At 48.7% G+C, this 230,686-nt stretch carries 180 protein-coding genes, 2 tRNA genes and 1 pseudogene (1 of these 183 cut by a window edge); 69 read left to right on the top strand and 114 right to left on the bottom strand.

Annotated elements, in window-relative coordinates:
- The 5 genes from HR45_RS00915 to HR45_RS00895 form a co-directional block, all read right to left on the bottom strand.
- On the bottom strand, window positions 1-1,671 hold the 5' portion of the coding sequence (locus tag HR45_RS00915; protein ID WP_052074401.1) for a glycoside hydrolase family 127 protein. The gene continues 732 nt to the left of window position 1, outside the view; the window shows 1,671 of its 2,403 coding nt (coding positions 1-1,671); its start codon is at window positions 1,669-1,671; its stop codon lies off the left edge, out of view.
- 92 nt (window positions 1,672-1,763) lie between these two features.
- Window positions 1,764-3,167 (bottom strand): MFS transporter, encoded by a 1,404-nt coding sequence (locus HR45_RS00910; protein WP_052074400.1) that lies wholly within the window; start codon window positions 3,165-3,167, stop codon window positions 1,764-1,766.
- Between the two features lie 323 nt (window positions 3,168-3,490).
- Window positions 3,491-6,265: a TonB-dependent receptor gene (locus HR45_RS00905; RefSeq protein WP_037438780.1), complete on the bottom strand. Its 2,775-nt coding sequence runs from the start codon at window positions 6,263-6,265 to the stop codon at window positions 3,491-3,493.
- A 754-nt stretch (window positions 6,266-7,019) separates the two neighbouring features.
- On the bottom strand, window positions 7,020-9,884 hold the full coding sequence (locus tag HR45_RS00900; protein ID WP_037438778.1) for a TonB-dependent receptor: 2,865 nt from the start codon (window positions 9,882-9,884) through the stop codon (window positions 7,020-7,022).
- 782 nt (window positions 9,885-10,666) lie between these two features.
- On the bottom strand, window positions 10,667-13,495 hold the full coding sequence (locus tag HR45_RS00895; RefSeq protein WP_037438776.1) for a TonB-dependent receptor: 2,829 nt from the start codon (window positions 13,493-13,495) through the stop codon (window positions 10,667-10,669).
- A gap of 555 nt (window positions 13,496-14,050) precedes the next feature.
- On the opposite strand from HR45_RS00895, the gene HR45_RS00890 reads away from it, so the two are divergent.
- The 3 genes from HR45_RS00890 (at window position 14,051) to HR45_RS00880 (ending at window position 20,179) form a co-directional block, all read left to right on the top strand.
- Complete coding sequence (locus HR45_RS00890; RefSeq protein ID WP_037438775.1) at window positions 14,051-17,404, top strand: LamG-like jellyroll fold domain-containing protein; 3,354 nt, start codon at window positions 14,051-14,053, stop codon at window positions 17,402-17,404.
- A gap of 261 nt (window positions 17,405-17,665) precedes the next feature.
- Window positions 17,666-18,619: a glycoside hydrolase family 43 protein gene (locus HR45_RS00885; protein WP_037438772.1), complete on the top strand. Its 954-nt coding sequence runs from the start codon at window positions 17,666-17,668 to the stop codon at window positions 18,617-18,619.
- 18 nt (window positions 18,620-18,637) lie between these two features.
- The gene (locus HR45_RS00880; protein ID WP_037438770.1) at window positions 18,638-20,179 is read left to right on the top strand and encodes an alpha-N-arabinofuranosidase; all 1,542 of its coding nucleotides are present in this window, start codon (window positions 18,638-18,640) and stop codon (window positions 20,177-20,179) included.
- A 213-nt stretch (window positions 20,180-20,392) separates the two neighbouring features.
- On the opposite strand, the gene HR45_RS00875 is transcribed toward HR45_RS00880, so the two are convergent.
- Window positions 20,393-20,851, bottom strand: coding sequence for a hypothetical protein (locus HR45_RS00875; protein ID WP_037438768.1), 459 nt, complete (start codon window positions 20,849-20,851; stop codon window positions 20,393-20,395).
- A 261-nt stretch (window positions 20,852-21,112) separates the two neighbouring features.
- Here HR45_RS00875 and HR45_RS00870 point away from each other — a divergent pair, with 261 nt between their 5' ends.
- Complete coding sequence (locus HR45_RS00870) at window positions 21,113-21,331, top strand: hypothetical protein (protein ID WP_037438767.1); 219 nt, start codon at window positions 21,113-21,115, stop codon at window positions 21,329-21,331.
- Between the two features lie 506 nt (window positions 21,332-21,837).
- Here HR45_RS00870 and HR45_RS00865 read toward each other — a convergent pair.
- The 3 genes from HR45_RS00865 to HR45_RS00855 all read right to left on the bottom strand — a co-directional run bounded on the left by HR45_RS00865 (window position 21,838) and on the right by HR45_RS00855 (window position 24,779).
- On the bottom strand, window positions 21,838-22,728 hold the full coding sequence (locus tag HR45_RS00865) for a hypothetical protein (RefSeq protein ID WP_037438766.1): 891 nt from the start codon (window positions 22,726-22,728) through the stop codon (window positions 21,838-21,840).
- 1,075 nt (window positions 22,729-23,803) lie between these two features.
- Complete coding sequence (locus HR45_RS00860) at window positions 23,804-24,376, bottom strand: NAD(P)H-dependent oxidoreductase (RefSeq protein ID WP_241461030.1); 573 nt, start codon at window positions 24,374-24,376, stop codon at window positions 23,804-23,806.
- Between the two features lie 82 nt (window positions 24,377-24,458).
- Window positions 24,459-24,779, bottom strand: a complete 321-nt coding sequence (locus tag HR45_RS00855) for a MerR family transcriptional regulator (RefSeq protein ID WP_037438764.1) — start codon at window positions 24,777-24,779, stop codon at window positions 24,459-24,461.
- 197 nt (window positions 24,780-24,976) lie between these two features.
- Here HR45_RS00855 and HR45_RS00850 point away from each other — a divergent pair, with 197 nt between their 5' ends.
- A complete protein-coding gene (locus HR45_RS00850) occupies window positions 24,977-25,912 on the top strand; it encodes a DMT family transporter (RefSeq protein WP_052074399.1) in 936 nt (311 codons plus the stop codon).
- A 30-nt stretch (window positions 25,913-25,942) separates the two neighbouring features.
- Here the strand turns inward: HR45_RS00850 and HR45_RS00845 are convergent, their stop codons facing one another.
- From HR45_RS00845 to HR45_RS00815, 7 genes are all read right to left on the bottom strand, one after another.
- Complete coding sequence (locus HR45_RS00845) at window positions 25,943-27,772, bottom strand: family 43 glycosylhydrolase (RefSeq protein ID WP_081933344.1); 1,830 nt, start codon at window positions 27,770-27,772, stop codon at window positions 25,943-25,945.
- A gap of 12 nt (window positions 27,773-27,784) precedes the next feature.
- Complete coding sequence (locus tag HR45_RS00840; protein ID WP_037438761.1) at window positions 27,785-29,713, bottom strand: glycoside hydrolase family 97 protein; 1,929 nt, start codon at window positions 29,711-29,713, stop codon at window positions 27,785-27,787.
- Between the two features lie 75 nt (window positions 29,714-29,788).
- Window positions 29,789-31,036: an aldose epimerase family protein gene (locus HR45_RS00835; protein WP_241461029.1), complete on the bottom strand. Its 1,248-nt coding sequence runs from the start codon at window positions 31,034-31,036 to the stop codon at window positions 29,789-29,791.
- A 66-nt stretch (window positions 31,037-31,102) separates the two neighbouring features.
- A complete protein-coding gene (locus HR45_RS00830) occupies window positions 31,103-31,687 on the bottom strand; it encodes a beta-phosphoglucomutase family hydrolase (RefSeq protein ID WP_037438759.1) in 585 nt (194 codons plus the stop codon).
- Window positions 31,688-32,177: 490 nt separating this feature from the next.
- Window positions 32,178-33,680: an L-arabinose isomerase gene (araA, locus tag HR45_RS00825; protein WP_037438757.1), complete on the bottom strand. Its 1,503-nt coding sequence runs from the start codon at window positions 33,678-33,680 to the stop codon at window positions 32,178-32,180.
- A gap of 37 nt (window positions 33,681-33,717) precedes the next feature.
- The gene (locus tag HR45_RS00820; protein ID WP_037438755.1) at window positions 33,718-34,410 is read right to left on the bottom strand and encodes an L-ribulose-5-phosphate 4-epimerase; all 693 of its coding nucleotides are present in this window, start codon (window positions 34,408-34,410) and stop codon (window positions 33,718-33,720) included.
- On the bottom strand, window positions 34,410-36,065 hold the full coding sequence (locus tag HR45_RS00815) for a ribulokinase (RefSeq protein ID WP_037438753.1): 1,656 nt from the start codon (window positions 36,063-36,065) through the stop codon (window positions 34,410-34,412). The genes HR45_RS00820 and HR45_RS00815 overlap by 1 nt, the downstream gene beginning before the upstream one ends.
- A gap of 922 nt (window positions 36,066-36,987) precedes the next feature.
- On the opposite strand from HR45_RS00815, the gene HR45_RS00810 reads away from it, so the two are divergent.
- Window positions 36,988-38,391 (top strand): RICIN domain-containing protein, encoded by a 1,404-nt coding sequence (locus HR45_RS00810; protein WP_037438750.1) that lies wholly within the window; start codon window positions 36,988-36,990, stop codon window positions 38,389-38,391.
- Between the two features lie 70 nt (window positions 38,392-38,461).
- Here HR45_RS00810 and HR45_RS00805 read toward each other — a convergent pair whose 3' ends face one another.
- The 9 genes from HR45_RS00805 to HR45_RS00765 all read right to left on the bottom strand — a co-directional run bounded on the left by HR45_RS00805 (window position 38,462) and on the right by HR45_RS00765 (window position 46,875).
- Window positions 38,462-39,229 (bottom strand): glucose 1-dehydrogenase, encoded by a 768-nt coding sequence (locus HR45_RS00805; protein WP_037438749.1) that lies wholly within the window; start codon window positions 39,227-39,229, stop codon window positions 38,462-38,464.
- A gap of 129 nt (window positions 39,230-39,358) precedes the next feature.
- Window positions 39,359-40,240, bottom strand: coding sequence for a damage-control phosphatase ARMT1 family protein (locus tag HR45_RS00800; protein ID WP_156103979.1), 882 nt, complete (start codon window positions 40,238-40,240; stop codon window positions 39,359-39,361).
- 211 nt (window positions 40,241-40,451) lie between these two features.
- A complete protein-coding gene (locus HR45_RS00795) occupies window positions 40,452-41,936 on the bottom strand; it encodes a DEAD/DEAH box helicase (RefSeq protein WP_037438747.1) in 1,485 nt (494 codons plus the stop codon).
- A 248-nt stretch (window positions 41,937-42,184) separates the two neighbouring features.
- A complete protein-coding gene (locus tag HR45_RS00790) occupies window positions 42,185-42,457 on the bottom strand; it encodes a hypothetical protein (protein WP_037438745.1) in 273 nt (90 codons plus the stop codon).
- A 71-nt stretch (window positions 42,458-42,528) separates the two neighbouring features.
- Window positions 42,529-42,765, bottom strand: coding sequence for a hypothetical protein (locus tag HR45_RS00785; RefSeq protein WP_037438744.1), 237 nt, complete (start codon window positions 42,763-42,765; stop codon window positions 42,529-42,531).
- A 170-nt stretch (window positions 42,766-42,935) separates the two neighbouring features.
- On the bottom strand, window positions 42,936-43,949 hold the full coding sequence (locus HR45_RS00780; RefSeq protein ID WP_037438742.1) for a zinc-dependent alcohol dehydrogenase family protein: 1,014 nt from the start codon (window positions 43,947-43,949) through the stop codon (window positions 42,936-42,938).
- Between the two features lie 288 nt (window positions 43,950-44,237).
- Complete coding sequence (locus tag HR45_RS00775; protein ID WP_037438740.1) at window positions 44,238-44,522, bottom strand: hypothetical protein; 285 nt, start codon at window positions 44,520-44,522, stop codon at window positions 44,238-44,240.
- 362 nt (window positions 44,523-44,884) lie between these two features.
- Complete coding sequence (gene groL / locus HR45_RS00770; RefSeq protein ID WP_037438738.1) at window positions 44,885-46,528, bottom strand: chaperonin GroEL; 1,644 nt, start codon at window positions 46,526-46,528, stop codon at window positions 44,885-44,887.
- Window positions 46,529-46,584: 56 nt separating this feature from the next.
- Window positions 46,585-46,875 carry a co-chaperone GroES gene (locus HR45_RS00765; RefSeq protein ID WP_037438736.1) on the bottom strand — a complete coding sequence of 97 codons (291 nt, stop codon included), beginning with the start codon at window positions 46,873-46,875 and terminating at the stop codon, window positions 46,585-46,587.
- Between the two features lie 278 nt (window positions 46,876-47,153).
- Between HR45_RS00765 and HR45_RS00760 the strand changes: the two genes are divergently transcribed.
- Window positions 47,154-48,545 (top strand): MATE family efflux transporter, encoded by a 1,392-nt coding sequence (locus tag HR45_RS00760; protein WP_037438733.1) that lies wholly within the window; start codon window positions 47,154-47,156, stop codon window positions 48,543-48,545.
- A 51-nt stretch (window positions 48,546-48,596) separates the two neighbouring features.
- Here the strand turns inward: HR45_RS00760 and HR45_RS00755 are convergent, their stop codons facing one another.
- The gene (locus HR45_RS00755; RefSeq protein ID WP_037438731.1) at window positions 48,597-49,148 is read right to left on the bottom strand and encodes an FxsA family protein; all 552 of its coding nucleotides are present in this window, start codon (window positions 49,146-49,148) and stop codon (window positions 48,597-48,599) included.
- 188 nt (window positions 49,149-49,336) lie between these two features.
- On the opposite strand from HR45_RS00755, the gene cutA reads away from it, so the two are divergent.
- The 6 genes from cutA to HR45_RS00725 all read left to right on the top strand — a co-directional run bounded on the left by cutA (window position 49,337) and on the right by HR45_RS00725 (window position 55,953).
- Complete coding sequence (gene cutA / locus HR45_RS00750) at window positions 49,337-49,666, top strand: divalent-cation tolerance protein CutA (protein WP_037438730.1); 330 nt, start codon at window positions 49,337-49,339, stop codon at window positions 49,664-49,666.
- On the top strand, window positions 49,666-51,489 hold the full coding sequence (locus HR45_RS00745; protein WP_037439365.1) for a protein-disulfide reductase DsbD: 1,824 nt from the start codon (window positions 49,666-49,668) through the stop codon (window positions 51,487-51,489). The genes cutA and HR45_RS00745 overlap by 1 nt, the downstream gene beginning before the upstream one ends.
- 109 nt (window positions 51,490-51,598) lie before the next feature.
- The gene (locus tag HR45_RS00740) at window positions 51,599-53,236 is read left to right on the top strand and encodes a cation:proton antiporter family protein (RefSeq protein ID WP_037438727.1); all 1,638 of its coding nucleotides are present in this window, start codon (window positions 51,599-51,601) and stop codon (window positions 53,234-53,236) included.
- A gap of 107 nt (window positions 53,237-53,343) precedes the next feature.
- Window positions 53,344-54,498, top strand: coding sequence for a galactokinase (gene galK, locus HR45_RS00735; protein ID WP_037438725.1), 1,155 nt, complete (start codon window positions 53,344-53,346; stop codon window positions 54,496-54,498).
- A gap of 43 nt (window positions 54,499-54,541) precedes the next feature.
- On the top strand, window positions 54,542-55,558 hold the full coding sequence (locus HR45_RS00730) for an aldose epimerase family protein (RefSeq protein WP_037438724.1): 1,017 nt from the start codon (window positions 54,542-54,544) through the stop codon (window positions 55,556-55,558).
- Window positions 55,558-55,953: a DUF2391 family protein gene (locus HR45_RS00725; RefSeq protein ID WP_037438721.1), complete on the top strand. Its 396-nt coding sequence runs from the start codon at window positions 55,558-55,560 to the stop codon at window positions 55,951-55,953. Before HR45_RS00730 ends, HR45_RS00725 begins: the two co-directional genes overlap by 1 nt.
- 7 nt (window positions 55,954-55,960) lie before the next feature.
- Here the strand turns inward: HR45_RS00725 and HR45_RS00720 are convergent, their stop codons facing one another.
- The 3 genes from HR45_RS00720 to fdhD all read right to left on the bottom strand — a co-directional run bounded on the left by HR45_RS00720 (window position 55,961) and on the right by fdhD (window position 58,714).
- Window positions 55,961-56,410, bottom strand: a complete 450-nt coding sequence (locus HR45_RS00720; protein ID WP_037438719.1) for a hypothetical protein — start codon at window positions 56,408-56,410, stop codon at window positions 55,961-55,963.
- 332 nt (window positions 56,411-56,742) lie between these two features.
- Window positions 56,743-57,735 carry an NAD(P)H-quinone oxidoreductase gene (locus tag HR45_RS00715; RefSeq protein WP_037438717.1) on the bottom strand — a complete coding sequence of 331 codons (993 nt, stop codon included), beginning with the start codon at window positions 57,733-57,735 and terminating at the stop codon, window positions 56,743-56,745.
- Between the two features lie 139 nt (window positions 57,736-57,874).
- Window positions 57,875-58,714, bottom strand: coding sequence for a formate dehydrogenase accessory sulfurtransferase FdhD (fdhD, locus tag HR45_RS00710; RefSeq protein WP_037438715.1), 840 nt, complete (start codon window positions 58,712-58,714; stop codon window positions 57,875-57,877).
- Window positions 58,715-58,854: 140 nt separating this feature from the next.
- Between fdhD and HR45_RS19330 the strand changes: the two genes are divergently transcribed.
- Window positions 58,855-58,949: transfer RNA gene (locus HR45_RS19330), tRNA-Sec, on the top strand.
- 69 nt (window positions 58,950-59,018) lie between these two features.
- Here the strand turns inward: HR45_RS19330 and selB are convergent.
- The 7 genes and pseudogenes from selB to HR45_RS18950 form a co-directional block, all read right to left on the bottom strand.
- Window positions 59,019-60,830 (bottom strand): annotated as a pseudogene (selB, locus tag HR45_RS19785) (selenocysteine-specific translation elongation factor); the annotation flags it as partial.
- Window positions 60,827-62,245, bottom strand: coding sequence for an L-seryl-tRNA(Sec) selenium transferase (gene selA, locus HR45_RS00700; RefSeq protein WP_037438711.1), 1,419 nt, complete (start codon window positions 62,243-62,245; stop codon window positions 60,827-60,829). The gene selA and the pseudogene selB, both read right to left, overlap by 4 nt.
- 64 nt (window positions 62,246-62,309) lie before the next feature.
- Window positions 62,310-63,221, bottom strand: a complete 912-nt coding sequence (fdhE, locus tag HR45_RS00695; protein WP_037438709.1) for a formate dehydrogenase accessory protein FdhE — start codon at window positions 63,219-63,221, stop codon at window positions 62,310-62,312.
- A gap of 5 nt (window positions 63,222-63,226) precedes the next feature.
- Window positions 63,227-63,853 (bottom strand): formate dehydrogenase subunit gamma, encoded by a 627-nt coding sequence (locus HR45_RS00690; protein WP_037438707.1) that lies wholly within the window; start codon window positions 63,851-63,853, stop codon window positions 63,227-63,229.
- Entirely contained in the window at window positions 63,850-64,749 is a 900-nt protein-coding gene (fdxH, locus tag HR45_RS00685; RefSeq protein WP_037438705.1) for a formate dehydrogenase subunit beta, read from the bottom strand. Before fdxH ends, HR45_RS00690 begins: the two co-directional genes overlap by 4 nt.
- 2 nt (window positions 64,750-64,751) lie before the next feature.
- Window positions 64,752-67,766: a formate dehydrogenase-N subunit alpha gene (gene fdnG, locus HR45_RS00680; RefSeq protein ID WP_156103989.1), complete on the bottom strand. Its 3,015-nt coding sequence runs from the start codon at window positions 67,764-67,766 to the stop codon at window positions 64,752-64,754.
- 542 nt (window positions 67,767-68,308) lie between these two features.
- The gene (locus tag HR45_RS18950; RefSeq protein WP_052074397.1) at window positions 68,309-69,295 is read right to left on the bottom strand and encodes an AAA family ATPase; all 987 of its coding nucleotides are present in this window, start codon (window positions 69,293-69,295) and stop codon (window positions 68,309-68,311) included.
- Between the two features lie 774 nt (window positions 69,296-70,069).
- Here HR45_RS18950 and HR45_RS00665 point away from each other — a divergent pair.
- From HR45_RS00665 to HR45_RS00650, 4 genes are all read left to right on the top strand, one after another.
- Window positions 70,070-71,626, top strand: coding sequence for an FAD-dependent oxidoreductase (locus HR45_RS00665; RefSeq protein ID WP_037438699.1), 1,557 nt, complete (start codon window positions 70,070-70,072; stop codon window positions 71,624-71,626).
- A 48-nt stretch (window positions 71,627-71,674) separates the two neighbouring features.
- Complete coding sequence (locus tag HR45_RS00660) at window positions 71,675-72,064, top strand: cytochrome c3 family protein (RefSeq protein WP_162180635.1); 390 nt, start codon at window positions 71,675-71,677, stop codon at window positions 72,062-72,064.
- 164 nt (window positions 72,065-72,228) lie between these two features.
- Window positions 72,229-73,491, top strand: a complete 1,263-nt coding sequence (locus tag HR45_RS00655; protein ID WP_037438697.1) for an OprD family outer membrane porin — start codon at window positions 72,229-72,231, stop codon at window positions 73,489-73,491.
- A 267-nt stretch (window positions 73,492-73,758) separates the two neighbouring features.
- Entirely contained in the window at window positions 73,759-74,784 is a 1,026-nt protein-coding gene (locus tag HR45_RS00650; protein ID WP_037438695.1) for a glycoside hydrolase family 43 protein, read from the top strand.
- Between the two features lie 61 nt (window positions 74,785-74,845).
- Here the strand turns inward: HR45_RS00650 and HR45_RS00645 are convergent, their stop codons facing one another.
- The gene (locus tag HR45_RS00645) at window positions 74,846-75,280 is read right to left on the bottom strand and encodes a DUF3859 domain-containing protein (RefSeq protein ID WP_037438693.1); all 435 of its coding nucleotides are present in this window, start codon (window positions 75,278-75,280) and stop codon (window positions 74,846-74,848) included.
- A gap of 222 nt (window positions 75,281-75,502) precedes the next feature.
- On the opposite strand from HR45_RS00645, the gene HR45_RS00640 reads away from it, so the two are divergent.
- The 3 genes from HR45_RS00640 to HR45_RS00630 all read left to right on the top strand — a co-directional run bounded on the left by HR45_RS00640 (window position 75,503) and on the right by HR45_RS00630 (window position 81,249).
- Window positions 75,503-78,229, top strand: a complete 2,727-nt coding sequence (locus HR45_RS00640) for a M14 family metallopeptidase (RefSeq protein ID WP_037438691.1) — start codon at window positions 75,503-75,505, stop codon at window positions 78,227-78,229.
- A 959-nt stretch (window positions 78,230-79,188) separates the two neighbouring features.
- Window positions 79,189-80,247 (top strand): hypothetical protein, encoded by a 1,059-nt coding sequence (locus HR45_RS00635; protein WP_037438690.1) that lies wholly within the window; start codon window positions 79,189-79,191, stop codon window positions 80,245-80,247.
- A 114-nt stretch (window positions 80,248-80,361) separates the two neighbouring features.
- Window positions 80,362-81,249 carry a hypothetical protein gene (locus tag HR45_RS00630; protein WP_156103978.1) on the top strand — a complete coding sequence of 296 codons (888 nt, stop codon included), beginning with the start codon at window positions 80,362-80,364 and terminating at the stop codon, window positions 81,247-81,249.
- Window positions 81,250-81,751: 502 nt separating this feature from the next.
- On the opposite strand, the gene HR45_RS00620 is transcribed toward HR45_RS00630, so the two are convergent.
- Window positions 81,752-82,726, bottom strand: coding sequence for an alpha/beta hydrolase (locus HR45_RS00620; RefSeq protein WP_052074395.1), 975 nt, complete (start codon window positions 82,724-82,726; stop codon window positions 81,752-81,754).
- Between the two features lie 123 nt (window positions 82,727-82,849).
- Between HR45_RS00620 and HR45_RS00615 the strand changes: the two genes are divergently transcribed.
- The 4 genes from HR45_RS00615 (at window position 82,850) to HR45_RS00595 (ending at window position 85,370) form a co-directional block, all read left to right on the top strand.
- Window positions 82,850-83,320 carry a MerR family transcriptional regulator gene (locus HR45_RS00615; protein ID WP_037438684.1) on the top strand — a complete coding sequence of 157 codons (471 nt, stop codon included), beginning with the start codon at window positions 82,850-82,852 and terminating at the stop codon, window positions 83,318-83,320.
- Between the two features lie 346 nt (window positions 83,321-83,666).
- Window positions 83,667-84,173, top strand: a complete 507-nt coding sequence (locus HR45_RS00605) for a hypothetical protein (protein ID WP_037438680.1) — start codon at window positions 83,667-83,669, stop codon at window positions 84,171-84,173.
- 66 nt (window positions 84,174-84,239) lie between these two features.
- Window positions 84,240-84,785: a hypothetical protein gene (locus HR45_RS00600; RefSeq protein ID WP_156103977.1), complete on the top strand. Its 546-nt coding sequence runs from the start codon at window positions 84,240-84,242 to the stop codon at window positions 84,783-84,785.
- Window positions 84,786-85,037: 252 nt separating this feature from the next.
- The gene (locus tag HR45_RS00595; RefSeq protein WP_037438678.1) at window positions 85,038-85,370 is read left to right on the top strand and encodes a hypothetical protein; all 333 of its coding nucleotides are present in this window, start codon (window positions 85,038-85,040) and stop codon (window positions 85,368-85,370) included.
- 90 nt (window positions 85,371-85,460) lie between these two features.
- Here HR45_RS00595 and HR45_RS00590 read toward each other — a convergent pair whose 3' ends face one another.
- A complete protein-coding gene (locus HR45_RS00590; protein ID WP_037438676.1) occupies window positions 85,461-85,712 on the bottom strand; it encodes a hypothetical protein in 252 nt (83 codons plus the stop codon).
- A gap of 216 nt (window positions 85,713-85,928) precedes the next feature.
- On the opposite strand from HR45_RS00590, the gene HR45_RS00585 reads away from it, so the two are divergent.
- The 4 genes from HR45_RS00585 (at window position 85,929) to HR45_RS00570 (ending at window position 90,819) form a co-directional block, all read left to right on the top strand.
- Window positions 85,929-87,917 carry a peptidase U32 family protein gene (locus tag HR45_RS00585; protein WP_037439356.1) on the top strand — a complete coding sequence of 663 codons (1,989 nt, stop codon included), beginning with the start codon at window positions 85,929-85,931 and terminating at the stop codon, window positions 87,915-87,917.
- A gap of 145 nt (window positions 87,918-88,062) precedes the next feature.
- Window positions 88,063-89,685, top strand: a complete 1,623-nt coding sequence (locus HR45_RS00580; protein WP_037438674.1) for a mechanosensitive ion channel domain-containing protein — start codon at window positions 88,063-88,065, stop codon at window positions 89,683-89,685.
- A 154-nt stretch (window positions 89,686-89,839) separates the two neighbouring features.
- Window positions 89,840-90,373 carry a hypothetical protein gene (locus tag HR45_RS00575; protein ID WP_037438673.1) on the top strand — a complete coding sequence of 178 codons (534 nt, stop codon included), beginning with the start codon at window positions 89,840-89,842 and terminating at the stop codon, window positions 90,371-90,373.
- 206 nt (window positions 90,374-90,579) lie between these two features.
- Window positions 90,580-90,819 (top strand): hypothetical protein, encoded by a 240-nt coding sequence (locus HR45_RS00570; protein ID WP_037438671.1) that lies wholly within the window; start codon window positions 90,580-90,582, stop codon window positions 90,817-90,819.
- A gap of 177 nt (window positions 90,820-90,996) precedes the next feature.
- On the opposite strand, the gene ssb is transcribed toward HR45_RS00570, so the two are convergent.
- From ssb to HR45_RS00555, 3 genes are all read right to left on the bottom strand, one after another.
- The gene (gene ssb / locus HR45_RS00565; RefSeq protein WP_037438669.1) at window positions 90,997-91,689 is read right to left on the bottom strand and encodes a single-stranded DNA-binding protein; all 693 of its coding nucleotides are present in this window, start codon (window positions 91,687-91,689) and stop codon (window positions 90,997-90,999) included.
- A 39-nt stretch (window positions 91,690-91,728) separates the two neighbouring features.
- Complete coding sequence (locus HR45_RS00560; RefSeq protein WP_037438667.1) at window positions 91,729-93,096, bottom strand: MFS transporter; 1,368 nt, start codon at window positions 93,094-93,096, stop codon at window positions 91,729-91,731.
- 268 nt (window positions 93,097-93,364) lie between these two features.
- The gene (locus tag HR45_RS00555) at window positions 93,365-94,480 is read right to left on the bottom strand and encodes an NADH:flavin oxidoreductase/NADH oxidase (protein WP_037438665.1); all 1,116 of its coding nucleotides are present in this window, start codon (window positions 94,478-94,480) and stop codon (window positions 93,365-93,367) included.
- Window positions 94,481-94,652: 172 nt separating this feature from the next.
- Between HR45_RS00555 and HR45_RS00550 the strand changes: the two genes are divergently transcribed.
- The 3 genes from HR45_RS00550 (at window position 94,653) to HR45_RS00540 (ending at window position 100,545) form a co-directional block, all read left to right on the top strand.
- Window positions 94,653-95,525: a LysR family transcriptional regulator gene (locus HR45_RS00550; RefSeq protein WP_037438663.1), complete on the top strand. Its 873-nt coding sequence runs from the start codon at window positions 94,653-94,655 to the stop codon at window positions 95,523-95,525.
- Window positions 95,526-95,644: 119 nt separating this feature from the next.
- Window positions 95,645-98,470 (top strand): excinuclease ABC subunit UvrA, encoded by a 2,826-nt coding sequence (gene uvrA, locus HR45_RS00545; RefSeq protein WP_037438662.1) that lies wholly within the window; start codon window positions 95,645-95,647, stop codon window positions 98,468-98,470.
- Between the two features lie 236 nt (window positions 98,471-98,706).
- Complete coding sequence (locus HR45_RS00540) at window positions 98,707-100,545, top strand: DEAD/DEAH box helicase (RefSeq protein WP_037438660.1); 1,839 nt, start codon at window positions 98,707-98,709, stop codon at window positions 100,543-100,545.
- 169 nt (window positions 100,546-100,714) lie between these two features.
- On the opposite strand, the gene HR45_RS00535 is transcribed toward HR45_RS00540, so the two are convergent.
- From HR45_RS00535 to HR45_RS00525, 3 genes are read right to left on the bottom strand one after another with little or no spacing between them, the layout of a single operon-like run.
- Window positions 100,715-100,951: a non-oxidative hydroxyarylic acid decarboxylases subunit D gene (locus tag HR45_RS00535; RefSeq protein ID WP_037438658.1), complete on the bottom strand. Its 237-nt coding sequence runs from the start codon at window positions 100,949-100,951 to the stop codon at window positions 100,715-100,717.
- A complete protein-coding gene (locus HR45_RS00530; RefSeq protein WP_037438656.1) occupies window positions 100,951-102,390 on the bottom strand; it encodes a non-oxidative hydroxyarylic acid decarboxylases subunit C in 1,440 nt (479 codons plus the stop codon). The genes HR45_RS00535 and HR45_RS00530 overlap by 1 nt, the downstream gene beginning before the upstream one ends.
- 18 nt (window positions 102,391-102,408) lie before the next feature.
- Window positions 102,409-102,993: a non-oxidative hydroxyarylic acid decarboxylases subunit B gene (locus HR45_RS00525; protein WP_037438654.1), complete on the bottom strand. Its 585-nt coding sequence runs from the start codon at window positions 102,991-102,993 to the stop codon at window positions 102,409-102,411.
- A gap of 203 nt (window positions 102,994-103,196) precedes the next feature.
- Here HR45_RS00525 and HR45_RS00520 point away from each other — a divergent pair, with 203 nt between their 5' ends.
- Window positions 103,197-103,619, top strand: coding sequence for a MarR family winged helix-turn-helix transcriptional regulator (locus tag HR45_RS00520; protein ID WP_037438652.1), 423 nt, complete (start codon window positions 103,197-103,199; stop codon window positions 103,617-103,619).
- Window positions 103,620-103,781: 162 nt separating this feature from the next.
- Here the strand turns inward: HR45_RS00520 and HR45_RS00515 are convergent, their stop codons facing one another.
- The 11 genes from HR45_RS00515 to metB all read right to left on the bottom strand — a co-directional run bounded on the left by HR45_RS00515 (window position 103,782) and on the right by metB (window position 114,823).
- Complete coding sequence (locus HR45_RS00515; protein ID WP_037438650.1) at window positions 103,782-104,810, bottom strand: DUF2955 domain-containing protein; 1,029 nt, start codon at window positions 104,808-104,810, stop codon at window positions 103,782-103,784.
- A gap of 8 nt (window positions 104,811-104,818) precedes the next feature.
- Window positions 104,819-105,877, bottom strand: coding sequence for an HlyD family secretion protein (locus tag HR45_RS00510; protein ID WP_037438648.1), 1,059 nt, complete (start codon window positions 105,875-105,877; stop codon window positions 104,819-104,821).
- Between the two features lie 16 nt (window positions 105,878-105,893).
- On the bottom strand, window positions 105,894-106,367 hold the full coding sequence (locus HR45_RS00505; RefSeq protein ID WP_037438647.1) for a MarR family transcriptional regulator: 474 nt from the start codon (window positions 106,365-106,367) through the stop codon (window positions 105,894-105,896).
- A gap of 187 nt (window positions 106,368-106,554) precedes the next feature.
- Window positions 106,555-107,454, bottom strand: coding sequence for a methylenetetrahydrofolate reductase (metF, locus tag HR45_RS00500; RefSeq protein WP_037438645.1), 900 nt, complete (start codon window positions 107,452-107,454; stop codon window positions 106,555-106,557).
- Window positions 107,455-107,705: 251 nt separating this feature from the next.
- The gene (locus HR45_RS19325; RefSeq protein WP_156103975.1) at window positions 107,706-107,870 is read right to left on the bottom strand and encodes a hypothetical protein; all 165 of its coding nucleotides are present in this window, start codon (window positions 107,868-107,870) and stop codon (window positions 107,706-107,708) included.
- Window positions 107,871-107,932: 62 nt separating this feature from the next.
- Window positions 107,933-108,280: a VOC family protein gene (locus HR45_RS00495; RefSeq protein ID WP_037438643.1), complete on the bottom strand. Its 348-nt coding sequence runs from the start codon at window positions 108,278-108,280 to the stop codon at window positions 107,933-107,935.
- Between the two features lie 141 nt (window positions 108,281-108,421).
- Window positions 108,422-108,979: a hypothetical protein gene (locus HR45_RS00490; RefSeq protein WP_037438641.1), complete on the bottom strand. Its 558-nt coding sequence runs from the start codon at window positions 108,977-108,979 to the stop codon at window positions 108,422-108,424.
- Between the two features lie 161 nt (window positions 108,980-109,140).
- On the bottom strand, window positions 109,141-110,208 hold the full coding sequence (locus HR45_RS00485; protein ID WP_037438639.1) for a hypothetical protein: 1,068 nt from the start codon (window positions 110,206-110,208) through the stop codon (window positions 109,141-109,143).
- 104 nt (window positions 110,209-110,312) lie between these two features.
- Complete coding sequence (locus HR45_RS00480) at window positions 110,313-110,963, bottom strand: hypothetical protein (RefSeq protein ID WP_037438637.1); 651 nt, start codon at window positions 110,961-110,963, stop codon at window positions 110,313-110,315.
- Window positions 110,964-111,248: 285 nt separating this feature from the next.
- Complete coding sequence (locus tag HR45_RS00475; protein ID WP_037438635.1) at window positions 111,249-113,642, bottom strand: bifunctional aspartate kinase/homoserine dehydrogenase II; 2,394 nt, start codon at window positions 113,640-113,642, stop codon at window positions 111,249-111,251.
- 20 nt (window positions 113,643-113,662) lie between these two features.
- Window positions 113,663-114,823: a cystathionine gamma-synthase gene (gene metB / locus HR45_RS00470; RefSeq protein WP_037438633.1), complete on the bottom strand. Its 1,161-nt coding sequence runs from the start codon at window positions 114,821-114,823 to the stop codon at window positions 113,663-113,665.
- Between the two features lie 213 nt (window positions 114,824-115,036).
- On the opposite strand from metB, the gene metJ reads away from it, so the two are divergent.
- The 7 genes from metJ to HR45_RS19780 all read left to right on the top strand — a co-directional run bounded on the left by metJ (window position 115,037) and on the right by HR45_RS19780 (window position 122,023).
- Window positions 115,037-115,351, top strand: coding sequence for a met regulon transcriptional regulator MetJ (gene metJ, locus HR45_RS00465; protein ID WP_037438631.1), 315 nt, complete (start codon window positions 115,037-115,039; stop codon window positions 115,349-115,351).
- 56 nt (window positions 115,352-115,407) lie between these two features.
- Window positions 115,408-116,142 (top strand): sulfite exporter TauE/SafE family protein, encoded by a 735-nt coding sequence (locus HR45_RS00460; protein ID WP_037438629.1) that lies wholly within the window; start codon window positions 115,408-115,410, stop codon window positions 116,140-116,142.
- Between the two features lie 586 nt (window positions 116,143-116,728).
- Window positions 116,729-117,055, top strand: a complete 327-nt coding sequence (locus tag HR45_RS00455; protein ID WP_037438627.1) for a c-type cytochrome — start codon at window positions 116,729-116,731, stop codon at window positions 117,053-117,055.
- Window positions 117,056-117,177: 122 nt separating this feature from the next.
- Window positions 117,178-118,905, top strand: a complete 1,728-nt coding sequence (locus HR45_RS00450) for a DUF3373 domain-containing protein (RefSeq protein WP_037438625.1) — start codon at window positions 117,178-117,180, stop codon at window positions 118,903-118,905.
- Window positions 118,906-118,941: 36 nt separating this feature from the next.
- Window positions 118,942-120,324, top strand: coding sequence for a tetrathionate reductase family octaheme c-type cytochrome (locus HR45_RS00445; protein WP_037438623.1), 1,383 nt, complete (start codon window positions 118,942-118,944; stop codon window positions 120,322-120,324).
- A 230-nt stretch (window positions 120,325-120,554) separates the two neighbouring features.
- Window positions 120,555-121,697, top strand: a complete 1,143-nt coding sequence (locus HR45_RS00440; protein WP_037438621.1) for a putative sulfate/molybdate transporter — start codon at window positions 120,555-120,557, stop codon at window positions 121,695-121,697.
- A gap of 98 nt (window positions 121,698-121,795) precedes the next feature.
- Window positions 121,796-122,023 carry a LuxR C-terminal-related transcriptional regulator gene (locus tag HR45_RS19780; RefSeq protein WP_430742011.1) on the top strand — a complete coding sequence of 76 codons (228 nt, stop codon included), beginning with the start codon at window positions 121,796-121,798 and terminating at the stop codon, window positions 122,021-122,023.
- Between the two features lie 52 nt (window positions 122,024-122,075).
- Here HR45_RS19780 and HR45_RS00435 read toward each other — a convergent pair whose 3' ends face one another.
- Window positions 122,076-122,630, bottom strand: a complete 555-nt coding sequence (locus HR45_RS00435; protein WP_037438619.1) for an isochorismatase family protein — start codon at window positions 122,628-122,630, stop codon at window positions 122,076-122,078.
- Window positions 122,631-122,708: 78 nt separating this feature from the next.
- The gene (locus tag HR45_RS00430) at window positions 122,709-123,683 is read right to left on the bottom strand and encodes a pseudouridine synthase (protein WP_052074393.1); all 975 of its coding nucleotides are present in this window, start codon (window positions 123,681-123,683) and stop codon (window positions 122,709-122,711) included.
- 542 nt (window positions 123,684-124,225) lie between these two features.
- Here HR45_RS00430 and HR45_RS00425 point away from each other — a divergent pair.
- Together HR45_RS00425 and HR45_RS00420 are read left to right on the top strand one after the other, a co-directional pair.
- Window positions 124,226-126,622 (top strand): TonB-dependent receptor plug domain-containing protein, encoded by a 2,397-nt coding sequence (locus tag HR45_RS00425; RefSeq protein WP_037438617.1) that lies wholly within the window; start codon window positions 124,226-124,228, stop codon window positions 126,620-126,622.
- Between the two features lie 92 nt (window positions 126,623-126,714).
- The gene (locus tag HR45_RS00420; protein WP_037438614.1) at window positions 126,715-127,182 is read left to right on the top strand and encodes a NanQ anomerase/TabA/YiaL family protein; all 468 of its coding nucleotides are present in this window, start codon (window positions 126,715-126,717) and stop codon (window positions 127,180-127,182) included.
- A gap of 156 nt (window positions 127,183-127,338) precedes the next feature.
- Here HR45_RS00420 and HR45_RS00415 read toward each other — a convergent pair whose 3' ends face one another.
- Window positions 127,339-127,533, bottom strand: coding sequence for a hypothetical protein (locus tag HR45_RS00415; RefSeq protein ID WP_037438611.1), 195 nt, complete (start codon window positions 127,531-127,533; stop codon window positions 127,339-127,341).
- Between the two features lie 166 nt (window positions 127,534-127,699).
- Complete coding sequence (locus tag HR45_RS00410) at window positions 127,700-129,571, bottom strand: cation:proton antiporter domain-containing protein (RefSeq protein WP_037438610.1); 1,872 nt, start codon at window positions 129,569-129,571, stop codon at window positions 127,700-127,702.
- Window positions 129,572-129,865: 294 nt separating this feature from the next.
- Between HR45_RS00410 and yegD the strand changes: the two genes are divergently transcribed.
- Window positions 129,866-131,218 carry a molecular chaperone gene (gene yegD, locus HR45_RS00405; protein WP_037438608.1) on the top strand — a complete coding sequence of 451 codons (1,353 nt, stop codon included), beginning with the start codon at window positions 129,866-129,868 and terminating at the stop codon, window positions 131,216-131,218.
- A gap of 56 nt (window positions 131,219-131,274) precedes the next feature.
- Here the strand turns inward: yegD and HR45_RS00400 are convergent, their stop codons facing one another.
- From HR45_RS00400 to HR45_RS00360, 9 genes are all read right to left on the bottom strand, one after another.
- Entirely contained in the window at window positions 131,275-133,413 is a 2,139-nt protein-coding gene (locus HR45_RS00400) for a putative bifunctional diguanylate cyclase/phosphodiesterase (protein ID WP_052074392.1), read from the bottom strand.
- 52 nt (window positions 133,414-133,465) lie between these two features.
- Window positions 133,466-135,370, bottom strand: coding sequence for a HAMP domain-containing methyl-accepting chemotaxis protein (locus HR45_RS00395; protein ID WP_037438606.1), 1,905 nt, complete (start codon window positions 135,368-135,370; stop codon window positions 133,466-133,468).
- A 606-nt stretch (window positions 135,371-135,976) separates the two neighbouring features.
- Window positions 135,977-136,906, bottom strand: coding sequence for a pepsin/retropepsin-like aspartic protease family protein (locus HR45_RS00390; RefSeq protein ID WP_156103974.1), 930 nt, complete (start codon window positions 136,904-136,906; stop codon window positions 135,977-135,979).
- Between the two features lie 68 nt (window positions 136,907-136,974).
- Window positions 136,975-143,049 (bottom strand): tetratricopeptide repeat protein, encoded by a 6,075-nt coding sequence (locus HR45_RS00385; protein WP_037438602.1) that lies wholly within the window; start codon window positions 143,047-143,049, stop codon window positions 136,975-136,977.
- Between the two features lie 2 nt (window positions 143,050-143,051).
- A complete protein-coding gene (locus HR45_RS00380) occupies window positions 143,052-145,532 on the bottom strand; it encodes a vWA domain-containing protein (RefSeq protein WP_037438600.1) in 2,481 nt (826 codons plus the stop codon).
- Between the two features lie 12 nt (window positions 145,533-145,544).
- The gene (locus HR45_RS00375; protein WP_037438598.1) at window positions 145,545-147,203 is read right to left on the bottom strand and encodes a BatA domain-containing protein; all 1,659 of its coding nucleotides are present in this window, start codon (window positions 147,201-147,203) and stop codon (window positions 145,545-145,547) included.
- On the bottom strand, window positions 147,200-148,105 hold the full coding sequence (locus HR45_RS00370) for a DUF58 domain-containing protein (RefSeq protein ID WP_037438596.1): 906 nt from the start codon (window positions 148,103-148,105) through the stop codon (window positions 147,200-147,202). Before HR45_RS00370 ends, HR45_RS00375 begins: the two co-directional genes overlap by 4 nt.
- On the bottom strand, window positions 148,105-149,097 hold the full coding sequence (locus HR45_RS00365) for an AAA family ATPase (protein ID WP_206537870.1): 993 nt from the start codon (window positions 149,095-149,097) through the stop codon (window positions 148,105-148,107). Before HR45_RS00365 ends, HR45_RS00370 begins: the two co-directional genes overlap by 1 nt.
- Before the next feature lie 14 nt (window positions 149,098-149,111).
- Window positions 149,112-150,587: a hypothetical protein gene (locus HR45_RS00360; RefSeq protein WP_037438592.1), complete on the bottom strand. Its 1,476-nt coding sequence runs from the start codon at window positions 150,585-150,587 to the stop codon at window positions 149,112-149,114.
- Window positions 150,588-150,795: 208 nt separating this feature from the next.
- On the opposite strand from HR45_RS00360, the gene HR45_RS00355 reads away from it, so the two are divergent.
- Together HR45_RS00355 and HR45_RS00350 are read left to right on the top strand one after the other, a co-directional pair.
- Window positions 150,796-153,546: a M16 family metallopeptidase gene (locus HR45_RS00355; RefSeq protein ID WP_037438589.1), complete on the top strand. Its 2,751-nt coding sequence runs from the start codon at window positions 150,796-150,798 to the stop codon at window positions 153,544-153,546.
- A gap of 231 nt (window positions 153,547-153,777) precedes the next feature.
- Complete coding sequence (locus HR45_RS00350) at window positions 153,778-155,559, top strand: SulP family inorganic anion transporter (protein WP_241461027.1); 1,782 nt, start codon at window positions 153,778-153,780, stop codon at window positions 155,557-155,559.
- Between the two features lie 40 nt (window positions 155,560-155,599).
- Here HR45_RS00350 and HR45_RS00345 read toward each other — a convergent pair whose 3' ends face one another.
- The 4 genes from HR45_RS00345 to HR45_RS00330 form a co-directional block, all read right to left on the bottom strand.
- The gene (locus HR45_RS00345) at window positions 155,600-156,994 is read right to left on the bottom strand and encodes a sensor histidine kinase (RefSeq protein ID WP_037438587.1); all 1,395 of its coding nucleotides are present in this window, start codon (window positions 156,992-156,994) and stop codon (window positions 155,600-155,602) included.
- A 78-nt stretch (window positions 156,995-157,072) separates the two neighbouring features.
- The gene (locus tag HR45_RS00340; protein WP_037438585.1) at window positions 157,073-158,083 is read right to left on the bottom strand and encodes an AAA family ATPase; all 1,011 of its coding nucleotides are present in this window, start codon (window positions 158,081-158,083) and stop codon (window positions 157,073-157,075) included.
- A 66-nt stretch (window positions 158,084-158,149) separates the two neighbouring features.
- Window positions 158,150-158,824: a response regulator transcription factor gene (locus HR45_RS00335; protein WP_037438584.1), complete on the bottom strand. Its 675-nt coding sequence runs from the start codon at window positions 158,822-158,824 to the stop codon at window positions 158,150-158,152.
- Between the two features lie 91 nt (window positions 158,825-158,915).
- Entirely contained in the window at window positions 158,916-161,927 is a 3,012-nt protein-coding gene (locus HR45_RS00330; protein WP_206537869.1) for a TonB-dependent receptor domain-containing protein, read from the bottom strand.
- Between the two features lie 432 nt (window positions 161,928-162,359).
- On the opposite strand from HR45_RS00330, the gene HR45_RS00325 reads away from it, so the two are divergent.
- The gene (locus tag HR45_RS00325; RefSeq protein ID WP_037438583.1) at window positions 162,360-162,548 is read left to right on the top strand and encodes a hypothetical protein; all 189 of its coding nucleotides are present in this window, start codon (window positions 162,360-162,362) and stop codon (window positions 162,546-162,548) included.
- Window positions 162,549-162,621: 73 nt separating this feature from the next.
- Here HR45_RS00325 and HR45_RS00320 read toward each other — a convergent pair whose 3' ends face one another.
- The 7 genes from HR45_RS00320 to tcdA form a co-directional block, all read right to left on the bottom strand.
- The gene (locus HR45_RS00320) at window positions 162,622-164,127 is read right to left on the bottom strand and encodes a DHA2 family efflux MFS transporter permease subunit (protein WP_037438582.1); all 1,506 of its coding nucleotides are present in this window, start codon (window positions 164,125-164,127) and stop codon (window positions 162,622-162,624) included.
- Complete coding sequence (locus HR45_RS00315) at window positions 164,127-165,347, bottom strand: HlyD/EmrA/EmrK family protein (protein ID WP_037438581.1); 1,221 nt, start codon at window positions 165,345-165,347, stop codon at window positions 164,127-164,129. Before HR45_RS00315 ends, HR45_RS00320 begins: the two co-directional genes overlap by 1 nt.
- Window positions 165,348-165,377: 30 nt before the next feature.
- Entirely contained in the window at window positions 165,378-165,842 is a 465-nt protein-coding gene (locus tag HR45_RS00310; protein WP_037438579.1) for a MarR family transcriptional regulator, read from the bottom strand.
- A 351-nt stretch (window positions 165,843-166,193) separates the two neighbouring features.
- Window positions 166,194-166,280 (bottom strand) — tRNA-Leu (locus tag HR45_RS00305).
- A 543-nt stretch (window positions 166,281-166,823) separates the two neighbouring features.
- The gene (locus tag HR45_RS00300) at window positions 166,824-167,435 is read right to left on the bottom strand and encodes a superinfection exclusion B family protein (protein ID WP_037438577.1); all 612 of its coding nucleotides are present in this window, start codon (window positions 167,433-167,435) and stop codon (window positions 166,824-166,826) included.
- A gap of 131 nt (window positions 167,436-167,566) precedes the next feature.
- Window positions 167,567-168,793, bottom strand: coding sequence for a peptidase T (pepT, locus tag HR45_RS00295; RefSeq protein WP_037438575.1), 1,227 nt, complete (start codon window positions 168,791-168,793; stop codon window positions 167,567-167,569).
- 93 nt (window positions 168,794-168,886) lie between these two features.
- Window positions 168,887-169,678: a tRNA cyclic N6-threonylcarbamoyladenosine(37) synthase TcdA gene (tcdA, locus tag HR45_RS00290; protein WP_037438574.1), complete on the bottom strand. Its 792-nt coding sequence runs from the start codon at window positions 169,676-169,678 to the stop codon at window positions 168,887-168,889.
- A 538-nt stretch (window positions 169,679-170,216) separates the two neighbouring features.
- Here tcdA and HR45_RS00285 point away from each other — a divergent pair.
- Window positions 170,217-171,296 carry a porin gene (locus tag HR45_RS00285; RefSeq protein WP_037438572.1) on the top strand — a complete coding sequence of 360 codons (1,080 nt, stop codon included), beginning with the start codon at window positions 170,217-170,219 and terminating at the stop codon, window positions 171,294-171,296.
- A gap of 56 nt (window positions 171,297-171,352) precedes the next feature.
- Here the strand turns inward: HR45_RS00285 and HR45_RS00280 are convergent, their stop codons facing one another.
- Together HR45_RS00280 and HR45_RS00275 are read right to left on the bottom strand one after the other, a co-directional pair.
- Entirely contained in the window at window positions 171,353-172,006 is a 654-nt protein-coding gene (locus HR45_RS00280) for a thiopurine S-methyltransferase (RefSeq protein WP_037438571.1), read from the bottom strand.
- A gap of 66 nt (window positions 172,007-172,072) precedes the next feature.
- Window positions 172,073-172,351, bottom strand: a complete 279-nt coding sequence (locus tag HR45_RS00275; RefSeq protein WP_347360072.1) for a hypothetical protein — start codon at window positions 172,349-172,351, stop codon at window positions 172,073-172,075.
- A 281-nt stretch (window positions 172,352-172,632) separates the two neighbouring features.
- Here HR45_RS00275 and HR45_RS00270 point away from each other — a divergent pair, with 281 nt between their 5' ends.
- Complete coding sequence (locus tag HR45_RS00270; RefSeq protein WP_037438568.1) at window positions 172,633-174,447, top strand: protein kinase domain-containing protein; 1,815 nt, start codon at window positions 172,633-172,635, stop codon at window positions 174,445-174,447.
- Between the two features lie 38 nt (window positions 174,448-174,485).
- Here the strand turns inward: HR45_RS00270 and HR45_RS00265 are convergent, their stop codons facing one another.
- The 3 genes from HR45_RS00265 to HR45_RS00255 all read right to left on the bottom strand — a co-directional run bounded on the left by HR45_RS00265 (window position 174,486) and on the right by HR45_RS00255 (window position 182,155).
- Entirely contained in the window at window positions 174,486-176,891 is a 2,406-nt protein-coding gene (locus tag HR45_RS00265) for a zinc-dependent metalloprotease (protein WP_037438566.1), read from the bottom strand.
- 62 nt (window positions 176,892-176,953) lie between these two features.
- Window positions 176,954-180,646 (bottom strand): response regulator, encoded by a 3,693-nt coding sequence (locus HR45_RS00260; RefSeq protein ID WP_037438564.1) that lies wholly within the window; start codon window positions 180,644-180,646, stop codon window positions 176,954-176,956.
- Between the two features lie 114 nt (window positions 180,647-180,760).
- Window positions 180,761-182,155, bottom strand: coding sequence for a PhoH family protein (locus HR45_RS00255; protein WP_037438562.1), 1,395 nt, complete (start codon window positions 182,153-182,155; stop codon window positions 180,761-180,763).
- 275 nt (window positions 182,156-182,430) lie between these two features.
- Between HR45_RS00255 and rapA the strand changes: the two genes are divergently transcribed.
- The 4 genes from rapA (at window position 182,431) to HR45_RS00235 (ending at window position 188,458) form a co-directional block, all read left to right on the top strand.
- Entirely contained in the window at window positions 182,431-185,337 is a 2,907-nt protein-coding gene (rapA, locus tag HR45_RS00250) for an RNA polymerase-associated protein RapA (RefSeq protein ID WP_037438560.1), read from the top strand.
- Window positions 185,338-185,485: 148 nt separating this feature from the next.
- The gene (locus HR45_RS00245) at window positions 185,486-186,310 is read left to right on the top strand and encodes a DUF3530 family protein (RefSeq protein WP_037438559.1); all 825 of its coding nucleotides are present in this window, start codon (window positions 185,486-185,488) and stop codon (window positions 186,308-186,310) included.
- Between the two features lie 158 nt (window positions 186,311-186,468).
- Window positions 186,469-187,470 carry a response regulator gene (locus HR45_RS00240; protein ID WP_037438558.1) on the top strand — a complete coding sequence of 334 codons (1,002 nt, stop codon included), beginning with the start codon at window positions 186,469-186,471 and terminating at the stop codon, window positions 187,468-187,470.
- A gap of 16 nt (window positions 187,471-187,486) precedes the next feature.
- On the top strand, window positions 187,487-188,458 hold the full coding sequence (locus tag HR45_RS00235; RefSeq protein ID WP_037438557.1) for a GGDEF domain-containing protein: 972 nt from the start codon (window positions 187,487-187,489) through the stop codon (window positions 188,456-188,458).
- A gap of 69 nt (window positions 188,459-188,527) precedes the next feature.
- On the opposite strand, the gene murA is transcribed toward HR45_RS00235, so the two are convergent.
- Genes murA through mlaF form a run of 7 tightly spaced genes read right to left on the bottom strand, consistent with a single transcriptional unit; the run spans window position 188,528 to window position 193,119 of the window.
- Window positions 188,528-189,790, bottom strand: a complete 1,263-nt coding sequence (gene murA, locus HR45_RS00230; RefSeq protein WP_037438556.1) for a UDP-N-acetylglucosamine 1-carboxyvinyltransferase — start codon at window positions 189,788-189,790, stop codon at window positions 188,528-188,530.
- Between the two features lie 12 nt (window positions 189,791-189,802).
- On the bottom strand, window positions 189,803-190,057 hold the full coding sequence (locus tag HR45_RS00225) for a BolA family protein (RefSeq protein WP_037438555.1): 255 nt from the start codon (window positions 190,055-190,057) through the stop codon (window positions 189,803-189,805).
- Window positions 190,058-190,081: 24 nt separating this feature from the next.
- Window positions 190,082-190,354, bottom strand: coding sequence for an STAS domain-containing protein (locus HR45_RS00220; RefSeq protein ID WP_037438554.1), 273 nt, complete (start codon window positions 190,352-190,354; stop codon window positions 190,082-190,084).
- Window positions 190,354-191,010, bottom strand: a complete 657-nt coding sequence (locus HR45_RS00215; protein ID WP_037438553.1) for an MlaC/ttg2D family ABC transporter substrate-binding protein — start codon at window positions 191,008-191,010, stop codon at window positions 190,354-190,356. The genes HR45_RS00220 and HR45_RS00215 overlap by 1 nt, the downstream gene beginning before the upstream one ends.
- A gap of 9 nt (window positions 191,011-191,019) precedes the next feature.
- Window positions 191,020-191,487 carry an outer membrane lipid asymmetry maintenance protein MlaD gene (gene mlaD, locus HR45_RS00210; RefSeq protein ID WP_037438552.1) on the bottom strand — a complete coding sequence of 156 codons (468 nt, stop codon included), beginning with the start codon at window positions 191,485-191,487 and terminating at the stop codon, window positions 191,020-191,022.
- Between the two features lie 50 nt (window positions 191,488-191,537).
- Entirely contained in the window at window positions 191,538-192,320 is a 783-nt protein-coding gene (gene mlaE / locus HR45_RS00205; RefSeq protein ID WP_037438550.1) for a lipid asymmetry maintenance ABC transporter permease subunit MlaE, read from the bottom strand.
- A complete protein-coding gene (mlaF, locus tag HR45_RS00200) occupies window positions 192,307-193,119 on the bottom strand; it encodes a phospholipid ABC transporter ATP-binding protein MlaF (RefSeq protein ID WP_037438548.1) in 813 nt (270 codons plus the stop codon). The genes mlaE and mlaF overlap by 14 nt, the downstream gene beginning before the upstream one ends.
- Window positions 193,120-193,805: 686 nt before the next feature.
- Here mlaF and HR45_RS00195 point away from each other — a divergent pair.
- From HR45_RS00195 to HR45_RS00150, 10 genes are all read left to right on the top strand, one after another.
- Complete coding sequence (locus HR45_RS00195; protein ID WP_037438546.1) at window positions 193,806-194,783, top strand: KpsF/GutQ family sugar-phosphate isomerase; 978 nt, start codon at window positions 193,806-193,808, stop codon at window positions 194,781-194,783.
- Complete coding sequence (kdsC, locus tag HR45_RS00190) at window positions 194,780-195,334, top strand: 3-deoxy-manno-octulosonate-8-phosphatase KdsC (protein WP_037438544.1); 555 nt, start codon at window positions 194,780-194,782, stop codon at window positions 195,332-195,334. Before HR45_RS00195 ends, kdsC begins: the two co-directional genes overlap by 4 nt.
- Window positions 195,331-195,891, top strand: a complete 561-nt coding sequence (gene lptC / locus HR45_RS00185) for an LPS export ABC transporter periplasmic protein LptC (RefSeq protein WP_037438542.1) — start codon at window positions 195,331-195,333, stop codon at window positions 195,889-195,891. The genes kdsC and lptC overlap by 4 nt, the downstream gene beginning before the upstream one ends.
- On the top strand, window positions 195,878-196,408 hold the full coding sequence (gene lptA / locus HR45_RS00180) for a lipopolysaccharide transport periplasmic protein LptA (RefSeq protein WP_037438541.1): 531 nt from the start codon (window positions 195,878-195,880) through the stop codon (window positions 196,406-196,408). Before lptC ends, lptA begins: the two co-directional genes overlap by 14 nt.
- Entirely contained in the window at window positions 196,405-197,133 is a 729-nt protein-coding gene (gene lptB, locus HR45_RS00175; protein ID WP_037438539.1) for an LPS export ABC transporter ATP-binding protein, read from the top strand. The genes lptA and lptB overlap by 4 nt, the downstream gene beginning before the upstream one ends.
- Window positions 197,134-197,220: 87 nt before the next feature.
- On the top strand, window positions 197,221-198,687 hold the full coding sequence (locus HR45_RS00170; protein ID WP_037438537.1) for an RNA polymerase factor sigma-54: 1,467 nt from the start codon (window positions 197,221-197,223) through the stop codon (window positions 198,685-198,687).
- 26 nt (window positions 198,688-198,713) lie between these two features.
- Window positions 198,714-199,001, top strand: a complete 288-nt coding sequence (hpf, locus tag HR45_RS00165) for a ribosome hibernation promoting factor (protein ID WP_037438535.1) — start codon at window positions 198,714-198,716, stop codon at window positions 198,999-199,001.
- 2 nt (window positions 199,002-199,003) lie between these two features.
- A complete protein-coding gene (gene ptsN, locus HR45_RS00160; protein WP_037438533.1) occupies window positions 199,004-199,447 on the top strand; it encodes a PTS IIA-like nitrogen regulatory protein PtsN in 444 nt (147 codons plus the stop codon).
- Window positions 199,444-200,298, top strand: coding sequence for an RNase adapter RapZ (gene rapZ / locus HR45_RS00155; protein WP_037438531.1), 855 nt, complete (start codon window positions 199,444-199,446; stop codon window positions 200,296-200,298). Before ptsN ends, rapZ begins: the two co-directional genes overlap by 4 nt.
- Window positions 200,285-200,560, top strand: a complete 276-nt coding sequence (locus HR45_RS00150; protein ID WP_037438530.1) for an HPr family phosphocarrier protein — start codon at window positions 200,285-200,287, stop codon at window positions 200,558-200,560. The genes rapZ and HR45_RS00150 overlap by 14 nt, the downstream gene beginning before the upstream one ends.
- Here HR45_RS00150 and HR45_RS00145 read toward each other — a convergent pair.
- Window positions 200,557-200,937 (bottom strand): hypothetical protein, encoded by a 381-nt coding sequence (locus HR45_RS00145; RefSeq protein ID WP_052074391.1) that lies wholly within the window; start codon window positions 200,935-200,937, stop codon window positions 200,557-200,559. The genes HR45_RS00150 and HR45_RS00145 overlap by 4 nt on opposite strands.
- 29 nt (window positions 200,938-200,966) lie before the next feature.
- Window positions 200,967-201,632, bottom strand: a complete 666-nt coding sequence (locus HR45_RS00140; RefSeq protein WP_037438528.1) for a YiaD family glycine zipper/OmpA-like lipoprotein — start codon at window positions 201,630-201,632, stop codon at window positions 200,967-200,969.
- A gap of 498 nt (window positions 201,633-202,130) precedes the next feature.
- Here HR45_RS00140 and HR45_RS00135 point away from each other — a divergent pair, with 498 nt between their 5' ends.
- Complete coding sequence (locus tag HR45_RS00135; RefSeq protein WP_037438526.1) at window positions 202,131-202,322, top strand: hypothetical protein; 192 nt, start codon at window positions 202,131-202,133, stop codon at window positions 202,320-202,322.
- A 593-nt stretch (window positions 202,323-202,915) separates the two neighbouring features.
- Here HR45_RS00135 and mnmC2 read toward each other — a convergent pair.
- From mnmC2 to HR45_RS00115, 4 genes are all read right to left on the bottom strand, one after another.
- Complete coding sequence (mnmC2, locus tag HR45_RS00130) at window positions 202,916-203,608, bottom strand: tRNA (5-methylaminomethyl-2-thiouridine)(34)-methyltransferase MnmC2 (RefSeq protein WP_037438524.1); 693 nt, start codon at window positions 203,606-203,608, stop codon at window positions 202,916-202,918.
- A 67-nt stretch (window positions 203,609-203,675) separates the two neighbouring features.
- Window positions 203,676-205,205, bottom strand: coding sequence for a DHA2 family efflux MFS transporter permease subunit (locus tag HR45_RS00125; protein WP_052074390.1), 1,530 nt, complete (start codon window positions 205,203-205,205; stop codon window positions 203,676-203,678).
- Between the two features lie 6 nt (window positions 205,206-205,211).
- Window positions 205,212-206,276 (bottom strand): HlyD family secretion protein, encoded by a 1,065-nt coding sequence (locus HR45_RS00120; RefSeq protein ID WP_037438522.1) that lies wholly within the window; start codon window positions 206,274-206,276, stop codon window positions 205,212-205,214.
- Window positions 206,277-206,281: 5 nt separating this feature from the next.
- The gene (locus tag HR45_RS00115) at window positions 206,282-206,713 is read right to left on the bottom strand and encodes a MarR family winged helix-turn-helix transcriptional regulator (RefSeq protein ID WP_037438520.1); all 432 of its coding nucleotides are present in this window, start codon (window positions 206,711-206,713) and stop codon (window positions 206,282-206,284) included.
- 369 nt (window positions 206,714-207,082) lie between these two features.
- On the opposite strand from HR45_RS00115, the gene HR45_RS19315 reads away from it, so the two are divergent.
- The 3 genes from HR45_RS19315 (at window position 207,083) to HR45_RS00105 (ending at window position 209,083) form a co-directional block, all read left to right on the top strand.
- Complete coding sequence (locus HR45_RS19315; protein WP_156103973.1) at window positions 207,083-207,250, top strand: hypothetical protein; 168 nt, start codon at window positions 207,083-207,085, stop codon at window positions 207,248-207,250.
- A gap of 362 nt (window positions 207,251-207,612) precedes the next feature.
- Entirely contained in the window at window positions 207,613-208,353 is a 741-nt protein-coding gene (locus HR45_RS00110; protein WP_162180634.1) for a sensor histidine kinase, read from the top strand.
- Window position 208,354: 1 nt separating this feature from the next.
- A complete protein-coding gene (locus tag HR45_RS00105) occupies window positions 208,355-209,083 on the top strand; it encodes a response regulator (RefSeq protein WP_063355083.1) in 729 nt (242 codons plus the stop codon).
- Here HR45_RS00105 and HR45_RS00100 read toward each other — a convergent pair.
- The 4 genes from HR45_RS00100 to HR45_RS00085 are packed head-to-tail and all read right to left on the bottom strand — an operon-like array spanning window position 209,038 to window position 212,040.
- Entirely contained in the window at window positions 209,038-209,691 is a 654-nt protein-coding gene (locus HR45_RS00100) for a hypothetical protein (protein ID WP_156103972.1), read from the bottom strand. The two genes, HR45_RS00105 and HR45_RS00100, sit on opposite strands and share 46 nt — an antisense overlap.
- 8 nt (window positions 209,692-209,699) lie before the next feature.
- Window positions 209,700-210,860 carry a flagellar assembly protein T N-terminal domain-containing protein gene (locus HR45_RS00095; RefSeq protein ID WP_037438513.1) on the bottom strand — a complete coding sequence of 387 codons (1,161 nt, stop codon included), beginning with the start codon at window positions 210,858-210,860 and terminating at the stop codon, window positions 209,700-209,702.
- On the bottom strand, window positions 210,848-211,273 hold the full coding sequence (locus tag HR45_RS00090; RefSeq protein WP_162180633.1) for an LPP20 family lipoprotein: 426 nt from the start codon (window positions 211,271-211,273) through the stop codon (window positions 210,848-210,850). The genes HR45_RS00095 and HR45_RS00090 overlap by 13 nt, the downstream gene beginning before the upstream one ends.
- 17 nt (window positions 211,274-211,290) lie before the next feature.
- Window positions 211,291-212,040, bottom strand: coding sequence for a flagellar basal body L-ring protein FlgH (locus HR45_RS00085; protein WP_037438509.1), 750 nt, complete (start codon window positions 212,038-212,040; stop codon window positions 211,291-211,293).
- A gap of 240 nt (window positions 212,041-212,280) precedes the next feature.
- Here HR45_RS00085 and HR45_RS00075 point away from each other — a divergent pair, with 240 nt between their 5' ends.
- Window positions 212,281-212,748: a chemotaxis protein CheX gene (locus tag HR45_RS00075; RefSeq protein WP_037438506.1), complete on the top strand. Its 468-nt coding sequence runs from the start codon at window positions 212,281-212,283 to the stop codon at window positions 212,746-212,748.
- Between the two features lie 3 nt (window positions 212,749-212,751).
- On the opposite strand, the gene alr is transcribed toward HR45_RS00075, so the two are convergent.
- Window positions 212,752-213,828: an alanine racemase gene (gene alr, locus HR45_RS00070; RefSeq protein ID WP_037438505.1), complete on the bottom strand. Its 1,077-nt coding sequence runs from the start codon at window positions 213,826-213,828 to the stop codon at window positions 212,752-212,754.
- Window positions 213,829-213,886: 58 nt separating this feature from the next.
- Entirely contained in the window at window positions 213,887-215,293 is a 1,407-nt protein-coding gene (dnaB, locus tag HR45_RS00065; RefSeq protein ID WP_037438503.1) for a replicative DNA helicase, read from the bottom strand.
- Between the two features lie 1,014 nt (window positions 215,294-216,307).
- On the opposite strand from dnaB, the gene HR45_RS00060 reads away from it, so the two are divergent.
- Window positions 216,308-219,253: a TonB-dependent receptor gene (locus HR45_RS00060; RefSeq protein WP_241461026.1), complete on the top strand. Its 2,946-nt coding sequence runs from the start codon at window positions 216,308-216,310 to the stop codon at window positions 219,251-219,253.
- 86 nt (window positions 219,254-219,339) lie between these two features.
- Here HR45_RS00060 and HR45_RS00055 read toward each other — a convergent pair whose 3' ends face one another.
- The 5 genes from HR45_RS00055 to rpsF form a co-directional block, all read right to left on the bottom strand.
- Entirely contained in the window at window positions 219,340-222,321 is a 2,982-nt protein-coding gene (locus tag HR45_RS00055; protein ID WP_037438499.1) for a TonB-dependent receptor, read from the bottom strand.
- Window positions 222,322-222,719: 398 nt separating this feature from the next.
- Window positions 222,720-223,175, bottom strand: coding sequence for a 50S ribosomal protein L9 (rplI, locus tag HR45_RS00050; RefSeq protein ID WP_037438497.1), 456 nt, complete (start codon window positions 223,173-223,175; stop codon window positions 222,720-222,722).
- A gap of 36 nt (window positions 223,176-223,211) precedes the next feature.
- Window positions 223,212-223,439 carry a 30S ribosomal protein S18 gene (gene rpsR / locus HR45_RS00045; protein ID WP_025009344.1) on the bottom strand — a complete coding sequence of 76 codons (228 nt, stop codon included), beginning with the start codon at window positions 223,437-223,439 and terminating at the stop codon, window positions 223,212-223,214.
- Window positions 223,440-223,451: 12 nt separating this feature from the next.
- Window positions 223,452-223,757 carry a primosomal replication protein N gene (gene priB, locus HR45_RS00040; protein WP_037438494.1) on the bottom strand — a complete coding sequence of 102 codons (306 nt, stop codon included), beginning with the start codon at window positions 223,755-223,757 and terminating at the stop codon, window positions 223,452-223,454.
- Between the two features lie 8 nt (window positions 223,758-223,765).
- The gene (gene rpsF, locus HR45_RS00035) at window positions 223,766-224,167 is read right to left on the bottom strand and encodes a 30S ribosomal protein S6 (protein WP_037438493.1); all 402 of its coding nucleotides are present in this window, start codon (window positions 224,165-224,167) and stop codon (window positions 223,766-223,768) included.
- A 200-nt stretch (window positions 224,168-224,367) separates the two neighbouring features.
- Here rpsF and HR45_RS00030 point away from each other — a divergent pair, with 200 nt between their 5' ends.
- Entirely contained in the window at window positions 224,368-225,111 is a 744-nt protein-coding gene (locus tag HR45_RS00030; RefSeq protein WP_052074429.1) for a DUF481 domain-containing protein, read from the top strand.
- A 67-nt stretch (window positions 225,112-225,178) separates the two neighbouring features.
- Here the strand turns inward: HR45_RS00030 and rlmB are convergent, their stop codons facing one another.
- From rlmB to HR45_RS00005, 5 genes are all read right to left on the bottom strand, one after another.
- Entirely contained in the window at window positions 225,179-225,919 is a 741-nt protein-coding gene (rlmB, locus tag HR45_RS00025) for a 23S rRNA (guanosine(2251)-2'-O)-methyltransferase RlmB (RefSeq protein ID WP_037438491.1), read from the bottom strand.
- A 3-nt stretch (window positions 225,920-225,922) separates the two neighbouring features.
- Window positions 225,923-228,310 carry a ribonuclease R gene (gene rnr / locus HR45_RS00020; protein WP_037438488.1) on the bottom strand — a complete coding sequence of 796 codons (2,388 nt, stop codon included), beginning with the start codon at window positions 228,308-228,310 and terminating at the stop codon, window positions 225,923-225,925.
- Window positions 228,311-228,340: 30 nt separating this feature from the next.
- The gene (locus HR45_RS00015; protein ID WP_037438486.1) at window positions 228,341-228,961 is read right to left on the bottom strand and encodes a tetratricopeptide repeat protein; all 621 of its coding nucleotides are present in this window, start codon (window positions 228,959-228,961) and stop codon (window positions 228,341-228,343) included.
- A 123-nt stretch (window positions 228,962-229,084) separates the two neighbouring features.
- Window positions 229,085-230,383, bottom strand: coding sequence for an adenylosuccinate synthase (locus tag HR45_RS00010; protein ID WP_037438484.1), 1,299 nt, complete (start codon window positions 230,381-230,383; stop codon window positions 229,085-229,087).
- A gap of 63 nt (window positions 230,384-230,446) precedes the next feature.
- Window positions 230,447-230,686 (bottom strand): DUF2065 domain-containing protein (locus HR45_RS00005; RefSeq protein ID WP_430742010.1); only part of this gene is annotated, 240 nt, incomplete at its 5' end.

The raw sequence follows: 230,686 nt of genomic DNA, 5'->3' as shown, positions 1-230,686 counted from the left end.
TGCAAAAGGTTCCACTTTTGACGCCAACACCACAGGGCCATAAAGCACTGAGTAGTAGTTGCTGCCATCGGGCAGTTGCTCCAGCGTTGGTTTCACGCCGAAGGAAAACGCCAAGGTGTCGCCCTTGTGCCAAGTACGCTCAAGGGTGAGATACCCGGCTCGACGTTGTTCAGCTTTCACCACTTTGCCATTGAGTAACAACTCTGGCGCCACGCCATTCATCCACGCGGGAACGCGAATACTGATAGCTTGCTTGCCCTTCCCGGCCGCTTTGTCGATGGTTAACGTCATCGAATTTTGGTCAGGGAAATGTGTTGCTTGTGTCAGCGTAAGACCTTGTGCTTGCCAATTCAGCGTCGAGCCAATAAACAAGTTAATTAACAGCTCATTATCTTCATGGGCATAGATCATCTCACCATACTTGCTATGGTTCTCGATACCAGAACCAACACAGCACCACATCGATTTATCCACATTGGAATAAACCCGATAATGCCCCGGACGCATCGCAGTGAAATACACCAAGCCGCCGTTGTCGGGGTTCTGTGAAGACAAGATATGGTTGAAAGTTGCACGCTCATAGAAGTCGAGATAACGGCTATCGCCACTCTCTTGGTACAGTATTTTACTGAGCTTGAGCATATTGTAGGTGTTACAGGTCTCTGGCCCTTCCACGTCTTCTACCATACTGGTGAAGTCTTTTGAGTCGTGGAAATGCTCGCGCACACTGTTACCACCAATCGACACAGAACGATGCTTAGTCACGGTTTCCCAGAAGAATTCCGCTGCATCGTGCCAATCTTGTTTGTGTTCTTCCTCACTGACACGCAGATATCCAATCACTTTTGGAATTTGGGTGTTCGCATGTAAGCCGTTGAGCTTATCTTCATGTTTCAGCAAAGGATCGAGGATAATCTTTTGCGAGAATTGCTCTGCCAGCTTCAGATAATCTTTATCGCCGGTGATGTCATACATGTCGGCAAACACTTCGTTCATGCCACCATGTTCTGAAATCAACATGGTTTGGATCTGCTCATTACTCAGGTGAGCAACTAAGGCTTTTGCCCACTCACCTAAGTCCACCAGCATCACTTTTGCCAGTTCATTGTGCCCGTGAACATAAGCATCACGAATGCCAGCAAACGTCTTATGAATATTGTACCAAGGCACCCAATGGTCATTGAGACTGAACAGATCGGCTTTGATCTTACCCGCTTTAATATCGGCCCACATCTGCATGCCGCCAGGAATACCACCTACGTAACCATTCGCGTTTTTCAGCTGCGCTCGGCGTAACTCGCTAATCATATAATCGAGACGACGCTTCATCTCAGCATCGCCAGTGGCTTCATAAGCCAAGCTTAACGCTGACAGATAATGTCCGCCGATATGACCATCGAGACCGGTATTTTCCCAGTTACCATAAGATTCAGCTTTGGTTGGCAAGCCCGCTTCGCGCAAAAATGGCGACAACAACTTGTCAGGTTGCAGCTGTTCTATGTAGTGAATATTGGTTTGTTGTGCGTGAGCGAAAGGACTGCCGGAAGTGAGTCGAACCTGTTCCAGCGGGAACAGTTCCATCGCCGCGACATTGGTGCTACATGCCATAGCGACCGCAAATGCCAGCGGCGAAACAAGCTGCCCGAAACGGGCAGCTTGCAGACGACTCATGCGAACCCGGGTTTGCCAAACACTGGCATCCCGGCCTCATTCCATATTGTTGGTGCTTTCACCCATAGCGGCTGATTGCAATTCATCATTGATTACTTAGCTCCGGTCGCCAGATTAACGTCATCAGTTGCTGCTAGCTCTTGCGTTTGATTCGATGTTTCAAACTGAACATCTAAGTGAGTCAACAGCTCTTGGTATTCGTCGTCGGTAATGTGGTACTTCATCATCAGCGCACCATTAATGAAGTGGAACACCCCAGGAATGACGGTCAACATGAGTGAAATGCCCAGCAGAGAGCTGGTAGATTGCGCTTGGTCAGCAACATAACCGAATTGCGTCAGTAACCAACCGACAACGGCACCGGCAACCCCCATCCCCGCTTTTTGGAAGAACGAGATACCACCGAACGCCAAGCCAGCCACACGTTCACCCGTTTTAACTTCACCGTAGTCCACCGCTTCCACAATGGCAGACCAAAATACTGGTGCGTGCAGATCCACTACAAACGACAGCAGGAAGTACAATACAAACGCGGTCACCACATCATCAGGGCCGCCGACCATAAAGAACATCAGCGCACTGATCACACCCACTGCCATTTGGCTGTAACGGAACAGTTTCAGTTTGCAGTAACGTTTGGTGATCCAGGTAGAAGCCACCATCGCAAGAATCGCTGCGACAACCCCAGTACCAAGGAACATGCCTTTGTCTGTATGCAGGTAGTATTGTGCGTAGTAGATCGCAATGGAGTTACGGATAACGTAACCCACGGTCCCTAGCAGGCACACGCCGCAAAGGATCATCATCTGGTCATTTTTGAGCAGATACTTCATCTGGCTGGAGATAGGCTTAGGATCAACGTTGTGCTCCAGACGTTCTTTGGTCGAGAAGAAGCAGAATAGCAGCAGGCCAATCCCCAACAGCGCCATCAGCCCCATTGACATCTTATAGCCCAGCGCTTTGTTGCCTTCCCAAATTGCGGCATCGGCCAGTTTAGGCACCACAATCGAGACTAAGAAGGCCGCAATTTTGGCAAAAAACAAACGATAACCGTTGGCAGACAGACGTTCTTTAGGATCGTCAGTCAACACACCAATCAGCGAGATATAAGGAATGGTGACACCAGTAAACATCAGGGTGACGAGGGTATATGTCGCGTATGCGTATGCCAGTTTAAGGTTGTAATCAAAGTCTGGCGTGCTGAACGTCAGGAAGATTGAAACCCCGAATGGGACAGATAGGAACAACAGGTAAGGACGATAACGTCCCCAGCGTGTGGTGACCTTATCCGTGATTGTGCCCATGATTGGATCGGCAATACCGTCCAAAATACGCACAATCAGAAACATTACCCCCATATCTGTGGGTTTAAGACCAAAAATATCAGTATAAAAGAAAGAGATAATCAGGAAAAATGACGATATCACGACGTTAACCGCCATGTCACCGGCACCAAAACCGACCTTCTCAAACGTTGACAACTTGAACGAACTCATGATTTCTCTTCCATTCCAATTTTGTCCCAGGGCAGCAAACCAGCGGCGAAACCGTCGTTAGCACTACTGCCTCTCCCCGGCGTTCAAATACTTCTGCTGAAATCTAGCAGAAATACAGAAGCGATAGAATAGTTAAATACTATTATCATACCAATGATATGACAATGATTTCCGCCACCCGTCGAGCGGGTTTGCAACACTGTTCACATATCAGAATGCCGCAGCACTGTGGTGACTGAATCTAACAGGAAACGCCCCACTTTCCGAGCAATAAAAAGCCCCGCAGAGCGAGGCTTTAATGGGGAGATGAGATGTTTAAGCGATTACATTGAGTAACGGATACCTAAGCCGAAGGTACGGCTGTAGATAGCAGTTCCTGCGTTGAAGACGTTTTCATCTTCATAGTATTGCTGGAACTTCTCGTTGGTGATGTTAGTTGCATCAAATGTCACCACCAAGTCATCTGTTACGTTATAGCTGAACTGGAAGTCCAAGCTCTTCTCTGGACGACGGTACACGCCACGTGGGTTAGCAAATGAACCAGAGTCGTAACCATTCAGGAACGCATCACGCCATACATAAGACAGACGAGTGCTGAAGTCTTCTTTTTCATAAATCAATACAGCACTGTATGAAGAGTCAGACACACCGAAGATATCACGGGTGGTGTAACCATTCAGCGAACCATCTGCTTCATAGTTAGGCAGATCTTGTGATGAATCCAAGAAAGTACCACTTGCCTGAATACCAAAGCCATCTAACCAGCTTGGAACATTTTCAAGGAAGTATACGCCACCGATTTCAATCCCTTTCAACACACCGTTTGATGAGTTGTCAGGCATACCAACGATGTATGGATACAATTCACCGTCATCGTTCTCGTGCATTACGCGACGCAGTGAGCTATATACGAAGCCCTGAATATCACGGTAGAAGTAAGTACCGTACACAGAACTACCTTTACCGAAGTAGTATTCCAGCGAGAAGTCGTAGTTCTTAGATTCAACTGGTTTCAGGTCTTTGTTACCACCACTACCAGTACCATAACCAATGTTAGTTACGTCATCGTAGTAACGGACGAAGCTGTTCAATTGGTCGAAGTTAGGACGACGCAGCGTTTCGGTATATGCAAAACGCGCCAGCAAGTCATCAGTCAGGTGATAACGCATTACCAAGTTTGGCAGGAATTTGCTGCTGCTGTTGGTTGCGTCACTGGTGTTTTCTTCACCTTCGGCGGCATCCACGTTGAAGAAGGTCATATCCGCTTTTGCGTGTGTGTAACGCACACCAATTTGACCATCTAAACGCTTACCAAACAGTTCAGTTTCGAAATCACTTTGTGCGTAGAACGACCAAGTGGTTTGCTCGATATCGAACGTTTGTTCAAGATCTAACTGACCCGCGTTAGCATCAGAATAGAAACCATACAGCTCACGATAAGCGTCACGGTTTTTCCACAGCTCATGACCATTGATGGTTACCCAAGAGCTAGGAATATTAGCTTCGCCATCAAAGAATCCGCTGTTGGTGTGCAGCATGCTTGGGTCCAGATCAGCCAGATTTTGCTGATTGTAACCATCTAAGCCGCGGGTATAGTCTTTAGCGGTACGCAAGTCATAGCGCAGACCCGCTTTAGCCTTGGTAAAGATGCCCCAATCCAAGTACAGATCAGCATCAAAGGTGTAAGTCAGCGCATCGCCTTTGCTCTTACCACCGTTGTCATACATCTGTGCAGTGTTCCACATTGACGGATCGGTCAAGGCAACTGACTCGCCACCTTCTCCAGTCAGAACGTCCCACGCCAGAGTGCCATCTTTTTCGTTAAAGTTAACGTCCAGATATGGCAATACGGTATCGGTACGCATCGCCAGGAATTCAGTTTTGTATTCGCTGGTTTGGTATACCAACTCAGACTTGATAGTGGTATCAGCACTCAGATCCCACTTACCACCCAAGGCAAACATGTAGGTATCAGTTTGGCTCTTGGTTAAATCACCAGAGGTGAATGAGTACGGTGCACCTAAGCCACGAGAGTGAATTACGTTGGTGCCGTCATACAGCTCTGGATAAGTGCTGGCAGGAGCGCCCCACCAGTCAGCAAATGAGAACAGCAGGTTGTTGAAGCTCTCATTACGGTAACCATTGTAGAAACCTTCAAACAGGTATTCAGAAGTATCGTTAGGAGCCCATTGTAATGACAAGTTAACTGCTGGGCGTTCACGCTTACCAGTGAAATCACTTTGGAAAATCGCGTCACGAGACAACAGATATTCTACGTCGTCACCAGTGGCTGAATCATGGATGGTTGAACCCGGAGTTGTGTCTAGACCATGTTCTAAGCCAGGTGTCCAGTCATAGCGGTCTGGGAACATACGTTCAAGGTTGTCAGCGCGGAAAGGTACAAATGCACCTGGAGTTGCGCTTTGGTCGCGGTAATTAGTGCGGGTGTAAGACACGTTCAACAACGCACCTAATTCACCGATAGAGCTGTCCCAACGGTTACTCACCAGAGCACTGACGATAGGATCTGTTTTTTCAGCTTGATCTTGATAAACGCCCCGGGCGTTCATTACGAATTTAGCGCCTTCAAAGTTAAATGGCCGTTGAGTACGCACATCTAACTGACCCGCAATACCACTTTCCAACTGGCTGGCAGAACGGGTTTTATAGACTTCTACAGTTTCCAGCAAAGCGGCTGGAATATCGGCAACCGCCAGTGAGCGGCCTGCTGCAGTAAACATTTCACGACCGTTAACAGTCGTGGTGACGTCAGTCAGACCACGAATGGTCACAGTGTTAACTTCACCAGAAGCACGGTCAGTTACCTGTACGCCGGTCACGCGTTGCAAGGCTTCGACTACGTTGTTATCTGGGAATTTACCGATATCTTCGGCAACGATTGCATCAACAACTTGGACGTTTTGACGCTTGAGGTTAACGGCTTTGTTCAAACTGCTACGAATACCAACAACTTGAATGACTTCCATGTCATCTGCAGCTTGTTGTTCCTTAGTTGCAGCATTGTCTTCAGCTGCAAAGGCAACTTGGCTAGACAACGCCAACAGAACGGCACTTGCCAGATAGGTCTGCTTAAACATCTGTTTGTTCTCCGGTAGTTATTATTTGAGCCGGTAAGCCTTCGACACCAACCAGACTTTCCGGTCTTGCGTCTTACTCCTGTTGCCGCATGTTGCCCCCAACGATAGCAACAAGAGTTAAGAATATGTTATTCGTGTAAAATACTATTGTATGACTATTGAACTGTCAACTGAGAGGATCTCAATAGTTGATCGTAGATCTCACTTTGTGGCGAAATCAGATTATAGCGGACAATTTATCACAAGATGTTGTTTTTAAATGAATAAAACAAGAAACATTTAGATACACATAGCAAAATCACAGTCTATTAGACTAAGGTATTAGCACGAATAACACGCCCCTTCTCAGCACGGTTATTAAGCAACATTGTGGTAACAAAACCACCTTTTTAAACGGAAAAGCCGCATATTTTCGCCACTTAACATTGCAGGAAATTTCCTTTTTACAACAATTAATTAAGCTAAATTTAAGCAAAAATGCACGCGAATTATTGACCAATAAAAAAGCATATTCAGTGCTTATTTTCCGGTGCGTAACAAAGTGTGAGGAATGTTAAACAGATCAAATATGGCGCTTTATTGGGCGTGTATTGCTGCACAACGTTGTGCAACAAAGTGTCCATACGGAAATTTTGATTTACAGCAGGTATGGCGGGAATTGTGTGTTGTTAGCTTGTCCATCTAGGTTTTATTGCCAGCGCAATAAAAAAAGAGAGCCCGAAGGCTCTCTCTTTATGACAAATGGGCCAATGCCTTAGAAGCTGTAACGTACACCAAGAGAGAACGTACGGCTGTATAGACTCGTGCCATAGTTGTACATATCAGAGTACTCATAGTATGACTGATACAACTCATTGGTCAGGTTGGTAGCGTCAAAGGTGACAACAAAGTCATCAGTCACGTTATAGCTCAGTGACATATCTAAGCTTTGCTCAGGCTTGCGGTAGATACCACGTGGGCTTGCGAAGGTAGTACCGTCATAACCAGCCAAGAAGTCATCACGCCATACATAAGACAGACGCGCACTGAAGGTGTCTTTATCGTAAATCAGCACAGCACTGTATGACTTGTCAGATACACCGAACATGTCACGGGTGTTGTAACCAATCAGCTCACCAGTTTCAGTGTTGAACTGTGGAATGTCTTGTGATGAATCCAAGAAGGTAGCACTCAACTGAGTACCGATACCATCTAACCAGCTTGGCAGACCTTCTGGGAAGTACACCGCACCCAACTCGTAACCTTCCAGTTTACCGTTAGAGGTGTTACCTGGGCGGCTAACAATATAGTCGTAAGCTTCAGTTTCACCCGGCTCAACGTGATCACGTTCTAGCGTCAGTGAGTCATAGGTAAAGCCGTTAATGTCGCGGCGGAACCAAGTACCATAGATAGAGCTACCGTTACCGAAGTAGTACTCTAACGACAGGTCATAGTTTTTAGACTCAACCGGTTTCAGATCTGGGTTACCACCACTGGCGTTACCACGAGTATCAGTTTGGTTTGAACCACCTGACAGGTTTTTGGTGTAAACCACGTTAGGGTTCAACTGATTGAACTCAGGTTGGCGCAAGGTTTGGGTATAAGCAAAACGCGCCACTAAATCATCGGTCAGCCACAGACGTGCGATAAAGTTAGGCAGGAACTTGTCATTGCTGCCACTACCAGTATCAGTTGCCGTCAGAATGTTAGCCGCTTCATCGCTTTCATAGCGCATAAACTTCAGATCATTTTCGGTGCGGGTATAACGTACACCGATTTGACCATCAATACGCTTGCCAAACAGCTCAGTTTCATAATCAGACTGTACATAGGCTTCGTAAGTTTTCTCAGTAATATCGAACACTTTACGCAGCGCTAGTTCATCAGCTGGCAGGCCATAGAACTCACGATAGTAGTCGCGGTTTGCATACAGGCTTGGGCCATGTGGCACAATCCAGCTTGTTGGCACATCGCCTTCACCATCAAAGAAGTATGGGTTAGCGTACGCGATATCAGAACTCAGCTGTTCACCGTCATGGTTGACGTAGTTAGAGTTATCAACACCGCGAGTCTTAGTCGTAGCACCACGGTTTTCATAGCGCACACCAAACTTAGCTTTGGTCAGAATGCCGAAGTCTAAGTAGTAGTCGCCGTCTAAGGTGAACTGAATAGAATCGCCTTCATCTTCGCCACCGTTGTCATACAAGGTGCCGTAGTTCCATTGGCTCTGAGTCAGATCAACTTGTGTGGTGTAATCATCTTCCACAATCGCCCAGCTTGGAATACCGTTGCCGTCGTTGTAATTAACCGCGACATTAGGCAAACCAATGGCGTTAGAACGCATGGCGATGAAGTCAGTTTTGTATTTACTGGTTTGATAAACCAATTCTGATTTCAACTGCAGATCAGATGAGATATCCCATTTACCGCCCAACGCAAATACATAGCTGTCGGTGCTGGATTTAGAATAGTCACCAGAACTCCAAGCAGCAGGACTGCCTACAACGCGAGATTTTACGACGTTAGTGCCATCGTAGAATTCCATTGGTGCATCGTAATCCAGATTGCCCCACCAGTCGGTGTAGCTGAACAACATAGAGTTAAAGCTTTCGTTACGATAACCGTTGTAGAAGGCTTCAAACAGATATTCAGAGGTATCGTTAGGTGCCCATTGCAATGACAGGTTAACCGCTGGACGTTCACGCTTACCGGTGAAGTCGTTTTGGAATACCGCGTCACGCGACAGGATATAAGGCACACCTTGCTGATAGACGTTGCCGTCACCATCGGTCAAATCAAACGTTGGTAGCTCACCATTGGCGCCCAGTTGGAATGGCACACCATTGTCTAAACCCATCGGCCAGCCAGAGAACATACGCTCAAACTGAGTACCAAAACCATTTTCACCAGCGGTACCAGCGTAAAACGGCACAACCGCACCCGCCGTCACGTTTTGGTCACGGTAATGCGCTTCGGTGTAAGACACGTTCAGCAATGCGCCGACTTCACCGATAGAGGTGTCCCAACGGTTGCTCAGCAAAGCACTTAATGACGGATCGGTTTTTTCCGCTTGGTCAGAGTAAACACCACGCGCGTTGACCACCACTTTTGAACCTTCAAAGTTAAATGGGCGGTGAGTACGGATATCAATCTGTCCGGCAAGGCCACTCGCTAGTTGGCTTGCACTACGGGTTTTGAACACTTCAACACTTTCAAGCAGCGAGGCGGGAATATCCGCAACGGCGACTTGTTGACCCGCTGCAGTAAACATCTTACGACCATTCACTGTAGTGGTAACGTCAGTCAAACCACGAATACTTACTGTGTTCACTTCGCCAGAGGCACGGTCTGTTACCTGAACACCGGTCACACGTTGTAGTGCTTCAACCACGTTATTGTCAGGGAACTTACCGATATCTTCGGCAACGATGGCGTCAACCACTTGCACGTTTTGGCGCTTGAGGTTAACAGATTTGTTAAGACTGCTGCGGATACCAACGACTTGAATCACTTCCATATCGTCGGCTGTAGCTTGTTGAGTAGCTGTATCAGCAGGTGGAGTAGCATCTTCAACAGCGTAAACTGCTTGACTGGTGATGGCTAAAAAAATAGCGCTCGCCAATGTAGTTTGCTTAAACATCTCATTTATCTCCGGTAGTTTTTATATCAATACCGGCAAGCCTTTTTCGACACCCAACTAAGACTACCGGTATCTCTTAAACTTTCCCTGAGAATTCTTTTGTTGCTTCGTTAAAAAATCACGAAATTGTAATTGTAATTAAACAAAAGAAACTTCAGTCACAAAAATCATATTGTATGACCAATTGAGTGTCAATCTGTATCCAATAAGGATTGGCCAATATCGATCCTAGCTCTCACTTTTATTTTAATTTATTCATAGCGAATTTTAAAAATCATATAACATAATGATTATTAAAGAATTACAGCAAGCGAATGCAATACTGTCGTGAATGTTAAAAATACGCCACAGAGCGATCATATTTAACAGATGAATAACACTTTCGCGTCATTAAAACAGCTAAAATGTTAATTAATAATTACATCAATGTTGTAATTTAAAATGCATACATGTAACAAATTTAAATTATTAAGTTAAATAGCGTCTACACGACTAGATTCTCAACGGTGCCAAACAGGCCGCATTTAAGGCTGATGCAGATGACTAGGGAATATCATGGGCGTAGCGCGCAGCCACAGAAGTGCGTCAGTTGCTCAGTTATATCGGAGGGAAGTTATCGCCTAAAGGAACCATGATGCAGTGCTTCACAACGCCTACTCGTGAATGCCGTGCTTACCTACGGCACTGGCAAAATAAAGAGCTAGCGCCAAGATGTAACGGCTGCCAGACAAACAAAAAGCCCCGAGCATAGCTCAGGGCTTTTAGCAGTAGAACAGACGCTATTAGAAGCTGTAACGCATGCCTAACGCGAACGTACGGGTATAGATGTTGTTCGTTCTGTTAAACAAGGTCGAATCTTCATAATACTCTTGATAGATGTCGTCTAAGATGTTGGTCGCATCGAAGGTTAACACCAGATCATCGGTCACGTTATAGCTCATTTGGAAATCTAAGCTCTGCTCAGGCTTACGATAGATACCGCGTGGCATTGCAAAGCTGGCGGCATCGTAGCTGTTAAGGAACTTATCACGCCAAGTGTATGACAGACGAGTACTGAACACTTCTTTGTCGTAAATCAGCACCGCACTGTAAGACTTCTTAGAAACCCCAAACAGTTCACGGGTTGTAGAACCGATTTGTTCACCAGTGTCGGCATCAAACTCCGGAATATCCTGCTCAGAATCAAGGAATGTTGCACTCAGCTGTCCACCCAAACCATCTAAGTAGCTAGGCAGATTTTCTGGGAAGTAGATAGTCCCGACTTCATAACCGGTCAGCTTACCGTTAGAGGTATTTGCTGGTTGGCTCAGAATATAGTTGCGCGTTTCACCGTCAACTTCACGTGAAATCATCCGTGATGAGCTAAATACGAAGCCATTGATGTCACGACGGAAGTAAGTGCCGTACAGTGACGAGCCTGAACCAAAGTAATACTCCAAGGAGAAGTCGTAGTTCTTAGACGTGGTCGGTTTCAGATTAGGGTTACCACTAGAGGCTTGACCGAAACCAAGATCGGTTAAGTCTTCGGTGTAACCAACTGCGGTACTGAAATCACCAAACGCTGGACGACGAATGGTTTCAGAGTAAGCCATACGTGCGACTAAGTCGTCGGTTAACCAGTAACGCACCATCAGGCTTGGCATCAGCTTAGAGCTGCTGTTCTCACCAGAGGTTTGGTCAAGATAGTAGTTAGAACCATCTTCGGCAGTCGCATCCAGCTTCTTACGTTCCCAGAAGTCCATATCCGCTTTGGCTTTTTCATAGCGCAGACCGATTTGACCATCGACGCGCTTACCAAATAGCTCAGTTTCAAAATCACTTTGCACGTAAGCCGCATAAGATTTTTCAGTGATGTCGTAGTTCTTATACATGGCTAACAGTTCAGGATCAGCGCCGTATAACTCTTCAATATCACTGCGATGCGAATTCAAGTAGTTGCCATCAGGCAGAACCCAGGCAGTTGGCACATCACCACGGCCTTCATAGAAGCCAGATACCGTTGTGAACATGTCTGGATCGAGATCGGTATACGCAATGTTTTGCGCCAGAGAACCCGCATCATACAGACTATGTTGTGCACCACGATTTTCCAGACGCACACCAAACTTCATCTGGGTGAAGATACCCCAGTCTAAGTAGTAATCACCGTCCAGTGTCCAGGCAACAGAGTCACCTTCATCTTTGGTGCCGCTGTCATAAAGCTCAGCCGTCTGCCACAAGCCCAATTGGGTAATATCAGATTCATCGATATCGGCAGTGCTTGGATCATCTAAATAGCCCCAGCTAGGCACACCACCGCTGGATGCGTTGTAATCGATGTTCACACCGTAGAAAGTACCGCCGTCGGCACTGATACCACGCATGGCCAAGAAGTTAGATTTGTAGGTACTGGTTTGATACACCACTTCTGATTTCAGAGTGACGTCGCCCAGCTCCCACTTGCCGCCAAGAGCAAACACATAGCTGTCGGTTGAGTTGTGGCTATGGTCAGCACTGCTAAAGCCACCCACATTGTAAGCGGTGCGCGATTTAACTACGTTAGTGCCGTCGTATAATTCAATGCCATCGGCAACAACTTGGTCCCAATTAGTGGCACTGTTGACGTTACTGAACAACATAGAATTGGAGTTGTCGTTGCGATAACCGTTATAGAAGCCTTCAAACAGATATTCAGAGGTATCGTTTGGCGCCCATTGCAATGACAAGTTAACCGCAGGACGCTTACGCACACCGCTATTGGTGTTTTGGAAAACCGCATCACGCATCAACAGATAAGGTGAGCCATCAGAAGTGGTCGCCCCATAAGTGGTATCCATGCCGTGCGCCAAACCACGGGTCCAGTAAGCATCGCTTATTTCAGTGCCGTTCTCAGCTGAGTATGGCAGTGACGCGCCTGGTGAAACACTTTGGTCGTTATAGTTGGTACGAATGTAAGACACGTTTAACAACGCGCCCACTTCACCAATGCTGGTATCCCAACGATTACTGGCTAAGGCACTGAAGGCTGGATCGGTTTTGTCTGGCTGATCTGAATAGATCCCTTTCGCAGCGACACTGACTTTGCTGCCTTCGAAATCAAATGGACGGTGAGTACGGATATCGATTTGACCCGCAATACCGCTGCCCACTTGAGATGATGAACGTGTTTTAAACACCTCAACGCTCCCCAACAGCGCTGCAGGTACGTCCGCGATCGCAACTTCACGGCCAGCGGCAGTAAAGATCTGACGACCGTTTACCGTCGTGGTCACGTCGGTCAGACCACGAATACTTACGGTATTCACTTCACCTGATGCCCGGTCAGTAACCTGCACACCAGTAACACGTTGCAACGCTTCGACTACGTTGTTATCAGGGAATTTACCGACGTCTTCGGCAACAATAGCATCAACCACTTGCACGTTTTGGCGCTTGAGGTTAACGGATTTATTCAAACTACTGCGGATCCCCACCACCTGAATGACTTCCATATCTTGGTCATCAGTTTGTTGCTGCTGATCCGTTGCAGCGGTTTGTTGTTGTGCTTCAGGTAAATTATCCTCTGCAGCGTATAGCGCATTGCTGGTCAAGGCTACAAAGATAGCGCTGGCCAGATATGTTTGCTTAAACATCTGTTTCATCTCCGGTAGTTTTTATTTACCGATCGTCTCTGAACACCAACGAAACGTTCGGCTTTAATATCCATATTTCACGCCTTTACATTTCCCCAAACGCTAGACAGCCAAAATATAGATCGAACAGTCAAATAAAATCATATTGTATGACTTATGTGAGATCAACTAATTAACACATATTTACGCAAGCCAGATCGCACTTTTTTCAATATGTTTTTTTGAATATACAAGGATCGCTAAGTATCAGAATAAAATAATAAATAAAAATATAATCAGATACTTGTGACAATTTGTATCGGCGCAGTATATAAGAAAGTTAGCGATCATTCGACTAAAGTATTAATTAGGCCTGAAATTGTTAATTTGCCTAATTTTCTTCGTTAACTACTGCACAAAAACCACAGAGAAAATCATCTAAGGGTTTTAACTTAGGTTAACAAACTGCTACTTTTATGACTGTTTTTATACTACTGTCGTATTGTAATATAAAATGGCCATTGGCATCTTAAGACAAAATAACTAACAAGTGGTTAACCAAAAGGATTGATTCTTATGGTATTTCAACGCTCACTCGTGTCGTTGGGGATAGTACTAGCACTGGCATCCTGTGGGGGGAATGACAGTGAACACAGTACTGATGACACAAACACATTTGCAATTCCAGATCCCGTTACCGTAGCCGATCCCACCGTTGAAGGTGAGGTAAGTTACTCAAATGTTTCAGTACATGACCCATCCATCATCAAAGATACTGATGGGACTTATTATGTATTTGGCTCGCACCTCGCCTATGCCAAATCCACCGATCTTATGCACTGGGAACAACTCTCTGGCGACGGCGTTGCCAGCAGCACGCTGTTCCAAGATTCCTACGCTGCACAAGTCCAAGAAGGACTTGATTGGGTTGGTGGTAATGTAGGCTCCTGGGCGCCTGATGTTAAAATCCTGAACGATGGCAAGTACCATTTCTTCTTTGATCACTGTTCCGGAGACGGTGACGATGGTACTGCTTGTTATCGTCGTTCTTACTTAGGTGTCGCAACGGCTGATAGCATTACTGGCCCATATACCAGTGAAGGGATTTTCCTGAAATCTGGTCAAGTTGCCGGGGAAGAAGACCAACTTCCTGCTGGCGCTACAGCACCTTATGATGGCGCAACCAATCCCAACGCGATTGACCCAGCGGTATTCAACGACGCCGATGGCGGTCTGTGGATGACCTATGGTTCATACTCTGGCGGTATTTTTGTACTGCAGTTGGATCCAGACACCGGCAAGCCACTGCCTGATCAAGGCTTTGGTACCCATGTGGTTGGCGGTAACTATGAACCGGTAGAAGGTTCTTATGTTATCTATAGCCCAGAAACTCAGTACTACTACATGTTTATGTCGTTTGCTGGATTTAACCAAGAAGGTGGCTATAACATTCGCGTAGCCCGTTCTACCTCGCCTAATGGCCCTTACTTGGATGCCGCCGGACACGACATGGTCAATGCTGCCGTTGCCGGGCCAGACAATCTGGAGTTGTTAGGGGATTACGGTGTGAAACTGATGGGCGGTTTCCTGTTTGATGCTAATACCGGTGATGCAGGTACTGACCACGGTTACATGTCACCAGGCCACAACTCAGCCTACTATGATGCCGCAACCGGCAAATATTACTTAGTCTTCCATACCCGCTTCCCAGGTCGTGGTGAAAGCCATGAAGTACGCGTACATGAAATGTTCATGAATGCTGACGGCTGGTTAGTGGCATCACCACATCGTTATGCCCCAATCAGCGGCGACAACGTGGTGGATGAACAGGATGTCACCGGGGCTTATCAATTTATTGACCAAAGCAACGACAACAACACCACTGTTCACAGCTCAAGCTACATCACGCTAAAACGTACTTGGACCAATCGTGGTGATATCACAGGTGCCTACACCGGTCGTTATGAGACGGATGATGAACACCACATCACGCTGGAAATCGACGATTTAGGCACTTATAAAGGTGTGGTTGAGTGGCAGTACAACGATAATATTGGCAAATTGGTACCGATCTTTACCGCGATCTCAGATGATGGCGCATCGGTTTGGGGCTCTAAGCTGCCAGTTAGTGATACCACTGAAGCAATGAATAACATTGCCGCAGCGATCAGCTTACCAAGCACCTCAACAACCAACCTCGACTTGGTTACCACCGGGACTCAAGATGCCACCATCGTATGGTCATCTTCAGATCCATCAGTGATCAGCGCTAACGGTATTGTTGCACGCCCAGCGCCAGGCAGTGGCGATGCCACAGTGACCCTGACCGCCACCATTACCTTGAATGGTGAAACGATAACTCAGGAATACACTGTTGTAGTTCCGGCTCGCTACGAATACAACCGCGTTGCAAGCTACAGCTTCGAAGGTGGTTTGACTGACAGCCTAGGTCATAAAGATGAAGGTACTTATGTAGCTCAAGGTCTCGCAGAAGCTCAAGGCTCTGCTGCTTATGCCGCTGGTCAGGAAGGACAAGCGCTGGCACTCGATGGCACCTATGGCATTAAACTGCCTGACGGCCTTATTGATAGCAACGAATACACAGTATCTTTGTGGATGAAAGGTAATGCCTTTACCACTCATACACCGGTATTCTTTGGTGCCGCCACTAACAGCTCTTGGGCAAGCTTAGTACCACAAGCTTGGGACTCTAACATCATGGTGTGGAGTAACAACAACGGTAGTTGGTTTGATGGTCAATCTGGCGTCGCTGCTACTGCGGGTCAATGGACTCACTTGGCGTACTCCGTCAATCATGGTGTATTCCATATCTACATCAATGGCGAAGAAGCAGGTAGTCGTGCTGGTTTCCCAGATCTTTACACCAACGTCGTCGGTACTTTCGCCCTGGGTGCAAACATGTTTGCTGACCCACTATTTAATGGCGATATCGATGAGCTGAAGATCTATGATGCGGCCCTGAGTGCTGAAGAAGTTAAAGCACTGGATATCGATCACTTAGATGCGGCAGCACTACTGCAATCAGCAGTGAATCAGCTGGATCTGGGCGATACCACGGCCGTGACCGACAATATGGATCTGGGTGTTTCTGGTCCATATGCATCACAAGTCAGCTGGATCTCCTCTAACCCTTCAATTGTGTCGAACGACGGTGTCGTAACACGTCCAACTGAAGCGCAAGGCGATCAAACCGTTACATTAACTGCGACCATTACTTTGGCTGGCGCCAGCGCCACCAAAGAGTTCTCGGTAACCGTGCGCTCAATGGCAGCACCTACGCCTTTGGCTGAGTACAACTTTGATAATGACGACTTGTCAGATGCTCAGGGTAACTTTGCCGCAGGTACGGTGACTGGCAATCTGATTGGCAGCACTGGTGGTAGCGTGACTTATGCAGCGGGCGCCGTTGGTGATGCACTGGTACTAAACGGTAGCTCAGGTGTGCAACTGCCAAACAACCTGCTGGATGACAACACCTACAGTATCTCGCTGTGGATGAATCCAGAAGAGTTGGCGATGTACTCACCAGCACTGTTTGGTTATGCCTCCAATGACAGCTGGATCAGCATCCTGCCTAACGGTAACTCTGCGGTAGGTGGCAACACCATGGTGTGGTCAGGTCAAGCATGGTATGACGCTGGTACCACCGGCCAAATTCCTGTGAATGAATGGTCACATCTGGTGATGGTGCTCAATGGCGGCTCACTGAAGATCTATATCAATGGTGAAGAACAGTTCTCTGGTACTGGCTTCCCGAATATCTTCGGTAATGCGGCATCACCTGGCTTTGCCTTAGGTGTGAACTACTGGGATGCACCGTTCAAAGGTATGCTCGATGAAGTTCAGTTCTTCGACAACGCGATTAGTGCAGATGATGTACAGCTGCTATATCGTGAAGGCATGAACTAAACTTTAGTCGTAAGTCCAAAAAGCCATGCCAAGTTGCATGGCTTTTTTGCTTTCTAAAGCAAAGGTATAGCAAGCTGTGTAAAGGATCACAGTTACCCATATTGACCACGCCAACACGGCCGACAGCCGTTGACATTTGCGCGTATTTCCCAATAATTGTATTACAATAATATTTACACCAAAAAACCATTTGCTAAGCAGTTATGCGGGGGAGTTACAGACATCACTGCCAGCAATCATATTCATAACCAAGGAATAATGATGCGTAAAACATTACCTTTTTTGCTGACTTCCGCGCTGCTTGCCAGCACTGCAGCTCACGCTCAAAACCCACTGTTTACTGATGTTTTCACTGCTGACCCCGCAGCGATGGTTGACGGCGATACCGTCTACCTCTACACCGGCCATGATGAAGCGCCTAACAATAACGTATTCTTTGAAATGCACGACTGGCTGGCATTCTCCACTAAAGACATGAAGACCTGGACCCCACATGGTCCCATCTTAAAAGCGATTGATTTCAAATGGGCAACCGGCCAAGCATGGGCGGCGCACATGATCAAACGTAACGACAAATACTACTTCTTTGTGACTGTACGTCATGACGATACTCACCCTGGGTTTGCCATCGGTGTTGCCGTGGCTGACTCACCGTTAGGCCCATTTAAAGATGCCATTGGTCATGCACTGCTCACCAATGACATGACAACTCAAACACCTAATGATTGGGATGATATCGACCCGGCTATCTTTATCGATGATGACGGTCAGGCGTATATGTTCTTCGGCAACTTAGTGCCTAAGTACGTCAAGCTGAAAGACAACATGACCGAACTGGACGGCGATATCAAAGTCGTGGATCTGAAGAATTACACCGAAGCCTCTTGGGTGCACAAACACGGTGATAACTACTACTACTCATATGCGTGTGAGTTCCCAGAAAAGATCTGTTACGCCATGAGCAAAAACGTTAACGGCCCATGGGAATACAAAGGCATTCTGAACGAAATCGCCGGTAATAGTGAAACTAACCACCAGTCCATTATCGACTTCAAAGGTCAGTCTTACTTCATCTACCACACAGGTGCTGTACCTCCGCAAAATGGTCAAGAAAGTGGTGGCCGCTTCCGTCGTTCAGTGGCAGTCGATGAACTGCACTACAACGAAGATGGCACCATCAAGCGCATCATTATGACCACCGAAGGGATCCAGTAACCGCAAGGAGCCGAAGTAATGAATTACCTTAAGCCCAAGTTACTCGCATTTGCTGTCGCCGCTATGTTACCGGTTGTTGCGCAAGCACATCAGGTAAGCATCAAGGTAGATGCAACTCAGCAAGGACCTGTGATTAATCGTGATATCTATGGCCAGTTTGCCGAACATTTAGGCCGGGGGATATACGGTGGTCTATGGGTCGGTAAAGACTCCAGTATTCCAAACACCAAAGGTTTCCGTAACGACGTCATCAAGGCGCTGAAAGAGATCAAAGTGCCGTTAGTGCGTTGGCCCGGCGGCTGCTTTGCCGACGAATACCATTGGCGTGAAGGCATAGGCGATAAGAACAAACGTCCGGTTAAAGTGAATACTCACTGGGGCGGCGTGGAAGAAACTAACGCCGTGGGAACGCACGAATTCTTCGACTTAGTCGAACTGCTGGGTGCCGAAGCCTATATCAACGGCAACCTCGGCACTGGCACACCACAAGAGATGGCCGAGTGGTTGGAGTATATGACCTCCGACAAGAACTCCACGCTGGCTAACGAGCGCCGTGCTAATGGCCGTGATAAGCCGTTTGAAATCGCCTACTTTGGTATCGGCAACGAAGCCTGGGGCTGTGGTGGCAATATGCGTCCTGAGTATTACTCAGACCTTTATCGCCAATATGCCACCTTCCTGAAAACCCCACCGGGCAAGATGCCAAAACTGGTCGCCAGTGGTGGTGATACCTCGGATACCAAATGGACTGATGTGCTCAGCAGCCATATTCCGCTGCGGATGGTGGATGGTATCAGCTACCACTTCTACACCCTGCCAAAGGATGAGTGGAAAGATAAAGGTGATGCGCTGAACTTCAGCCAACATGAGTGGTTTACCACCATGGAACGCACCTATCGCATGGAAAAATATGTAACCGATAACGTGGCCAAACTGGACAAAAACGATCCAGACGGCAAGCTCGGTTTCTATGTTGATGAATGGGGTACTTGGTACAACCCAGAGCCCGGCCGTGAACCAGGCTTCCTCTATCAACAAAACTCCATGCGAGATGCCGTGGTTGCGGCGGTGAACTTCAACATCTTCCATGAACACGCAGACCGCGTGCGCATGACCAGCATTGCGCAGATGGTGAACGTGCTGCAGGCGATGATCCTCACCGACAAAGAGAAAATGGTACTGACACCCACCTACTATGTGTATGACATGTACAAGGTGTTCCAAGATGCCACCAGCATTCCATTTACCATCAAGACAGATAAATACGCTGAAGATGGTAAAAGTGTGCCGGCGGTGACGGCATCTGTGGCCAAAGGTACCGATGGCAAACTTTATCTGGCACTGGTGAACTTGGATCCAACAGAATCCGCCAGCGTCAAACTCGCGCTGAAAGGCGTCAAAGCAGCTAAAGCTGTAGGTCAAATCCTCACTGCCGACAAGATGGATGCCCATAACAGCTTTGATAAACCTGCGCAGGTCAAACCTGCCCGTTACAGTTCTTCCCTGGATGAGCTTTCACTACCAGCTAAGTCAGTGGTTGTGGCCGAGCTTATCCCCTAAAACTTAGTGTCCGCATTGCCGAAAGGGTCGGGGAATCGTTTGATTCCCCATTTTTTTGGCTAAATGATGTTGCTGTCCTAATGGCAGACCCGCGGGCTCATAGATACGGCGAAGCTGGCGTGATGCCGCGAGACGACAATTACTCCCCCCTAAAACACCGCAACGCCAGTGAGCAGCCTGCTTACCTCGCCCGCAAGCAATGGCTAAACAGCATTACAAACAGTTGGTATTCAACGGGCATAAATGCACATCAATTTGAAAGTTGTTTGCCAGCGCACAAGAGCCGCCCACAATGTCATAAGAGAGATCTTTAACTACCGCGCTGTTATAGCCCTCAGCGGTTACCTCAAGCGCCACCTTCAGCGGGTTGCCGTATACTGACGCTGAAGCAAAATAGGCACCAGTGGCGGTGCTGTCATCATTGTCGTCCGCTTCAATATAGTCACCGTAGACCGCTTCGTCTTGCTCATTTCCCGCTATCTGCAACAGCACTGTGGCATTTGACAGCAACATGTTTTCATCAAGCGAATCATGCACAAACACATTAAATGTCGGTGTCCAATAGAGGGCACATGCAAATTCCCCCTGCTGCGGATCAGCGTCAGAACCACCACATCCGCCGAGCCACACCAAGCTGAATAAAGACACCAGCAATCCTTTACGCAATACCATTATCGATTTCCTTATGGATAACATCAAAATTTAACTGATTGATAACAAGTATTTAATGTAACGTCTTTTTAGCACCAAAATTGAGGCTAATAGCACAAGTCTGTGCGCTCTATTTGATCGCAATAGCCGCCATGCTTGCCACTACCCTATTGCGTTAACGGCATTGGCTCCTCACCGCACGACTCCACTGTGCTTTTATTCAGCAACATCAGGACTACACTGATTACAGAGACTCAGCTCTGCGCCCAATAGGTACACATCATGGTATTAGTCGAAGTCATTGTCCTCATCATCGTCGGTCTTATCATCTTTAAATTCATCGATGGTTATGCACAACAGAAAGCCTTCGCCACCGAAAATGCCGAGCAGAATCAGCGTTTACAGCAAGAGCTGGAAGATATTAAACAGCGTCTGCAAAACCTTGAGAATATCGTTATTGATGAGGATTTTGATATCAAACGTAAGATGAAAGATTTGTAGTGCAGCACAAATGGGGCTGCTTTTTTCATATCGCTGCGCGATAGCCTGAATGGCTTGCAGCCATTGCAACCTGCGGTTGCGAAAGATTGATGGCTTCGCCATTCCAAGCTGCGCTTGGCAAGATTATCACTGCGTGATTGCAACCTGCAGTTGCCAAAGTCGTGGAGCTGCTCGCTCCACACCAGAGCCAAGGGGCGATGCTCGTCCCTCGCCCCTTGGAACCCCGACGACGCCCCACGTCGCGAAACGCTACGGCGCTTCTGGTTTGCCATTTTCGCAAATCGCGGCCAACTCGCGTTCCATCGCTCGGCGCCGCTTTGAGGCATCCATGCCTCAATTGCTCAATGGCTGCCCAACGCACCTTCGCCGCGCCGAGGGGTTATCGGAGTTGCTTGAAACTTCCGTATATTAACGCCGTAATAAGCGGCTAAAAGGGCTTGGCAATAATTAACGAGATACAAACTAAGCCAAGCTTTTTTAGTTCGCACTTGATTGCTTTGTTAGCATCATGAACTTGCCAAAACCGCTTTGTATTCATCAAACATTTTTTTGAAACCGAACGCCGATTCTGGATTGCTAAGCATATAAACTTCATTTAGTCCTGACTTTGAACTTAGATGAAGCTCTCCATATTGGACAACCGGGATTTGATAGTTGTCAGCAAAGCGTTTGTCCCTACTGCCATCCTTATTAGATTTTGCCCATGTGTGATCAATAACTTCAGAATCACTTGGTACTCTTTCAGTTTCTATAAAATTAGTTAGGTTAAAATCAATCTCAACATCAAGTAAGTCTATCAGCGCAAAGTCATCATCTTTTTCAATAAAAAGAAACTGTGGGAACAATTGCAAATCCCCGCCATTTGCATTTTCAAAGTAAATCGCCTTGTAATCACACTGTATTTTGCTGTTATTTAATCTTTTGAAACTCACCGCTTTACGTTCAATCACATTGTTCGCAGTGGTTCTTTCTGCAACACGATCAATTGATTGTGATGTTGTAATATCCCACATTTTTTGTGTATCAAGGACATCTGAGAACCTGTCATCTAAAGTTCCAAAAGCTGCTTCGAGCTGTTCAGAGAGTGAGATATCAAGTCCAAGTTTATGCCTCTCATAATCGTGAGCGAGCTTTTCCAAGCTTTCACTAATTTTTGTAATGGTATCTTTTTTTATCTTGATCTTGTTTTTAAAAACTAGTTTTAAAGGAAACCAGTTAATCCAAGCAAGATCTGACGTCACCTGTTTTAGCTGCTTTTCCGCAAAACCTATATCCTTTTCAAGCTTGCGTCGCCCATTTTCGATATCACGAAGAGAGGATTTGAGCTCATTTAAACTCTGTGATGACAGTTTCCCTACTGCTCTACTTTTGAAATAAACCTTATCTAACTTATTCATGCCCACTCCTTTGGGAGTTACCGTAATAATAATGCTAACCGACATGCTGTCGGAATTAGTCACGACAAGGAATCGCATTTCACTCGTACTCACCGCTCAACTTATGCGCATATACCACTGGGCACAATAGAAAAATCAACAAATGTTGATCTCAATAACTGTATATAAAACTGCACCCTAACTGCACAACCGCATAAAAAGCGACATTGAGCGAATCAGGCACAAGCGGGTCAGCGCTCACATGCGGCATTTCAGGCAACGCTGATCCCCCTTCGGCGCGGCGGAGGAGCGTTGGGCAGGCATCAAGCAATTAAGGCATGGATGCCTTAAAGCCGCGCCGAGGAATGGATTCCGAGTTGGCGGCGATTTGCGCAGATGGCAAACCAGAAGCGCCGGAGCGTTTCGCGCCGCGGGGCGTCGTCGGGGTTCCAAGGGGCGAGGGACGAGCATCGCCCCTTGGCTCTGGTGTGGAACGAGTAGTTCCACGACTTTCGCAAACGTAGTTTGCAATCACGCAGTGATAATCTCGCCAAGCGCAGCTTGGTATGATTGCAAGCCATAAACTCAAAGCCTGCTGCAGGCGATTTATAGCGATGCGCTAACAAGCAACTTTTCAACACGAATGAAAGTACCAACTTTCAAGCAACATGATTCCCCTTCGGCGCGGCGTAGGTGCGTTGGGCAGACATCGAGCAATCGAGGTATGGATACCAAGAAGCGATGGTGAGTCATGGATGACGAATCAGAGCGATTTGCGAAAATGGCAAACCAGAAGCACCGGAGCGGTTCGCGACGTTGGGCGGCAGGGGGATTGATAAGGGGGCGAAGCCGTTTAGCCCCCTTATCCTCTGGTGTGGAACGAGTAGTTCCACGACTTTCCAAAGCGCAGCTTTGTATGGCGCTAGCCATCAAGCATTGGCAACCGCAGGTTGCAATCGCGCAGCGATAATCTTGCCAAGCGCAGCTTGGTATGGCGAAGCCATCAATCTTTGGGCAACCGCAGGTTACAAAGGCTGCAAGCCATAAAATCAAATCCCACGACAGGAGATTTAGCGGAAAGCGTAATTTTCCGCAACTAACGCCTCTTTGCCAACCGCCCTACTTGCTCAACCCATTTGGCTTTTTGCTTATCCGTTGCGCCGCGCACCGGGCCGATATAGGTGGCGGAAACGCGACTAAAACCGCTGAATTTCAAAATAGTGTACTTCAACTGTTTGAATACCGGATTTCCCTGAAACCAGCGGTAATAGAACGGTGGCGTGTCCATGGTGAGAATAATATCGGCGGTTCGCCCTTGAAGTAACTTCTCAGGAATGGGGTGATTTTCGCGATACTTAAACGCAAACCCAGGTAAGAAAGTACGGTCAATTAACCCTTTTAATTTGGCGGGCATACCGCCCCACCATACCGGCAGTACAATCACCACATGTTCTGCCCAAAGCAGGGCTTGCTGAACATCAATTAATGGTGATTCCAGTGCTTGTGGCTGGTCATAACCATCGGAAAGATCCGCTTCAAATTGCAGACGACTCAAAGAAATTAACTGCACTTGGTGCACGTCACTGCTGGCATCCACATAGCGTTTTGCCAATTCGGCGCAGTAACTTTGCTGTTTGGGGTTACCGTTAATTACCAATACCTTTTTCACTATATCGCTCTCCCTAAAAAGCTCAGCGTACGCCTTGCCCTATAGGGAAGAGTCAATAGTCTGCGGTACAGTCTTGTAACGTTTAGCGGCAACTGGCGATATTCGCTTGCTGTTGCTGCAGTGCGGCAATGGCGGCATCGATACGCTGTGACTTTTCATCGAGTAACGTGTGCACCGCTGACCAATCAAGCAGATTACGCCCGGCCACTAAACGCTGCAGCTCAGCGAGGCTGATACCCAAGGTTTGTGCCTGCTTAATTAACAGCACAAATTCCACGTCGGCCTGCTCATAAACGCGATAGTTGCCGCGCCGCGTAATATTGCGCAATAAGCCTAATGACTCGTAGAGTCGAATCGCCTTCGCCGATGCTCCGCTTCGACGTGACATTTCACCAATATACATTCGGCTCTCCCTGCACTTTCAATCCACTGTGCCGTCAATGTAATCGCTAGGCCCGTGCAATACAACGCTTTGTGCCGCAACATCAATAGTGTTGAAGACGTACCACGAAATTCATCATTGTCTGATATTTCACCACTGGTTAGACTGGCTGCAAACACTAGCCACTGGCTATTCATTGTTAACACTCATCGAGCCGTATGACCGCTATCCCAAAGCCTACCAACAACCCCGAACTCAAAGGCGCCGCAGGCGTCGTTATTGCCTCACTGCTATGGGGCACAACGGGCGTCAGCGCCAGCTTCGCACCGAGTGTGCCCGCGATTGCTATCGGTGCGGCCGCAATGGGCTTAGGTGGCATTCTGCAAGCCTTACTCGTGCTCAATAGCATCAGACATTATCAACATCAAATAATGCGCCAGTGGCGGCTATTGCTGCTGGGCGGCATCAGCGTGGCGCTTTATCCGTTGGCGTTTTACGCTGCTATGCGCTTGGCTGGCGTCACCATTGGCACCGTGGTGTCTATTGGCTCGGCACCACTGTTTGCCGCCTTGATTGAACGGCTGGCCGATAAGCGGCCACTGTCGCTGCAATGGCTAACTGCGGCTTGCTGCGGCATTGTTGGCATTGGACTCTTGGCCGCGGCGCCCAATAGCGCCACTGTTGCAGCAAGCGCGAGTGTTGGCGGCATTATGTTGGGCTTGTTGGCAGGCGCAACCTATGCGCTCTATTCATGGGCAGCGAGACGGATGATGTTAACGGCTGTACCGCAAAAGACAGCAATGGGGGCGATATTTGGTTGCGGCGGTCTGCTGCTGATGCCGGTATTGTTATTGACTGGTGCGCCATTTCTCGATTCGGCGCAGAATTTTAGTGTCGGCCTCTATATGGCGCTGGTGCCGATGTTTATCGGTTATCTCTGCTACGGCTATGGTTTAGCTCATGTCGCCAGTTCCACCGCGACAACCATAAGTTTACTCGAGCCGGTGGTGGCCGCTTTACTCGCGGCGCTGCTGCTCAATGAACAACTTACTTCTGTGGGTTGGCTCGGCATCAGCTTAATCATGCTTTGTCTGCTGTTAGTTTTGCTGCCCAACCGCGGCCAACAAAAAGGCCCTGCAACCGCAGAGCCTTAAGTCTTAACCAACCATCAAATCAAAGCGCGATTACTTAGTTTCACGCAAATGGAACACTTGGCAGTTAGTGCCCAGCGCTGGCGCTTGAGCAAAGTTAGTGCCGTCAGCCAAACCACAGCTCGACAGATCTAACACCTGCTTGGTGTAACGGTTGTGCAGCTCCACACCGCCACCTTCTACTGGGGTAATGCGCCAGTGTGAGGTTTTGGTTTGGCATTGACCGGTGATCAGGTTAGCGCCCGGTACTACCGCATCATCTTTGGCTTCAATACATTGATCGCCATTGCTGATGTGGAAGAAACCGTTGTCGGTTGGTTTGAAGTGCCATTTTTGGTTAGCGCTATCAGACCACGCTGATTGCTCAACGTTACCTTTGACACTTGACACTACTTTACCGGATTGTTGGCTCACAATTGCCACATCACCGGTTGGGTTCAGTTGCCATTGGCTGGCATCATCAATCTTGTCCACCAGTGTCAAACCGTTAGCACTCAGCGCCAAATACTTACCAGAGTCACGATGTTTGATCAGGGTGTAACCGCCCATGCCCACATCTAAATGCCACTCTTGGAAGGCTTCGTTGTGCCACGCATCTTCATTCACTTTGCCGTTCGCCACGCCAAGGAATTTACCATCGTCGCTGTTAGCGATACGGAAGAAGCCTTTGGTGGTTGCGTCCAGCACAAAGCCGCTGTTGCTGGCTGAACATGCTGCTACGCCAGCACCGGCTGCGAGACATTGCGCAGTTTTGCCGTCTTGCAACTGATAGCGTTGGCCTTGGATAGCGGTTTTCAGCGGGCCATCTTCACCGGATGGTGGCGGCACCAATACGCCCGGTGTCAATGGCTTACCAAAGTTAGGGGTGCCATCAGCGTGCCAAGTGAATTTTTGCGCACGCAGTGAACGGCTGGCGCCGCAACCGTCGGTGACATGATCGTTACCGTGGTACACCAACCAGTTTTCTTTACCATCTGGTGAAGTGAAGAAACCGTTGTGGCCGGGGCCAAACACTTTGTCGGTACGTTCAAATACGGGTTTTGGTGATTTCTTCCATGACGTGATGTCCATTGGATCGTTACCGACCAATTCATACTGCCCCAGCTTATAGTCAGGGGTATCACAGAAGCTACCTGAGTAGATCAGGAACGTACGACCGTCGTGTTGCAGGATCTCTGGGCCTTCAGTGACTTTGCGACCACTGGTTTCCCAATCGAGCACTGGACGGGTCAACACCACATGCTTAGTGCCTGCTTTCAGCGTCCATGGATTTTCCATTTCAGCGATAATGTTACGTTGCTCATCACCTTGCCACTGAGAGTAGATCAGGTATAGCTTGCCGTGGACTTCGAGGTAAGTACCGTCGATGTTCCAGGTGTTCGGCATCATTGAACCTTTGTACTCGTACGGTCCCATAGGATCGTCACCCGCACTTTCCAGCACGTTCAGATGTTGATGATCCAGCGTGCCATCTTGGCCAGCAGTGTACATCATGTACCAGCGGTAGCCGTTAGGGCCTTTTAAGCGATGGAATTCAAACGCCCAGAAGTTACAACAGGCTTCTGGCAGTGTCGATGACCAAACGTTTACCGGGGTGGCTTTGGCCAGACCTTCCAATGTTGGCGATTTACGCATCACCAGTTCAGAAGTCCAGGTGGTTGTGGTCAGGTAATAGTTACCGTCCCAGTATTCCAACCATGGGTCGGCACCATTTGGAAACAGTGGATTAGTGAAACTACCCTTGGGGGTTGTTTGTGCTGCTGGTGAAGTTGCCTGACTGACGTCCTGTTGCGTTGAGGCACAGGCGGCTAATGCAAGTGTCAGCGGCAAAAGTGCAAGCTTACTGCTTAGTCTGTTTTTCATTATCAACGTCTCTCAATTAAAAACCATCACAAAACCGGCGGAAGGTTTCAGTGTTAGCTGGCGGACACCGCTATCAACCTCAGACTGCACCAGCGCACGCGGGCTAGCGCCATCTTCAATTAACAGTCCCTGCCCTTTTCCCACAAAGGACAAATCCAGCTCTAATGTTTTAGGCTCTTTCTCGGCATTAATACCGGCAATGAACCATTGTTTGCCTGCACGTCTGGCGATCACAGCATATTTGCCGGGATATCCCCCAAGAAAACGACTCTCATCCCAACGGCCGGGCACAGAGCGCAGGTAACGCTTCACAAACTCAGGCATGCTTTCCATCTGTTTCGGTGTGGTCACCAGATGTTGAATACCTGAAGTTAATAAAACCGGTAGTGCTAACTCAAAACCGTTGCTGGTCTTGCGTTCAATATTGGGAATATCGCCCAGCACCATCGGTGTGAAATCCATCGGGTCAAACAGGTTGCGAGTAAACGGCAACATGGCAATGTGCGTTGCTTCGCGGTCGGCAACCTCTTGGAAGAAGGTGATCATCTCAAAGCCCTTCACCGCCTCGGCGGTCAGCAGATTCGGCCAAGTACGTTGTAAACCACGTGGCAGCGTCGTGCCGTGGAAATTGACCATAAGTTGATGCTCGGCAGCATCTTTCAAAATATCTTGGTAGTACTGCATTACCGATGAACCATCACCGGGGAAGAAATCCACCTTCACCCCTTTAATGCCCATCTGCTGCAGTCGCGCAAATTCACGCTCGCGATCATCATGGGTCAGCAGTTGGCTTTTGGGCGTGTACTGCGTGCCATTCCATGCGCCTGATGAGTTGTACCACACCAGCAAGCCAACGTTTTTGCCTTTGGCGTATTGCGCTAACTCGGCCATTTTGTCGTAGCCGATGTTTTGGTCCCAATTGACGTCGATCAAGATATAGGGCCAGTGCATCTTGGCGGCGTAATCAATAAATTCTTTTTGAATTGGATAGGTCACCGACTCATCTTTCAACAAGCCCCAGCTCCAAGCCGAAATACCGGGTTTAATCCAGGCGGTATCGGTGATTTTGGCAGGTTCTGCCAGATCGCTGCCCAGCGTCGAACTCATCAGCGTATTTAAGTCACCCACGGCGATAATGCGCCAAGGAGAATGCAGCGGCAGCTTCGCTTCAGGTAGCCACTTACCGTTGCTGAGGCCTTCTTTTTCGCTCGGAAAACGCAATTGATACAAGCCATCAGGGCTTTTTTGCGCCAGATTACTGCCCGCATAGTGGCCATCATTTCCGGCTTCGGTAATCGCGATCCAGTCATTGCCATAGTGATACAGCGCTGGATAGATCCAGCCGTTTTCAGTCGGTGACGGCGTTTCTACACTGATGTTTTGGCTGTAGTCTTCTTCATACGATGGGTTGGTGCGCTCCCAGCCTGACTTAGCATCGGCCTTGTGTTGCAGCCATGCTTTGGTTTCCGGGAAGAAATGAAAGCCAGTGAGTTCATTCATCACAATGCGGCTATCGGTTGATTTTTCTGGCAATACATAACGGTATGCCAAACCATCATCAGATAAACGCATCTCAATCGTCAGCGTATGGCCCAGCGGATTCGTAAAACTGACATTGATGTCGTTCGCTTGGTATTCCACATGACGCTGTTTGCCGGTCCACAGCTCATATTGGCCTTGAACGGTCTTTTGCCCCGCTTCTTTTTTGAAGCTCAAGCCCTTGGCGAATTGGGCATTGTTGAGGTTTAACCCCAGCGGTGAAGGTTTGAGGACGGGTTGGTTATGATGAAATAGCTGATACCACAAACGACCTTGTTCATCGAGACTCAGCGACGCAGACAGCTGTTTGTCTGGGCTGGTAAAACGCGTTTGCCACGCTGCGCTCGCGCTGCAAGTTGCCAGTAGTGCTAGAACACCAGATAACGCCACATAACCTTTCATACCAAATTCCTTGTGCTTGGATAAGCGAATGTCGGCTAAGCCGACATTCGCACTGCTGAGTAAACAGCTATCACGTTAGATCGTGGTGAAGTGATACACGATTTGGATCTGATAAGTTTCACCCGGACGCAACTCAGTGGTTGGCCACTCTGGATGATTAGGTGAATCTGGATTGTGCTGAGGCTCTAATGCAAAACCACTGTTCTTGGTATAGGTGTTGCCTTTACCTTTCAGTGAACCATCCAGGAAGTTACCTGAGTAGAACTGAATAGCAGGCTCGTCAGTCAACACTTCTAACACACGGCCACTTGCTGGATCAGTTACTTTGGCCGCTAACACCAATTCGCCTTTTGCGTGTGGACGCAATACGAAGTTGTGGTCAAAACCACCCGCCATGGTCAGCTGTTCGTTATCAACGTTAATATCTTTGCCAATCGCTTTAGGCTGACGGAAATCAAACGGCGTACCTTCAACAGAAGCCACTTCGCCAGTAGGGATCAAACCAGGACGAGTTGGGGTGTATTCATCAGCATTGATTTGGATCTGTTGATCCAGAATGCTGCCACTACCGGCCAAGTTAAAGTAGCTGTGCTGGGTCAGGTTAACGATGGTCGGTTTATCCGTTGTGGCGGTAAACTGCATATCCAGCTTGTTGTCAGCCGTCAGTTCATAGACCACTTTGGTTGCCAGTGTGCCTGGGTAACCTTCTTCACCGTCTGGGCTGGTCAGTGTCAGCTCAACACATGCTTTGCCGTCTTTCACGAATGGCTTAATGCCCCACACTTTTTGGTCAAAACCAACAGTGCCGCCGTGCAGGTGGTTATCACCATCGTTGGTTGCCAGCGTGTACTCTTTACCATCTAAGGTGAACTTGCCGTCAGCAATACGGTTGCCATAACGACCGATCAGCGCGCCGAAATACACGTTGTTAGTTTTAGAGGCAACATACTCATCCAGCGTATCAAAACCTAAGGCGATATCTTTCATATTACCTTTGGCATCTGGCGTGATCATCTTGGTGATGATGCCACCATAGCTCATCACATCGACTTCAATGCCGTTAGCATTTTTCAGAGTGACCAGTTTCACTTCAGTGCCATCTGGCAAAGTGCCAAACGGTTTTTCAGTAGCGCTGACTTTTGATTCATTCATAGCGTGTTGTTCCGTTGCTGCAGGCTTGGCAGAGGGGGCTGAATTTTGCTCCGCAGGGCTACAACCAGCCAGTGCGATACCAGCCAGAGAAAAACCGGCTGCCTTGAGGCAAAAACTCAGCAGGGAAGAGGAATATTTACCCTGCCCTTGATGTGCGATATGTCCTTTCATGCCTGTACCTTCTTTCGTGGTAAATTTATCGTTTTATATTATAAATAAACAGCAAGTTGCAAGCTTTTAACACTGGATCTTGCCGTCTTTCACAATTACACAGTCCATTCCTGCTGCGGCTGCAGCATTGGCACCGATTTGCGTGTCTTCAAAAACAATACACTCGGCGGGAGTGAGGCCCAACTGTAACGCCACATTTAGAAATGTGTCTGGTGCGGGCTTACCATTTTCAACATCTGAAGCCGTTACCAATGCGTCAATTCTTGACAGGATACCGGTAGCGTTGAGCATATCGAGCGCATGGCCACGTTCAGCCCCGGTTCCAACCCCTATTTTCATACTTGGACGATAATGTTCAAATACGGCGAAAGTATCAGCAATTACGGTAGGGGTATGGTCACCCTCTTCCCAAATCAGCTTTTTACGCGCGGCAACAATTTCAGCATTGTGGCTCATGCCATATTTCTCATTGAGTACCACCACAGTTTGAAGCGTTGGTACGCCACCCAAGCTGTACATATAGGCTTCATCCCAAGGGTAGCCATATTCTTCACACACCGCGCGCCACGCCGATTGATGTGAGCCCATAGAATCAATCAGAGTGCCATCCATATCAAAGATAATGCCGCGATATCGGCTTAAGTCGATCATCAAATACCTCTAAATTTTGTGTCTGCAATAAGTGGGGGTTAATTGTTATTAGGTTCGCTCTCAGGCGAACTTAAAATCAGTAAATAGAGTGTGCCATCTCAACCTATATCGAACCTGAATGCTGGTTTTTCTGGGCTACAGTTTTTCGCTGTTCGTTCTTTTGCTTTTCCGCTTCTCTCACCGCTTTTGATCTAAGCAAACATGCACGCAATGGCTGAGCGCGAGTTGGTTTTGGGCTACATGTGCTTTTTCGTCGTTAGCATGCAATGCTTTTCCGCTTTGCTTGCCACTTTTGCTCTAACCAAACATGCAAGCAATGGCAGAGCGCGAGTTGGTTTTCCTGCTAGGCGGCGGGCGCGACGCGTAGTGGTCTACGCGAGCAAGCGCCAACAACTCAGGAGAGCCAAATCGCCTCTGCGCCAAAACCAAACGCCATAAACACAAAAAGGCCAACCCCACTAATGGGGTTGGCCTTATTTGAGTTTAAGGATTAAAGACCTTTGCTCAGATGATAGTAAGCTGCGCTTTGACGTAATTCGTTCTTGAATGAACGAACAGTGGTATCACCATCTATAACCGCACATTCAACACCGGCCATTTCTGCATAATCGATGATCATGTCAGTGTTAACAGCTTGGCTGTATGCAGTGTGGTGCGCGCCACCGGCGTAGATCCATGCTGCAGCAGCGGTTGCCAAGTTTGGACGTGGTTCCCACAGTGCAGAAGCGACTGGCAGTTTAGGCGTATCAGCAGGTGGATTCACTGCATCAACTTCGTTCACGATGATACGGAAACGATCACCCAGATCCACTGGCGATACGGCAACACCGGCACCGGCTTTACCTTTGAACAGCAGACGCGCGGTATCACATTTCACACCGATGGTGTGGCGATGTACTTCCACTTTTGGCTTAGCAGCAGCGATTGATGGGCATACTTCCAACATGTGCGCTTGCAGGGCTTGGTCTACTGCACCGAAGTTATAGGTGTAGTCTTCCATAAATGAAGCACCACCATCACGGCCTTCGCCCATCACTTTCAGGATGCGTACCATGGCAGCAGTTTTCCAGTCGCCTTCGCCGCCGTAACCGTAACCTTGAGACATCAGACGTTGAGTTGCCAAGCCTGGCAGACCGGTCATACCAGTCAAGTTCTCGAAGGTATTGGTGAATGCACCGAAGTTACCTGCTTCAAGGAAACGTGCCATACCCAGTTCTAAACGTGCTTCTTGTTGCAGCATTTTGAATTGGTATTCATCTTCCAGCAATGCAGCAGCGACTTCGTAGTCATTGCGATAGATTTCGATTTGGTTTTTAACGTCAGCATCAGTCACGTCATTGATCACTGATACTAGGTCGTTGATACCATAGCCGTGAACTTCATAACCGAAGGTGATTTGCGCGCTAACTTTGTTACCTTCAGTTACCGCTACTTGACGCATGTTGTCACCGAAACGGGCAACTTTCAGGTTGCGAGATTCGTTCCAGCCCAATGCTGCACGACACCAATCATCGATTTGGGTCTGTACACTTGGGTTCTGCCAGTGACCTACAACCACTTTGCGCTCTTTGCGCATGCGGGTACCGATGAAGCCGAATTCACGGTCACCGTGAGCACTCTGGTGAGTGTTCATGTAGTTCATGTCGATGTCAGCCCATGGCAATTCTGCACGGAATTGGGTGTGCAGGTGCAACCAAGGCTTGTTCAATACACTCAGACCAGCAATCCACATTTTGGCTGGCGAGAAGGTGTGCATCCACAATACCAAGCCCACGCACTCTTTGCTGGCGTTAGCTTCTTGGCACAGGTTGAAGATCTCTTCTGGGCTCTTAACCGTTGGTTTGCAAACCAGTTTCACAGGCAGATTAGCTGTTGAGTTCAGGCCTGCTACGACGGTAGCGCTGTCATCAGCTACGGTTTCCAATACTTTTGGTCCGTACAGAGTTTGCGAACCTGTGACAAACCACACTTCTTTATTTGCAATGCTATTCATAACGACCTCGATTTAGTTGAAAGCGGGGCTTACCGGTTTAGTTTTGACCGTAGTAAGCGTTCTTACCGTGCTTTCTGTAATAATGCTTGTCTGCGATTGCTTGGCTCAGCACTGTGCCTTGTGGCGCCAGTGTGCGCGTCAGATATGACATCTTGGCAATCTCTTCGAGCAGCACTGCGTGGTATACCGATTTCGCTGCATCAACACCCCAAGTAAAAGGCGCGTGACCAGCAACCAGCACCATCGGTGCAGCTTCATAATCTTTGTCTTTGTAGCAGTCGGTGATTTGCACACCTGTTTCTTCTTCGTAGTCACGGGTGATCTGCTCTGCCGTCATTTCAGCAGTGCATGGGATTTCGCCGTATACGAAGTCTGCGTGTGTAGTCCCCAAGCATGGAATGCCAGTTTTGGCTTGCGCCCACGCGGTCGCATAAGTGGAGTGAGTGTGAGTCACACCACCAATGTTTTCAAAATGACGATACAGGTGAGTGTGAGTTTTGGTGTCAGAAGAAGGACGCATCTTGCCTTCTACAATGTTATTTTCCAAATCCACAATCACCAAATCTTCAGGCTGCAACTTATCGTAAGATACGCCACTTGGTTTAATGGCGATCACACCTTTGTCGCGGTCGATCTGAGATACGTTACCAAAGGTGTAAACCACCAAATTACGGGTTTGCAACTCCATGTTGGCTTCAAAAGCCTGGCGTTTGAGTTCTTTGTAACTCATTATTTTGCTCCGTTAACGTACTGACCCAGCGCCTGATATTTCTTATACAGACGGTCATATACCGCTGCATTTTCAGGAATAGGTGTATAGGTTTTACATACAGGTGATGCCATCACAGCTTGCGCCTGTTCAACGGTTTCGAATTCGCCTGCTGCGACAGCAGCAAAAATTGCTGCACCGAGCGCACAGCTCTGGTCGCTTTCCAATACTTCGATTGGGCAGTTCCACACATCGGCACAGGTCTGCATCACGAAATCAGACTTCTTAGAGATACCGCCGATAGTGACCACTGACTCAATGTTTACGCCTTCTTCGCGGAAACGTTCGGTAATTGCACGGGCGCCAAACGCAGTTGCTTCAACCAAACCACGGAAGATTTGCGGTGCACTGCTGCCCATTTTCAGGCCAGTAATCGCCATGCTCACGCCTTGGTCAGCATCTGGCGTACGACGACCATTCACCCAATCCAGCGCAGTAATACCCTGCTCGCTGATAGGCAATTTAGCTGCTTCGTTAGACATCGCCACTAAGGTTTTGTCTTCAAATGCTTGCGCTAACGCTGCTTGGTCAACACCTTCGATGGTTGGCAATACTTCGCGAATTGGCCACAGCAGCAGGTTTTTGAACCATGCGTACAAGTCACCAAACGCCGACTGACCAGCTTCCAGACCAATCATGCCTGGCAATACAGAACCATCGACTTGACCACAGATACCGCGAACAGATTTACCTGCCAGCTGCTCTTTTGAGGTCACAGTGATGTCACAAGTAGAGGTACCCATTACCTTGGTCAGTACGCCTGGACGTACTTTGGCAGCAACTGCGCCCATGTGGCAGTCAAATGCACCATAACCAATCGCGATACCGACTGGCAGACCTAGCTTAGCGGCCCACTCTTCGGTCAGGTGACCAGCAACTTCGCCTGCGGTTTCAGTCGCAGGGTTCAGGGTGTCAGCCAGACCATCTAACAATGGGTCGATGCCAACAAAGAATTCATTTGGTGGGAAACCGCCCCACTCTTCGTTCCACATGATCTTATGACCGGCGGCACAACGGCCCATGCGGAATTTTTCTGGATGAGTCGTACCAGCCAGAATCGCGGTGATCCAGTCACAGTGCTCAACCCATGAGTAAGTTGCTTCACGCACTTTCTCATCGTTGCGATAAACATGCAGCGCTTTGGCCCAGAACCACTCAGATGAGTAGATGCCGCCCATATGCTTGAGGTAGTTCACCTCATTTTCAGTAGCTGCTTTAGTAATTTCAGCCGCTTCGGCAATCGCCGTGTGGTCTTTCCACAATACGAACATCGCATTTGGGTTTTCAGCAAACTCTGGGGTCAATGCCAATGGCACGCCGTCTTTGTTCACTGCTACTGGCGTTGAACCTGTGGTATCAAAGCTCACACCGATAACGCGATCAGCTGCACCAGCAGGTGCAACTTGCCACAGACCTTGGATTACTTGCTCGAGGCTGTCGAGGTAATCGAGTGGGTGTTGGCGGAATTGATCCTTTGCCGGCTCGCAATACAAGCCTTTGGACCATCTAGGATAGTAAATCAAATGGCTAGCCACCTCTTCACCAGTTGAGGTGTCTACCAAGAGGGCTCTGACGGAGTCTGAACCGTAGTCCAAACCTAAGGCATAACGAGACATAACAAACCCTTCGCTTAAACTGAAAAATGGCTGAATTTAGTCAATCTTGAACATATTGTATGATAATAAGACCAAGGGCTACTTGTAAAGATGCTCAGCGAATTACCCTACATTACCGAAACTGTCTTACAGTTCAAAAATAGGTGCAGTTTTGTGACGAAGTTTAAAACTAGCTCATCCATTCAGAGTTGCTAATTTTCATATTAAATCGTACAAATCGCCAGCAAAATTTTGATGATTATTTTCGATACTACTTATCGAAGTAAACGATAAGAATTCCTTTGTCTACGCGGGTTAACACGCTGCTTAAGCGAGTGAATACAGTGCTTGCAACGGCGCTAAAGGACTGCGGCGGCGTTGTATTTTATTACGGAATTTTACTACATAGGTAATACTATTTGAGCAATAAAATTTTTCATCGGTTTTGTGATCTTCATTTAGCAAGCACTCAAGCGCGTTAAATTTGACCAACTCATCGGACGAGTAAAAACGCGCAGGAACAAGCGTTCGCTGGAAAATACAGCACTGCGAATGCGTTATCGCTGGTTAACTTCATCATTGTACTCAGCGCTCGCCACGCAAGATTTACATTTGTCACCGCATGCTTCGCTCGTGCGCCTCAGCTGCCGCGTCACTAGACGTTTATCTCTGAGCGCACCACAAAAAAACCATCATGTACTCGTCGTGAATTTTTAAATAAAAAGATTTATATCAGATAGTTAATCAAGTTCAGACGACTCACTTTGATACTCATTCCTTATCGCTGCCGCTGAGCGAGCACATCCAACACTTTACAGAACCACGGCGCCTGTTCTCCAAACGTCTAAGGTGTCAGTCAATTGTTAATATAATATGTTAATTGTGATTACGGCCGCGCTGGGGAGTGTGCCGTAACGTTCACAATATTAAGGAGATAATAACTATGAGACTGTTTCACACAGTCATTTTCGGCGGCATGATGCTGGTCGGAACGGCACAAGCAGCAGTAGTGAATGGGGTCTATACCATTCAATCCAAGTTCAGCGGCAAGTTGGTAGAAGTCGCTAACGCTGATAACAATAATGGCGCCAATGTAAGTCAGTGGCCGGATAATGGTCATAACACGCAACGCTGGTTAATTACCAAACGCGATGACGGCTACTATTCGGTGTTAAATCTGAATAGCGCTAAAGCGATGGAAGTGTATAACTCCGGTAGCAATGACGGTGATAACGTCTCGCAGTGGCAATATTGGGGCGGCGCCACGCAGAGATGGAATATTAGCGATCAGGGCAACGGCTACTATCTGCTGATCAATAAAAATAGCGGCAAGGCGCTGGATCTGCTCGGTTGGGACGCCTCCAACGGTGCCAATATCGGCCAGTGGTCTGTGAATCATTTGGATTCGCAGCAATGGAAACTCAATCTTATTCAAGCCTCAGGCGCTAAGCCGGTCGACACTTCAACCACGAATGGCGCCCCTAACTTCTGGCCACTCAGTGGTAATCTGGGCACACATGACCCTACCATCGCCTATGAAAATGGCTCTTGGTGGGAACTACAGACCGGTGTTGGGATTTACGGTAAAGTCAGCCACGATGGGCTGAATTGGGAGCCATTACCATCGGTATTTCCATCACCGCTGAGTTGGTGGAAGAACTATGTGCCGGGCAATACCAATAACGATGTGTGGGCGCCAGATCTTAAGCACTACAACGGCAAAATATGGCTCTACTATGCCATTTCTACCTTTGGCTCACGTGTTTCAGCCATTGGCCTCGCATCCGCCGACAGTCTCGCCGCCAGCAACTGGCAAGACAGAGGTTTGGTGATCAATACCACTAATGCGGACAATTACAATGCCATCGATCCCGATCTGGTGATTGATAAAGATGGCGATCCTTGGTTGACCTTAGGTTCGTGGAACTCAGGCATCAAGGTTGTGCGCTTAAATCCGATTACCATGAAACCTATGGGCGATATCAGCAGCATTGCCAGTCGCTCAGGCGGTATAGAAGCGCCGACCATTATCTATCGTCGCGGCTATTACTACCTGTTTGTTTCTGTCGGCAAATGTTGCTCAGGCGTCGATAGTACCTACCAAATCCGCTATGGGCGCGCCACGGATATCACCGGCCCATACTTAGATAAAAACGGTAACGACATGATGAGTGGAGGTGGTTCGCTATTTGATGGTGGCAACAGTCAATGGGTGGGACCCGGTGGGCAAGATATTGCCAACACCGATGTGATCATTCGTCATGCCTATGACGCGACAGATAACGGCAACCCCAAAATGCTGATCAGCACCCTGAATTGGGACAGTAACGGCTGGCCAAAATATTAGCTTTGCCTTAAAACTCAGGCAACAAAAAGGGGCGTATTCAACGCCCCTTTTCACACCAACACTACAGCGGTTATTGCACCGTGAAGCCACCATCGACGGCTAATGCATGACCAATGACGAAGCTCGCCGCATCACTGCTTAACCACATCACAGCATTCGCCACTTCTTCCGGACGACCTAAACGGTTGATCGGTTGTTTCTTGGCAACAAATTCTTCGGTGATCACGCCTTTGTCGATCATATCTGACACCATCGGGGTGTTGATAGCACCCGGACAAACAGCGTTGATGCGAATCCCGCGTTCAGCGTACTCCAGCGCGGCACTTTTGGTCATGCCCAATACGCCGTGTTTTGACGCATGGTAAGAGGCGAGCTTTTCCAATCCCACCAAACCACCAACAGAAGAACAGTTAACGATAGAACCTGAGCCTTGCTCGCGCATGTACTGCAGTTCATGCTTCATACATGCCCAAACTCCACGCAGGTTGATGGCATTTACCTTATCGAAATTCTCGGCAGTTTCATCTGCGGCATCAACAGCCGGTACCTGAATACCTGCGTTGTTATACGCCATATCCAAACCACCAAACGTGTCCACCGTATGTTTTACCAGAGCAGCCACCTGCGCTTCATCTGTGACGTTACAAACAAAACCAGCGACGTTACCTTTAGCCGAGCTCAGTTCGGCAACGGCGTTGTTTAGTGCCTCTTGGTTTACATCTGACAACATCACCGCCGCACCTGCATCGGCGTATGCCTTAGCCGCCGCAAACCCCATGCCCGACGCTGCCCCAGTCACCAAAGCAACCTTGCCCGAAAAATCATAAATGACGCTCATGGTCATGCTCCTAATATTAATCGTCTTTAAAAGTGTGATCATTATCACTCAGTTTGGCCGACCAATATTAGTATTCTCGAATAATACGCTTATGACTTAATCTAATAAATCAATCTGCTACGCCGCAGTTCAGGCGCTAATCGCCGACGATATTGAACGATTACTGGCAATCACCCAATCCCCCTGCGCAAATGGAGAATGCTGCGCTAATACCGCACACTTAATTTGGGTCAGGAAATAGATCTCACGCTCGGCATCATGCAGCGTCTCATAGTTGGCCATGCCCTTGGCAATCACCACCTCTGCGCTATCGAAATAGTGTTTAAAACTCACGGAGCATTGTGCCAAAGGCGTCCCCGGCGCATCACAGCCCGTGTCAATGACTTTGGCTAGCGCGGCAATGCCAGCGTCGACCGTATCGGCCACTGTAGCATCATTGATTACCGGAGAAGCTTTGACTGCATATACCACTTCAAGGTGCGGTGGCAGTTGCTCAATCAGTAATTTATCAAAGAAGGTTTCACCCACATTATCCGCCAAAATCAACACCCGTTTGGCTTGAGATAATGCCGCTTTTAGCTGTTGCACCATGTTGATGTCAATCGGTTGTGCCAGCGCTTGCTCAAGTATGATGGGAGCTTGCTCAGCGGCAGCGATTGGCAAAGCGCCAAAGTCGATGATGTTCCCAGCAATAGCGAAGCGTAACGCGGCTTCAAAAGCATCATCAGCCGTTACGATTAAGCTTTTGGCGCGGTGAGCCAACGATAATGCCATGGCAGCGGATTGCGCTTTCACTTCAGCATAGGGATCTTCGCAGGCACTGTGCTGACGTAACACGCGGTGAATAAGCTGCGCCATTTCTGGCGGCGATAATGACAAGTCAAATTCAGCGGCCTCTCGTAATACCCGTTTGAGTAACTGCTCCGCAGCTGCGTCATTGTCACAGACTTGTTTGGCGGCTTCCTCCGCTTGGCGCGTTAAACATGCCATGCATGCTGCACTGGTTTTCACTGGCACTATCCTTATTCCATAAAGGTCAGCTAGTTAGCATAGGCCAAAAAATAACAAGGGAAGTTGATGTGAGTCGAAGAACCAAAAGCGAACAGACGGTGCCGCCACAACTGGCGTTGCACCCGATGTGAAGTCTGCAAACAAATACGGCGCCACGCTTATCGCATTGGCACCGTATACTGCTCAAAAAGTGCAGTTGCTCGTTAGCGGATTATTTCTTGCCACCGCTTAACCAAGGATTGAAAGCTTGTTGCTCTTCCTTTTGCGCCGCAGGTTTGCTGGTGTCGTTTGCTCGCGGCGTGTCGCTACGACTGCGACGCACCTGCATTCTTCCCTTCCCCTGTTCAGCTTTGCTTGGCGCAACTTCCTGATGGGAATGAGGCAAATGCTTCGCCTTTGGTTTGGCTTTAGCACTACGGTGTTTTTTCGCTTGGCTGCTGTCAAAACCACCTTCACTGCTGCGATAAGCATTGTCACGCTCGCCGTCGTGTTGACGAGGTGCACGGCTCGGTTTCGCCGCTTTATTTTTCGGCACGAAATTTAATACCGACACCGGCACTGGCTTTTTCGGCGCAAAGCCTTCGATTTCGCGGCGTTCAATCAGTTGATTCAGGCGGCGCTCAATGGCGCATAGGTTGCGAAAATCATCTTTCGACAATAGCGATACTGCCTCACCGCTATTACCAGCGCGGCCAGTACGACCAATACGGTGGATATAATCATCGGCTTCATCGGGCAAATCATAGTTCACGACACGCGACAAACTGTCGATGTCGATACCGCGCGAGGCGACGCCAGTGGCCACCAAAAAGCGCAACTTACCCGCTTTAAAGTCTTCCAGCAGTTGTTCACGCGATGCTTGGCTGCGGCCACTATGAAACGCTTCAGCGCTAATACCCCGCTTTTCTAACTGGCTCACCAGTTTAGCGGCACCTTGTTTGGTACGAATAAAAATCAGCGCCTGCTGCCAGCCATGTTCATTGATTAGATGACTCAGCAATGCCGATTTAGTGTCTTTATCGACGGTTACCAACCATTGCTCAATTTTGGGAGCCGTGGCCTTATTGCGCGAGATCTCGATCTCTACCGGATCAATCACCGCGGTCTTTGCCAACGCCCGTACTTGATTTGATAAAGTAGCGGAGAACAACAGGTTTTGCCGGTCTTCTGGCAAACGCTCAATAATCTTATTGATCGCTTCAATAAAGCCCATATCGAGCATGCGGTCAGCTTCGTCCAGCACTAACACCGAGGTTTCATCAAAGCGAATGGCGCGCTGGGTGTACATATCCAGCAAACGCCCTGGGGTTGCCACCAGAATATCAACACCTTCAATCAAACGCTGTTTCTGCGGCGCTTCCGCGACACCACCATACATGGCCATCGACGTCAGATTAAGATGCTTAGCGTAACTGCTGATGTTGTCATGCACCTGCACTGCCAGCTCACGGGTTGGCGTCAGAATAATTGCGCGTACGCGCTTAGGACGGATCTTGTCGCAATCGGCAAAACGCTCCAATAATGGCAACACAAAACTGGCTGTTTTACCGGTGCCGGTTTGCGCTGCTGCCAGCAAGTTTTTACCTTGCAACACCACCGGAATTGCCCGCTGTTGGATCGGTGTTGGTTGGGCATAACCCAATTCAGTTAAAGCGGAAACGATAGATTCGCGTAATCCAAGGGCTGCAAATGACATGGTAAATCTCGGGTAATAGATGATGAAAGGTGGCGGCTAAACCAAACGCTGTGTGCCTGAATCGCGGCGCGGAATCTCAATCCGCCAACAGCGGCGCAAGTATAGTTGAATGTGGCAACTAAAGGTAGTTAAACCCAGTGAGCCACTCAGAAATGAGGTTGCCGACTGGGGTTATCTTCTGGCGCAAGAAAGGTAACAACGAATAGCGAGACATTCATCGCCGCGAGTTCAACAAGAAACGCCCCTAACTAGGCATCTGTAGCGCTGTTATCCGGCTTAACTATTTGATGCAGATGAGCCGCAATACTAGCGAGATGCTTCGCTTGCTCCTCTTGCGCTCGCGCAACATGGCGTTGTGCAATGGCTTGCTCTTGTGCGGCCATGGCAGATTTTTCTAGCGCTGCAGCTCGCTGTTGCTGCGCTTTGACAAACTTATATAGCATCACCAGCACAAAGATGGGGATAAAAAGATAAGCCAATACTATGACTGCTGATAAAGATCCTGCTCCAACTGCGACCATAATGATAAATCCCTTTAAAAAATTGACACCACAAAATTGACATTAACGACACATCAGACCGTCAGCAAAAACTAAATGTTTTTGGAAGGTTGAGATTTGCCGAGATGACGCAATTCAATCGCGATGCTGGCCAGTTGTTTGACTAACTCAGCTTGAGCCTGCGCCGTCTGCTCCAGTGCAGAAGCTTGGCGCCGCTGCGCCCCCACCAGAAAAATAAGTAAAGATAGCAGCATTATTGGCACCGAAATATATGCCAGCACTAAGGCTAAAGCAGGCGCTAAATCAGTTATCGCACGAGCCGTTTCCATATGAATAAACTCCATTTATCAATCAAATAAGCCGCCATGCTTATCCTATTTTTAAACCGTATTATTTTCAATAAGATAAACCTAATCCCTAATGTAAAGGACACTCGACATCTAAAAAGAAGGCCGTAGCCTTCTTTTTAGTGATTCACCTTCGCGAACAACAATATCACTTACCACTCTACACAGATTTTGCCGAAATGCTTGCCACTCAGTTGGTGCGCAAAAGCGTCCGCAAGTTGTGCAAATGGCAAAGTGCTGTCAATCACAGGACGAATACCATTGACTTCCAAGGCCGCAATAAATTCTTGTTGATCACGCCGGCTCGCAACAATTAACCCTTGCAGGCGGGCTTGTTTCGCCATCAGCAGGGCCGTTGGTACCTCGCCTTGCACACCGGTCAGCACCCCAATCAAGGCAATATGCCCGCCCACTTTTACCGAGGAAATCGATTGTGCCAACGTACCAGGGCCACCGACTTCTACCACATGGTCAACGCCTTCGCCATTCGTCAGGCGCAGCACCTCCTGCGACCACTCTGGATGTGTTTTATAGTTCACCACCGCGTCCGCTCCCAGCGCTTTAACCTTAGCCAGCTTTGCATCAGAGGATGAGGTGGCAATCACCCGTGCGCCCATTGCTTTCGCGAGTTGCATCGCGGCAATCGATACGCCGCCTGTGCCCATCGTTAACACAGTCTCCCCTGCTTTTAACTGGCCATCGACCACCAATGCCCGCCAAGCGGTTAACGCGGCAGTCGTAATCGTCGCGCTTTCTGCATGTGTCCATCCTTTAGGCGCTTTAGTAAAGGCTCTCAGCGGACGCACAACATATTCTGCCGCCATTCCCTCGGAGCCGTCGCCCGGCGTAAACCCAAAATGCCCGACACCTGCAAACGGTTTCCCAGCAACCCAGTTAGGGAAAAAAGTGGAAACCACGGCATCACCTACTGCGAACTCCTCGACACCTTCACCTATGGCATCCACCACACCGGCACCATCTGACATCAAGATGCGATTTTCGGCGGTTGGCACTGTGCCGTTAGCCACTAATAAGTCATGGAAATTGAGCGAACTTGCCTTGATGGCCACTCGGATTTCTCCCGGACCAGGTTGACCTGGATCAGCCAGCTCACTCAAGCAGATCTGCTCAAAGCCGCCGGGTTGTTTCAAAATCATGCCTTTCATAGTCGCTCCTTTAAATACGCTGATGCGCTCCCCGAGCGCCAGCAAAGACAGAGCCCAGCCTAGTATTGGCGAACACGTCTGTCGATAGAAAACCATGATGAAAGTGAACGGAATTATCACTGCGCCATGCGAGGACGAAGTGTCTGTCAGCAATGAACATTGGATTGAGATCCAGAGTGAAATGTGTGAACAGTGGCTTTTGCGGTTAACACATGAAAGCACTCCAACAAGCGTCAGAGTGCTGAATAATTTGCAGAGAAATTGCCAAAACAAGCAACCCTAGCGGGGTTATCCTCTGAACTTTCGATACTTCGTCAGTATCTCTACCGCTTCCCCCAGCAGTTTATCGGCAGGTGTCCCCCAGTAATTGATGAGGAAGAAGGCGAAACTCAGTCCGGCTGACATTGAAAATACCGTTGGAAGCTCTTCGTCAATGCCAACCAACCACTCACGCCCAAATAATGTCAGCGCCATCAGTCCAAAACCACAAAGCAGCGACTGCCATTTGGAGCGTTGCTGCTTGCAGTAGTAGCGCTCAACCTCAGTAATGAACTCTTTATCTGTCATATCCATAAATCCTCCATGTAATTGACGTCAGCACTCCTTTGCGACTCTTGACGCGATGTTTAAACCTTAGAGTATTCCTGCCAAGTTACTAACAAGTAAGTTGTCGATTTTTAAAGCAGCTCACAAGCATCACTCAGAATGCGTGATAGCTAACAGCAGCGATTGCTAAAGCAACTATCAACGCCCATTACGAGAATTGAAATCTGCTGGGAGGTCATCTCGATTTGCAAAATATTCCCCGCTGACATTGACCCAAGCTCTGCATGTTCAGGCAAAAAAGACAAAACCCCCGAACTGACGTTCGAGGGTTTTGTTGCGTCTGGGTGATGAATTGAGCCGAACTCAATTCATCGGTCAGCGATGATGGATTACATCATGCCGCCCATGCCACCCATACCGCCCATGCCACCCATATCAGGCGCGCCAGCGTTATCTTGTGGCAGTTCAGATACCATCGCTTCGGTGGTGATCATCAGGCCAGCAATAGACGCTGCGAATTGCAGTGCGCTACGGGTCACTTTAGTTGGGTCAAGAATACCCATTTCCAGCATGTCGCCGTAGGTATCGTTACCAGCGTTGTAACCGTAGTTGCCTTCACCGTTTTTCACAGTGTTAGCCACAACTGAGGCTTCTTCACCGGCGTTGGTCGCGATTTGACGCAGTGGTGCTTCCATTGCGCGCAGAGCGATAACCACACCGTGTTTTTGGTCTTCATTAGCCACTGCAACGTCTTTGATTTTTGAAGCAACGCGAACCAGAGCCACACCACCACCAGCAACAACGCCTTCTTCAACAGCGGCGCGAGTTGCGTGCAGTGCGTCTTCAACGCGGTCTTTTTTCTCTTTCATTTCAACTTCGGTAGCTGCACCGACTTTGATTACTGCAACACCGCCAGCCAGTTTAGCCATACGTTCTTGCAGTTTTTCTTTGTCGTAGTCTGAAGTTGATTCAGCGATTTGTTGTTTGATTTGCTCAACGCGCGCTTTGATTTGGTCTTGTTCACCTACACCGTCAATGATGGTGGTGTTGTCTTTGGTGATAACCACGCGTTTAGCGCTACCCAAATCTTCCAGAGTGGCTTTTTCCAGTTCCAGACCGATCTCTTCAGCAATAACAGTACCGCCTGACAGGATAGCGATATCTTGCAGCATCGCTTTACGACGGTCGCCGAAACCTGGCGCTTTAACCGCAGCCACTTTCACGATACCGCGCATGTTGTTCACAACCAAAGTTGCCAGCGCTTCACCTTCAACGTCTTCTGCCACAATCAACAGTGGACGGCCAGCTTTAGTCAAACCTTCCAGAATTGGCAGCAATTCGCGGATGTTCGCGATTTTCTTGTCAACCAACAGGATGAATGGGTTATCCAGTTCAACAGAGCCAGTTTCTGGTTTGTTGATGAAGTAAGGAGACAGGTAACCGCGGTCGAACTGCATACCTTCTACTACGTCCAGTTCGTTTTCCAGCGCTTGACCTTCTTCAACAGTGATCACGCCTTCTTTACCGACTTTTTCCATCGCAGTCGCGATGATTTCGCCGATTGACTCATCAGAGTTAGCAGAGATAGTCCCTACTTGGGCGATAGCTTTTGAATCGGAGCAGTCTTGAGACAGGGCTTTCAGTTCAGCAACAGCGGCAACAACGGCTTTATCGATACCGCGTTTCAGGTCCATTGGGTTCATGCCAGCGGCAACCGCTTTCAGACCTTCGTTAACAATCGCTTGTGCCAGAACGGTAGCGGTAGTAGTACCGTCACCTGCTGCGTCGTTCGCTTTAGACGCAACTTCTTTTACCATTTGTGCGCCCATGTTTTCGAACTTGTCTTCCAGTTCGATCTCTTTAGCAACTGAAACACCATCTTTGGTGATCAGTGGCGCGCCGAAGCTTTTGTCCAAAACAACGTTACGGCCTTTAGGGCCCAGTGTCACTCTAACTGCGTTAGCCAGAATGTTAACACCCGCCAGCATTTTTACGCGTGCGTCGTTACCAAATAATACTTCTTTAGCTGCCATGTTGATTATCCTTTAATACGTTAATTCGTTGGAATGTCTTATGGTTAGAAAGTGGCTTAGTCTACGATAGCCATCAGATCTGATTCAGACAGGATCAACACTTCTTCACCGTCGATCTTTTCTTTCTTCACGCCGTAACCTTCATTGAAGATCACTACATCACCAACTTTCACATCCAGCGGCCGCACTTCGCCATTTTCCAAGATCCGGCCATTGCCTACTGCCAGAACTTCGGCACGGCTAGATTTTTCGGCCGCGCTGCCAGTCAACACAATGCCGCCCGCTGAAGTGGCTTCCACTTCCAGACGTTTTACAATCACGCGGTCATGTAATGGACGAATATTCATTTATGGATTCTCCTAATGACGTTTTGCCCAACATTATTTAGGCGATATTACAGGTTAATAACTGCGCCGACTGTCCGAGTCGTCGCTTGATGGTCTGTATATGGGGCCGCATTTGCCACTTCCAAGTGCCAGATCGAAAAAATTTTTAATTTTTTTGGCGCTAAATCAGTCTTTCCGAATTGAGGTTTTGTCCGCCAGCGATGAATCCTGATAAAATCAGCGCCGACGCGAGGCGCTTTTCCTCTCTTTTTTATTTTTCTCACGGGGTAGTACTGACAATGAGAGACAGACACGGGCTGCTCAGCCAGCCAATCGGTCGTGTGCTGCTCAACATGAGCCTGCCCAATATGCTGGGCATTCTGACGGTACTCGGTTTTAATCTGGTTGATACCTTTTTTGTCAGTCGTCTTGGAACTGAGGCGCTGGCCGCTATCAGTTTTACCTTTCCCATTACCTTAGTGATCATCAGTATCGCTATCGGGATTGGTGCGGGCGTGTCCACCAATTTGGGGCGTTTAATCGGCGGCGGTCATGCACCGTTAGCCAAAGTGTTTTTGCACGATGCACTGTTGCTCAGTTTTTTGATTACTGCGGCACTGTCGCTACTCGGTAGTCTACTGTTTCGACCGCTGTTTAGCCTGCTAGGCGCATCAGATAGTTTGCTGCCACTTATCCATCATTATATGCAACCCTGGTTTATCGGAGTGCCCATTTTGGTGCTGCAGATGGTCGGTAACCAAGGGCTAAAAGCCACCGGCGACACAAAATCGCCAGCTAAGATTTTAGCGCTAGCGGCGCTGATCAATTTGCTGCTGGATCCGCTGCTAATTTTCGGTATCGGACCATTTCCACGCATGGAGCTGCAAGGTGCCGCCATTGCCAGTGTCATTTCGTGGGTGGTGGCCTTAGGCTTGTCAGGCTACCTACTGATCATCAAGCGGCACTTGCTGAGCACCGCGCGTATCTGCGTGACACGTTACCGCGTCAACTGGCGCCGTTTGGCGCATATTGCCCAACCAGCAGCACTGATGAATCTGATTAATCCGTTGGCCAATGCGGTGATCATGGCGATGCTGGCGCGAATGGATCACACCGCGGTGGCGGCGTTTGGTGCTGGTACACGGTTAGAGTCGGTGATGCTGATTGTGGCGATGGCGCTGTCTTCCAGCGTGGTGCCGTTTGTCGCGCAAAACTTAGGTGCCGGGCAACCAGAACGGGCACGACAGGCGCTGTTACTGGCCATTCGCTTTGTACTGGTATTTCAAACTCTGCTGTATATTCCGCTGGTCTGCTTTGCCGCGCCGATTGCCGGGCTATTTAGTGACGATCCACAAGTGCTCACTTGGCTGACCTTTTATTTACAGTTTCTGCCACTAGCCTACGGACCACTTGGCACCATCATTATTGTGGCCACAGCGTTGAATGCTTATCACCGCCCAATGGCGTCGCTGGTGCTCAATCTGTTGCGTTTGTTCGTTCTGATGCTGCCGCTCGCCGCAGTGGGGGCTTACCTTGGTGGAATTAAAGGGCTGATGCTGGCGCTGCCAGTCACCAATTTCATCGCCGGTGTGGTGTGTTACTTTATCGCGCTCAAGGTGAAAGAGCCTCAAGAGATCCGCCACTCGCCGTGTGGCTCGATAGTGGAGTCTGATCAGACCATAGGAAAATGAACGCCATAAAAAAAGTCCGCTAATTGCGGACTTTTTTCATCGTATCAGAGGTTAAGATTTTGGAGGCTGCTGTTCATCATCAGTCGCTTTATCATCTTTTAAACGCGCCTCTGGACTCACTTCATCAGGCTTACGCTCATATTCACCATCAATCACATCATCGTCTTGTCGTGGACGCGAGAAGTCGCCCTGAAATGGCCCCTGTGAAAAGGGATTATTGCCCTGACCAAAACGGCTGGTCACCACTTGCAACTGCAAACGCTTCAACACCAGCTTAGCAATTGGCGCACGTGTAAAAGGCGTCAGCATCAACAACCCAATTAAGTCGGTCATAAAACCTGGGATCAGCAGTAATACTCCGGCTAACGCCAACATCATGCCTTCGACAATCTCCTGCCCCGGTACTTCTCCGTATGCCAATTTGCGTTGCACGCTCATCAGCGTGACGATGCCTTGGCTGCGAACTAAAGAGACCCCCACCACCGCGGTAAGAATGACTAATGCCAACGTATTCCAGCCACCAATGACTTCGCTGACGCGCATCATCAGCGAAACTTCCATCGCCGGGACCAAAAATAGTAACAGTAAAAACAGAAATGGCATGACATTCACTTAATCTACGAGTGTTACCCATAACTTGGGGGCTTTGGCCACAAATTTCAAGCCTTAGCATTTGCCGCCTAAGCTCACTGTTTCAGCAAACGCTTAATGCACTTTTACTGTAAAACACGTAAAGTAGATGGCCTGTCACGGGATAGAGCTGATGCTAACTCTCGGTTTTCAGGAGTTTTATGGCGGATTCAAACACTGACGCACTGCTGGTTTTTAGTAGCTTTCCCGATAGGGAAACAGCGCTTGCTGTAGCGGATACTTTAGTCAGAGAAAATTTGGCGGCCTGTGTGCAAGTGTCTGCACCTATGACCTCCATCTACCGCTGGCAAGGCGAGATCTGTCACGAAACTGAAGTCGCCATGCAACTCAAATGTTCTGCCAGTGTCTATCAAGCATTAGCGCAACGATTAGTTGCCCTTCATCCCTACGACGTACCCGAACTGCTGGCAGTGACGGCCACGGCGGGGTTCCCTGCGTATCTGGATTGGATCAAAGACAACACAAAATGATGAAACGACTGCTCCCCCTGCTGCTTGGTGTATTGGTGCTGGTAACCACTGCAGTTCAGGCCGAAAACAGCCTCACCAAAGCATTTCCGTTCCTCAAAAGTGAACCTGAATTAATGCCAGTGGAGAAGGCGTTTGCCTTTGAAGCGATGCAAGACGGCAATAAAGTGACCCTCAGCTGGGTCATCGCCGATGGTTATTATATGTATCGCGATAAGCTCAAATTTGCTGCCAGCAATGCCGAATTGGGCGATATCGTTAAGCCTGCAGGTGAAGATCACCACGATGATTACTTTGGCAATCAGCAGGTATACCGCACTTATATCGAGATTCCCGTCGCCCTCAAACAAGCCGCGGCTGACGGTAAGCTCAGTGTTACCTTTATGGGCTGTGCTGAAGGCAAATTGTGTTTCCCACCAACGACCCGTGAAGTCCCGCTGACACAAGTTGCTGCCAACGATGGCACATTAGCTAACGCCAACGTTGCGGCCAGCGATAACGCCACCGCAGCGGCAGTGAGCGCCACACAAGCACCACTCACTGAACAAGATTCGCTGCTGCAAAAACTGGTACATGGTGATAACTGGCTACTGACCTTAGTCTCTTTCTTTGTACTGGGTATTGGGCTGGCACTGACACCTTGTGTGTTCCCTATGTACCCCATTTTATCGGGCATTATCGTCGGTCAAGGTGGCAAGGTCTCAACCGCGCGTGCCTTTACCCTGTCAATGACCTACGTGCAGGGCATGGCGATCACCTACTCGGTATTGGGCCTGATTGTGGCAACTGCGGGGATGAAATACCAAGCGGCACTGCAAAGTCCGCCAGTATTGATTGCCATCTCGATTCTGTTTGTGTTGCTGAGTTTGTCGATGTTTGGCCTGTATGAGTTGCAACTGCCTTCACGCTGGCAGGAAAAGCTCACCGGCATCTCGAATAAACAGCAAGGTGGTAAACTCGGCGGCGTGTTCGTCATGGGGGTACTGTCTGGCTTAGTCGCTTCACCATGTACCACTGCGCCATTATCTGCCGTGCTGGTGTATGTGGCGCAAAGCGGTGACTTGCTGCAAGGCTTTGTGACCTTGTACGTGCTCAGTATGGGCATGGGACTGCCGCTGCTCTTAATCGGAACGTCAGGCGGGAAACTGCTGCCACGTGCCGGCGCTTGGATGAATATCGTCAAGCATATCTTCGGTTTCCTATTGATCATGGTCGCCATCATTATGCTAGGACGGATCTGGCCAGGATTGGTATCTGATCTACTGTGGACTGTGTGGGCAATTTGCTTTGTGGGCTATCTGCTACACCAAAATAAACTAACTGCAGTGAGCTGGAAAAACTCCGCCCGTGAAGTGCTGTTGCTGTTGGCGTTACTCGCCAGTTTCTCCTACGGCTTGCAAGCGGTGATGGGCTATTTAGGCTATTCCTTCTCTAATCAGGCAAGCACGAGCAGTGAGCAGCATGGCAGTTTTAAAACCATCAAAACCCTTGCCGACTTTAAAGCTGAGTTAACCGCGGCTAAAGCCGCAGGTAAACCTGTGATGCTCGACTTATACGCCGACTGGTGTGTCGCCTGTAAAGAGTTTGCCAACATCACCTTTAAAGACGCGGCGGTGCAGCAACGCATGGGACAAATGGTGCTACTGCAAGCCGATGTTACTGACATGAATCCAGCCGATGAAGAGTTACTCAATGCCTATGATGTGCTGGGGCTACCTACGCTGCTGTTTATCGATGCTGACGGCAATCTGCGTGACGATCTGCGAGTGACAGGTTTTATGAGCGCTGACGAGTTTGCGCCACATCTGGATCACCTGCTGCAATAATCCTTTCCAGTTGCGAAAAAAGCGGCTCCCATAAAGGAGCCGTTTTTATTTATCCCGCTGAATCGCTTATGATGAGTGTATTCAAGGACAGCTTGTTAACCTCTCATTTATGGAACCCGCAATCCTCATTATTACCCTTGCCTGTGGTCTGGCTGTGAATACCATTAATCTGCCGCCATTGATTGGTTATCTGGCAGCGGGATTTGTGCTCTATGTATTTGGAGTACAAGCTGACAGCTTACCTTTGCTGCATTCACTGGCCGATCTGGGGGTGACCTTGCTGCTGTTTGCCATCGGTTTAAAACTTGATGTCCGCAGCCTGTTTAAAGCCGAGGTATGGGCCGGTTCAAGTTTGCATCTGCTACTGTCGATGTTGATCTTTATGCCGCTGCTGATGCTGCTGGGCGCAATTGGAGTGTCTCGGGTTGCTGATTTGGACTGGCAACAGCTCGCCTTGATCGCCTTTGCGTTGAGCTTTTCCTCCACCGTATTTGCGGTAAAAGTGCTGGAAGACAAAGGCGATATGCAGTCGCTCTATGGCCGAGTCGCCATTGGTATTCTGATTATGCAGGATATCTTTGCGGTGCTGTTTTTAACCGTGTCGAAAGGAAATTTTCCCTCCCCTTGGGCATTTGCCCTGCTCGGTTTACCCTTATTACGGCCACTGCTGTATCGGCTATTTGACCGTGTCGGCCATGGCGAGTTACTGGTGCTATTTGGCCTGTTGATGGCACTGGTTGGCGGCGCTTGGTTATTTGAGTTGGTAGGCATGAAGCCAGATCTCGGCGCGCTGATCGCCGGGATGCTACTGGCGGGACATAAAAAAGCATCCGAGCTGGCCAAGTCACTGTTCTATTTCAAAGAGCTGTTTTTGGTAGCCTTCTTTCTCACCATCGGTCTCAATGGGTTGCCGTCATTAGAAGATATCGGTATGGCCGGTATTCTGATGCTACTCATTCCCATTAAAGTAGCGCTGTTTATTTGGTTGCTGACGCGCTTTCATCTGCGCTCGCGTACCGCGATTATGGGCGCGTTTAACCTCGGTAACTTCAGCGAATTTGGTTTGATTGTGGCCGCCGTCGCCACCCATAAAGGCTGGCTACCAGCCCATTGGCTGTTAATTATCGCGGTTGCCTTGAGTGCCAGTTTCTTAGTGGCCGCGCCGCTCAACAATATGGTGGCGCACATCTATGGTCGCTTTAGCCTGCACCTGAGTCGCTTAGAAAAATCACCGCTGCACCCGGAAGATCGCCAAATTTCGCTGGGCAATCCGCGCTTTTTGATTCTCGGGATGGGGCGTATTGGTAGCGGTGCTTATGATGAACTCAAGACACGTTTTGGTGACAACATCCTCGGCATCGAACATAAGCAAGAGCTGGTTGAATACCATCGCGAACGTGGTCGTAATGTCGTGCAAGGCGACGCCGCCGATACTGACTTCTGGGATAAGCTGGAACGCGCCCCGGCGCTGGAGCTTGTGCTGCTGGCGATGCCCTATCACGCCGGTAATATTTTTGCGGTGGAGCAGCTGCGGAAACGTGATTATCAAGGCAATATCAGCGCCATCATTCAATACAGTGAAGATGCTCAATCCTTGAGAGAACTGGGCGTGAACGCGGTCTATAACCTTTACGAAGCTGCTGGTGCCGGTTTTGTTGACCATGTGATGAGCCATTTACCCGTTGCAGAAAGAAGCAATGCCCAAGACGAGGGCAAGCCTACTGTGGGCGGTGCCATAACAGAATGAAATAGAGCTTAAAATCCTGCTAACTCTTCTCAATGCAGTCGTGGTATAACTGCATCATAAATGTGCAAAGCATTTGCTTCAGTTGAGTTAGCAGGATCTACCAATCTATGTCCAATCCAGCACCTAGTGCCACCAAATTATTCGTTAAAACCTTTGGAACCAAGCCTGATATGCTGTTTAGCGCGCCAGCTCGGGTGAATTTGATTGGAGAGCATACCGACTATAACGATGGTTTTGTCCTGCCTGTCGCTATCAACTTTCATACTGTCATTGCGGTCAAAGTCCGCAAAGATGACCAGTTTCGCGCCGTGTCTGATGCCTTCAGCGATATTCGCCAATGGCGTTTTGGTGACGAAGGCGAGATGCAGCCAGAGGATGGTTGGATCAACTATCTCAAAGGCTTTAGCGCCGCCGTGGCACTCAGTGGTTTACCCGCCAAAGGCCTCGATTTAGCCGTGGTCGGCAATGTGCCCGCTAACGCAGGGCTGGCGGCGTCTGCATCGCTGGAAATCGCCTTTGGCAGCGCCATTAACGACACCAGTCAGTTGCATCTATCACCGCTCGCCGTGGCGCAATTGGCACAACGCGGTGAAAACCATTATGTTGGTTATGCCTGCGGCATTATGGATCAAATCACCAGCGCCATGGCCGAAGAGGAATGTGCACTACTGATCGATTGTATGGATCTCGAATGTCAGCCAGTCAAAATCCCTGACGAACTCAGTCTGATGCTGATTAATTCTGGGCTGCCATCGGTGCTACAAAGCGATGAATTTAATCTGCGACTGCAGCAATGTGAACAAGTAGCGCACCATTTTGGGCTCGATAGCCTGCGCGATCTGACACTGGCGCAACTTCAAAGCGCTGAAGCCGAGCTGGACCCGATAGCGTTTCGTCGCGCTCGGCATGTGATTACCGAGAACGAACGAACTCAGCAAGCGGCACGCGCATTGGCTCGTGGCAATATCAGTAAGATGTCGCAGCTGATGGCGGAAAGCCATGCCTCGATTCGCGATGACTTTGAGATCAGTACACCTGAGATTGATACGCTGGTCGCGCTAGTACATGAAACCGTGGGGAGCCGTGGTGGTGTGCGCCTTGCAGGTAAAGGCTTTGGCGGTTGTGTTGTCGCGCTTGTCGAACATGAATTGACAGATCAAGTGATCGCCACGGTCGAACAACAATATCAAGCGAAAACTGGCCTTGAAGCCAGCATCTATCTGTGCAGCCCATGCGAAGGAGCCGGCAGAATCGACAAATAAGCGGTTAAGCAGTAGTTGCCGCCAAACGTAAAAGGGAGGCTCAATGTTACGTTGCACCGTATTGGACCCCTGGCAGGACCCGCGCGGTGGCCAAGTGGAACGAGTGCGTGTCGATAACGGCACTCTGGCCATTGAAGTCCTCAGTTTAGGGGCAATTATTCGTTGCTTGTGGGTACCAGATCGTCATGGCGATCGCGCCAATATTGTGCTCGGCTGCGATTCGGTGGCCGACTACTTAGCCCAGCAAGCTTGGCTGGGGAGTGTCGCAGGACGCTATTCCAATCGCATTAAACACGGCCAGATCACCCACAAGGGCCACACCTATCAGCTTGATACCAATCTTGATGGCCACTGTCTACATGGCGGCAGTGAAGGCTTCCATCGCCGTCATTGGGATATCGGCATGTTGCCGGATGGTCTCAGACTCAGCTTACTCAGTGAAGATGGCGATATGGGATTTCCCGGAAACTGCGTGGTGCAACTCGATTATCGCTTGGTGGGACACAATCTGTTCGTTGAGTTTACCGCCTCTTCCGATAAAGCGTGTCCGGTAAGCCTGACCCAGCACAGCTACTTTAATCTCGATAAAAGTGAGTCGATTAACGAGCATTGGTTGCAGGTGTCGGCAACTGAACTGCTAAAACCCGATGCTGATAAACTGCCACTAGATGTCATGTCGGTTGCTAACAGCCCCTTTGACTTACGCACGCCGCAGAAACTACAACGTCTGCTAAGCCAACATGAGGATGGCTTGGATCACTGCTATGTGTTGAATAGCGCTCAAGCTGGATTACAAAAAGCAGCACAACTGATCGCGCCCAGCTCAGGTCGCCGACTGACACTGCACACGAATCAGCCGGGATTGCAGGTTTATACTGGTAACTATATTGGCGGCACGATTGGCCGCAAGCATCAGCAGTTAAAGACGCATCAGGCAATGTGTCTTGAGCCGCAAATGTTGCCCGATGCCCCCAATCAACCACAGTTGGGTGATCCTTGGATTGAAGCGGGCAAGCTCTACCACCATATCAGCCGCTACGAATTTGATACCATTAACTGATGAATATTAACTTTAATAGTGAAGATGCCGGGCAGATTGTGATTGGTGCATTCGCACTGTCAGTGCCGATTGCCTTTTCGGAAGAGTCTTGGCATTTAGCGCAAACGCTGCCACTGGGTAACATGGCACTTGTGGTGTTACTCAGCCTAGGCTTTATTGCCTTATTTGCCTATCAGAGTGTGTTTCAGGCCAATGTAATGCGCAGAATTGGCGTATTTTGGCTGCGGGTCGCCATCGCCTACCTGCTCACTTTGGCGGTGGTCAGTGTGGTACTGATCGCGCTAGATAAATGGCCGATGTTGCATCAGCCAATCTTGGCACTAAAGCGGACACTGCTGATTGCCATGCCCGCTTCTATGGGTGCGATTATCGTCGATAGCTTCGACAAGGAATAGTCAGCGCTTAACCTTCGTAGTCGTCGCTGTCGTTATCCCAATCGTCATCATCGCCATCACTATCGTAATCGTCACCGCCACCCACGTCAGAATCGGAATCATCGTCATCCTCCATCTGTACCACGGGCTTCGCCTTACGGCTGCTGGCTGGCGCACTATCTTTGATATTGGCCAGATTGATGCGAGACTGCTGTTTTGCCATAAAGGCAGAACGTGCAGCTTTCCAGTCACCACCAAATTCGCTTTCCGCAGCTTTAAGCTGTTCGTCACTCAACTCATACAAGTTGGGTTTAACGATATCTTCCACATATTCCACGATCGCTTTACGCTGCGTGTTGTAGAGGAAAACACGGCCAGGTGCGGCCTCGGGTAACTGATTATCATGGATGACGACAACGTTGCCGCGCGCGGTTCTCAGCTCGCCATACCAAAGTTGTTTTTTTGCAGAGTTATACATATATGCCAATACCCTTAAATCAACACATATACCAAATTGTGAGCAAATAACGCGCGTTCCCAACAAGTGTCTACTCGTGCAACAGCGCTGATATTCCGAGCGTAAACAAGCCATTAACCTAGTTGATTACACCTTGCGGAACCCGGCAAAACTCGAATACCAACGACCATTTCAAAGTGACGTTTTTAGCATCCAGTTTCAGAATGCGAATTTAGCCTAAAAATTCTGGAACGCAAACGAATTTATGCGACAAAAAACTAATTACTGATATTAATGCCGCATTTTTACAACGACACTGCAGCTAAATGACGATTTTAGAAGCAGCTTTTATGCTAATCAGGTTCACCCACCTGCAACACAATCTTGCCTCGATGTAGCCCTTGTTCCAGCATTTGATGGGCGCGAACCACCTCTGCCAATGGCAACACTGCATGCAGATGCGGTTTAAGTTGTCCCCGTTCGAGCAACGGCCATACCTGTCGTAGTAGCTGGCTCGCAATCGCTGCTTTTTGGGTAATGCTCTGCGGCCGCAAAGTTGAACCTGTCCAGTGAATGCGTTTAAACATCAACATGGCCACATCGACCTCCGCCATGCGCCCTGCTCGGCATGCGATCGACACCATACGCCCATCTAAACTCAGTAGCTTCAGGTTGCGATTGATATAATCGCCACCAATCATATCGAGCACTAACTGCACGCCTTTAGCTTGAGTAAATTCGGCCGCTAGCGCAACAAAATCCTCTGCAGCGTAATCAATCGCCAGATCCGCGCCCAATTGGCGGCAAAATGCCAGCTTAGCCTCGCTGCAGGTGGTAATCACCCTCGCCCCAAACGCCTTAGCCAGTGCGATTGCAGTGGAGCCGATACCGCCGCCACCGCCGTGGATCAATACCGTTTCACCGGCCTGCAAGCCGCCGCGCATAAACAGGTTATGCCACACAGTGAAAAAGGTTTCCGGTAATGCCGCGGCCTCGGCTAACTGCCAGCCGCTGGGCACAGGTAAACAATGGCTCGACCAAGTGAGTACATACTCACTGTAGCCGCCTCCCGGCACCAAGGCACAGACCTTGTCACCTACTTGCCAACGGCTTTCACCAGCGGCGACAGCGGCAATCTCACCTGCCACTTCCAGTCCCAAGATAGAAGAAGCATCGGCTGGCGGCGGATAACTGCCCTGACGTTGATAAATATCGGGGCCGTTAACCCCTGCGGCAGCAACCTTAATCAATACTTGTCCGCTAGCGGGCGCGGCAACATCTCCCTGAGTAAGTTGCATCACCTCGGCTGCTCCGGCCTGTTCACACACTATCTGTTGGCAGCGCATGCTGACTCCTTAGCATTAATTTACTTAACGCCATGTTACTCAACGCGCGACAACAGGCAAGCAAGGTCACTGGCACAGCCTGGCAACAAAAAAGGACGCCGTAGCGTCCTTCAATAGATTGTTTATGTCAGCGTCGCAGTTAACTGGCTTTGGCATTCGCCAGCGATTGCGCGTTGAGCTGCAAACGGTGCGGATGGGTATAGACAGTGGCACGGCCTTGGCGGCAGAAGCCGACAAGGGTGATATTGCTTTTTTCTGCCACTTCGGCGGCTAAGGCGGTCACTGCCGAAATGGCAAACAGCACTTCAACACCGGCACTCGCGGCCTTCTGCACCATCTCAAAACTTGCGCGACTGGTTAACAATACCGCAGCAGGTTTTTCAGCATTTCGTTGAGAGAATGCACCGATTAATTTATCCATCGCAATATGACGCCCAATATCTTCATATGCATAAATCACGTCACCAGAATTATTAATTCCAAGCGCTGCGTGTGTAGCTCCTGTTAATTCAAAATTACGCTGGCATGTTTTTATTTCTTGTAAAATCTTAGGTAACAAATCTAAATTAAAATTAACAGTTTCATCAACACGTTTTATTGGCTTTACCGCTTCTTCAAGCTGAGAAATACCGCAGAGTCCACAGCCGGTTCTGCCAGCCATACTACGTCGTTGTTCTTTTAAGGACATAAAGCAACGCTGGGTAATTTCAATATTCACGATAATGCCATTCTCGACATAATCAATATCTACCCCTTTGATTTCATTTACATTTGAAACAATACGCTCAGAGATGGTAAAGCCGATGGCAAAGGCTTCAATATCTTGTGGGGTCGCCAACATTACCGTATGCGAAATACCGTTATAAACAAGGGCGATGCGAACTTCATTGGCGAGATTATCGGTTAATTCTGACGCAATACCTTTTTCAATCAGGGTGATATTCTTCTGGACTATAACGTCTTTTGACAAATCAAACATAAGCACCCTCTAAACTTCAATAAAATATAAAACAAGCGTAATTAACACAAAATAGGAACTGTCTCACAAACAGCTAAGCAAATTAATTTTTCACATTGCTTAATGTCATCGCATTTTCTATTATCCTTGTGTCTTCAGATGGAAGAACGTCGTCTCCGGTGAGGCGTCCGGATTTCAAATCCGGGTGGGGCTGCCAGCAGTCCCGGGTAGGTTCGACTCCTATGTTCTTCCGCCACTCTTCTGTCATGGTAAACAGTTCCCCATCGCGTAACTCGCGACTATTAGAACGATATTTACGACGGGTAAAGCCACTGCGATCTAAAAACTCCAACATCTGAATACTGACCTTACGCCCCATACCGACCATATCCTTAAATTCGGCGGTTTCTAACACTTCATGCTCAGCAAAGTGCTGGCGCAGCATGTCAGCGATCTGCAGCAGATGTTGGGTCAGAATATAACGATCTTTTACCACTGCCGAGATAAATCCCTGCTGTACCACTTGAATACACAACGGCCGAATCTCATCTGCGGTCATCTGCAGCTGTTCCGCCATTTCCGTCACCCAAACGGGGCCGGGATTGGCCAATAGCCATGGCTGAATGCGCTGCCAAAAATCGCGCGCCGCAGCGGATAACAGTTGTTTATGTTCAGCCAACAGCAACAACGAGCCACGACGCAGCACTTTTTTCTGCTCAAGCAGACTCGTGACTAAGGCATTGGCCACGACATCCGGCACACTGCTATGCGCCATTCTGAGTAAACGATGTAACCCCACCCCAGGCTGATCAGGGTGTTGCTCGTGGAAAATCGCCAATGTGTCTAACAATAGCTGTTGTTCTGCGCTAAACAGTGCGCTGGAGATGAGCGCATCCCCCATTGCTTGTAATGATAACGCAGCCGTCATCACCGCCACACCTTTATCATTCAACTGCCAACGCCACGCCAATTGTTGTCGTTGCATGGTTTTTCGTTGTAATAGCAAGGCAATGGCATCAGGCCCGGTCTCACAGGCTGCCAGCGCCTGCAATAAGTGCAAACGTGAATCGCTGCGTTTTTTTCGATTAGGCACGTCTAAGGTGAGTACGCGCGCGCCACCTAGCGTCGCTTTGGCACTGGCGTGACGCAACACTATGGTATCGTTCTGCGCCACCAGCAAAGGCTGCTCTAAAATTAATTCCGCTAACTGTACCCCGGCTGCATCCGGGCCCGTCAGCAGCGAGATCCGTGCCAACGTGTGATCGCCACCATGATGACAATGCACGCTTTGCCAATGCGTTACTGGTTCAAATGTCGACAGCGCCACCACCGGCCGCTCACACGCTTGCGGCTGTTCAATATTACTGAGCCAATCGCCCCTTTGTGGCAAACGATGGCTGTCAGTTCCGGCCAGATTAAGCGCGACACGACACCCCGCGTTGGCATACGTTTGTTCCTGACCTTGGCTGTGTAAGCCACGCACACGCAACATGCCTTGTTGCGCCGAGCTATAGAGAAAGTCACCCGTCCGTACTTCACCGCTGATCACAGTGCCGGTGACCACGCAGCCAGCACCTTTGACGCTGAACGAGCGATCCAGCGCCATACGAAACGCCTGCACCTTATGGTCGATACCATCTTCCGGCAAGGCTTGCAGATGCTGTTTTAGCAGTGCCACGCCCTCGCCACTCACGGAGGAAACGGCGAACACATGGTCGGCGCTGAGCGTGTAATTTGCCAATAGCGCTTCACTTTGCTGCTGCACTTCAACTACGCGTTCACTGTCTACCAGATCAATTTTGGTCAGCGCCAACGTTAAGCTGCGGAGTGGCAACAGCGACAAGATCTCCAGATGTTCGCGGGTTTGCGGCATCACCCCGTCATCACAGGCGATGATCAGCAGCGCATGCCGCGCATGACTGACACCCACCAGCATATTGTTGATAAATTTTTCGTGGCCCGGCACATCGATAAACGCCAAGCGTTCACCGTTGGCACGTTCCATAAAGGCATAGCCGAGGTCGATGGTCATACCGCGTCGTTTTTCTTCCGGCAAACGGTCGGCATCAACGCCTGTAAGGCTTTGGATCAAAGATGTTTTACCATGATCTACATGGCCCGCGGTGACCACAATCATGCACTAGCTCCCAGCTCACGCAGCGTTTGCAGCAGTAGCTCGAAATCATCTGCGCCGCGCAGATCCAATAGCAGTTGCTCATTAGCAATGCGGCCGATCACCGGACGAGAGTGCGCTTTAAAGTGCTGTTCCAGCTTGCTCAGTTCTCCCGTCTGCGCGCTGAATGCTAACGCGACCGACGGCAGGTGAGTATCAGGCTGCGAACCGCTGCCCACTTGAGTTTGGCACTCAACCGCCTGTAACTGAAACTTAGGCGCAAACACCGGGGTTAGTTGCGCCACAAAATGTGCAGCCTGCTCGGCTAACTCAGCTTGGCTGCGCGCAAACTTGGCCATAATCGGCAGTTCACTGTCCAGCGTTTCCGGGTTGAGGTAATGCAGCAAGGTGGCTTCGAGGGCAGCAAGGATAAGCTTGTCGCAACGTAGTGCCCGTTTTAGCGGATGAGACTGCAATTTAGCGATCAAGGCCTGCTTACCCACAATCAATCCCGCTTGCGGCCCGCCGAGCAATTTATCTCCAGAAAAACTTACCAAATCAACGCCATCGGCCAACATCTGCTGCGGCATTGGTTCCTGCTTAAGCCCAAAGCGACGTAAGTCTGTCAGCGCACCACTACCGAGGTCGGAAATCAACGGAATACCACGCTCACGGCACAGCTGACCCAAAGTGGATTCATCGACCGCCGCGGTAAACCCCTGAATATGGTAGTTACTGGTGTGCACTTTCATAATCGCACCAGTATTTTCGGTGATGGCGTTCTCATAATCACGCAGATGAGTGCGATTGGTTGCGCCCACTTCCACCAGCGTACAACCCGCTTGACGCATGATGTCAGGAATACGAAATGCGCCGCCAATCTCCACCAGCTCGCCGCGCGACACAATCACCTCTTTACCCGCGCATACCGATGACAACATCAGCAACACCGCAGCAGCATTGTTATTCACCACACAGCAGGCTTCGGCACCGGTGAGGCGGTTGATCAAACTGCTGACCGCATTATCGCGATGGCCGCGTTTGCCTGCCTGCAACTCAAACTCCAGCGGTGTTGGATAACGCATGACTTGGGTCACCGCCTCAATCGCCGCTTCAGACTGCTGTGAGCGCCCCAGGTTAGTATGCAAGATGGTGCCAGTGAGGTTATGCACTGGGCGCAAACTCAACTGGTGTTGTTGCTGTAGATGTTGAGCCAAATACTCAAATGTCATCTCGCTGCTCGCTAGCCAACTTGGCAGACTGTTGTGCTCTGCAATATTACGCCGCGCCTGCTGCAACAGCTGATTAATGGCCGTTTTAAGTTCACCTTTGCCATATTGCTGTTTCAGGCTTTGCGAGGCATCAGCCGCCAACAGGCTGTCCATCGAGGGCAGAGAGCGATAGAGCTGTTCAGGAGAGTCAAATACTTGGGTCATCATCTACTACACTTCAAAAATGAAAAAAGGGAGCGCTGTAAACAGCCCTCCCACGACCTAACTTTTGTTACACGGAGCCGTCAGCTTCATGGGCCAACAATAAAGGATTCACCGTAGTTGCGCTGTAACCTTGCTCACTAAGTTGAGCATCCAGCGCCAGCGATGCTAAGTCATCGGCCACCGCATCAAGTTGCGGTGATTTACTGACAAATAACATCTTGGTATAGCCTTTACAGTCGTCGCAGGTTTCAATGCGCACGGCGGCCTGATGGTCATCAAATGACCACAGTTCCATCGCTTCCGATTGGTCACAGGCGGTGCAATGCGCCCGCACATAGTGCCATTCGGTTTCACATAGACTGCAGTGCAGATAACGCAAACCTTCGCGCGGCTCTTCGCGCACCATGCTCGCCACCGGATGACTACCACAAACCGGACACAGGCTTTCCTGTTTGACGGCGTTGGCATCCATACGGCTGATGAGCGCTGGCGCCCAATGTGACCAATACAGCGACATCGCAGCCCAGATAAACAGGCTGTATTGTGCCGGCACATCACTGAATTTTCCGCGGCGCAGACAATTGCCCCAGTCAGCCAATTGTTCAGGCGCTTGTTGCATCAATTCGCGAATGATCTCGGCCACATTGGCCGGCACCAGCGGCAGCGCATCACTTAACAACGACTGCAACTGCGCTAACCAGTAACGGTTGTCTTGGGTGAAGCCCACTGACATAGGTTGCATTTGGTCGGCATTAAACTCGGGAGCGGGTCCCATATCGGTCACCGCTAACTTGGCTTGCACACCAACCAAAACACTACACAGCTTGAGATAATCTGCCAGCGGAGAATCTTCCGCTAGACGTTCCAAACGCTTCGCGCGATGGGCATAAACTTCTGCCGGTTTCGCCGCCAGTAGCGGTTTTAGCGCTAGCGGTGACGGGTCAATCGGCATTACGGGGATCTCGCTGGCATTACTCACTGCCGTTACTCCTTATCTTCGTGTTCTTTTGCCATTAATGGATGGTGTTTACGTGCCCAAGCCAAAGAGACTTTGCCGTACAACATGCCCGTGATAGAACCTTCTACCCAGGTGGCCATCCAGAAATGCACAATGACAAAAACCAACATGCCTACAGCACATAATGCGTGGATCAGAATCGCCCAGCTCACCGCATCTGACTCAAACAATGGGGCAAAGTAGGGTTGCCACATCATGATGCCAGTCACGATCAGCGCGATTGCGAAAATCACAAAGGCGCGGAACAGAATTTTCTGCCCTGGATTGTAGTGACCTACAGGCGGAATATTCTCTTCATCCTCAAACATTACCGCCTTGATTGACTTAAACCAGGCAATGTCGGTTTTTTCCCATTTGTTGTGGCTGTAGTAACGCACCAGCATCAACAACAACGGCACACACATCATCAACCCCGCGATTGGGTGAACGAAGCGCGCCAGTTGTGGAGTGCCAGAAATCGCACCCATCCACTGAAATGATGGATAGAAGAATGAAAAACCGGTCAAAAATGTCAGCAGACCTACGGCCACAATGAACCAGTGGACGATACGGTCGAACAGCTTATGACGCACAATCATCTTTTGTTTGTTCATTTGCTGTCCTCCTCGTGGTCTTCGTCACGATAGCCCGGTTGATCTTCTTCAACGATGTTGCGACCTACAGTGATACGGTGCAGCAGTGCCACACCCGCTGTTGCCAAAATACCCGCAGTGCCCAATGGTTTGAGCACGTCTTGCCACAGTTCAGTAGAGACTTTGATCTGTGGATCTTTTGGCATGTCGTAGCTTTCTGGGTCGTTGATGTCACGCAGGATCATCACCATACCCGTGCCACCAACGCCTTCTGGGTTGTAGATACCCGCGTTGGTGAAACCACGATCTTTCAGCTCGGCGACGCGTTTCTCTGCATAAAACAGCATGTCTTCGCGAGTACCGAATCGCAGTGCGCCAGTGGTACAGGTTTTCACGCACGATGGCTCAAGGCCAACGGCGGTACGGTCTGAACACAGGGTGCACTTGTAGGCTTTGTTGTCTACTGGGTTGATCTTGGGAATGTCGAACGGACACGCGCTGGCGCAGTAACCGCAACCGACGCATTTGTCTGAATCGAAATCCACAGTGCCATTGGCGTGTTGCACAATAGCGCCCGAAGTAGAACAAGCTTTTAAACAAGCAGGGTCAGCACAGTGCATACACGCACTGTGGGTGAACTGCCAATGCAGCTTGCCGTCGGCTTCCACCTCGTTGTACTTCATCAAAGTCCAGCATTCCGGAGAGAGAGAAGCTGGGTTTTGATAAGTCCCTTGGAAAGAGCCAACCTCTTCCCGCAGATCGTTCCACTCAGAACAAGCCACTTGGCATGCTTTACAGCCGTTACACTTGGTGGCATCAAACAGTTTTGCCACCTGTTTAACGCCGCCCACACGTGCTTGCGCTGCTGGTGTTGCTTCCGAAGTGCCGGAGCGTCGAATAATATCTTGAGTTGCCATTATCAGACCTCCGCCTTCTCAACGTTCACCAAGAACGCTTTGTACTCAGGAACACCGGTGTTCGCGTCACCCATTTCTGTGGTCAGCACATTACAGCTGTAGGCTTTCTTGGTCAGGGCGTTATGGCTACCGTGACGTGGAATACCTAGTGTGTGTACTGTTTGACCGTTCACTTGCAGTGGACGCAGACGCTTAGTCACCAGAGCTTTAGTGAAGATGTGGCCACGTTTTGAGCTCACTTTCACCAAATCGCCGTTCTTAATACCTTTTTCTGCCGCCAACTGTTCGTTCATTTCCACAAAGGTCTCTGGCATAGAGATCGCAGCCAAACGGCAGTGCGTCGTCCAGAAGTTAAAGTGTTCAGTGAGCGAGTAAGTGGTACAGGCGTACGGGAATTCCTCTTTAGTACCTATGGTGTCTTTCACACCTTCAAACCAACGCAGCACTGGGCTGTGCACCACTTTAGGATGCAGTGGGTTAGTACCAATTGGTGATTCCACTGGCTCGTAGTGTTCAGGGAACGGACCTTCTTTCAGCAGTTTCAGGGCGAACAAACGACCGACACCTTCAGGCTGCATGATGAATGGGTGCGCACTGTCTTTTGGATTCAACTTGGCGTTGAAGTCAGGCACGTCGATGCCTTCCCACTTGCCGCCTTTCCACTCAACGATAGTGCGGTTTGAATCCCACGGTTTACCGTTCACGTCACATGAAGCGCGGTTGTAAAGCACACGACGGTTCATTGGCCATGCAAATGCCCAGCCCGGAGTGATACCTTTGCCTGATGGGTCGTGGTTATCACGGCGATCCATCTGGTTACCTTGCTCGGTCCAAGAACCGGCATACAACCAGCAACCACACGCAGTACTACCGTCAGCTTTCAGCTCGCTAAAGCTGCTGACTTGGCGACCGGTGTTCACGTCGTAACCGTTCAACTCTTTGCTCAGCTCAATTGAGCTTGGGTTGTGCTTATCGGTGTATTCCCAGTTAACCGCTTTCACTGGCTCAGGCAGACGACCACCCTCTTCTGCGTAGAGTTTTTTCAACTCCATCAGAATGCCAGACACGATTTCTGAGTCAGCCATCGCTTCGCCCGGTGCATTCGCGCCTTTGTAGTGCCATTGCATCCAGCGACCAGAGTTAACGATTGAACCTTCTTCCTCTGCGAAACAAGTCGTCGGCAGACGGAAAACTTCAGTTTGGATACTGGCAGTATCGACTTCGTTGAAGCCTGGCTCGTTCTGCCAGAAGGTGGCAGTTTCAGAGGACAAGTTATCCAGCACCACCAGATATTTAAGGTTACTTAGCGCTTTCAAGTTCTTGTTACGGTTAGGCATGGAGTTAATGGCGTTAACACCCTGCACGATACAACCGTTGACCTCACCGCGATACATCATGTCCAGATGCTTACCGAAGTCATACATCTGATCCCATTTCGGCATCCAGTCATAACCAAAGTCGTTTTCTGGCGTGGCATATTTGCCCCAGAACGCTTTCAGCAATGAAACATAGAAGCTTGGGTAATTTTTCCAGTAGTTGGTTTGACCTGGACGCAAAGGTTTTGGCGTATGCGCCGCCAAGTGGTCAGCCAGCGTAGGTTCTTTCTCGCTCGGTAGTTTGACGTAACCCGGCAAGCTCTGCGCCAGCAGCCCCATGTCGGTTGCGCCCTGCACGTTCGCGTGACCACGCAGTGCGTTAACACCGCCACCTAATTGACCGATGTTACCCAGCAGCAGCTGCACCATCGCCATGGTACGGATGTTCTGCGCGCCTTTACTGTGGTGGGTCCAGCCCAACGCATACATAAAGGTAGCAACGCGATCTTTAGTGTGAGTGCTCGCAATCGCATCACAAACGATTTGGTAGTCAGCTACTGGCGTACCTGTGATGTTGCTTACGGTGTCGAAGTCGTAACGTTCTACGTGCTGTTTCAGCAAGTTCCACACGCAACGCGGATGCTCAAGGGTTTCATCCACTTTGGCATAGCCATCGTCGTCGAGTTGGTAGAACCAAGATTCTTTGTTGTAGTCGCTTTTCTCTTCGTCAAAACCAGAGAACAGGCCTTCGTGGAAGTCAAAGTCATCCCGCACCAGATAGCTGGCGTTGGTATAAGCCTTCACATAGTCGAAGTTAACTTGGTTGGTGGAGATCAGATAGCGGATCACACCCAGTAAGAACGCAATGTCTGTTCCTGAGCGGATTGGGGCATAGTGATCGGCCAAAGACGCACTGCGGTTGAAACGCGGGTCAACCACAATCAGTTTGGCATTGTTATGTTGCATCGCTTCTGTAACCCAGCCGAATCCGACAGGGTGAGCTTCTGCGGCGTTACCGCCCATAATAATCACTACGTTGGCATTTTTGATGTCGATCCAGTGGTTGGTCATGGCACCACGCCCAAATGTTGGAGCAAGACTTGCTACCGTTGGGGAGTGTCAGTTACGTGCAATGGTATCGATGGCAACAAGGCCGAGTGAACGAGCAAATTTTTGAGTGGCAATACCACTCTCGTTTGCCATACCGGATGAGGTCATCATCCCGGTCGTCAACCAACGGTTAACAGTGACGCCATCAGCATTCTTTTCAATCAGATTGGCATCGCGGTCATCCTTCATTAAACGCCCAATGCGTTTAAAAGCTTCTTCCCAGCTGATGCGTTGCCACTTGTTGCTCCCCGGAGCACGATACTCTGGATACTGCAAACGGTGTGGACTGTTAACATAGTCCACCAAGCCCGCGCCTTTAGGGCACAGCGCGCCACGGTTTACCGGATGGTCGGCATCACCTTCAATATGGAAAATTGCATGTTCAGAGTTTTTACCACCGCTGCCTTGGCTGTACATCAGCAGGCCACAACCCACCGAGCAATACGGGCAGTTGTTGCGGGTTTCTTTGGCTCTGAGCAGCTTAAATTCTCGCACTGCGGCATAGGCCTTCTCGGACATCAAGCCCAGCGCTGAAATCGCTGAGGTTGCCGCTCCGGCCGCGCACAGTTTGAAAAACTGTCGTCTGTTCAATGTCATCTCACACACTCTCATTTCGTTATGTGCTCTCCAACTGCAGCTTCACGACTGCAGACTTGAGTGGCCAAACACACGACCACTCATAGCGCGATTATCCTAAATACAGACCTTAGATAACAAATAACGATATGTGATATAAATCACACACAACACTAAGCAGAATAAAACTCTGACAATACAGTTAAAATTAACTTTAAATTTTACTAATAATAACTAAATTGATTGTTTATATAGATTTAACCGCATTACCAACATGGTCAAAATGTCTTAGTGAAATATCCAAATTTGACCAACTTTAGTGTTCACTAAGCAATGTTAGTGATCTTGATCACGAGTTAACTTGTTATTCGTGCGATTTGCACAATTTTTAACAAACAGATGAAATGTGACCTGTATCATGTTTTGATGATATTTATCCGCGAGAGGAGGTGCTCAAACAGAAGAGTCAAATGAAATAGACGGGTAGTCAGTGAGCCAGTGTCTAATTAACAAACAATATGTAAAATTTCATGACCATGATCCCAAAGCAACGTCAATTACTTATCAAACTGGGGTGTGATATTAATTACTTGCTCAGCGGGGGCGTTCTGAAGCAGGGTGGTTGAATACGTAGATACAATAAACTGTAAATTAGGAAACAACCTACTTAAGCCATCACGTAATGCTAGTTGCGATTCTGGATGCAGATGCATTTCAAATTCATCGATCAGTACGATACCACTAGCAACATCCAGACGCTGACACTTCACCAATGCAGTGCTTTCAATCCACAGCACCACACTAACAACAATCAGCAATGCTGCACCAAATCCCAATGATAGCTGTTCAACTTTCACATTGCGGCCATAGCAGCTGAAAATGGGTTCTTTATCTTCCATACGCACAAACTCAAGCTCGGCATCTTCAGGTACCACATGGCGCAGCGATTTCACCACTTGTTGCCAGTTATAGTATTCATTTGAATCGCGTTGAGTGCGTGGCATGGTTGCACGAGAGGCGAACCATTCTTTAATCCCTTTGCATTTTTCTATAGGACTACCACTGCCCCAACCGAATTTCCCTTTGTTAAATTGGCTACTGCTCGCGAGCGTATGTTTAACCCGTGTATTTTGGCGAAAGTCGAGATCTCTAAATGCAGAAATAAACAGAGGGCAAAAATCCGAAAGCGTTGCACAAGCATCATAAATCGATAGCGAATGTCGATCTTCTGACTTTGCTGGAGCACATAATCGTTTAAATCCCCCTTTTTGTTGACCGTTTAAATTAAACATGGCACTGCCAACACCCACTCTTAAATTTCGACCTTCATAATTTAAATCAACCCACGCTTCTGAAGTGGGATTAAATTTAATAAGATCAAAATTTTCATGAGAGAAACAATTATAGATAAAAGATAATACAAATGATTTTCCAGACGCATTTTTTCCTGAAATAAAATTAAATTCTTTATTTAACTTTATATCAATATATTCAAAACAGGCCACATCTTTAAATCTTACTTTTTCTATAAATGCACGTTCCATGCATTACTCCAGTAATTATTGAATAAATTAAAAACACTTCCAACCTGTTTGATTATACATAAAACAGTCATTAGATAATTAGTTCTATTCACAACTACGCGCTAGATCTCATTTTAATGTAACAACAAACGAAACAAAGATTACCAGCCCGCAATATTTAGAGACTATTTTAGATTTTTGATATACCCATCACTATACAACACTTGAACATTGCATACATATATTTGCGTAAATATGACAAATATTTACTTGACTTTTTAACTATCTATTTGTTTTAAAATTAATTAAATTTGAGAGGTTAAGCAAGAATTCCGTAAAAATGTTATCAAAAAACAAATTAAGTGCATACATTAATATGTATATAACGAATATACAAAGATGACTTAACTCTTCTTTTTACGATGTTCCTTGATGAACATAGTAAAATAAAGCTAACTTAACTACAAAATCAGGATATCAAGATACACATCACTCTTTCACAGATATTTCAATAAACATCACACCTTACATTTATTTAGATTCATAACATTAATTTACATACTGCAGATGTGAATTCATTATTTTATATATTTTTCAGCATATTACATGCATAGCTCAATTTTCATACGAAACGTAGTTACTTGACAGTTGCCTGTTTGACTAAATAAGGGCTCAACAAGATATTTAGCGCCGTAAGGAACGTTACTCAGCAGTACTTAAAATTGAATGACGCAGCCTTTAATAAGGGAACCGAAATAATACGGATTAACCTGAAAATAACGTGATGGAGATGTTATGCAACGCGCAAAATCTATGAATAAGCTGGTGCTTGCAATCGGCTTTGCTCTCTTTCCGGCACTGAGCTTTGCAGCTACCGCACCAGAAGATCAAAACTACGACATTATCGTCGTTGGGGCTGGTGCATCAGGGATGCCTGCTGCATTGGCAGCAGAACAAAGCGGTGCCAAGGTATTGGTTCTTGAACGCGGTAGAGCGGTCGGTGCTTCTCAATTTTCTCGTGGTATGACAGGTGTTAATACCAGCATGCAGAAAGAACGAGGTATGGACGTAACGCCTCAATTCATCTACAAAATGATGGAAGGCTACACTCACCAGTTCTTCAACTCAAAATTGGCGCTGCTAGAAGTGAACAACTCAGCTAGCACCATCGATTGGTTGAATAAAAACGGGGCAGACCTTCACCTGCCACCAGAAAACCAACAATTTGCCCACGTAGGTAATGAACCTATTATCTACCACATGTGGAACTCCAATAAGTCTATCGCTGCGCTTGCGGAAAAATTCCAGCAAGAAGGCGGCACGGTGATGGTCAATACCACCGGTCGTGATCTGATTAAGAACGAAGACGGTACATTGGGTGGTGTCATTGCTGAACGTGCCGATGGCACAAAAGTCACCCTGCATGGCAAAGCGGTAATCATCGCTACTGGTGGCTTCCTAGGTAACCAAAAAATGCTAGATGAATATGGCATTGTTGGTCACCCCATGGGGTGGCTGTATAACGATGGTTCAGGCATCAAGATGTCTTGGAAATATGGTGCGGCGAAAAAAGGTGAAAATATCACTGAATATCATGGTACAGGTATCTGCACTCCAGATAACCGCGAATCCGTTATTTTCTCAGATCTAGAACCATTAATCCGTATGCCAACGCTGTGGGTCGACCCTGTTGGTCAACGCTACGCGAATGAAGAAGTGGTTTACGATAACGCATTGGTTGCTAACGCGTTAGTGCCCTTCGGCGGCACGGGTTGGGTTATCTACGACCAAGCCACTATCGATCACTTCAAAACACACGAAACAGGTATGCATGATGCGTTCGCCATGATCCGTCCATATCTGAACAAAAAAGCCAGCAAACAAGCAGGTCCATTACCACAACTGCAAGAGCTACTGGAACAAGGTGTCAAAGAGCACAGCGTTTATAAAGGCAAAACGTTGAAAGATTTGGCGGCTGCCGTTGGTTTTGATGATAAGAAGTTCGAGCAGCAAGTTAGTGATTACAACGGCTATGTCAAAACAGGGGTTGATAATCAGTACTTCAAAGACAAGAAGTATCTGCTGTATCCAGTGAAGAAAGGTCCTTTCTACGCAGTTAACGTTACCGCATATAACCTGACTACTATTGGTGGGATCAAAGTTAACGAAAAACTAGAAGCAATTGATAAACATAACAAACCAATTCCTGGTCTGTATGCCGTAGGTAACGTTGCAGGTGGTCTGTATTCAGATAGCTATATGTTGGTTGAGGGATTAACTGCAGGCTTTGCAACGACCTCAGGTCGCATGGCAGGTATCTATGCCGCTGACTGGATCAAAAGCCAGAAATAAGACGAACTAACCGTTTAATTTCAATTTAAGAATTCTAGGTAGATGAAAATGAAAAAATTAATAACAGGAGTTTTACTATCCCTGTTTGCGATGGTCGCTGCTTATAATGTCGCGGCAGCACCAAGCGATCAGTTTCTGGCACAAAAACATATGGCAAAAGGATTAAAATGTACCTCTTGTCATGGCAGTGCTGATAATCCACAAATTGAAGCAGACCGTTGTTTAAAATGTCATGGAGGCTGGGAAGGCTTAGCGAAAAAAACCTATAAACAATCTATTTATGAAGGCGGTCCAGGATTATATCTAGATGATGCCAATCCACATGACAACCACTTAGGAAAACTCTCGTGCGATAATTGTCACAAAGGCCACAGTGAATCAAAAGAGCAAGACTCTGTATGTTATAAGTGCCATACATTCGGTTGGAAAATTCCGTAACCAAAGCATCTATAAATATAAAATAAATTTCTAGATTAAATATTAATTCAATTCAATAAGAAATATTGAATGGGGTTAGTGTTGCCAAAATAAATATAAACGAGCCACCTGAATTAATGTCAGGTGGCATCTCGAGGCGAAAAATAAATCGCTCGGAGGCTATGATGAATAAAAAAATCAGCTTGTTATTTGGGATGACAATGCTCGCCGGGTGCATCCACAGTGTTTATGCTACAGAAGCAAACTCACTGTCAGAGATGTTCTCAAAAGGTACCGTAGATGGTGAACTGAAACTCTACTCATATCGACTAGAAACTGGTGGTAAAACAACTGGCAGTGACACCGCATTTGGCGGCACAGCTTATCTACGCTCAGCAACTTATGATGGTTGGAGCACAGGCTTGACCTTTGCTTCTGCTAACCCAGTATTCAACAGTAAAAATGATGCTGGTTATAACCTGCTACAGGACAATGGTGTCGGTAATCACCATGATGGTTATAACAAAATGCTGGAATACCATATCCGTAAAGACTGGAATGGCACTACGTTTACGTACGGCGCTCAAGAAATCTATACGCCGTTGATGTGGCATGACTACTGCGAAATTTTGCCAAAAACCTACCGCGGTTTCACCATGATTAACCGCAGTGTCAAAGACTTAGAACTGCATGCTTACTATATTAAAGACTACTCCGGTTGGCACGACAGCGACTACAGCAATATGTCGCTGGTGCTTTCAAGTGATGAAGATGCACACAACAAGCCTATGATTGTACTGGGCGCAAGATACAACCTCCCTACCGATGCTCTTGGCTTCCAAAGTAAAGTGGAAGCATGGACCTATCACATGGAAGATATCATCAACATGCACTACCTTCGCGCAAAAGTAAGCAAGCAATTTGGTGATGTGGAAGTGTTCGTTATGCCCTCTTGGGCTCGTCAAATCGCGACCGGTAAAAAGTTAGCTGACGAACCAATCGATACCTATCAATACGGTTTAGAGTCTGGGGTGAAATACAAAGGTTTCTACACCGAGTTCGAATGGACCAAAACCGGAGACACGGACTTTTTAGGCCCTTGGGGCTTTGGTCGTATCATCATGCAAGCGTATCAAACCTCGTTTGCGGCAGGTGAAGTGGCTCGTGGGGTGAAAACAGGTTATGACTTCGGCCGTATTGGTTTGAAAGGTCTGAGTGCCATGGTGTGGTGGGCGAAATATAATCGCCCACTGGATTTAACGGTCTATCCCGGTGCCAACAACGAAGTCGACTACTTTGTGAAATATGACTTTACTGACCAATTCAACAGTGCATTAGATGGCTTATCACTGAGTCTGTCTTACCAGGATGTCGACTGGAGCAATATGAACGAGGGTTCAAAAGAAACTCGTATCCGTATTAACTACAAGTTCAGTCTAGGTCATTAACAACATCTGATTGTGGCTCGATTTTCCGTCCCTTGTTGAAATCGAGTTTCCCGTCACCTATCTACAATATGTTGGAATTCAAAGCGCTCTCTCATGAGCGCTTTTTTATGCATAACTATCAATAACGACTCAAGGTTTTCTGCGCTGCCGCACATAATTCAAGCTGAAATGACTTCCTTATTAATATTACAATATTAAAATTAACTTTCCACGTCGTTATTGCGGCGTGTTCATATCTCCACTTCGCAGTAAAAAACGAGGAACCCAATGTCGACACTTCGGAAAACCTGCTCATTGGCAGTAAAACTGCTCCCTGCATTAGTGCTGTTTGGCCATAATGCACAGGCCAACGATAGCCTGAACATTGATAACCCCATTGTCACTCAACGTGCCGACCCATTTATTTATCGAGACCCAGACACCGGCTGCTACGACTTTATTGGCACCTCACCTAAGTTTGATCAGCTGGAAATCCGCCAAGCCTGCCAACTGAACGATCTGAAAATTGTCGAGCCAAAAGTGGTGTGGCATAAAAACGACAGCGGCCCAATGAGCGACACCATTTGGGCGCCGGAGCTGCACCGCATTGATGGCGTGTGGTACATCTATGTGGCCGCAGGCATTGCCAACAAACCGGGCAACATTCGTATGTATGTGCTGTCAAACCCGAGTAAAGACCCGACGCAAGGCAAGTGGAAAGAGGAAGGCCGCATCAAAACCCCGTGGGACAGTTTCTCACTGGATGCCACCACCTTTGTCCATAACGGCAAACGCTACCTATTGTGGGCGCAGCAAGATAAAGCCCGCAGCTATAACTCAGCATTGTGGATTGCTGAAATGGACTCGCCCACCAGCATCACTGGCCCAGTGGTGAAACTGAGCGAGCCAGAACTCGATTGGGAAGTACAAGGCTATAAAGTGAATGAAGGCCCGGCAGTAATTGAACGCAATGGCCGCGTGTTTGTAACGTATTCTGCCAGCGCCACCGATGAACGTTACGCCATGGGCCTACTATGGGCCGATGCCGGTAGCGATCTGCTCGACAGCAACAGCTGGCACAAGAACCCAACGCCAGTGTTTACCACCAATGCGGCCGTTGGTCGTTACGGCCCAGGCCATAACAGCTTTACCCTAGCGGAAGATGGCAAAACCGATTTGATGATTTACCACAGCCGTGACTATCAAAAGCTGCGCGGTAATCCGCTGACCGACCCGAACCGTCATGCCCGCGCTCGCGCGCTGTATTGGGATGCTAATGGCTTTCCAGTGTTCCACGAGGAGCAAGGCGACTAAGCCGTTAAGTTGAACCAATAAAAAAGCCCCATCTACGCGGGGCTTTTTTATTATCAGACGTTTAAAAACCGCGCCGTTTCCAGAATGCGGAGATCTGCTGTTCTTCGTCAGTATGATGCACCTTAAAACTTTGCTCAGCGACGACCTTGCCGCGGATCTCCAAGGTCATGCGCCAACGACCGACTTTATTGCTCAACGGCGCCCAAATGGTGTCACCAAGAAAGAATTTCCAATCGTTTGACTCCACATATACTTCACCATCAAACGGTGCCATCACTTCCCCGTCTTCATCGGTGATGTCGGGATGATAAATACAGTAACGCATCAGTTGGTTCTTAGCCTTACGGATCTGCGCCACGAAACCAAATTCAATGTCGATTTCAGCGGGAATATGCACTGTCGCTTTGAGGAACTTAGGCAATTCGTCACTGTGTTCATCCCATTTGCTAAAAATACCGGACTGTAAAATGGTGACATCGGGCTTCAGTTTCGACACTCGTGGACTCTCTCGTGGTTAATTATTGGCGTACTCAAATCAGTGCAGGGCGCGAATTGTAACATGCACAACCGCCCCTGCCGAGTTTGGCTCAAAGCCAGTAAGAATGCCGAGTTAGCCACAACATTGGTAATACTCAGTGACAATTCTTACTTTGTTTGTCGGCGCGCCAATCGTTAGCATTATCGCTACAAAATAAGCCCATAATTAAAAGAAAAGCGGATGAAAACCTCACTGTTAACCTCATCAATTATCGCCATCCTTGCATTAACTGGCAGCTCTGTCACCGCCGCGCCGCTGCAAGCCACGGTTTCAGCTGACAGCACCGCACCGCTGTGGCCGGGGGCGCAGTACGCCGCCAACATTCCCACTATCAAACAAGTATTGGGTTACAACTTAGGTGAACGCATCACCACCCACAGCGACATGCTGCGCTACTTTGAAGCACTCGCCAAAGCCGCGCCGGATCGCATCAAACTGTTTGATTACGGCACCACCTGGGAAGGCCGCCAACTGATCTATGCTGCGATCGCCAAGCCGGACACGCTGGCGCATCTAGATCAATTCAGCGCCGATATGCAACAGCTGGCCGATCCACGTAAGACCGATAAACAGCAAGCCAAAAAGCTGATTAAGCAACTGCCCTCGTCAGTGTGGTTAGAGCACAGTGTGCACGGCAATGAGATCAGCAGTACCGATGCGGCAATGATGACCGCCTACCACCTGCTCGCCAGCCAAAACGACGCGATGGTCGATAAAATTTTTGCCAATACCGTGGTGTTTATCGACCCACTGCAAAACCCTGATGGCCGCATGCGTTTTATCAACTTTTACTATCAGACCGTGGGGATGCAACCGAGCAGCGATCGTTTGAGCGTTGAGCATAACGAGCCGTGGCCACGCGGTCGCAGCAACCACTATCTGTTTGATATGAACCGTGATTGGCTCACCATCACCCAACCCGAAACCGCTGGCCGCATTAAAGCGCTGCTCAAGTACAAACCGAACATTGTGGTCGACTTGCACGAGATGCAAGGCGACGCCAGTTACTTCTTTGTACCGGCGGCCGATCCATTCAATCCACACATGAGCAAAACGCAGATCGCCAACAACACCTTGGTGGGCAAAAACAACGCCAAATACTTTGATGAGTTTGGTTTTGATTACTACACCCGCGAAGTATTTGACGGCTTTTATCCAGGTTACGGCGATAGCTGGCCGACCTTTTACGGTGCCTCGGCCGCCACCTATGAAGTGGCCTCAGCGCGCGGCGATCATTTCAAAAAAACCAACGGCGATATCCTCACCTTTATCGACACCGTGCAGAAGCATTTTGTTGCCTCACTCGCCACCGCCGAAACCGCAGCGGATAATCGTGAAAAACTGCTGACCGATTTCTATCAATATCAAGTTGATGCCATCAAAGCGGGTAAAGACGATGACGAGCGCAGCTTTATTCTGCCCGCCAGCGATGACTTAGCCGGCAGCCACAAACTGGCGACCTTAATGGCTAAACACGGTGTCGAAGTACGCCAAGCTGACAAAGCCTTTAGCGCTTGTGGCAAAGATTACAGCGCAGGCGCTTATGTGATTGATACCGCCCAGCCACGCGGCCGCTTTGTCAAAACGCTATTCACGCAGCAAGTGGATATGGATAAACCGTTTTTGACCGAGCAAGAACGCCGCCGCGCCCGTAAGTTGCACGACGAGATCTACGACGTCACCGCGTGGTCACTGCCGTTGATGTACAACGTTGATAGCTACAGCTGCGACGATGCCATCGACGTTGCTAGCCACAGCGTTAGCGCCGATGCGCCGCTGCAAGGCAAAGTAGTAAACCCGAACGCCAAAGTGGCCTACTTAGTGCCGTGGGGTGATATGGCCAGCGGCCGTTTCCTCACCGCTGCATTGCGCCAAGGCATTCGCGTAAAAAGTGCCGACAAAGCCTTTACCACTGGCGATAACCACAACTACCCCGCTGGCTCGCTAATTGTTGAAGTCAAAGCCAATGACGCCGACTTAGCCGCCAAAGTGCAGCAAATCGCTAACGACACCGGCGCGCAAGTGACCGGCGTAGATTCCAGCTGGGTCATCAAAGGGCCAAACTTTGGCAGTGAAAACACCGTCACCATGACCGCACCGAAAATCGCCATGGCATGGGATGCGCCAACCAGCTCACTCAACGCCGGTAATACTCGCTTTGTGATTGAGCAAGAGTTCAACTGGCCAGTCACCGCCATTCGCAGCGCGCAACTGGCGCACAGCGATTTGAGCGATTACCAAGTGCTGATTTTGCCATCTGGCGATTACAGCCAAGCCTTAGGTGAAAGTGGTGCCGCCAACCTGAAAAACTGGGTTAAACAAGGCGGCGTGTTAATCACGCTTGATGACGCCACTCGTTTTGCTTCAACAGCAAAAGCAGGCTTGATTGATGTGCAGCAAGAACTCGCCTACCGCGCCGAAAATAAAGACGCGCCAAGCGATAAGCCAGATGACAAGAGCGACGACAACCGCGTTGCGGGAACTTTGATCAAATCGCACGATGAACTGATCAGCCGTATCGAAAACCCGAAAGAGTTGCCGGATCATGTCTCAGGCGTGTTAGCCAATGTGGAAGTTGACCAAGAGCATTGGCTCACCGCTGGCGTAAAACCAGAAGTGGTGTCATTGGTGGTCGGCAACGATATGTTCACTCCTATCAAACTAGCCTCCGGTAAAAACGTGGCTTGGTTTAGCGACGAGAAACACCTGCTCGCCAGCGGTTACATGTGGCAACAAAACCGTCAGCAACTGGCCTACAAACCGTTTTTGATCTACCAACCAACTGGTAAAGGTATGGTGATTGGTTACACCCAAGACCCAACTGCCCGTGGTTATCTGGATAGTTTGAATGTGATGTTGATGAATACTATCTTCCGAGCAGCAGCTCACGCGACGCCTTTGCGGTAAGGTGAGTGGTGCGATTGCGCATCGCACTTTTGAGTAAAGCAAAAGCCCTCGGTTGAGGGCTTTTTGTTGCGCTTTCCACGCAGATGATGGCGACCGTCTTGGCGGTTAGCTTCCGCTGGCAAGATTTATCACTTCGTGATTGCAACCTACGGTTGCGAAAGTCGTGGAAGACATACAGGAAGTATTAATATCGCGAAGCACATGGATGTGCGTGAGCGGTGATACTCGTTCCACACCAGAGGATAAGGGGGCTAGACGGCTTCGCCCCTTATCAATCCCCCTGCCGCCCCACGGCGCAAAACGCTGCGCCGAAGGGGAATTTAAGCTGCTTGAAAATTGGCACTTTCATCTGTTTAGCAAAATCTTGCTTGTATCACTTGATGTGCTAAATCGCCTGCCGCGGGCTTATGCACACGCATCCTTGTGGCACGCTGTGAATATGTCCCTATACGCTCGACGCCAGCATCCATGCTGGCGACGGCCACAAGTCCGCATGTGCTGGGAATTCTCGGCGTACACCTGCAAGTTTTGGTGTTAGTTTTAGATTAGGAATGCTCAGAAGATAGTTAACACATCGTCCGTAAAGCAGCCAAAAGCAGACGTTCTAGCTCAGTTCCTTTCATCTAAATTATTCAAATTTGGCAATTACTCGTAATCCCTAAAAGCTGGACGGACAGTCATATTCAAATCATGACGATTTCCGCCCCAACTTTGTGCGCGTTTTCACATTTCAGAATAAATAAACTCTTTTACAATCAAAAACCTATAACTTATATGAATTAGATAATAGGTTTGAAAAACGCGCATGCGCGTTTTTCCAGATGGTGAATTTAGCAAAATGCTGATAAGTTCATTACATACAAATAGTTAACTGTGCGCGTTTTCACTGGTCTAACGAGGTAAACCCGCATGCGCACTAATAAACTGTTATGCTTATTCTAAAGTGATACGGAGTATTAATGTCGATAGGTGATAAATTTAAAGCGCTATACATGTCAGATGTAGCCATCCAGAATGGAAAGTCGCTTACTAATATGTGTATCTATTTTGATGAGATACATATTTTTCCACCTTTTTATGAGTTGTATGTTTCTAATGTTATAGACTCTAATATGGAAAAAATATCACAAGAAGATCTATCTGATAATTTCGTCCCCCAATTAAAAGATTCTCTGGATAATATTTTACCCCCTAAAATAGAAAGGATGAATTCATTTACCGCTAAGAACAACCTTCTATTTGAGGAAATCATCAAGATGGATTCACCTCAAATACTTGATATTGGCAAAAAATATATTGATTCTTTTTTTAGACATGACAAAAGTAAATACACCGATACTTTCTCCGAAGTGTTTGAAAAGTCAGGTTTAGGGCAAATTGACGCATTTCATTATGCAATGCAAAAATCTGCGATAGATGAACATAAAATGCTTCCTGTTAGCGATATTGAATTGAGTGGCTATCTACAAATAGATAAACGAAATTTTACGGAACAACTCTCGTGGATGATAGCTGATGAATGTATGAACTTGGCATTACCTTGTGCCAATTCAATACACCCTGAAGAAATATTGGAAATTAGAGAAAAGTTATCTCAAGAACTTCTTCCTTTTCGTATGGCAATGCAATCTTTGGTTAGTAATTTAATGAATGAAATTATCAACTTGAAAGAATTAAATATTGTTGGCATCGGTACTTCTGAAATCGAAGATTTCCATTATGCCGCAAAATATCTCGTGAAGACAAAAGTTGAACCTGAATTAACATCGCTATCTAGAAAAATATCCCTAGAGAATGGAAAGTTATGGAGAAAAGTATTTGGTCGTACTATCAGCTGGGTTCCTTTGGTGGCAAAAGCTTTCATATCTCCTAGTCCAGAAATTATATATGGCGCCCTAGATAAAGGCGGTAAAGATATAGAAGACCTGTTACTAAAGGCGCAAACTGCTAGTGCAGTTCGGCAACAAGGACTGAATTTCCTACTAAATATGCAAAGTATTACTTCTAGTTCTAAATAAGCATTACAAGGCCATAAAGAGGGACGTCCAACACTCCGTTGCTTTTGTGTTGGCCGCCCATTCTGGCGGCGTTAGCCCTCTCATATTGTGCCTTGGGTAAGTGGGTATATAAGTTTGAACAAAAATAGTTTGATGGAAACTCCGTTAAAATCTAGTGGTGAAAAAGGCATATTCAATAAGTATGACTGGGTTAAAGAGGCTGATGGGAAGCTTATAAGTGCCAAGCTATTAAGAGAATGCGCGCTTAAAAAACAATTGGAATTTGACACCTTAAAAAATAAAAAAAAGATTAATGGGCAAAAATTAACTTCAAAAGAAGCTTTCGAAATAATAAATGTTAGAGAGTCTGCCAATAAATCTAGTGTACTCATTTTAGGATATGCAATCGAATTACTTTTGAAATCAGGCATTGTGTCATTACTAATAAATGCGCCTAAAAAATTACTTGAGAAAAAAGTTAAATCTTACAGTCACAATCTGGTAAATATTGCATTAGACTTGCATTTCCCGCTATCGAATAAAGAGCGTCACCTGTTAGAAATTCTAGGTAGTTATATTATTCGAGAAACGCGATATCCAGTAATACCAAGTTCAACCAATGATTATTGCGAACAGGTTAACAATATTACAGAATTTATATCTAGTGAAACAAATTTTGTATTGGGCGTTCAACTTTTTGAAAGACTAAGAGGGTTTATTAAAGATATTGATGGGACCCCTGATAATATAAAATTTTCCTCAAGAATGGAGATGGAAGAAAACGGATATATAACATTCAGGATCGGAGGACGCTTACCACCTGTTTTCATAGTTAAATTTTGTCAAACTCAAATTAGTGCAGGAATTGCAACTATTGAGACGGTCAAGTCTCTGCTAATTGAGAAAAACAAAGTAAATAAAAGTATCCATTCAAATTTAATGGAAAAATACTGGGATAAGGCAATTTTCTACATTGTTGATGACAAAAAAGGGCTAACAAATCGCCGCAATTGTCAAAAATAATTGCCAAAAACTAACAGGCAACGCCGATTTCCCCTTCGACGCGGCGTAGGTGCGTTGGGCAGGCATCAAGCAATCGAGGCATGGATGCCTCGAAGCAGCGCCGAGCGATGGAACGCGAGTTGGCTGCGATTTGCGCAGATGACAAACCAGAAGCGCCGCAGCGTTTCGCGCCGTGGGGCGGCAGGGGGATTGATAAGGGGGCGAAGCCGTCTAGCCCCCTTATCCTCTGGTGTGGAACGAGTAGTTCCACGACTTTCGCAAACGTAGTTTGCAATCGCGCAGCGATATCTTGGTAAGCGTAGCTTGCTATGGCGCCAGCCATAAAATCAAAGCCCGCTGCAAGCGATTTAGCACGATCAACGTGCAAGCAACAATATGGTTAATAGGAATACGTTAAACGACCAAACACCACCAACTAACATCGCGCATAAAGCGCGAAACAAAAAGCCCTCGTATGAGGGCTTTTGCTTAGGTGCTTTGCATCACTGGCTGAGGCAAAGCGTTATTTCAGATACTCAGTGAAGAACGCTTCCAGTTTGGCAAATGGAATAATGTTCTTATCGTCATACAGGTCGGTATGTACCGCATCTGGAATGATCAGCAGCTCTTTGTTGTCACCGGTCAGTTTGGTAAAGGCATCTTTACTGAAGTAACAAGAGTGCGCTTTTTCACCATGGATCATCAGCACTGCGTTGCGGATTTCATCGCTGTACTGCAGCAGTGGCATGTTGGCAAACGACAGTGGCGAAGTCACATTCCAACCTTTGTTGGAGTTTAACGAACGTTGATGATAGCCACGGTCTGTTTTGTAGTAGTCAAAGTAATCTTTGACGAAGAATGGCACATCGTCTGGCAGCTCATCCGGCACACCACCCGCCAAGGCATAGGTGCCATTTTTATAATCTTCTGTGCGCTGGGCATTCAGCTTTTTGCGCATTTCATAGCGATCATCGGCGCTCATTGAATCAAAATAGCCGTTGGCTGTAACGCGCGACATATCGTACATAGTTGATGTCACTGTCGCTTTAATGCGTGGGTCCATTGCGGCAGCATTCAGCGCCATGCCGCCCCAACCGCAGATACCGATGATACCGATTTTATCCGCATCAACATTATCTAAGGTGGAAAGAAAATCGACTGCGGCAGAAAAGTCTTCGGTGTTAATGTCTGGCGATGCTACATATCGTGGCAAGCCGCCGCTTTCACCGGTGTAAGAAGGGTCAAACGCGATGGTCAAAAAGCCTTTTTCCGCCATGGTTTGCGCATACAAACCCGATGATTGCTCTTTTACCGCACCAAATGGGCCAGAGACTGCGATAGCGGCTAATTTGCCAGATGCTTCTTTGGGTTCGTACAAGTCAGCAGCAAGCGTAATACCATAGCGGTTGTGAAAAGTGATTTTGCGGTGTTTCACGTTCTCGCTCAGTGGGAACGTCTTATCCCACTCTTGGGTCAATGCTAACGTTTGATTATCCACGTTCTGGTTTCTCCGTTTCTAAAATGTCTTGGTAGCTTGTTCTTTCTTAAGAAGCTGCGTAATAATCTACCCCCTAAAGTCGACTTTAGGTCAAGCGTAAATTTGCATTGGGGAAATTCGGTCATGTATTCCATTGGTGAAGTGTCAAACATGTTTCAGCTGACAGTGCCGACACTACGGTACTACGACCAGCAAGGCTTGTTTCCAAATCTTAAACGCAGCGAGTCCGGCGTGCGTTCGTTTTGCCAAAACGATCTTGAAAGCATTCGCGTTATCGAATACCTGAAAAAAGCGGGTATGTCTTTGAAAGACATTCGCACCTTTATCGACTGGTGCCACGAGGGAGATGGCACGCTGGTTGACCGCCAAAATATGTTTCTGGATAAATTGGCCGTAGTGCAGGCCGAGATAGCCGAACTCAACCGTGTGCAAGACTTACTCAAATTTAAAGCCTGGTATTACACCCAGGCGGTGGCAGAAAACACTGAAGCGCGCATAAAGCATATTCAGCCGCAAGATATGCCAGAAGAGATTAGAAAGGCGTATGAAAACTCACATGCAGAGCTGCAATGTCCAAAAGTCAGCCCGCGCTAACCGACCAACAACGCCGCACAACAAAGTTCATCCTAAGCCCTCGTTTGACGGCTTTTTGTTGTGTGCTTATGCACCGCATCAATGACAGCGGTAAGCCTGCATCTGCGGCGCTGTTTCAGCGTCAAAATAGCCAGCGTGAACACAATGTCGCTTTTTATGCAGCGGTGCCGTTGAAATGTCGTTTTTCATACAGTTAACCACCTCGAAAGTGGATAATTATCTATTGTGTTCAATAAGATATGAGCATAGATTAAGCAATAATAATTGTTAAAAAACGACATTATGCCGTGTGAAATTACGACATCATGTCGTCTAATATACTGTTAGGCTCATTAGGGTTTCAGTTATGGATGATTTTGAAGACCAAAAAAAGAAACACTTAAATCCAATTCTGTTCGAGACCGGAGCGGGGCTTTTAGATAGTCAGTCATTTGAATATCAGATAGCGTACCTTTTGCACTTGTTTACAAAAGCGGGAATTGGAAATCTTTCTGAGGCTAAAACAACAGCAATCCTTGAGGACGATGAGAAGAAAACAGCGGGACAACTTATTGGTCTTCTTAAAAAGGAAACTCCTGTAGCAACAGATGTGGAAGAACTATTAGCGGACGCTTTATTGGCTAGAAATAAGCTCGTTCACAGGGTGCTTATTGATAACATCGAAAGGTTTGTTGATGCTGTCGAACGTGAGAAGTTGGTTATTGAAATTAGAGGGTTACGAAAGCGTATACGAACTGCATATAACCGCTTAGACCCACTTGTATCCATTATGGCTAGTAGCGTAGAAAATCTTTCCATTGAAGAGTTTTCTAAAGAAGCAAAAGATGCTTTCATAGATAGCACGCAAGCCTAACAAACGCATCAAGTCGCGCCCTGAAAAGCGGGCGCTGAGGCATCAAAACTACGCGGCGAATTAGTTTTGGCGCTTCGCCCAAGTTTAAACCAATCGCCGCTACGTTTTGCTGCCCCTTATGTGGGCGTTAGGCTCAGCATGGATATATCTCGCGCATCATTCCTTATTCTGTTAGCTGTTTTCATATGTCCTGCTATGGCCACGGACAATAATGATCCGTTTTGCAAACCGATCAATGCTTTTGTTGAATCAATAAAACCTGATGAAACACATGAAATCACGTTCCTTACGGCTTGGGGAAGCAACTTTAAAGGTAATTCGGAACCAGTTCTATCAGCAAAACGCTGTGAATACGAAGGCTACGAACCTGCCTCACTTGCATGCAAGGCCTTAATGGAATCTGCCTCTGTTGAGTTTGCTGGCAAAAACGCGATGAGAGTTGTTTCTTGCCTATCACCGGAAACACAATTTGCTTCTGGCATCCAGTTAAAGAACGTCTCACTTTATTTTTCACATGGTACAGATGAACGTGGCAGTGACATCGTAGTTGAGCTCGCTGAAGATAAGGCTTTGGGGGCTATGGTATTGAAGGTTGTTGCCAGTGGGTATTGATGTTAAGCCTAACAAGTTACATCAGCGATAAACCATTTGCTGCGCTGGTGTAAATCGCCAGCAAAAACGCTTGCTGCGACGCCCTCCCCGCTGCGCAGTTTACAGCATGTTTTGCATTAACCACCGATTACGCTGTTCAAGCGTTTGAAAGAAAGCGTATGGATAATTACAGCTTGCACTAGAGTGGTATTAATTTATTTTCTGCGTATTTTGCCTGTTCACAGTAGGCTAGCGGTTAGGAGAACCAGCGAAATGAAAGCCAATCACATTATGGGATTACTATTCACACTATTGTGGATTGGCTATTACATCTCTTTCGCAGATAGAGTCAGTTCACCAGACGAACAGGGCTCAGTCACTATTGGTATTGGGATTATCTGGGTAATTGCACTGGCGTTTATTTCAGCCATGATAGTCGTGCCAAGTTCGTGGATGCTGCGGCGCAAAAAAGCGAGAGAAGCCCATAAATTTAATGGATTCATCTGGAATACGCTGCTCGTTATCAACTCAGCCCTCGCGATTTTTTATTCTGCTATTGGTATTTGGATTATCGGAACATTTGTTTGGGTTTGGGCGCGAAGCTAACAAGGCGTTATTGGCGCGTTATCTAACGAGTCAACAAGCGGGTGACTCGACGTTACGATCACAAGGTTTAGCAACACGCTTGCAGCATGGCTATTTCATGACGACTTTACCGCCGACCATTTTATAAGCTGGCGTGCCGCGAATTAAGGTTTCTCGGGCAAACACTTGGCCACACTGCGGGCAGGTACAGGGCGTGTTGGTGTGGTCTTCGACAATCCGCTCAATAAAGCACTTCACTAACGCGCCTTTGCCGCCCTTGCGGTATTTATACAGCGGCGCTTTGCACTTAGCGCAGTAGATATCAACGGTTTGCGTGGGGCCTTTCTTATTCGGTTTAGCCATTCAGCGTTTTCATCCAATTCACTCTGCCGCAAATGGTAAGTGCTTTACTCACAAGATGCGACTCTTGCCCGCTGGCAACAGCTTTAAAGATGACCAATAACTGAGCAGTTATCGTTTTGGCGGCTCAGTGCTTGGTACGAACGTGTGGTGGATCGCCTTCCTTTCATGCAACACGCGCTAAAATTAGCGGTCGTTTAAGTAGTCGTGGTTTTTCTTGTGACCAGTCAGTTTGAGTTGTTAGCACCCGGTGGCGATCTTGCCTCCATTCATGCCGCCATTGCCGCTGGCGCCGATGCCATTTATTGCGGTTTGGGCCGTTTTAATGCCCGAAATCGCGCTGAAAATCTTACCTTGGAACAGCTCAAAGCCGTGTTGCCGCTGGCGCATCAGCACCACTGCAAAATCTTTGTCACCCTCAATATCATGCTGCTGGAAAGCGAGCTCAATGCGGTGGTAAAGCTGCTCAACCAACTGATGCGGATAGAGATCGACGGGGTAATCATTCAAGACCTCGGCCTCGCCTACCTGCTGAAACAGTATTACCCCATGCTGGACTTGCATGCGTCCACACAGCTAAATAGCCACAACCGCGGCCAGATCTTGCTCCTGAAACAACTCGGTTGCAGCCGAGTCAATCTTTCACGCGAGCTGAGTATCGACGAGATTAAGCCCTTGGCGCAGTTTGGCTGGCTGCATGATGTCAAAATGGAAGTGTTTGTCCACGGCTCCTACTGCATCGGTTTCTCTGGCCTGTGTTATATGAGTTCGCTGCGCAATGGCGCGTCGGGCAACCGTGGCCGTTGCAGTCAGCCATGTCGCGACACCTACCAAACCACCGCAGTGGGGGTAAAACATCCACTGAACATGAAAGATAACTGCGCCTATTTGGAGCTGCCCAAATTGGTGGATGCTGGGGTTTATTCGCTCAAGGTGGAAGGCCGGATTAAGAAACCGCATTATGTCTATACTGTGGTGCAGCAGTGGCGCAAACAGCTTGATAGCTATGAGCAAACGGGCGAGTTACTGACCGATACCACACCGCTGTACACAGTGTTTAATCGCGATTTTTCTACTGGCTATTTAAATGCGGATATTCAGCGCGGCATGTTTATCGATAATCCGCGCAATCACGCCGCCGAGCACTTCGCTAACTTGGCCGCGGTGAACGATGAAGCAGAAAAACAGCGCATCAAAGTGCGTGTCTATGATGAAAATACCGCGATTATGGCCAAGGTCGATGCTGCGGTCAGTCAGCTATTAGCCGAGCCAATAAACCAGCCAAGCCCACGAAAAATTGCCGATGTGCATCTGCCCAAACTAACGACTCATCCGTGCGATACTGCGCCGAGTTTGTCGGTGCTGCTGTCCAGTAAAGACGATCTGGCGCTGCTGCAAAATCCCGCGTTGGCTAATGTGCATTTTTACTGGCAAGTGCCCGCATCGCTGGCACGAGATTTCGACGCCACACTCAGCCTGTTGCAGCAATACCCGCAGCTACGGCCGTGGTTTCCTGCGGTGTTGATTGATGACAACTATGATGCCGCCATCAAGCTGCTGGAAACATTGCGCCCTGAGTTATTGGTCACCAACAACAGTGGCGTGGGCTACGCCGCGCAGCAATTACAGCTACACTGGCTGGCGGGGCCGCAGCTTAATACCAGCAACTCCTATGCCCTCGCCTGCTTGCAGCAGGAGTTTGCCGCCAGCGGCGCTTTTATCTCCAATGAAATTGCTGGGTTTCAACTGAAACATATTAAGCGCCCAGCCAACTTCCGTTTGGCCTACATGCTGTACCAACCGCTGGCGCTGCTCACCAGCCGCCAGTGTTTGTTCCAACAAACCTTGGGCTGTCGCAAACAGAAAATTAATAAGGGTTGCCTGCCACGCTGCAGCAAAACGACCGAATTGTTCAATGAAAATGGAGAGCAGTACCGCATCGCCAAATTAGCCGGACAACACAATGCCATTTATAGCGCCGAGCATTATTTGAATCTGGCGTTATTAGAAGAACATGCGGATATGTTCACTGAACTTTTTATCGACTTAAGCGATGTGGACACCGCCACTCGTTGCACGCTGACCAAAGCTGCGTTGATAGAACAGTTTGCCGCCTTGCTGAATCGCCAACAGCGCCAAGCGGTGATGGAGCAACTCAGCCATGCCATCTCGCCCACCACCCAAGGCCAATATCATAGCGGGCTGTAACTAAAGGTGTTTATCGTGCGGTGGTTGCGCTACATTATCGGCAACCGCCACATTTAACGGTTTGCAGTGGTCAATCGAACCGCAATCGTGGCAGATTGCCCAAGGCCTTATGCAATATTGGCCAGCAACCGAGAACGGAACTCCCATGTACAAATCACTTCTATTGGCGTTTGCGCTAAGTTTCACGGGTACGCTATTTGCCGCCGAACCGACTGCCGCAGAGCCGACGGCCACAAATCAAACCAGCGCCGAATTAGCCCAACTGCAACGGGCGATGATGCAGAGCATTGCCCAAATCCAAATCAGCAAAGGCGAACTGAAAGCGGTCACTGAATACCGCATCAAGGCGCAGGCACAAGCGCTGCGTAATAAGCTGAAGGAACAGGTGGATGCCAACACGCTGCCAGCCGAACAACTATTGCCACTGATAAAGCAGCAACATCTGCGCTTGCAAGAGTTTGTGCATTATCTCGATAAAGAAGTCGCCCATACTGCCGGCCAACTTGGTGGCGATAATGACCCTGCGTTGATGTTGCAACTGTCGCGCCGTAGCGTCGAAAAAGCAGAGTTCTTTCGTGGGCAATTAGAACTGCTGAACTGGGAAGATAAGCTAAACGCCAATACCGAAACCCAGCGCAAAACCTTGCAACAGCAGATTCAGCAGCAAGCCAGTGAACTACAAAGTTTGGTGGCTTATAACCAGCAGCAGATTGCTGAACTGGTGGACAATATTAACGGTGCAGGCAAAGATGCCAGCAGTGAACAACGGGCGCAGTTGGCTGTTCTCAAAGAACGTCTGAGTAACAACAGCAATGCCCTTGGCACCGACATCACCATGCTAGATGCTCTTGGCGGTGACACCATTGCCCTGAAACAGAGTCTGTTTTCAGTATCAGGTGATATTACCCAAGACGTATTTAACGTCAGCTTTGTGTCGCAACTGCTGCAAAACTGGTTGAACATTGCCGAATCTGGCGTCATCGACAACGGCCCAAGTATCGCCTTTAAGCTGTTTATCTTTATGCTGATCCTGTTCTGCGCCCACCTGCTGTCTAAGTTAGCAGAGCGACTGGTGCGTAAAGCCGTCAGTAACTCTAAGCTCAATTTCAGCATGCTGCTGCAGGACTTCTTTACCGGGCTGTCTGGCAAGGTAGTGATGACCATCGGCCTGCTGATCGCGCTGTCGCAACTGGGCTTTGAGCTGGGGCCTTTGCTGGCTGGTTTCGGTATCGCTGGTGTGATTATCGGCTTTGCCTTGCAGGATACTCTGTCGAACTTTGCCTCTGGCATGATGATTCTGATCTACCGCCCGTATGATGTCGGCGACCTAATCAACGCCGCTGGCGTCACCGGCCGCGTAAGTCATATGAGTCTGGTGTCCACCACCATTAAAACTCTTGATAACCAAAGATTAATCGTACCTAACAATAAGATTTGGGGCGACACCATCAACAATATTACCGCCGAGCAACATCGCCGCGTTGATATGACCTTTGGTATTGGTTACAGCGACGACATCGAAAAGGCCGAACGGGTACTACAAGAGATTGTTAGCAATCATCCGAAAGTGCTGGACGAGCCAGAGCCAAGGGTCAAACTGCATCTACTGAACGAATCGTCGGTAGACTTCGTGGTTCGCCCTTGGGTACAACCGGACGATTACTGGGATGTATACTGGGATATCACCCGCGCCGTAAAAATGCGCTTCGACGAAGAAAACATCACCATTCCATTCCCGCAACGGGATGTGCATTTCTACCGCGAATAACGAATACAGAGGGGCTAATCAGATTAGCCCCTTTTTTATGGGACGATCTAACGAGAATTATTCTCAAAAAATCGCTAGCACTTTAGCCATGTCACCTATACTTGGTAACGATGTTTGTTAACTATATGTAACAAACAAGTATGAGGACATGCTCATGAAACCCCGCACTCATATCTTAATTCTGTTATCAATGGGCTGTATGTTTAATGCCTATGCCGCGGATAACGCTGAAAAACTGCTCGCCGACGCGCTTAGCGCGGCCCCGCCTACATTAAGAGATAAAGTCACAGTACTCGACTGGGACAAAAATGTGCTGCAACAGGGCACCAGCAATTACACCTGCTTCCCTACCCCGGCACAATTAGTTGGCACAGCCCCAATGTGTCTCGATGGTCCATGGATGGAATGGGCCGATGCTTGGATGAACAAAAAGCCGTTCCAAGCCAAAACGATAGGGATCTCCTATATGCTCGCCGGCGATGAAGGCGCGAGTAATATCGATCCCTTTGCCCAGGGCCCAACGCCCGATAATGAGTGGATTAAAGAAGGCCCGCATCTGATGATTATTACGCCAGATGCCGCATTACTTGATTCGTTACCGACCGATCCCAGTAGCGGCGGCCCTTATGTGATGTGGAAAGGTACGCCATACGTTCACATCATGGTGCCGATCGGCGCTCGCGAATAACAACCACCAAGGCATTGATGTATCACGCAGCAATGCCTTTTCCCTTTCCAACGCTTGTTCGCACTCCATAAATCTGTTTCATTTTTCCAGGTCGATCAGTCCGTGTGACTCTGATAGATTACTTATCAACTGCTGTACTTGACGCGATTACTTCAGTGGGCGACTTTTAGTTCCGTTAGCATATAAAACGTTACCAAGGACTTATCATGAGAATAATTTTGTTGCTAATTGTATTGGTGATAATTGCTTGGTTATCCTTGGATCAAATAAAAACTATTAGTCCAATAACCGACCAGCAGAATCCGTCCGGCAGCGAAGCATCCGTCCCGCAAAATGCGCAAGATCTTAAACAACTTAAGAGTAATCTTGATTCATTGGTTCAAAAGTCGGCAGAGAACACTCAGCAGAAAATTGATGAAGCAACAAACCAAGATAAGAACAATTAGAACAAATGCCTGCTTGAGCTAATAGCTGGGGCTCGAACCCGCTATTACTTGCTTGCTTTTTGACGACACAAAGCAAACATTCAGAAGATAAATCCCAAATTTTCCCAACAAAAAAGCCACTGGATTCCAGTGGCTTTTTCAATCCTTTCAATGAAGCGCTTGCTTCATTGAAAACAATTAGAACGGGATATCATCATCCCAACCATCATCCAGATCTGGTGTGTAGTTCTGTTGTGGTTGTTGCGCTGGCGCGGACTGTTGCGGCGCAGCTTGTTGTGGACGCTGAGCCTGTTGTGGCTTAGGCGCATAACCGCTGTTACCACTGTTTTGCTGTGGCTGCTGATAGGCAGGTGCCGACTGTTGCGGCGCAGCATTATATTGTTGTGGTTGTTGCGGCGCAGAATACTGAGGTTGCGACGATTGCTGAGGTGCAGCGCTGTATTGGTTGTTGCTACCACCTTGTTGCGGTGCACCGCTATAACCGCCGCCCATGTTGCCGCTTGGTGCGCCACCTTGACCTTGGTTACGGCCACCGAGCATCTGCATGCTGCCGTTCATATCAACAACGATTTCAGTGGTGTAACGGTCCTGACCGCTTTGGTCTTTCCACTTACGGGTTTGCAGTTTACCTTCCAGATAAACCTGAGAACCTTTGCGCAGATATTCACCGGCGATCTCTGCCAGTTTGCCGAAGAACACCACACGGTGCCATTCGGTACGTTCCTGCTGCTGACCCTGTTGGTCTTTCCAGGTATCACTGGTTGCTACCGTGATATTGGCAACGGCATTGCCGTTTGGCATGTAACGTACTTCTGGATCTTGTCCCAGATTACCTACCAGAATTACTTTGTTAACACCACGACTGGCCATTTAACTCTCCTGAATTTTGCTTAGCTGTGCTGAATCGATCTAACTGGCAGAGCCTAACACAGCTCGCGCCTGTCTTAAATCAAATTTGTCATCAACCTTGAGATAGGCAACCTTCTCTTCCAGCACCACAATCGCCTCTGCAACACCTGTCAGTTGCGACAATTCAGTCGCCATTTTACGTGCATGTTCACGACCATCCACATTGGCTTCTAGCGTGTAACTTTTGAGAAGTTTTGGATTTTTCATGCCAAAAGTCAGTGCCAGCCACACCAGCATTAGCACGATACCAACACAAAATACCCCTTCGGCGCCGACCATTTGATAAGCACTGCCACCGAGCACACCACCACAGAATGCACCTAAAAACTGGCTGGTCGAATACACGCCCATGGCCGAGCCTTTAGCACCAATCGGACAAAATTTAGAGATCAAACTTGGCAGTGACGCTTCCAGATAGTTAAACGCGGTGAAGAAGGCAATAATTGCCACGCATAGCGCAACTAATGAGTGTGCAAACAACGCCATTATCGACAGCGCGACCACCATAATCACCAAGGCGATTTGGAACATCTGTTTGGTGTTCTGCCGCTTCACCCCAATGATAATCATCGGCACCATCAACATAAATGACAGTACAAACGCGGGGAAATACAGCATCCAGTGATGCTCTTTCACCAACCCGGCATCGACCAAATCAAGCGGCAGTGCCACGAAGACAGCGGTCAGCGTCAAGTGCAATAAAAAGATACCAGCATCGAGACGAAACAGCTGTGGATCTTTTAGCATTTTCAGCAACTTACCCGCATCAGCAGTAGTATCACCGCTCGGTGCATGGCCTACCGGATTCGGCACCAACAGATACATGATCACCATGCCCACCAATGCCAACACTGCGGTTAAGCCAAATAAACCAGACAACCCCAGATATTGCGTGACGACGGGACCAGCCAGCAGTGCCAGCGCAAATGAGCCACCAATACACATGCCGATAATCGCCATCACTTTGGTACGTTGCTCATCGCGGGTTAAATCCGCCGCTAAAGCTAATACCGCCGCCGCAATGGCGCCCATCCCCTGCAGTGCACGCCCAGCGACGACGCCATAGATGGTGTCAGACATAGCAGCGACAACGCTACCCGCAGCGAACACCAACAAGCCCGCAAGAATCACGGGTTTGCGGCCGATTTTGTCGGAAAGAATCCCCATTGGGATCTGCAGTAATGCTTGTGTTAGGCCGTATGCGCCGATAGCGATACCAACCCAAAGCGGTGAAAAACCTTGCAGGTGCTGACCATACAATGCGAACACGGGCATGATCATAAACAAGCCCATCATTCGCAGTCCAAACACACTCGCGAGCGAAAACGCGACCCGTTTCTCGGTGCCGGAAAGCCCGTTTTTGGCCATTTGCGATGCCTTTTAATTATTAAAAACTTAAGAAAGTAAATGTTAACACGAGGCCAATGTTCACCCAAAAGCAAAATCAGCCACTTGCGAGCTCGGCCGCCAAAAAATTAATTTAAGCTTAATTAATCAAAAAGATAGAATAATTAAATTCCGTTAATACAGATGGATAGCTGCTGCAGCTCAGTCACATTTTAGCGCGCAGCATGGTAGGCAAAATAGAAAAGCACCCGTTGTTGGGTGCTTTATCGCAAGATAGTGCAGCTACGGATTATTGCGCAGACCCCGTGCCGGGACCACGATAACGTGACAACCAGTAGGCGTATTGCTCAGGCAATACTGCGGCGGGCTTTTCTTCACCGAGTGCCAACGCGATCTGCAGTGGATAATGTGGATCGGCTAAGTGAGCACGACCAATCATCACCAAATCGATGCTACCGTCGGCAATTGCTTGGTTCGCTAGCAGTGGATCATCAATACACCAACTGGTAGCTACTGGGATTTCAGTTTGTTGTGCCACTTGAGCAGCATAAGGCACCATAAAGCCAGAGGCCCAAGGCACGTTGGCGTTTTGGGTGGAGAAGCCCATGCTAACGTTGAGCATATCGAGTCCAGCCGCCTTAAACTGCCGCACTAATTCAATGGACTCCGCCAGCGTTTCTTCATCACGGCCGTCGAACTCAATCACACCAAAACGGGCGGTCAAAGGCAGATTTTCCGGCCACACTTCACGCACGGCGCGCAGCGTTTCCAGTAAGAAACGACCACGACCAGCAGCATCACCACCGTATTCATCAGTGCGTTGGTTAGCTTCACGAGAGAAAAAGCTCTGCGCCAGATAACCATGGGCAAAATGCAGCTCGAGCCATTCAAAACCCGCGTCGAGCGCACGCTTGGCGGCGCAGACAAAATCGGCGGTGACCCGCTGAATATCGTCGAACGTCATCGCATGCGGCACTTTCGGTAAACCGCCACCAAAGGCGACAGCCGATGGTGCAATGGTATCCCAGCCATCCGCGTGCTCCGATGGAATATGATCATCGCCCTGCCAAGGACGGTTGGCACTCGCCTTTCTTCCGGCATGACCAATCTGAATCCCCGGCACAGCACCGGCCGTTTTAATCGCTTTAGCAACAGCAGCCATGCCCTGAACTTGGCCATCTTCCCATAGCCCGGTGCATCCTGGTGTAATACGGCCTTCTGGCGATACAGCGGTTGCTTCCACGATCACCAATCCCGCCCCACCTCGGGCAATAGATGCATAATGCGCTTGATGCCAATCACTGGTGTAACCGTTAATTGCGCTGTACTGACACATGGGCGGCACCGCAATACGGTTACGCAGAGTGACACCTTTGAGTGTGTACGGCTGAAAAATTGCAGACATAAAGCTTCCTAATAACAACTAAACAGAGATAACAAACGCTCCGTCGTTTTTGCTCGCACACCATGGGTTGCTTTGCGACAAAAACGATTGGAGAAATTTAGTTGCCTCAGTGTAGGCCGCAACAACTATAATATGAACCAGTGACCAATTATCGTTATGATAAATTTTACTTATGATTAATCCGCAGTGGCTGCACACCTTTGCCGTGCTCAGTGAGATGAAAAACTTTACTCGCACCGCCGAGCGCTTAGGCATAACCCAAGCAGCAGTGAGTCAGCAGATGCGCCAGTTGGAACAGCAACACGGGCAACTGTTGCTCCGTCGAGGCCGCGAGATGACCTTGACCCCGGCAGGCTTGGCGTTGCTGCAATATCATCAAGAGATACAACACGCGGAAAATCGCTTGCAGATCCGTCTCACCGAATGCGAATCGACCTGTGGTGACGTGGGTTTAGTATCCACTGGCAGTATCGGTTTGCGGCTGTACCCACTGTTGCTCGACATGCAGCAACAACACCCTGGCTTAGTCCTTCGTCATCGCTTTGCCCCCGATCCGGAAGTCGTGGAAGCTGTGCTCAGCAATAAGTTTGAATTAGGCATCACCAATATTAAGCCCGACGATGCGCGTTTGAATGCCAGCTGTTTTACCAAAGAACCGTTAGAGCTTGTGGTGCCTGCGGGTAAGACGATTCAACGCTGGCAAGACTTAGTCGATTTAGGCTTTATTGACCATCCCGATGGCCGCGCCATGGCGACACGCCTGCTGAGCCGGGTGTTTCCCGGTAACCCCGGCATAAGTAGCTTGCCTATCAGCGGTTTTACTAACCAAGTCAGCCTATTATTAGCGCCAGTGGCGCGTGGTTTAGGGTTTACTGTACTGCCGCATTTCGCCCGCAGTAGCTTTGCTGAGCAAGCGGCAATCTCGGTGGTCAGCAGCGAAGTTGCGGTAGTGGATACCTTATGGTTAATCCATCGTCGCGAGTGGCCGCTATCCAGCCGTGCCGAGCGTGTGGTGGCCTTTTTACGCGGGCAACTTAAGTGCTAATTCGCGTTTATTAGTGCACCGAATCCGTCTTAGTTTCATTGCTATTGCATCTAGGAGCTGTGCTGATTTTGTGCAATACTGCACGTTTTCCTCCAGCAAGCAGTAAAAGCCTTTTCAACATGGAAAACATCGAAATCCGCGGTGCCCGCACCCATAATCTGAAAAATATCAATCTCACCATTCCTCGCGATAAGTTGATTGTAATCACCGGGTTATCAGGTTCAGGTAAGTCATCGTTGGCGTTTGATACCTTGTACGCCGAAGGTCAACGCCGTTATGTTGAGTCACTGTCAGCCTATGCTCGGCAATTCCTCAGTTTGATGGAAAAGCCCGATGTTGATCATATTGAAGGCTTAAGCCCTGCGATTTCGATTGAGCAGAAATCCACTTCCCACAATCCACGTTCCACCGTGGGCACTATTACCGAAGTGTACGACTATCTACGTTTGCTGTTTGCCCGTGTGGGTGAGCCACGCTGCCCGACCCATGGTGAAAACTTGGCGGCACAAACCGTCAGTCAGATGGTCGACCAAGTGCTAACCCGCCCCGAGGGCGAGCGCTTAATGCTGCTGGCACCTGTGATCCAAGCCCGTAAAGGTGAGCACGTTAAACTGCTGCAAAGCTTGGCAGCACAAGGTTATATCCGTGCCCGTATCGATGGTGAAGTCTGCGATCTCTCCGATCCGCCAACGCTGGAACTGCAAGTCAAACATACCATCGAAGTGGTGGTGGACCGCTTTAAAGTGCGTGACGATCTGCAGCAGCGATTGGCCGAATCATTTGAAACCGCGCTGGAGCTGTCAGGCGGCATCGCCACCGTGGTCAGCATGGACGACAAAAAGGCGCCTGAATTGCTGTTCTCGGCTAACTTTGCCTGCTCGCAATGCGGTTATTCGATGGCCGAGTTGGAACCGCGTTTGTTCTCTTTTAACAATCCGGCAGGTGCTTGCCCCACTTGTGACGGTTTGGGCGTACAACAGTTTTTCGACCCATCGCGGGTGATCACCAATGATGAATTATCGCTGGCAGGCGGTGCTATTCGCGGCTGGGATCGGCGTAATTTCTATTACTTCCAGATGCTGAAATCTCTGGGCGAACACTTTAACTTCAGCGTGGAAACGCCGTTTGCCGAGCTGCCGGAGAAGATCCAGCAAGTGGTACTTTACGGCTCAGGCAAAACCAGCATTGCCTTTAAATACATCAACGATCGCGGCGATGTGGTGGTACGCAACCACCCGTTCGAGGGCATCCTCAACAATATGGATCGTCGCTATCGCGAAACAGAATCCAATACGGTGCGCGATGAACTGGCCAAATTTATCAGCACTCGTCCATGTACCAGTTGTGGCGGTTCACGCCTGCGGGAAGAAGCCCGTAACGTGTTTATTGGCGACATCAACCTCCCCGTACTGAGCGAATGGTCGATTGCCGACGCCTGCGATTACTTCACTCAATTGAGCTTTGAAGGACAAAAGGCGCAGATTGCCGAAAAAGTGCTGAAAGAGATTGGCGATCGCTTAGGCTTCTTAGTCAACGTTGGCCTTAACTATCTCAGCCTATCTCGCTCAGCCGATACCCTTTCCGGTGGTGAAGCGCAGCGTATTCGTCTCGCCAGCCAAATTGGTGCTGGTCTGGTCGGGGTGATGTATGTGCTCGATGAACCTTCGATTGGTTTGCATCAGCGAGATAACGAGCGCTTGCTGAACACCCTCACCCATCTGCGCGATCTCGGTAATACCGTGATTGTGGTCGAGCACGATGAAGATGCGATTCGCATGGCAGATCATATTATCGACATCGGCCCCGGCGCTGGCGTGCACGGCGGTGAAGTTTTGTGTGCTGGTGATTTAGCCAAGATTACCGCCTGCGATGAATCAATCACTGGCCAATATCTGTCAGGTAAGAAGAAAATCGAAGTCAGTTCGCTGCCAACGCCATGCGATCCGGACAAGATGATCAAGCTGTTTGGTGCCAGCGGCAACAACCTCAAAGATGTCGATTTGGAAATCCCGATCGGCTTGCTGACCTGTATTACCGGTGTGTCCGGTTCAGGCAAATCGACGCTGATCAACGACACCTTTTTCCGCATTGCGCACCGAATGCTCAATGGCGCAACGGTCACTGAGCCCGCGCCATATAAAAGCATTGAAGGCATGGAACAGTGCGACAAAGTGGTGGATATCGACCAGAGCCCGATTGGCCGTACGCCGCGCTCTAACCCCGCCACCTACACCGGCATCTTCACGCCAATCCGTGAGCTGTTCTCCGCCACCCAAGAATCGCGCACCCGCGGTTATCAGCCGGGACGCTTCTCGTTTAACGTCAAAGGCGGCCGCTGCGAAGCCTGTCAGGGTGACGGTTTAATTAAGGTAGAAATGCACTTCCTGCCCGATGTTTACGTGCCGTGCGATGTCTGTAAAGGCAAACGCTATAACCGTGAAACGCTGGAAGTGAAATATAAAGGTAAGAGCATTCACGAAGTACTGCAGATGACCGTAGAAGAAGCGCGAGTGTTCTTCGATGCGGTACCTGCGATTGCCCGTAAGCTGCAAACACTGATGGAAGTGGGCCTGTCCTACATTCAGCTTGGCCAAAGTGCTACTACGCTCTCCGGCGGTGAAGCGCAGCGGGTAAAATTGGCGAAAGAACTGTCCAAGCGTGATACCGGCAAAACCCTGTATATCCTAGATGAGCCAACCACAGGTTTGCACTTTGCCGATATTCAGATGTTGCTGGATGTACTGCATCGTCTCAAGGGCCAGGGCAACACCATCGTGGTGATTGAGCACAATCTCGATGTGATCAAAACTGCTGATTGGATTATAGATTTAGGCCCTGAAGGCGGCGCAGGCGGCGGTACCATTTTAACGGCTGGAACACCCGCTGAAGTGGCGCAGCACCCAACATCGCATACTGCACGTTTTTTGAAGCCGATGTTGAGTTGAGTTTTTTCGGTGAAACAAGTAGTTACCGTCTAGACACAATTTTGCAAAAAAGACAGTTATCTCAAGCGTAAGCTGGCGATTTCGCCAGCTTACGCTACAATTTTGTGGATATTTGTTGGCCACAGCGATATAATCCGCCCCTTTTTAACGGAAAAGTCGGCGCGGGGTCGGATTTTCCGTCTGTGTGAAACCATTCCTGTGTCAATTTTGGCACATCCACAAGGCTACAAAATTCAATGTCATCTGAACTTACTTTCCGTGAACTCGGTTTGTCCGAGGAGCTTTTGGTCGCGCTTAACGAGCTAGGCTATGAGCACCCAACCCCTATCCAAGCAGCGAGTATTAAACCGCTGATGGAAGGCAAGGATATCCTTGGTCAAGCCCAGACTGGTACCGGTAAAACCGGTGCATTTGCGTTGCCGTTATTGAACGCAATCAAACGTGACCTCAACGCCCCGCAGATTCTGGTACTGGCGCCAACGCGCGAACTTGCTGTACAAGTTGCCGAAGCCTTTTCCAGCTATGCCAAATTTATGAAAGGGTTCCACGTACTGCCTATCTATGGTGGTCAAAGCATGCATCAACAGTTGCAAGCTCTGCGTCGTGGTGCTCAGGTTGTTGTAGGTACACCTGGCCGCGTAATGGACCATATGCGTCGCGGCACTCTGAAACTAGAAAATCTGCAAGCGTTAGTGCTCGACGAAGCCGATGAAATGCTCAAAATGGGCTTCATCGATGACATTGAATGGATTCTTGAGCACACGCCAGAAACTCGCCAACTGGCGCTGTTTTCCGCCACCATGCCTGAGCAGATCAAGCGTGTGGCGAACAAGCATTTGAACGAACCAGTTAACATCAGTATTGCAGCGAGCCACACCACCGTTGATTCTATCGAACAACGTTTTGTACAGGTATCGCAGCACAACAAACTGGAAGCACTGGTTCGGGTACTGGAAGTGGAAAACACTGAAGGTATCATCATCTTCGTGCGTACCCGTAACTCATGTGTGGAACTGGCTGAGAAGCTGGAAGCCCGTGGTTACGCGAGTTCACCACTGCACGGTGATATGAACCAACAAGCGCGTGAACGCGCGGTTGATCAACTGAAATCTGGCAAGCTGGATATTCTGATTGCGACCGACGTTGCCGCCCGAGGTTTGGACGTTGAACGTATCGGTCACGTAATCAACTACGATATTCCATACGATACCGAAGCTTACGTACACCGTATCGGTCGTACTGGCCGTGCTGGCCGTACCGGTATGGCAATCCTGTTTGTGACTAACCGCGAAATGCGCATGCTGCGCACCATCGAGCGCGCCACTAACAGCCGTATTTCACCAATGAAGATCCCTGGCCCAGAAGTGGTAGCGGAACGTCGTCTGTCACGCTTGGGCGAGCAGATTGGCACCGTGATCAACAATGAACAGCTGGACTTTATGCAGAGTGCTATCGGCACCCTGAGTTCACAGCTGGAAATTGAAACTGAAACCTTGGCAGCGGCACTGTTGTACTTGGTACAGCAAGAACGTCCATTGCAACCACCTGCGATTCAAGAACGCGTACGTGATAGTCGTGACAGCCGTGAAGGCCGTGACGGCAACCGTCGTGATGATCGCAATGGCGACCGTAAGCCACGTCGTGCACGTCCAACCGGTGATCTCGGTAGCGCTGAGCAGCTAAAAGATAATCCAGACATTAAGATGGCACGCTACGTGATTGAAGTAGGTCGTGACCACGGTGTGGGTGTAGGTAACATTGTTGGCGCTATCGCTAACGAAGCTGACATCGACAGCCGTTACATCGGTCAGATCCAACTGCTGGATCAAATCAGTACGGTTGACCTGCCTACTGGCATGCCAAAAGAAGTATTGAGCCATCTGCGTAATGTTCGTGTATGCGGTCGTCCAATCAATATCCGTGAAGCGGGTAGCGAAGTGGAAGGCGCAGCTCCATCACGTCGTCCACGTCGCAGCGAAGGCCGAAACGAAGGCAATGGCCAACGCCGTGAGCGTCGTCATGATGACCGCGGTGATCGTAAACCGCCACGCCGTCGCGAAAGCAATAAGCAATAAGCAATAAGCAATAAGCTGCTTATCTCATAAAAAATGCCCGATGAATTCATCGGGCATTTTGTTTCTATCACTTTGCGTTTGCTGTCTTGGTTAACCAGCAAAGTACTTTATGTTGCACACAAAAAAGTCGGCCTAATCAGGCCGACCTTTGCCAAAATCGCGGCAGCGGTTAACGCTGATCCTCTGGTAACAAGGGTGGAATCGATGGCACCATAGGTGCGTTATCAATATCCGCTTGCGTCATCTTAAACGCTTCTGGGTAGTGTTCCGGACTTGTGCGACGCAACGGTTCAGTCGAACGCCAAGTGTAGAGACAATGTTGGCACTGAAAAACTTGCCAAACATCAGGCACAGGTGAATCAGCCAGCACTTCAACGTGCTCATCATTACAACGTGGACAAATCATTATTTTCTCTCCTTAGCCTGTTGCGCAATTAAGTCGGTCAGCTTAGTGATCCACTCTTTAGTTTCAGGCAGATCTTTCACAGGCTGGCTGTAGTGGCCGCGGTTATCTGGCGCCACGGGTGTAGTGGCATCGATGATCAACTTGTCGGTGATGCCAGCAGGTGATGAGCCAGGATCCAGCTCTAACACCGACATATTCGGCAGTTGTACTAAGTCACCAGCGGGGTTCACTTTGGCTGACATCGCCCACATCACCTGTTGTAGGTCAAACGGATCGACATCCTCATCCACCATGATCACCATTTTGACGTAACCCAAGCCGTGAGGCGTAGTCATAGCCCGCATCCCCACTGCCCGAGCAAAGCCGCCAAAGCGCTTCTTAGTCGAGATAATGGCGAGCAAACCATGGGTATACATGGCATTAACCGCTTGTACTTCAGGAAACTCCGCTTTCAACTGCTGATACAAAGGCACGCAAGTCGCAGGGCCCATCAGATAGTCAATCTCGGTCCACGGCATACCTAAATACAGTGATTCGAGAATTGGGTTGGTGCGATAAGAAACTTTGTCAATACGGACCACGGTCATGTTACGACCACCCGAGTAGTGACCGGTAAACTCACCAAAAGGTCCTTCAATTTCACGCACACGACTTTCGATCACGCCTTCCAGAATCACTTCTGAGCCCCAAGGCACATCAAAACCGGTTAATGGCGCAGTGGCGATTGGATAGGCTTTTTGGCGCAAGGCACCAGCCATTTCATATTCTGATTGATCATATTTCAGCGGCGTCGCTCCCATCAAAGTGATGGTTGGGTCGTTACCTAGCGTAATCGCAATCGGCAGATCCTGACCGCGCTCTTCCGCCTTATTAAGGTGGATTGCAATATCATGCATCGGCACCGGTTGCAGGCCTAGCTTGCGCTTGCCCTTCACTTCTAAGCGATAAATACCGACATTTTGTTTACCAAAGTTATCCGGATCTGTCGGATCACGCGATACGGTGCAGGCTTTGTCGAGATAGAAACCACCATCACCATCATTCAAACGAAACAGCGGCAGAATATCGAACAAGTTAATGTCGTCACCATCGACACTGTTTTCTGCCCAAGGTGGATTATCGCGGCGCTCTGGCGCTACCGGGAATTTGTCCCAACGACGAATAAATTCGGCAATCTGTTCGCTCACTGGCGTGTTAGCAGGCATATCAATGGAAATGGCGTGGTTTTGCCATGAGCCAATGGTGTTCATCGCCACACGGGCATTGGTGAAACCTTCAATATTGTCGAACCACAACGCAGGAGCACCTTCACCGATACGCCCCGTGGCATTTGCCGCTGCCGCAATATCTGGCTCTGCTTTCACTTGCTCCGAGATCCTCAGCAGTTGCCCTTGTTCATCTAGGGCTTCGAGGAAACCGCGCAAATCATCATATGGCATAATGTTTCTCCTAGTGGATTAAATTGAATTTTCCGCGTGAGCCAGTCCCTGCCAGCGTTTGGCTTTGGGAAACTCAAGATCAAACTGATCCAGCACACGAGCGACGATGTGATTTTTGATGTCATCAATCGTTTTCGGATGGTTGTACCAAGCGGGCATTGGCGGCACCATGGCGACCCCTTTTTGTGCAAGTGCCAGCATATTTTCTAAGTGGATAGTGCTTAACGGCGTTTCTCTTGGTACCAGTACCAGCTTGCGATTTTCTTTAATGATCACGTCTGCGGCTCGACCCACTAAGCCCTCGGCATAGCCTGCTCGAATACCTGCTAGCGTTTTCATGCTGCATGGAATAATGATCATGCCGTCGGTCTTAAATGAACCGGATGAAATGCTTGCCGCTTGATCTGAAGAGCTGTAGGTAAAATCCGCCAAGGCACTGATATCGCGCGCGCTATATTCCGTTTCTAACTCAATGGTCGCTTTAGCCCAGCGCGAGAGGATCAGATGTGTTTCGACGTCAGGAATAGCCTGAAGCGCTTGTAGCAGTGTTACCCCCAAAGGCGCTCCGGTTGCCCCTGTCATTCCCACAACGATTTTCTTCATATCTGATACCTTAAATTAAGTTCGTATACGAACAATGTGCACAGACTAATCCGATTTAGGCACAAGATCAATCGTCGATCACAAAAAAGTTCGTTTACGAACATATTTTGATACTATGCTCCTGTAATCTATCGGAATTTTTTTTAACGGCTTATGGTATAATCCGATAACCATCTAAAAAATAACGTTTTTAGGGTCTTTACATGGCAGCAAACCTAGGACATCAAGCCTTTCATTTGATGCGAAAGTTGATTCAAGAACATACAGCGCTATGGCAAAGCGAGGCTACAGAACTGACCAAACCGCAGTTTTCAGTCCTGCTGGCGATCTCAGAAAAGCCCGGGCTTGAACAAGCGGAATTGATGGCGGCCTCGGTCTCCACCAAAGCAACCTTGGCAGAGATTTTAGGACGGATGGAAAAGCGTGGCTGGATTTTGCGCGAGGCGGGCACCACCGATAAGCGGCGCAAATTTGTCTATCTGACAGAAGCGGGCTGCGCCTTGTTACAACAGGCCAAAGTATCAGCTGAGTTGGTAGATAATCAGTTTGTGTCGCGACTTTCTGAAGCCGATCAGCAAACCTTTATTCGACTGTTGAACGAGATGCTGTCTAAATCGGGCAGCTAATACACAAACACTTTAGCTCAAGCAAGATATTCCCCCTCATATAAGGCGTTGTAGCTAAATAAAAAACTGAGCGACACCGTTAGGTCTCGATCAGTTTTTTATGCGCTAACAAGTGTGGCAGCAACCTTCTACGCAATCACATTGACTCAATAGTGGCCAGCGTTAAACACCAAAGCGAGTCGCTTCAAAGCTATTGAGCAGACGGTGGATCAGATAAACCACCACCAAGGTGGCGACGATCGCCCCGAGAATACTGCTGATACGGTATAACGCGCTATACACCATATCACCATTGGGCGACAGGTATTGGCCAAAGAGGATCCCCAGCGTGGTCATTGAACCAAAGCCGATCCCAGAACCAGAGCGTTCTTTCACATGGATCTGTGCACAAAGCATCACGCTAATCCAGAACAGCGGTAGCAAGAACAGCAAAATTTCTGCCCAGTCATAGAGCAATATCTGAATCGCCAATCCCATGCAAACACCGACAATGGTGCCGTAGGCGCGCTTGCGGGCATAGCCCAGAGCCCCGTTCCAATGCATCGGGAACAACAGCAGCAACGAGGTGGCTTGCGCCGACAAGGAGTCGCGCAGATCAAACATCTGAAACACCACAAACGACATCGTTGCCATGCTGGCACCGAGCAGCGCTTCGTGACGCATGCGATGTGGCATCTTGCCTTCTGGTTTGAATGCGGGCCGAGGTTCAACATCGGGGATCAGCCATTTCATCAAGTAAGCGATGCCCACCGAAGTAAACGACGCCATGATGTTGAGTGTAATCAGATCGTTCACATCAACCGATGGATAGCTGGCGAAGTGCAGCATAATACTAAGACTGATCACGCCATTAGCGCCGTATAAAAACAGCGAACCTTTGGACATGGCGGCAAAGCAATGCAGAAACAGCACAAACACCAGCAAGGTCATCGCCAGCGGATGGCCACCGAGAATACCGCCAAAGATACCCACTTCGAGGCCACACACGATATTGGCCGCAATCAGTTGCCGAGCCGCATGGCCGTTCATCACGGGCACCAGCCCCAGCAGCAACATCGGCGTCACGACAAAGAATACGCCATTGTCCCAGCCCATCACCTTACACAAAGTAAAGCCGAGGGTGGAGCCGGTCGCAATGCGCAGACATTGACGCAGGTCGTTGGCGGTTAACGACATATGAGGTAAAAACATAACGGCCTTTAGTAGATGTAGTGCAGCAGACTAATGAATTTAATCTGTACTTTCGCCAGAAAGCCCATAACGCCGGACTCAGGCAACAGTTGCACCGTGGCACGCGCACCAGCGGCTAGAGTCCGCTCTGAAGGATTTTCCAGAGTAAAATGCAACCGCAAACGCTGAGCGTCACGTACCCAACGGTTTGACTGCTCAGGCGAAGCGAGGGAGCCATCGGCGGAAAACTGCCCGGCGCTCACACCCGCATCAATACTGCTGACAGACGCTGCGTATAACATACCGGGATCACCATCGAAAGTGACATAGGCGCGATAGCCCTTAGTGACGTTCCGAATGGTTTTCTCACGGAAATCAGCAATCACATCCAGTTTGTCAGACACCAACGCCATTACCGGCGCATTGACCGACAGCACACTGCCCTGCTGCAACTGCAAGTTACTGACAATACCGTCTTCATCAGCGGTGACTTGGGTGTAGGACAGATTCAACTTGGCTTGCGCTAACTGGTTTTTTGCCAGTCGCAGACGCAGGTTATCTTCACCAAGACTGCCGCGCGACACCTGCAACCGACGCAAGGTTGCCTGCGCCGCATCAAGACTTGCTTGAGCCGTCTTCACTTCAGTATCGCTCTGCTCTTCGCTCTGACGCGATACGCTGTTGTCTTCGACCAAGGCATGCAAACGTTTGGCTTCTCGCTTGGCTTGTGCCAGTGCCGCTTCATCAGCAATCACAGTGGCTTTCGCGGCCGCAATTTGTGCATCTAACTCAGCATTATCCTGCAGCGCCTGCTCCAGATTGAGCTGCGCTTGCTGCAATGCGAGTTTGTAAGGCGCGGCATCAATTTCAAATAGCACCTGACCTTGTTTGACGTGCTGGTTGTTGCTCACCGCCACATTCACGACTTTGCCCGACACTTGCGGGGCAACTTTGGTGACCAGTCGTGTTGCCATTGCTTGAGGGGTCAATGGCGCTGACATATCGGCAAAAATGAAATAGCCAAACAGCAAGACAAACCCACAGATAGCGAATTTAATGATGCGGGCGAATTGTTGATCTGGTGTCATTAAAAACAACGCTCCTTTATTCTTCTAACTCTTTTAATTGGTTCAATTTGCACAGCGCTGCGGCTGTGATCTTGTCCAGCACATCTTCAAAAATCTGCAGTTGTTCATGGGGGATATCCTGCAGTAGTTGCGCGCGAAGATTGAAAATACGCGACTCAAGCTGTGCGATAAGTTGCGTGCCAGTCTCGGTGAGATAAACCAGCCTAGCGCGTTTGTCTTGGGCACAGCTTACGCGTGCAACTAAGCCCTGCTCCTCAAGCTGTCCCAAGGTTCGCATCAGCGAAGGTAGTTCGATCTCCAGTGACTCAGCCAGCAGCTTCTGACCAACGCCATCACCCATGCGGTGCAGTTTCCAGAGTGCGGTCCAACGCGGATGCGTTAACCCAAGCGGCGCCAGCTCGGCATCGGCCACCATGCGCCATAGTCGCTGGCAGCGGCCCAAATGTTCAGCTAAGGCATATTCGTGCAAGTGCTTTTGCTTGTTTGCCATTTCGGCCTCCACTTACTTAGCAGGCGAAGTATTATATTTATTTAGCCTGCTAAGTAAATAGTAAATGCGAAAAAACTAAACATGATTTTGATCACGTTTTGTCGGCGAAGGAAATTAACCGTATTGGCGGACAAAAGTTAATAAAAAAGCCCGCTTTGTAGCGGGCTTTTTTGAGCGGAGAAAACGCTTATTCGGCTTTCGCCTGCGGACGCACACCAAGGGTATGGCAGATAGCATAAGTCAGCTCGGCACGATTCAAGGTGTAGAAGTGGAAATCCTTCACCCCTTCACGGCTCAGCACTTTGACCATATCAATGGCAACGTTAGCCCCCACCAAAGAGCGAGTACCCGGATCGTCATCCAAACCTTCAAACTGACGATGTAACCAGCGTGGCAAGGAGACATTGGTCATGCCAGCAAAACGCTTAAGCTGCTTGAAGTTAGTAACTGGTAAAATGCCCGGCACAATTTCCACGTCGATACCCGCTGCAACACAGCGGTCACGAAAACGCAGGTAGGACTCAATATCAAAAAAGAACTGGGTAATGGCGCGGTTAGCACCTGCGTCAATCTTACGCTTTAAGTTAATCAAATCCGCTTGCGCGTTAGGCGCATCTGGGTGCACCTCTGGGTAAGCCGCAACCGAAATATCAAAATCCGCCACGCTCTTCAGCAAACGCACTAAATCATTGGCAAAGCGAGTTGGCTTTGGACTGCCTTCGGGTAAGTCACCACGCAAAGCGACAATGTTACGCACACCACTATTCCAATAGTGTTTCGCCAGATCCAGCAGTTCCTCATCGCTGGCATCAACCAAGGTTAAGTGTGGTGCCGCCACCAGATTTGTTTCTTTTTGAATACGCTCAATCACGCCGTGGGTGCGATCGCGCACACCTGAATTTGCGCCGTAAGTGACCGACACAAATTTAGGGTTTAGTGGCTCCAGACGCTGGATGGAGTTCCACAGGATCTGTTCCATCTCAGGCGTGGAAGGCGGAAAGAATTCAAACGAAACATTAATATCACCGTTCAGATCGGCAAGACTCTGGTTCAGTGAATTGGCGTGTTGTGCGTGGTGAAAAGCCATGTTGAATTCTTCCTCAATTTATCTATCTGGACGTTTGGACGTCTATATGGCTGTATACTAGAGAATCTGTTGTTGAAGTCAAGTTAAAAACCGCTCAGATCACAGTATAATTGCCCCGCCAGCTAGGGAGTCGGCAAATTTAGCAGCTAAAGATTGCAGTAATGGCAATATGGCGGCGCGCCGTCAGTGATACATTCGGCAAAATCACCCCATCAGCGCAGCATGATGAGCAACGACGGCCAAAGAAAAGCTTAGTAAGAGAAGATAAGCCAGCCGAGGGCCAACAGCAGCGCGATCGCCAGCAAGCACATCACCAGCAACATGCGCGATTGCGCCATCGACTCCGCCAGCGCTTTTAATGGCGGCGCTGGAATGGCGGCTAATCCCTGCAGAACGGCGTGAAACCAACTATCCATGTTGTTATTTCCCCATTATTGAAAAGAGTTCGCTAACACGGCAGCTCGCGCTAGCACTCAACTCATTCAGACCAAACAGCAAACTCGTTACCGCTAGGCTCTAAAAATTGAAACCGACGCCCGCCGGGAAAAGCAAAAATGGGCTTAATCACCTCGCCGCCCTGAGCTTGCACTTTCGCTAACGTTGCTTCCAAATCAGCACTGTAAAACACCAACAATGCACCTCCATTGCTGGATTGACTGGCCATAGGTGCTCGATAAAAGCCCCCATCGAGGCCCTCATTACTAAACGCGGTGTAATCGGGACCATAATCCACGAACTGCCAGCCAAAAACTGCGCTAAAGAAGGCTTTAGTCGCCGCTAAATCCTTGGCAGCAAATTCCACATAATTGAGCTTTTCATGTTCCATGCTGACTCCTTCGCCGTCGCGCACTCGGTAGAAATATCAGTGGTGTTACCCGCGTTAAGTTACGCTTTTTAGATAATTTGGCGAGTAAAAATACAAAAAAAGCAGGCTCAGCCTGCTTTTTCTAAATCAGATGACATGCGCTTAAAACTGATAGCCAATCGAGAAACCGCCTGTGTAGCCGTTCTTATCAAAATCAGCATCTTCGATACGGCCATAACCTAATTCGAATTTCACCCGCAAGCCTGCTTCGCTGAGGCCATTGCCGCTGTAACTGTAACTCACGCCGAGTCCATTAACCGTGTGATTATCAAATGCAGCAACAATCAGCGCATAAGCGATTTCGCAGCCTGCATTATCAAATTCGTCCCCGCTCTCGTTGCCATTAGCATCATCGGGACGAACGGGGGAGTTATCTTCACATGCATGCCGATGACCGTTTTTCACCCCTAGCGCCCCCAGCACAACTCCCAAGGCATGGCGTCTATTCGCACTGACAGCTTGTTCAAAACCAGCCGACACACCATCATCTAAGCCAGCTTTATAGTTGAGGAACCAGCGTTGCTCTTGATTGGGGTGGTAGGAGACTTCTGGGATCACTAAATATGGAAGTCCACCACTAATAGAAAAGTGGGTTTCGCCTGCCAACGCGGGCACTGTGCAGCTCATAAGCAGCGCTGCAATCAAGAATTGCTTTTTCATACAGATATCCTTATCAAACAACAAGCGTGCTTAACTCACCATGTCGATAAACAGCATGTGCAGTGAAAAGCACTAACTATGAGAGGGAAATTACTGTAACCCCATGATATTAGTGTACAAGATAATAAATGTAACAATTGATCGTCAGTATAAGCTGTCACTTATTTAACTGGCTCCAGCAGGATATCGCCGGTTTGCATGATGGTCATTTTCACCTTGTGCCAAGCAAGTCCTTGCGCCGTCATCGCTTGCTGCAACTGCAACACCGCTTGGCGTGCGTTGGCAGCATCGGCCACTTGATAGCTGACATCGCCATTCATGGTCATCGCCACCGCATCAATGCTGACATTATCCAACGCATCATTCACCGCTAACTTCACATTGAGCACTAACCATTGTTGCGCTGCTGGTGTGGCAAAGGCGTTCAGCAGCGCCTGTTTTTGCTGTGCATCTTGCACCGCATAAGGCGCGACTAACTGGCCCGCCTCATCGCCACCGCTTAAATAACGCGGCGTTAATGCGCCTTGCGGGTTGCTCTTGTTATTGGCGCTAACGCTGTGATTGTCAACGCTTTGCGGCGCAGCAGTCGGCATGTTGTTGACTTCGAGCTTGGCCGTGAATTGCGCTGGCAGCTGGTTTTGCTCATTGATCACCGCCGTCAGCGGCACAAAGAAGCGTACGCTTTTACCATCGGCGCCAATCTCACCGTTACTGCTGAGCACCTTGTCAGCCACAAACTCCAGCGTTAAGCCGCCCTCACCGGCTTCTCGACGCAACAGTTCTAACATGACCCCTTGCATCGATGAGTTGTTATCCTTTGGCAGAAAGTAATCTTTTAACTCTTTCAGCGTGCGAGCGGTATTCAGCGACAAACTCAGTGTGTGCTCATCGACCGCCTTGATACTGATGGGCATATTTCGATGCTTCATCTTACGGCCTGTACTAAGCTGCGGCATGCTCACTTCGCCCTCAGCCAACCACTCACTTAGTTGAAATGGCCCCTGCAGCCGACATTCAGTATCACCATTAGCTAAAGTGGTGAATTCGCCGCCACGCTTTTCACACCCTTCATTGGGACCACGAAAATTGGATTTTTTCGGATCATGGTGAATGGTGATGACTTCCGCTTGTTGGGTGGTCAGGTCGAATTTGGTGGTGCTATCAAAACAGCCGGTTAATGCCAGTAAACAGCAACTTACTAGCAGTAGTTTCAATCCTTTTAAGGTCATAGCGGTACTTACAGCTCCTTTGCTTTTGAGTATGAGGGTATCGCGCATGGCGCAGCCATTTGGGTTTGATTATTGGGTGAACGAATTAGTGTCAACGTCGATGCTTAACGCCACGGATAATCCGGAACATCAAACAGGCTGCGCTCGGCACAGACTTGATTCAATGACAGCGGTGTAAACGTTTGGGTAAAACCAGCAGGGTGTTGCTCGCTGGCAGCGAGCGGCAAATTGCGGCCATAAAGCTTGAGATTACACACCTTGGCAGTGCCGCCATCGGGCAATGTGGTGTCGGCTTCACGACAACGAAAGCCAATATATTCAGCAGTATTTGGCGAGGTTACCGCGAGCGACTCTATCGCGACAGACGCGTTATAGTGTTTGGGTGAGATGCGGTGCTGACGATAACTGTTACCGCCTTCTCGCAATGTGGCCAGGTAACGAGTGCTACCCAACCACCAGGTTTTGGTTTCGAGCTGTTGCCAGCGAAAACTCATTTGCCCATCAGCGCCCATGCCGACGGGAAGCTGCCGCTCAATCTGTTGCTCAACAAATTCTGCGCCCTCAATACTGATGTAGTGAGTCTGCAGTTCGCGCGCATTACCCAGCAGTTGAGGTCGGCCAGCTTTGGGGGAATAGGTCAGCGCTTTTTGCTGCACTAATTTGACGGCAGGGACTTGCTCGGCCGAGCAATTCATCGCATTGGCACTAGTAGCGGCGCAATAATAGCTAGCGGCTAGCAACAGTCGATACTTCATTGAAAGACATCCTTGTTAGCGAGTGGTGAGGGTCGCGGTTTCATCTATGCAATAGCAAGTTGTGAAACCGATGCGCGCACTTTCCTGTGGCGCATTTTTCATCGCTAGGCAGCCTAAAGCATTGGCGTTGAGGGTCAAGCCCAAATCGATCAATTTACTAATTTAGTCAGTTATTATTCACCTTCAACTCACACAAAGGCGAGCTCACGCTCACTACCCTCTGAAAAATCATAAAAAAGGCCCCGCAATGCGGAGCCTTCAAGCGAACTATCGCCAACTAAGTCATTAGTCTTGCAGCAGATCTTTGCAGATTTGCACTAAGTCAGATTGCACCGCTGCGGCAGTGACTTCACGCCCTGCGCCAGGGCCACGAATGATCAGTGGATTACCTTGGTAAAAGGCACTGCGAATAACAAACACGTTGTCGCCCGGCGTTAAATTAGCGTAGGGATGAGAACTTTCCACCCACTGTAACGCCACTTCGGCGACCAATTTGTCATTAGTGCGATCGAGCGCGGCCACATAACGTAACACCTTGCCTTGCTCATTGGCGGCAGCAAACTGCTGCGCTAAATCGTCGTCCATCTCGTGCATACGAGCCAAGAATTCATCTAATGGCACATCCACCAGCTGCGGCGGTACTAATGAGCTGAGTTGAATGTCTTCCAACTCCAACTCTAAACCGATCTCTCGCGCAAGGATCAGCAACTTACGCTGCATATCACGCCCCGACAGATCGTCACGCGGATCCGGCTCAGTGATGCCTAAGCCTTTGGCTTCCAGCACCAGTTCAGAGAATGGTGTTACGCCATCGTATTGTTCAAATAGCCAACACAAGGTGCCGGAGAAGATCCCCCCAATCGCCGCCACAGAATCACCGCTGTTATGCAGGTCGTTCAGTGCATGTTGGATCGGCAAGCCAGCACCGCAGCTGGCATTGTAGCGCCAGAACAAACGACGGTTACTGAGCATCTGTTTCAGCTCGCGATAGAAGGTTAACGGACCTGAACCCGCAAGCTTGTTGGCGCTCACCATATGAATACCACGGCTGAAAAACTCTGGGTATTGCAGTGTTAACGCCGCACTGGCGCTAATATCCAAGGCAACCAATTCGTCAGCAGTTAGGGTTTCGATACGTTCAAACAGATGATCGTATTGATATGGAGTAGCGTCATTGGCCATACGTGTCTGCCAATCCGCCGTATTAATACCATTGTCATCCACCAAGGCTTCGCGGGAACGGACAATGCCGACCAGCTCAACTTGCGCTTCCAGCTCACGGCTCAGACGCTTTTGCGCCTTTTCAAACAGCGCCAGCCAAGCTTCACCAATATTACCCACGCCCAGCACGATAATACCGATACGTTTACGCGGGCCGGCACAGCGACGATGGACTTTTTGCGTCAGTAACGCCACCTGGCCTTGTGGCACTAACGTCACCAGACTCAGGTCATCTTGATACAGCGGCCGTGCGTCACGGCTCAACAAGCGGGCGAAACTACGGCGATATTGCGAGGCAGCACTACTGACCAGTGCCACCAAGCCAAAACCTAAATGTTCTTGAATTTCGCTGATATGCAGCTCTTCACTGACCGATACCAGCAAGGCCTGTACTTGCTTACGCAATTCAGGGGTGAACACCACTTCGTGGCGGAATTTGCTGTGTTGCCAATGAGCAAGCGGGGTTAAACCTGCAGCCGTAAAGGCATCAAGCAAGGCTGTCCACTCAGCATCCAACTGCATAGTGACCGATAACACTTCATCGAGATTGGTCACCACTGGCGCACTGGCGGCATCGCTTTGTGGCGTCACTAAGGTGAACTCTGTTTGCGGCGCATAGCTTGAACGCACCGCCAGACTCACCTGAGTATCAAACAAGGGTTGCAGCGTACGCGAATGCAGCACTGGCGAACCGAGCCGCGCTAAACGGTCAGCTTCAACCAACGACATGGTTTTTAGCAATTTGGCATCTTGAATACGGTTTGGATCGGCATTGAACACGCCTTCCACATCGGTCCAGATGGTGACGCGATCAATGTCTGCCAAACTGGCGATCAGCGTGGCGCTGAAATCAGAGCCGTTACGGCCAAGCAGCAGTGTTTCACCGTGTGGATTGGCACAGATAAAGCCGGTGATCACTAAACGCTGATCTGGATATTGCGCCAGTACCTTGGCGACCGCTTGGCGAGATTCTTCAGTGCGAATTTTCGGAATGGCGCCTTCATCGGCCACCAGCAACTGCCGCGCGTCAATGTTATTAGCAGCGACACCTGATTCACGCAACAAGGCCGCCATCAGACGCGCCGACCAGCGTTCGCCAAAACTGACGACTTCGCTGCATTGATATTCGCTCAACTGTTCCAGCTGCAGCAAGGTCACTAATTGAGAGCGATCAGAGCTTAGGCGTTCACGCAGCTGCCGAGCCTGTTCGTTACTCAGCAGCTGTTCAATCAAATTCTGCTGATAGTTCATTAGCACTTGGAGTTCTTCCTGCCACAGTTGCTTGGCTTCACGCAGCGCGAGCAATTTGTAGAGGAAGTTAGTGGTTTTGCCTGCGGCCGACACCACAATCAGGTCATCTGGGCGTCCATGAGTAAGCAGGATATGAGCAACGCGGCGATAACAATCTGGGTCTGCCAGACTTGAGCCGCCAAATTTATGCAAGTGACTACGCGCCATCTATGTTAGTGCTCCAATGTTCAGCAAGCTGCTACAGCAGCGAGGCCTGCAGCAATGTCATTTAGCAGGTCTTGCGAATCTTCAATACCGACCGACAGGCGGATCAGTGTATCTTTAATGCCAGCTTCTGCGCGGGCTTCCGGCTCCATCGCTCTATGAGTCATGGTAGCGGGTACAGCAACTAAGCTTTCCACGCCCCCTAAACTTTCCGCCACTGAAAAATAGTTAAGGGCACCTAGGAATGCGGCCACTTCGGCTTCGCCGCCTTTCAATTCAAAACTGAGCATGGCGCCAAAGCCTTGTTGTTGCTTAGCGGCAATAGCATGCCCCGGATGCGTCTTCAGTCCCGGATAATATACCTTTTCTACCTGTTCACTGTTGCTTAGTAGCTCAACAATTTGCTCAGCATTACGCTGATGCTCACGCACCCTTAGCGCCATCGTACGCAAACCACGTAGGGTGAGGTAGCTGTCAAACGCACCGCCAGTTAACCCGAGCGTATTTGACCACCAGTGCAGTTGCTCAGATACCGCAGCATCTTTCGCAATCGCGGCACCGCCAATCACATCGCTGTGGCCGTTGATATATTTAGTGGTGGAGTGCACCACAATATCAGCGCCCAAGGTCAGCGGTTGTTGCAGCGCAGGCGACAAGAAGGTGTTATCGGCAACTAACAAGGCCCCCACCTTTTGACACTCAGCCGCCATTGCCGCGATATCGACCACGCGAACCAGCGGGTTAGACGGCGTTTCAATCCACACCATTTTTGGCTGCTGCGCAAACGCATTGCTGACAGCTTGAGCATCGGTTTGGTCAAGTACCAAGAGTTTGAAATTGCCTTTTTTGGCGAGATTGGTGAACAGACGATAACTGCCGCCGTAACAGTCGTGTGGCACGACTAACAAATCTTGTGGACCGAGCAAGCTGGTTACCAAGGTAATCGCGGCCATACCACTGGACGTAATGACGGCTGGGCAACCTTGTTCCAATTCACCTAAGGCATCGCCCAAAATCGAACGAGTAGGGTTACCTGACCGACTATAGTCAAAAGCCCGTGGATTTTTGTGACCATCAAAGGCATAGTTAGTCGAAAGGTAAATCGGCGGAACCACGGCTCCGTGCTGTGTATCGGATTCAATCCCTTGACGGACAGCCGCTGTTGCTAATTTCCGCTCTGTCATTTTCGACTCCTCTGCATACGATGTAACACCTATAGATGTCTGGACGTCTAAATTCTACCAAGCTGCTCACTATCGTCAATAGGCATATAGACGTTTAGACATCTAAAAGTATAGAATTCTATCTATCCAACACAGTTTTTGCCTACCGAGATTTGACTGTCACTGGTTAGGGGTTAAAATCGGCGGCGAATTTAAGATATAGCAGGTGCAACGATGACTGAATGGAACGGAGAATACATCAGCCCATACGCTGAGCACGGCAAGAAAAACGAACAAGTTAAAAAAATTACTGTGTCGATCCCGCTCAAAGTGCTGAAAATTCTGACCGATGAGCGTACTCGCCGCCAAGTAAATAACTTGCGTCACGCCACCAATAGCGAATTATTGTGTGAAGCTTTCCTGCATGCTTACACAGGCCAACCTTTACCCAATGATGAAGATCTATGTAAAGAGCAGCCTGACAGCATTCCCGCCGATGCCAAACGCCTGATGGACGAAATGGGCATTGAATGGGAAGACTTAGAATAAGTGCTGCCGTCAATAAGTGAAGCGGCTAACTCCCGCTTCAATACTTAATCACTATCATGCAGTCACTTATCGACCCTTCTACACTGCTACTCGCCTCACTGATTATATTTGTTGGTGCTATCGTGCAAAGCTTAATCGGCTTTGGTCTGGCGGTAGTCTCTGCACCGCTGCTCTATATTGTTGACCCTGAACTGGTACCTGCGCCAATTATTCTGATGGGGTTTACTATCTCACTGCTCACCCTGCTACGTGAACGCAACCACTTAGAGTTTAATGGCTTGCAGTGGGGCCTAGCGGGGCGCATTCCCGGTGGTTTGATTGGCGCAACATTATTACTCTTAGCGCCGCAACCAGTATTGGGACTCACCATCGCCGCCATTGTCGCTATTGCTGTGTTACTCAACATGAAGCATTACAGCATTGTCGTGAACCGACTGACGATGTTTATTGCAGGCATCTTTTCCGGCATTTTCGGCACCATCGCTGGCATTGGAGGGCCACCAATGGCCTTGCTGCTAACCGGTCGCGACGCAGGCAAATTCCGCGCGGCACTTTCCGCCTTTTTTGCACTCAGCAGTTTGATAAGTCTGGTGATTTTGCTGTGTGTGGGCAAGCTCCATTGGCATCATCTGCTGTTAGCTTTGGTGCTGGTACCTGCGGTATTTCTAGGCTTTTGGCTATCTAACTTTATCGTGCCCTATATTGATAAACGCCGCACTCGCCAATTTACCCTCGCCTTGTGCAGCATTAATGTGCTGGTATTGACGATAAAATCCTGCCTGTCTTGGTGATGAAAAAGCCCAAATCGACACTCTTTAGCTCTCCCCCCTTAACCCAACGCAGCGCTAACGCGACCAAGCCCGCCTCCGACAAAAGGCGACCTAACAGTTGTTATCGAGCGTATTGTTAATCCACTAAAAAATTATGGGTATTGTGGTAAATCACAATGCTGAAATGAGTGTGATCCAACACACTAGGCTATTTCACAATATCGACTTAAATGTGAACGAAATAACATTTTATTTAGTATTTAATTAGTCGCTTATTTATTTCAGGCATCCCCCTAAATAATTACCTTAATTTCACAAATGTTAACTCGGTCACTCTCAAAAATAAGGTTTAATACTGTGTATATTTATTTATCAAGAAATATGAATATTATTTCAACCACATGATTTTTAATATCTATTTAATTCATCGAATTCTTATCAATTAGTTTTTTTTCAATGAAATTTTTATCAATTAGAAAAATTTCATGGAAGTGATCCGCCTCAAATCTTCAGGTTAATTGCTTTGCTAAATTGTTAACCGTTAAGAAAACAACAATTCATTTCGTAACAGAAATGGACATTAGAAAAAACGCAATGTGAGGAACTGATGATGAAAACTAAACTCCAGCTTGGTGTTGTATTGCTGGCAGCTGTTTTTGCGGTAGGCGCAAGTGCAGCAGAGGGTGGAAATCCTAAGAAAGGTAAACATCTCTACAAGAAAGAGTGCAAGGTTTGCCACAGCAAAGGTGACGCCGCCGGTGAACTGACCCCGATGACGAAAACCATGGCGCAGTGGGATCGTTTCTTTGAGAAAAACCAACACAAGGCTAAGCCTGAAGTGTTTGAAAAGCTCTCAGAACAAGACCGCAAGGATATTCAGCAGTTCCTTTATGACCATGCCGTGGACTCAGCCCAGCCACAAACTTGTGGTTAAGCCAAACCTCGACCCGTCGTCACCTAAACAAATTTAGCCACAGGCAGTAACCATTATGGGGCCAGACCTCAGGGACTCTTGCTGCCTGAAAAAGACCGCCAAGCCGGTCAGGAGAGAACACTATGCGCACTCTTGTCGCGATTGTTGTAGCACAAGCTTTGGGATTGTCTGTGATGAGCGCCCCTGCTGTTTATGCCGCCGATCAACAGGACTCTGCCAAAATTGCTGAGCTGAAAAAGCAGCTCGCCGATATTACCGAAGAACTCGAAGATCTGAACAGCCGCGTGGCCAAAAACGAACGCCACTCGGCAACCGACCGCCTGACAATAACCGGTGATTTTCGGGTCAAATCTCACTCACTTCATTATCAAAATGTGACTTGGAATCCTGCCATTGGGGTGAATTTCAGTGATTTTGGTATGCGCGCCATGGCTGGTGAATATGGCAATCCGATGGATGCTGATTCACCCATTGGCAAAATGATGGCCGCTAACCCAGATCTAGCAGCAGCGTTTCAAAGTGGCATGTTACAAGGGGTAATGCCGTACGTGCTGGCGCCGTTCAGTCAACAGGATATCGACAATGACCTGCTGTATACCACCCGTTTGCGTCTTAACCTGAAAGCCAAAGTCTGGGATAACGTCGACTTTGCAGGTCGTCTCAGTATGTACAAAAACTGGGGTGATAGCACTGGCGTGCAGGTGTTTGACTCTTGGCGTTCATTCACAATGGACGGCACAGATTCCGGTAACACTTCAGGCGATTGGCTGCGGGTAGAACGCGCCTATTTTGACTGGCGCGACATTGGTGGCTCACCATTCTATCTGTCGATTGGTCGTCGCCCATCGACCTACGGCCCTCCTAGCCAATATCGTGAAAACGAACTACGAGGCGGTACTCCATCTGGCCATTTAGTTAACTTCAACTTTGACGGCTTAACCTTAGGTTACAAGCTGGGTGAAGTGATTGGTGTTGACGGCATGGTGGTACGCTTCTGTTACGGTCAAGGCTTTGAATCACAATGGGGTAACGGCGAGCTATTTGGCGATACCGTCACCAAAGACACCCACTTAGGTGGCTTTAACATAGACGTGATTAATGACGGCAACCACTTCCTGCAACTGACGCTGTTTGGTGCCAAAGACATTAACGATGGCTTTAAAGGCACGATGGCGTTTCCGAACCAATTGGCGGCCATTTTTGCGCCGACCATGTACCAAGATCTGCAAAAGTTCGACAGCTTTAACTTTGTCACCCGCGTCCAGCCAAGCGGTGTAATTGGTGACATGTACTTAGGCGGTATCGGTTACGCCTACGAGTCAGATGAAGATCAGAAGTTCTTCGCCTCATTCGGTTGGACCCAAGCCAATGGCAACGGCAACGCTGGCATGTTTGGTGGCATGTTGTCTGACGCTGTGTTCACCGCCGAACTCAACGCCGACGGCACTGAGATCATCATGAGTCCAGCAGTCGCTGACGATGACAGCACTCACAACGGCTACGGTGTCTATGTGGGTATGCAGATCCCAGCGCCTTACGGCAAAGTCGGTCTGGAATACAACTATGGCTCCAAATACTGGACTCCATTCACTCAAGCGCAAGACGACCCTATCGGCAGCAAGCTGGCGACGCGCGGTCATGTTGTCGAAGGCTACTACATCTTTGATGTGAATCCGAAGATGTTCATCAAGTTGGCAGGCCTGTATTACGACTACCAATACACCGGCAGCGGTACGCCAGTTGGCGCGCCTCAGAAAGTCAGCGATGTTGTGGCTGGACGCGCTTACTCACTGTTACCTGTTGTTGATAAGGCTTACGACATCAACGCCTCTTTGACCGTGAACTTCTAATAACGAGCCTCGGTTCGCCGAGGCGGGAGCTATATGATGAAACAACATTTACTGTTACTACTGGCGCTCGCAGCTAGCAGCAGTTTTGCGGCAGCGCCCCCCCATAAAGAGGTGTTGCAAGGCCCGTTTGCTGATGGTCCAGCGGTGACCAAAGCCTGTTTAGCCTGCCATGAAAAAGAAGCAACCGACTTTATGACCAGCTCACACTGGACTTGGGAGCTGGAACAGAAACTGCCGGATCGCACGGTAAAACGCGGTAAGAAGAACGCGATCAACAACTTCTGTGTATCGATTTCTGGTAACGAACCACGCTGTACTGTGTGCCATGCAGGCTATGGTTGGAAAGATAATACCTTTGATTTTAAAGATGAAACTAAAGTCGATTGTCTAGTCTGCCACGATACCACCGGCAGCTATGTTAAAACTGTCGCCGGTGAAGCGATGGGTAATATCGACCTCACTCGCATTGCTCAAAATGTCGGTAAACCGGTGCGTGATAACTGTGGTAGCTGTCACTTCTATGGTGGTGGCGGTGATGCCGTGAAACACGGTGACCTAGACTCATCGATGGCGTACCCGAACCGCGAACTTGATGTGCACATGAATGCCGATGGCAACGACTTCCAATGTCAGGATTGTCACCAAACCACAGAGCATCAAATCAGCGGTAATGCAATGGGCGTATCACCAGGCGGTGACGATCATATTGGTTGTGAAAACTGCCATGACAAAGCGCCGCACGCCAATAAGCGCTTGAATGCACACGTTGAAACCGTGGCATGCCAAACCTGTCATATTCCATTCTTCGCCCGTGAAGAAGCCACCAAACTGACATGGGATTGGTCAACCGCAGGTAAAGATCTGCCAGAGTCTGAAGATGAATTTGGCCGTCATACTTATCTGAAGAAGAAAGGTAGCTTTACTTGGGGCAAGATGGTCAAACCAAGTTACGCTTGGTACAACGGCCATGCCAACGCTTACATGCCTGGTGATAAAATGGACCCAAGCAAAGTCACCAAACTGGCCTATCCTCTTGGCGATATCGGCGATGCCAAAGCGCGTATCTACCCGTTCAAAGTCCATACTGGCAAACAGGTTTACGATAAGAAGAATCACATCTTCCTCAATCCAAAAACCTACGGTAAAGGTGGCTATTGGTCAGATTTTGATTGGGACAAAGCTATCCGTTTAGGTATGGAAGCCAGCGAATCCATGAAAGCAGCGGGCGCGACCTACAGTGGCGAATATGACTTTGCCCCAACCGAAATGTGGTGGCGTATCAACCATATGGTGTCACCAAAAGAGAACGCGCTGAAATGCAATGAATGTCACTCAGCTAACGGTCGCTTAGATTGGAAAGCCCTCGGTTACGATGGCGACCCAATGAAAGTGAAAACCGGCGCACGCCACGCAAAATAGTAATAGGGCTCTCACCTATTCTCACTCCACCCTGCTTGCCAGCCTGATGATGTTTCTCAGGCTGGCCTTTTAAGCAAGACAATCCGTCCTACTGATTTATCAATATGTCCTAATCACCCATAAAAAGAGGGGATAATTATTACCAATTAGGTATTTTAGCGAAAACACCCATAGCCAAAATTGGCACTATACTTGCCAATGTCGAAATACTTTTTTCAACGGCAACCTTTATGACCCCAAACTCAAGTAACGCAGATTCTGCCAATCGTTTTTTAGGAGAGCTGACTGGCGCCTTTGCGGATTTGGGTACTTTTTTACCGCTAGTACTCGGACTTATCGCGCTTAACCAATTTTCTCCCCAGGGCATTTTTCTCGGTTTTGGTATTTTGTGCATCGCAGTTGCATTCTTCTACCGCCGCCCGATCCCCGTTCAACCCATGAAAGTGATTTCAGCCTTAGTGATCGCGCAAGGGCTGAGCCCCGGCATGATGCAAGCCAGTGCTATGCTGATGGGACTTATTTTGCTGGCGCTTGCCTACAGCGGCGCCATTGAATGGCTGGCCAAGCAGATATCACAGGCCATCTCTATCGGTATTCAATTTGCCATCGGTCTGCAATTATTGTGGATGGGAGCAAAGATGATGTCGCTATCTCCCCTCGTTGGGTTTGGTGCTTTTGCCATCATCTTTTTAGCACGCTTTTTACCTTTGCGTTATCTCTCCATGCCGCTGGTGATTGTCTTAGGCATGCTCTGGCAATATCACCTTGGCCCCAGCGATGCCGAGTTCCAGTTTAACAACACGCCTTGGCATTTGGGCTGGCCTGCGATGAGCGATTGGCAAAGTGCCCTGACCTTATTAGTGCTGCCACAGTTAGCCATGACCTTAACCAACGCCGTTATCGCCTCGTCGTTAATGGCGCGGGAAAAATTCCCGGAAGATGCGGCCAAGTTTACCTCTAAAGCCTTTGCCACCAGTGCGGGCTTTGCCAATTTGCTGCTGGCGCCACTTGGCTCCATCTCCATGTGTCATGGTGCCGGTGGTCTTGCGGTGCAATATCACTTTGGCGCGCGCCGTATGTGGGCACCGCTGATTTTTGGTGGCTTTTGTCTGATGATAGCGCTGTGCTGGGGCGAAACTGTCGCATGGCTACTAAGTCTGATCCCGATGGCGATTCTGGGCAGCCTGCTGTCAACTGCGGGGCTGCAATTAGCGTGGTCAAAACGCCTGTTGGATGGTCGTCCGTTCTGTATGCTAGTGATTGCCGTTACTGCGGTATTCAGCTTGGCATTCAACGCTGCCGCTGGATTGTTAGCCGGCTTAGCCGTGGAATTTGCTCGCAGACGCTGGCACATCATTGAAACCATGCGCTAGTCACCTACCACGAACAGCTTATTGCGGGTTGCCCTGCTTCGGTAAATAGGGCAACCACAAACTGACGTGGCAACCTCGTTGGGACTGGCGATTTTGCAATGGCAACAGGCCGTGTTGCTCTAACACCACATCTCGCACTTAGGAGCAGCAGCAACTGCTGGCACGCTTTAGCAGCTTGTCACAGCGGGAAAGACAAGTCGTGGCACTGCTTTGATGGCAGCACCAACAAGCAGATGTCAGAGAGCTTTTGTTTATCACTGCGTACCATCGAAGTTCATCGCGCTAATGCGATGAGGAAACTCGGGGTGCATACCATGGCGGAATGAGTCAAATACACCCAGATTTCTGCCGCTGAATAATACGACTTCTATGACGCTATTAAGCACCGAGCAATGCCAGCAGCTCAGCTGTGCTGCCAGTTTCCCCTAACTTGGGAAAGATACGCGTTGCCGAATTATCAAATGCTTCTCGACTACGATCTGTCATCGCATCCAGTACCAAAGTAACGTTATACCCCAGTTCATAGGCTTGTCGGGCAGTCGACTCAACTCCGATCGTTGCCGCTATCCCGACCACCACCACTTGGGTCACTGCCAGCGCCTGCAGTTGCTGATGCAGTTCGGTATTAATCAGTGCGCCCCAATGACGTTTGGTGATCAAGATGTCACTCGGCTGCGCATTCAGTTCTGGCACCAAGGTGGCCCAATCATCCGGCACGGCACCGCCGCCAAGGCTTTGCTCGACGCGTCCGGGGGCACTCCCGGCAACATTGACCAACACGACAGGCAACTGCTGCGCGCGAAATGCCTCAATTAAGCGCACTGCGTTAGCGATGACGGACTCAGTGGGAGTACACGAGGGTAAGCGCACAATACCGTATTGGAGGTCGATAACAATTAACGCGGTTTTTGGATCTAATTGACTGATCGCCATTGATAACCACCTTGCTGTTGTAGTGATGCAAAATATGCTGTCGTTATACCGCAGAGCGAAGGTGTGCGGCTATCAACATTAACCAAGATTAATAGGCGCGTCTGCCCAAGGCGAACGACACAATGGCGGCATATCAAACTCGGCTTCAAAACCGGCAACACGAATATCACACGGCAATTGCGTAAACGGATCGGTAAATTGCAGTCGGCAAGCCACCAGCTTCAACGGCTTAGTGAAATCGTCAGCTTGTTTAGGTTGTAATTGCGGATAAAAGCGGTCATTCAGCAGCGGCATTCCCAGAGACTGCATATGCACTCGTAACTGATGGGTTTTGCCGGTCACAGGCCGTAACGCAAATAAGCCATATCCCGCTTTGACCGCCAATAAGCAGATCTCCGAGTGACTATTGGCTTCACCGGTTACGCACTGCATGGTAAAGCTGGGGTTGCCAACGTCAATGCGATTGCGCACCGTCCAAAAGCGTGGAGGGCTTAACTCGCCATCCGCGTATTGCGCTGCTAACTCGGGAGTCAACTTGGCAATAGCCTGATAGGTTTTGTTAATTGTTCCAGCACGAAACAGCCCATGATATGCATCGCGACTCTCCACCGCGACCGCCATCAGCATCACGCCCGCAGTATCACGATCTAGACGATGAGCTGGGATAATTGTGTCGATGCCGCAACGCTGGCGCAAACGATTCACTAAACATTCGTTGACGTATTGTCCGCCGGGCGTCACAGGTAAAAAGTGCGGTTTAAACACCAGCAAGCAATGCGCATTCTGCTGCAGGATCTGTTCCTGAAAAGGGATCTGAGGTTCGGCAGTCACTTCACGGTAGTAATACACCCGTGCGCCAGCACGATAGGGCGTCGTGTCATTAATCAACTCCCCATTCTGCCAATGCACTTTGCCATCACGCACGCGTGCTTGCCAAACCTCGGCACCGATTTGTGCGAACCGCTCACACAGAAACGCCAGCACTGTGGGTGCATCATGCTGTGGCGGTAAAATGACAAACGAGGGCTGAGCAGCAATAGAGGTATGCTTCATAACGCACCGTGGCAAACAATAAACCTGTCTATTTTACTGAATCCGTTACAGATAAGCGAAGCCGTTATCCAATGCTTATTGCGCAATATTAAATCAACAACGAAAAGTTTATTGATGAATTAATCAACAATGCAATTGATAAGCAAACTTAATTAAAACAATTTTTAAACAAATAATAAACAATAAAACAAGTATCTAATTAAATAATAATTTTTTAAGAGCTAATATATAAAGCGCTCAAAATATAATCTAATGAAATATACTCATCCGATGTCAGCAGCCGCTAATGTGTATAAAAATAAACCATATTTTTAGAATTTATGCTGGATCAACAACCACTTCCGTCGAAAAATAACAATCCACAAAATAGATGTAATGTGAGTGTGAATATATTAATGAAAATGCACTTTATTAAATAAAGCCTTAAAGATTTAGCCTATTTTCTTTTTATTTTATGATTGCATTTGTAGCAAATCTGAACTACGTTGTGTGGCGATAACAAATAAAATATAAAAAATAACATAAACATAACAGAGGGTCATATGAGACTGTCCATACTTTCGCTTGCTGTACTAAGTCAGCTTGCGGCGGTTACTTCTGTATCTGCTGCAGACAATTCCAATATCGAGAAAATATCCGTTGTAGGTTCGCGCTTAGCCGTGCGTACTGCTACTGATACTCCCGTTCCGGTCGATATCATCACCGCCGAGCAGCTTGAAGCTACCGGCTTAACCGAAACCGCCAAAGCGTTACAATCGGCAGCGCCGAGTTATAGCTTTCCGTTTTCAGCGGTAACTGACGGTTCAGATGCGGTCCGTCCTGCGAGCTTACGTGGTCTGTCGCCAGATCACGCGCTGGTACTGGTTAACGGTAAACGTTACCACGGTTCAGCATTGGTGCATTTGAACGGTACCGCCAGTAAAGGCTCATCAAACGTCGACCTGAACACCATTCCAATGACCGCTATCAAGCGTATCGAAATTCTGCGTGATGGTGCTTCAGCACAATATGGCTCAGATGCGATTGCCGGCGTAATCAACGTGGTACTGAAAGATGCCGACGAAGGTGGTCTGGTTGATGCGCAGATGGGTCAAACCTATATGGGTGACGGCCAGCAATGGCGTATTGGTGCGAATAAAGGCATGAAAACCAATGAAGATGGTTTTGTTAACGTGTCGCTGGAAGCACAGCATAAAAACAGTACTAACCGAGCCGGTAACGATCCACGCCAGCAATATGCCGCGCTGGAAGATGGCAGCTTAGATCCTCGCGAAGATACCTTTAATCGTAAGAACCACCAGATTGGTGACGGTACTTACGACAACCTGGGTGTGTTTGTTAACGCTGGGCAGAACTTATCAGACAAGAGCAAGCTGTACGCCTTCGGTGGTTACAGCCACCGCGAAAATGAATCTGGCGCTTTCTATCGCCGTTCACTGGATGCGCGCAACCTGACGTCTATCTACCCTGACGGCTTTCTGCCAAAGATTGCACCGAAACTGACAGATTACACTGCTGTTGTCGGCTACAAATTCAACCTGCTGGATTGGGACGTTGATATGTCCGCCGGCTATGGCAAAAACGAATTTGAATATCATGTCAAAAACAGTTTGAACGTCTCTTATGGCGACGACAGCCCAACCAGCTTCTATGCCGGTACATTGTCGACCGATGAGCTCGATTTCAATATCGATGCCTCACGCTATATTCCGTTCTATAACAACTCAGATCTGATGCTGGCTGTTGGCGCGCTATGGCGTGAAAACGGCTATCAGATCGAAGCTGGCGAAGAAGCTTCATACTCAAATGGTGGTTTTAGTGGCGCAGTAGGCAGCCAAGGCTTTACCGGTTTCACGCCTGAGTCTCAAGTGGACGAAAGCCGTCACAACACGGGTGTGTACGCTGAAGTAGAAAACCAGTTGACCCAAGACTTCTACTGGGCAGCCGCGGCACGTTACGAGTACTACTCAGATTTCGGCAGCAACACCAGCTGGAAGTTAGCCACACGTTATGAGCTGACAGATCGGATTGCATTGCGTGCCACAGCCAATACTGGTTTCCGTGCGCCAAGCGTGCAACAGCTGTACTTCTCAAACATCTCAACACTGTTTGTGAACGATCCAACTACCAACCAGTTGGTACCAACTGAATCTGGTACCTTCAACAGTCTGTCTGACGTTGCACATGCGTTGGGGATTAGTGAGCTGAAACCCGAGAAATCAACCTCCTTCAGTGGCGGTTTGGTCTATACCGGCGACGATGGTCTGAGCATAACATTAGATGCATATCAAATTGATATCGATGATCGTATTGTACTGTCCAGCTCGGTACGCCCTGCACAATCTGAAGTAGTGGCTGATGCACTGTCTACCACCAACGCCCAATCTGCTCGCTTCTTCCTGAATGCGGTAGATACCCGTACTCGAGGTGTTGACTTAGTTGCGAGTAAAGCTTTCTCTTTGGGTAGCTATGGCGACTTAAACACTAGCTTGGCATACTCATACAGCATCACCGACATTCAAAGCATTCATCTGCCAGATACCTTTGGCGACTTAGACCCTGCTTTGCTGTTCGATAATGTTGAGCAAGTGCGTATGACACGCGCAACGCCACGTAACAAAGGCAACGTTAACTTCACCCATCGTTACGGTGATTTCAAAACTAGCCTGCGCTTCAACTACTACGGCGAGTATGCAATTGCCTACTCTAACGGTGAAGAAGCAGTGTATGGCGATAAGATCACCACAGATTTGTCTGTTGCCTACAGCGCAACTGACGATCTGACAGTAACCTTAGGTGCGCAAAACCTGTTTGACGTCTATCCAGACAAAGCGCCTGAAGATCAACAGTTCAACGGTATCTTCAAATACCCAATCACCAACTCGCCATTTGGCATTAACGGTGGTTACTACTATCTCGACCTGCGCTACACCTTCTAATAGGTGCGACGCGAATCAAGAGGCCAGCAAAGTTGCTGGTCTCTTTTTTTATAGGCGATATACTTGGGCAGCCCTTTTACACGGAGTTCATCATGATCCTTGATAGCCTTGCCAACCGTCATCTCTACAGTAACTTGCATCCGCGTCTGAAACTGGCGCTGGAGTTCGTTGCCACTACCGATTTTAGTCAACTCGCTAAGGGCGTTCATAAAGTCGATGGTGATAAGCTGCTGGCGATCATCAACGAATATGAGACCAAGCCTCAGGATCAGGAGATGTTTGAAGTGCATCGCCGTTATGCCGATGTGCAATACGTCATCAGCGGTCACGAGGAGTTTGGTTACCTGCCTTTCCATGGACAGGATGCTGACATTGCCTATGACAGCGAACGGGACTTTGCCAAATTCGACTATGAAAAACATCAACATCAGGCCGGTTTTATGCCGTTAAATCCCGGCGTATTTGCAATATTTTTCCCTGGCGATATGCATATGGCGGCCACGCTCGACACGCCAGTAGCGGTGCGCAAAGTGGTGATGAAAGTGCAGTTAGAAGATTAATCTCATCAAAAAAGGGAGCTCAAATGCTCCCTTTTCTATGGTTAGCCAAATCCGGCAATCTCATGCTCTCACCAACGTTCTAATAACCTCCCGCGCACACCTATTTGCGCTCAGCGGCAACTATCATGAGCCGTTTGCTTACAGCGACCGGTAAAGCTAGTTATCCTGCTGATCATGTTGCTGATTCTTGGCCCACTCATTATGAAACAAGGCGGCACAGATCATCGCAACAAACACCAGCAACATACAGATACTGCGGGCGAGAATACTGTCGTCACGTAGTAAAAACGACAGCGATGGCGAGATGATTGCGGCAGCAATCAGATAAATACGATTGATTCGGGGATCCATGATTAACCTGCTGCTGAACAAACATAAGATTGTCCAGTCTATCGGCTAGTGTCGCAAAAGCCTGCGATCAACCACACAAATATAGTGCATGCTGTACGGTATTTCGCAGACCAGTGCGAGGCCAATTTATGTCATCACCTACGTGAGTGATGCGGGAAAATAACCGCTATTCCTTTGGCTGCTGCGGCACATTAACGCCATCCCGCAAGCGTCTCATCTGTACTTCCATCGCGGGCGCATAGGTTTGCTGTAATTCAAAAATACGTTCCACATACGCATCGTTTTCATGTACTGGTACACCAATCTTATACACATCGGCCACCTGCACCATATTCTGTCGATCGTATTCATTGAAGACAGCTTTCATCTCCTCAGCTGCCGCTTTGGGGATCCCTAAGGCTTCAAATGCTGAACGGCCGATGCGCAGACTACTGTCAAAGGTTTCGCGAATAATATCGCGGCAACCATAGGCGTAGAGATCATATACATGGTGACGATCTACCGCCCGCGCAATCACGTGCACATGCGGATAGGCCTTAGTGACATACTGGACCAATTTGGAGATCTGCTCCGCTTCATCGAGTGCAATCACTAACAGTTTTGCCTCTGCAATCCCCGCCGAATGCAGCATAGAAGGCTGAGTGGCATCACCAAAGTAGGTACTCACTTTAAAGCGCTCTAATGCCTCTAACCGCTCATGGCTGTAGTCGATCACCGTGGTAGAAAATCCGGCGCTACGTAGCATGCGGTCAACAATACCACCGACACGGCCAGAGCCGGCGATAATGATCTTGGCGTCATTCGGTGGAATTTCATCGGCCTTGTTAGACATCTTTGGACTGCAGCGCTTGATGATCACCTTTTCATAGAAGATAAACATGATTGGCGACATCAGCATCGACATCGCCACCACCAGCATCAAGGTATCGGCAAGCTGCTGTGATACCACCTGATTGGCGACGGTAAAAGACAGGAGTACAAAGGCAAATTCCCCGACCTGCGAGACACCAAGCGCCAGCAACCAGCGGTTGCTACCATGCACCTTAAACAAGACGCCTAAGCCAAACAGCACAGAGGCTTTTACCAAAAACAGCGTGAGTGTGAGTCCGAGAATCACCCAAAACTCTGCCATCAACAGTGAGAAGTCGATGCGGGCACCGACGGTGATAAAAAACAGCCCGAGCAACAGCCCTTTTACCGGTTCGATATTGGCTTCCAGCTCATGTTTATACACAGAGTTCGCCAACACTAATCCGGCTAAAAAGGTCCCGAGTGCTGGCGACACCCCCACCAGCGACATTAATAACGAGATGCCGACCACGAACATCAAGGCGGTGGCGGTAAACAATTCGCGCAAACGCGCCACCGCCACAAAGCGGAAAATCGGGGCGGTAAGATAGTTACCACCACCAACCACCAGCAGAATTGCCACTACCGTGATAATGGCCGTCTGCCAACCGCTTAGCCCTGCCACTAGGCTAAAATCATGTGCCGCTGTTTCCTGTACCACTGCGGCACTGCTTGCATCCGTTGCCAGTAGCGGCAGCAAGACTAACATGGGGATCACCCCAATATCCTGAGTTAGCAGCACTGAAAATGAAGCGCGCCCGCCATCGGAATGCATCAGCCCCTTTTCATTCAAGGTTTGTAGCACTATCGCGGTTGAAGACAGCGAAAACATTAAGCCAATTGCGATCGCCACCTGCCAACTTTGTCCTAAGCCAACAGCGATCAATGCGATAATCGCGGCGGTGATCAAAATCTGCCCACCACCCAGTCCCATCAAACGATATTTCATCGCCCATAGCTGTTTTGGCTCCAATTCGAGGCCCACCAAAAACAGCATCATCACGACACCAAACTCGGCCACGTGCTGCACCGAGCTAACATTGACGCCTAACAGCGATAGCAGCGGACCAATGACGATTCCCGCCAACAAGTAGCCAAGTACCGAACCGAGGGAGAAACGTGATGCCAGCGGCGCCGCGACCACCCCGGCCACTAAAAACACGAATGTGATGAGTAAAATATCGGTCATGCAAGTCCTCTTTGATGCCCATTGGCTGCTGTGCTAATCCGTTCATTTTATTGATAGGTTGCGCCGTACTACTATGACATAAACTGAAAAATGATAAACATTCAGCGGCTTGCAACAGTACTATTGATAATAGCGTGCGCCTGAATAGCGTCTAGTCATCGCCTTGCTTTTACGCCGCCCACAATTGCCTAGCCAACAGTTAATTTGCCTGTTGTGGCAACCAATAATTGGCATTCACGGCGTTTTACGTTAGCTTATGCGGCTTTTCTTTTTGAGCTAGGCACAAGGCGTTTTATGTTTATTGGTTTTGATTACGGCACCTCTAACTGCTCGGTTGCCCATATGCTGAATGATGCACCGCAGCTGATTGCATTGGAAAATGGCCAACATTATCTGCCATCCACACTCGCCGCACCGACCAGAGATTCCGTCTCAGAATACCTGTTTCGCTACTGCCAGATTGAACCGGCTGATGCCGTAGGACAGCAGTTATTGCGCCGCGCGATGGCGGCTAACCGCGAAGAAGGAATTGAGCTTAAGAAGGAAGACTTACTTTTTGGTCAGGCCGCGTTAGAACTCTATTTAGCGCACCCGCAGGATCTTTACTACGTTAAATCCCCCAAGTCGTTCCTCGGCGCCATGGGACTGCACGACGTACAACTGCGCTTTTTCGAAGACCTGGTATGCGCCATGATGGCCAACATCAAGCACACAGCCGAGCAGCAGTGCCAACAAACAATTACTGATGCGGTCATCGGCAGACCGATTAACTTTCAGGGTAGTGGCGGTGCAGACTCTAATCAGCAAGCGGAGCAGATCTTACGCCGCGCCGCTCAGCGGGCGGGCTTCAAACAGATAGAATTTCAGTTCGAGCCAGTCGCGGCGGGATTGGAATATGAAGCCAGCCTAACGACAGAACAAACAGTATTAGTCGTCGATATTGGCGGCGGTACCACCGACTGCTCGCTGCTGCGCATGGGGCCAAACTGGCGCGATGCAGCAGACCGCAGCGCCAGCCTCCTCGCCCACAGTGGTCAACGCGTCGGCGGTAATGATTTAGATATCTATCTCGCCTTTCACCAGTTGATGCCACATTTTGGTCTGGGCAGCCTGCTGGATTCGGGGTTGGAAATGCCAATGAAGCAGTTGTGGAACCCACTCGCAATTAACGATTTGTCAGCCCAAAGCGAATTCTATGGTCAACGAAATCTGGCAGAACTCAAACTATTGCTCAAAGAATCCCAAGAGCCTCAAAAACTGAAGCGGTTATTGGAAGTCTATTACGATACGCTCGGCTATAGCCTGGTACGCCGCGCTGAAGAAGCTAAGATTGCCCTGTCAAACACTCCGAATTATCGCAGCAGCATGGCACTAGAAAATGAGTCACTGTCAGTGGAGATGTTATTTGACGATATGGTGCAGGCATTGGATGTACCAAAACAGCAGATAACTAAGCTGGTGCAGGAAGCGGTAACGCAAGCAGACACGACTCCCGACGTGGTATTTATGACCGGGGGTTCGGCGCGCTCGCCGGTGTTACGTCAAGCAGTAGCGGAAGTTCTGCCGCAAGTGCCGCTTGTGAGTGGTAACGACTTTGGTTCGGTAACGGCCGGGCTTGCCCGTTGGGCCAGAGTCTGCTTCGAATAACGCCGCCAATCAGATAATAAAAAGCCCAAACCTAATGTTTGGGCTTTTTATCGTGGTTAATTCAGCTCGCGCGGCGCCAACCAACGGGTGAACATTGCCGGTGCTAATGGCCTCGAGTAATAAAAGCCCTGCAACTGATCACAGCCCAGCTGTGCCAGATAGTTAAGCTCGGCTTCCGTCTCCACACCTTCAGCCACCGTCTTGAGCTTCATCGCTTTCGCCATGGCGACGATAGCGCCAGTGATCCCTTGTTTTAGCGGCTCGTGCTCAATATTACTCACAAAGGCGCGGTCAATTTTCAAGGTACTGATCGGTAGTTGATTGAGGTAGGACAAGCTCGAGTAGCCAGTACCAAAGTCATCCATCGAGATATGAATGCCGAGTTCAATCAAGCGCCGCATCACCTCGGCAGTAGTAACAACATTGCCCAGCGCTACTCGCTCAGTGATTTCCAGTTCCAACAGCTCACCGCACAAGTCATAACGCTGTAACAGTGCCTGTACATCCTCGACAAAGCCATCGTGTGAAAACGTGGGCAAGGAGACGTTAACAGCGACCGGCACTAAGCTTAAGCCCTGCTGCCGCCAGCGCGCCAACTGTTGCATGGCCGCTTCCATCACCCAGTAATCAATTTCGACAATCATGCCGGAACGTTCAGCGATGGGAATAAACTCAGCCGGACTGACAGCACCATGCTGCGGATGCTCCCAGCGCACCAACGCCTCGCAGCCAACAATTGTGTCCTGCGCAATACAGCGTTTCGGTTGATAAACCAAATTCATTTGCTGGGTTGCTAATGCGTGCTGCAACTCGCTTTTAAGCAAAAGATTGTTAAAGGCTTTTCTATGCAGTTCATCAGACGAGAAGGCAAACCTTGCGCGACCACTTTCCTTAGCAGAGTACATAGCCAGATCGGCTCGGCTTAACAACTGCTCTAGGTTATCGCCATCCTGACCGGAAAGCGCAATGCCAATACTGCAACTGATAAGGATCGGGTTGAAACGCACCTCAAAGCTGACTTTCATGCGCTCAATCAGATCTTCCACCAACTCCTGGGTGCCCCGTTCATGGTACTTGGTCAGCACCACAAATTCATCGCCACCAAAACGATACACTGTGCCAGTTTGACCGACACAATTGCTAAGACGCTCAGCCACGGCGCGCAGCAACTCATCACCAAAGCGATGTCCCATGGCATCGTTCACATGCTTGAAGTCATCGAGATCGATAACTAATACCGCCAGCTCATGTTTTGCCGCAACGTCGCTTTTCAAAAACTCAGCACAATCATGGCTGAGCTTGTTACGGTTTGGCAGTCCCGTCAGCTCATCAAAGTAGTTCAGGCGATTGAGATTAGCCTCTGACAGCTTTAACTCAGTGACATCTTCCATCATCGCCGCGTAATACAGCAGTTCACCATCTTCTGTATGAATGGCGGAAATGGAGCCACGCTGGTTATAAATCTTGCCGTCTTTGGTTCTGTTGATGAACTCACCAAACCAATAACCATCTTCGATAAGTTGTTGCCAAAGTTTCTGGTAAAACTTCTCAGTTTGCATCCCCGACTTCAACACCCGCGGCGTATTGCCAATGGCTTCGGCCTCGGTGTAGCCAGTAATCCGCGTAAAGGATTTATTCACACGCACGATATTGCCGGCAGGATCGGTGATTACAATCGCTTCGCGGGCACGGTTAATCACTTGGTCGGCAACATTAAGATGGGACATACGACTGAAGTCACTCAAGCGGTAACTCAGTTTGGCGGCGGTACCAGCAAAATAACGCGCCATCTCTTCTCGCTCGAAACGTTGGCGCATATTGGTGCCACTGATTTTCAGCAAGGCATGAAACTGCCCTAATTCGTAAACCGCATAATAGAGATTACGTTCTACATCGCAGACTTTTTGTAGATCATCGGGCGCGACTAACGGATTAAACTGGCCATCATATTCACTGTCTCGCGCGATAGCGAACATGATGGTTAATTCAGGATCATCCGTTTGTTCAAGTTGACGCTTATGTAAAAGCCGCACATGAATATCGTCTTGCGCTAACGGCTGGTGAGCAAGAGCAACAGCATCGAGGGCAGCATCATATTCAAACGTTTTGCTGAATAAGACTTGATTGACCTGATACTGTACCTCGTTCTTTCGTTTGTCAAAGGCATCACGCTTGGCAAACGCTATCTCACACATGACGAACTCCTTTTCTGCATCAAAGTGTTAGCTAACTTCCCGTATCAGTACGTTAGCGAACCTTAAAGCCGGATATCGATACTTTTAATTGCGAACCTAATGCCGCCAATCGTTCGGTCGCTTCGGCGGTTTCATTAGAGGCAACCGCGGTTTGATCGGCAATCTCATTTACTTGAGCCACGCGGCGGTTAATCTCTTCTGCCACCACACTTTGCTCTTCAGCGGCGGTCGCGATTTGATGGTTCATCTCTTGCACATTCGACACTGCGGTCGCAATACGGTCAAACAAGGTGCCCACATTGCCGGCACTGGTCGCATTGGTGTTAGCAATATCGCGACTCGTCCCCATTAACTTCAGCGAATTATGCGCTTCATCCTGCAGCCGCTGAATCATGGTTTCAATTTCAGAAGTAGACTGCTGCGTACGCTGGGCAAGATTGCGTACTTCATCGGCCACCACTGCAAAACCACGTCCGGCTTCACCCGCACGCGCCGCTTCAATCGCCGCATTGAGCGCCAGCAAGTTGGTTTGCTCAGCAACGGTTTTAATCACTTCCAAGACGCCGCCAATGCCATCACTTTGTTCCGCAAGAGCTGCCATTGCCGCTGAGGTGTTGTCGATGACCTCGCACAACTCCTGCACGCCTTTCAGCGCCTGCTCAACACTAAGCGTACCGTCATTAGTCACTTGCTGCGCCGAACTGGTCGCTTCCGCTGCTTGCTCGGCATTGCTGGCAACATCATGCACTGTGGTGGTCATCTCATTCATCGCCGTGGCCACCTGCTCGATTTCCAAGTGTTGCTGGCGCATGCCGACACGATTTTGCTCAGTTACCGCAGAAAGCTGCGTTGCCGATGATGACAGCTCGGCGATGCCAGATGAGACATTGCCAATCAGCTCTTTTAACGAACTGGCCATATCTGCCATTGCCCGTTGCAAAGTGCCGACTTCGTCTTTGCGGGTGACGTTGAAACTAATGGTTAAATCACCTTTGGCTATCTTAGCAGCTGCTTCAGCGGTGGCATGTAATGGTTTAGCAATTTGTGAAGTAATTAACAGGGTAAGTGCCACCCCCACAACAATTGCCAACAAAGACACCACTAACAACATGATTTGAGCGCGAGAACTGGCATTGCGTTGCCGTTCGGTTTGAAACTGTTCTAAGTTATCAATACTGTTACGCACGTTTAACGCACTTTTGCCAAATTCATCAGTCAGGGTATCGACGTCCAGATCAAGCGATACCAAATGTTGATATTGAGCAAGTAAATCACGAATAGCACTAATGTTATTGCTGGTTGAGACCGAGCTATCGATTTGCGCCACCTGAGCTAGTCTTTCAATGATACTATTTAGTTGGTTTTGGATCTGGGGGAATATCTGATGATTGGCAGTGCCGGCAACTAACCAGCTATTTGCCAGTTGTTCAACCTGTTCTAGGTGAGTACTGATGTCATTAAGCTGCGCAATTGTCTGCCAGTGGATCTGCTCACCACTGACAGCTTCAAGCTTCTTTACCAGTTGCTCTTGTTGGTCATTAACCAATTGCGCCTTATCGAGCACTGCTTGTGCACTGCTGGCTTTGTTATCAACCACCACCGCCAAACGTTGAAATACACCTTGGTAATCCGCCATAGCAGTCAGTGCGAGATCAATTTTAGCGATCGCTTCCGGAGAATCGTATTTGGGCTTTTGGGTAGTTAATGCGCTGATAATATTATCAATATTCTGTGCAAGTTGCTGCTTATGCTCGTTGTTCATTGTCCGCAGGTAGTTCTCACGCGCGGCCTTGGTGTCAGAAATCACCTTATTAACGCTTTGAATGGCGTAGAGCTTTTTGCCACCATCGATAACCTTATCTAATCCTTGCCAGCCAGTGAGCGACAAAAATAAGCTGCACACAATCAGCAGGCCAAAGCCAATACCAAGCTTTGCCGCAATCGAGATATTTTCCATTTTATTTTACTGTCCTAAAAGAGCATGCATCACTCAGATACACGCTTAGTTAATATTCAGTCTGTACAAATTGGTTTGTATTTTACTTTTATAATTGGGGGGAACACCTACTAATCATCCAAGAAAATTAGTGATGTTTTAATGAATAATGAATTAATCTACAGATTAAGCGAAGGATAAATAAGTATATACAGTGGAGTTTTTGCACATTTTTTGATCAAGAACATGCTTTTTAAATACTTCTCTTTGGTATCACACTTTCTGTTCATCTAGCTCTTCCCTGCTCAGATTGGTTATTCGTCGCTTTAAAGCTATACATCATTAAAGGTCATACATTTTCAAACTCATATATTCCGTATAATTTCTACGGTTTTCAAGTGAATTTGATCAGAGATATTGTAAATTTCACAAATTGAAACAGATGGTGATGGCTATCACGTGTTAATTGTGCTCACGCTTTGCACTATTGAGCGCTGACGCGGCTCAGCACTGATTGGCAGTGTTCATTGCCGATGCGGTAATGAGTGAAATTTCGGCTAAAAGTCGTACCCATTTAGATAAAATACACAAAGGGCGAGCCCTTAAGTTTCGTTCAAGTAGTACTTGCTAATGCGCGTCGGCTTTACTCGCCTCGGGCAGCATAATCAGCAGTTCACGTTTAGGAAAATCCAACGCAAAACCGATGAAGTTGTTGAGGATGTCGCTGCCGAGAGTGATGCGTGCTGGGCGACCATCATCCTGAGTCGTAAAACGCAATGGCACGTCGCGCATCGTCAATGGCCCAAACGCAAAAGTGGCAATTGAGGCTTTCTTAATCGCGCTGGTATCTGCGGTCGCACCACGAATGGCACCATCATCTTGTAGCGCTTTAGAATTATGATCCCAACCTAAGGCGCGCATTGCTGCATAGTTACCGATGGTAGCGGCGGCGCCAGTATCAATCAGCGCGGGAATTTCAACACCGTTTAGTTTAACCATCACACTGATCAATAAACTCTGATTATCAATCGCTTTCACCGTGGCATAGTGGCCAGCCACCGCGCCGGAGGTTGCGGTACGCAGTTGGCCGTGGGCAATATCAAACACGAGCGCTTGGTTGGCAAACAGATCCATTCCAATAATGCCCGCCGCAGGTGTCGAGCCGGGATTAGGCAGTTCGAGCAGACCAATCTGTTTTTCGTCAAATAACGAACTGGTGAACTGATCAATCGGATACATTTTGGCTTGTACTTTACCTGTGGCACCGCGGATCACTAAGCCACTATCCACGCTCTGCACGCCGAGCAGTTTTCCCAGTGCTGGGACAATCAGGCTCGATTCCGCCGCGCTATCAACCACCATATAATAAGGGCCTTTACCGTTGACCTGTGTCGCAATCACAGGCCGACCACGGTTATCGTAGCGGATCTGCGCCGCTGCGGCTGTGGTGGTTTGAGTGGCGGATTGAGTCACTTGTGGTGCAGTTTCTGACGCCGCAGCGCTAGTGGATGCCACGGCGGTCGTCAGGGATAAAGCGGTCAGAAAAGCGGTTAGCATAATGGTGTTCACAGTAGCATCGAATCATTTCACGCTACCAACAATTGCTTACCGCTAACTGACAAACATTAGTGATTGTTCTGCAGGGTGTTTAACGCTTGTTGCAGCAATGGCGATGAGTCCTTATGCCGCAAGGCTTGCTGCAACAGTTGCTGCGCTTGGGCGCCTTGGCCGTTATCGCGGAGCCGCTGCGCTGTCAGCAGCAGTAAACTGGTCCAAGATTCGCCATGTAATGTAGAGGTTTTCGTTTTCGCGTTCGCCACCGTCTCAAGTAAGGCGGTTAAGCGACTCATATCGGCATCATCCACGTAAGCCATTAACCACGGCATGATGATATCGTCATCAATGCGGCCACGAATATTCCCCAGCAACGTCACCGCCAGCTGCGCCTTGTCGCGATCGTAATGAGACCACTGCTGATCTGGCGCTTGGTAGCTTAATGCACCTTGCAGCAACGTTTGCGCCGCAGCTTGCTCACCAGCCGCCAAATACACGCTGGAGACACTCAGTTGCAACGCCACAGAAGCGCTTGGCTGCTCAGCAGCAACTAACACCTCAGGAAACTGCTGTTTAAGTAGCGATAATGAACCTTGACCACTCACCTTTGCTGCGGCACTTGCCACAAAGCTTTGCCACAACATACGCGAAGCGCCATCGAGATCTTTTCCCACCATCATGGTCGTCAACACCTGTGGCAGCGCCTTGGTGGCCGCTGTTTTATCTGGCCAAGTTGCTAATACGTCGATAACCGTTTGCATATTAGCGGCATCGGGTTGCATCGCTGCCATACGACTCGCTTGTGTCAGTGGCGGATAGTTCAACTGCCATACTGCCGCTTGTAACAACTGCGCCGCAGTTTGGCTATCCCCCGCTCCAGCAAACAGACGCGATAACTGCATTTGTAGGCTGACGGGCATGATTAACAGCTGCTCGCTGGCATGCGTTAACTGCATAAGTTGCGGCTCAGTGAGTGGGGATTTTGCCGCAGAAAGGCCACTCGCTAACAGTTGCAGTTGATGGCCACTCAATGGTGAAGTGGCCGCTTGCTGCCAGAGTTCACTGATCTTCGTCGCCAATACGCCTTGCTGTTGCCAGCCAGCAATAATCAGCTGATAGAGGCGCTGTTGATACTGTTGTTGCTCATCCGGTAAGGCACGTAACCATGCCTCAAACATCTGTGAAGCTTCGGGTAAATGGGCCATCACGGTGAGTAAATCCACCGGCTGTGGTTTGGCAAAACTCGTCGCTAACTCAGTCGCGGTGTTGACGGGGACAAGGCCAATGCTATTGCCATCCAGATCAAAGCGGAACTGCAGCAGTTCATCGCGGCTAAGATTGACGCTACCAAACTGCTTTCTACCTGCCATGGCATTGCGCCACATGGTGCCCAATACCGCGACCGCCTGCTGCGGTGCTTTGGCATATAAATGCGCCAGTCGATGCAAATTGATGCTCGCTTGTTGCGGGGTCATCACTTGTTGTGCGCCCTGACGCTGCTTGAGTTGCTGTACGAGCGCATCGTTTGGATAAACCGTGGCATATTGCTGAAATACCGCACCGTACAAGTGACTAATTCCCACCGCATTTGAGGCAGACTTGTTTAACCAAGCCACTAACTCATCCACAGAGAGCGATGTCACTGGCGCAGCTTGAGGTGCATCAGCCACTGCCTGTGCAAACTGCAACAAGCGTTGGTTATCAGCACTTGGCGTGCGTTGTTGCCAGCGTTGCAGCACTTGGCAGAACGCGGGATATGCTTGTTGTTGCCATAACGCTTTTAACAGTTCGCTGGTAAACAACGGATTATCCGGCTGAAGCTGGTGCAGGTGCTGCAAGTAGCCTAATTGCTGCTGCGGGCTGTCATCATTGGCCACGATTGTCTGATAAAAATCTACCGCGTCGGCACTGCTCACCTGCGTCTGCGCCATAAAGGTCGCAATCGCTTGCTGCCGCTGTGCTGACAAATATTGCCGCACCAAGGGTTGGGTGAAGTCATAACCCAAACCACGGCCAACGTCTTGTCGCAACTGCATCAGTGTTTGATAGGCGGCGGTCAAATCATCGGCAAAATACTGCTGCAAAAACGGTAGCATCTGCTGTGTGTCTGGCCGCTGCTGCACTATTTGCTGCGCCACCTTAAGTAACAAGTCCCGATTCTGTGGCTGCACATCCAGTAATAGCATCGATGCCACGATGGCGGCAGCACTATTTTTACCATTGGGCGCATATAACACACTGCGCAATAGCTGGGGTTCAATTGACTGCTGTTGTGCGGCGGTCAACGGCCGTTGTAACAGTGCTGTTTGCACCATAGGCTGGATCGGCAATTGCCGCTTTTGCTGCTCATATAATTGCTGCAACTGACCGAAAAAGGTTATCAGCTCATCGCTACTTAAGCGTTTGATCAATAAATGATTAAACTCGGTATCACTGCCAGTTGCGTGCAAACCATACGGCAATGGCGCATTAAAGTTAGTCAACAGTAAGTCAACGATGCGCTGATTGGCCAGTAACGGCTGTCCTAGCTGCTGCTGAATGGCATTAAACATCTGCGGTTTGTAGCGCAACAGCTGAAAGCGGACGAGTTCGGCATTATCAACCTGCATCAGCGTCGGCCACAGTGCGGTGGTAAATGTTGCCAGCGGCATATGATCATAAGCCTGCTGCATTAAGAAATAGTATTGCGATTTCAGCAGTTGCTCGCGCGGATCGAGACTGTTGCTGTGACTGGCAGCAACCACTTGCTCAGCTACATGGCGCAACTCGGGCCAATCTTGATGTTGGATCAACAGCATCAGCTGCAGTGGGAAATTATCCGTTGCCTTTGCTGCTGAAGCTAACGCAGCTAGCGGCCAACGCGCCGCGTCTAACTGAACTGACTGCAGTGGTTGTCCGCGATAATGCCAGTAGTTTTGCCGGTTTTGCTGCAAGTTGCTGTCGTTGGCAAGCAAGGGCAACAGCGCGTTATCAAACTCACGTGCCAGTGACATGTCACCATCAAATGCTGCGACTTTCTGTCCCAGTTCAACCACTGCGTGTAACCGCGGCAAAGCGCTTAATGGCGTCTGATTGTCGATATACGGTTGGGTTTGGGTTAGCGTGTCAGTAAACAACTGAGTTAACGCATGGTTAAGCTGTTTCACCTGCGTCGCATCCTGTGGCCATGTGAGCAACAGTCCCTCAGCTAACGCATCAAAGTAGCGATGAAAGTCGGAAAAAATCGCATCTGCTTGGCCGTCAGACTGCAATGATTGCTTCTGCAGCAGCGTATTGAGTCCCTGCCAGTACCAATGATTGGCGACCTGAGTTTCACCTAACTGTTGCTCTAAAATCGCCGTATTGAGTAGCAGGCTGAGATTATTCTGTTCCGTCACCAGTGCCTGTTGGAAGTAGGTTAGCGCACGCTGATCGTAGCCAGCATCGGCGTAGGCATCGCCCTTTTGCTGTTTGACATTCACGATACCGGGAATATCGACCATCATCGAGAACGCGCGTTCGGCGCCCAGCACATCACCATCGGCCAGCAGCGACTTACCGAGATCACTGTACAGCGATGGTGGGAATTGCTGCTGCATGGCCAGCAACCGACGGCCAAACTGCAGTTTTTTGGCGTTATCGCCAATCGCTGGACCACTGCTCACGTCCGGCTCGGCAGCACCACTGTATTGGCTGATCATCGCCCGCAACACCGCGGCACGCTGATTGGGGCTCATCGCAAGTAGTTGGCGGTTTGCCTGTTCACTCAGGGCAAAATCCCCTTGCTGCTGCCCGAGATCTGCCAATGACAACAGCACTCGGCTCGGCTCGCGTTGATTGACCAGATTTTCAAACAAACGTCGCTGTAACCACTGCAACACCTGTTCGCCATAAAGTTGTGCCTGCTCCGGCAAGCCATCTTCGCCGGCGGAAAACAGATTGAGCAATCCATCTACGGCAGCGAACTGGCCGTCGCTGCTGGCCGATAACAGTTGCAGTTGTAACAGACTCGCCGCCTGTGGAATTTGTTGCTGCTGTTTCAGCAGTTCCACCAGCTGTAGCAAGTTATCGCTGTTATCTGGCTGCTCGGCCAGCGCTTGTTGATATTCGGCAATCGCTTGTTCGCTAAGTCCGGCAATGGCATACAACCCGGCGGCAAACTGATGATCCACCTGCTCGCCGTGTTGATTGAGTTGCTTAAGCAAGGCATCCACCTGCTCGGCTCGTTGCTGTTTAGGCGTCATACCTTTGGCGGGCTCTTGCTGTTCAAACACGTTGTTACGCAAGCTGTTTAAGGTGATTTGCTGCCAGTACTGCGCCGCATTATTGCGGTCAAGTTCTGCCAACTGACGCCAAACGCGATTGAGCTGCGAATAGTCTTGCTCGTGGCCATAGATCGCCGCCAGCTGTTGCAAGCGGGCGCTATCACTGAGCTGATGTTGCTTGGCAAAAGACTCTACCGCGGCGATGGCTTTGTCGCCCTGATGCTGAGCCAGATACAAACCCACCAGCAGATCAACATCTTGCTGGCTAGCGTGGTCAGCTTGTATCGCCCGTGCCAGAGTGGCAGCCATGTGCTCAAGGCTGCCAAGTTGCTTGGCTACCTCAACGATACGATTTTCTAAAAAGTTACGTCGTGCTGGTAACTTAGTGTGCTGCCACAACTGCTGCCAGCGCGTTAATGCCTGCGCCTTATCGCCGGTGCTATAGGCCAACGACGCGAGATGCAGCTGTTGGTCATAGCCTAAATTGCCGCGCTGTTTTTCTAATGCGACTAAGCAGGCCAAGGCCTTTTTTGGCTGCAACAGACGTTCGTAATTTTCCGCTAAGGTTAGCCGTTGCAGACTGTCGGGCGCCAGCTGTTGATTGAGCGTTGCCAACACCTTGGCCGCGGCGTCGTTATCGCCTTTGTTGAGATAGGTTTCAAACAAAAATTGCTGCAAACTGAGCTGCGCGGTGGCATCGCTGGCATGCTGACGCATTAGCGCAATGGCCGCGTCGCTCAGTCCCATGGCGATCATCCGTTTAGCCGCCTGCAACAGCAATGGCAGATTGTGAGGATTGTGCTGCGCCAGTTGTTGATAAACCGCAATGGCTTTATCGGTTTGTCCTTGATTAATGTATTGCGCGGCCAAGCCATCGTAACCCGCAAGTTGCTGTGGCTGCGCCGCAATCTGATGCTGATATTCTGCCTGCAACGCTTTGGGGCGATTCGCCAAGGCTAAAATCGACGCGCGACGCGCCTGTAACGCCGGAGTTTGCCCGTTCGTATCGAGGCGATCAATCAAGGCTAACGCCGCATCGTACTGCCCTAACTCCAGTAGCAGATCCAGCCGCACATCGGTCACCAAAGGTGCTTGTTTGGCGTTGGCTAAGCCGTCAGCGGCCGCGTGCAGATCGCCAGCGTCGCGCCACGCTTCAATATATAACGACAGCGCATAGCGGCGATCAGCATCGTTGTCGGCCTGTTGATACGCCGTCCAAGCAGATTGCGCAGCTTGCTGATATTGCGCGGCAGCCAGCTGCCAATCGGCTAACGTCAAACGCTCGCTAACGTTCAGCGTTGCCACATCACTGGCTAAGTTACTGGCCAATTTCGGCTGATGTTGTAATGCCATAATAGCGGCCACCGCCAACCGCTGCTGTGGATATTGTTTCGCGTAAACATTTAACGCGCTTTGATCACCCCGCAACAGCGCGATTTTTAAGGCAACCTGTTGCTGCAAGGCTGCATCAGTGGTCATCGAAAGCAGTTGTTGATACTGCTTGATAGCATTGGTCTTATCACCGGTAGCGTCGGCTAACGCCGCAGCAAGCGCCAAATTTTGCGCGTTGGTCTCGGCAGCCAATGAGTGGCTTAACGCTCGCTGCGCCTGACTGATGTCACCTTGATGCCAACGAATCACTGCCATGCTCAAATAAACATTGGCCTTGGATTCCGCTGACATAGTTTGCGTAAGTTGCTGTTGCAATGCCTCAAGCAATGCAGCAGCCGATGTACCAGCCACTAATGCGTGGGAATATTGCTGATTAATCGTGTTCAGTGTCGCTGGCTGAGCATGGGTCAACTGCGCGGCAATATCGTTTACCTCAGCAGCGTGCAACGATGGCAGGTAACCAGCGGCTAAGGTGAGCGCAAGCACTAGGGGTTTTAATTGAAATCTCATGCTCATAATCCTGATACCACTGCGCGACGGGTCGGCCAACGACGATAAATAATCTCGATAAAATACAGCAGCAAAGCGAACAACAGACACAATGGATAAAGATGGGTGGCCGTTAAGCTTGCTGATGCCACTGGCGACAATTTTTTTGCAGCCATATGTTCAACCGAAGAAACCTGTCCACCCACCGCCTGCACCACTTGCGCGAGTAGCGACGCAAAGCGATGTGGCACTTTTAACTCAGCGGCATGATCGCTCCCCGCGGCCGCAACGGCGCGTAACACCTGCCCATGCAGTTGTGCTTGCAACAGTGCTGACTGCTGATTCGGCAACGACAAACTGGCGCTATAACGATTCGGTGCGCGTTGCACTAACGCTAACGGTTGCCACGTCGCATCCATGTTTGGCTTCCACATCAATGTTGGCGCCGGCGCTTGGTTGTCACTCAGCTGCAGTTGGATCTGCAGTTGATCATCGCTGCGGCTGCTATATAACTGCATTGGTGCCAGCGGATCAGCGTTGGCGCTTAACTGCTGCCCCAACCATTGACCATAACCGGGCCACTGCTGCCAGCCTGCGGTACTGGCGCCTAATGGACTGAACATCATCGCGGTCACACTGCCCGCACCAACACGCCAGTGACTCAATAGCGGCTGCGCACTGGCTGAAACCTGATATTGCACTTGCGCGGCGGCTTTAGATTGTACCTGGGCAAAACCGCTGAGTGGCTGCGGCAGCAACTGACCATTTGGCCCCTGCACCTGATAATGTCCGGTTTGGTAAACTGGCTGAGGCTCGCTTGATGGACGATGGAAATTCAGCTCCACCATATTAAATTCGTCATGGATGGCATAAAAACGGCCACGGCCCCAGTTGGCTAATTCGGCCATCCGCTGTTCGCCACCTTGGCTGTCACCCACCATCACCGCGGAAACGTTAATCTGATCTTGGGCAATAAAACGCAGCAGACGCTGGTAGTTATCTTCTTCAACGGCGGCATCGGTGATCAGCAGAATATGGCGATAACGTGTGTGACTGTTTTTCAAGCCAAAATAGGCTTCTTGAATCGCTGGGAACAGTTCACTGCCCCCTTGCGCTTGCATACGACCGATAGCACGTTCAATCTCTTTCGGATTTTCTACCGCTTGCATCGGCACCGCCCATTGGCGCGTACCATAAAACTCAACGATACCCACCTGATCTTGTGGCTTGAGCTTTTTCACCGCTAACCGTGCCACCTGTTTGGCCAGTTCCATCGGCCGTCCTTTCATCGACCCCGAACTATCAATCACGATGGCCAATGACACACTCGGTTCGCGCTGCTGTTCCTGCTGCTGTAATTTCACCGGCAACAACTCCGCCAAGGTTTGCTTGGCAAGTGTGGCACTGGCAAAGGCATTATCCGCACCGCTGTAAAACAGTCCGGTGCCTTGTGCTACCGCCTGCTGCAAACGCTTTTGTGCCGCCTCTGACAGCGCTTGGCTTGGCAGATCATCAAGCATCACCACATCATAGCGTCCAAAATCAGTACTTTCATCCAGCGGCAAGGTTGCCGCTTGCACCTTAAATGTAGCGCCTAACAACTGCTGCAGTTTCGCCGCAGCGCTGGCATCGCTATTGGCGTACAACAAAGAATATGCAGGTTGCGCCGCGAGTAACCACTCACGTTCATCGAGGCGCTGCGTATTGCCATTATCGCCATTGCGCTGCAACTGCAACGTAATTTGCTGATAGGCTTGGGTGGCTGCGGGAAGTGTCAGCGTAACCGTTACCGGCTGCGGTTCATTAAAGCGCTTGGGGTCGAAAGTTTGCTGGGCAACTACCGCGCCATTCGTCTGTGCGGTTAATGTTAGCGAGGCATCGCTGCTGGCATTGCCCTCCAACTGCACATTAAGTTGCGGCATTTCACCAATGCGTACTGGCGTTGCTTGTACTTGCGCAATAAATGGCGCCGCAGGCTTGCTCTGCAAGCTCAACCAATCGAGTGGAATATGGCGTAATTGCAGTGCAGCAATCACCTGTGGCCAATGATCATCGGTGGCTAAACCGTCGCTGACGACGCTAACGCGCGCGGCGCTGTTTGCTGGAATAAGCGCTAACGCTTGCATCACTGCCGCAGTAAGTGAAGACGAATTATCAGGTAGATAGGTAATGGCTTGTTGCGCTAGATGTAGCGCTTCACCACCAAGCTGTACTACCGCTATCTGCTCGTTGTCTGCTTGCGCGCTCAGTTGCTCGGTCAGCCAAGTCACCGCTTGCCCTTTAGCCTCATCGGTTAAACTGGCAGATTGATCGATAATCAGCACACGAAACTGCTGCTGGGATTGATGTATCCAAACAGGTTGCATCAAGGCTACTGCCAGCAATGCCACTAAGGCACAGCGTAGCCCGCGCTGCAAACGCGGCAGACTGCGGCCCATCCACCAAATGAGTGGTAAGGCTAATAGCAGTAATCCGCTCCACGGATGCAATAAAGTTAAACTCACGCCACGCTCTCCTTAGGGCAAACGGCCACGTTGTAACAGTGCCCATTCCACCAGCAGTAGCAGTACTGCGAGCAAAATGCCCCAAGACAACATAGATAATGGTGTTACTGCGCCAGCGAAGGTTTCCTGCTCCAGTGGCGACGTCTCAGTCATATTGGCAGATAGGTTGGCGACCAATAACGATGCGGTGGCTTGCTGCCCAGCCTCGTTTTGTTGGCTGCCCGCCAGCAACGGCGTTGCTGCCAACGCGGCGTTCTGCGTGTTTTCGGTATATGGCCAAGGCTCGGCTACTGCCAGATAAGGGGTAAATTGCTGTTTGTTCGCAAGCCAACGCAGGCTTTGGCTGATCAAACTCGGCAACGCCGCGCTTTGCGCCGCAAGTAATTGACTCAGTTGCGCATTATTCAACTGTACTTGGCGCTCAGGGGTATCACTTGCTTGCAGCATTAACTCGGGAAACTGCTGTTGTGCCGCTAAGGCTAACCAACCATTGCGTTGCCATTGTTGTTGCAACGCCGCTTGCCAGCTCTCGCCCGCTGTGGAAAAGAGCGCACTATTTGCGGCGGCATTTAACAGTAACTGAGCAGGTGCCTGCGGGCACTGACTATCCGCCTGCTGGCAGATAACAACATCAGGTTGTTGCTGCACAATACGGATGCCGCTATCAAGCTGCACTAAGGTGCGTAACCACGCAGGAAGATCGGTGGCGAGTTGCAGTTTGATCACGGGGGTAGACGCTAAGGTGAGTGTGGCACTATCGTCGGCGACAAAGTCATCATCATTGGCGAGTGACACCTGCAACTGCTGCGGCGCGCTGCTGACATCCATATCGCGGATCACAAAACGGCCATTGCCAAGGGCGCGAATATCGGTGGGTTGAAACCACTGTCCATCCAGCGAAAACTTGACCAAATTGGCGCTTAACGGCCGCGCATCACTGGCATACAGTGTAAACATGACGTCTACTTTGCCCCATAACCCTGACTGCGCCGGCGCTTGGCCTAATGCGACAATCGCCATGTTTTGCGTTAACGCAGGCGCCGCATAACGTGCATGCAAATGGATCTGCTGTGGCACCGCTGCAAGCTCGCTGGCGTTCAATGGCGCGCCATAGTAATAGAGATCAATTTGGCGATTACGATATTGCTGCTGCATGGCAGCTAGCCAGCTGCTGAACACCGCGCGATGGGCCGTCGCTTTTACCGCGACTAATTTGGGCCCCAGCAGCGCATTGTTATCTTGCTCACGCAGCAACATCATGGCCACTGCGTCACCGAGCCACACTTGGCGCTGCTCAGGCTGACTATTGGCGACATCCTGCAGTAAGCGTTTTTTGGCTTCACTCAGGCGACCATCAACTTGCATCGCCACCGAGTTATCGAGGAAAAACAGCGACAAGTGCGCATCGTTATCATGTTGGCGTTGCACGCCGCTGAGTGTCAGCCACAGCAACAGTGCAATGGCCAGCGACAAGAGCAGCGCTAACCAATAGTGAAACTTTTGCCACAGCACCCGCGCTGGTGCTTGTTGCGCCGCCTGTTGCCAAAATTGCGCGGTTGCCACTTTGACCACTTTGGTACGCGGCCGTAACCATTGCAGCGCAAACAACGCCAAGGCGATAACCAGCGCGCCAACGAGCACTACCGACAATGGCAGATTGCTAAAACTCATAAGCGCAATCCTCCATGCCCAAATAAGGTCGTCAGTTGCGGTAATACCGCTTGGCTGGCATTAAGCCGCAGTAAACCGGCACCGCGACCTTCGGCCAACTGAGTTAATGCCTGATTAAAGGCTTGATAGGCGGTCTGATAGTTGGCTAGCAGTTCGGGGGTGATCTGCATATCGGCGTATTGCGCGGTTTCGCAATCTTGCAGGCGTACATCACCGCTGATATCACTTTGCAATGTCGGATCGCTATCCCACGGCTGTGTCAGTTGCACCATGAGTAGACGGTGACGCAACTGGCCTAAGGCATCAACAACTGGGGCAATCCCTTGGTTATCAAAAAAGTCAGAAATCACCACGACTAACCCTTGGCGCAGCGGGAACCCGGCAAATTCGCTTAGCACCTCCGCCAGTGAGGTTTTATCTTGTTGCGTCGTTTCGTTGATCAGCTGTGCTAAGCGCAGCAGTTGATGCTTGCCGGACAGGCTTTTATGTTGCATCTGCAACCGTTCGGCGAATGGTAGCAAGGTCACCGCATCGTGCTGATTAAGCGCAATGGCACCCAAGGCTAAAGCCACTTGTTTGGCAGCATTGATGCGCGCGGGATGTTCCAAAAACATGCTGGCGGAGAGATCCAGCAAAATGTAGACCGGCAGGTCTTGCTGCTCTTCAAACACGCGCACAAACACGCGGCCGAGACGGCGGTAAATATTCCAGTCAATGGCGCGCAGATCATCGCCAGCAACATACGGTTTAAAGTCAGCAAACTCTAATCCCTGTCCCCGTGCTGAGGTTTTCTGCTCGGCCAAGCGTCCGCCTTTGCCCGCTTGTGCCACACGCAAACTAAACTGTTGCACCTGTTCCACAAAACTCGGGTCGAACAGGGGCGAACCCTTGGTCGTCGTCATTACTGCAATCCTTCCAATACTTGGGCAATCAGGCTGTCAGCATCAATACCACTGGCCTGTGCCTTGAAGTTAAGCACCAGCCGGTGACGTAACACGGCGGTGGCGACCGCACGAATATCTTGCTCGATCACTTCACTGCGCTCAGCCAACAGGGCTTGTACTTTGGCCGCCAGCATCAGACTTTGGATCCCGCGTGGAGACGAACCCAGTGCGACACAATCATTCACCGCCTGCGGCGCATAAGCACTTTGCGGTTGCGTGCCCATCACCAACCGAATCGCAAAGGTTTTGGCTGCTTCGGTCACGGGAATATTGCGCACAATAAAGCGCATATCGTTGAGAATATCGCCACTGGCCACCGCGTTTAATTCGATGGTTTCGCCGCTGGTAGTGCGGTCGATGATGGTGTGATAATCAGCTTCTGTCGGATAGCCCACCACCAACTTAAACAAAAAGCGGTCAAGCTGCGCTTCTGGCAGTGGATAAGTCCCCTCTTGGTCGACTGGGTTTTGCGTTGCCATCACACAAAAAGGCTCATCCAGTTTGATAGTACGACGCCCGACGGTGACTTGCTTTTCCTGCATCACTTCCAGCAATGCCGATTGCGTTTTAGGCGTGGCACGGTTGATTTCATCGGCTAGCACTAAGTTAGAGATGATTGGGCCGGGTTGAAACGTTAACTCATGACCACCGCTTTCAGTTTCCATCAATACCGATGTGCCTTGAATATCCGCGGGCATCATGTCGGGGGTGAACTGAATACGGGAAAACGGCAGATTCACCGCGCGGCTAATGGAGCTGACCAACATGGTTTTACCCAGTCCTGGCACACCTTCAAGCAATACATGACCACCGGCACACAGCGCAGTTAACACCCCTTCAATGACCGCTTGTTGCCCCACCATCATGCGACTGACTTCGGTGTGAATGGCACGGAAATTATCACAGAAAAACTGGATCTGTTGTTGGGTGTCGGCTTGACGAATATTCATCATTACTCCTGCCTTCATTGGGTCTTGTCATTGTTGTGATTATCGGCGTGCAGCTGTTGATAAAACTTCGATAGCAGCTGTACTTCCCAAGGTTGCATCATGCGCGTTGGCAGTGGCGTCAGTGCGCCATTGGCACTACCGCGTTGCTCGCTGAACATAGTGTTCGCGGGCATATCATCCGGTTGTCGTTGTTTGGTACTGCGTTTCTCAGCGCCGGGGCCCGGCGTACCCACAAACTGATCTTCCATCGGCACCGCCAGCATTAAGCTGTTAATACCGCGAGATTTTTTCAGGCCATCATCACCATGATTGCCGGTGTTTTGGCTATTGGGATTGGCTTGGTCGCCAGACTGCTGCTGGCCTTGATTACTTTTACTCTTGGGCGCTTGTTTCTTACCCGCGAGCTGACCTTGTTGACCCGCTTGGGCGCTGCCCGTTTGGGGCTTGCTGGCGGGTTGTTCTTGCTGTGGATTGCTATCACTCATTGCGCCATGTTCGGCGTTGGCCGCGTGGCGCTCACTATCATCCGCCAGCGGCATGCTCTGTTGCGGCATCTTAGGCGCAGATGATGACGGCGTATCTTGGCCATCGTCGCTATTTGGCTCACTTTTATCAGCAGCATTGCTTGGTTGGCTGCTAGCGCTATTTGACTTGTCGCCGTTACTTTTGCTTAACGCAGAAGAGGCCGATGCCGTTTGTTTTTCAGTGCTGAGTGAAGCATCGACATTGCTACCCGTTGCATCATTCGCGCTGTGGCTATCTTTTGCAGAAGAACTCTGCGCGTCGGTCGATGTTTGCGCTGCCAACGTTTGTCGCGTTGCCTTGGTTTGTTGTTGCTCAGCAGCCTGTAGCGACTGTGGTGTTGCGGCTACAGCAGCCTCCCCAGATAACTCACTTACGGTTTTTTGCTTAACTGACGATAGCGAAGCATTGGCGAAGAATAGCCCGCTTGGTTGTAAGCCCAATAGCAGCAACAATAGCGCCGTCAGTGGCAGTTGCGCTTTGCTCCAGCGCGAAAACGGCGCTAGCGTAAATTCAGGTTGTGGCACGGCAGCCGCCAAGGCTTGAGTGATCGCGGTATGGCTTTCCAGCATTGCCGCTTGTTGGAATGGACTTGGCGCTGACAACTGGCTAAATTCATCGGCGGTCTGCAAGCGATCGTCATCGCGCAACTGTTTGTCGTAAAGTGCCAATGCCGTCGCTCGCGAGGGCTTAAATCCGGTTAGACAGAGATAATAACGCCCCGCAAATACGCTTACGGGTAGCAGTAGCAATACACACCAAAAGCTCACGCTGCTGCTCACATCGGTCGCAGGTTGCCACCATTGGACGAGACATCCGAGCAGCACGATGGGCGCAAAACAGCAAAGACTGATCAGCGTGGCGTTGCGCCGAGCACTCGCTTTGGCAACGGCGAACAGACTGGCTTCGCCGCGTTTGGCGAGTACATCCAGCTGCTGCTTGATCTGCTGTTGACTTGCTTGTGTCATTGCTCCACCGCTTACCCTTTGCTAACGATTGCGCATCGTAGCGAACCTTTTCCATGTTCCATTTGACACCATAAAACTTGCACCAACCTTGCACCCAAGTAACGCCAATAACTTTTTTGCAACACCACAGACGATGCTTGCAAGGCTGGTGCAAGGAAACTGTGACTTAATAGGTTGGCGATGAAATACTCAACCTTGGAGAAACTCATTGAAAAATTTTAATAAAACAGTTGTTTCTGCCTTACTTAGCGGCATGTTATGGCTGCCGAGCGCGGTCGTGCCAGCGAGCGAAATCCCGCAGCATGCCCTTGCAAAAATCAACATTGAATATCAAACCTTTACCCTACCCAATGGGCTGACCACTATTGTGCATACCGACCACAGTGTGCCCAATATCTATGTGGGGGTTTGGTACAAAGTGGGTTCAAAAAATGAACCAGAAGGTAAGACAGGCTTTGCGCATCTGTTTGAACATTTGATGTTCCAAGAAACTATTCATCGCGACGGCGAATATTTCCTGCCGTTTGATAAAGCGGGCGCTGTGGGCATGAACGGCACCACCAGCCAAGACCGCACCAATTACTACGAAACTGTGCCCAGCAATGCCATCGATTTAGCCCTGTGGATGGAATCAGATCGCATGGGTTACCTCGGCCCCAGCATCACCCAAGCCTTGCTTGATGAACAACGCGCCGTGGTACAGAACGAAAAACGTCAAGGTCAGCTGCGCCCTGGCGCCAAAATCTACGAACGCTTTTTAGCAAACTTTTACCCGAAAGGTCATCCGTACGATCACACCACTATCGGCTCCATGAAGGATCTGAACAACGCGTCATTGGACGATGTAAAGCAGTGGTTTAAAGATGCCTACGGTGCAACCAATGCGGTACTCGTACTCTCTGGCGATATCGACCTCGCTACCGCCAAAGAGAAAGTCGCGCACTATTTCAGTGATGTGCCAGCGGGCAAACCGATGGACAAAATTGATCAATGGATCCCGACACTTAAGCACATCAAGCGCGACATTATTTACGATAAAGTCGCCAATGTCAGCCTCAGCCGCGTGTGGCCATTGCCAAACGGCAGCGATAAAGACACCACGCTGATGGAGCTCGTCAGTCGCACGCTGGCAGGTGGCAAAAACACACCGCTTTATGATGTGTTGGTGGATGAAAAACAGTTGGCGGTCAGTGTATCTGCCAATGTCAGCGCCAATGACGTTAACAGCACCTTCTCGCTCGATGTCACGCTCAAGCCGAATGCCAATGCCGAAGAGGTCGAGCGTATCATCGACCAAACTCTGCAAAAGTTCTTCAAGCAAGGTCCAGAAGAAGAACAGTTGGCCGCAATCAATTTAGGTGGCGAAATCTCCTTGCTGCGCTCAATGGAAAGCAATGAGGCGATTGGTTCGCAGCTGATCCGCGGCATGGTGCACCATGACGACCCACTGTTTGTGAATAAAAAACGGCAGTGGATCAGCAGCGCCGACAGCGATGACGTGCGTAAGGTGGCGAAGAAATGGCTCGATAAGCCTTACTATGAAGCACGGCTGTTACCTGAGCCGAGCACCCAGCCAATGCAAGCGCAAGTGGATCGCAGCAAGCTGCCACAAGTCGGCGAATTCAACGGCAAAATCACGATGCCGCCGATTCATCAGGCCGTGTTGGATAACGGCATGAAGTTGGTCGTGGCCGAGCGTCATAACCTGCCGTTAGTCGATGTCAGCATGCAATTTACCACTGGCTCGCTGGCAGACAAATTCTATGCCCCCGGCACCGCGTCACAAGCCTTTGGCATGTTGACCATGGGAAGCGACAAATATGACATGGGCGAGCTGGCTAAGAAGATGGACAGCATTGGTGTTGGCATCAACGGCAGCGCCGGTAGTCAGGGCAGTGGCGTCAGCTGGAGCAGCCTATCTTCCAATATGGATGATGCCTTTGCGCTGGCAGCCGAGGTGATTCGTCATCCGACCTACCCGCAGAGCGAGCTGAATAAGCTGATTGATAACCTCGATTCCTCTTACGACAACTATGAGCTGGAGCCGCTGCGCTCTGCAACGGATGTTTACGGCAAAGCCATTTGGGGCGGCCAGCATCCGTTCGGTCATATCGTGACCCGAGAGGAAGCGAAAAAGGTTAATCGCGCCACCATTGAGAAATTCCATGATAGCGAAATAGGCCCGAACAACGCCACGCTCTATCTGGTCGGCGATGTTACGTTGGCTCAAGCCACTAAGCTCGCCAACAAATATTTTGGTAGCTGGCATCAGGTCAAACCGACGCCACTCCCGGCGATTACCGCACCGCAAGGTGACGTTGGCAAAGTGATTCTGGTGGATGCTCCGGGTGCAGTACAAAGCAGCATTTCAGTGGGTCATGCGGTTGCGCCGTTTGATAAAGATAAAGCGGCTACGCAGATGTTGATGGATGCAGCACTCGGTCAGGGCTTTAACAGTCGCCTCAATATGAACTTACGTGAGCAAAAAGGCTGGGCTTACGGTTTTGGCGCCAATATCAGTAATGTGCCAGTAGGTGATCGCGTATTTACTGCCAGTGGCACAGTGCAAACAGATAAAACTGCGGCGGCTATGAGCGAAATTAAGCGTGAAATCCGCGAATACGTGAGCACTAAACCGCAAACAGAAGCAGAACTGGAACGCGATAAAGCCGCCACAGTGCACTCCATTCCACAAGGCTTTACCAATAACGGCGCGTTTATGAAAACCATGATTAACGCCGATCTGTACCACCTGCCTTACACACGTATTGAGGGTGCAGCAGAGCGTTTATCCAAGGTGATATTGGCGCAAACCCGAGCACTGGCGCAAGCCACCTATAAACCCGATGCGCTTACGTGGGTCATTGTCGGTGACTTAAGCAAAATCGAGAAAGATGTGCGCGCGCTGAAACTGGGACCAGTGGAAGTGTGGGACGTGTACGGTAACAAACTGCGTTAACGACTCAACGGCTTGGGCGGCAACCGCCTGAGCCAACATTGAGGTGAGTGATTTTTCTTCTTCCTTGACCGCCATCGGATGGTGGATTTTATGGCCTGAAGCTTATGCTTCAGGCTTTTTTTCTTATCCAAGATCTCTCCAAAAAATAATCCCTTAAGGTAAAGTTGGCTCGCCAAATGTGCTAAACAATGCCATAAATTATCTACGCCTCTTCTTTGAGTACTCGATAACATGATGGACGCTATCGCCAACTCTCCGCTATTATCGCGCTTAAGCCGCTGGTTCCCCGGCCTTAGTTTAGTGAGGCATTATCAGCGGGCGTGGTTCAGGGATGACATGCGGGCAGCGCTTTCTGTCACCGCGGTTGCGCTGCCAGTCGCAATTGCCTACGCCCAATTAACCGGGGTCGGCGCTGTCGTTGGACTCTATTCCTGCGTGCTGCCAATGCTGGTCTATGCCGTATTTGGCTCTTCACGGCAATTGATTGTCGGCCCAGATGCCGCAACGTGTGCGGTACTGGCCGCGGTCGTCACCCCACTGGCCGCGGGCGATGCGCAGCGCCACTGGCAACTGATCATGACCATGACCTTTATGACTGGGGTATGGTGTATTTTGGCGTCGCGCTTTCGTATTGGGGTGCTGGCAGAGTTTCTGTCTAAACCAATTTTAATGGGACTACTCAACGGCGTTGCAATAACCATTATTGTTGGACAGTTTTCTAAGATCCTCGGTTTTCGCTATCAAGAGCCTTACTTGCTGGAAAGACTGCTGCATACACCCACCTATCTGGCACAAACTCATTGGTTAACCTTGGCCATCGCCTTGCTGACCTTGATGGTGTTTCTGCTGGCTAAAATGATGCGGCCACACTGGCCGGCAGCCATGCTGGCGATTGCCGTGGCGACGCTGGTCAGTTGGGGATTTTCCTTAGGCGATAATGGCGTTGCGGTTGTCGGCAGTGTTAGCAGTGGACTTCCTGAGTTTCAGTCACCCGTGTTTGAGTTGGGATTAGTACGCGAATTAGTGATGCCAGCGCTCAACCTTACCATGGTGAGTTTTATTAGCATGATGCTGACGGCGCGCAGCTTTGCCGCAAAAAATGGCTACGACATTGATGCCGATGCCGAATTCCGTGCCCTCGGTTTTGCCAATATCGCGGCAGCTGCGGCGCAGGGATTTGCGGTCAGCGGCGCTGATTCTCGTACGGCGATTAATGATGCTAGTGGTGGCAAAACTCAGTTAGTGTCGGTGCTCAGCGCGCTGATCATTCTGGCGATTATCCTGTTTGCCACCGCGCCGCTGGCGTTTATTCCCTCATCGGCATTAGGCGTAGTATTGGTGATTGCGTCTGTTTCACTTATTGATATCAAAGCGCTGTGGCGTTTGCGCAAACGCGATAACGGTGCCTTTACGCTAGCCGTTATCACCCTGTTAGCCGTGCTGTTTATTGGCGTTATTCCCGGTATCACCATGGCGGTGTTGTTAGGCCTGTTTCAGTTTCTAAAAGTGGTGATGCGTCCCGATGACCAGATCCTTGGCGTTAATCAGAAAGGCATCCTGCGCAGCTTGGGGAAAGGCGATAAGGTGAAGCCAATTGCTGGCATTCTGATCTATCGTTTTAACTCACCGCTCACCTACTTCAATGCGGTGTATTTTAAACGCCGCTTATTGGCGCGCATTGCACAGCAAGAGCTGATTGAGACCGTTATCATAGATGCCGTCAGTTGCTTCAGCCATTTGGATTTAAGCGTAATGGCGATGATAGATGAACTCCACAAGCTACTGAGAAAGAAAGGCATCACCCTGATTTTGGCAGGGCGAAAACGGGAATTGTTGGCGTGGTGTGAAGCCGCTGGCGTCGATGTTAGCGACGGCGATATTATCATTCGCCCTGACTTAACCATGGCCGTGCGCATGCTTACCAATTATAAGGCCGCCGTATCGCAAGGTTTGGCGCCACAGGTTCGCAAACAGGATGATCCTGATGAAGTGCTGGCACATTCACTGCTGTAATGCCGCAGGCACATGACAGCAGTGAAGTTGGTTAATACCGCTAGTGAAAGTGGATAATAAACTCTGCGCCACCGCCCTGTGCATTCATGGCACGCACATCGGCTTGATGCAGTTGAGTAATCGCTTTCACAATCGCTAACCCGAGTCCATGACCGTTACGGTTTGGCGGAAATTTGGCGAATGGTTCAAACAAGGCATTGAGCTTATCTGGCGGAATACCGGGGCCAAAGTCACGCACACTTAAATCGCCTTGCTGATTCAAATGCAGCAGAACTTCGCTATCTGGTGTCGAAAACGACACGGCGTTATCCACTAAATTGGCGATTGCCACTTCCAGTAAACCTTCATCACCAAGCAACACATAAGCGGACACGTCAGTGGTGAACTGCAGTTTCACGCCGGCCTCTTGGGCATAACTGCTGCGCTCTCTCAGCACCCGCTGGCAACACTGCACCAGATCGATTTCTTGTTCTAACGATTTAGGCCCACCGATGCGCATCAAACGTAACAGTTGGTTCACTAGGCTGATAAGGCGTCTAACATCCCCCACCAGCTTGTCTTTAATGTCACCATCATCGAGCATTTCCAACCGTGTACGCAGTACCGTCAGTGGCGTGCGCATTTCATGGGCGGCGGTCGACAGGAAGAAGTTATGTTGCTGCTGAGTAGCATCCACGCGGGCAATCATTTCATTCACCGCTTGCACCAAAGGCAAAACTTCAGCGGGCATGCCTTTTTCAGGCAACTTTTGATCAAGTTTTTTTGGATCGAACGAATAAGCGACATTGGCCAGCTTGCGCATCAGCCGCAGATTAAAAAACAGAATCAAAGCAGTGATAAAGAACACGCCCAGCGAGTTAATTAAGACGCTGCGACTACCGCTCCACACCATGCGCTGGTAATAATCCCACACTGTGGTTTGTTCTTGAAACACTGGTGCGCGCACCCCAGTAAACTCAAGGTAAAAGCTTTGGTTATTACAAAAACTGTATTGGATAAAGCCCGCGCCTTGCGGCTCATCCAGTTGCTGCATGTAATAACTGCATAACGGCGTATCTGTTAACGGCTGGTTAGCAACATCCACTTGGTCGAGTTTCAGCGTGTAATAGAAACGCGTATCAGCATTACTAAAAGTTTGCCCGTTCACCCGCAAGTAATAATGAAAGTCTGGATTTTGCTGCAGAAATGGGGTGAATTCGGCTGGAAACTGCACGCTCTTAGCCGTGCCGCCGTTGAGCTGTTGATCGATAAAACTGCGTAACTGCTGACGCACCTTCTCTACCGTGTAGTCCTCGGGGCTACTCTTAGAAAAGTCCACATTCACAATTGGCTGTATGGCGAAGTAATAGATACTCGCCAGAATAAACACCAAAGATAAAATCAACATCTGCCCGAATATGGAACGATGCAAATTTAACAGGGTTTTAAATTTCATCACATGGCTCAATCGTGCTCATCCTTGAAGAGTGAAATACTGACCACACTGGCATCAATGACAGTACGGCAACAACGGTTATGCCTCATTGGGCAAAGACACACTCGCTAATAACTCAGCAATAATGCTGGCGGTATCAATATTGGCAGCTTGGGCCTGGAAGTTGGTCACAATGCGGTGACGCAATACCGGCAAAGCGACTCGGCGAATATCATCGCAGCTTACCGCAAAACGGCCATGGAGCAAGGCCTGCACTTTAGCAGCCAGCATCAGGCTTTGAATGCCACGTGGTGATGCGCCCAAACTCACGTAGCGATTGACGGTCGCAGAGGCATAATCACTTTGAGGCTGAGTCGCCATCACTAAACGAATGGCATAGGTCTTGGCCGCATTCGGTACTGGCACCTGACGCACAATATCGCGCAAGCGGCATAACGTAGCGCCATCCGTCACCGGGTTAATCTCGATCTGCTCACCGCTGGTAGTCCGGTCAATAATGGTGTGGTAATCGGCTTCTGTGGGATAACCCACCACTAACTTAAACAAAAAGCGATCCAGCTGCGCTTCTGGTAGCGGGTAGGTACCTTCCTGATCGACCGGGTTTTGCGTGGCCATCACACAAAAGGGTTCAGGCATTTTCAAGGTCGTGCGCCCAACGGTGAGCTGCTTTTCCTGCATCACTTCCAACAAGGCTGACTGCGTTTTCGGCGTGGCGCGGTTGATTTCATCTGCCAACACTAGGTTAGAGACAATCGGCCCCTGCTGAAAACTAAGTTCATGGCCACCACTGGCATTTTCAGTCAACACCGAGGTGCCGACGATGTCGGCTGGCATCATATCTGGCGTAAACTGAATACGGCTGAATTCGACATTCACCGCTTTACTCAGCGCGCTCACCAACATGGTTTTGCCCAGCCCTGGCACGCCTTCCAGCAGAATATGTCCACCTGCCATCAAGGCCGTCAGCACACCTTCAACCACATCTTGCTGACCCACAATCATACGACCCACTTCCGCGCGGATCGCCTCAAAAACCTGTTTAAACTCCACCGCTGCGGCTTGGGCGGATACCACTGTATTCGTTTGCATATTCCGATTCTTTTACGTCAGATTGTGTCCATCATGCGCTGTTTTGCTTGTCGCAACCTGACGTGGTTATTCACCGCTGACAAGGCTATAGCCCATGCCACGAACGGTTTGGATTTTGATGCTGTCGGTGTGTTCCGCCAAGTTTTTCCGTAGCCGACTCACCTGCGACTCAAGCGAGTTAGAGGTGACAAACTTGTCAAAACCATAAACACGCGACTCTAACGTTTCGCGCGTTACGAGGCTACCGGGGCGCGCCATGAGTGCTTCTAACACTAAGGCTTCAGTACGGCGCAGATTGAGCGCTTCGCCATCAATACTAAATGCCCGGCTTTCCACATCATAATGCAGGCAACCAAAGGTTTTGATATCCCGCTGCGCTTTCATCGGCTGCCTTAACGCGTTACGAATGCGCGCTAACAATTCACGCGGCTCAAACGGTTTGGCAATGTAATCATGGGCGCCAGCTTCCAAGCCACGGACGCGATCATCGACGTCACCTAGCGCGGTCAACAAAATCACCCGCTGCGGCCGATGATGTTCAGTAAAAAAGGCCAGCATCGACATGCCTTCACCATCCGGTAAAAGTCGGTCGAGCAGCACTAAGTCAAAACTGTTTTCTAAAATTGCCGTTTTGGCAATCGCCAAGGTAGGCGCTAAATCTACGACAAATCCCTGTTTTTCGAGGTAGGCCACCAGCGTTTCAGCAATGTTGATGTCATCTTCTATGAGCAACAAACGCATTTTAATCTCCTGGTGTTTAGTGAGGGCTGACAATAGAAACGCCCCGAAAGCCATGTTCGGGGCGTTTTTGTCAGTTAGACACTCTCGTCAATTAGAAGTCGTATTGAAGCTCCAACGACAGAGTACGCCCAGCCACATTATAGCGTGCAGCATCATAAGGCAGTTGTTCTACCACCACAAATGCCGGTTGCTTGTCAAAGATATTACGGCCAGCAAAGTTCACTCGCAGACTGTTAGTCAATTGATAAGACATGGTCAAATCAAAGGTCGTCATTGACGCAACTTCGCGTTTAGCATCCAAGTTTGACTCTTGACCAGCATAGATCTGTACATCGTAATCGTTGATGTAAGTCGGCAGGTAGTAAGCCCACAGGGTCGCGCTGAAATCGTTATATTGGTACTGCAAAGAGCCGGTCAGTTTATAACGATCCACACCACCTAAGTGACCCACATCCGACATCGGCTCGCTACCAGCAAACACTTTGGTTTCTGACTTCAGGTTGCGAATGTAAGTCAGGTGCGGTGTAAAGGTACCGAAATCGGTGTAGACGTAGTAACCCAGTTCATACAGCAGTGAAGAGTATTCAGAACCTGACATGTTGAAGGTCAAGTTACGTACGCGTTCAACACGGCCGTTTTCATCACGTGGGTAGAAGTCTTCGATACCGGCGGTGGTTTCAAAACGCTCGTAATGGTTCAGATCATCCAAGTCTGCGTATTCGTTATCGATCTTGGTGTTGTTATAGGTCACATCCAAGGTCAAACCTGACAATGCACCACCTGGCAACCACGACACAGTGTACGATTGCTGTTTCGAAGTTTGCGGTTTCAGGAGTTCATTTGGCGCAGTCGTACGCGGCACGTAATAACCGTATGAATCACCCCAGTCGAAATCACAATCACTGTTAGCACGGCAATCATACAGCGGATCGTTAGTTACCGCGGCGTCATAGGTCGATGAACCAGTAATGCTGAACAGTGAAGTGTATGGCGGTGCCTTAAAGCCTTCACTCCATTTCGCACGAACGGTTACTGAATCAATTGGTTGCCAGTTAAAACCGTAGCTTGGGGTCCAACGGGTAAAGGTGTTTTTCGCATAAACGACTTCACCACCTTGGTCGAACGGAATGCCATCCACAGTCCCTACAGCGCCGGTGGTTGAGTAGCTATCACGACGTGCTGCTAGGTTAAAGGTCAACGCGCGCATACCAGGGAAGTTCAGCTTGTGGCCAAATACTGGAATGTTAGTTTCCGCAAAGAAACCGTTACGAGTACGGTGTACCGCTTCACCTGTCAGTACTTTCACTTCATTACTATCAATGCCGTCATCGTTATATTCACCACCAATTGCGTAGTAGATTTTACCCGCTGGCAGTTCCCACAAGGCGCCGTTTAAACGCAGCTCGTAGTTTTCTAAACGTGAACCACGATCTTCGTTGCTATGACGATAGAAGAAGTCATTGATGCTCGCGCCAGTTCCATCAGCGCTCGATTTCCACGGGTTGAACGCCAGATTAGGATCTGAACTGGTCATCGCCGTACATTGGCGATCAAACAAGTCTTGATAGAAGGCTAACTCATCACCTGTGTAACGACCACGCTCTAGCTGGAAGTTAGAGCAGCGATAGCCGTTAGGCGAAGACAAATCTTCACTGATTGACACGATATTATCGTAGGCATAACGCGCGCCCTTAGTGGTAGCACGTGAAGTGGTGTAGATAAACTCTAACTTAGTATCTTCGTTAAATTTGTAGCTGATACCCGCGTTTAAGCTCCAGTTATCAGCAGTGCTATCACTGTAACCGTATGGCAGGTCACCATTTGCCAGTTCATCGGCTGGATAATAATAAGCAGTTACGCCAGGGTTCCAAGAACTGAACTGATATGCTGGGAACGGGTTGTAGTATTGTCCCGGTGCCATGTTAACCGTCAGACCAGAGGCTTCTATTTGATCTTGGCTTGATTCGCTACGGGTAAACAAACCGGTACCGTAGATGCTCAGTTTGTCAGTCAACTCTTGTTCAAAGTTAACAGTGATGCTTTTCGATTCAGTATCCGGACCACCTACACGAGGTACAAAGTCACGACGCGCTTCGCCGCCCACGTCCACAATATCATCCATGGTTGGACGACCGCCGGTGTAACCATCGCGAATAGTGTAAGCACTGACGTTATTAATATAAGCGTCTAAGTCCCAATCGTAGTAGCTGGTAGAATTATCAACTAATCCAGGCTGACTACCATCAGAGAATGAACGACGGTCCCACGATGGATCGCCATTATAGTGGCTTGAGTAATCGTTGGTGGTGTAACCGGTTTTAGCGTTGATCACTGGCTTACGTTTGCTGTAATCCAACGTCATCGAGATGTTACCGGAATCCCAACCATAGCCAGTGTATAAGCTAAAGCGTGAGTTATCGGCGCCGTTGTTTGAATCTTCGTGCTGCACTGTGACAGTTGTGCCAGAGAAACCGCTTTTCAGAATGAAGTTGATAACGCCGCCCATAGCGTCAGCGCCATATACTGCGGATGCACCATCAGTGGTGATTTCAACGCGTTCAATCGCACTTAGCGGAATACCATTCAGGTTCACAAAGCCATCTTGAATACCAGCAGCGCCGGCCATACGGCGCCCGTTAACCAGAATCAGAGTACGACCCGCGCCCATACCGCCTAAGTTGGCAGCAGAAACACCTAGTGCACCGATGGAAGACATATTGCCAGGACTGCCGTCTGCTACCGCCAATGGGCCATTAAAACGACCATTAGCCATACCGCCGATGGTGGCCAAGTTTTGTGGCAGCGTGCGGATCAGCTCTTCAACGCTGGTAACACCGCGCTTTTTGATATCTTCTTCAGTGATAATGGAAGGTTTGGACACGGCACTACCATATTGCAGGCGTGAACCCGTGACCAAGATATGCTCATCCGTTTTCTGCTTTGGCGGACGAACTTGGTCTTTATCGTTTGCCGCAGCAGCCTCGGCAGACTGTGTAGCATTCACTTCAACGTTGTTATCATTGTTGGCTGCAACAGCGTATGAGCTGTTAAAGCCCAATACCGCTAACGCTACCAATGACAATTGGAATTTGTTGGTGCTCACCTAAGTGTTCCTCCCGATTATTCTTATATAGATTTGTTGATTCGAAGCTTTTGCGAATTTTTAATCAGTTGTTTCATTTTTGTTTCATGCTCGAATAACAGTCTTATAACGAATAAACCTTGCACCAACCTTGCAAGCCAAAGATCGCGGCGCGATCGGCCGCGCATTCCAGAGGCGAATCTTGCTAAAACCACTAAGAGAACGCAAGTCCACCAGCGCTTATCAGCTAGCGCGATTTTGTACTGCTCAATCACTGTACATTTTAATAACAACTCATTTCACAACAGCGAGTTAGTACAGCGCTGTCTATCAAGATAGTCACCTGTTTGGCAAAGCGCCCACTCACAGCAGCTCGACGAGAATTTAGCCGCAAAATGGCGCATTTTGACTAAACTTAATATGACGATAAATCAGCAGACAATGGAGAACGTTATGATCCCTCCAGAAGTTGAAATGAAGATCCAAGCCAATAGCAGGCACATTAAAAGTTTAGCAACGCGTATTCACCAGTTGGAAGAAATGCACTTAGCTGAACCTTCCAACGCCGACTACGTAGAGATGCAAACTCAGCAGAAAAAGCTGGTAGATGAAAACCGCCACTTACTTGAACAATATAAATAGGAGGGCAATGATTGGAACAACTCAGTAACGAGAAAAGCCAGCAATCGCTGGCTTTTCTCGTTAGCGCTAGGGCTTAATGAGCGCGAAAGAATGGTGGCTTAGCGAACCAAATAATCACTATCAAGCCCACAAACATCCAGCCCAGCAAGGTGAAATAATCGATCGTCGACATCATCACCGCCTGTTGCTGCAGCAAGCCTTCCACCTGCGCCAAATTACGCTGAGTAAAGCCACCTAGCTGCTGCAAATAATGCTGCGCATTTTCATTCATCACACTGATATTGTCGTTGAGTTGAGCGCGGTGAAAGATCTCGCGGCGATCCCACAACCAAATGCTCAGCGATGACGCAAAACTACCACCCAACACCCGTAAGAAAGTGGCCAGCCCAGAACCATCAGCAATTTCGTGGTGTTCTAGATTAGACAGCAAAATGGTAGTCAACGGCATAAAGAACAGCACGACACCAATACCCATAAACAGCTGTACCAAGGCAATAGAAGCAAAATCTACCTGCAAATTAAAACCGGCGCGCATAAAGCAGGATGCGCCAATCACCACAAATGAACCGGTAACGAGCAAACGTAAGTCCACTTTATGGGAATATTTCCCAATTAATGATGAGGTCAGCAAGGGGATTACCCCCATCGGCGCCGCCGCTAGCCCAGCCCATACGGCGGTGTAGCCCATATTAATCTGGAGCCACTGCGGCAAAATCAGCGCAATCGCGAAAAATGCGCCGTAACCCAGTACCAGCGCAATGGTACCAGTGGTGAAGTTACGATCGCGGAACAAACCTAGATTAACAATCGGGTGTTCACTGGTGAGCTCCCAGATCACAAACGCAATCAAAGTGACTAGGGATAACAGCCCTAATGACACAATAAAGTGAGAAGAAAACCAATCGAGATCGTTGCCCTTATCCAACATGATCTGCAGCGCACCGACACCGATGACCAGCAGTGCAAGTCCACCAAAATCAATGGGGTTGCGTACCTTATCTTCCTGACGGCCGCGCATCTGCATAAATACTACTAGGGCTGCAAAGATCCCGATCGGCACATTGATATAGAAAATCCAGCGCCACGAATAGCTGTCGGTGATCCAACCGCCAGTGATTGGCCCGACAATGGGCGCCACGACCGTCACCATCCCAATGAGAGCTAACGCAAGGCCGCGTTTTTCCCGTGGGAAAATCGCCATCATCAACGTCTGTGACATCGGAAATAGTGGCCCGGAAAAGAACCCCTGCAATGCTCGAAACAGAATCAGCTCATTCATCGACTGCGCCATACCACACAAAAACGAGGTGATGGCGAACATAATCACTGAGCCTAAAAACAGTCTGGTCTCACCAATAGTACGCGACACCCAGCCGGTCAGCGGTAAGGCAATGGCATTACACACGGCGAACGACGTAATCACCCAGGTGCTTTGATCTGATGAAACGCCCAAGTTACCGGCAATAGTGGGCAAGGCAACGTTAGCAATGGTGGTATCAAGCACCTGCATAAATGTCGCTAACGATAGCCCTAAGGTTGCCAGCCCCAAACTTGGCGGCCGAAACTGATAACCATTCATTAGTTAGCAGCCTTGGCTTCCGCCACAATGGCATCGGTGGCACTAATACCGTTTTGTTCGAGGATCTGCCGTACGAGCTGATGCGCTTGGGTTAATTGCTCATCATAAATATCGGTACTGAAACGTGGCTTGCTCTCGGCGCGCTGTGCCAGTAATGGGCCATTAGTATCTTTAAGCTGCACGGTGACGAGCGTGGATAAGCCGATACGCAATGGATGCTGCTGTATTTGCTGCGGATCGTCGATCTCTACGCGAACCGGTAAACGCCGCACTATTTTGATCCAGTTGCCGGTAGCATTCTGCTCCGGTAGCAATGCAAACGCACTGCCCGTGCCGATACCTAAACTGCTAATGTGCCCTTGATAGTGCACATCATCACCATAGAGATCTGCCACAATATCCACCGGCTGACCAATGCGCATAGCCTTCATCTGACTCTCTTTAAAGTTGGCATCAATCCACACCTGCTGCAGCGGCACCAGCACCATCAACGGTGTCGCGGCAGACAACTGTTGTCCCAATTGCACCGAACGTTTGGCGATATAACCAGATTCCGGCGCCTTGATTTGGGTGTATTGCAGATTCAGATACGCCGCTTGCAGCTGCGCAATAGCACTTTTTATTGCCGGGTGATTGGCGATGCTGACGCCTTCAGTCAAGGCTAACTTGGCATTCAGCGCTTGTTTCGCCACGCTCAATTGGTTCTCAGCCGCCTGCAGATTGTCCCGATAATGAGTGACTTCCTCTTCCGAGATCAAATTGCGCTTGGCGAGCTTCACTCGACGCTGATAATCCGCTAATGCCTGCTGATAGTTCACCTGTTGTACCCGCAACTGTGCTTGATAGTTATCAACGTCGTTGTACAAACCGCGGGTCTGGCGCACCACATTAGCGAGATTCGCCTCAGCACCATCAAGAGCAATCTTGGCATCGCTCTGCTCAAGGCTCACTAATGTTTGCCCTTTTTCGACATAGTCCCCTTCTTCGGCAAAGAGTTGTGTCACGGTTCCGGAGATTTTTGGCGCGATGCTGATGAGATTACCCTGCACATAGGCATCGTCGGTCTCTTCATAAAAGCGACCATACTCTTGATGATAAACATATGCGCCAATACCTGCTGCGGCGACACAGAATAATAAGCCCAGCAAGTACACTTTGCGTTTACGGGATTTCGTAGTCGCAGGCGCGCTTGCTTGCTGAGTAGATGTTTGTTCAGCCATTAGGGTCTCGTTCAATCTAGCTTTAAAAAATTAGTCCTGCGGTTCCAATACACCGCCCGCATACAAAATCTTGCGCAACAACTGCTCCAGCAGCGCGATATCTTCATCATCTAATCCCTGAGTAAATTCATTCAGTACTTCAGCGATAAACTCGGGCATTTGCTGGCATAGCGCCTCGCCTGTTTCGGTAAGCTGCAGCGCAATCTTGCGTCGATCCTTAGCATCGCGAATGCGTTGTAACAGTTGCTTTTGTTCCAATCGATCTAACATGCGCGTAATGGCGCCACCATCCACCGATAAGCGCTGGCTTAACACACTGCAGCTCTCGACATGGTCTCGATGGATCAGCATCAACACCTTGAACTGCTGCGCCGTGATATCCAGCGGTAACAGATGGCGGGTCAACACACGATCTTTGTACTGATTCACCAGATGCAATAGATGCCCGAGTGAGAATGGCGTTTGTTGGATCTTACTTGCAGAGAAATATGCCATATCAATATTTGCCTAGGCAATTAAATAAAAGTTAATATATGCCGCGTTGAGCAAGAACGCAATCATCGTTGCGAGTTAATCGCATTCGAATGGAACAAATACTGCAACAATCACGGCTATGAGCGAACGTTGGTCGCTAAGCTGCATTACGCCCAGCATGCTCATTCGAGCACTGATCGATTTCAGATGACTACAGCAAGCAAACCTTCAGTATTGAGAGAGGTCCCAAAAGGCAGGATGATATGAAAAGGCGCCGCGGCGCCGTATTTCCATCAATTGAAGTAATACGGATTGGCGAATTCCAGGCACAAAAAAACCGACTTCCGTCGGCCTATTATCTCTTAGAAGATATGGTACCAGAGGACGGACTCGAACCGTCACGCTTTTAAGGGCGGGGGATTTTGAATCCCCTGTGTCTACCAATTTCACCACTCTGGCACATATTGTAAGTCGCTTTAGCATCGTGTACTGCAGCGAACGAACGGAATTATACATTTGCGTTAACGAATCGCAAGTGCTTTGACAGTCTAAAATCGCAATTAAGAATCAGATGTCTATTTTTTCTTCGTCAAAGTCCAATTTAGCAGCGCCCTGACGTAATATTCACCACAAAACAAGCCCCTGCTGACACACTTCCGTTAAAACCGACAATCAAATTGCTTGTTTTTTGAACTACGGCTAAATCCGCAAAAGTTGCTGACGAATAGAATGAAGGAATACACCAGTTAGTGACCAAGATCGCGCTTAAGCTGAGTAAAAGCGCTTAAATTTTATCACGGCTTTACAACAAGAGGAGCAGTTTGTGGACCTCAGGCCATCTCGCTGAGCTCCCTTAGATGTCACCGCTGTTTTGCCTGTGAGTAATGGGCGGAGCAAAACACCCATGCAGTGCGTCGCTTGTAAAGCTTGTCTATCGTTAGACTGAAATCCTTCTTAAAACGACACTTTTTATTTTTGGGCAGCTTAGCTGCCCGTTTGTTTTTAGGCAGCGTGTTTACGCACTTGTGTTACGTTGGCGACAAACGCCGGACGCGATCTCATCAACTGTTGCAAATCATCCTGGCTCATCTCACCTGATGGCAAACGCAACACACGACGATTTAAATATTTACGCGCATACACGGAAATTTTGAAGTCAGCGGTCGGCCCCTGAATAGCATAGTGACGTTCGTTACCAACACATTCCAGAATATGGTGTTGCAGTAAGCTCTGCACCACTAAGTCGTCTTGTGGCAGCGTTAAAATTGACGTGCCTTGAATAAAGAACTCTCGCAGCAAAGCCCTTTCGGTAGGATCGAGCAACTTCACTTTCTCGTCCACCTGTTCGGCAATGCGTTTACCACGAAGATAGCGAATCGCTTCATCGAGTAAAAAGTTCACCGCCAGCACACCGACATAAGCCAATGCGCCCATCAATGCTAATGCGATATAGGGCGTAAATTCCGCGACTAAACTATCCAGCTTCAGCGTGGCGAGCAGTGAATTGGGCACAAATAACAACAAGGCACCTAACAGCATGACCCACATTGAGCTCGGCAACAGAATACCGCGCAAAGAAAAGTGTTGAGGTACAGACAAGTTCAATCGCTTCATAACAATTTCCAGTGTCAAAAAAAGATCGCTGGTTGATCAAAAGCAAGTCTGATGCCAAATATTGAAATTCTGAGAAACAAATACGACCACTAACGCTGTGCTAGCATCAGTGGCCGTAGATCGAGGATGAGTTAGCGGTAACGCTGTGTGGCAAGCTTAGCAATATTGATAATGACTTCCGTCGCCTTCAACATAGATTCAAGACAGACAAATTCATGTTTACCATGGAAATTATGACCGCCTGCAAACAGGTTAGGACATGGTAACCCTCGGTGTGACAGCTGTGCCCCATCAGTACCGCCGCGAATGGGTTGAAGATCGGCATGGATGCCCGCCATCTCCATCGCTTGGGTCGCGATATCAATGACATGTGGCACAGGTTCAATCGCGTTTTTCATGTTGAGATAACTATCGCTAATCTCCACCGTTAAACTGCCGGCGGTCAACTCATCATTATATTTGGCAACGACATCATGCAGCCATGTCTTACGTTGATTGAATTGTTCGCCATCAAAATCACGGATGAGGTAAACCAGCTGCGCCTGCTCGGTGGAGCCTTCCATCGAGATCAGATGGAAGAAGCCATCATATCCTAGGCTATGCTCTGGCGTATCATGCAACGGCATCTTGGCATGAAAGCGACACGCCATGGTCATGGCATTAACCAGCACACCAAAAGCAGCACCAGGATGACAGGCATTACCTTTCGCCGTGATAACAGCTGTCGCCGCGTTGAAGTTCTCACATTGCAACTCCCCCACCGCACCACCATCAACGGTATAAGCCCATTCAGCCGCAAAACGCGCTAGATCAAAATGGCTTACGCCTAAACCAATCTCCTCATCAGGGGTAAAGCACAATGAAATCTCACCGTGAGGAATATCAGGATGCTGGATTAAGTAATGCAGTGCAGTCACGATCTCGGCGATCCCCGCTTTATCATCAGCCCCTAGCAGGGTGGAGCCGTCGCTGGTGATCAAGGTCTGCCCGATATAACGCAACATCTGCGGGAATTGCTCGGGTGAGAGTTGTTCCCCATCCGCCAAGGGCAGAATCTGCCCTTGATAGTTTTCAATAATTTGTGGCTTAACTTGGCTGCCACTGTAATCAGGTGAAGTATCGAGGTGTGCAATAAATCCTATTGTGGGCACATCCGCGACGGTGGCAGGGACTTTCGCGTATAGGCAACAACTATCACTAAGATAAATATCACTAAATCCCAGTTCAGTTAGTTCTTGTTGTAACAGCTTTGCGAGTTGCCATTGTCCTGCTGAACTTGGCGTTTGCGTGGAACGACTATCAGATTGTGTGTCTATTTTGACGTAACGCAGAAAGCGTGTAAGAAGAGCTTGTTGCATAGCGCTGACTCTATCGCAAGAAGGTGGCTGGATTCTAGCAACAACCTTCTAAAATGCGTTTAGATGCAGATCATATTTTTGGCTTAAAAAATGTTAAACAGCGGCCAATTTTTGCAATACCCGCGCCACCGCATGAAAGCCAAAGGTACCGGTAACGACGGAAACTGCCCCAAAACCAGACGCACAATCCATGCGCATCGTGCCCGTCAGTCCTTCTTTGGTCGCACACACAGAACCATCAGCTTTCGGGTATTTCAGATGCTCAGTGGAAAACACCGCGTCCACGGCAAATTTGCGTTGCACATTTTGACTGAAGCCATATTCTTTGCGCAGTAAACTGCGGACTTTTGCAAGCAATGGGTCCTGCACTGTTTTGGCTAAGTCAGTGAGTTTGACTTGCGAAGGATCGATTTGACCACCAGCCCCACCGATCGTCACTATCTTAATTTTATTACGCTTACACCAAGCAATCAGCGCCGCTTTAGGTTTTACCGCATCAATGCAATCAATCACATAGTCCGGCGCATTATCCCGAGGTAGATATTCATTGAGATTGTCGGCGGCAATAAAATCCTCCAACTCGGTCACCTCACATAGCGGATTAATCGCTTGGATCCGCTCCGCCATGACGGCCACCTTAGACTGGCCAATGGTCGAGGCCAGCGCGTGGATTTGACGATTAGTATTGGTGACGCAGACATCATCCAAATCCATCAGTTGAATCGCGCCAATGCCACTACGGGCCAAGGATTCCGCCACCCAAGTACCCACGCCACCAATCCCTACCACCAGCACTTTAGCCTGAGAGAAAGCCAATAATCCTTCAACGCCGTACAAACGGGCGATACCACCAAAACGTTGCTGATAGAGTTCGGATTCAAACATAGATGTGGACAAAGACAGGTTCTCAAATCGAATTAAACAGGAAAACGGCCAATCTCACTGGGCAATATTGGCGAGTGCTGCTTATTCTAACCAAAAGCCCGCGTAAGCTGAACTCAATAATGTGAGCTCTATCAACCAAATTGCGCTATCGGGCACAAATAAATCTAAAAATTTCTACTTTTCGATAATTTCGTCTATCTCTTATTTAGTCGATAATGGGCGGTAATTATATATTTACCGTCTAGCATGCTGAAAATATTGTAATTTCTTACATTTTGGAGGTGAGGTAGACGCATGAACTAAGGACTGCCGAACAAAATTCGAGCAAATTCAGAAGTTTTTGTCAGTTTTTCGTATGAGACAATGCTAAACAGGGCTAAAACTTTGAGGTTCATCACAATCTTAAAAAATAAAAACTGTAAGAATTCGCGCAGCTTTGTCTTGATAAGGACGCATCAGGGCTAGCTCCAGGAATAATTAGAGCAAAAAAACACACTAAAGTAGATGGATTAGAACTCAGGTTCTAGGGAGCACACACATGAAAAAAAGTCTTATTTCTGCCTCAATCGCGACAGTGCTGACGGCAGCTTCTTTTGGCGCTTTAGCGGATGGTCCTAACTTCTATGGTCGTTTCGACCTGATGTTGACCAGTTCAGAAAACGGCTCAACTCTTCAAGGTGACACCAACGGTGTTACTTTAGGTGAAAGCGGTACTTACCTGGAAAACAACTTCTCTTGGTTAGGTGTTAAAGGCACTGAAAAACTTAACGACAGTGTAGACATCGTATACCAAGCAGAATGGGGTTTTGAAAACACTTCTGGTAGCGACCGTTCAGTATTCAATGCTCGTAACACTTTCTTCGGCTTCAAGACTGCTGCAGGTACTGCAGTATTTGGTCGTCGTGACACAGTGTTCAAAAACTCTGAAGGTGGCATCGACCTGTTCGGTAACACCAACGCGGATATGGACCGTATTCTGCAAGCGCAATCTCGCGTTCCAGATGGCGTCTTCTACTACTCTCCAAAAATCGCCAATCTGTTTACCATCAACGCTAACTACCAGTTCGATGATAACAACAGCACTACCAGCGCTGGCGATCACAGCAGCCAATACGCAGTTAGCGCTGTATTTGGTGACAAAACCTTCAAGAAAGACATGTACTATGCAGCAGTTGCGTATAACAAAGGCATCAACGCCATTGATGCGTACCGCGTAGTTGCACAAGTAAAACTGGACCAATTCAAAGTTGGTGCTTTAGTACAACAGTCTGAAAACCTGTACGATAGCGATATCGATGGCGGCACTTACTTAGTGAACGTGGCTTACAACCTGAACGGTGTAAACCTGAAAGCTGAATACATCTATGACGATGGTGGTTTCGGTAGCTACTTCTCTAAAATGTCTGGTGTTAACATGAAAGCTAACAACGCAACCACTCAAAGTGTTAGCGATGTAAGCGTATCTGCAATGATCGTAGGTGCTGACTACCGTGTTGCTAAGAGCACACTGGTATATGGTCACTATGCTCACTACGAAGGTGACTACAAAATGTCTGGCGCTAAAGTTGATTTAGAAGACGACAACGTCATTTCTGTAGGTGTTCGTTACGATTTCTAATCGGTAATGATGACATCTAAAAAGGCGACCTGAGGGTCGCCTTTTTGTTGCCTGATTCACTTGCGCGTAATGCGATACACATTTTCCTGTAACCAAGGCACACCGTTTTTAACGAACTTCTGATTCTCTTGCAAAACATCATAAGAGGCCAATTGTTCAATCGTAAAATGCTCCCCCATATGCGCTGTAAGCCAAGCTTGCGATACCGAAAACGCCGGGCCAGCCAACAATGCTTGTGGGTATTCCAGCAAAATCACCAAACCACAACAACCGCTTGGTAAAATATCCGCTAGCTGACGCGCATAGCGCTGCCGCATCTCTTCCGGTAACGCCACCATAGAGGCGCGATCGTAAAACGCGACACAGTCCCGCACGTCATCCGCAGACAGTGCAAAAAAATCACCCAGCAACAACTGATAGTTGTCTTGCTGATAACGCGACACCAATTCGCCAGCGACAATAGTCGGCGTCAGCCCATTCTCAGCAAAGAACTGCCTTACCGCGATTTCGCTAAATTCTGACCCCACCACTTGATGACCAAGCTCAGCCAGATAACACATATCAACTGACTTGCCACACAAAGGCACAAACACACTTCCAGCGCTGAGATTGAGCTCAGGCCAATGTTGTTTGAGGAAGTGATTCACTTGTTGCTGATGAAAGCCGAGCTGTTGGTTTTCCCAACGCTCGTGCCAAAATTGAGGTTCCATACCGCTCCCGAACGTGGCGTTAATGGCGTAACTCTACCCATTCCACGATCGGGATGCAAAACAGGATTATTTGAATTTAGCGAGTGCTTTTTCTACGCGACGCAGCCATAAACAGTTGTCGCATTCGCATTTACGACGAGATAGATGATGTGGCGTTAAGCTGGCGTCAACAAATTCCACCGCCATCAGCAGCTGCTGGCGCAGTTCTTCCACTGTCTTGTGTTCCAAGGCCACGAGATTATCATTGCGGTTCATCCACTGACATTCCATACCTTGGTGACAAAAGGTACAACGCTCATCGACTGCGTTGTAAAAACCGGAATGAGGGCAATGGCGCAGTTCCATGGATTTGATAATCCTGGGTCTGGCATATTCAAACAATGTAATGAGCTCTTGCTTGTCAGGCTCAGGCATCGGTAACCTCTGATGCTGGTTATCAATTAGTTGCGGTCAGATTACTCATTACTGATTCAGCAATTGTTGATACATGTCAAAGTGCGCAACAAAAAGATTCGTTAGGTACGGCAAATTCGAGTCAGATCTCACCTTTATCCGCTTGCCGCTGCGCGATACAGCTGCTTAAATGAGCCGATACATTATCTATTCGCTATACCTTAGGTGGCCTTTTGCCCGCTCCTGAATTACAGCACTTTTATATTTCTGAAGAGCAATCTATCTACCTGCTGAAAGCCGATGACGCGCGCAAGCATCGTGATTGGATAGCACTCTGCCAACAGCAATTATTGAAGCTTGGTTATCAAGCGCCGCACCTGATTGGTAAAGGAGCCTACGGTTTTGTGTTTGCTGGACACAATAGTGACCATGTTGAGCACGTGTTTAAGTTTTCTCGCGTTACGCTGCCGCAAAACATACAAGACCGACTCGAAGAAGAAGCATTTATTCTTGGCCAGTTAAACCACCCCAATGTGCCGGCGCTGGTGAAGTTTGACCGGGTTGGCAATCAAGGTATTTTGGTGATGGAGCGGGCGCGCGGGGAAGACTTGGATGTACGCTGCCGACGGCTCGGTGCATTGCCAGTCCATGAAATAATGAGTATCGCCCGCCAGTTAGCAGACTTATTGATTTACCTGCGCGTTGGGCGTCCGCTCGTCCATGGCGATATCAAACCATCTAACCTGATTTATGACCAAGACAGCGATAAATTATCGTTAATTGATTGGGGCTCGGCGGTGTTTGCCCAGCGCGATGCTGATGGTCAGCCCGCTAATGATAATGTGCTCGATACACTATCAACCGACCAGCAACATACCAATGCGCGCATGGGGGATGTGTATTTTATCGGTGAAGAGCAGCTCTCCGGTGAGCTATCCAGCCCAAGATTTGATGAACAAGGTGTCGCAGCCACGCTTTACGCGCTGGCATCTGGGCAAATCAGCCGCTTTGGTTCGCAGGTAATCCCGGCAACCAGTTTGGGCTTACCACAAGAACTGGCACGTACCTTAGATGCCATGTTATCCAGCAACCCAACCTTGCGCATGCAGGGCAGTGATTACTTCCTTAGCAGTATGAAGTATTCACAGCACCTGTTACTGCCAAATATTACCGCGCCGTTGGCCAATGCCGATATTCCGGTGTGGATCCAACCTGAACCCCGCGACGTCGAAACGGTGAGCTATAGTTCACGTAAATCCTTTCTCAAAAGCCATCAGGGTTCGGAGCAATACGCCGCAATCAACCAGCACGATATTCAATTGGAGAAATACTATCGCAACTTTCTGGTGGGAATGGGCGACACCGAAAAAGGCTTTATTGCCTCAGTGAGTCGTTTGGGGCAATACCCGATCGTCGGCGGTCTGGCGATCCATTGGCGGGAAGATGGAGTGTATATTGACTCCAATCTCGCCCTCTATGATGAAGCGTTAAAACCGGCATTACTGCAGGCGGTGAATAACATGGTGGCGCTGGCGCGCGGCATTGGCAAAATCGGCGTATTCAAAGCTTGCTTCTTCAATGCCAAAGATACTCAGCATTTTGAACGTGATTCTGAAAACAGTACCTTTGTCAGTCAACCTGAGCAGCGGTTGCCGTTTGAAATCGGCGATGTGCCCAACAGCGAATCACAATCGCGTTGGCATTCCTATTTTGAAGATGGTAAAGACCCGGATGAAAACCTCGAACTGCCGGTAGAGATTATGAATGAGCTCAGTCGTCTCAACCATATTCATCACACGGGTTGCATCATCTTTGAAGCCTTGCCAACCCATCTGAAAATCCATAATTATTTGAAGCTGCTCGATCCTCATCGTCAGCAGGTATTCCAAGGCTGTCTTGAGCGGATTTTGCAGCATGTGGATAAAATTCATGGCCAAGGCGTCTCAGGCTTTATGAAGCTGCCATACAAAAATACGCGGCAGTTTTCCCATCTAGAACGCAAGCAGGATCATTTCTATCCGCGTAACCCTAAAGCAAAAAAACGCTGACCAAGAGTCAGCGTTTCTTCAAAGCCAACTGCATACGCTTAAATAGGCGATCCTGGCGGCATCGCGACCGGGGAACTGATCATCCGCAGCGCTTTACCATCCAGTGATTGATCAATCACTTGTAGCATCCGTTCGTAATGAGCCGCTTCCTGTTCGCTAACACGCTTAGCTTTACGCTTGAACTGTTTGCTCCAGTAGGCAAGCTTCATTGTCAGCTGCGCCTTCACTTCAGCATTGGTGTGCTCGTCTGCCAACGCATCCAAAGTGCTGTCAACCACCACTGCATTTATCCGCATCGCGGCAGCACGTTTGGCCCCAGAAGGTAAATCCTTTAACACTGTGTTAGCCGCCAGACGATCGAGCAAACTGGTCACGGACAACTGTTCTTGATCGCGGGCTGCGCCCTGAGCGACTCGGTTCAGCCGCGCCGGTTGCAACAAGTAACGCAGAGTATGCCGGCTCAAGGCTTCTAACATCGCTTGCGGATCATTCGTCACCCCGAGCGCAGAGCTAAAGCTTTCACGCGTACGTTGATAATCACCCGCTTTCGGCACCAGATGTGCCAGCACGGAAGTCGGCAGATATAACGCGTCCACATCCAAGGTTGCCAACACTGCTGCTAACGCCGCTTTTTGTTGTTCCGGGGCCATAAAATGCCAGCTACCATGCTGCAAATCGGCCAGATAGCTGTAATCAGTCCCGCCAATAAACTTGGTTGCCGCTTCAATCTGATAGCGGCTCAAAAGATACAAAGGGACTAACGCATCCGCCAACTCTCCTAACGGCTGTCCCGACAATAATGCATTGGCCGAGAACTGCTGTAATGCTTTGGCGCGGACTTGCTGCAGGCGCTTCAATTCGGCGACCGGATCATCGCCGCGATCCCACAAACTGGCATAAGCTTGGCCAGCATTCATTGCCCGCGAATCGGCCTCGGCAATGTAGCGCAGTCCTTGTTGATGAGTTTGTTCAAGCAGGCCAGTCAGCGCGGTTTGCGTTTGCTGTTCATCGCCAAAATCACCGTAGCCGTATTGGATGGCAAACTCATCCCACGCACCGACACCATCTTTATAAGGTTGGCTAATATCAATCTGCCCCTCATTCAAGGCGATGTAAGGATGCGGATAATCCATTACTGACGCATTATCATTGGTGGACGCGGCAAAGTTATGCGACAGCCCCAGCGTATGGCCAATCTCATGCGCGGCTAACTGACGAATACGCGCCAAGGCCAACGCCATTGAGGCATCCGCGGCGGCTTTTCTATCCGGCCAGCCAGACGTCACCGCACGGGCAATCAGATGATCTTGTCTTACCCGCAGACTACCAAGCGTCACCTGTCCTTTAATAATTTCACCAGTTCGGGGATCGGTTACCACTGCACCATAAGACCAGCCTCGGGTCGCTCTGTGCACCCATTGCACGACGTTGTAGCGAATATCCTGAGGATCGGCGTCTTCCGGCAGCATTTCCATTTTAAAGCCACCGATAAAACCTGCATCATCAAAGGCTTTTGACCACCAGCGACCACCTGCTAGCAGCGCGCCACGGATCGGTTCTGGCACGCCTGGATCAAGATAGTACACAATTGGCTTCACCACTTCGCTCGGCGCTGGCCCCGGATTTACCTTTTGCAGACGATGGCGCAGCAATACGCGCTTGATGATGTCTTGGTCGACGGCAGTCGCGTAATCCATATATTCATCGGAGAGATAACCACTATTGGGATGATAGGCACGCACCTGATATCCGGCCTCTGGCAGCGCAATGAAAGAGTAACGCGCGGTCACTGTCATCCAATGCCCATCGGGCGTGACTTGTGCCACCTGGGTCCCCGGTTTATCAGCGGCGAAAGTCAATTGCACATCGACATCGCTATTGCGCTGAAACGCTTTTACCGATGTCGGCACCACCAAGGAGCGACTAGGATCAAGATGATAGCTGCCCTGCCCAGTTGCTTTTAGCTGCGCAGCAATGCCGTGTAAATCCATCATCATCAAATCGTTAGCGGGGGCCAACAGTGCTTTTCCGGGTACGACTTTGGCCTTCCATAAAATTGAATCCGCAAAGGCTTCATGCACAGCACGCTGCTCAAATGGATTATCGCTGTCGGCGCGGTAAAAAGTGTTGAGCTGCTTTAACAGCAGATAGGGACCTTGGCGCTCAAACTGCACCATGCGGGTGTTACCGAGCTGGCCGCGATCTAGGCCAATGTCGTTAGAACCCGCACCGTGAGGTAAGCTAGACAGCAACAACATCGGCTGATTGAGCGCATTTGGCTGTAGATAAAGTTCACCACTTTGCTTGTCGTAAAAGTAGTTGATAAAGCCTGTTGCCGCTTGGCTGTCATCTATGATGTCAGACGAGGTTAACGTCTTGGCGAGTACGCCGTGGCACCAAAACAGTGCCACGATGCTGAGCAATAACCCCTGAAGTGATTTCATCCCATATCCCTGTTGCTGTTATTATTCAATGCAACTCAAGTTAAGGGATTGATCTATTTAACTCAAGCCTTGTGTACCCACTCATTGAGGGTATCAAACAGCTCATTGAGCATGATCGGCTTGGTAATATGGGCATTCATCCCCGCCGCCAAGCTCTTGTCACGGTCGCCAGACATGGCGTGGGCCGTCATCGCAATAATAGGTAACTCCTCGGCAGAATAGCTTTTTCGCAGCTCTTTGGTAGCCGTCAGACCATCCATCACTGGCATCTGAATATCCATCAACACCGCGTCATAGTGCTTAGCCTCAACCATCTCCAAGGCGACTTGGCCGTTTTCGGCAACATCGACATTAAAACCAGCACTGCGCAACAACTCCATCGCCACCTGTTGGTTAATCAGATTGTCTTCCACCAGCAGAATTTCGCCGCGGTTGCCACTGGTAGCAACCGGTGTCACTTCGGCGACCGTTTCGGTATCTTCAACGTCAGTGAAGGCATTGATGACTTCATTAAACAGCGCCGATGCTTTAAACGGCTTTTGCAGCAGTGCATAAACCCGTGATGAATCGAGTTCCTGCGCCATTGGCTCGGCTGAATAGGCCGTCATCATGATCACGACCGGGCGATAGCCCAACTTACCATTGGCAATCAGTTCATCCATTGCCACCAAGACATCACAACCATCCATCTCCGGCATTTTCCAATCCAGCAGCAATAGCTCAAACGGATGTTGTTGTAACTTTTGAAGCGCTTCCTGACCACTGGTGGCCGTTTCAACATCAAAGTGGAAGTCGCACAGCTGCGAGGCATAAATCTGCAGTGCTGAAGGGTTATCGTCGACCACTAATGTACGCAGATTATTAAATTTATCCGGCATAACCAGCGGTTCAACTTTGCCTTCTTCATCAATATCAAAGCTGATAGTAAAGTTGAAAGTACTGCCTTCACCGGGCTCACTATGCACTTGCAGATCTCCGCCCATCATCGACACCAGATGCTTACTGATCGACAGGCCTAATCCGGTGCCACCGTACTGTCTAGTGGTGGAACCATCAGCTTGAGCAAAGGCATCAAACAGCTGTTGCTGTTTCTGTTTCTCAATGCCGATGCCAGTATCTCGGACCCAGAATTTTAGCGTGATACGATGGTCGCGCTCGCCGACATCTTCACAGCCCAGTTCAATTTCACCGCTGCTGGTAAATTTCACTGCATTAGAGAGTAAATTCACCAACACCTGACCTAAACGCAACGGGTCGCCGCTCAGCACTAAGCCCGCAGTCACTGGCGCATAGAGCAACAGCTCAATGCCTTTCTCTTGCGCTTTCAGTGCATTCAAATCCAGCGCATGTTCCAGCACTCTGTCGAGCTGGAACGGCACGCGCTCCAGTTCCATCTTACCGGCTTCAATCTTGGAGAAGTCGAGAATATCGTTAATGATGCGCAGTAATGATTGCGCCGAGAAGTCGGCTTTCTCCAAATAATCCTGTTGTTGTGTCGTCAGCGGCGTGCGCTGCGCCAGTTGCAACATGCCGATAATGGCATTCATTGGCGTACGAATTTCGTGACTCATATTGGCCAAGAATTCACTCTTATAGATGTTGGCTAATTCAGCATCACGCTTGGCTTCGAGCAGCGCCACTTCGTTACTCTTCTGCCGCGTAATATCCTTGTGCGTTCCCAACATCCGCTTAGGTCGATTATCTTCGGTAAATTCCACCATCCGCCCACGCGACAACAGCCAATGATATTGACCATTTTTGCCGAGCATACGGAATTCAATTTCAAAGGCACCGTCCGGTTGTGCCAAATAGGCAGCGCGATATTCGTCGACCCGTTCTTGATCATCCGGGTGTACCAATTGCGCCATCTTGCTCAACAACAGCGGGAATTCATTGGGCTGATAGCCCAACATGGTGTAGAACGAGGCGTTACAGATGATCTGTTCAGAATCCAAGTACCAGTCCCACAAACCATCTTCTACGGCATCCATCGCGAGGTGGTAACGCTCTTCGGATAACCGCAGTTGTTCTGCGGACTCATACTCGCGCGTGACATCACGCCACACCACAATCAAGCCTTGCAACTCACCGCGACGGTTATAGAAAGGTAGTTTGAGGGTATCCAGCAACACCGGCTTACCTACCAACTCAACCTTTTCCTGATAACGCATCGGCACCTTGTCGTGCAGAATGCGTTGATCTTCCTCTTTAATCCGCGCTGCGGCTTCTGGCGGCATCAGATCGTCATCTTTAAGGCCGATCATCTCGCTTTCGCTATAACCGATAACCCGTTCAGCGGAGCGGTTACAACCGAGGTAATTTCCGTCTTTATCTTTAAAGACAATCGCCTCGGGAATGGAATCCAGTAACGACCGCAGTAACGCGAACTCCTGTTCACGACGTTCCGTGGTTTCACGCAAACGTTCGGTACGGCGCGCCACCAGCTTATCCAGACGCTTATTCTGCTCTGCCAAATGCTTAGTGTATTGCTCGTTTTCTTCAAAGATACGGCTGACCAACTTAAACCAAGGCAGCCAGTCTTTGTTGATGCGCAGCGGTGGTTTACGTGGCGCACGAGAACACTCTTCCAGATGTGATAACAAGCGTGATGCTGGGCTAACAAAGGAACGACGTGTCTGCCAGTGCACAATGGTTACCAGAATCGACAATGCCAGTACCACCAGAAAGAAGGTCGCTTTAAGCTTCTCTAGTGAATCAGAGAACATGTCATCCACGTTTTGCAGATACAACAAACGCCATGGTGCGTTATGCAGCGCTACCGAGTGAATGTAGTATCCGTTACGGATCATGCCTTCATGTGCATCAAACAGCTCAGACTCGGGCAATGAATGTAGCTCGGGCGGCAAACGTTGACTGATGTGATAGACGCGGTTAATGCTGGAGGTGTCAAAGTCGCTGTGCGACAGAATGTTGTTACCTTGGTCGAGCAAAATCACCGTTCCCGGCATTTTGAAGTAAAGGCGGATCTGTTTCGCCAATGACGCCAAGGTCATATCCAAGTTGATGGAACCGATAAAATCATTATCGAGATAGATCGGCACTCCCAAGGTCGTCAGCAGGCCATTTCCGGCGCTATCAACGTAAGCCTCACTCCAAAACACGCTGCGCTGTGGGTTCATCTCTGGCGTCGACAGTTGAAACTGCTTGCGGGTTAACATGTCATCGCGAAAGCGCATCTCATCCGAAGGCCACGGAAAGTAAGACATCATGCGGCGTTTGGAGATGTAATAGATGGCAGATGCCTTGGGTGCGGCCTCTTTGGCAACCGGAAATGACAGCGACAGCTCAAACAACATTTCCAATTCTTGGTAGAATTTCTCGCTGCGGCCATCGAGAGAACCAATACCGGTAATTCGCCCCATATTGGTAAATGGCTGACCGCTGTTGGCATAGGTCGGTTCAAGGGTAAAGTACTGCCCTTGTTCATTAAATTTCTGATACTGCGGCAGTCTATCCTTACGTACATCTTCCGCGAGTCGCAGATGATCGACGGCAATATTACGCAAACTTTTCACCGCACGAATACTGGATTCCAGCAACAGGTCAATCTGCATCACATGGCGATCAACCTGCTCTTCACGCAATTGCATCTGTTCGGTTTTCTGCCGCTCAAAGTACAACCAAGCCGTCAATAACGCCAATACAATCACGCCGATATAGGTGTAAAACACCGCTCGGTTGTAGTTTTTTTGAATTGGCGACTTTAGCTGGAGATCTGGCTCAGTAGGCTTCATCCGCTACCCTTGGATACGACGGCTGGCAAAACAGCGAAAAAATAAGCCTTTATGATAGCAGTTTGCCTTGAAAAACAAAGGCCTCAACGAGGCCTTTGTCGTGGCTAAGATGCTTTACAGTTGTTCTTCGGCAAATTCTGCCAAGCGAGAACGCACCACACCGTTGAGATAGATGTTGGCGCTGCCTTCAAAGTGTTTAAACCGTTCAACAATATAGGTTAAGCCCGAGGTCACAGCGGTGAGGTAATTTGAATCAATTTGTGCCAAGTTGCCGCTGCAAATCAATTTGGTGCCCTCCCCCATACGGGTGATCATGGTTTTGATTTGCGATGCGGTTAAGTTTTGGCATTCATCCAGAATCACCACGGCATTTTGAATCGAACGACCACGCATAAAGTTAATGGATTTGAACTGAATATTGGCCTTATCCATGATGTAGTTCATTGAGCCGGTGGGGTTGACATCATGCTTGTGCAGCACTTCCAACGTATCGGTAATTGCCGCTAGCCAAGGTGCCATCTTCTCCTCTTCGGTCCCCGGCAGAAAACCGATAGATTCGGCAATTTCTGGCGTATTGCGCGTCACAATCACCTTGTCGTATTGGTTACGCTCCACCACCAATTCAAGCGCGGCCGCCATGGCTAACAAGGTCTTACCGCAACCAGCAGGCCCGGTCAGGATCACCATATCGATACTAGGGTCTAACAGCGCCTGCAATGCCATGCCTTGGTAGACGTTTTTTGGGCGTACACCCCAAGCTTCCATATTGAGTAAACGCTCGCGGCCTAAATCGAGCACGCTTAAGGTGGACTCACTGCGACCAATCACTCGGCCACAGAAATCAGACTCTTGATCCAATAGATATTGATTGGTGTAAAAAATGTCATCGCCGAGATCCTTTAAAGGCACCTCATGTACGGTATGACGTCCTTGGCGTTCAGTAGAAACCTTTTGCAGATGCTCCCAAAAATTGCCATCAAACTCGTGAAAACCTTTGGCTAAAAAGCGAATATCGTCAATCAACTGGTCGGTACGATAATCCTCCACCAGCAACATACCTGCGCCTTTGGCCTTTAAACGCATATTGATGTCTTTGGTGACCAGAATGACGGTTCGAGGGTGATATTGTTGCTGTAGATGAAGCGCAGTATTGATGATGCTGTTGTCGTTGTTGTCGCCAGGCAGAGCGCCTATGGTGAAGTCAATTTGGTGGTCAGGGAAGATAGAGAGTGTGCCAGAGGCATCGGTGTGGCCTTCGCGAAGTGGCAGGGGCACGCCATTAATAATCTCCTCGGGAGTCGTATCGCCGCCGAGTATGTCTTCTAGGGCTCGAATGGCAACCCGTGCGTCACGGCTGACATCGCGTTTACGGTCTTTTATCTGATCCAGTTCCTCCAGAACTGTCATCGGTACTACAACATCATGTTCTTTGAACGAGTATATTGCCAAGGGTTCGTGCAATAACACGTTGGTATCAAGTACAAACAATTTTCTGTCGTCTTGCTCCATAGCGCCTCCATTTTGTTGCACTTATGGTCATCTTGTTGTGGGTTACGCAGGGTACATCTGAACTCCGTAGTGAAGTGGATGGGAAGGGTCTCGCCGTCACGGCTTAAGTTCTATACTGGCACCTTTACCGCACGATGACAATTCATCAAGCTACAATTAATTAACAACAGGTCAGCATCCCAAAACCCCGCTTTTGCGCCGCGCGGTTCGGGATTGGTATTGTAAGCCGTTTGATATAACATACGCGCCCCCGCAACCCCGAGGAAGATAACGAAATGCCCTTTGCTTTAGGCCAACGCTGGATTAGCGATACTGAATCAGAGCTTGGATTGGGAACTGTAGTGCAACTTGAAGGCCGCGTGGTCTCACTGCTATTTCCCGCGACCGGTGAAAACCGTACTTTTGCCCGTAATGATGCACCGCTGACGCGCGTCATATACAACCCGGGCGATTCAGTTAAGAGCCACGAAGGCTGGTCACTAAAAATTGAACAAGTGACCGAAGATAATGGGTTAGTATTTTACTCGGGTATTCGCGACGACAATGGCGAGCAATGCGACTTACGCGAAACGCTACTCGACCACAATATTCGCTTTAACAAGCCGCAAGACCGTTTATTCGCGGGTCAAATCGACCGTTTAGACCGCTTCAGCGTGCGCTATCAGGCACAGCAATTGCGCTACCGTTTATCCACCTCAAACATGCTGGGACTTCAAGGTCCGCGCGTGGGCTTGATCCCACACCAATTATGGATCGCCAGCGAGGTAGGACGCCGCCATGCACCGCGGGTATTGCTCGCCGATGAAGTGGGCTTAGGCAAAACCATTGAAGCGGGTTTGATTATCCACCAGCAACTGATGACCGGCCGCGCTGAACGGGTACTCATTCTGGTGCCCGATACCCTGCGCCATCAATGGCTGGTCGAAATGCTGCGACGCTTTAACTTGCGTTTTGCAGTATTTGACGAAGACCGCTGTGTCGAAGCCTTCGCTGATCACGATAATCCGTTTTACACCGAGCAGTTAGTGATCTGCTCAATCGACTTGCTGCGTAATAAACGCCGTCTTGAGCAAGCGCTGGATGCGGATTGGGATCTGTTGGTGGTTGACGAAGCGCATCACTTAGAATGGTCTGCCGATAAACCAAGTCGCCCTTATCAAGTCGTCGATGCTTTGTCGCAAGTGATCCCCGGCGTATTGCTGCTAACGGCAACGCCAGATCAACTCGGTCATGAAAGCCATTTCGCGCGTTTGCGTCTGCTGGATCCAAACCGTTTTTACGACTATGACGCCTTTGTGCGTGAAGAGCAGGACTATCGCCAAGTCGCGATGGCCGCCGATGCTATTGCCAGTGGCGCGCGCATTCCCGATGACGTCATTGCCAGCCTGACCGAACTGCTGGCCGAGAACGATATCGTACCTGCCTTAAAGCTGATTCAGGCGGAAGACATCGATAGCGAGCTGCGCGAACAGGCACGCGATGAACTGCTGCAGCAATTGCTCGATCGCCACGGCACCGGTCGCGTACTCTTCCGTAACAGCCGTGCCTCTGTGAAAGGCTTTCCGCAACGTATTTTCCATGCCTATCCGCAAGAGATCCCGTCGCAATACCAAACGGCGTTGCGCGTCAGTGGCATGATGAACCGTAACCTGCCGATTGAGACCCGAGCACGTTTAGTGCTGAGTCCTGAAAAGATCTATCAGCAGTTTGATGAAAATGCCGATGCGTGGTGGAAGTTCGATCCACGCGTCGACTGGCTGATTGATTTCCTGAAAACCCATCGCAGCAAAAAAGTACTGATTATTGCTTCTCAGGCCAACACCGCTTTGGCACTGGAAGAAGCCTTACGTACTCGCGAAGGCATTCTCGCGACTGTATTCCATGAAAACATGTCGATTATCGAACGCGATAAAGCCGGTGCCTTCTTCGCACAAGAGGAAGGTGGCGCTCAGGCGCTAATCTGTTCCGAAATCGGTTCCGAAGGGCGTAACTTCCAGTTCGCCAGCCACTTAGTGCTGTTTGATCTGCCATTGAATCCCGATTTGTTGGAACAACGTATCGGTCGTCTCGATCGTATCGGCCAGCAAAACGATGTGGAAATTCACTTACCTTATCTCAATGGTTCGGCGCAAACCACGCTGCTGCGTTGGTATCACGAAGGTCTGAACGCCTTTGAGTTAACCTGCCCGGGCGGCCATGAACTTTACAAGGCGCACTCTGAGCAACTGATGCAGTTGTTAATCAACGAAGATGACGCCGAACTGACCACCTTGCTGAATCAAACCCACAGCCAATACAAAGCCTTGAAACAAGCGATGGAACAAGGCCGCGATAAGCTGCTGGAGCTCAATTCACATGGTGGCCGTAAAGCCGTAGCCTTGGCGGAAACCCTTGCCGAAATGGACGGCAATACTGATACCATCGGCAGCATTATTCGACTGTGGGATATTTTGGGGATCGACCAAGAAGATCGCGGCGAAAATGCCATGGTGCTGAAGCCGACTGAACATATGATGTTCCCTACCTATCCAGGTCTGCCAGAAGACGGCGTCACAGTGACGTTTGATCGTGATAAAGCGCTGTCACGCGACGATATCGCACTGATCACGCTCGAACATCCGTTGGTGCAAACCGGTATCGATCTGATCACTGGCTCTGAAACCGGTAGCACAGCGGTGGCGTTGTTGAAGAATAAGGCGCTCCCTGCAGGTACTATTTTCCTTGAGATGATCTATATGGCTGACGCCTCAGCGCCAAAATCATCACAATTGTTCCGCTACCTGCCGGCCACCCCGATCCGCGTCTTGCTGGATAAAGACGGCAATAACCTTGGTGCCAAGGTGAATTACGAACAGTGGAATCAACAGCTGAGTCCAGTAAATCGCCATATTGGTAGCAAGCTGGTCAATGCCTCACAAACCCTGTTACATCCGCTGTTAGAAAAAGGCAGCCAACATGCACAAACGGCACTGGAACAGATTGTGGCGCAGGCGCGCACTGAGATGGAAACCAGCCTCAACAGTGAGCTGAATCGCCTTGAAGCATTACAAGCGGTAAACCCTAACATTCGTGATGAAGAATTGGACTATCTGCGTCAGTTGCAAAGTGAATTGGCCAACTATCTGGATAACTGTCAGTTGCAGTTAGATGCTATTCGTCTGGTGTTAGTCAGCCACGTATAACCGATAGCGGTCACGACTCTGCCAACAAAGCCCGCAAAAAGCGGGCTTTGTTTTATTTAGCATCATGCCAAACAGGCCGATAGTTTCTATAATGGAACCGCTTGCAGCCAATTCTCGGCTGCTAAACGTGGCTAAAAAGGTGTGCTGAATGATGAGATGCTGGTTACTCTGCTGCGCGATGTTAGCGCTGCCCGCGATGGCACAAAGCAGCGCTGTAGGCGACCCACAACGTAACACCATTGAAGTTCAAGGCCAGCAAACCACAGTGTTAGTGCAACCTTGGGAAGGCAGAAAGCAACATGGTTCAGTATTGTTACTCCCCTCGTTAGGACAAACGGCGGATGCACCCGGGCTAATTACCTACCTCAGAACCGAGCTGCCATTATCGGGCTGGGCAACATTTAGTGTGTCAGCCCCGCAACGCCCAACAAAGCTCAATTTCACCACCAAAGCGGAAGATGTTAGCAAGGCTGGGGACGGTAAAATCGCCGACACGGGCGCCAAACCAACGCAGCATCGTAGTGCAGATGAATGGCAACAGCTGCGGCAACAACAGCAACGATATCTTGCTGAGCTTATTGAGCAAGTATCGCCCATGATGCAGCAATATCCCGGCGGTTGGGTGTTGATCAGCGAAAATCAAACCGCAGCACTGGTCATGGAAATGATCGCCAACCAACAGCTATCTATGCCTAATCTGTTGGTGGTCATCAATCCTTACTCCGCCGATAGTCAGCAAAACCGCCAGTTAGCCGATCAGTATGGTTTGTTTGCGATGCCAGTGCTGGATATTCAGTCGCCGGATGGTTCGCCACAGTCTCTTGCCACCGTGGCACAGCGGCAACTGAAAATCGCGGCATTGGTCGCAAAGCAGTCGCGTCAACAACAGCTGTCACTCAACTTGTCACAACCCACGGCTTATGCTGAATGTCTCAATATCATCAAAGGGATGTCGCTCACGACGGTACACTAAAAGGACTGTTACACTGCTCAATCAGGATAATTAAGCGGTCTTCAACAATTGCTTGCTAGCCTTTGCCGACGTAATCCCAAATTTATTCTTATACTTAAAGCCTCGCGGGCCAATCTTGTTGGCCACTCAGGAATTTGCCACATGGAGAGCCGCTGTTTATGACCATTCCGGTGCTGATATGCGATGACTCAGCGTTAGCGCGCAAACAGATGGCGCGCACCCTACCCAAAGAATGGGATGTCGAAGTGACCTATGCCACCAATGGTGCTGAAGGGATAGAAGCGATCAAAGCGGGCAAAGGCGAAATCGTGTTTCTCGATCTGAACATGCCGGTGATGGATGGTTATGAAGTGCTGCGTACCGTACAACAACATGACCTGCCGGCAATGATCATCGTGGTATCTGGCGATATTCAAATCCAAGCTCATCAGCGGGTGAAAGCGCTTGGTGCGCTCGACTTTATTCAAAAACCGGTCAGCGCAGGCGCGATTACCAATATCTTGGAAGAATACGGCATTCTGACCTTAGCACTGAAAGAGCAGCCTGCCAGTAATGACAACCCGATGCTCAAAGTGGATTTGCGCGATGCCTGCCAAGAAGTGGCTAACGTCGCCATGGGACGCGCCGCCGATCTGCTGTCGAAGCTGTTAGATGTATTCGTGCTGCTGCCCATTCCCAACGTCAATGTGCTCGAAGTGAGTGAGTTGACCATGGCGCTGAAAGCGACTGAGAGTGAGTCGAAAATTTCCGCCTTGTGCCAAGGATTTATCGGCGCTGGTATCGCTGGAGAAGCGTTATTGCTGTTTCACGACAGCAGCTTTGCCGATATGGCCAAGTTAATGAATATGAGTAATCCGGAAAATCCTAACACTGAAATTGAAGTGATGATGGATACCGGCAATGTGCTAATAGGCGCTTTTCTCAATGGCATTTCAGCGCAACTCGATATGCATTTCAGCCAATCGCATCCGGTCGTACTAGGCAGGCATTGCACCGTTAATGATCTTATTCACGATAACTCTGGTCGCTGGAACCGTACCTTGGCGATGGAGATCAACTATCAAATTGAAGGCCACAATGTAGAGTGCGATTTACTACTACTGTTCACCGAAGACTCCATGCCGACACTGGAGTTCAAGTTAGGCTATTTAATGGAGTAAGGGCGGCAAACACACAATGAGTAAAGTAGACGACCTCAACGCGATGAATGAACTTCATTGGCTAATCGATATGGTGCAAACCATTGAAGTTGGCCTAGTGGTGCTTGACCGCCAATACAATATTCAGTTGTGGAATGGTTTTATGGAAAACCACAGCGGTATTTCACCCAATGATATTAAAGGCTCCAATCTATTTGACCGTTTTGATGATCTGCCAGCGACTTGGCTTAAGCAGAAAATGGAATCTGTCTTTCTGTTAAATAATCAGGCTTTTATTAGTTGGGAACAACGTCCTTACGTGTTCAAATTCCGCAACTACCGTCCCATCACCGGACGGGCCGAATTTATGTTTCAAAACATTACCTTACTGCCACTATCATCGCTGACGGGACAAATCACCCACCTGAGTATGATTGTGTATGACGTTACCGATGTGGCGATTAACAAGATGCAACTCGATAACGCAACAGACAAACTACAGCTGCATAATCAAACCGACGCCTTAACCTTGCTGCTTAACCGCCGCTATTGGCTACAAAATGCGGTGCAGGAATTTGAGCGCTTTAACCGTTATTGCGAGCCGGTCAGTATGCTATTGATCGATTTAGATCATCTGAAACAGATCAATGAAACTTATGGCCATATTGCTGGCGACCGCGCTATTCAACACGTTGCCCATGTGATGAAAAAGAACTTGCGGACCACAGATATTGGCGGTCGCTATGGCGGTGAAACCTTAGGTATCATTTTGAATCATAGCTCAGCAACTGAAAGTGCCATTCAGGCAGAGCGTGTTAGAGCGGAAATTGAAGCCGCCGAATTTACCTATAACAGCCGAAAAATAAAAGTCACGGTCAGCATCGGTATTTGCGAATTAACGGAAGAGCTGCAAAGCCCAGATAAATGGTTGGATAAAACCGATGAAGCATTGGCACTGGCAAAAGTATCAGGCAGAAACTGCATTAAGGCCATAGGAACTCAGCTGTAAAGATACAGCGTTACCAAAGCAAAAAACCACTCAAAGATGAGTGGTTTTTATGGGGAAAACTGCAAACACCTAGCCGCTAATGCGCTCGACTTGTCCACCAAGGCCGCTAAACTTGGCCTCAATGTGCTCATAGCCTCGGTCGAGATGGTAAATACGGTCAACCACAGTCACGCCTTCTGCCATCAAGCCAGCAATCACCAAACTTGCCGACGCACGTAAGTCTGTCGCCATCACCTGCGCACCATTGAGAAACTCTTTGCCGTGAATAATACAGGTGTTGCCTTCAAGCTCCATATTGCTGCCCATACGGATAAGCTCTGGCACATGCATAAAACGGTTTTCAAAAATCGTTTCGGTTACGCGTCCGGTACCTTCAGCCAATGCGTTTAACACACAGAACTGTGCTTGCATATCCGTAGGAAACCCTGGATAAGGCATGGTCTTGATGCTGATGGATTTTGGACGGTTGCCCTTCATATCGAGTTCAATCCAGTCATCACCGACAGTGATGTCAGCCCCAGCTTCTTCCAGCTTAGCCAATACCGCTTCGAGCGACTTAGGATCGGCATCCAAACAACGAATACGACCGCGAGTGACGGCTGCCGCGACGAGGAACGAACCGGTTTCAATCCGATCTGGCATGACGCGATAATGGCAACCGTTAAGTTTTTCGACCCCTTGGATCTTCAACGTTGCCGAACCAATACCTTCAATTTTAGCGCCCATGGCAACCAAACAGTTGGCTAAATCGACAACTTCAGGCTCTCGCGCCGCATTTTCAATAATGGTTTCGCCTTCCGCCAACACCGCCGCCATCAGCAGGTTTTCGGTAGCCCCGACACTCACCATATCCATAAAGATATGAGCACCTTGCAAGCGACCATCAATGCGCGCTTTAACGTAGCCTTCTTTGACCTCGATATTCGCGCCCATCAATTCCAAACCGTGCAAGTGCAGGTTGACAGGACGAGCACCAATAGCACAACCACCGGGCAATGACACATCGGCCTTACCAAACCGTGCCAACAATGGTCCCAAGATCAAGATCGAGGCACGCATGGTTTTCACTAATTCGTAGGGCGCACAAAACTCGTTAATAGTGCTCGCATCAATGCTGACATTGCCTTGACCGTCTGCGTCAACTTTAGCCCCCAGACAAGCAATCAATTTACACGAGGTGGAGACATCACGCAGATTAGGCACATTGGAGAGGATAAAAGGCTCATCGGTCAGCACGCCTGCCATCAGAATCGGCAGAGCCGCATTTTTTGCTCCAGAAATAACCACGCTACCGGCGAGCGCACCGCTCGCCTGGATTTTTAACTTGTCCACAAAGGCTCCCTTCTAGGGCATGTTGAAGATTTTTTCCCGCTGCCACTGTTCGGGAGTGAAGGTTTTGATACTCAGTGCGTGTAACTCACCACTGGTAATGCGATCCATTAAAGGCGCGTAAATAGCCTGTTGTTGCTTAATTTTGCTCATGCCATCGAAGCACTCGCCTACCGCTACAATCTTAAAATGGGTACCTTCCGCCGTCACGTAGACTTCGGCTAGGTTCAGCGCCTGCTGAAGCAGTTGTTCTATCTCTTTGGTATCCATTGGAATTAACCTTGTTCGCTGACGTTACTCTGTAAAAAAGGCTTCTAAATCGTATAACGAAACCAGTTTTTTTACCTGTTCAGAGGGTGCTTTCAGTACCAGTGTTCCTTTTGCCTGGCTCAGCAACTCCATCAAAAACGCCATCCCGGCGCTATCAACATATTCCAGCGCGCTGAGATCGAGCACTTGAATATTGTCCGCCACTAAGCTTTGGCGTTGAGGCCAGAGGTCTTTGACATCCTGCTGGCTCAAGCGCCCCATCAAACGACAAGTGTTACCCTGCGGTTCAAATTGCATTACAGCGCGTCCTTACCTTTAGGGCCGTTCATATCGATAGCGGTATTAGCTTTTTCTTTCAACATGCTAATCACTTCATCAATACCTTTAGAGCGGATCAGACCGGTAATTTCAGTTTGTTTTGAATTTAACAAACTGATGCCTTCTGCCACTAGGTCAAACGCTTTCCACGTATCATCGTTTTGACGACGCGCTTTAAACTGTAGCTTAATCGGCGGACGGCCATTTTCCACAATTTGTACTGGCACTTCCACTATCTTCTCACCGGCAAAATCGCTGGCGTGGCCAAATTCCACTTTCTGATCTGTGTATTCAGTAAATGCCTGAGCATAGGTAGACACCAGATAACCTTCAAATGCCGCGCTAAATTCATCGCGCTGCTCTTTAGTGGTTTGACGCAAATAAGTCCCTAATACTTTGTATGACGCATAACGGCTATCAATGTAAGGCAGCATCTCTTCTGTCACGATGACTTTTAGATGGTTAGGGTCTTTCTTGATCAGTGCCTTATCATGTTCAAAACGAGCAAAGGTGTGATCCGCTACATCTTTGATCATGACATATGGGTCTTTGTAATCTTTATGCTCTGTCGCAACGGCTTGCGTTGTCACAGTCGCTGCTAAGCTGAACAACAGCGCAGATATAAACTTCTTCATTTTCTACTCCTACTTATCCTTGCTGCTATAGAGGAATTGACCGATAAGGTCCTCTAGCACCATGGCAGAATGCGTATCATCGATGCGATCACCATCTTTCAGTATGGAGATACCGTCATCCATAAAACCAGGGGTTAGCCCAAGATATTGCTCACCCAACAAACCAGATGTCAGTACAGACACAGAACTGGTTTCTGGAAATTTGTCGTACTGCTTGTCCATTGTCATGGTGACCACGGGTTCGAGTTTTTCAGGATCTAAACTGATGGCGCTTACACGCCCCACGACCACACCACCAACTTTCACTGGCGAACGCACTTTGAGTCCACCGATATTGGTAAACTCGGCTCTGAGCGTATATGTATCGCTACTGGTACTTACGTCCACATTGGCTACCTTGTAAACCAATGCCAAAAAGGCCAACAGCCCAGCCAGCAAGAACAAACCAACCAGCAACTCTATCTTTTTAGTCACCATAATCCGTTACCAATCACTTATCTTTATCAAAGGTGAACGCATCGTTTGGCTTAACCAAACATCAATGCGGTCAACAGAAAATCCAAGGCTAAAACAGCCAAACTCGATTGCACCACTGTTTGCGTGGTCGCGCGACTAATCCCTTCTGGATTAGGGGTTGAATGGTAGCCGCGATATAACGAAATCCACGTCACCACCCAAGCAAATACCACGCTTTTAATCAAACAGTTCACAATATCCTGACGCCACTCAACGGCCGCTTGTAAAATTGACCAGAATGCACCGTCATCAATACCTTTCCACGACACACCAACCAAATAGCCGCCATAAACCCCGACAGCAACAAACATCAGTGACAGCAACGGCATACTGATAAGACCGGCCCAGAAACGTGGGGCGATGACTTGCCTTAGCGGGTCAACGGCCATCATCTCCAAGCTTGATAGCTGCTCGGTGCTTTTCATCAAGCCCAGTTCTGCGGTTAATGCCGACCCGGCACGGCCAGCAAAGAGCAACGCGGTCACTACCGGCCCTAATTCACGCAGCAGACTAAGCGCCACTAATGGTCCCAAGCTTTGCTCAGTACCAAAGTCCACAAGGATAGTGTAGCCCTGCAGCGCCAGTACCATGCCGATGAACAGGCCTGAGACCACCACAATAATCATTGACTGCACACCCACCACATAGATCTGCTTGATCAGCAGCGGCGTCCCCTTTTTCACTCGTGGCACCTGTACTAACGCGCCCCATAGCATAATGCCGGCTTGTCCCATCCCTCGGACGAGATTAATCGCGCGGGCGCCCAGCGCAGTTATCGAATCAATCATGTGCACCCAACAGCTCCTCTTTATATGCATCCGCAGGGAAATGGAATGGCACAGGGCCATCAGGCTCACCATCGATAAACTGACGTAACTGCGGATTATCTGACTGGCGCAACTGCTGCGGCGTACCATGTGCGATAATACGCTGTTCAGCTATCACATAGACATAATCAGCAATACTGAGCACTTCCGACACATCGTGCGACACGACAACGGATGTCAGCGACAACGCATCAGACAAATCTTTAATCAGCTTAACCAAAACCCCCATCGAGATTGGGTCTTGGCCGGTAAAGGGTTCATCGTAAAGCACCATTTCTGGTTCTAGGGCAATGGCGCGAGCAAGAGCTGCGCGGCGTTGCATCCCACCAGATAATTCGCTCGGCATTAATTGTGCGGCACCGCGTAAACCAACGGCTTGCAGCTTCATTAACACAATACGACGAATAATGGCTTCGGGCAGTTCCGAATGTTCTCTGAGGGCAAACGCTACGTTGTCAAAGACATTCATATCCGTGAATAGCGCTCCACTTTGGAACAACATGCTCATCCGCTTACGCGCTTCAAATAACGCATTGCGACTCAATTTATGGATATTTTGTCCGTCAAACAGCACTTCCCCTTTATCAGGGGTTAACTGGCCACCGATCAATTTCAGTAGGGTCGTTTTACCAATGCCGCTCGGCCCCATGATTGCAGTCACTTTGCCTTTGGGGATCTTGAGACTAATATCGTCGTAAATCACCCGCGAGCCTCGACTGAAACGGAGGTTGTTGACTTCGACCAATGCGGTCTGTTCTTGGCTCATGTCTGAATCCGTTTGAAAATCCTGAACAGGAATTTTGAAATTGGCGTCACTCTTCTGCAGTGTAGCGCGAGATGAATGATTCCATTCCCTTTCATCCCAACTTAGCTGCATGCTAGCAACTGATCTCTGAACTTCGCCTGAATGGTCGAATGACCAAAAAGACGCTCATCTGTGGGCAAAGAATTGTACGCAATTTAGTTGTTGCAAACAACTGATGCCCCAAAGCCGGGCCTCTGCTCTTTTCATTTAAAGCAAATGCAGCGACAATGCTGTGAATTTCAGAAAAGTCGATTTAACTTGAGTAGCATCATCTGTGTTTTGTGCAGCATAATCCTTGCGCCATAACAATATCTAATAGAAAAAATCGACTATAATCATGCAATTATTTAACTATTCCTGATGTTAGCGGCAAAGGTACTGATGATAACATCGAGGTTATCGCTGGCGCGTATTCAGAGTGATGTACATTGCAATGCTGATTGGAATTGTTTCATTCAGAAAGAATTAATATCCAAAATGCACCTCATTGTTGCATTTATTAAACCAATAGGCAGTGGTGGTTTAAGTTGTTAGCTGTATTGTAACGATTTGCTACTCCTAGTAGCCAAACAACCTAAGCGCCATGGCCAAGAAAGAGTTAGCTGCAGTAGCAAAAATACGATAGCTGCATTGGACGAGTAAAGACTATGACAGATGCAAGTCAACTGCGTCATTGGGGGCGCAAGGTTATCGATATTGAAAAGCAGGCGTTAGAACATCTGTATCAATATGTCGATTCAGATGAATTCGCCAGCGCCTGCCAGATGATCCTGCAATGTGCAGGCAAAGTAGTGGTCATGGGCATGGGTAAGTCCGGCCATGTTGGCAACAAAATTTCCGCCACACTCTCAAGTACCGGCACACCCTCTTTTTTTGTGCATCCAGGTGAAGCCAGTCATGGTGATCTGGGCGTACTCAGTGAAAATGATATCGTGTTGACTATCTCCAATTCGGGGGAGTCTCACGAAATATTGACCTTGATGCCAGTCATTAAACGGCAAGGCATTCCGGTCATTGCCATGACCGGAAATCCCGAATCCACCATGGCCAAGCATTCGCAGTTGCATCTTTGCATAAAGGTGCTGGAAGAGGCTTGTCCACTGGGATTGGCGCCAACATCCAGTACCACCGCGACGCTGGTGATGGGAGATGCCTTAGCCATTGCGCTTTTACAGGCGAAAGGCTTTACTAAAGATGACTTTGCGATGTCACATCCAGGTGGCGCGCTCGGACGTAAATTGCTGCTGAAGGTCTGCGATATCATGCATAAAGGTGACGATACGCCGATCGTACGCGACAATATTAGTATCACTGAAGCCTTGTACGAGATTTCCCGTAAAGGCCTTGGCATGACAGCCATTGTCAACGAACAGCAGCAGTTAGTCGGTATCTTCACCGATGGTGATTTACGCCGTGTCATTGATGCAGAAGTAAATCTACGTCAGACCTTAATTTCCGAGGTGATGACGCGTAACTGTACCTCCGTCAGCGATTCAATTTTGGCGGCAGAAGCACTGAAAATCATGGATGATCGCAGCATCAATGGCCTGATTGTGGTGGATAAACAACAGCAGCCTATTGGAGCACTCAATATGCTTGATTTAGTCAATGCGGGGGTAATGTGACACAACATCCAACCTTTTACGGTCCAGTTGATGCTGAAGTTTGGCAAAAGGCACGGCAGATCCGCTTGTTGATCTGCGACGTTGATGGTGTGTTCTCTGACGGCCGCATCTATATTGGAAATCAGGGTGAGGAATTAAAAGCATTCCACACTCGTGACGGCTACGGTATTAAAGCACTGCAATCGAGCGGCATTCATGTTGCGGTGATCACTGGCCGCAAATCGCAAATTGTTGAACGTCGCATGACTGCCTTGGGCGTGCAGCATATTTACCAAGGAATCGACAACAAACTCGAACCATTTAACGAGTTGCTGAACATCTATCAGATCGCGCCAGAGCAGGTCGCCTATATCGGCGACGATATGGTTGACCTGCCAGTAATGCAGCAAGTCGGCTTAGGCGTTTGTGTGGCGGATGGCCACCCACAAGTGAAAAAACAAGCCGATATGGTCACAACCATTAACGGTGGCTTTGGTGCGGTGCGAGAACTTGCAGATCTGCTTTTGCTCAGCCAAAATCTGCTCGCGAGTGCCCATGGAATGAGTATATGAACCGCGTAACGTTGGCCATCATCGCCTTTTTTGCTGCTGCCATTGTGTTGTACTGGCAAGTACAAACCAAGCGCAATAATGAGCAGCCTACGGTTGTAAGTACTGAGGCTCAGCCCGACTACGTTGCTGACAATCTGAAAAGCGTGAGCTTTGATGAAAATGGCAAAATTGCTACCCGCGTTTCTGCCACTCATATGGAGCACTTCGCTGATACTGACACCACAGTATTTGAGCAACCGATTTACCATATCTACCCCGATAATGGTGATGCCCAATGGAAGATGTCTGCTGAGCAAGGACAACTCAATCGCACACAGCATAAGGTTGTGCTGCAAAATAATGTTATGATTGACGCCATTACACCGGATGATCCAATCCGCTCATTAACGACGCAATATCTAGAATTAGATGTGTCGACCATGATTATGACCTCGCAAGAGCAGGTTTTTATGAAAGGCAGCGGATTTCACGCATCTGGTATTGGACTTTACGCCGATTTAAACGCCCAGCAGTTGAAACTGTTGAGTGACATTAAAGGTACCTATGAGAGCAAATAAAATTCTTCTGGCCGCATTACTCGGCGCCACCAGTCTGATGGCTACCGCTGCGAACATCGATTTATTGCAAGAGGTGAAGATTAAAGCCGCGACACAGTTTGCTGATCTCAAAAACAAACGTGTGGTATACGGTGGCCCGGTGGTGGTGACCCAAGGTTTGCTCACACTCAACGCTGACGAACTAAGCGCTTCTTCACCAGAAAAAGATGAGGACCGCATTCTCATCGCTAAGGGCGCACCCGCAACCTTTACCCAAAAGCAGGAAGATGGCTCCCTCACAACCGCCAGAGCGAGCGAAATTCAGTTTAATATCAATCAACGAGTGCTCACACTGATTGGTAACGCTAAGGTGGAACAAGGCGGCAGTATGTCGTCAGCGGACAAAATTATCTACGATCTGAACAAGCAACAACTGCAAGCAATTGGCAGTGGTCAAGAGCAGGTCACCACAGTGATTCGACCGGATAATTTGCCGAAAGAACCAACCACACCAAAATCCGAACAGGAGCAGCCATGACCAGCGTTTTAAAAGCGACCAATCTGGCTAAAAGCTATAAAAAACGTTCGGTGGTGAAAGATGTAAGTCTGCAGGTAAATACCGGGCAGATTGTTGGCTTACTGGGCCCAAACGGCGCGGGTAAAACTACCACCTTTTACATGGTGGTGGGATTAGTACAGAGCGACAACGGGCGTATCTATATTGACGAAGACGATTTGACGCTCGACCCGATGCATCTGCGAGCCCGCAAAGGGATTGGCTACCTGCCACAAGAAGCAAGTATTTTCCGCAAGCTTTCAGTCCGCGATAACATCATGGCGGTCCTGCAAGTACGCAAAGGACTAAGCAATGATGAGCGGGAAACCATTCTCGAACAGTTGCTAGAAGAGTTTCATATCACCCATATTCGGGACAGTCTTGGCATGGCGCTTTCAGGTGGTGAACGCCGCCGAGTGGAAATTGCTCGCGCACTCGCCGCTGATCCGAAATTTATTCTGCTGGATGAGCCGTTCGCGGGTGTTGACCCAATTTCTGTTATCGACATCAAGAAAATTATTGAACAATTGAAGTCTAGAGGCCTTGGCGTATTGATTACTGATCATAACGTGCGCGAAACTCTAGATGTGTGCGAGCACGCTTATATCGTTAGCCATGGACAGCTTATTGCTGAAGGGACACCAGCCGAAATCCTCGACAACCAACAAGTTCGCGCTGTGTACTTAGGGGAACAATTCAGGCTATAGTAGCTCATTGGGAGCAAAAACATATTATAAAACAATCGCCTCCTAGCGATTGTTTTACGGCATTAATTTGGGGATTAGCAGTCAACCATGAAAGCGTCACTTCAGCTTAAGCTGGGTCAGCAATTAACTATGACACCGCAACTGCAGCAGGCCATTCGTCTACTGCAGCTGTCATCGCTTGAGTTGCAGCAAGAAATCCAACAGGCGCTAGACTCCAACCCTATGTTGGAAGTCAACGAAGATGCCGATTCTAACGACAACAGCCTAGACGCTGACAACAACGACACAGAACAAGCATCAGCCAATGAGGTCGAAGATAGCTCGTCGGTAGAAACCAGCGATGCGCTCAATAATCAGGAGCTGCCTGAAGAGCTGCCGATGGACACCACTTGGGATGAAGTCTTTACTGCCGCACCTACGGGGTCTTCTGGTGCCATCCGTGATGATGATATGCCATTTCAGGGCGAAACCAGCGAAGGTCTGCATGAGCATCTTGAATGGCAGAAGAATCTGACGCCATTTTCAGAAACTGATGAAGCCATTGCGACCGCCATTATCGAAGCAATCGACGAACGCGGTTATCTCACCCAATCAGCAGAAGAGATTCTCGAAGCACTCGGCTTAGATGACGTTGAAGTTGATGAAGTTGAAGCGGTGTTGAAACGTATTCAGCACTTTGATCCTGTCGGTGTGGCCGCGCGCGATCTACGAGAATGTTTGCTGATCCAACTCTCACAGTTCAGCGATGATGTGCCCGACTTAGCTAATGCTCGGATGTTGATCGATGAATATCTCGATCTTATTGCCGCCAAAGATTACCGCACCTTAATGCGTAAAACTCGACTGAAAGAAGATGAGTTACGTGATGCAATCAATCTTATTCAAACACTCAACCCTCGCCCAGGGTTAGTGATTCAGGAATCTGAGGACGAATATGTCATTCCTGATGTGACGGTGTGGAAGAAAAACGGCCGCTGGGTCGTAGAACTCAATCCTGACTGCATGCCGAAGATCAGCATCAATCAGCAGTATGCCACCATGGCACGTAGCGTTCGTAGCCAGTCAGATAGCCAATTCATTCGTGGTCATCTGCAAGAGGCCAAATGGTTTATCAAGAGTCTTGAAAGCCGCAATGATACCCTGCTGAAAGTGGCCAATTGCATTGTGCAATTCCAACAAGGTTTCTTCGAATATGGTGAAGAAGCGATGAAGCCTATGGTACTCAATGATATTGCCGAAGCGGTGGAGATGCATGAATCGACCATTTCAAGGGTTACCACGCAGAAGTATATGCATACACCTCGCGGTATTTTTGAGCTGAAATATTTCTTCTCTAGCCACGTTGGTACTGACGATGGTGGGGAATGTTCATCGACCGCGATTCGTGCTTTCATTAAGAAGCTGGTCGCTGCCGAGAACCCTAAAAAGCCATTGAGCGATAGCAAAATGGCGCAACTACTTGCAGAGCAAGGGATTAACGTAGCCAGACGTACAATTGCCAAATATCGGGAAGCAATGCTTATTCCGCCATCAAATCAGCGGAAAAGCCTTTAATATGCCGAAACGCAGAGGAGTCATCTATGCAAATTAATCTTGCCGGAAAACATCTCGAGATAACCGATTCTCTGCGTCATTACGTTGATAGTAAATTTGCCAAACTTGAACGTCATTTCGAACAGATCAATAATGTCCACATTGTTCTGACTGTTGAAAAAGCACTACAGATAGCAGAAGCCAAGCTAAACCTTTCAGGCGGCGAAGTTTTTGCGACCTCTCAACATGACGACATGTACGCCGCCATTGACATCCTGATTGATAAACTGGATCGTCAGGTCATTAAACACAAAGAAAAGCTGACAAAATATTAACGATGGAACTTAGTACCATCCTGCGGCCGGAATGTACCACCTGTGCCACTCCGGGCAGTAAGAAAAAGGTACTGGAGCTCATCAGCGATCTCGCAGCAGCCCAGTATCCCAACCTATCCTCCCAAGCCATTTTTGAAAGTCTGTTGGCGCGGGAACGTATGGGCAGTACAGGTATCGGTAACGGTATTGCGATCCCTCACGGGCGTTTACCTGATATCGACACACCCGTTGCTGTGCTGATTAAGTGTGAAGAGGCTATCGCCTTTGACGCTATTGATAATCAGCCAGTTGATATCCTATTTGCGCTGATTGTGCCCGCTGATCAGTGCCAGCAACATCTCAGTACACTCTCTGCCATGGCAGAGAAGCTGAGTGATAAGCAAGTGCTCAAACAGTTGCGTAAAGCCGCAGATGAGCAGGAGCTGTATCAGGTGATAACGGCATGAAGTTGGCAATAGTCTCAGGTCGCTCAGGCTCAGGAAAATCTGTCGCCCTGAGAGTATTGGAAGATCTGGGTTACTATTGCGTTGATAATCTGCCTCTGCAGATGATTGGCGACTTGTTGTTGAATTTGCGGGGTAGTAACGAACTGGTAGCGATTAGCGTTGACGTACGCAACCTGCCCAACCAAGACAAGCTATTAGAAAGCCAGTTAGCTAAACTCCCCGAAAATACCGAAGTTATCAGCTTTTTTCTCAATGCTTCAGATAAGGTGCTCATTAAGCGCTACAGCGAAACCCGCCGTTTACACCCCCTGTCGAAACAACACAAATCACTCAAAGAAGCCATCGAAGAAGAAGGCGAGCTGCTAGAACCGATTTCACAGCTGATGGATCATTATATCGATACATCATCAGCCAATATTTATGAACTTAGTGATATGGTGCGCGAGATTTTACTCGGCACCTCATCCAAAGAGCTGGTGATCAACTTTGAATCGTTCGGGTTTAAGCATGGCCTGCCCGCAGAAGCCGACTTTATCTTTGATGTCAGGTTTCTGCCTAACCCTCACTGGGAAGTGAACCTACGCCCCTATACCGGTCTCGACGAACCCGTACAACAGTTTCTTTCTCGTCAGCCGCTGGTGAACAAGCTCATCTGGCAGATTGAGAACTTGTTCGAAACTTGGTTACCACATCTCGAGCGTAATAATCGTAGCTACTTAACCATTGCGATCGGTTGTACTGGTGGGCAACATCGTTCCGTGTATGTTGCCGAACAACTTGCACGACGCTTTAATACCGGAAAACACCGAGTCCAAGCAAAACACCGGGAGCTACAAAGTGGCAAAAGTTGAACGCGAAATTGAGATCATCAATAAATTAGGATTGCATGCGCGCGCCGCCACCAAACTTGCCGTATTAGCCAATGCTTTTGATGCCAACGTCACTATCATTCAGGGGAATAAAAAGGCCTCAGCTGCCAGCGTACTCGGCCTACTGATGCTGGAAACGGGGATGGGGAAAACCATCACACTCAGTGCCGATGGACCAGAAGCAGAACAAGCGTTAGATGCTATCTGCAAACTTATCAACGCGAGGTTTGACGAAGCGAGTTAAGCCATTCTGGCGACTATTGGTGCCCCTTTGCTCATGAGTACAGAAACACATTCATGTTCTGTCACCATAAGGTATTCATTGGGTTGCTGATGCACTGAAGACATAAAGCCACTGCGTGAGCTTTCCTGCTCAAACCAGCCACCAGCAGAGATCTGGAATAACCAACCATTGGACAGGCTACAAACGGTCCAGAACTCTGCTAAGTCGCTTTGATCCAATAATCGACAACCGATGACGTTGGGGAAATAAACACTCACATTGTGTTGATCAACAGATAACGCGACATCCAAACTGCCCGCTCCGTAGGTCAACGCACGCAGCTGGACACTATTTCCCTGACAATCGTGACTGACCGCCACGCCTTCGATTTTGATCATATCCTGCAGCAGCTCCTTATTTGAAAGGATTACTGAGGTAACGGCGTCAGAATAATTTCTACACGGCGATTCTGAGCACGTCCCTGAGCGGTGTCGTTTGATGCAATCGGCTGGTTCTCGCCGGCACCTTGAGTGACCACACGTTGGCCTGCAACACCTTTACTGATGAGGTAACTTCCCACAGCAGAGGCACGTACCTGAGATAGACGCATGTTATAAGAAGCGCTACCGGTACTGTCCGTATGCCCAATAACATTGAGCTGGGTTTTACTATATTCATTAACCACCAGCACCACGCTATCTAACACTGACATAGCACGGTTGCTCAAATTTGAACTATCTACGCCAAATGTCAGCTCATTGGGCATATTGAGCACGATAGTGTCACCATTGCGAGTCACCCCCACGCCGGTTGCATCAAGCTGTTGGCGTAATTTTGCCTCTTGCACATCCATGTAATAACCAATACCGCCACCAACAGCTGCACCAGATGCCGCACCTATCAATGCCCCTTTACCACGATCATGTTTACTTGACGTTGCCACACCAATAGCCGCACCGGCCACAGCGCCAATCAGCGCTCCGGTTGATGACTTCGCAGTCTGCTCTTCTTTAGTGTAGGGATTTACCGTGGTACAACCGGCGGCCATTGTTGCGACTACGACAGTTGCTAGCAGTTTTTTAGAAATCGGCATCACATCGCCTCCTTGTCTTATTTAATATTCGCGATGAACTAACCCTCAGTATATCTTGAGGAAATTAACTCACAACTAATGAATGATTGCTTCCTTTTAGTTTATCACCCAAATTCAGCCTTGATTCAGTAATAGCATCTTCGCTACACCTCTATGCCGTATCGCATTGTAACTTTCTTCCGAAGCAGTGCATCCACACGCACCATTTTGGTTCAACGTGCACACCGATGGATCCTATCGAATTTAATCGATTTCTACCTAATTTCACTTACCCACTGTTTTTATTGAAAAAATATTCCAATAAAAAATTGGCACAGTTCTTACATATAACCAAAGTAGTAGACCACTACGACGAGGAGGAAAGAATGAAACGTTTCTTCGTATTCTTGACAGACTGTCGACAGTGTTGGAGCGAGCTTCAGCACTTGGGCATCAGCCAGTGGGATGTAGATTAAGCATCATAGATTTTATTTTCAGGGTCAATAGCAGGAGGAACGTATGATTGATGCAGGCATTAAAGCTAAAGCAATGAGCGATCTCTCCCATGGCAAATTACATTTTGACGTTGCTCGTCGATATGGATTACCAACTAAGACGCTATTCGTTTGGTCGGCTGAAGCAGACACTGATATTAAAGAAAAAGGCTTTGCTGCATTGATGTCATCGTTAAAACGTTTGATGTCGGTGTGAGCTAACGATTTAGGCAAGATTGAACTGAACCTTGTGTTATCGCCCCCAACGATAGATGAAAGTGTGCTCCCCAAATTCGCGCTTCTCTAGGTTTAATCTTGTCATTTTTATTCAAGGTCAGTAGCGGGACGCTGCAGACCATAGGTAGTAAACAGCATGCTGTCGCTACCAAGTAAGTTTCGACTTGGGTGGGCTGAACACCTTGTTATCGCCCCCAACGATAGAAAATGTGCCTAAAAATACAATATTGCGCTAATTCTAGGTTCACTTAGGTCGTCTTTTATTCAGGAAGAAAGTTGTTAGCGGCAGGACGGTCGCTAAATCACAAGGAAAAACAAGGAAGGGAAAAGCAGCAGATCACATGCTAGGCAAAGATTAACAATTAAATAGTGATCTGCTGAAGTTTCGACAGAGGTGGGCAAATCATTTAAATCGCCCCCACGATAAAAATGAGCCCGACGACAATAATAAATCGCTACATTCGTTTGTCCATCTCTGTCATTTTATTCTGAGTTAATTGCTTACATTATGTGAACTTGTTCAAATAGATGTAGACAAAATGTCTCATTTCAAAGCGCTTTTTCAAAACGCCTTTATTTCCAAGCTCTGGTCATTTCACGCTTTCCTAACGCTCCTGGATGTGCCCTCACGCTAAACCCTGCAGCTTTTAAATGGCGTTTAAACTGCCCATTAGCACAATAAGATACCAACATGCCATCAGGCTTTAATAAGGCGAAACATTTTTGGAAATTCGCTAAGCTCCAGACGTCGGGCTGTTTGCTTGGTGCAAATGCGTCAAAGTAAATGAGGTCGAATGATGCTGGACATCCCTCAAATTGCTCAAGAGCAACCACACGTTTTTCTATAGCAAACTGCTGACTCAGCCGAACCTGTGTATTCCAAGCCGCTTGGTGAATCGCATCAAACAAACTGAAGTAGCGTGTAGGTAACAACGCGGGGTAATTGAGCTGCTGCGCGAGTTGCGCGGTGATGGGAAACGGCTCTAGTGACACATAATGCACTTGCGGAATATCACCAGCCCTCTGTGCCGTCAGCTCATCTAAATAGCCTAAGGTCATTAATGCGTTTAGCCCTGCGCCAAAGCCCACTTCCAGAATATTGAGTTGCTGTGTAATGTGCGGCAGCACTACTGCGAAGCCGGATTCAATAAAGACGTAGCGCGCCTCCGCCAGCGCACCACGATTGGAATGATATGTTTCATCTAACTCGGCATTATATAGCGTGTGCGAACCGTCCTCAGTCAACTGCAATGAAACCTGATCCATGATGTACTACTTTCCATGTTGTGTTTTCACCTGTAAGGCGGCACCAACGCTTTCGTCATCAACCGCCTTACGACGCGGATATTCTGCGCTCAGGAGGCTTTCGCAGCAACACGATCATCACCAACATCAACACACATAAGAACATCATCATTCTAAAATCCTGCAGATAGCCCAATACGCTGGCTTGAAAGCTCACTTGGGCATTCACGTTGGCGAGTCCTGTCACGCTATCCAAACTTAACGCGCCTCGACTCACAGCCTCCTGCAAAGGCCGACTAAAAGGTTGGATATACTCAGAAAACACTTGATGGTTGATTTGTAGTCGGTGCGATAAGAACGTGGTGACAGCAGAAATGCCAATACTGCTACCAATATTGCGCAGCAGGCTATAAAGCGCGGTTGCTTCGTTGCGGTACTGCGCAGGTAACGTCGAGAAGGTTAAGGTAGATAACGGCACAAACACTAAGCCCATCCCAAATCCTTGCACAATGCCTGTATGAATAATTTCCCACTTAGACACGTCGACAGAGAACAATGTCATTTCCCACAACGAGAAAATCATCAATATCAGTCCGGCGACAATTAAGTAACGCACATCAACTTTGGATGCGAGTTTCCCCACCAGCATCATCCCCGCCATGGTGCCAAAGCCTCGCGGCGTTAGCAGTAAGCCAACATCAATTACCGGATAGCCCATCAAACTTTGCAAAAATGGCGGTAACAGTGCCATGGTTGCCAATAAAATCACGCCAATAAGAAACACAAACAATAGCCCGATAACAAAATTTCGGTCTTTAAACATCTGCGGTTCAAGAAAAGGATGTTTGGCTGTCATGGTATGAACAAGGAACATATACATCGCTAGCGCGGCGACGGCAGCTTCAATGACAATCTCCATCGCATCAAACCAATTTTGTGACTCGCCGCGATCCAAAAATAGCTGCAATCCGCCGATCGCAATGGCCAATAAGGTAAAACCGAACACATCGAACTTGCGCTGTCTATCTATTGGGGTTTCCTGCACAAATGCCGCAATCCCCATCCACGCCATAAGTCCAAAAGGGACATTGATGTAAAACACCCAACGCCAGTTGTAATATTCAGTCAACCAGCCACCGAGCGAAGGTCCGAGGATGGGGCCCACCATGACGCCAACACCCCACATGGCCATGGCCGAGCCGTGTTGTTCCGTTGGATAGCTGTCTAGCAGAATGGATTGCGATAGCGGCACCAAACTGGCACCGAAGACCCCTTGTAGCAGACGGAACAATACAATTTGCTCTAACGACTGTGCAGCACCACAAAGAATCGATGCCAGCGTAAAGCCAATCACCGACCAGATAAACAGCTTTTTACGACCAATACGCGCGGCAATAAACCCGGTCAACGGCATGCTGATCGCAGCAGAGACAATATAAGAAGTTAATACCCAAGAGATCTGATCTTGGGTCGCCCCCATTGCCCCCTGCATATGAGGAAGCGCCACATTGGCAATGGTAGTGTCCAACGCCTGCATAATGGTCGCTAACATGACCGACAAGGTAATAAAGCCGCGATGTTTCACTTTCGCCGCTCCAGCATGTGTCACTTCAGCCATGCGTCATCACCAATGGAGCGAACGTCGATGACCTGTATCAATGGTCACGTCGGCACTCAAACCTGCTCGCAATCGGGGGGCGTGCGGATTGTCATCGATATGAATACGAATGGGTAAACGTTGCGCCACCTTCACCCAGTTTCCTGTGGCATTTTGTGCTGGAATTACCGCAAACTCAGAGCCAGTTGCTGGACTCATACTTGCCACTTCACCATGCCAGACGAGATCTGGCTGGTAGTCCACATGAATTTCAACAGGTTGACCAACATTCACATGCGTCAGATCTTTTTCGGTAAAGTTAGCTTCAACCCATAAAGACTTATCAGCAACCAACATCAAAGCACTCTTACCGGGAGCAAGATACTCGCCCAATTCAATAACATGGGTAACAACACCAGAAGTTGGTGACACCACAGTTACGCGGCTGAGATCATACTCTGCCTTTGCTAGTGACGCCTTGGCCTTAAGATATTTAGGATTTTGTTCAATAGGCTGATTAACATCTCCGCCCAAGCCCTCTTCAGCCAGCTTTAGCTCTGCCATCAAGGTGCTGATCTGCATCTTCTCCTGCACCGTATCTTGGCGCGCAGCATCATAGTCAGATTCCGATACATAATGTTGCTTCAACAAATCTTGTTTGCGTTGCTGCTCACGCTGCAAATACGCCAATTCATTCTGCGCCGCGGCAATGCTGGCTTGTTTAGCGTAATAGTTAGCTTTTAGCGCTTTTAACAAACTAACCGTGTCGTTTAAATTTGCTTGCGCTTGCGCGAGGGCAATCTGATAAGGCTGAGCATCGACTTTAAACAACAACTGCCCCGCCTCGACATGTTGGTTATCTTTGACCGCTACTTGCACCACAGTGCCAGCAATATCGGCACCAATCAGCGACATATCCGCTTTTACATAGGCATTGTCGGTTTCGACATAACGGCCGCCCATCAGGTAGACAACAATAGCAGCAGCGACAATCAATATAGGTAGCACCACTAGCAATAACAGGCGTTTTACACGCAATTTTGGCTTGCCATTTGCGCTGGTGTTAAGCGCTTTCTCTGTGTGTTGATTCATAAAAGCTATTTTTTTAATGAAAGATTAGAGTGGAGGGTCTCAAGCACATGTTTAAAAATGGCGATATCAGTCTCGGCAAGGCCTGAAGCTGCAGCATCCCAGATATCGTCAACGATGGCTTTTATTTCGATAAGCTGGCCATTGCCTTTCTCGGTAATAAATAGACCATGAGCGCGACGGTCATTAGGGTCTTTACGGCGTTCCAACAGAGAGAGCGCTACCAGATGATCGAGTACTGGCACTAAACTCATTGGCTTTATTTCCATCAGTTCAGCCACTTCAACTTGCCGTATACCTGGATGCATAGCGACACACTTTAAAGCCCGTGCTTGAGCCAGTGTGATGCCAATGTCAGTTGCCAACTCATGAGTCTGAAATTCCCGCCGCAGCAACCGCAAAATATCTACCATCAGGTAGCCTACTGACTGTTGTGCCATATCTCGGTCTCTCAATAACGGTGTGAGCGAAGAATGATAAGGTTAACTTATTATTTGTCAACCAATGTTAATCAAGGAAGTGCAGTAGTGAGTAAATCCAAACTCACCCTATATGTAATACAATTACAAAAATACAGATTAAGCTCGTTTTTTAGGCAATTTATGTAGCTTTAGGACAAAAAATAAAAGCAAAAAATCGTGTAAAATGTGGAATCACCTATCAAAAATGAATAAATATCATTTAAAAACAATAAGTTATTAAAAAATTACCGTTATGTAATTTTTTTACAGAAAAACATTGCGTGAGTTCACGTATATGCCTATAATTACACCATCAAAAGAAATTAACTTACAGAAAGGAGAAACGACATGGTATACGGAGTACAAAACTTCTACTACATGTACTACGAACGCCCTAATCGTAAGGCGGTTAAAGCAAATGCAACTATTGCTGCAAAAGCTGAAAACAAGCCAACGGTAAGTGCGAAAAATGTAACAGTACCAGCATTCGCAACCTCAAACGTTGCCACTTGCTAATCTAACAATTAAGGAGACACACTATGATCTACGGCATGCAAAACTACTATCACTTGTATCTGCAAAAAAACCGTAAACAAGCAGTAAAACAGAACAGCAAATAATCCCTTCCTTTCAGGTAACACCTGTCTGAGATTCCGATGCTTTCCCCGATCAGGGGCTACAAATTAGATTACACACTCTCCAAAAAAAAACACATGTATCAATGTGTTACTCAATTTCTTCAAACTTACACATTCTTTACACAAACTAACTTTTCCTGAATTGCATTGCGCCCTGTGCCCGCTACCATTTAGTTAATGTATGGCTGTAGTGCCAAAGCTTATTGGTCTGCCACACCTTTATTAACTGAATTTGGCCATATGAACAGATCTCCCGCATTTGTTGCAGCAGTCGTCCCTCATTTCCCAAGCGGATATCGAGAAAGCGCCACCATCATTGCGGCAGAGAATGCGCTGCGTCAGATGCTACTGCATGATTTGAAATTACCTCTGACGGTGTTGAAAGGTGAATTAGAGGCACTGCAAGATGGTATTCATCAATGGACTCCTGCTGTCATAAGTTCAATGCTGGGTGAACTTGACCAGATGAACACCTTACTGAACACATTCGAACCGTCCAATGAAGAGACTCGGCAACAACACCCTATTTCGCTGTCTGGTTTTATCTCACGCCAACAGTCACAATTTTATCGTGTCGCGACTCAAACCGGACTCACTTTGCGAATGCATATTCAACCTCATCTTTGGGTCGATGCTGATATCACGCCACTAAAGCGCATCATGCAAAACCTGCTCAGTAACAGTATCAAATACACGAAAAGTCCCGGCACTATCGATATACAGCTCAAGCGTGCCGACGATACAGGTCAATGTGAACTCATTTGGCAAGACAGCAGCCCGGGGGTCAGTTTACACGAACTGCCCTTATTGGCTCGTGCTCATTTCAGAACACATTCCGCTACCCATACCCAAGATGGAAAAGGACTGGGATTATGGGGCGTCAAGCAAATGGTGCAGCAGCTCAATGGCTCGGTTAATTTCAGCCAATCGAGCTTGGGAGGCTTAGGTGTCACCATCAGTCTGCCATACTTAGGCTATTGAGATGCCGTATCACGTTCTGGTCGTGGAAGACGAATATCGAATAGCAGCATTGCTAATCGACTATTTTCAGGCGGCAAACATGCTCATCACACATGTTGCGCACGGGGATTTAGCCGTTGGCAGCTTTCAGCAAGCCAATTACGATTTACTGCTATTGGATGTCAATCTGCCCGGCCAGGATGGATATAGTATCTGTGCCGAAATTCGCAGTGTTTCTAGCGTGCCGATCATGATACTCAGTGCGTTATCCGACGAAGAGGCGCGTCTTAAGGGGCTGGGTTGTGGTGCTGACGATTATGTTTGTAAACCCTTTAGCCCACGAGAAGTGGTGGCCAAATCGCAAGCGCTACTACGAAGAAGTCACGGAGAATGGCCGCAGCGCCATCTTCCACAGCAACTGACAATTGATCATGCTCGATACCGGATTGTCTGGCAACAAACTCAAGTTGAGCTAACCAAAATCGAATTTGCCATGCTGCATACTCTGGTGAAAAACCCCGGCAGAATATACTCACGCAATCAACTGATGAGCTCCAGTTACGGCGATTTTCGTGTGGTGTCAGAGCGAACTATCGATAGCCATATAAAAAAGTTGCGGAAAAAGCTTAATACCATGCTGCCTGACCAAGAAAATATTGAGTCAATTTACGGCGTTGGCTATCGCTATATTGGCCCCGCAGTTATCTACTTGCCCGCCGATAGCTCATCGCTCTCGAGGTTTTCCACTTGATGAGTGACAAAATCGAGCGGCGTTTCTCCGGCCACTCGAGTAAAACCTATTTCAGCAAGAGATCCTAACGCGCCTAAGGCGCCACCAAACAAAGTGCCGCCAGTGACATTCGCTACATAACCTATGTCATCCCCAGTCAAATCTCGGTAGTAGTAGTTCAGCAGCGGGATATGTTGCAACGGATTAATGACATCAAGCGCATCCCACATTGAAAAATCGTTACCTTCAGCAAATGCTTTTAACTCACTACCACTATCAGTTGCCGCAGCTGACACTGTCCCGCTACTTGTAGTTGCTGATGCTTCGGAATCATCAACAGTATTATCCGCATCTCCCGTAATACTGCTGCTGATTTTTGCCTGGTAGAACGCATTCATCAGCTCTGATGCAAGGCTGTCACTGAATAGCGAAAATGCGGCAGAACTATCGTCACTATCACCCTGTGCGCTGGCACTATTAGTCTCTGTCGATACATTATCCATCGCCTGCTGCACGGCTGAACCAAACATAGTGTCGATTGAGGAGGAAATGCCGCTGCTACTATCACTTTCTGTATTGAAGGACGGGAGCGAATTCCATAACGAGCCTAGCGCATTCGAGATTTCCATTGGCTAACTTACTCCCAAAAACTATCTAGCTGCACAATATCCCGGATCTGAATACCCAGAGGCATTTCACTATTCACCGGCAGTAGCTGGCTGTGATCCGGATAAACTTTGACGACCTCAAACTCAACGGCCTCATCACTATAGTTGGCGTATTTCACCCCTTGCTCGTCGAAATAGTTAAACTGATATTGCAGCTTAAAAATATCCCCTGTCTTGATCCCTTGGCGGGCGCCTATGGCCACTTCAACCGTATTGGCGCCGACTCGAATAATCCGTGATTTTGGTCTGGCGCATACTAAAAGTGCACTTAAGTCGTCCACGGCTTCTCGCATAACCCGCTTAATTTCAAGGCCATAATCGGATAGCCAGAGTTGGTCACTGCGACTGCTGAGCGTTTCGTTGAAGGCAAATGGCCACACCGTGCGGCTGTGGTAATCCTTTTTAATAATGGGAAGCCCAGACACACCATCAATAAGATATAAGGCGATGCCAAACTCCCTGACTAGCTGATCACTACTAAGCAAGCCACCTTCAAGTTTGCCGATGGACAGATCGTTAATTTTGCCCATCACGATATATTGGGTTTTGCTTTGCTCAGAGAGATACTGCAACTGGCGTTTATCTTCATCCGACATACGATCTGGATCGATCCCGATGGGGGCATCCAGTAAGGTTTTAGCAAGGAAATCTGCCTTCGCTTTATCAAATTCACTGAATAGGCGATGGGTTAGCTCGTCAGCAAACTCATCCAAACCGCCATAACGAGCATGCGCCTTATCCGCGAGGATAAAAGGCACCATCACCAGCGACTTAGAAGTGAGATGCTGATTTTCACAAATAGCACCATCGCTCCAAATATCGGCTTTCAGCGTCACCGAGACCCGATTATCCTGACTATATTCTTGGAGTTTCTGGATCTGATTGATGTGGCCACTACTGCGAACCTGAAAAATACGACTGCTGACCGATTCGTCTTTAACTTCCTGCATCAAGGTCACCGAGCCACCAGCATTAAGAATCGCATCACGCAGTGCAGCACGCGTCGCCTGTTCTAATGCTTGCTCCTCATCACCATTCAATACAGGCGCAATTCCCTGCCCTTGATACCAGGCAGCAAACACGGGTAATGGCAACAGTAAACACCAACACAAACGTTTTAAAACCACCATTTGTGCTCCGACTCCAATGGCTTACTTTCCACACTACCTAAGGTTGCAAGTGTCGCGGTATCAAGGCTGACCTCAGTCGTATAAAACTCACCTTCCACTCGCTGATGTGTGACTTTCGCCCCGCGTACCACGCCTTGCACTTTGACTTCCATACTCTTACGGCCAACAGTTTCACCTTCAAGCCGGGTATAAGAACGCAACTGCTGACCATAGAGCTGTTCAGCCAGCCGCCGGTAAGCATCCATGCGCGAAGCTTCCATGGCTTGCACGAACTTCTGATCGCTTGAAGGCCCTGGTTGAGATTTTATCGGCGCATACCCCTTCGCTGTCAGTACCGGCGATTTTTCCGGCGCCACCAGCTGATAAGTGGTCAGTTTTTCCAGACTACAACCCGCTATTGTAAGTGCCAGCAATAGCGGCATCGTTCGGATTAAAATGGCCATATGCTTGGATTAGTTAGTTTTTCTGTTAGCCAACCTAAACGTTGGCTGTCGGCAAGTGCACCATCTCCTGAGTACTCGATACGGGCATTAGCGATTTTGGTCGATGACACAGAGTTATCCGCATCAATATCTTTGGCGCGAATAATCCCTGTCAGTCGAATAAACTCCTTACCGTTATTGATCAGTAACCACTTATCACCGCGCACCAACAGGTTGTCATTCTTCATCACCTTCATGACTGAAACCGTAATTTCCCCTTCAAAATCATTACTCTGACTCGCACTGCCATCGCCCTCAAAATTCTGCTCTTGGTTAAGTCCCAGATTGACCTCTTTATTGGCAATTTTCAGAGTGCCGCCGGGAACATCGATGGGGTCCAGTGAAAAATCGGTACTCTTCTTAAGTTGCGTGTTGCCACTCTTGTGGGCGCGTGTCGATTCAGACAATTTGATAGAAATGATGTCGCCAACACGAAAATGTGACTGTTCAATGTACAGACTTTGCACCACATCATCGTTAAAAATAGACCCTGTGGGCAGAGGTCTACGCACCTCTGTTTCAGGAGCCATCACCGCATAATAAGGATCGTTCGGGTCGGCATTTTCCGCCTGCTCCATTGGCGTTCCTGCCGCCGGATAGTGTTTACTGCCAGACGCATTCATCGCACTATTTGTGGCACATCCGCTCACCCAAAGGAGAACCGCCAGTGCGAACGGCAATCGGTGCAACTTCAGCATGAATCCCTCCTAATTTGCCCTTTGGCTATTGCACATCACTTTACTGAGCAAATGTGCAAACAAATGGCAAAAAAATCGCAAATACCGTGGATTCTCAACAATGTGAACAACATCTCACGCTTCATACCAACCCAGAGTGGCTATGGTCCGCTGAAAAACATTCCCAAGTTGCTGACTGCTGTTCTAAGCTAATACGATTGTGCTGAAATTTGTCTCTGTCGTAATAAGGTGCTGCAACCTATGAATGTTGATTTCATCAATCCTTTTCTAACCGCTTTACTCAATGTCACTACCACCATGGCCAGCTTGCAGCTCACACCGGGAAAACCCCGCATCAAAGCAGATAATTACGCCAAAGGGGACGTTTCTGGATTGATAGGCATGGTGGGACCACAAACACGCGGGTCATTATCCATTACCTTTGAGCAAGGTCTGATTCTGGAGATCATGCAGAAGATGCTGGGCGAAAACCCTGGCAAGATAAATGAAGAAGTGGCCGATTTAGTTGGCGAGCTGACCAATATGGTCACCGGCGGCGCTAAAAAACTGCTGTCAGAGAAGGGCTATGAATTCGATATGGCGACGCCCGTCGTGGTCTCAGGTCCGGGACATACCATCTCCCATATTGCGAACGGCAAGAAAATTCTAATGCCGTTCGCATCGCCCTTTGGCACCGCCTATATCGAAATCTGTTTTGAGGATCTTTAATGCTTACTCAAGGCAAACGGCAACTCGCGGAGTAAGTTTTGTCACCAACTCGTATGCGATAGTGCCAATGCGCTCAGCAACTTCTTCGACAGGTAACTTAGGCCCCCACAACATTGCGCTATCACCTACCTTATCTGCCGCATCAGGCCCAAGATCCACGGTTAACATGTCCATGGATACGCGTCCGACGATAGGCACTTGACGACCATTAATAAACACCGGGGTACCTTCTGGAGCATTGCGCGGATAGCCATCACCATAACCTATCGCGACAACACCGAGTGTGGTATCGCGTGGCGCGGTCCAATAACCGCCGTAGCCTACAGGGTCGCCAGCTTTATGCTGCCTGACCGCAATCAACTGCGACACCAGACTCATCGCCGGAATTAACCCGTGATGCTGACCATTATCACCATTCACAGGTGATACACCATAAAGCGCGATACCGGGACGGATCCACTCTTTTTGGGTTTCCGGCCAGAACAACACCCCCGCCGAATTGGCTAAGGTTCGTTCTCCGGGTAACTCCCGTACCATACGTTCAAAAATGGCCAGCTGTTGCAGTGTTTGCGGCTGTTCTGGCTCATCGGCACGGGCAAAATGCGTCATAAAATTCACTGGTTTGGCGACGTTTGCGCAGCGGTTGAGTCGCTCATACACCTCGGCAAACTGCGCAGGAGAAAAGCCCAAACGGTGCATTCCAGTATCTATTTTCATCCATACAGTCACCGGTGCTTCTAGTTCGGCCTGCTCCAACATATCGAGTTGAGATGCATGATGCACCACAGTATCGATATGATGAGTCACTAATAGCGGCAGATCTTCCGCTCGAAAAAAGCCTTCTAAAAGCAGTAGCTTGGCGTCAACATCGCCGCTGCGTAACTGCAATGCTTCTTCTAAACGGGCCAATCCAAAACCATCGGCATCACTGACGCATTGCGCAACATTAAGTAGACCATGACCATAGCCATTGGCTTTTACTACAGCCATCACTTTACTGTGGGGAGCAACTTCACGAAGACGCGCCAGGTTATGCTGTAATGCCTGACGACTAATTTCTGCTCTAGGAAAAGGTTTCAATTTATCCCTTCATACTTACAAGTTGGTGCATCGGCAATGCACCGGAGAGCGTCGCTCCCTAGTCTTCTTCAAACTGAGGACCGGCAAAATTGTCAAACCGCGAATATTTACCTTGGAAGGTTAAACGCACTCGGCCGATGGGGCCGTTACGTTGTTTACCGATAATGATCTCTGCGGTGCCTTTATCGGGAGAGTCATCGTGATACACCTCATCACGATAGATAAACATAATCAGGTCGGCGTCCTGCTCGATAGAACCGGATTCACGCAAGTCAGAGTTTACAGGGCGTTTATCTGCACGTTGTTCGAGCGAGCGGTTAAGCTGTGACAGCGCAATCACCGGAATTTCGAGTTCTTTAGCCAGCGCTTTGAGTGAGCGGGAAATTTCGGCAATTTCAAGGGTACGGTTATCGGCTAACGCTGGCACCTGCATCAACTGCAAATAGTCGACCATGATCATCGACAAACCACCATATTCCCGCGCAATTCGACGTGCACGACTGCGTACTTCAGTCGGTGTTAGACCCGAACTGTCATCAATATACATCTTGCCCTTTTCGAGCATAATGCCCATGGTTGATGACACTCGCGCCCAATCATCATCATCCAACTGGCCAGTACGAATGCGGGTCTGATCCACGCGGCCAATAGAGGCCAGCATACGCATCATGATCTGCTCTGAAGGCATCTCCAAACTAAAAATCAGCACGGGTTTATCTTCACTCAGCGACGCATTTTCACAAAGGTTCATAGCAAACGTGGTTTTCCCCATGGAAGGACGCGCAGCAACAATAATCAAATCACCAGATTGGAAGCCAGCGGTCATTTTGTCGAGATCGCTAAAACCAGATGACACACCGGTAACGCCGTTGTGAGGGTTGTTATACAACTGCTCAATCTTATCAACGGTTTTTTCCAAAATGCTTTTAATGCCTTCTGGGCCTTCATTGGCGTTAGCGCGTTGCTCAGCAATTTTAAAGACTTTCGTTTCAGCCAGATCAAGCAAAGCACTTGAGTCACGGCCTTCAGGGTTGTACCCCGCATCGGCAATTTCATGAGCAACGCGGATCATCTCGCGCACGACCGCACGTTCTCGCACAATTGCCGCATAGGAAAGAATATTGCCTGCGCTCGGCGTGTTTTTCGCTATCTCACCGAGGTAAGCAAACCCACCAGCGTCGTCCAATTCATCAGACAGTTCCAACTGTTCCGAGACGGTGATTAAGTCGATCGGCTGGCCTTGCTCAGTCAGCTTCTGCATTGCCGTAAAAATGAGTTTATGCGAACGAGAGTAAAAATCTTCACGCACGACTAACTCGGCAACCTTGTCCCACGCATCAGCATCCAGCATCAAACCACCCAAAACTGATTGTTCAGCTTCGATGGAATGTGGCGGCAGTTTTAACGCTTCAGTTTGTGCGTCATGGCGTTTGTCACGTGAGCTGAAAGCAGCGGACTGTGGCATAGCGTTTCTGAGTCTCCGATGAATAGGTAAAAAATCACTTTACGGCAGCAATTAGCAAAACATTGTTTGGGTGTTATGCAGCTAGCAAAAAATGCGGCAATTTAGCTGGGCTATTGTAGCGCCTGTTTGGACTTGTCAAAAGGATTAGTGATCACCATTCCAGATCGAGAGCTATCGATATGAGGTAACGCTTAGAAAAACCATCGGTTATGAAAAGTACATTTTTGTAACGACGGGCTGTAGAAAAAAAAGCATAAATAGCGAACAACACATCATGCTGACCAAAAAGCTTATCAATTACGCACTATATTTTTTAATAACATATTTCAAACATTAAAATTGCAACACCATGTTTTAAAAATCCTAAATTAGCAATTAAAATATCGAATTAGGTAAAAAACATGCACCACACTCAATGTTAAAAAAATTAACAATACGAGTCATTAGATTCAAAAGTAAACATATTTAAACATATTTATAACAAAAAGCCATTTTCTAGAAACAAACTTTGAATTTACATAAGTTAAATTTTATTAATATTTGAAAACCGACATCAAAAAAAACTAGCAAGCAGAAATACACTTAACAATTAAAAAACAATTAATCAACAACACAAACACTATTAACACTTCACTTCAATGTAAATTCTTTAGCCTTTAAAATCAAAATATTACAAATATAACCTCGAACCAATATGTTGCAAAATATAAAATGCGCACCTTGCATTAGATTGTTTTGTGTCAAAAAAATAAAATCAAAACCTATATTCGAACATATATTGAACAACACCTTCATCAGCAACACAGTTGTTAACAAACAAGATGAAACATTAATTTACGTATCATCTTATTTTAAGTTATTTACATTAGATGACACTGTGTGTATTAATCTTTAACAGTGTGTACAAATAGATACACATAACAAAAAAAGATTAAACAAAAGGAAGATTGTCAAGTGATAAATATAAGAAGAAATATGATTGCAGCTGCTATTGCTGCAACATTAGGAGTAGGTATGTCTGGCGCAGTATACGCCGACAACACTACATCAACGATTAACGGCTCCCTCACCGTTTCTGGCGCATCTGCAAGTGAATATTCTGCAACCGCATATGATGAAAGTACTGGCCTGACTCGTAATATTGAGATTGGTTCAGACGGTAACTTCCGTTTCTCCAAGCTGCCATTTGGCACCTATGAAGTCACCATCAAAAAGGGTGATACTGTCGTTGCGCAAGACAAAGTCACCATTTCACTTGGTAAAAACGCCACCGCTAAGTTTGACGTTCAAGCAACTACCAACATGGAAGTGTTGTCAGTTGTTGGCGCACGCATTAACAGTGTTGACCTTACCAATGCCGACTCAGGCCTGACAATTAACAAAGAAAGCATCGATATGATGCCTGTTTCACGCGACTTCGCTTCTATCGCAATGTTGGCTCCTGGAACAGTTTCTGGTGATAGTAAGTTCGGTAACACTGCTTCTTTCGGTGGTTCTTCAGTAGCAGAGAACTCATGTTATATCAACGGATTAGAAGTAACCAACACCAGTCAAGGCTTAGGGTGTGGTACAGTTCCGTTTGAGTTCTACAAAGAATTCCAAGTGAAAACTGGTGGTTACTCAGCAAAATTTGGCCGTACTACCGGTGGTGTGATGAACGCCGTCACCAAGAGTGGTACTAACGAATGGGAATTCGGCGCGTCTGCACGTTGGAGACCTTCTTCACTTGCATCTGATGGCAAAGTATCTCGCGGCAATGGTGGAACTGGCACAATCTTCCGTGACACTCGTAATGATGAGTACGATCTGAAAGAGTACACAGTATCTGCTAGCGGTCCGCTGATTAAAGATAAGTTGTTTGTCTATGCCTTGGTTAACCCAAGAGATATTCAAGATAACTTCTCTTATCAGAGCGGTTCACGCGATCAATATAGCCCAACTGACGAATTCGAAAAACGTAGTTCTGATGGTTCTGATAACCTGTTCTGGGGTGCAAAAGTTGACTGGAACATCACAGATAACCACTCTCTGAGCTTGTTTGGCTATTCCAACAGGAACGATACCACTGAAGACATCTATCGCTACACGCCAGAAGATGAACAGATGGGTGATTATCTGGGTACCACTATCCGCAAGCGCGGTGGTGAAGCTAAGAGTATTACCTATAACGGTGCGATTACCGAAGATCTGTCAGTCACCGCAATGTACGGTGAAATCAAAACCAACTACACCAACGTACCAGGCAACTTAGATTGCCCAAGTGTATCTGACACTCGTACAGGTATTTTAGATTCTGACCGTATCACAAGCTGTGGTCCTGGTGGTTCTTATGGTGTAAACGAAGATAAAAACAAACAAACTCGTATTGATATCGAATATGTGTTGGGCGATCACTTGCTGAAAGCTGGTTACGACAAGCAGAAGCGTGAAACTATGCATACTTCGGCACCAATCACTGGTCACAACTGGACGTACACCACACTGCTGGAAAATGCCTCAATTCAAGGCAATGACGGTCCAATCTACATGAACAATACTGGCGCAGATATGGACATCGTATCTGACCGTATCTTTGCTGGTGGTGGTGCGTTTACATCTGACCTGACTGCATACTATGTAGAAGATAACTGGCAGGTTACTGATAATTTGATGCTGCAAATTGGTGCTCGTAAAGACAAGTTTGAGAACAAAGGTGTAACTGGCCTCGTGTTCTCTTCTTTCGACACTGATATTGCACCTCGTTTAGGCTTCACTTGGGATATCTTAGGTGAAGGCACTTCTAAACTGTTTGGTACTTATGGCCGTTACTATCTGCCAGTACCTAACAACACCAACTACCGTGCTGCGTCAGGTCTGAGTGATACAACCACTTATTACACCTTTACTGGTCATGATGAGACAGGTGCACCAACTGGCATCACTCCAGTAAATGGCAGTAACTCTACTGTAGTTAACAGTGTACCAAACCCAACGATTCAAGAAGTTTTCCAAAGTGAAGAAGCAGAGCCATTCGCTAAAGATGAATATATCTTGGGTTACCAACAGCAATTGTCTGACACCACTACTGCGTCGATCAAAGGTATCTATCGTGAAGTGGTTTCAGCGTTGGATGACTACTGTGGTGACTTGGCATCTCAATCAACTTGTACGCTGATCAACCCAGGCCAAACAGCTACTTGGCAGCTAGATAACGATGGTGACACTATTCCTGACGCAGGTAGTCGCCATACCTACACAGCTGCTGAGATTGGTCTGCCTAAAGCGAAAAACACTTACAAGGCGATTGAAACTGAAGTCCAATACAACAACGACGATTTGCACCTGACCTTTACTTATACTTGGAGTAAGAGTGAAGGTAACTTCGAGGGTGCGGTGAAGTCTGATATCGGTCAAGCTGACCCAGGTATTACTCAGGACTTTGACTTCCCAGCACTGATGGATGGTGCTCAAGGTTACCAAGCAAACGATCGACGCCATGTGTTCAAACTGTTCGGTACCTATGACCTGACTGATGACTTGAATATCGGCTTCAACACAATTCTGTCTAGCGGTCGCCCATTGAGCGCGTTTGGTCAAGGCTACCCAAGTAACGATCCGCACGTTTACGGTAGTTATGGTGATACTTTCTATCTTTACACCAACCAATGCCCTGACACCAATGGCAACGGTGAATGTGACCAAGATGAGAAAGTCTATCAGCAGTTCGGTCGTGGCACCCTTGGCCGTACTCCTTGGAACTTCCGTTTAGACCTTTCTGCAAACTACATGTTTAACATCAGCGATGTTGATATGGTGGCTTCAGTTAAAGTCTATAACGTACTTGATGTTCAAGAAATCGTATCTCAAAACGAGCACTATGAAGGTTACCGTGCCGAAGGTACTCGCAACCAATACTATGGTGCAGCGTACGATTGGCAAACACCTCGCTACGTAGAGTTCTCAATTTCAGCTCGTTTCTAATTACTCAAAACAAGCTATTTTGAACGAATAAAAAACCGCTGCATCTGCAGCGGTTTTTTTATCTACTCTTCAACCTAAGCGGTTAATTAGAATTTAGCTTGGAAGCCTAAACGCACATAACGCGGAGTCTGGTAGGTGTACGCCGCATCGAAATACGGGTTTTTCACACCAGGCGTTGATTCATAGTGTTCGTTCAATGAAGTCGCTTCTTGAACATTCAAGATATTGAATACGTTCAGAGAAACCTTCATATCGATATCTGACACAGTGAAGTTATATGTAGCATTCAAGTCTAAGTTAAATGTCCATGGTGTACGGCCATTAGAACCACGTGGGTGACGAGTGTATTCACCAGTATCAGCATCATACAGGTAGAACTTATCACCCCAACCACCGTTCAGGTTTGGATTTGAGTCTGGATAACCCTGACCAAACAAACTTAGTGGACGACCACTAGATAAACTTGCGTTCCAACCTAAGCTCAAATCATCCAAAAGATCGTAGCTACCAAAGAACTTGAACACATGGCGACGATCGTTTGGTTGATAGCCATAAGCGCCATCCATTACTGCAGGGAAGTCAAAGTCCTGAGTAATACCAGCATCCGCTTGACCGATATCAGACTTCACCGCACCTTCAAAGTTACCCCAGCTCTTAGACCATGTGTAGGTAAAGCTGTAGCGCATGCGATCGCCACGATAGTTGATTTGAGTATCAACTGCGAGATAGCGGTTATCAGCCTTAGGCAAACCAATGGTTTCAGCACTGTAGGTTTCTAATGAGCCTGGGTCGCCATAACCGTCAGCATCAAAGCTTGAGTCACCCCAATCAGTACCTGTCCAGTAGTAGCCATCAGCATACCAGCTCATGTCTTCACCAGGGTTGATCATCACACAATATGGGTAAGCGTAACGACCACAATAGTCATCTAAGCCACTGGTGACCTTACGATAAGTACCTTTTACGCCCAAGCTGTACTCTTCGTTAAGAATTTGATCATAACCAAGGATATATTCGTCCTTCGCATATGGATCAGCTTCTTGTGCCTGGAATACATCTTTGTCTGGAATCACTGGTGTAGAACCAATTTGCACAGAGTCAGCTTCTGAACCACCAATCGGAGTCAAGCCTGTTGGAGCACCTGTAGCAGTATCATATCCACTATAGAGGTAAGCAGTAGTGGCATCACTAACACCCGATGCAGCACGGAAAATAGTGTTGTTAGCTACTGGCAGGTAATAAGTGCCATAAGTACCGTAGACTTTCGAAGAACCATCACCTAAGACATCCCAAACGGCACCTAAGCGCGGCGCTGGGTCTGTAGTGAAGTCGGTCAGTGTACGGCCAGTAGTACCGGTAGATTTAAACTTATCGATACGTAAGCCTAAGCTTAACAAAAGATTTTCGGTAATTTGCCACTTATCTTCTACATAGTAAGCAGCCAGTTCAGATTTAAATGAACCACCACCCGTGAAGATACGGTCTTCCACATAGTCCAACGGCGCACCCGTAGTGTTGTACACGTTACCGTTATCGGCTTCAAAATAGCCACCTGGAGCAAGTGTCAGATAGGTGTAGTTATGGCCACCGGTAGGATAGCTCAGACGCTCAGACTTACGGTCCTGGATATCAAGACCGGCACTGATAGTATGGTCGCCAAGGGTATATTCTAAATCCAAACGATATTGGGTGTTGTCATCGTTGTTGGCACCGTAAGAGGTTACTGCGCCTGCACAACCCGAAATTTCAGCACCACCAGTGGTGCGGCTATCTGTCACACCAGGACAATCAGTACGTGATGGCGCTGATTCATACTGAGTTTTGATCTGCCCAACCATGGCTGTGACGTTGAAGTCCTCAGTGATCCAGCCAGTGTAGCTCAAGCTATGGGCTTCACCGCCGCGCTTCCATACAGAAGTGTTTTGTAAGTCACCGATGACGCCTGTATCAGGATCATAGTCAAAGTCTGAAATTTCAGAGTCAGTACGATTAGAATAGCCAAAGTAACTCAAACGATGGTTATCGGTGATATCCCAGTCGATTTTTGCGCCCCAGAACATAGCATCTGATGCTGAGGTGTCACGCTCGCGATAAGTGTTCACTGGGGAGAAGCGTCCACCACCCGTAGTCCAGTGATCTTCTTGATCTCTTGGCGCAACAATCGCGTAAATAAACAGCTTATCTTCGATAATAGGACCTGAGGCCGATACAGTGACGTCTACACGATTGTTGTAATCTTTAGTGTAATCACGGAAAACACTGCCAGCACCATTGTCACCACGAGAAACTTTACCTGAGCTCGCTAAACTGTCAGGCAGCCACTCTGCTGTCGCTTCAAATTCCCATTCGTTAGTACCACCTTTGGTAGTGGTATTAACGGTACCACCAGTTGCTCGGCCGTATTTGGCAGAGTAACCACCAGTTTTGATTTGGAAGTCTTTATAGAATTGATAAGGAACCGAGCCGCAGCCCAAACCTTGACGCGTGTTACTTACTTCCAAGCCGTTAATATAACAAGCGTTTTCTGCAGCAGATGAACCACCAAATGAGTTAGCATCACTACCAAATGCAGCATCGCCTTTAATAACACCTGGGGCCAAACGTGCCACTTCTGCCAAGCTCTGGCCTACTGGCAGGATATCCAATTCATCAGCACTAATGGTTAAACCTGAGTCTGATGAGGTTACGTCGATCATCGCAACACGTGAGCCAGTGACCTGCAACACTTCAATATTGTTATCGGTAACAATATCAAAACTTGCGTTGGTGTTGGCGCCTAATCTGATGCGGAACTTTTTCTCTGCGACAACGGTATCACCACGAGACACTGTCACATCATAAACACCAGTAGGCAGCTTAGGGATACGGTACTTACCTTCAGCATCAACGCTGATTGAGCGAGTAGTACCAGTGTCGACGTTAACCGCTTGTACGACTAGGCCTTCAAATGAACCTTTTTCTAAAGAGATTTTACCGAACAAATCTTCCGCATGAGCCGATAAACTTAATGACATCAAAGTAGCTACAGATGTCGCAAGCAGCGTCCTCCTGAACCCTTTCTTATTCATTCTCCATCTTCCTTTTAAATGTAAATAGCGATGTTTTTATTATTTTGAAGCACACGAATGCCACAAACAGCACCAATAGTTACATCATAAAAGATACAAATGCAACATTTGCAATATAATTAAGCATTAAAGATAACAAATGTATAACCTATTGAGACGTAAAATAATGCTGGCCAATAATTAGCAGATAGTGCGGCCTACAAACGCAAAGGAATGGCGCTGAAATGGCTTAAAGGTGGGTATTAATAGATAGCGATAAACACGCCGTAACAGTAGTCACAATGCAGAAGCCAACAAAAAAGAAATCAGAAGTGGTCACTAACGCGTAGTGGCGGTTAAAGATGATAAAAAAACACCGCCACGTGGGCGGTGTTTTTTACTGAATCACTTAATGAAAATTAAGCTTCTTCAGCAACGATTGTTACGTTAACAACCGCTTTAACTTCTGAGTGCAGTTGAACTTCAACTTCGAAGTCACCAGTGTTGCGCAGCGCGCCCAGTGGCAGACGAACTTCAGCTTTAGCCAGTTCAACACCTGCAGCAGTTACAGCATCAGCGATGTCACGAGTACCTACTGAACCGAACAGTTTGCCTTCGTCACCAGCTTTAGAAGCGATAACAACAGCTTCCAGAGCAGCGATTTTTTCAGCACGTTCGTTAGCAGTAGCCAGCTCAGCAGCAACTTTAGCTTCCAGTTCAGCACGACGAGCTTCGAAAACTTTTACGTTTTCAGCGTTAGCAACAACTGCTTTGCCTTGAGGCAGCAGGTAGTTACGAGCGTAGCCAGCTTTAACTGAAACTTGATCACCCAGGTTGCCCAGGTTCGCAATTTTATCAAGCAGAATAACGTTCATTATCAATTCCTCTTAATTCAATGAATTCAGTGCCGATTACTGATGCAAATCAGTGTATGGCAGCAGAGACAGATAACGAGCGCGCTTGATAGCGCGAGCCAGTTGGCGCTGATATTTAGCGCTAGTACCGGTAATACGGCTAGGAACAATTTTACCGCTTTCTGTGATGTAGTTTTTCAGAGTAGCGATATCTTTGTAATCGATCTCCGTAACACCTTCAGCAGTGAAACGGCAGAATTTACGACGACGGAAATAACGTGCCATGTTGACAGTCTCCTAATTTTTCAATTCGACATTTTCAGCGTGTAATACCAAGCGGCTCTGACCATTGCGGCTTTGCTGCAATGCGATAAATCCTGAAACTTGTATATCCACGCCTGCCTTCAGCTTGTCTGTTAAGCGTTCAAAACGCTCACCACTCAATATCACTTGTATGACACAGTAGACTTGCCTTTGCATATTTGCCTCTGTTTTCAGAGACTTATGCTCAAGTTGTAACACTGTGTGATGGATACCTGCCGGACTATCAAATCTTCTGCTACGCAGAATACGTCCTGAAAGTTCCAGATGATTGGTGGTCACAGAGAAACTTACTCGGCGCTCTCTTCAGCCTGTTCTTCAGTAGCTTCTGCAGCTCTCTCGCTAGCAGCAGCACGACGTGAATCACGTTCGTCTTTTGCTTTAGCCATTGGAGAAGCTTCAGTGATAGCAGCTTTAGTGCGCATAACCAGACTACGCAGAACAGCGTCGTTGAAGCGGAAAGCTGTTTCCAGCTCTTCGATAGACTCAGCAGTAGCTTCTACGTTCAACAGAACATAGTGAGCTTTGTGCAGGTCTTGAATAGGATATGCCAGTTGGCGACGGCCCCAGTCTTCCAGACGATGGATTTGACCACCCGCTTCGGTGATAACACCGCTATAGCGTTCGATCATACCTGGTACCTGTTCACTCTGATCAGGGTGAACCATAAATACGATTTCGTAATGACGCATTTATTGCTCCTTACGGTTTGTTAGCCTCGTATTGGCTCAGTCAGACCCGTAGAGGCAAGGAACGAAGTAAAGTGACTGATTTAGGCGCGGAATAGTACATAAAGGCGCCAGCAAACTCAAGCAATAACTTTGCCTAACAGCCCATGACAGGTATCATGGGCCGCAACCATGCTGCAGTTAACATGAAGAAACTCGGAATAATGACAAAAACTCCTGTATTGGCACTCTTAGCGCTCGTTTCGATACCTGCGTTTGCCTTAGTGCCACCTGATTATCATGAGCCGCCTAATAACTTTCGCGCAGAAATAGAAGCAGGTTTTCAGCTCAACACAGGTAACACTGATTCCACTAGTTTCAACGGACGAACCCGACTGGTTTATGACACCAGCAAAGCCACTCAGGAAGGCACCTTTAAAGCGTATTACGCTGCGGATTCAGAAAGTACCACTGCCGAACGTTATGACTTGCAATATCAGTCAAACTACAAGCTAAAAGGTGGGTATGTGTTTGGTCGTGGCGAATTTGTCTCTGACAAATTTGGTGCTTATACCGATATTTACACTATCTCAAGCGGTTACGGCTTTGATGCAATTGCGACTGGACGGACAAAGCTAAGTTTAGAAGTCGGTCCCGGTTATCGGTATAACATGCCAATAGATACTGATGACGATCCAGATCCAAGTGCAGAAAAAGAAGTGATCTTACGTACGGCGGCTAAGTTCGAGCAAAAAATCCATGAATACACCACGTTTAATGCCGACCTAACCGCTGAAATTGGCCAAAACAACAATACCTTACTCTTAGATATGGGCTACAAAAATACCCTGTTTCAAGACTGGGCATTTAAAGTCGGCGTCAACATGAAATATACCGAAGTGGTGCCTGAGGGTAGTAAGCAAACAGATACCATTACTACTTTTAACCTACTGTATACCTTCCAATAAGTAGTGCATCGCTAGAGACAAAAAAGGATGGCAGCCGCCATCCTTTTTTGTAAGCTACCAGGAATACTTAACCCAGTCGCTGACGCACAGCTTCAAACAGGCATATCCCCGTTGCCACCGAGACGTTGAGGCTTGATACCGACCCCGCCATTGGAATGGATATCAACGTGTCACAGCTTTCACGGCTTAAACGTCGTAGCCCTTTACCTTCTGCGCCCATCGCAATGGCCAAAGGCCCTTTCAGATCGGCTTGGTATAGTGTGCTGGTAGCTTCACCCGCAGTACCGGCGATCCATACACCTCGCTCTTGTAAGCGTTTCATCGTACGCGCTAAGTTGGTCACTTGATACAAAGGCACAGTTTCCGCAGCGCCACAAGCTACCTTACTGACGACAGGTGTTAACCCCACAGAGTTATCTTTGGGCACAATCAGCCCATGCACGCCGGCCGCATCGGCGTTACGTAAACAAGCACCGAGATTATGCGGATCGGTGACGCCGTCCAAAATCAGCAAAAAAGGTGTGTCGGTTTTATCCAACAAGGCTTCTAAATCATTTTCAGTCAGCACTTTAGCCGGGCGCACACGCACTACAACGCCCTGATGCTGACCACCTTCAGTTTTGTCATCCAAAGTCTTACGTGATGCTTGCTGGGCACGAATGCCAACAGCTGCAGCTTTAGCCAATAAAGGCTGCACGCGATCATCCACACGACCGCTTAGCAGCCACATTTCCAATACGCGCTCAGGGGCATGGTCTAATAATGAGGAGACGGCATGAATACCGAATACCAATTCCTGTTTTTTCATCGACTATTTCTTTCTCTTTGGTCGTTTAACTGCTTTAGCTTTTGCAGCCTTATCTTTTGGCGCTGCTGACTTCTTCGCAGACTTAGCCCCTTTATTGGCTACTCGGCCCTTTTTAGCGCTCACTTTAGCGCCTTCAAGATTGACGCGCTCACGTGCTGTCAAAGGTCGTTTTTTACTGCCACCACGAGAACGACTGCTACCTTTTTCGTCCACCATCAGCAGATCAATTTGGCGGTCGTCTAAATTGACTGCGGCAACTTTAACCGTGACAGGATCACCAATCTGGTAAGTTTTACCACTGTTTTCACCAATCAAACGTTGTCGTGCCGGATCGTACTGGTAATAGTCACTGCCCAAGGTCGAAATATGCACTAGACCATCAATAAACAACGACTTGAGTCTGACAAACAGGCCAAAACTGGTGACAGAGGCGACGACAGCTTCAAACACATCCCCCACGTGATCTTGCATAAACTCACATTTGAGCCAGTCAGAGACATCGCGGGTCGCTTCATCGGCACGGCGCTCGGTATTGGAACACTCTTCTCCGAGCAAATCCAGCTCTTCCAGCTGATAATGGTAGCCACCATCTTCGGTCCATTTATTCTCAACATCACCTTGCTCTTTAGCGAGCAAATAACGTATCACGCGATGCAGCACTAAGTCAGGATAACGGCGGATTGGTGACGTAAAATGAGCATATTCCTCCAACGCCAGGCCGAAGTGACCTTCATTATCTGGCGTGTAGGTCGCTTGACGCATCGAACGCAGTAACATCACCTGAATCAATTCTGCGTCTGGACGCTCTCTCACTTTTTCTAACAGTAACTGGAAGTCTATCGGTTGCGGATCTAACCCCCCCCCCAACTGTAAACCCCGCTCGCGCAAGAAATCCCTAAAATTGGTGAGCTTTTGCTCTGAAGGTGTTTCATGTACCCGATACAGCACTTCGCCCTTATGCTTTTTGACGAACTTAGCTGCGGCGACATTGGCTAAAATCATACATTCTTCGATGATCTTATGCGCTTGGTTACGCGTGCGTGGCACAATGCGGTCGATCTTACGCTGCTCATTAAAAATAAACTGAGTTTCTTCGGTTTCAAACCCAATAGCGCCACGTTGATGGCGTTGTTCGTCTAAGGTCAAATACAGCTCTTGCAGCACCTGCAAATGTGGATAAAGCGCTTGGTATTCTTGTGGGACTTCGCCAGTTTCCAGCATTGCGGCTACTTTGGTGTAGGTAAAGCGCGCATGAGAGTGCATGACTGCTGGATAAAACTTATAACCAGAGAGCTTACCCGTCGCCGCAATGGTCATTTCTGCGACCATACACAAGCGGTCCACGCCGGGATTAAGCGAGCATAAACCATTAGAGAGCTTTTCCGGCAACATGGGGATCACTTGCGAGGGGAAATACACCGAGTTACCGCGCGCACGCGCTTCCGTATCCAGTGCTGATTGCGTGCGCACATAATGGCTCACATCAGCAATCGCTACCCATAAGCGCCAGCCACCACCGCGTTTGCGTTCGGCATATACCGCATCGTCAAAGTCACGCGCGTCTTCGCCGTCGATAGTGACTAATGGTAAGTCGCGTAGGTCAACCCGCCCCGCTTTATCTTCTTCCTGGACTTCATCAGGGATCTTGCGCAGTTTCTTCTCGATAAGGCTGGACCAAGTATGGGGCAGATCGTAATTGCGCAACGCAATCTCGATCTCCATGCCAGGCGCCATCTCTTTACCCAGTACTTCGGTGATTTTACCGGCGGCTTTAACATAGCGTCCGGGGCGGCGTGTGAGTTCAACCACCACCACATCGCCCGCACGTGCACCATTACGGTCGGCGGCTTCTACTAAGATTTCTTGAGAGATGCGTTTATCATCTGCCACCACAAAGCTCATGCCGCTATCGACATAAAAGCGACCGACTAACGGCGCTTTACGCTCTTCGAGTAAACGCACGATACGGGCTTCATTCTTGCCTTTACGTTCTACGCCGGCCCGCTGCGCTAATACACGATCACCATGAAAATAGCGTTGCATATCGCCATGGTGAATAAACAGGTCGTCACCGCCTTCATCAGGCTGAAAAAAACCATAGCCATCACGGTGACCAATCACGGTCCCGGTAATCAAATCCATGCGTTCTGGCAAACCGTAACATTGGCCACGCGTGAAAACTAACTGGCCATCACGTTCCATCGCACGCAAGCGCCGACGCAAGGCTTCATATCGTTCTTCATCATTAATGCTGATGCCCAGAGCCTGAGCGATGCGTTCACGGTTTAGAGGGGATTGCTGTGACCGGAGGTATTCCAGAATATATTCCCGGCTAGGGATAGGATTGTCGTATTTATCTTGTTCTCTCTCAAAATGAGGATCTTTAGTCATTCAATATCCATTTCTATTTAACACTCAGTGTCATTCATGTAACTGAGGTTGTTGAGCTCGCTTTACCTGGCTATCGGGCATCAATTTTGCCAACTTTGCCAGTAACTTTTCACTTTGCTGTTGTGTCTTCTCATCAGCAAAGGTTTGGTTATATAACCAATGATAGGCCAGAACGTAGTCACGCGGGGTCCCGTGTCCCTCACCCAACAACTTCACCAACATCATCTGCGCCGGGAAATTCCCACCCGATGCGGCAGAAAAAAGGTAAGACACTGCACGATCCGAATCTTTAATTAAAAACTTGCCTTCATCATAATATTGCGCCAGTTTGAACATGGCTTCAGGGCTGCCTTGCTCCGCCGCTTGTCTTAGCCAATCCATACCACGCTTGGGTTCTGCCTTTACGCAGACACCATAGTTAAGCATTTGCCCCCAAAGATATTGATATAACGGCTCTTTAAGCACGCTGGCATGGGCTTCAATATCTTTGACTAACTGACAGTCGTCTTGCTTAATGCGCTGGAGTTCTGTGCCTTGTCGGATTAACTGCAACAACTCTTCCTGACTATAAATGTCCACCGCTTTGATATCGGCTCGCACCGTCAAAGTCATCACACTTAATAACAGTAATAAAGTTATCCGCACAAACATTGCAACACCTGTTTATCTCAGTTGATATCAGTTCATCGGCAGTATAATGCAAATCTGAAGCAACTCGATATTTTGTCCTGCATCGCCATCAATAAAAAAGGCCGCTAATGCGGCCTTTTTTGATTACTCACTAAATGGATTGACGCGAATCATGGTCTCATTTCGATCTGGACCTGTGGATACGATATCTACTGGCGTATCCAACAATTCTTCAATTCGTTTAATGTAATCTAATGCCGCCTGTGGCAACTGTTCCATTGAAGTGGCACCAAAAGTGTTCTCACTCCAACCTGGCATGGTTTCGTAAACAGGTTTCACCTGTTCGTAACCTTCGGCTGCCAAAGGTGCTGCTTTAGTAATAGAACCGTCTGGCAATTCATAAGCCACACAGATTTTTACTTCTTTCAGGCCATCCAATACATCAAGCTTAGTTAAGCAAAAGCCACTGAGGCTGTTGATTTGCACTGCACGACGCATGGCGACAGCATCCAACCAACCTGGGCGACGTTTACGACCAGTAGTGGCACCAAACTCTTGGCCTTTAGTGCCAAGGTGCTCACCAATTTCGCAGTTCAGCTCAGTTGGGAATGGACCAGCACCAACACGAGTGCTGTAAGCCTTGATAATACCCATCACATAGTCAATGTGACGCGGACCGATACCGCTACCAGTAGCAACACCGCCAGCAGTTGTATTTGATGATGTCACGTATGGATAAGTACCATGGTCGATATCCAACATGGTGCCCTGAGCGCCTTCAAACAGAATTGGTTCACCAGCACGGCGAGCGTCATCCAGCATTTCAGTAACATCAACACACATGCTCTTCAGATAATCAGCAATAGCCAATGCATCTTCTAGTGTCTTCTGATAATCAACTGGCTCGCACTTGTAGTATTCGGTCAGCGTAAAGTTGTGATATTCCATCACTTCTTTCAGCTTGTCGGCGAACAACTCAGGATTGAACAGATCACCTACACGCAGACCGCGACGAGAGATTTTGTCTTCATATGCTGGGCCAATACCACGACCGGTAGTACCGATAGCTTTATTACCACGCGCTTTTTCACGAGCGACATCAAGTGCACAGTGATATGGCAGGATAAGCGGACACGCTTCAGAGATAAGTAGACGTTCCTCAACTGGAATGCCTTTCTCTTTCAGCATATTGATTTCATTCATCAGGGCATCTGGTGCTAATACAACACCATTAGCAATAACGCATTTTACGTTATCACGCAGAATACCTGATGGAATCAAATGAAGGACGGTTTTCTCACCATCGATAACCAGTGTATGACCAGCATTGTGGCCACCTTGGTAACGAACGACGTATTTTGCCTGTTCTGTCAGAAGGTCGACAATCTTACCTTTTCCCTCGTCACCCCATTGTGTGCCGAGAACAACTACATTTTTGCCCATTGTTTGCTGCAAGGTTGCGGTTAAAAAAGAATTCTAACAGATTTGAAACGCGGGGGGTACGTTTTATGAAAAAATAATCAGAATAACTGCGCCGACCAGTGCTAATCCACCACCAAGCCTTTGCAGTGTGGCTGCGGGTTGGCGCGACATTTCCGCCAAATATAGTTGCCACTTTTTTGGAAACAGTAGTGGACCTAAGCCTTCTATAATGAGCACCAGGCCCAACGCCAATAATAATGCCTGCCCGTTCATAAACCGACCCCCAACGTTACCAGTAAAAATCCACCTGCATAGCAGGTGGCT

This window comes from Shewanella mangrovi (assembly GCF_000753795.1).
In the GTDB taxonomy this organism is placed as follows: domain Bacteria; phylum Pseudomonadota; class Gammaproteobacteria; order Enterobacterales; family Shewanellaceae; genus Shewanella; species Shewanella mangrovi.
This window is presented reverse-complemented; position numbering and strand designations above follow the sequence as displayed.

Coding starts and splice junctions, on each gene's coding strand:
- HR45_RS00910 (WP_052074400.1), bottom strand. CDS start 3,167: ATGAGTTCGTTCAAGTTGTCAACGTTTGAGAAGGTCGGTTTTGGTGCC.
- HR45_RS00905 (WP_037438780.1), bottom strand. CDS start 6,265: ATGTTTAAGCAGACCTATCTGGCAAGTGCCGTTCTGTTGGCGTTGTCT.
- HR45_RS00900 (WP_037438778.1), bottom strand. CDS start 9,884: ATGTTTAAGCAAACTACATTGGCGAGCGCTATTTTTTTAGCCATCACC.
- HR45_RS00895 (WP_037438776.1), bottom strand. CDS start 13,495: ATGTTTAAGCAAACATATCTGGCCAGCGCTATCTTTGTAGCCTTGACC.
- HR45_RS00890 (WP_037438775.1), top strand. CDS start 14,051: ATGGTATTTCAACGCTCACTCGTGTCGTTGGGGATAGTACTAGCACTG.
- HR45_RS00885 (WP_037438772.1), top strand. CDS start 17,666: ATGCGTAAAACATTACCTTTTTTGCTGACTTCCGCGCTGCTTGCCAGC.
- HR45_RS00880 (WP_037438770.1), top strand. CDS start 18,638: ATGAATTACCTTAAGCCCAAGTTACTCGCATTTGCTGTCGCCGCTATG.
- HR45_RS00875 (WP_037438768.1), bottom strand. CDS start 20,851: ATGGTATTGCGTAAAGGATTGCTGGTGTCTTTATTCAGCTTGGTGTGG.
- HR45_RS00870 (WP_037438767.1), top strand. CDS start 21,113: ATGGTATTAGTCGAAGTCATTGTCCTCATCATCGTCGGTCTTATCATC.
- HR45_RS00865 (WP_037438766.1), bottom strand. CDS start 22,728: ATGAATAAGTTAGATAAGGTTTATTTCAAAAGTAGAGCAGTAGGGAAA.
- HR45_RS00855 (WP_037438764.1), bottom strand. CDS start 24,779: ATGTATATTGGTGAAATGTCACGTCGAAGCGGAGCATCGGCGAAGGCG.
- HR45_RS00850 (WP_052074399.1), top strand. CDS start 24,977: ATGACCGCTATCCCAAAGCCTACCAACAACCCCGAACTCAAAGGCGCC.
- HR45_RS00845 (WP_081933344.1), bottom strand. CDS start 27,772: ATGAAAAACAGACTAAGCAGTAAGCTTGCACTTTTGCCGCTGACACTT.
- HR45_RS00840 (WP_037438761.1), bottom strand. CDS start 29,713: ATGAAAGGTTATGTGGCGTTATCTGGTGTTCTAGCACTACTGGCAACT.
- HR45_RS00835 (WP_241461029.1), bottom strand. CDS start 31,036: ATGAAAGGACATATCGCACATCAAGGGCAGGGTAAATATTCCTCTTCC.
- HR45_RS00830 (WP_037438759.1), bottom strand. CDS start 31,687: ATGATCGACTTAAGCCGATATCGCGGCATTATCTTTGATATGGATGGC.
- araA (WP_037438757.1), bottom strand. CDS start 33,680: ATGAATAGCATTGCAAATAAAGAAGTGTGGTTTGTCACAGGTTCGCAA.
- HR45_RS00820 (WP_037438755.1), bottom strand. CDS start 34,410: ATGAGTTACAAAGAACTCAAACGCCAGGCTTTTGAAGCCAACATGGAG.
- HR45_RS00815 (WP_037438753.1), bottom strand. CDS start 36,065: ATGTCTCGTTATGCCTTAGGTTTGGACTACGGTTCAGACTCCGTCAGA.
- HR45_RS00810 (WP_037438750.1), top strand. CDS start 36,988: ATGAGACTGTTTCACACAGTCATTTTCGGCGGCATGATGCTGGTCGGA.
- HR45_RS00805 (WP_037438749.1), bottom strand. CDS start 39,229: ATGAGCGTCATTTATGATTTTTCGGGCAAGGTTGCTTTGGTGACTGGG.
- HR45_RS00795 (WP_037438747.1), bottom strand. CDS start 41,936: ATGTCATTTGCAGCCCTTGGATTACGCGAATCTATCGTTTCCGCTTTA.
- HR45_RS00790 (WP_037438745.1), bottom strand. CDS start 42,457: ATGGTCGCAGTTGGAGCAGGATCTTTATCAGCAGTCATAGTATTGGCT.
- HR45_RS00785 (WP_037438744.1), bottom strand. CDS start 42,765: ATGGAAACGGCTCGTGCGATAACTGATTTAGCGCCTGCTTTAGCCTTA.
- HR45_RS00780 (WP_037438742.1), bottom strand. CDS start 43,949: ATGAAAGGCATGATTTTGAAACAACCCGGCGGCTTTGAGCAGATCTGC.
- HR45_RS00775 (WP_037438740.1), bottom strand. CDS start 44,522: ATGGATATGACAGATAAAGAGTTCATTACTGAGGTTGAGCGCTACTAC.
- groL (WP_037438738.1), bottom strand. CDS start 46,528: ATGGCAGCTAAAGAAGTATTATTTGGTAACGACGCACGCGTAAAAATG.
- HR45_RS00765 (WP_037438736.1), bottom strand. CDS start 46,875: ATGAATATTCGTCCATTACATGACCGCGTGATTGTAAAACGTCTGGAA.
- HR45_RS00760 (WP_037438733.1), top strand. CDS start 47,154: ATGAGAGACAGACACGGGCTGCTCAGCCAGCCAATCGGTCGTGTGCTG.
- HR45_RS00755 (WP_037438731.1), bottom strand. CDS start 49,148: ATGCCATTTCTGTTTTTACTGTTACTATTTTTGGTCCCGGCGATGGAA.
- cutA (WP_037438730.1), top strand. CDS start 49,337: ATGGCGGATTCAAACACTGACGCACTGCTGGTTTTTAGTAGCTTTCCC.
- HR45_RS00745 (WP_037439365.1), top strand. CDS start 49,666: ATGAAACGACTGCTCCCCCTGCTGCTTGGTGTATTGGTGCTGGTAACC.
- HR45_RS00740 (WP_037438727.1), top strand. CDS start 51,599: ATGGAACCCGCAATCCTCATTATTACCCTTGCCTGTGGTCTGGCTGTG.
- galK (WP_037438725.1), top strand. CDS start 53,344: ATGTCCAATCCAGCACCTAGTGCCACCAAATTATTCGTTAAAACCTTT.
- HR45_RS00730 (WP_037438724.1), top strand. CDS start 54,542: ATGTTACGTTGCACCGTATTGGACCCCTGGCAGGACCCGCGCGGTGGC.
- HR45_RS00725 (WP_037438721.1), top strand. CDS start 55,558: ATGAATATTAACTTTAATAGTGAAGATGCCGGGCAGATTGTGATTGGT.
- HR45_RS00720 (WP_037438719.1), bottom strand. CDS start 56,410: ATGTATAACTCTGCAAAAAAACAACTTTGGTATGGCGAGCTGAGAACC.
- HR45_RS00715 (WP_037438717.1), bottom strand. CDS start 57,735: ATGCGCTGCCAACAGATAGTGTGTGAACAGGCCGGAGCAGCCGAGGTG.
- fdhD (WP_037438715.1), bottom strand. CDS start 58,714: ATGTTTGATTTGTCAAAAGACGTTATAGTCCAGAAGAATATCACCCTG.
- selA (WP_037438711.1), bottom strand. CDS start 62,245: ATGATGACCCAAGTATTTGACTCTCCTGAACAGCTCTATCGCTCTCTG.
- HR45_RS00690 (WP_037438707.1), bottom strand. CDS start 63,853: ATGAACAAACAAAAGATGATTGTGCGTCATAAGCTGTTCGACCGTATC.
- fdxH (WP_037438705.1), bottom strand. CDS start 64,749: ATGGCAACTCAAGATATTATTCGACGCTCCGGCACTTCGGAAGCAACA.
- HR45_RS18950 (WP_052074397.1), bottom strand. CDS start 69,295: ATGGAACGTGCATTTATAGAAAAAGTAAGATTTAAAGATGTGGCCTGT.
- HR45_RS00665 (WP_037438699.1), top strand. CDS start 70,070: ATGCAACGCGCAAAATCTATGAATAAGCTGGTGCTTGCAATCGGCTTT.
- HR45_RS00660 (WP_162180635.1), top strand. CDS start 71,675: ATGAAAAAATTAATAACAGGAGTTTTACTATCCCTGTTTGCGATGGTC.
- HR45_RS00655 (WP_037438697.1), top strand. CDS start 72,229: ATGAATAAAAAAATCAGCTTGTTATTTGGGATGACAATGCTCGCCGGG.
- HR45_RS00650 (WP_037438695.1), top strand. CDS start 73,759: ATGTCGACACTTCGGAAAACCTGCTCATTGGCAGTAAAACTGCTCCCT.
- HR45_RS00640 (WP_037438691.1), top strand. CDS start 75,503: ATGAAAACCTCACTGTTAACCTCATCAATTATCGCCATCCTTGCATTA.
- HR45_RS00635 (WP_037438690.1), top strand. CDS start 79,189: ATGTCGATAGGTGATAAATTTAAAGCGCTATACATGTCAGATGTAGCC.
- HR45_RS00615 (WP_037438684.1), top strand. CDS start 82,850: ATGTATTCCATTGGTGAAGTGTCAAACATGTTTCAGCTGACAGTGCCG.
- HR45_RS00605 (WP_037438680.1), top strand. CDS start 83,667: ATGGATGATTTTGAAGACCAAAAAAAGAAACACTTAAATCCAATTCTG.
- HR45_RS00595 (WP_037438678.1), top strand. CDS start 85,038: ATGAAAGCCAATCACATTATGGGATTACTATTCACACTATTGTGGATT.
- HR45_RS00590 (WP_037438676.1), bottom strand. CDS start 85,712: ATGGCTAAACCGAATAAGAAAGGCCCCACGCAAACCGTTGATATCTAC.
- HR45_RS00580 (WP_037438674.1), top strand. CDS start 88,063: ATGTACAAATCACTTCTATTGGCGTTTGCGCTAAGTTTCACGGGTACG.
- HR45_RS00575 (WP_037438673.1), top strand. CDS start 89,840: ATGAAACCCCGCACTCATATCTTAATTCTGTTATCAATGGGCTGTATG.
- HR45_RS00570 (WP_037438671.1), top strand. CDS start 90,580: ATGAGAATAATTTTGTTGCTAATTGTATTGGTGATAATTGCTTGGTTA.
- ssb (WP_037438669.1), bottom strand. CDS start 91,689: ATGGCCAGTCGTGGTGTTAACAAAGTAATTCTGGTAGGTAATCTGGGA.
- HR45_RS00560 (WP_037438667.1), bottom strand. CDS start 93,096: ATGGCCAAAAACGGGCTTTCCGGCACCGAGAAACGGGTCGCGTTTTCG.
- HR45_RS00555 (WP_037438665.1), bottom strand. CDS start 94,480: ATGTCTGCAATTTTTCAGCCGTACACACTCAAAGGTGTCACTCTGCGT.
- HR45_RS00550 (WP_037438663.1), top strand. CDS start 94,653: ATGATTAATCCGCAGTGGCTGCACACCTTTGCCGTGCTCAGTGAGATG.
- uvrA (WP_037438662.1), top strand. CDS start 95,645: ATGGAAAACATCGAAATCCGCGGTGCCCGCACCCATAATCTGAAAAAT.
- HR45_RS00540 (WP_037438660.1), top strand. CDS start 98,707: ATGTCATCTGAACTTACTTTCCGTGAACTCGGTTTGTCCGAGGAGCTT.
- HR45_RS00535 (WP_037438658.1), bottom strand. CDS start 100,951: ATGATTTGTCCACGTTGTAATGATGAGCACGTTGAAGTGCTGGCTGAT.
- HR45_RS00530 (WP_037438656.1), bottom strand. CDS start 102,390: ATGCCATATGATGATTTGCGCGGTTTCCTCGAAGCCCTAGATGAACAA.
- HR45_RS00525 (WP_037438654.1), bottom strand. CDS start 102,993: ATGAAGAAAATCGTTGTGGGAATGACAGGGGCAACCGGAGCGCCTTTG.
- HR45_RS00520 (WP_037438652.1), top strand. CDS start 103,197: ATGGCAGCAAACCTAGGACATCAAGCCTTTCATTTGATGCGAAAGTTG.
- HR45_RS00515 (WP_037438650.1), bottom strand. CDS start 104,810: ATGTTTTTACCTCATATGTCGTTAACCGCCAACGACCTGCGTCAATGT.
- HR45_RS00510 (WP_037438648.1), bottom strand. CDS start 105,877: ATGACACCAGATCAACAATTCGCCCGCATCATTAAATTCGCTATCTGT.
- HR45_RS00505 (WP_037438647.1), bottom strand. CDS start 106,367: ATGGCAAACAAGCAAAAGCACTTGCACGAATATGCCTTAGCTGAACAT.
- metF (WP_037438645.1), bottom strand. CDS start 107,454: ATGGCTTTTCACCACGCACAACACGCCAATTCACTGAACCAGAGTCTT.
- HR45_RS19325 (WP_156103975.1), bottom strand. CDS start 107,870: ATGGATAGTTGGTTTCACGCCGTTCTGCAGGGATTAGCCGCCATTCCA.
- HR45_RS00495 (WP_037438643.1), bottom strand. CDS start 108,280: ATGGAACATGAAAAGCTCAATTATGTGGAATTTGCTGCCAAGGATTTA.
- HR45_RS00490 (WP_037438641.1), bottom strand. CDS start 108,979: ATGAAAAAGCAATTCTTGATTGCAGCGCTGCTTATGAGCTGCACAGTG.
- HR45_RS00485 (WP_037438639.1), bottom strand. CDS start 110,208: ATGACCTTAAAAGGATTGAAACTACTGCTAGTAAGTTGCTGTTTACTG.
- HR45_RS00480 (WP_037438637.1), bottom strand. CDS start 110,963: ATGAAGTATCGACTGTTGCTAGCCGCTAGCTATTATTGCGCCGCTACT.
- HR45_RS00475 (WP_037438635.1), bottom strand. CDS start 113,642: ATGGCGCGTAGTCACTTGCATAAATTTGGCGGCTCAAGTCTGGCAGAC.
- metB (WP_037438633.1), bottom strand. CDS start 114,823: ATGACAGAGCGGAAATTAGCAACAGCGGCTGTCCGTCAAGGGATTGAA.
- metJ (WP_037438631.1), top strand. CDS start 115,037: ATGACTGAATGGAACGGAGAATACATCAGCCCATACGCTGAGCACGGC.
- HR45_RS00460 (WP_037438629.1), top strand. CDS start 115,408: ATGCAGTCACTTATCGACCCTTCTACACTGCTACTCGCCTCACTGATT.
- HR45_RS00455 (WP_037438627.1), top strand. CDS start 116,729: ATGATGAAAACTAAACTCCAGCTTGGTGTTGTATTGCTGGCAGCTGTT.
- HR45_RS00450 (WP_037438625.1), top strand. CDS start 117,178: ATGCGCACTCTTGTCGCGATTGTTGTAGCACAAGCTTTGGGATTGTCT.
- HR45_RS00445 (WP_037438623.1), top strand. CDS start 118,942: ATGAAACAACATTTACTGTTACTACTGGCGCTCGCAGCTAGCAGCAGT.
- HR45_RS00440 (WP_037438621.1), top strand. CDS start 120,555: ATGACCCCAAACTCAAGTAACGCAGATTCTGCCAATCGTTTTTTAGGA.
- HR45_RS19780 (WP_430742011.1), top strand. CDS start 121,796: ATGGCAACAGGCCGTGTTGCTCTAACACCACATCTCGCACTTAGGAGC.
- HR45_RS00435 (WP_037438619.1), bottom strand. CDS start 122,630: ATGGCGATCAGTCAATTAGATCCAAAAACCGCGTTAATTGTTATCGAC.
- HR45_RS00430 (WP_052074393.1), bottom strand. CDS start 123,683: ATGAAGCATACCTCTATTGCTGCTCAGCCCTCGTTTGTCATTTTACCG.
- HR45_RS00425 (WP_037438617.1), top strand. CDS start 124,226: ATGAGACTGTCCATACTTTCGCTTGCTGTACTAAGTCAGCTTGCGGCG.
- HR45_RS00420 (WP_037438614.1), top strand. CDS start 126,715: ATGATCCTTGATAGCCTTGCCAACCGTCATCTCTACAGTAACTTGCAT.
- HR45_RS00415 (WP_037438611.1), bottom strand. CDS start 127,533: ATGGATCCCCGAATCAATCGTATTTATCTGATTGCTGCCGCAATCATC.
- HR45_RS00410 (WP_037438610.1), bottom strand. CDS start 129,571: ATGACCGATATTTTACTCATCACATTCGTGTTTTTAGTGGCCGGGGTG.
- yegD (WP_037438608.1), top strand. CDS start 129,866: ATGTTTATTGGTTTTGATTACGGCACCTCTAACTGCTCGGTTGCCCAT.
- HR45_RS00400 (WP_052074392.1), bottom strand. CDS start 133,413: ATGTGTGAGATAGCGTTTGCCAAGCGTGATGCCTTTGACAAACGAAAG.
- HR45_RS00395 (WP_037438606.1), bottom strand. CDS start 135,370: ATGGAAAATATCTCGATTGCGGCAAAGCTTGGTATTGGCTTTGGCCTG.
- HR45_RS00390 (WP_156103974.1), bottom strand. CDS start 136,906: ATGCTAACCGCTTTTCTGACCGCTTTATCCCTGACGACCGCCGTGGCA.
- HR45_RS00385 (WP_037438602.1), bottom strand. CDS start 143,049: ATGAGATTTCAATTAAAACCCCTAGTGCTTGCGCTCACCTTAGCCGCT.
- HR45_RS00375 (WP_037438598.1), bottom strand. CDS start 147,203: ATGAGTTTTAGCAATCTGCCATTGTCGGTAGTGCTCGTTGGCGCGCTG.
- HR45_RS00370 (WP_037438596.1), bottom strand. CDS start 148,105: ATGACGACGACCAAGGGTTCGCCCCTGTTCGACCCGAGTTTTGTGGAA.
- HR45_RS00365 (WP_206537870.1), bottom strand. CDS start 149,097: ATGAATATTCGTCAAGCCGACACCCAACAACAGATCCAGTTTTTCTGT.
- HR45_RS00360 (WP_037438592.1), bottom strand. CDS start 150,587: ATGACACAAGCAAGTCAACAGCAGATCAAGCAGCAGCTGGATGTACTC.
- HR45_RS00350 (WP_241461027.1), top strand. CDS start 153,778: ATGATGGACGCTATCGCCAACTCTCCGCTATTATCGCGCTTAAGCCGC.
- HR45_RS00345 (WP_037438587.1), bottom strand. CDS start 156,994: ATGAAATTTAAAACCCTGTTAAATTTGCATCGTTCCATATTCGGGCAG.
- HR45_RS00340 (WP_037438585.1), bottom strand. CDS start 158,083: ATGCAAACGAATACAGTGGTATCCGCCCAAGCCGCAGCGGTGGAGTTT.
- HR45_RS00335 (WP_037438584.1), bottom strand. CDS start 158,824: ATGCGTTTGTTGCTCATAGAAGATGACATCAACATTGCTGAAACGCTG.
- HR45_RS00325 (WP_037438583.1), top strand. CDS start 162,360: ATGATCCCTCCAGAAGTTGAAATGAAGATCCAAGCCAATAGCAGGCAC.
- HR45_RS00320 (WP_037438582.1), bottom strand. CDS start 164,127: ATGAATGGTTATCAGTTTCGGCCGCCAAGTTTGGGGCTGGCAACCTTA.
- HR45_RS00315 (WP_037438581.1), bottom strand. CDS start 165,347: ATGGCTGAACAAACATCTACTCAGCAAGCAAGCGCGCCTGCGACTACG.
- HR45_RS00310 (WP_037438579.1), bottom strand. CDS start 165,842: ATGGCATATTTCTCTGCAAGTAAGATCCAACAAACGCCATTCTCACTC.
- HR45_RS00300 (WP_037438577.1), bottom strand. CDS start 167,435: ATGAAGCGATTGAACTTGTCTGTACCTCAACACTTTTCTTTGCGCGGT.
- pepT (WP_037438575.1), bottom strand. CDS start 168,793: ATGCAACAAGCTCTTCTTACACGCTTTCTGCGTTACGTCAAAATAGAC.
- tcdA (WP_037438574.1), bottom strand. CDS start 169,678: ATGTTTGAATCCGAACTCTATCAGCAACGTTTTGGTGGTATCGCCCGT.
- HR45_RS00285 (WP_037438572.1), top strand. CDS start 170,217: ATGAAAAAAAGTCTTATTTCTGCCTCAATCGCGACAGTGCTGACGGCA.
- HR45_RS00280 (WP_037438571.1), bottom strand. CDS start 172,006: ATGGAACCTCAATTTTGGCACGAGCGTTGGGAAAACCAACAGCTCGGC.
- HR45_RS00275 (WP_347360072.1), bottom strand. CDS start 172,351: ATGGAACTGCGCCATTGCCCTCATTCCGGTTTTTACAACGCAGTCGAT.
- HR45_RS00265 (WP_037438566.1), bottom strand. CDS start 176,891: ATGAAATCACTTCAGGGGTTATTGCTCAGCATCGTGGCACTGTTTTGG.
- HR45_RS00260 (WP_037438564.1), bottom strand. CDS start 180,646: ATGAAGCCTACTGAGCCAGATCTCCAGCTAAAGTCGCCAATTCAAAAA.
- HR45_RS00255 (WP_037438562.1), bottom strand. CDS start 182,155: ATGGAGCAAGACGACAGAAAATTGTTTGTACTTGATACCAACGTGTTA.
- rapA (WP_037438560.1), top strand. CDS start 182,431: ATGCCCTTTGCTTTAGGCCAACGCTGGATTAGCGATACTGAATCAGAG.
- HR45_RS00245 (WP_037438559.1), top strand. CDS start 185,486: ATGATGAGATGCTGGTTACTCTGCTGCGCGATGTTAGCGCTGCCCGCG.
- HR45_RS00240 (WP_037438558.1), top strand. CDS start 186,469: ATGACCATTCCGGTGCTGATATGCGATGACTCAGCGTTAGCGCGCAAA.
- HR45_RS00235 (WP_037438557.1), top strand. CDS start 187,487: ATGAGTAAAGTAGACGACCTCAACGCGATGAATGAACTTCATTGGCTA.
- HR45_RS00225 (WP_037438555.1), bottom strand. CDS start 190,057: ATGGATACCAAAGAGATAGAACAACTGCTTCAGCAGGCGCTGAACCTA.
- HR45_RS00220 (WP_037438554.1), bottom strand. CDS start 190,354: ATGCAATTTGAACCGCAGGGTAACACTTGTCGTTTGATGGGGCGCTTG.
- HR45_RS00215 (WP_037438553.1), bottom strand. CDS start 191,010: ATGAAGAAGTTTATATCTGCGCTGTTGTTCAGCTTAGCAGCGACTGTG.
- mlaD (WP_037438552.1), bottom strand. CDS start 191,487: ATGGTGACTAAAAAGATAGAGTTGCTGGTTGGTTTGTTCTTGCTGGCT.
- mlaF (WP_037438548.1), bottom strand. CDS start 193,119: ATGAGCCAAGAACAGACCGCATTGGTCGAAGTCAACAACCTCCGTTTC.
- HR45_RS00195 (WP_037438546.1), top strand. CDS start 193,806: ATGACAGATGCAAGTCAACTGCGTCATTGGGGGCGCAAGGTTATCGAT.
- lptC (WP_037438542.1), top strand. CDS start 195,331: ATGAACCGCGTAACGTTGGCCATCATCGCCTTTTTTGCTGCTGCCATT.
- lptA (WP_037438541.1), top strand. CDS start 195,878: ATGAGAGCAAATAAAATTCTTCTGGCCGCATTACTCGGCGCCACCAGT.
- lptB (WP_037438539.1), top strand. CDS start 196,405: ATGACCAGCGTTTTAAAAGCGACCAATCTGGCTAAAAGCTATAAAAAA.
- HR45_RS00170 (WP_037438537.1), top strand. CDS start 197,221: ATGAAAGCGTCACTTCAGCTTAAGCTGGGTCAGCAATTAACTATGACA.
- hpf (WP_037438535.1), top strand. CDS start 198,714: ATGCAAATTAATCTTGCCGGAAAACATCTCGAGATAACCGATTCTCTG.
- ptsN (WP_037438533.1), top strand. CDS start 199,004: ATGGAACTTAGTACCATCCTGCGGCCGGAATGTACCACCTGTGCCACT.
- rapZ (WP_037438531.1), top strand. CDS start 199,444: ATGAAGTTGGCAATAGTCTCAGGTCGCTCAGGCTCAGGAAAATCTGTC.
- HR45_RS00145 (WP_052074391.1), bottom strand. CDS start 200,937: ATGATCAAAATCGAAGGCGTGGCGGTCAGTCACGATTGTCAGGGAAAT.
- HR45_RS00140 (WP_037438528.1), bottom strand. CDS start 201,632: ATGCCGATTTCTAAAAAACTGCTAGCAACTGTCGTAGTCGCAACAATG.
- HR45_RS00135 (WP_037438526.1), top strand. CDS start 202,131: ATGATTGATGCAGGCATTAAAGCTAAAGCAATGAGCGATCTCTCCCAT.
- mnmC2 (WP_037438524.1), bottom strand. CDS start 203,608: ATGGATCAGGTTTCATTGCAGTTGACTGAGGACGGTTCGCACACGCTA.
- HR45_RS00125 (WP_052074390.1), bottom strand. CDS start 205,205: ATGGCTGAAGTGACACATGCTGGAGCGGCGAAAGTGAAACATCGCGGC.
- HR45_RS00120 (WP_037438522.1), bottom strand. CDS start 206,276: ATGAATCAACACACAGAGAAAGCGCTTAACACCAGCGCAAATGGCAAG.
- HR45_RS00115 (WP_037438520.1), bottom strand. CDS start 206,713: ATGGCACAACAGTCAGTAGGCTACCTGATGGTAGATATTTTGCGGTTG.
- HR45_RS19315 (WP_156103973.1), top strand. CDS start 207,083: ATGGTATACGGAGTACAAAACTTCTACTACATGTACTACGAACGCCCT.
- HR45_RS00110 (WP_162180634.1), top strand. CDS start 207,613: ATGAACAGATCTCCCGCATTTGTTGCAGCAGTCGTCCCTCATTTCCCA.
- HR45_RS00105 (WP_063355083.1), top strand. CDS start 208,355: ATGCCGTATCACGTTCTGGTCGTGGAAGACGAATATCGAATAGCAGCA.
- HR45_RS00100 (WP_156103972.1), bottom strand. CDS start 209,691: ATGGAAATCTCGAATGCGCTAGGCTCGTTATGGAATTCGCTCCCGTCC.
- HR45_RS00095 (WP_037438513.1), bottom strand. CDS start 210,860: ATGGTGGTTTTAAAACGTTTGTGTTGGTGTTTACTGTTGCCATTACCC.
- HR45_RS00085 (WP_037438509.1), bottom strand. CDS start 212,040: ATGCTGAAGTTGCACCGATTGCCGTTCGCACTGGCGGTTCTCCTTTGG.
- HR45_RS00075 (WP_037438506.1), top strand. CDS start 212,281: ATGAATGTTGATTTCATCAATCCTTTTCTAACCGCTTTACTCAATGTC.
- dnaB (WP_037438503.1), bottom strand. CDS start 215,293: ATGCCACAGTCCGCTGCTTTCAGCTCACGTGACAAACGCCATGACGCA.
- HR45_RS00060 (WP_241461026.1), top strand. CDS start 216,308: ATGTCTGGCGCAGTATACGCCGACAACACTACATCAACGATTAACGGC.
- HR45_RS00055 (WP_037438499.1), bottom strand. CDS start 222,321: ATGAATAAGAAAGGGTTCAGGAGGACGCTGCTTGCGACATCTGTAGCT.
- rplI (WP_037438497.1), bottom strand. CDS start 223,175: ATGAACGTTATTCTGCTTGATAAAATTGCGAACCTGGGCAACCTGGGT.
- rpsR (WP_025009344.1), bottom strand. CDS start 223,439: ATGGCACGTTATTTCCGTCGTCGTAAATTCTGCCGTTTCACTGCTGAA.
- rpsF (WP_037438493.1), bottom strand. CDS start 224,167: ATGCGTCATTACGAAATCGTATTTATGGTTCACCCTGATCAGAGTGAA.
- HR45_RS00030 (WP_052074429.1), top strand. CDS start 224,368: ATGACAAAAACTCCTGTATTGGCACTCTTAGCGCTCGTTTCGATACCT.
- rlmB (WP_037438491.1), bottom strand. CDS start 225,919: ATGAAAAAACAGGAATTGGTATTCGGTATTCATGCCGTCTCCTCATTA.
- rnr (WP_037438488.1), bottom strand. CDS start 228,310: ATGACTAAAGATCCTCATTTTGAGAGAGAACAAGATAAATACGACAAT.
- HR45_RS00015 (WP_037438486.1), bottom strand. CDS start 228,961: ATGTTTGTGCGGATAACTTTATTACTGTTATTAAGTGTGATGACTTTG.
- HR45_RS00010 (WP_037438484.1), bottom strand. CDS start 230,383: ATGGGCAAAAATGTAGTTGTTCTCGGCACACAATGGGGTGACGAGGGA.